Consider the following 226339-nt stretch of genomic DNA (forward strand, 5'->3'; position numbering starts at 1 on the left):
AGAACCACGGGCTGATCGGCGACCTGCAGACCGCGGCGCTGGTCACCACCGACGGGGCCGTCGACTGGTTCTGCTCCCCGCGGTTCGACTCGCCGAGTGTGTTCGGGGCGCTCCTCGACAAGGACAAGGGCGGCCACTGCACGGTCCGGCCGGCGCACCCGACCTGCTCGACCAAGCAGTTGTACCTGCCCGACACGGCGATCCTGGTCACCCGGTTCATGACCGAGGCGGGCGCCGGCGAGGTGGTCGACTTCATGCCCGTGACCGGTACGACGGCCACGGACCGGCACCGGCTGGTGCGTCTGGTCCGCTGTGTCCGCGGCACCATGACCTTCGACGTGGAGATCGCCCCGCGGTTCGACTACGGGCTCATGAAGCACCAGTTGCACATCACCCCGCACGGAGCCGTCTTCGCCGCGGAGGACGGCACGGAACTGATCGTGCACCCCATCCGGGAGCCCGAGGACCAGCGGCTCGCGGACGTCATGACGGACCAGGACGCCGACCTGCGGGTCTCGCTCACGCTGGCCGCCGGTGAGGAGCGCGGGCTGATCCTGGAGACGGGCGCCGAGGGCCCGCCCAGGGAGATCAGGCGGGCCGAACACGAACAGCTCTTCCACGAGACGGCGGTGTTCTGGCGGACCTGGCTGGCGCGGTCCACCTACACCGGCCGCTGGCGGGAGGTGGTGGAGCGGTCCGCGATCACGCTGAAGCTCATGACCTTCGCCCCGAGCGGCGCGGTGGTGGCCGCTCCCACGGCGGCGCTCCCGGAGCAGTTGGGCGGCGAGCGCAACTGGGACTACCGCTTCACCTGGATCCGGGACGCCTCCTTCTCCGTGTACGCCCTGCTGGGACTGGGTTTCACGGAGGAGGCCAGGGCGTTCATCATCTGGCTGGGCGACCGGGTCAAGGAGGGAGCCGGCGGCGACCTGACCACGGGCCCGCTCAACATCATGTACAAGGTCGACGGCTCCTCCGACCTGGACGAGCGGATCCTCGACCACTGGGAGGGCTACGCCGGTTCGGCGCCGGTCCGCATCGGCAACGGCGCCGCCAACCAGCTCCAGCTGGACATCTACGGCGAGGCCCTGGACAGCATCTACTTCGCGCACCGGCACGGCTTCACGGTCGGGCACGGGGGCTGGACCTCGCTGCGGACGGACCTGGACTGGCTGGCCGACCACTGGGACCAGGCGGAGGAGGGGATCTGGGAGACCCGCGGCGGCCGCCAGGACTTCACGTACGGCCGGGTGATGTCGTGGGTGGCGTTCGACCGCGCGCTGCGCCTCGCCGAGTCGAAGGGGTGGCCGTCGGCGGCCGACCGATGGAAGGCCGAACGGGACGCCGTCTACGAACAGGTCATGGCCAGGGGCTGGAGCGAGGACCGGCGGGCCTTCGTCCAGCACTACGGCAGCGAGGTCCTGGACTCCTCGCTGCTGCGCATGGCGACGGTCGGGTTCCTCACCCCCGGGGACCCGATGTGGTCGACCACCCTGGACGCCATGGAGGACGAACTGGTCAGCGACAGCCTGGTCTACCGGTACGACCCCGACGCCTCGCCCGACGGCCTGCGCGGTTCGGAGGGCACCTTCTCGCTGTGCACGTTCATGTACGTCGACGCCCTGGCGCGGGCGGGGCGGACCGACCGGGCGCGGCTGGTGTTCGAGAAGATGATGGGGTACGCCAACCATCTGGGCCTGTACAGCGAGGAGATCGACCCGACGGGACGTCAGCTGGGCAACTTCCCGCAGGCGTTCACCCACCTCGCCCTCATCGACTCGGCCCTCACCCTGGACCAGGCGCTCGACAGCCGGCGGTCGGGGCTCGTCCGGCACGGGTAGCTCCGCCGGCAGAGCCGGGACTGGTCTGGGCGTCTGTCGTCCGCGGCGCCGTTGTGTGCAGACCTGTCAGCCGCCGGTGGCGAAGCCCGGGAAGAGGGTCATGCCGCCGTCGACGTACAGGGTGGTGCCGACGACGTAGTCCATGAGGTCGGAGGCGAGGGCGACGGCCGCGTGGCCGATGTCCTCGGGGTCGCCGATGCGGTCGTAGGGGATGAGGCGCATCAGGTCCTGCCGGGCCTGGGGCGTCTCCCAGGCGCTGCGGTTGATGGGGGTCCTGATGGCCCCGGGGGCGATCGCGTTCACCCGGATCTTCTTCGGCGCGAGTTCCTGGGCGAGCGTCTCCATCATCATCTGCACGCCGCCCTTGGAGGAGGCGTAGTTGACGTGGCCGGCCCACGGGATGACCTGGTGCACCGAGCTCATGCAGATGATCTTCCCGGCCGCGCGCGACACCTCGGGTACGACACCTCGGCGCAGGAACTCCTTGGTGGCCTCGCGGGCGCACAGGAACTGCCCGGTGAGGTTGACGTCCAGAACCTTCTGCCACTGGGCGAGGGTCATCTCGGTGACGGGGGCGTCCCGCTGGAGGCCCGCGTTGGCGACCAGGATGTCGATCGTGCCGAACTCCCGGACCATCCGGTCCGTCATGGCGACGACCTGCTGTTCGTCGGAGACGTCCGCCTCGTAGGCGGCGGCCCGGACCCCGAGGCCGGTGATCTCCTCGACCACCTCCTCGGCCTCCTCGCGGCCGGCCACGTAGTTGACGACGACGTCGGCCCCGGCGCGACCCAGGGCCACGGCCGTCGCCCTGCCGATGCCGGAGTTCGCGCCGGTCACCAGGGCCTTCTGCCCACGCAGCAGATGACCGGGGATCACGCCCTTGGACGCCCCGGACGCGGACGTCCCCTCGGTGGAACTCACGATGTCCCGCTCCTCCACTGCGTGCCCGCCTGCGCCGGGCCCGTCGCCCGGAGATCCGGATCTCAGCCAAGCACCGGGGCGGGGCGGCGGCATGCCGTGACGGACCGCGTTGCGCCGCGCGGTGCAGGATCTTCGCCCGGCCGGCCCCCGGACACCCGGCTTACCGGAGTGCGGGCGATGTGCCCGCGGAATACGCTGATCGGGTGAAATAGCGGGATTGCAGGCGGTCTCGGTGACGCCGGTCGCCTTCGCGCGACGGCCGATCTTTCTCGCCTTGCTCTCGCGTTCTCTCGCGAACACCGAATTCTTCCTGTGGAGGCCGGGATGCGAGTAGTCGTCGATCTTTCCCGATGCGAAGGGTACGCACAGTGCGCGTTCCTGGCCCCGGACGCGTTCCGGATGCACGGCGAGGAAGCGCTGATGTACGACCCGGAGCCCGATGACGCCCAGCGCGACCGGGTGCTGCGGGCCGCGGCGGCCTGCCCGGTCCAGGCGATCCTCGTCGACCGGCTGGAGGGCCGGGCGGAGCGGCGGGACGCACCGTTGGAGGCGTCGAGGCCATGACCAGCGCCGACAACCTGCGAGCGTTCAAGCGCGACGGCCGCATCGTGATCGTCGGTGCGTCACTGGCGGGGCTGCGGGCCGCGGAGTCCCTGCGGGCGGAGGGTTTCACCGGATCGCTGACGATGATCGGCGACGAACTGGGCGAGCCCTACGACCGTCCTCCCTTGTCCAAGCAGGTCCTGACCGGGTGGGTGCCGGCCGACGGCACCCGGCTGCCGCGGCGGCGGGACATCGACGCGGAGTGGCTGCTGGGGGTGCCCGCGAGCGGTCTCGACCTGGCCACCGACCACGTGCGTCTCGCCGACGGGCGGGAGGTCCCCTTCGACCGGGTGCTGATCGCCACCGGGGTACGGGCCCGGCCGTGGTTCGTCGAGTCGGAGGCGGCGCTGGACGGGGTGTTCGTCGTCCGGACCCGTGAGCACGCCGAAGGGCTGCAGCGGGCCCTGGCCGCCGGGCCGTCCCGGGTGCTGGTCATCGGGGCGGGGTTCACCGGTTCCGAGATCGCGTCCGTCTGCCGGGAGCGGGACATCCCGGTGACCGTCGCCGAACTCGCGCCGTACCCGCTGGTCGGGGGGCTGGGCGCGATGATCGGCGAGGTGGCGGCCGACATGCAGCGCGCCCACGGTGTCGACCTGCGGTGCGGTGTCAAGGTCACGCAGTTGGAGGGGGACGCGCAGGGGCGGCTGCGCCGGGCCCACTTCGACGACGGCAGCACCGTCGACGCCGACGTGGCGGTGGTCGCGCTCGGCGGCATCCGCAACACCGAGTGGCTGCGGGGCTCCGGACTGGCGTCGGGCGTCTGGGGCGTCGCCTGCGACACGGGCTGCCGCGCCATGGACCTCAACGGGCTGATCACCGACGACGTCTTCGTGGCCGGGGACGTGGCGCGCTGCCCGAACCCGGTCTACGAGTACCGGCTCATCTCGCTGGAGCACTGGGCCAACGCCGTGGAGCAGGCCGAGGTCGCCGCCCACAACATGGTCAACGGCCAGGCGGAGCGCTGGCCCCACCTGTCCATCCCGCGGTTCTGGTCGATCCAGTTCGGCGTCAACATCAAGTCCGTCGGCGTGCCGACCTTCGCCGACGAGGTGGTGGTCACCCAGGGGTCGGTGTCCGACCACCGCTTCGTCGCCGCGTACGGCTACCAGGGCCGGGTCACCGCGGCGGTGACCTTCAACAACGCGAAGTGGCTGGACCACTACCGGCGTCTCATCGAGACGGCCGCGCCCTTCCCGCCGCCCTGCCCCACGCCCGACCAGCCCGTCGACACCAAACCGGTGCCCGTCGACTTCCCCGGCCCCACCCTGCTCGCCCAGGGCGCCACCGTGGTCGTCACCGGACACGACCCGGGCGAACGCCGCGTCACGGCCGCGCACCAGCACTGCCGGTAGGACGAGGAAAGGACAGCGAGATGACCACGACCGAGGCGCCCGACACGCTGCGCCGGATCCTCGACTACGCCTCCCGCGCCGACCCCTACCCCCTCTACGCCGAGTTGCGCGAGACGCCGGTGGCCCGGCAGGACGACGGCAGCTACGTCATCAGCACGTACCGCGAGCTGGCGGACATCCTGCACGACCCGCACCTCAGCTCCGACGTCCGCAACCTGGCGCATCCGATGCCCTCGGCCGAGGGCACCACCACGCCGGCCTTCATCAACATGGACCCGCCCGAGCACGACCGGCTGCGCCGGATGGCGATGCGCCACTTCGGGCCCCCGCACACCCCGGGACTGGTGACCGGCCTGGAACCCGCCCTGGCCGACACCGTCGGCGGGCTGCTCGACGGCGTCGCGGACAGGGAGCGGATCGACGTCGTCGACGACCTCGCCTACCCGTTCCCCGTCACGGTGATCTGCCACCTGCTCGGCGTGCCCCGCGAGGACGAACCGCGGTTCCGGGTCTGGGTCAACGACATCATCAACGCGATCGACTACGACGCCAGGACCGACCCGCAGGAGAAACTCGACGACGGCGTGCGGGCCCGCCAGGATCTGCGTCAGTACCTCGGCGGACTGGTGGAGCAGCGCCACGGCCACCCCAGCGACGACCTGCTGTCACGGCTGGCCAACGACGACGGGCCGGACGGGCGGATGACCGACGAGGAGATCATCAGCACCGCCAACCTGCTGCTGATCGCCGGCCACGAGACCACCGTCAACCTCATCGCCAACGGCACGCTGACCCTGCTGCGCCACCCCCACGTGCTGCAACGGCTGCGCGACGAACCGGACCTGATCGTGCCGCTGGTCGAGGAACTCCTGCGCTACGAACCGCCCGTGCACATCATCCCCTGGCGGGCCGCGTACAGCGACATCACCGTCGCCGGCACCGTCATCCCCCAGGGCTCGCAGATCATGCTGATGCTGGCCGCGGGCAGCCGCGACCCGAACCGCTTCCACGACCCGGACCGCTTCGACCCCGACCGGCACGACAACCAGCACCTCGGCTTCGGCAGCGGCATCCACCTCTGCTTCGGCGGCCCACTGGCCCGCCGCGAGGCGCAGATCGCCCTCACCGAACTGGTACGGCGCCTCGACGCCCCCACCCTGGTCGCCGACCCGCCCCCGTACCGGCGCAGCCCCGTACTGCGCGGACCGATCCATCTGCAGGTCGAGTTGAACGGTGGTCAGCGCTCGCACACCCCCGGGTGAACCAGCCGCTACCGGCTCCCCTCACCTTCCCGTGCGTCCGGGCTCCGGCTGGGTGCCGATGCGGTACCCGGCGCCGGGGACGGTGGCGATGATCCAGGGTTCGCCGAGGCGCTTGCGCAGGGCCGAGACGGTGATGCGTACGGCGTTGGTGAACGGGTCGGCGTTCGCGTCCCAGGCGCGTTCGAGGAGTTCCTCGGCGCTGACGACGCCGCCCTCGGCGCCGACGAGGACTTCGAGGACGGCGAACTGTTTCCGGGTCAGCGCGACGTACCGGCCGTCCCGGTAGACCTCCCGGCGGAACGGGTCGAGGCGCAGCCCGGCGATCTCCCGTACGGGGGGCCTGCTGTGGGCGCGTCTGCGGTCGAGGGCCCGCAGCCTGAGGGCGAGTTCCTGCAGCTCGAAGGGTTTCGTGAGGTAGTCGTCGGCGCCGAGTTCGAAGCCGGACGCCTTGTCGTCGAGGCGGTCGGCCGCGGTGAGCATGAGGATCGGCATCCCGCTGCCGGAGGCGACGATGCGCCGGGCGATCTCGTCCCCCGACGGCCCGGGGATGTCGCGGTCGAGGACGGCGATGTCGTAGCCGTTGACGCTCAGCAGTTCCAGCGCGGTGGCACCGTCCCCCGCGATGTCCGCGGCGATCGCCTCCAGGCGCAGGCCGTCGCGGATGGCCTCCGCCAGATAGGGCTCGTCCTCGACGATCAGCACACGCATGCCGTCGAGGCTACGGGCCCGCGCCTATGGCCGGCGTATCGGAATCCGCATCACCGGTGGACGGCTGCCTGGCCGATCGGATCGTCATTTCGATTTCCCCGTCACCTGGTCGAACAGCTCCGGTATGACCGCGCCGCTCCGGGGAACCCGGAAATCCGACAGAGGCTGTGGAACGCGCTAGGAGGTACGGTCATGATCGCACTCGGTGTCATCCTGCTCATCGTCGGATTCCTCACGGGCATATCCATCCTGTGGACGCTGGGCATCATCCTGCTCGTCGTCGGGGCCGTCTTCTGGATCCTGGGATCCACGGGACACGCGGTCGCCGGCCGACGTCACTATTGGTGACGGAGCGGTGCTCCGCCACCGGGGCCGTCAGGAGGTGAGGACGGAGACGCCGTCTCCGAGCAGCTTCAGCCCGAGGACGAAGAACAGGACCGCCATCACGGCGACGTTGTGCTGAGCCGCCCAGTCCTTCCAGTCGCCGAGGGTGGTCCTGGCGCGTTCGCCACCGAGCAGGAAAACCCCCAGTGGGGCCAGCAGACCGAGGGTGGCGACCACCACGAAGACCGCCAGGGCCCCGATCTGCTGCCCCACCGGCAGCCCGGCCGAGCCGATCGCGGCCCCGGCGGCGATCGTCAGCGGGGCGTTCTTCGCGTTGAGCGCGGCCAGAGCCACCCCCAGCGCGAAGATCCTGACCGGCGTGAGGCGGTCGATCGCGCTCATCCACTTCGGCAGCCGGGCCTCCGCGGGATCCCTCGGACGCCGGTGCCACAGCCGGGCGCCGAAGACCACGAGGAACAGGCCAAGGGCGAGCTTGAGAGCTCCCACCCAGGTGGCCGGGTGCTTGTGGGCCGAGGCGTGCGCGGGGGAGGCGATCGCCAGCATCACCGCGCCCAGCACCGCGAGCCCCAGGATCCAGCCGACGGTGAACAGGACGCCGTTGAGGCGTCCCCGAGGGGTGGCGAGGATCAGGATCACCGCGATGATCGGGAGCGGGCTGACCGCGACCGCGGCCGCGAAACCCAGCACATCACCGAGAACCGCACCCATGGCCGCCTCCGGCGTACTCGGCACACCTGGCGTTCTCATCCTCCTGCGCCCGGCCGGATCTGTCCTCGGGAGGATCTTCCCGGCGGCCGGTCCCGGCCCCTGCTCAGCTGCGGAAGCCGTCGCAGAGGTCGAGGATCCGGGTGAACGGCCTGCGCAGCACCACGGCCGGCGGTTCCCTGTCGCTCTCGGCGTACCGGGCCAGCGCGGCGCGGGCGGCCTCCGTGTCGGCGCCCGGATGCCGCCCCGCGAGGACCGCCTCCAGGGCGTGCCCGGTGGCCTCGGCGACCGGGAGCAGTGCGGTCCGGGCCCGGGCGAGCGCCGGGGACGGGCCGTCGCGCACGCTCAGGAACTCGGCCTCGGCGGCCAGGGAGAGGAGCTGGGGCACCGCCTGGACGGCCAGGTCGATCCGGCCGCACAGTTCGGTCACCTCGGCGCGGTGGCGGCGGTGCAGCGGATTGAACCGCAGGGCCTTCTCCGCCTCCCGCGCCCGCGCCCCGTAGCCGCGCAGCCGGTCCGCCGTCGCCTGCGTCGCCACCCGGTTGGCGCGTGCCGCGTCCGGGGACCCGATCGCGCGCGCGGTGCGCACGAGGCCCTCCGTGAGACCGTCCGCGCACCCGCGGGCCAGCGCCGCCGCCTCCCTGCGGGGGTTGGGCGGCCAGAGCAGCGGGGCGAGGACGGCGGTGACGGCACCCCCGAGCGCGTTCTCCCACAGCCGGGCGAAGCCGTACGACTCCGGCGAGGGGTTGGCGAAGACCAGCAGTGAGGTCACCGCGACCTGCACGTTCAGGGCCGTCCCCGAACTGACGACGGTCCCGCCGAGCAGGGCCAGCCCGATCACGACGGCGAGGACGAGCGTGCTCGGCCGGAAGAGGCTGACCACGGTGACGCCGATGGCCACGCCGGCCAGCACGCCGAGGATCCTCAGCAGCAGTGCCGCCAGGGAGGTGGCGGAGTCACCGCGCAGGCACAGCAGCGGGACGATGGCCGCGAACACCGGCGGCTGGTCGGCACCGGCCCACAGCGCCGTCTGCCAGCAGAGCACCGCGATCACCAGGATCCGGGCCGCCGACGGCCCCTGCACCCGGAGCCTGCGGCCCACCCGCGCCGCCGGCGAAACGCCCGTCACGCGCCCACTTTAGGCACACATCACGATCTGTCGCGCGGCGGTGACAACCGGTGGCGCCGAGCCGGCCGGCGCACCCGCAGAGCGGGTCCCGCGGGCCCGCAAGGAGGCACCGGAGGACGAGCCGTTCCTGGCGGCCCGGATCGGCTGGTGGGCGGCTCCGCGGTCCGTCCCCGCTACCCGCGGCGGCGGACCGCCGCGGCCTGGGGCAGGTTGCCGGTGCCGCCCAGGACGACGACCTGGAAGGCGGCGCGGAGATAGGCGGTCACGAAGCGGGAGATCCTGCGGGTGCGGTGCATGGCGGGTCACCTTCCTGCCGGGAGAGGGACGGTCCGAGGGCTGGGGCTGCGAACGGGGGCCCGGGCGTCACCAGTTGACGGCGTCGTCCATCGACTGCTGCCAGTACGTGACCTTGAGCGAGTCGTCGACGTAGACGCCCTTCGCGGGCAGCGGCGGGTGGGCGCCCGTGCCGACGCTCTCGTTGCCGGAGCGGCCGTGGAAGTAGACGTACAGGGAGTCCGCGGTGTGGCCGTTCGTGCCGCTGCCGTCGGTGGCGGACAGGTTCACCGAGGCGTACCCGGACTCGCCCGGTGCGAGCGTGACGACGGCCTGCGGCTTCGAGTCCTCGATCACCGGCGGGACGGACTGGGCCTCGCCGAAGCGGACGGCCGGGTAGGCGTAGAGGTAGCAGGTCCTGCTGCCGGTGTTGGTCACCGTGAGGAGCATGTGGTTCACGGGGCGGGTCAGCGGGGCCGCGACCGTCCTGGTGTTGGACCCCTCGCAGGTGACCGGCTTGGCGGCCTGGGCGGGCGCCTTCGACGCGGCGGTGCCCCCGGTGGACTTCCGCGAGCCGGTGGTGGCCTTGGCCGCCGGGGCGGAGGCGGCGGAGGTGGTCGAGCCGGCGGCGGAGGACGGCGTGGGGGAGGAGGCGTGTGCGGTCGTCGGCGTGGCGGCGGCGACGCTCTCGGCGTGGACGCCCGTGCCGTCGCTGCACGCGGTCAGGGACAGCGCGGCGAGGACGACGGTGGTGGCGGCGCCGGCGAGACGGGTGCGGGAGGTGCGGAGGCTGGACATGTGGACGTGCCCCTTCGGTGTTCGGGTGGCGGTGGTGATTGGATGACCGAAGCCTGCGAGGCGATCCGTCCCAACCGCCAGGCACGGCGGGCAGTTGGGGACACTGGAACGCGGAAACGGGCTCCGACCAGGGCGAACATCGCAACCCTGGAACGCGGGACTGGGACGCGAGGGGATGGGGGAACGGGTGTCAGGGGCGACAGGGGCCGACGCGACGGAGGCGTTCGCGCTGCTGCTGCGGGAGCTCAAGGACCGTTCTGGGCTCAGTTACGGGGTGCTGGCCAAGCGGCTGCACATGAGCACGTCGACGCTGCACCGCTACTGCAACGGCACGGCGGTGCCCGTCGAGTACGCGCCGGTGGAGCGCCTGGCCCGGGTCTGCCGGGCGACGCCCGAGGAGCTGGTGGAGCTGCACCGGCGCTGGATCCTGGCGGACGCGGCGCGCGGGAGCAGGACGGACCAGGCCACGGCGACGGCCGTCGCGCCGCGGAAGGGCGATGCCGACGCGTCGTCCGGACCCGGCGATGCCGGTGAGCCGGTGGTCACCGGCTCCGACGCGCCACCCGGCGCCGACGGCAGCGGCGAGCCGGTCGTCGTCGACCTGCCGCACGGGTCCGCGGCGCCGCGCCGGCGCCGTACCGCGCTGATCGCCTCCGTCGCGGCGGCCGCCGTGCTGGGGGCGGTCGTGTTCGCCGTGCATCCGTCGCTCGGTGGCGGGCGCGGCGGCACGGGCGACGAGCAGGCGGCCGGGAACGCCACCGCAGTCGGCGGCACGCCGCACACCGGGAAGGCGTCTCCTTCCCCGTCCCCGAGCGGGACCGGACGCAAGCCCTCCGCCTCGTCCTCCGCGACCCCCACCGAGTCCGCGGGGACCGGGAACGGCGGCTCGGCGGACGACGGCAAGCAGGGCGGCGGGGCCCAGGGCGCCGACGGCACCACCACCGGCACCGCCGTACCGCTCACCGTCAACACGCGCCCGTACGTCTACGACGACCCGTGCAGCCAGCACTTCCTCGTCGACAGCGAGCCCGCGCAGGTCGGCCCGCCGGCGAGCGAGCAGGACGCCCCGCGCTGGGCCGCGGCGTACGGAGCGGTGTCCTCGGGCGAACAGGAGGTCGCCCTCACCGTCCAGGGCACCGGCGCGCAGACCGTCGTCCTGGAGGCGCTGCACGTGCGCGTGCTCAGCAAGGACGCGCCGCTCGCCTGGAACGACTACTCGATGGGCGTCGGCTGCGGCGGTGGCGTCGGGACCAAGTCGTTCGACATCGACCTCGACAACGGCAGCCCGAGGGTCACCGCCGAGAACGGCCAGCGCGACTTCCCGTACAAGGTCAGCGAGTCCGACCCGGAGGTCTTCTACGTCTTCGCCCGCACCAAGGCCCACGACGTCCGCTGGGACCTGACCCTGGACTGGTCCAGCGGCAGCCGCCGCGGCACCGTCCACGTCGACAACGCCGGCACCGCCTTCCGCACCAGCGGTGACGCCGGGCGCCCGGGTTACGACTACCCGCTGGGCGGCGGCGAGTGGATCCCGCGGGAAGGGGGCTGACGGCGCACGGCGCCGTGGGCCCACGTGTCGTAGCCGCCCCGGTGCGCAGTGCGCCGATGCCGGGAACCGATGCGGTCCGGGGGGTGATGGACTCGCACCCGCGTGGTGTTATATGAGCCGTATGCACCATATGCTCCGGCAGGTGCGGTCCTGGTACGGGATACGCGGCGTTGCCGGTCAGATGTTCCTCATGCAGGTCGGGGTCGTCCTGGTTCTGGTGGCGACGGCGGTCGCCGCCCTTCTGTTGCAGTCGCGGACCGACGCCGACCGGGACGCACGGAACCACACGCAGGCCGTGGCCGCCTCCGTCGCCGCGGACCCCACCGTGCGGCAGGCGCTGGCCGGGGGCCGTCCGACCGCCGCGCTCCAGCAGCTGGCCGAGGAGACCCGCCGGCACGCGCACGTGGACTTCGTCGTCGTGATGAGTCCCGCGGGCATCCGCTACACCCATCCGAACCCCGGCGAGGTCGGCCGCCGCTACATCGGCAGCATCGGTGCGGCGCAGCGCGGCGGCACGGTCACCGAGACGACGACCGGGACGCTCGGCCCCTCCGTCCGGACCGTCGTCCCGGTGACCGCCGCCGACGGCAAGGTCGTCGGGCTGGTCTCCGCGGGCATCACCGTCCACCGGGTGAGTCTGGCGGCCGCCCGCCAGGTGCCGCTCGTCCTGACCGGCACGGTGCTGGCGCTCGCGGCCGCCACCACCGGCACGGCACTCGTCGGCCGGCGCCTGTGCCGCCAGACGCGCGGTCTGGGGCCGGTGCAGATCACGCGCATGTACGAGCATCAGGACGCCGTTCTGCACTCGGTGCGCGAAGGCGTCCTGATCGTCGACCGGAAACGCCGGCTGCTCCTGGCCAACGACGAGGCGCGGCGTCTGCTGGGGCTGGCGGCCGACGTGGACGGCCGGCCCGTCACGGAGCTGGGGATCGCCCCCAGGGCCGAAGAGCTCCTCGCGTCCGGCAGGGCGGCCACGGACGAGGTGATCGAGGTCGGCGACCGGCTGCTGGCCGTAAGCCAGCGCCCCACGGACGGGCCGCCCGGACCGGGCGGCTGGGTCGCCACCCTGCGGGACACCACCGAACTCGCCGCGCTGACGGGCCGGATCGAGGTGGTCCAGGAACGGCTCGCGCTGCTGTACGACGCCGGACTGCGCATCGGCACCACCCTCGACGTGACGCGCACCGCCGAGGAACTGGCTCAGTTCGCCGTGCCCGGACTCGCCGACTACGTCACCGTCGACCTGGCCGACACCGTGCTGAGCGGCGAGGAACCGGACCAGGCGGGCGTGGCGGGGCTGCGCCGGGTCGCCCTGCACGGCATCCGGCCGGACGTGCCGCTCCGCCCGCCCGGCGCGCTCATCCACTTCGACCCCTTCACCCCGCAGGACGAGGGCTTCGGTGCCGGGCGGATGGTGCTGGAGTCCGACATGGCGGCCTTCTCCGGCTGGCAGGCCCAGGACCCCGACCGGGCCCGCCGGCTGGTGGCCTACGGCATCCACTCGATGATCTCCGCCCCGCTGCGGGCCCGCGGCGTGCTCCTCGGCGTGGCGACCTTCTGGCGCTCCAAGGAGCCGACCCCCTTCACCGACGAGGACCTCTCGCTCGCCGAGGAGCTGGTCGCCCGGGCGGCCACCAGCATCGACAACGCGCGCCGCTTCACCCGGGAGCGCACCATGGCGGTCACGCTGCAGCGCAGCCTCCTGCCGCACGCCCTGCCGGAGCAGAACGCGGTCGACGCGGCGTACCGCTACCTGCCGGCGGGGGCCGGGCACGGCGGTGTCGGAGGCGACTGGTTCGACGTGATCCCGCTGCCCGGGGCGCGCGTCGCCCTCGTGGTCGGAGACGTCGTGGGGCACGGACTGCACGCCGCCGCCACCATGGGCCAGCTGCGCACCGCCGTGCACAACCTCTCCACGCTCGACCTGCCGCCCGACGAACTCCTCTGGCATCTCGACGAGTTGGTCAGCCGCATCGACCAGGACCGGGACGGCGGCGGCAACCGCACCCTCACGGGCGCCACCTGCCTGTACGCGATCTACGACCCGGTCTCCCGGATGTGCACCATGGCCAGGGCGGGGCACCTGGAACCGGTCGTCGTGCTCCCGGACGGCGACGCCCGCCTGCCCGGCATACCGGCCGGGCCGCCCCTGGGGCTGGGCGGTATGCCGTACGAGACGAGCGAGGTGCTGCTGCCCGAGGGCAGCGGCGTCGTGCTCTACACCGACGGCTTGATCGAGGACCGGCACGAGGACATCGACGAGGGCATCGAGCGCCTGCGCCGGGCCCTCGCGGTGCCGGGCCGCACGCCCGACCAGATGTGCCGGGCGGCCCTGGAGGCCATGCTGCCCGGGGCGTCCAAGGACGACGTGGCCCTGCTCGTCGCCCGCACCCGGGCGCTGGACGACCGGCACACCGCGTACTGGACCGTGCCGTCCGACCCCGCTGCCGTCGCCGGGATCCGGGCCGCGGCCACCGAGCTGCTGCGCGACTGGGGCCTGAAGGAGGAGGCGTTCACCCTGGAGCTGATCCTGAGCGAGCTGGTCACCAACGCCATCCGGCACGCGACGGGTCCCGTTGGGGTACGCCTGATCCACGACCGCTGCCTCATCTGCGAGGTCTTCGACGCCAGCAGCGTCTCCCCGCACCTGCGCCGGGCCACCACCATGGACGAGGGCGGCCGCGGCCTCTTCCTGGTGGCCCAGTTCGCCGACCGCTGGGGGACGCGTTACACCCCCGCCGGAAAGGTCATCTGGACCGAGCAGTGGCTCGGCCCGGAGCCGCCCGCGGACCGGTCCCGCGCGGAGCTCGCGGGGGTTCGCACCCGAGAGGGATTCCCCGCGGCCGACGTCCCGTGATCGGGCTCGGGGGCGGCGCGGTGGGCAGGCCCGGCCCGGAGTTCCCGGCATGCCGTGCGGCGCCCGGACCCCCGGAGGGCGTCAAGCCATGCTGGTGACCACTTTTCCCGCCTAGGCGCTCCGTTGGAATTGCGGCGATCCGCTGTCGGTCGTCTGCGGCGCCGTCGTGGCCGGCCGCGCAGTTCCCCGCGCCCCTTCGGGGTGCGTCGGCGCGGGGTCCCACCGGTTGACGGTGCGGACGTAGTGGAGGACCACGGAGGCCGTCGCCAGCACGAGCAGCGGTCCTGCCACCCAGCGGTGCGTGGCCATCTCCAGCGGCAGCCGGCGGTAGGCGACCAGGAGCGCGGCGAAGACCGCCGTTCCGTGGGCGACCAGCCTCAGGCCCGAGCGGTCCCAGTCGCGGTCGAACGTGCGCAGGGCCGCCTCGACCGTGAGCGCGAACACCACGCCGGCGAGGAGATCGGCGCCGTAGTGGTAACCGAAGCCCAGCGTCGCGGTGACCGTGGCGGCCAGCCAGAACGCGCCCGCCCAGCGCAGCGCCCGGGGGCCCCTGCGGGAGTGCACGAAGATCGCGGTCGCCCAGGCCGTGTGCAGGCTGGGCATGCAGTTGCGGGGGGTGAACCCGTCGTACGGCACGGGGTGCGGGGCGGTGATCCGCGGCACCGTCCGGGGCCACAGCTCGGCCACCGGCCAGTGCCCGCCGTGCGGGGGCCGCTCCGGCCAGAGGCTGACCGACGCCCAGTGGTCTGCGCCCGTGCCGTAGGCGAAGACCGGCCCGACCACCGGGAAGATCATGTAGACGGCCGGTCCGAGCAGGCCTATCAGCAGGAAGGTGCGGACCAGGTGGTGGCGCGGGAAACGGCGGTCGGCCGCCACACTGCGCAGCTGGTACAGCGCGACGGCGACCGCGGCCACGGCGAGCTGGCCGTAGACGATGTCGAGGAGGTTGAAGCCGACCGGGCCGGTGGCCGTGACGAGCCGGCCCACCTGCCACGACGGGTTGCCCAGGGCTTGGTCGGCGGTGGCCACGTACTGGTCGAGGACCGTCGGGCGGGTCTTCGAGGTGATGAGCAGCCAGGTGTCGCCGGTCTTGCGGCCGGTCACCAGGAGCAGGCCGAGACCGACGCCCTTCAGCAGCAGGACGCGCTCCGGGCCGGAGCGGCGGGTCACGGCGACCACCCCGCAGCCGAGCAGCACCCACAGGGCGCCGTTGCCGAACGGCTGGCCGTGCGTCACCCCGGTGCCGGTCGCCCACCGGACCGCCGCGAAGCCGAGGTCGATGCCCATCGCGGCGCCGAGGGCGGCGAACCGCTGCCGCCAGGTGAGCACCACCATGGTCAACGCCAGCCCGGCGTAGAGCAGGAACCCGGACTTGGGGGCGCATATCACCTCCCGGGCCTGGTTGGTGAGCGGACCGGGCAGACCGTAGTGGCGTGCGGATGCCTCCAGTGCGACGAGGAACGCGAGGGCCGTGGCAGCCGCCACGGCCCAGGGTCTCAGTGATATGTGTCTCAAGTTCCGGCCGATTGCTAGAGATTGAGGGAGGGTTGAGGTCCCGTTCGACGAGGGAAGACGGAAAGCCCGCTACCGGGGTTCCAGCCCTGCTCTCGACGGCTGGAAGGCTAATAGCGGGATAACGCAGGGTAAAGGGTTCGGCATCGTCGGTTCAACAGACTTGATCTGTGCATGACCTCTCCGGTGGGATGCGCGAAGACCACTCCGAGATCACTTGGTGAGACTCCGAACCACAGGGGGATCCATGCAGATAGCCCGTACCGGGCGGGGCGTCGCCGCTGCCACGTCCGTCGCCGCCCTCGCGGCCACGGCGCTCACGGCCGCCGCGCCCGCCGCCGCACCGCACACCCTCGCGGTGCCGGCCGTCGTCGGGCACACCCTGGCGCACCGTGTGAGCAGCCCGCTCTCCAGCGCGCAGTGCCAGGCCAAGTGGCAGATCAACTGCTACACCCCGCTCCAGTACCGCACCGCGTACGACCTGAACGCCCTGTACCGCAAGGGCGTCACGGGCAAGGGCCGCACCATCGTCATCGTCGACTCGTACGGCTCCCCGACCGTCCAGCACGACCTCGACGTCTACAGCAAGCAGTTCGGGCTGCCCAGCACCAAGGTGAAGGTCGTCAAGTGGGGGCACGTGCCCGCCTTCGACCCCAAGAACTCGGACATGACCGGCTGGGCCGGCGAGACCACCCTGGACGTCGAGATGGCGCACGCGGTGGCGCCCGCCGCGAAGATCGTCGTCGTCGAGACGGCCGTCTCCGAGACCGAGGGCACCACCGGTCTGCCGGAGATGATGGACGCCGAGAAGTACATGATCGACCACGGGGTCGGTGACGTCATCAGCCAGAGCTTCGGCGCCACCGAGAACACCTTCCCCGGCTTCGCCAAGGGCGACTTCTCCAGCATCAGGAAGCTGCGCTACGCCTTCCAGGACGCGAACCGCAAGCACGTCACCGTGCTCGCCGCCTCCGGTGACGGCGGCGCCACCGACCTCCAGGCGGACGGCAAGACGTACTACAAGAAGCGCGTCAACTCCTGGCCCTCCTCCGACCCGCTGGTCACCTCGGTGGGCGGCACCCAGCTCCACCTCGACGACAAGGGCAACCGCGTCAAGCCGGACAGCGTCTACAACGACTACGGCTCCGGCGGCGGCGGCCAGTCCCACGTGTTCACCCGCCCGTCCTTCCAGAACGGCGTGAAGAAGGTGGTCGGCACCCGCCGCGGCACCCCGGACATCTCGATGTCCGCCGCGGTCAACGGCGGCGCCTGGATCTACTCCAGCTTCGACCCGACCGCCACCGGCTGGGACGTCAGCGGCGGCACCAGCGAGGCCACCCCGCTCTTCGCGGGCATCGTCGCCCTCGCCGACCAGGCCGCCGGGCACCGCCTCGGCAACATCCAGAAGCGGCTCTACGACCTCTCCTCCTACCGTTCCAAGGGCACCGGCATCGTCGACGTCAACGACGGCACGGACAACAGCTACCAGGGCGTGACCGGTTACAAGGCCGTCAACGGCTACGACCTCGCCACCGGCGTCGGCACCGTGGACGCCCTGCGCTTCGTCCCGGCCCTCGTCAAGCAGAAGCCCTGACGGCGCCCCGCACCGCACGGAAACGGCCCGGGTCCCGTACCCGGGCCGTTTCCCGTTCCCGCCCCGGCCTCGTGACCGGGTGGGGAGGGCGGCGGGCGCGGAGGTGACGTGCCGGGGCGGGCGAAGGACGATGGAGGAGAGTGCGAGGACGACGCGGTGAGACCGGTCGGCTCGAAGGCCCACGGCCCGCTCGGCGTTCGCCCGGGGCCGTGGCGGACGGGCCGGCAGAACGGGCGGTGACCGGCATGCGTGATGCCACCCCGGGCGGCGGGAGCGGAGCCGTACCGCCGGATCCGTCCGGTCCGGCGGCCCCTGCAGACCCGGCGGCCCCGGCGGACCCGGCCACGGCGGTGGTCGACGACCGGGGCGTCGTGACGGGGTGGAGCGCGGGCGCCGAGCGGCTGTTGGGCTACCCCGTCCAGGAGGCCGTCGGCAGCCCCGTCAGCCGCCTGATCGCCTCGGACGGCCTCGCGGCCCCCGCCGGGAGCCCGGGGACGGCCCTGTTCCGGCACCGGGACGGCCGGACCCTGCCGCTGTGGGTGCGGGCGTATCCGTCGGTCGACGGCGCGGGCCGCGCCCAGCGGCTCCTCGTGGTGACGCCGCCGGAGTCACCGGCGCCGCCGCGGCCGGACGCGGTGACCGGCGACGAGGCGTTCGCCCAGTGCCGGGTGGTCCTCATGGTGTACGACTCCGCGCTGCGGGTCGTGCGGGCCAGCGCCGGTGCCGTGCGCGAACTGGGCCTGCGCGAGGAGCGCATGCTCGGCCGGCGCGTCACCGACATCCTGCCGCCGCACCTGTGCCACCGGGTCGAGGAGGGCATGGTCCGGGTGCTGACGACGGGCGAGCCCGAGGAGTTCCGCCTCCGGGGCCGGGTCCGGCCGGACGGCCCCGAGCGGGTCTGGTCCGTCACCGTCTCCCCGCTTCTCACCCCTGCGGGACGGGTCCGGCACGTGGAGGTCTCCGCGCTGGACGTCAGCGAGCAGTACCTGGCCAGGGAGCGGCTCGCGCTGCTCAACGACATCAGCGCCCGGGTGGGCAGCACCCTGGACGTGATGCGCACGGCGCAGGAGATGGCCGACGTCACGGTGGAGCGGCTCGCCGACTTCATCACCATCGACCTGCTCGACTCCCTGTACCGCGGTGTCGAGCCGAGACCGTCCGGGACCGGCCGGGTCCCGCTGCGGCGGGCGGCCCAGCAGTCCGTGCTGCCCGGTGTTCCCGAGGCGCTGACCGAGCCGGGGGAGGTGGACGACTACCCCGCGTCCGCACCCCCCGTCCGCTGCCTGGCCACCGGCAGGTCCTCGCTGCACAACGCCGGGGACGAGGCGATGCGCAACTGGGAGCTCGTCGACCCCGGGCGGTCGGGTGTGGTCCGCAGGTTCGGGATCCACTCGGTCATGGTCGTTCCGCTGCGCGCCCGCGGCATCACCCTCGGGGTGGCGGTCCTCGTCCGGCACCGGCGCGGGGAGCCCTTCACCCACGACGACCTGCTGCTGGCCGAGGAGATCGCCGCACGTGCCGCAGTGGCCGTGGACAACGCCCGCCGCTACACCCTCGAACGCAGCACCGCCCTGGCCCTGCAGCGCAGCCTGCTGCCCAGCCGGCTCTCGGCCCAGGACGCGGTCGAGGCGGCCCACCGCTACCTGCCGGCCCGCACCCGGGCGGGGCCGGGCGGCGACTGGTTCGACCTGATCCCGCTCTCCGGCGCCCGGGTCGCGCTGGTGGCCGGCGACGTGGTGGGCCACGGGCTGCGGGCCTCGGCCACCATGGGTCGGCTGCGGACCGCCGTGCGCACCCTGGCCGACGTGGACCTGCCCGCCGACGAGCTGCTCACCCACCTCGACGACCTGGTCACCCTCCTCGCGGCCGAGGAGGAGAGCACCGCGGAGCACGAACCCGACGTCGAGGCCTGCACCGACCTCATCGCCACCTGCCTGTACGTGGTCTACGACCCGGTCTCCCGCCGGTGCACGGCCGCCAGCGCGGGCCATCCGCCCCCTGTCGTCGTCGGCCCGGACGGCCCGGCGGACTTCCTCGACGTGCCGCCGGGACCGCCGCTGGGCGCGGGCGGGCTGCCCTTCGAGACCGCCGAGCGGGAACTGCCCGCGGGCAGCCTCCTCGCGCTCTACACCGACGGTCTGGTCCAGGGCGCCGCGCACGACCTGGCCGGCGGTCTGGCGCGGCTGCGCCGGGCCCTGGGCCGGGCCGCCGCCCGGCCGCTGGAGGAGCTGTGCGACGAACTGCTGCGGACACTGCTGCCGGCGCACCCCGAGGACGACGTCGCCCTGCTCGTCGCGCGCACCCGGGCCCTCGACGCCGACCGGGTCGCCACCTGGGACCTGCCCTCCGACCCGGCCCGGGTGGCCGACGCCCGCACCCAGGTGCTGGCCCGCCTGGAGGCCTGGCACCTGACGGAGGTGGCGTTCACGGCGGAGCTGGTGGTCAGCGAGCTCGTCACCAACGCCATCCGCTACGGGCAGCCGCCCGTCCAGCTCCGGCTGATCAGGGGCGTCGCGCTGATCTGCGAGGTCTCCGACGGCAGCGGCACCGCCCCGCACCTGCGCCGGGCCCGCACCTACGACGAGGGCGGCCGCGGCCTGCTGCTCGTCGCCCAGCTCGCAAAACGCTGGGGGACGCGTCACTACGTCGGCGGCAAGACCATCTGGGCCGAGATCGAACTCCCCGCGCCGGACGGATGACGGCGGAGACGGCGGGCACCGCCTCAGCCGCGCCCGTCGCGTCCGACGGTCAACTCGGCCGGCCGGTAGCGGACGTAGGCCGCCCCGTCCAGGCCGAGCGCGGTGGCGGACGCCTGGAGGGCGGCCGGGGTCGCCGCGTCGTCCCACCGGCCGGTGTCCACGCGGTGTTCGAGGGCATGCAGGGCGGCCACGGTCTCGGCGGTGGTGAACGTGCAGTGGCCCTGCCGTTCGACATACGCCTGCCGCAGCAGCGCGCCGTCACCGGAGGCGCGCACCCGGTCGGCGAAGCGGTTCTCCTGCTCCACCGGGACCAGGTTGTCGGCGGTGGTGTGGACGTCGAGCAACGGCACCCCGAGTCCCTGGCCCGCGGAGGACGTGCGCCGCGCGGTGGCGACCGCGGCGGGATCGGCGTCGACCGTGGCGCCCTCGGTCAGCGTCCGCAGGTCGGCGTCGAGGTCCAGCCCGGCCGCCCCGTACAGGGCGCGGACCTGGGGCGCGTGGGCGGAACCGGCGAGCAGGCCGGCGTAGTCGACGCCCCGGTTCCAGGAGTTGTTGCCGCCGACCGACTGCTCGACGGCGTACCGTCCGCCCTCGACGAACGCCAGGATGCCGTGCGCGAACCAGTCGTACTGCTGCGCCTCCTGGCCCGCCCAGTCGGTCGCGGCGGGCCGGTCCTTCCCGGGCGACCAGGCGGGCAGGTTGAGGAAGGCGGCGGCGAGCGCGATCCGGGCGCGGCCCTGCGGGGTGGCCTGGGCGGCGGTGACGGCGGCGGCGAGCGTGTCCGCGGTGGCGCCGGCCGCACCGGCGGTGCCGAATCCCACGAGCTGCACGTCCTGGGCCGGCAACAGCAGCCGGGCGAGGGCGTATTCGGCGTCCAGCTGGTAGTTGTCCAGGTCCGTCGCGCCCGCGACCAGGCCGCACTGGCCGAGCGCGCCGTCGATGCGGCCGGCGCCGTCGCGTGCCAGCTGCGCGTTGACGAGTCCGCCCATGGACTGCCCCATGGCGAGGGTGCGCCGCGGCGTGCCGACCCGCGCGGTGACGGCGTCGAGGGTGGCGAACTGGTCGCGTTCGGCACTGTCCAGGGCCCACATCGAGCCATGGGGGTCGTACGACGATCCCGCCAGCGCGTAGCCCTGGGCGAGCAGTTCGGTGCGTACGGCGTCGGTGGGGGCGTCCTGGGCGACGAGCGGTCCGAAGCCGTGGCTGAACAGCAGCAGGGTGCCGTTCCAGTGCTCCGGCACGTCAGCGATCCAGGTGGCGCCGTCGGACAGGGTGCCGGTGAGGCTGCCGGTGACCGGCGTGTCCGCCTCGGCGACGGGCGCGGGCACGGCGGTGAGTGCCGTGGCCGCCAGCGAGGCCAGGGCGGCGAGGGCAATGCGCAGTCGGACGCGGGAAGCCCGGGGACGGGTGCTGACAGGCATGGCGACGGCTCCTTGGGCGGGGGGTGGGGGAGACGGGCGGGGGAGCGGTGCTCAGTGCACTGAACGAAGGCAGGGGGAATCTAGGGCTCCTTTCCGACTGTGGTCAACAGAATGCACAACATTGGCTGACGGAGAGGTTCCGGTCGGCCCTTGTCCGGCCGGGACGCCGACTGTGAAGGTGAGGTAGCAACTGCGAAGGCTCGGTGAAGTCCGCGGCGGGGAGGGTGCGTTGGCCCGTCCGGCTGCCCGACTCTCGGTGATCCCCGCCCCGCCGCCCCGCCGAACTCCCGCCGTGCGGCCCTGACCTGGGACAACGGTGCCCCTTCGGACGTGTCGGCGTGAGCTCTGGGCCCGCCCCCAACTGCCGCGTTGTCCGGACGTCTTGACGTATCCGGCCGCTACGCGTTTGCTTCCTTCACACCATCGGTTGCGCATGACGCTCCCCCCACTCGGAAGGCGCCTGATGTGAGCGTTCCCACCCTCCGCGGGATCCCCCTGCCCCGCCTCACGATCACCCTGGCCGCCTCCGCGTCCGCTCTCGCGCTCACCGCGTGCGGCGTCGTCGACGGCGTCGGCGGGAGCGGCGCCTCCGCGTCCGCGACGAAGGGCGACGACATCACGGTCGGGCTGCTCCTGCCCGACAAGGACACCGCACGGTTCGAGAACTTCGACCGCCCCATCATCGAGAAGGAGGTCGCCTCCCTCACCCACGGCAAGGGCAGCGTCGACTACGCCAACGCCGGGTCGAGCGCGGCCATCCAGAGCCGGCAGCTCCGGCAGATGGTGGGCCGGAAGGTCGACGTCGTCCTGGTCGACTCGGTGGACGCAAGGGCCATCGCACCGGACGTCCGGAAGGCGAAGGCCGCCGGTATCCCCGTCATCGCCTACGACCGGCTCGCACAGGGCCCGATCGACGCGTACGTCTCGCACGACAACGAACTCGTCGGCGAGGTGCAGGGCCGCGCCATCCTCGGTGCGCTCGGCGAGAAGGCGGCCACCAGCGAGGTCGTCATGATGAACGGCGATCCCGCAGACCCGAACACGGCGAGTTTCAAGAAGGGCGCCCTCGGCGAACTGAGGAACAAGGTCCGCATCGCCGAGGAGTACGACACCGACAAGTGGTCGCCCGCGACCGCCGGCGCGAACATGAAGAAGGCGATCAGGGCCGTCGGCCTGCACAACATCGCCGCCGTCTACTCGGCCAACGACGGCATGGCCGGCGCCGTCATCGACGCCCTGAAGAACGCGGGCGCCACCACGATTCCCCCGGTGACCGGGCAGGACGCGAACCTGGACGCGGTGCAGCGGGTCGTCTCGGGCGAGCAGTACATGACCGTGTACAAGTCGTTCCTGGACGAGGCCACCGACGCCGCGCAGATGGCGGTGTACAAGGTGCAGGGCCGCGACATCCAGTACGACGCGCTGGCCCAGGACAAGGTCGACAGCCCGACCGACAAGGACATCCCCGCGACGCTCGTCCCGGTGGTCGCGCTCACGAAGGACAACATCAAGGACACGGTGATCGCGGACGGCGTCTACACGGTGTCCCAGATCTGCACCGCGAAGTACCGGTCGGCGTGCGCGGCGATCGGGCTGACGTAGCGGACGGGCGCCGTCAGTCCGGCGTCGCGAGGAACTCCGTCACGGCCAGGGCGAACAGCAGGCACAGGGCGATGCCGACCACCACCCAGCCGGTGGGGAAGGACCACAGCAGGTAGACCAGTACCGCCACGGCCACCAGGACCCAGGTGATCAGGGCGTGGTAGCGGTGGACGAAGGGCCCGACCGGGCCGGTGCGCAGTCCGGCGCGGTCGGCGGTGGCGCGTACCGCGTCGATCCCGGACGTCCACAGGCCCCGGAGCAGCCCGGCGTACCGGCCGGGGCCGGAGAGCCAGGCGGCCAGCGCGACGACGACGGCCAGGGCCACCACCATGCGCACTCCGGTGCGCAGGAAGTGCGTCAGCGCGTCGTAGACGGCGGCCGCCGCGCCCGGGGAGACGCCGGCGGGCAGCCGGTCCAGGTAGAACACGCGGAACACGCGCAGCCCGATGCCGAGCAGCCCGGTGGTGACGGCGACCGCGAGGCAGCCCGCCACCAGGGCCCGGCGCCGCCGGACCGCGAGCAGCACCCCGGCGGCGACCAGCAGCACGGCCAGCACGGGCAGCCAGTTCCCGGCGAGCTGCAGCAGCCGGACGTAGGTCTTGACCTTGCCGACCTGGTCGGACCTGACGAGGGTGAAGTCGGTGTGCACGGCGGGGATGTGCTCGGCGGGGGTCAGCCCGGCCTCGACGAGGCGCTGCTTGACCTGGTCGACGAGGGGGCCGATGTCGAGGGTGACGCTGTCGTTCGTCAGCCGCACCGCGCCGCCGCCGCTGCCTGTGAGGGCCTTGTCGAGGCTGCTGTGGATCTTGCGGTTGGCGTCGGTCCAGACGGTCCGGAACGCGCCGGACGCGGCGACCTCGCGGGCCTTGTCGTGGACGAAGCTGCGCACGGCCCCTTCGAGCGCGTCGCCGAGTCTGCCGCCGAGCGCCTGCTGCAGGCGGGGCCGGTCCGCGGGGGCCACGTCGGCGAGCAGGGCGGGCAGGTCGAGGTGGGACATGAGGGCGTCGGTGGCCCGGTTGGCCACGGCGTCCTGGACGTCGGCGTTCGAGGCGAGCGGGGCGACCGTGCTCACGTAACGGCCGGTGTCGCCCACCTGGTCGGCCGCCCACGAGGCGACCACGGCGAGCGGGGCGAGCAGGCAGCCGACGACGATCAGGACGACGGCGAGCAGGGACCTGACGTGGTGCCGGGGCGGCCGGGCCCGCGCACTCTCCAGGGCCGCGACCCGGGCCCGCAGTTCCCGCACGTCGTCGGACCGGTCCCCGTCCCCGTCCCTGTCCTCGCGCGCGCTGTCCTCCGCCACCCGTACCTCCCGCTCGATCCGGCCCTCCTGCCAGCCGAACCGCCGCGGCGCGCGCACGCGAGCAGGAGAGGGCCGTCCGGGGTACGGTCGCGCCCGGCCGGCCTCGGCACGGACGGGAGGCGACGGCCGCTCAGACGGCGTCGAGAGCCTGCCGGAACACGTCCGCGTGGGCGGTGCACCGGTCGGCGAAGGTGAGCGGCCTGCGGGCGAGAAGCCGCTCGACGGTGTCCGTGCGCAGATCTACGGTGTCGGCGCGCAGGAGCCGGGACACTCTCGGAGTGGTGGGAGTCGGTCGCCGCGGCGTGGGTGCCCGGTGTGGGCCGCCCCGGCAATGCGACGGCGCCCCGTGCCCGGCGAGGGCACGGGGCGCCGTGGCGGCCGTCGGGACTACTTCACCGGCTCCGGCTCCGGCTCGCTCTCCTGCTCCGCGGCGCCCGCCGGGTCCACCGGGGTCTTCACCGAGTCGAGGAGCAGCTGGGCCACGTCCACCACCTGGATGGACTCCTTGGCCTTGCCGTCGTTCTTCTTGCCGTTGACCGAGTCGGTCAGCATCACGAGGCAGAACGGGCAGGCGGTGGAGACGATGTCGGGGTTGAGGGAGAGGGCCTCGTCGACGCGCTCGTTGTTGATGCGCTTGCCGATCCGCTCCTCCATCCACATGCGCGCACCGCCGGCGCCGCAGCAGAAGCCGCGCTCCTTGTGGCGGTGCATCTCCTCGTTCCGCAGACCCGGGACGTTCGCGATGATCTCGCGCGGAGGCGTGTAGATCTTGTTGTGGCGGCCCAGGTAGCAGGGGTCGTGGTAGGTGATGATGCCCTCGACCGGGGTGACCGGGACCAGCTTGCCCTCGTCCACCAGGTGCTGGAGCAGCTGGGTGTGGTGGATGACCTCGTAGTCGCCGCCGAGCTGCGGGTACTCGTTGCCGATGGTGTTGAGGCAGTGCGGGCAGGTGGCGACGATCTTCTTGGCCGACTTCGGCTTCTTCGTCGACTCGTCCACCTCTCCCTCCTCGTTGAGGGACTCGCCGAACGCCGTGTTCAGCGCGGCCACGTTCTCCATGCCGAGCTCCTGGAACAGGGGCTCGTTGCCGAGGCGGCGGGCGGAGTCGCCGGTGCACTTCTCGTCGCCGCCCATGATCGCGAACTTGACGCCCGCGATGTGCAGGAGCTCCGCGAAGGCCTTGGTGGTCTTCTTGGCGCGGTCTTCGAGGGAGCCCGCGCAGCCGACCCAGTACAGGTACTCGACCTCGGTGAGGTCCTCGATGTCCTTGCCGACGACCGGGACCTCGAAGTCGACCTCCTTGAGCCACTCCAGGCGCTGCTTCTTCGCCAGGCCCCAGGGGTTGCCCTTCTTCTCCAGGTTCTTGAGCATCGTGCCCGCCTCGGACGGGAACGCGGACTCGATCATCACCTGGTAGCGGCGCATGTCGACGATGTGGTCGACGTGCTCGATGTCCACCGGGCACTGCTCGACGCAGGCGCCGCAGGTGGTGCAGGACCACAGCACGTCCGGGTCGATGACGCCGTTCTCCTCGGCGGTGCCGATGAGGGGGCGCTCGGCCTCCGCGAGAGCGGCGGCGGGGACCCCGGCCAGCTGCTCCTCGGAGCCCTTCTCCTCGCCCTCGGCGGTCTTGCCGCCGCCCGCGAGCAGGTAGGGCGCCTTGGCGTGCGCGTTGTCCCGCAGGGACATGATCAGCAGCTTCGGGGAGAGCGGCTTGCCGGTGTTCCAGGCCGGGCACTGCGACTGGCAGCGACCGCACTCGGTGCAGGTCGAGAAGTCGAGGAGGCCCTTCCAGGAGAACTGCTCCACCTGTGAGACGCCGAAGACGTCGTCCTCGCCCGGGTCGGTGAAGTCGATCGGCTTGCCGCCCGAGGTCATCGGCAGCAGCGCGCCCAGCGAGGTCTCACCCGTCGCGTTCCGCTTGAACCAGATGTTCGGGAAGGCGAGGAAGCGGTGCCAGGCGACGCCCATGTCGGTCTTGAGGGCGACCACGATCATCCAGATGAAGGAGGTCGCGATCTTCAGGCCGGCGAAGAAGTAGGTGAGGTTCTGCAGCGTGGAGACGTCCATGCCGCGGAACCAGGACACCACCGGGTACGAGATGAAGAACGACGCCTCGTAGGAGTCCACGTGGTGCTGGGCGCCCTCCAGCGCGTGCAGCGTGAAGATGCAGACGCCGACGATCAGGATGACCGTCTCGACGAAGTACGCCTGGCCGAAGTTGGAGCCCGCGAACCGGGACTTGCGGCCCGGCCGGTTCGGCTTGCTGAGCTGGCGGATCGCGATCAGCACGAGGATGCCGAGCACCGTCATGGTGCCGATGAACTCGACGAAGACGTTGTACGGCGCCCAGTCGCCGATGACCGGCAGGATCCAGTCGGCCTGGAACAGCTGGCCGATGGCGTTGACGATCGTCAGCAGGAGGGAGAAGAAGCCGACCGCGACGAACCAGTGCGCCACGCCCACGATGCCCCAGCGGTTCATCCGGGTGTGGCCGAGGAACTCCCTGACCACCGTGACGGTCCGCTGGACGGGCTCGTCGGTACGGGTGCCGGCGGGCACGTTCTGGCCGAGCCGCATGAAGTTGTAGATCTGCAGGACGGCGCGGGCGAACAACGCCACGCCAACCACGATCAGAACCAGCGACACGATGATCGCGGCGAGTTGCATGGGGGCTCCTCGGGCCTGCGAGGGGTGGTCTCTTCGGGTCTCTTCGAGAGGGTTCCCGAAATTACTAAGCGGTAACTTATCCAGTCGGTTCGAGACTACCCGCATCTTTACTCGCACTGTAGCCAGGTGCGGGGTGATCTGGATCGCTGAGGCCTGCCTGGGCGGTACGCCCCAACCCGATCGTGTTATTCGTACAGAATTGTTACATTTAGGTCTAATTTGGACCCGTGCTCTACGGGATCGCCGCCGCCACCACCGCCTTCCTGCTCGCCGCCTTCCTCGCCGCGCTGATCCGCCCGTGTGCCCTGCGGCTCGGGCTCCTCGACCGGCGGCGGGCCCGGCGGGTGCCCGCGCTGGGCGGTCTCGCCGTGGTCGGCGCCACCTGTCTGGTCGCGTTCGCCGGCGACTGGACCCGGGTCGCCCCGCTCGGCACCGGCGTCGGGGAGCTGGTGGCCGCCGGAGGAGCGGTGGCGCTGCTCGGGGTGGTCGCCGACGTGTGGCGGCTGAAGACGCGGTTCCTGCTGTTCGGTACGGCGGTGGCGGCCGCGTGCGTGGTGCCGTACGGCGAGTTGGGGATCCTGGGCGGGGTGCTCGGGGCGGCCTGGATCGCCTTCGTCGCCGTCGCCTTCAAGGGGCTCGACCACGCGGACGGGCTGGCCGGGACCGTCGGGGTGGTGACCGCCTTCGGGGTCGGGGCCTGTGCCGCCGCCGAGGTGATGGACGGGCTCGCCGTGCTGCTGAGCGTGCTCGCGGCCGCCCTCACCGGGTTCCTGCTGCACAACTGGGCTCCCGCGCGGATCGCCCTCGGCGCCACCGGCTCGCTGTTCACCGGGTTCGTGCTGGCCGCGGCCGCGCTGATCACCCGGTCCGGCTACGACCCCGCGGCCAGTGCGGGCGTGCTGTTCGCGCTCACCGCCGTGGCGAGCGGTGACGTGCTGCTCGTCGTGCTGTCGCGGCTGCTCGCCGGGCGCCCGGTGCTGCGGCGCGGGCCCGACCATCTCGCGCACCGGCTGCGGCGCCTCGGGCTCACCTCGCAGCGGGCAACCGTCGTCCTCGGTGTGGCGTCCTTCGCCGGGGTGCTCGTCGCGGTCCTCGTGCACGGCGGCTGGGTCGGCCGGACCGGCGCCACGTGCGTCGCCTGCGTCACCTTCAGCATCGTTCTGCTACTCCTTCGGGTTCCGGTGTACGGGCCCAAGAACGCCGTATCGACGCAGGTCAGCGGCCACTTGCGTGTAAGGAACGGATAAGACTTGAGTCGGCTGGACTCAGGTCTGTTGACCCCGGGCGCGGCTTGATGCACACTTGAGTCCGTTCCACTCAAGTCAGCTGGAGGAATTCACCATGGCACGTGCGGTCGGCATCGACCTGGGCACGACTAACTCCGTCGTCAGCGTTCTTGAAGGCGGCGAGCCCACCGTCATCACCAACGCCGAGGGTGCCCGGACCACGCCGTCCGTCGTCGCCTTCGCGAAGAACGGCGAAGTCCTGGTCGGCGAGGTCGCCAAGCGCCAGGCGGTCACCAACGTGGACCGGACGATCCGGTCCGTGAAGCGTCACATGGGCACCGACTGGAAGATCCAGCTGGACGGGAAGGACTTCAACCCCCAGCAGATCTCCGCCTTCATCCTGCAGAAGCTCAAGCGGGACGCCGAGGCCTACCTGGGCGAGAAGGTGACCGACGCGGTCATCACCGTCCCGGCCTACTTCAACGACTCCGAGCGCCAGGCGACGAAGGAGGCCGGCGAGATCGCCGGTCTGAACGTCCTGCGCATCGTGAACGAGCCCACCGCCGCCGCGCTGGCGTACGGCCTCGACAAGGACGACCAGACGATCCTCGTCTTCGACCTCGGTGGCGGCACCTTCGACGTGTCCCTCCTGGAGATCGGTGACGGCGTCGTCGAGGTGAAGGCCACCAACGGCGACAACCACCTCGGTGGTGACGACTGGGACCAGCGCATCGTCGACTACCTGGTCAAGCAGTTCGCGGCCGGCCACGGCGTGGACCTCGGCAAGGACAAGATGGCCCTGCAGCGCCTCCGCGAGGCCGCCGAGAAGGCCAAGATCGAGCTGTCGTCCTCCACGGAGACCTCGATCAACCTGCCCTACATCACCGCCTCCGCCGAGGGCCCCCTGCACCTCGACGAGAAGCTCACCCGCGCCCAGTTCCAGCAGCTGACCGCGGACCTCCTGGAGCGCTGCAAGACGCCGTTCCACAACGTCATCAAGGACGCCGGCATCCAGCTCGGCGAGATCGACCACGTCGTTCTCGTCGGCGGCTCCACCCGCATGCCCGCCGTCGCCGAGCTCGTCAAGGAGCTGACCGGCGGCAAGGAGGCCAACAAGGGTGTGAACCCGGACGAGGTCGTCGCCATCGGCGCCTCGCTCCAGGCCGGTGTGCTCAAGGGTGAGGTCAAGGACGTCCTGCTCCTCGACGTGACCCCGCTGTCCCTCGGTATCGAGACCAAGGGCGGCATCATGACCAAGCTCATCGAGCGGAACACGACGATCCCGACCAAGCGGTCCGAGATCTTCACCACCGCCGAGGACAACCAGCCCTCCGTGCAGATCCAGGTCTACCAGGGCGAGCGCGAGATCGCGGCGTACAACAAGAAGCTCGGCATGTTCGAGCTGACGGGTCTGCCGCCGGCCCCGCGCGGTGTCCCGCAGATCGAGGTCTCCTTCGACATCGACGCCAACGGCATCATGCACGTCACGGCCAAGGACCTCGGCACGGGCAAGGAGCAGAAGATGACCGTCACCGGCGGCTCCTCGCTGCCGAAGGACGAGGTCGACCGGATGCGCCAGGAGGCCGAGCAGTACGCGGAGGAGGACCACCGCCGCCGCGAGGCCGCCGAGACCCGCAACCAGGGCGAGCAGCTCGTCTACCAGACCGAGAAGTTCCTCAAGGACAACGAGGACAAGGTCCCGGGCGAGATCAAGACCGAGGTCGAGGCCGCGGTCGAGGAGCTCAAGGAGAAGCTCAAGGGCGAGGACACCGCCGAGATCCGCACCGCCACCGAGAAGGTCGCCGCCGTCTCCCAGAAGCTGGGCCAGGCCATGTACGCCGACGCCCAGGCCGCGGGTGCCGCGGCCGGCGGTGCCCCCGCCGGTGACGCCGCCGACGACGTGGTGGACGCCGAGATCGTCGACGACGAGCGCAAGGACGGTGCCGCGTGACGGAGGAGACCCCGGGCTTCGAGGAGAAGCCCGACGTCCCCTCCGGCGCCACCCCCGACGACGCCGAGCCGAAGGCCGCTCCCGCACAGGGGGCGGCCCCGGCCGGGGACGCAAGCGCACAGTTGGCCGGCCTGACCGCGCAACTGGACCAGGTACGCACCGCGCTCGGCGAGCGCACCGCGGACCTCCAGCGCCTGCAGGCCGAGTACCAGAACTACCGCCGCCGCGTGGAGCGCGACCGGATCACGGTCCGGGAGATCGCCATCGCGAACCTCCTGACCGAACTCCTGCCCGTGCTCGACGACATCGGCCGCGCCCGGGAACACGGCGAACTGGTCGGCGGTTTCAAGTCGGTGGCCGAGTCGCTCGAGACGGTCGCGGCGAAGATGGGCCTGCAGCAGTTCGGCAAGGAGGGCGAGCCCTTCGACCCGACGATCCACGAGGCGCTGATGCACAGCTACGCGCCGGACGTCACCGAGACGACCTGCGTGGCCATCCTGCAGCCCGGGTATCGCATCGGCGAGCGCACCATCCGCCCCGCGCGGGTGGCGGTCGCCGAACCGCAGCCGGGGGCGACGCCGGCGAAGGCCGAGGGGACCGAAGAGGCCCCCGCGGCCGACGAGAAGGACAACGGCCCTGAGGAGGGCTGAAGTCGTAGGTAACACGTGGAAGGAGGGGCGTCGGGGATGAGCACCAAGGACTTCATCGAGAAGGACTACTACAAGGTCCTCGGCGTCCCCAAGGACGCCACCGAGGCCGAGATCAAGAAGGCGTACCGGAAGCTCGCCCGCGAGTTCCACCCGGACGCCAACAAGGGCAACGCCAGGGCCGAGGAGCGCTTCAAGGAGATCTCCGAGGCGAACGACATACTCGGCGACCCCAAGAAGCGCAAGGAGTACGACGAGGCCCGCGCCCTCTTCGGCAACGGCGGGTTCCGCCCGGGGCCGGGCGCGGGCGGCGGCAACTTCAACTTCGACCTGGGCGACCTCTTCGGAGGTGGCGCCCAGGGCGGGGGCGGCTTCGGCGGCGGCGGCTTCAGTGACGTCCTGGGGGGCCTGTTCAACCGGGGCGGCGGCACGGCCGGCCGTACCCAGCCGCGGCGCGGCCAGGACATCGAGTCCGAGGTCACGCTGAGCTTCACGGAGGCCATCGAGGGCGCCACGGTCCCGCTGCGGATGTCCTCGCAGGCCCCCTGCAAGGCCTGTTCGGGCACCGGCGACGCGAACGGCACGCCCAGGGTGTGCCCGACCTGCGTCGGCACCGGCCAGGTGGCGCGGGGCTCCGGCGGCGGCTTCTCGCTGACCGACCCCTGCCCGGACTGCAAGGGCCGCGGCCTGATCGCGGAGAACCCCTGCCCCGACTGCAAGGGCAGCGGGCGCGCCAAGTCGTCCCGGACCATGCAGGTCCGCATCCCGGCCGGGGTGACCGACGGCCAGCGCATCCGGCTGCGCGGCAAGGGCGCACCGGGCGAACGCGGCGGCCCCGCGGGCGACTTGTACGTCATGGTGCACGTGGACACCCACCCGGTGTTCGGCCGCAAGGACGACAACCTCACGGTGACCGTCCCGGTGACCTTCACCGAGGCGGCGCTCGGCGGCGAGGTCAGGGTGCCCACCCTGGGCGGACCGCCGGTCACGCTGAAGCTGCCCCCGGGCACGCCCAACGGCCGCACCATGCGCGCCCGTGGCAAGGGCGCGGTCCGCAAGGACGGAACCCGCGGCGACCTCCTGGTCACCGTCGAGGTGAGTGTCCCGAAGGACCTGTCGGGGAATGCTCGTGACGCACTGGAGGCGTATCGCGAGGCGACCGCGGGCGAGGACCCGCGCGCCCAGTTGTTCGAGGCTGCGAAGGGAGCATGACGAGATGGACGGCCGTCGACGGAACCCGTATGAACTGACCGAGGAGACCCCGGTCTACGTCATCTCGGTGGCGGCCCAGCTCTCCGGACTGCACCCGCAGACGCTGCGCCAGTACGACCGCCTCGGCCTGGTCTCCCCCGACCGCACGGCCGGGCGCGGCCGACGCTACTCGGCCCGCGACATCGAACTGCTCCGCCAGGTGCAGACGCTGTCCCAGGACGAGGGCATCAACCTGGCCGGCATCAAGCGCATCATCGAACTGGAGAACCAGGTCATGGCGCTCCAGCAGCGCGTCGCCGAACTCCAGTCGGCGGTCGACGGCGCGGCGGCCGCCATGCAGCAGCGCGAGGCCGCCGTCCACGCCTCCTACCGCCGCGACCTGGTCCCGTACCAGGAGGTCCAGCAGACCAGCGCGCTGGTGGTGTGGCGGCCGAAGAAGGCCAAGGACTAGCGGTACCCGTGCGAAAGGGGCCCGGAGGTCACGACCTCCGGGCCCCTTTCGTCATCTGGTCAGTAGTCCCAGATGCCGTAGGCCGCCGAGGTGACCGACGCCTCGGCGCCCGAGGCGTCCAGGCGGACGACGCGGTAGTAGTAGAGCCCCAGCTCGTCCCCGGACACGGTCGTGTCCATGCAGTAGGCGGCGGTGCCCGCGGGGCCCTCGGCCAGGGTGCCCCAGGCGGCCGCGGCCGGGTCCCAGCGCTCCACCCGGTAGGCGGTGAACCGGGAGCAGTCGCCGAGGCCGGAGCTCTCCGAGCAGCCGACGTACAGATCCGGGTGACGGTCCGCACGGACACCGGCCGTGGTCCAGCCGGGCGGCCGGGTGTCCGGCAGGGCGACCTGGACGGCCGTGGTGTGGAAGAAGTCGGGGCCCTCGTTCTCGTACAGGTGGAAACCGTCGGCTGCGGCCACGCGGTAGACGTGGGTGGCGCCGTCCGGGACGGTCGGGCAGACGATCCCGGTCGTTGCGGAGTTCGAGGTCCAGCAGTTCTTCTTCCAGACCGTCTCGCCGGTGTCCGGGTCGGTCGTGCCCTGCCATACGTAGTACTCGGTGACGTCGTCGTCGGCGGGCGGTGTCCACGTCAGGCGGACGCCCAGCGGGACGGCTTCGGCCGTCAGGTTCTCCACCGGGGCCGGGCGCACGGTGTCCGGCATGGTCGCCGTGGCCGCCGGACCGGGCGGCGACTCGTGGCCGTACGGGTCGATCGTCACGACCGTGTAGTCGTAGGCCGTCTCGGACGCGCCGGAGACGTCCCAGCAGGAGCCGTTGATCTGCCGGTCCCCGGCGTACGCCGGAGCGTCGTCGCCGGTCCAGGTCCAGTACGTCTCGGGATCCGTCAGCGGCAGGTCCTGCGCGTTGTTCGGCTTGCACCCGGCCACCGTGCTGCTGACGCCGGTCGCCCTGTCGGTGCGGATCACCCGGTAGGTGAGCAACGGCCGGTCCTCGCCGAAGGTCCACGGGTCCGCGCTGCTCCACCAGACCATCACTCCCTCGTCGAACCGGCTCGCGCGGGTCTCGAACGCGGGGACGGCCTCCGCACGGTCCGCCATCGCCAGCGTGACCTCCACGGGGGCGGCCGCGTTGCCCGCCGCGTCCACCGAGCGCACCGCGTACCGGTAGCTGTCGGCGACAGCGAGCCGCTGGCCCGGGACGACGTCGGTGTCCACGGTGGTGCGGCCCGCGGTGCCGGTGCCGGGGAGCGCGTCGCCGTAGCCGCCGGTCGCCGGGTCGTACTGCAGGACCTGGTACGAGGCGGCGCCGTCGACGGGTGCCCACACCAGGTGCGGCACGCCCGAACGGTACTCGACGCGGACGTCGGTGACGGCCGCCGGAGGCGTCAGGTCGCTGGTGGTGAACGTGGCGGCGGCCGAGTACGCGGACCAGTTCCCGGCGGTGTCGCGGGCCCGGCCCCGGTAGGTGACCTTGCTGCCGTCGGCCGGCCGGCCGGTGTCGCAGATCGCGCTCTTGGTGCCGGTGTAGACGGTGGCCCAGGCGCCCGTGACGGGGTTCCTCCTCTGCATCTCGTACAGGACGATGTCCGCCGCGTTCTGCGCGGTCGTGACGAGTTCGGGGGCCGCGTACGGCTTGCCGGCCGGGCACCCGTCCATCTCGACGAACGGCGCGGCCGGCGGGGTCCTGTCAGGGGTCGTGACGCCCTGGTCGGCGCTTCCGGCGGACTCGTGGCCCGCCTTGTCGTAGGCGCGGACCTCGTAGTAGTACGTGGCGCCGGTCTTCGGCGGGACGTCGGAGTACGCGGCGGCGGTGGTGGTCGCCAGCGGCCTGCTGCCGAACGGCGTTCCCTTCAGGCGCCGGTAGACCCGGTACCCCGCGAGGTCCATCTCCTTGTTCCGGGCCCAGCCGAGCCGGGCCCTGCCGGACGTCGCGTCGTACGACACCGATGCCCCGCCGGGGGCGAGCGGCCGGACCCTGTCCACCGAGGCCGAGGTGCGGGGGGTGTACGTGAACCTGACCCTGGCGGCGCCGGTCCAGTTGACGTAGTCGACCCGCAGGGTGTGCCTGCCGGACGGGACGGTCACGTTGACGGTCCTGCTCACCGTCCTGGTGGTGTTCTTCCACAGGTCGAGCCTGCGGCTGCCGTCGAGGTAGACGCGGATGCCGTCGAGGCCGGAGGCGGCGAGGGCGAAGGGGCCGCCGGAGCCGAAGTCGCGGGTGACGGTCCAGCGGACGCCGAAGTCGTCCTTCGGGAGGCCGGACGCCGGGGCGCCGCTCCAGCTCTCGTCGACCGCGGAGTCGCAGGCGGTCTTCTCCGGGGTGCCCTTGAACGCGGTGTTCGCGAACAACTGCCGCTTGAAGACGGGGGAGGAGCAGGCCGTGGCCGCCGAGGCGGTGCCGACGGCGCCGCCGAGCAGCGTGCCGGCGGTGGCGAACACCACGGCGGCGGCCGCGGCGCTTCTGGCTGGGTTCATTCGATCCTCTGGTCGCATCCGAACGAGCGGGACGATCGTTCCGGATGTCGACTCGTGAGGAACCGCGTTGGTTGTACTGATCTTTGCCTGCCCGTGAACTCCCGTTGGATGGAGGGTCCGTAAAGAGTGTTTGGAGGTGATTCCGCTGAGCCTTCACACAAGCAGCGGAGCGTGGTGTTGCGCACTCGTTAAGTAGTTCCGCTTGACGCCAGGTGTGGCCTACGCGTTGGCTTTTCAGACATCTGGGTCGCAAAGCAGCCCACGTCCGGAACGCACCTGAAGTGAGCCCCCGTATGCGTCGTATAGCCATGTTTGTGGCCGCGTCCACGATGACCCTTTCGCTTGCCGGCTGCGGCGTGCTCAACGCGACAGGTTCGTCGACGTCCGCGACCCCGACGAAGGGCAACGACATCACGGTGGGCGTGCTGATGCCGGACAAGATCAACACCCGGTACAGCACCTTCGACTACCCGATCATGAAGTCGAAGATCGCCGAGCTGACCAACAACCAGGGCAAGGTCGACTACCAGAACGCCGGCTCGTCCGCCTCCACGCAGGCGACGCAGATGCAGCAGATGATCGCCGACAAGGACGACGTGATCATCCTGGACGCCGTCGACGCGCACGCCATCGCGGGCACGGTGAAGAAGGCCAAGGCCGCGGGCATCCCGGTCATCGCCTACGACCGCCTCGCCGAGGGCCCCATCGACGCCTACGTCTCCTTCGACAACGAGCTGGTGGGCGAGGTCCAGGCCCGTACCCTCCTGGAGGCGCTCGGCTCGAACGTCGACACCTCCGACAAGGTCGTCATGATCAACGGCTCGCCGACCGACCCCAACGCCAAGCAGTTCAAGACGGGCGCCCTGTCCGAGCTGAACGGCAAGGTGACGACCGCGGGCTACTCGTACGACACCAAGGACTGGAACCCGGACATCGCCGAGCAGGAGGTCACCAAGGCCATCGGCCTGCTCGGCAAGGACAACATCGCCGCCGTCTACTCCGCCAACGACGCCATGGCGGGCGGTGTCGTCAAGGCCCTCAAGGCCGCGGGCGTGACCAACATGCCGCCGATCACCGGCCAGGACGCGGACCTCGACGCCATCCAGCGGATCCTCGCCGGCGAGCAGTACATGACGGTCTACAAGCCGTACCCCGACGAGGCCGAGGCCGCCGCCCAGATGGCCGTCTACAAGGTCCAGGGCAAGGACATCCAGTTCGACGCGCTCACCCAGGACAGCGTCGACAGCCCGACCAACAAGAACATCCCGTCCCAGCTGGTGCAGGTCAGCGCCGTGACCAAGAGCAAGATCAAGGACACCGTCGTCGCGGACGGCATCTACAAGATCTCGCAGATCTGCACGGCCGCGTACAAGACCGCTTGCGCGGCGGCGGGCCTCAAGTAACCCCTGCCGACGGCCCCGTCCCCGGGAGGGGAACGGGGCCGTCGCGGGCGAGGGTGTCACTTACCGGCGCTCGCAGGGTGCCGCCGCGCGATTGCCCGCAGCTGGGAAGCTGACGCGAGTGCAGCGCCCCGTAAGGGGCGCTGGGGGTCCCCCCGGCCGAAGGCTGGGGGAGGAACTGCGCGACCAGCCCCCACCGCCCCGCAGACGACTACGCGACCCTGGTGAACTCCACGGTCACCTCCGGAGCTCCTCCGGGAACGCCCCGGTAGATCCCCTTGTGCGGGGTGACGTCGTCGTAGTCCCGGCCCCGGCCCACCACCACGTGGTCCTCGCCGGCCCGCACCCGGTTCGTCGGGTCGTATCCGCACCAGTCGCCGGCCCAGTACTCGATCCAGGCGTGGCTCTGCCCGGCGACGGGCCGTTCCAGCTCGGCCTCCCGCTCGGGGTGCAGGTACCCGGACACGTACCGGGCCGGCAGTCCCAGCCCCCGCAGCAGGGCGACGGTGAGGTGGGTGATGTCCTGGCAGACGCCCGCCCGCTGGGCCCACGCCTCCGCGGGCGAGGTGTTCACCCCGGTCGTCCCCGGCAGGTACGTCACCCGGTCCGCGACCATCCCGGACACGGCCACCGCGGCCTCGTGCGGGCCCAGCCCCGCCGCCGCGCCCAGCGCCTTCTTCACCAGCTTCTGCGGCACCGACGTACGTCCGGTCGGCGTCACGAACTCCGACAGCCGTGACCCCGAGGCCCGTTCGGCCAGCTCCACCCACCCGGGCGCGGTCGGCAGCGGCGCCGGCGCCGCCGTCTCCACCAGACTGGACGCGATGATCGTCACCTCCTCGTGCGGTTCGAGGAGGTCGAAGCCGGTGACCTGGGTGCCCCAGTAGTCCCAGTACGACCAGACTGCGGTCGCCGGCTGCACCGTGACCCGCGCGTCCAGCGTGGTCTGCCCCGGCAGGGTCAGCGGCGTCATCCGGACCTCGTTGTGCGAGGAGGCCGCGGGCTGCGCGTAGGAGACCCGGGTGGTGTGCCGGATGCGGAGGCGACGAGCCATCTCAGGCTCCTTCCTGGGCCCACTGCACGAGCCCCTGGTACGGGAAGAACCGCTCCGCCACCGCGTCGGCGGACGCCATGCAGGCCTGCTGGAGGTCGCGCAGCAGGACCGGCAGCTGCTCCTCCAGGGTGGCGGTGTCGAGGTATTCGAGACGGGTGCGGGCCCGGCCGACGGGGGAGCGGGCCGGATCCTGGCGGGGCCGGCCGAGCGCGGCCAGGCACTCCTCGGCCGTGGTCAGCGCGTGCAGCACCGAGCGTGGGAAGTCCCGGTCCAGGAGCAGGAATTCGGCCACCCTCGGGGTGTCCCCGAAGCCGCTGTGCACCCGGGCGTACGCCTCGTCGGCGCCGCTCGCGCTGAGCAGCGTCGGCCAGTCCGGCGCGTGCGCCGCGTCCAGCACGCGCACCGAGAGCAGCCGTACCGTCATGTCCACCCGCTCCAGGCTCCGCCCGAGGACGACGAACCGCCAGCTGTCGTCCCGGCTCATGGTGGAGTCGGCGAGCCCGAAGAAGAGCGCGGCCCGGCTGCGCACCAGTTCCAGGTAGGCGTAGGGGCCGGTACGGCGGGCGGCGCGGCGCCGGTCGCCGAGCGCGTGCCAGGTGGAGTTGAGGCACTCCCACATCTCGGAGGAGACGGCCTCGCGGGCGCTGCGCGCGTTCAGCCGGGCGGCGCCGAGCGCGCCCTCGATGGAGCAGGTGGAGCGGGCGTCGAAGGCGAGCTGGTCGAGGACCTGCTGCATGTCGACCCGTTCCGGACCGGCGTCCACGCCGAGGATCGCGTACAGCGACCGGCAGGCGGCGTCCTCGTCGCGCCAGGGGTCCTCCAGCAGCCGGTGCAGGTAGGCGTCGAGGATCCGGCCGGTGGCGTCGGCCCGTTCGACGTAGCGGCCGGTCCAGGTCAGCGACTCGGCGATACGGGAGAGGATCACGTCGTTCACTGCTGCTGCGCTCCTTCCGCTACGACCGCGCGGCTGCCGTCGGGGCCGAGGCGGCGCGGGGCGACGGCGGGGATCGGGCCCGCGCCGACCGGCTCGGGGCGCTCCGCCGGGCCCTCGGCGAGCACCCAGGTGTCCTTGGACCCGCCGCCCTGGCTGGAGTTGACGATCAGGTTGCCCTCCTGGAGGGCGACCCGGGTGAGGCCGCCGGGCAGCACCCAGATGCCGTCGCCGTCGTTCACGGCGAACGGACGCAGGTCAATGTGGCGCGGGGCCATCCGTTCACCCGAGAGGGTGGGGGAGGTGGAGAGGGCGACCGGGCGCTGCGCGATGAAGCCGCGCGGGTCGGCCGCGACGGCTTTGCGAGTGCGTTCCAGGGTCTTCTTGTCGGCCTTCGGGCCGATCACGATGCCCTGCCCTCCGGCCCCGTCCACAGGCTTCACCACCAGCTGGTCCAGCTGGTCCAGGACCGCCTCCAACTGGCCTGGTTCGTCCGGTCGGTAGGACTCGACGTTGGGGAGGACCGGTTCTTCCCCGAGGTAGTAGCGGATCAGGTCCGGGACGTAGGTGTAGAGGAGTTTGTCGTCCGCGATGCCGTTGCCTACGGCGTTCGCGAGTGTGACGTTCCCCGCGATGGCGGCGCTCAGGATGCCGGGGCAGCCGATCACCGAGTCGGGGCGGAAGTGCAGCGGGTCGAGGAAGTCGTCGTCGAGGCGCCGGTAGACGACGTGCACGGGCACCTCGCCGCGCGTCGTGCGCATCCACACCCGGTTGCTCCGGCACACCAGGTCGTGGCCCTCCACCAGCTGCACACCCATCAGCCGTGCCAGCAGGGCGTGTTCGAAGTAGGCCGCGTTGCTGGGCCCGGGGGTGAGGACGACCACCCGGGGATCGCTCGCCGCCCCGCCGGGCGCCGCGGCCCGCAGCGCGGCGAGCAGCCGCCCCGCGTACCCGTCCACCGGGAGCACGTGCTGCTCGGCGAAGAGCGAGGGGAAGATCCGGGTCATCGCGCGCCGGTTCTCGATGACGTACGACACCCCGCTCGGCACCCGCACGTTGTCCTCGAGGACGCGGAAGGCTCCCGCCTCGTCGCGGACCAGGTCGATTCCGGCCACATGGATGCGCACCCCGCCGGGCGGCTCCACCGCGTGCGCGGCCCGGTGGAAGTGCGGCGAGCCCAACAGCAGCCGCCAGGGCACCACCCCGTCCTCGAAGGCCCGCGCGTGTCCGTAGGCGTCGGCCAGATAGGCCTCCAGCGCCCGGACCCGCTGGGCCACGCCTCTTCGCAGAAGATCCCACTCCAGGGCGTCGAGGATCCTCGGCACCAGGTCCAGCGGCCAGGGCCGTTCCTCGCCCGCGAAGGCGTAGGTCACCCCCCGGTCGGTGAAGGCCCGGGCCATCTGGTCGGCCCGGAACCGCAGTTCACTCGGTTCGATCGGCTGGAGCGCAGCCAGTACCGGCTCATAGGCGGTCCTGACCTCACCCGGCCGCACAAACATCTCGTCCCACGCGTCGGCCAACGCGTACGCGTCGAATATGTCCGCCATGGAGGGACGTTAGAGCGGGCACGTAACGCGGCGATCACTGGCGGATTTCGGGGATTCGCCGAGACCGCCGCGCCACGCGCCCGCGAGCGGCCCTCCCTGCAACGCATCTCCCCCGTGGGCGCGTTGCACGGGGCCCCGGCCCGATCGGGGGAGGATGGCCCGGGGCCCCGCCGGGTGTCCGGCGACACCCGTGGGAAGCGGCTCTCACGATGCCGCCCGCACCCCCCTGGCACCACCGTCATCTTGTTGCAATGTGGTCGGCGGAGGCGGTGCGATATCCGGTCGCATCCGGGCAATACGGCGCCCCGTGCGAGGGGAGCCGTGTTGCGGACCCGGTCCGGACCGCTCATAGTTGCGCTGCGGAAGAGGCAGCAAACCGGGGGGTGGAATGGGCGATGGCCGGGCACGGGACGGAGGAGCATCCACACGGTGCCGACCGGCTGTGCGCCGCCGGGGACCGGGTGTACTCCCGGGCCGTGCGCCGGGGCCGGGTGCCGCGCACGGACGCCGACGTGGTGCCCTGCCTGCTTGAACTGGCGCTGCTGCACCCCGACCCCGATGACATGGACTGGCTGGTGCCGACCGCCCCGCAGGAGGTCATGACCCGGCTGCTGCGCGGGGTCTACGACGAGGTGACGGACAGCCAGCGGCGGATGGGGTCGGCGGTCGCGGCGTTCGAGTGGTACGCCGGTCTGGGACGGCATCTGCAGGCCGTCTCGGCGTCCGCGGAGGGCACGGCGGCCATCCGGGTGCTCGACGGACTGTCCCGGATCCAGGCGGCCATGGACGAGGCGACGGAGGCGTGCACGCAGGAGGTGCTGACCGTGCAGCCCGGCGGCATCCGGCGCGAGTCGGAGCTGACCGAGGGCCTGCACCGGGCCGTCGCCCTGCGCGGGCGGGGCGTGCGGATGCGCGACCTGTACACGCACGTCGCCCGGCACGGCCAGGGCCTGCTCAACTACCTGGAGCTGATGGGCGACGCGGTCGAGGCCCGCACCCTCGACGAGGTCATCGACCGGCTCATCCTCTTCGACCGCACGGTGGCGTTCATCCCCGCGAACGCGGACCGCACGATGGCCCTGGAGCTGCGCCACCCCGCCCTCGTCGAGTACTTCGTCACGGTCTTCGAACGTCTGTGGCGCCTCGCGATCCCGCTCACCGCCCCGCTCCCCGACACCGGCATCGAGGGCATCTCGCACCGGGAGCAGTCCATCGCCGCGCTGCTCGCCGAGGGCCACCAGGACGCCGTGATCGCCGAACGCCTCGGCATCAGCGTGCGCACCTGCCGCGCCCACATCGCCCGCCTCTCGGAGACCCTGGGCGCGGCCAGCCGCACCCAACTCGGCGTGCGGATAGCCCAGGTGGGGCTGGACCGGCCGCCGGGCGGGGCGAGCGGGGTTTCCGGCACGGCCTCGGGCACGGCCCCCGACAGGGCCTCGGACGCGGTCAGCCTTCCGGATCAAGGATCCCCGAGCGTGCGATGAGGTAGCCGAGCTGGGCGCGGCTCTCGCTGCCGAGGGTGGCGGCGAGTTTGGCGATGTGGACGCGGGTGGTGCGGATGTTCATGCCCAGGCGGTCGGCGATGACGGCGTCGGTGCGGCCTTCCACCAGGAGGGCGGCGATGGCCCGCTGGCGAGGGGTGATGCCGTTGACGCTGGGGCGGCGGGCCGGCTCCGGGTACATGGGGGTGGCCAGGCGCCAGAGCCGGTCGAAGACGGTGACGAGGTACTTGACGAGGGCGGGGTGGCGGATCTCGAGGGCGAGGGTGCGGTCCTTGCTGGCGGGGATGAAGGCGACGGTGCGGTCGATGACGAGGAGGCGTTCCGTCACTTCGTCGAGCGTGCGGGCTTCCACGTCGCCGTGTATCTGCTCGTAGCGCCCGACGACTGTGGGGGCGTGGCGGAGGGTGTGCGGGTAGAGCGTGCGGATGCGGCCGCCGCGGTCGAGCAGCGCCTGGTCACGCGCCCGGGCTTCGGCATACCGCTCGGGAGGGGTGTAGGCGAGGGTGGTGTGCGGCTGGATTGCCAGGAGTTCGCCGGAACTGGCGATCATGGCCTGGGTGATGACCTCACCGATGCGGTCGATTCCGCTGAGGACGCTGATCGTCGGGATGTCCGAGGCGGCGCCGCGAGGGCCGTCGGCCCGCAGGAGCGGTTCGAACAGGTCCACCAGCCGTTCCTCCCGGCGCCGCTCGGCGGTGACCCGCCCCCGGGCGGCACGCAGCAGCCGGTTCAGGGCCGCGGCGGGCGCCACGGGCTCCAGCCGGTCCGGGGCGTCGAGGGCCGGGTGGAGGAGGCCGAAGTCGGTGAGACAGGGCGTGTCCGCGGCCTCCCGGGCTTCGATGTGCCCGGTGCGCAGGGCGTGTTCGTACAGTTTGACGCCGGCCGCGCACAACTCGTCCACACCGTGCTCGCAGCGGCTCACGGGGCGGACTCCGCAGTGTCGAGGATTCCCGAGCGTGCGATGAGGTAGCCGAGCTGGGCGCGGCTCTCGCTGCCGAGGGTGGCGGCGAGTTTGGCGATGTGGACGCGGGCGGTGCGGATGTTCATGCCGAGCCGCTGGGCGATGACCGCGTCGGTGTGGCCGTCCACGAGGAGGGCGGCGATGGCCTGCTGGCGGGGGGTGACACCGTTGACGGTGGGGCGGAGCTCGGCCTTGGGGAACATCGGGGTGGCCAGGCGCCAGAGCCGGTCGAAGGCGGTGACCAGGTAGTCGATCAGTGCCGGGTGGCGGACCTCCAGGGCGAGGGAGCCGTCGTCCTTGGCGGGGAGGAAGGCGACCGTCCGGTCGATGACGATGAGCCGGTCGGGCACCTCGTCGAGGCCGCGGGCCACGTTGTCGCCCTTCAGCATCTCGGCGTAGGCGAACACGTTGGGCACATGGCGCAGGGTGTTCTGGTAGAGCGTGCGGATCCGGCCGCCGCGGTCGAGGAACGCCTGGTCGCGTTCGAAGGCGGCGGGGCGGGCCTGGGCACCGCGGTCGCCGACCAGACCTGCGTGCGGCTGGACGCACAGGACTTCCTGCCTGGCCTCCGTCATGGACTCCCCGATGGCCTGGTTGATCCGCCGTGTGCCGCTCAGCAGCCGCAGCGCCGGGGAGTCCGTCGCCGCGCGGGCCGGTACCTGGACGTTCATCAGCGGTTCGAAGAGCTCCACCAGGCGCTGCTCCAGCCGCCATTCCTCGGTGATGCGGGCGCGGGCCCCGCGCAGCAGCCGGGTCAGGGCGACGTCCGGGGGGACGGGCTCCAGCCGGCCGGCGTCGTCGAGCGCCGGGTGCAGCAGGCCGAGGTCGAGAAGGCAGGGCGCGCCCTTGGCGTCCTGGGGGGAGACGTGCCCGCTGCCGAGGGCCCGTTCGTAGAGTTCCGTCCCCTCGGGGCACAGGTCCTCGACGCCGTGCTCGGTATGAGGGTCGGGGATCACGGCCTGCCGGCCTCCTCGGGAGGCGTCTGGTCCAGGATTCCGGACTGGGCGATCAGGTATCCCAGCTGCGCGCGGCTGCCGCTGCCCAGGACCTGGGCCAGTTTGGCGATGTGGGCCCGGCAGGTGCGGACGTTCATGCCCAGGCGGCGGGCGATGGCCTCGTCGACATGGCCCTCGACCAGCAGTCTGGCGATGGAGTGCTGGATGTCGGTGATGCCGTCGGCGGCGGTCTCGTAGGGGGCCCCGGCGTTCAGCGGCACCGCGCGGTTCCACATGAACTCGAACACCTTGATGAGATAGCGGACCAGACCGGGGTGGCGGATCTCCAGGGCGACCTGGCGGTCGTCGCGGGTGGGGATGAAGGCCACGGCCTCGTCGCAGATGATGAGCCGCTCGACGAGTTCGTCGATGGTGCGGTACTCCGCCTTGGTGCTGGCGAACTGGTCCACGTAGGCCAGCCGGTCGGGGCTGTAGCGCGCCGTGTGCTGGTACAGGGTACGGATCCGGACCCCGCGCTCGATCAGCGGCTTGTCCCGCTCGAGGCCCTCGATGAGCCGCTGCTCCGGGCGGCGCCGGCCGCTCGGCTGCACGGTGAGCATCTCGGTCTGGCATTGCGCGATCGCCAGGTCGAGCGCGCCGTTGATTCGGTCAAGCCCCTCCAGGACGGCGATCGCGTTGGTGGGCACGGCTTCCTGGGCGCCGAGAGCCATGAACGGCTCGAAGAGGTCGGAGAGTGCGAGGGAGGTCCGCCGACGCTCGCTGATCTCGTTCTCCAGCGGGTGCAGACGCTGCCCCAGGGCCACCGACGGGGGCACCGGACGGAGCCAGTTCGGGTCGTCCGGATCCGGCTGGAGCAGGGCGAACTCCATCAGGCAAGGGGCGGTGTCGACCTCCGCTCGCGCGATGCGGCCCGTGCGCAAGGAGGCCGCATAAAGACGGCCCCCTTCTTCACACAGATCGGTCAACGCATGGGGATGTGTCGAACTAGTCCCATTTGCCATTAATATCCACCCCCCAGGGTCCTGAACATGCAGGAACATGATGCACCGATCGTGTGGCCATGATGTGCCTGAATGAGCCATCGTCTTACTGGACGGGGGAATGAGGGGACCTTCAAGTGAGGACGAAGCCGACTATGCGTAACAGATTGCTTCGCTCGGTGCTTGTCGCCGCCATCTCCGCCGTTGTGGCCGTCGGGACGATGGTCGGTCTCTCCGGTGCGGGTGGCGACAGTGCGCAGAAGAGTGGCACTCGGACCTCTGAGGCTGCCCCGGTCGGCACCGTGCCGACCGTCGGACTGGACGACAGCGTCTGGGACTGATGGAGAGATGACTACACCACCCGACGACCGCTCCTTCCGCCGCGAAATGGCCACGGCCTACCGCTCCGGCTGGCACTTCATCGACCTCGTCACCGCGATCCCCCACTCCGGTGACTCGCTGATGGTGACCGTCTTCGGTGAGCCGGTCGTCGTGACGCGCGACGAGGACGAGGACGTACGGGCGTACCGGTGTCTGCGCAAGCCCCGGGGTGCGCCGCAGCCCGTGCGGTGCGCGATCCGGTACGGAATGATCTTTGTGAACCTGGACCAACGGGACCACCGGCTGGCTGAGCCGGATGTCCCGGACGTGAGGACCATCTCGGCCACCCCCCGCAGTGCCTGACGCGATTCCCCCGTCGTAAAAGATCGCTCAGGTACTTCCCCCCGCAGCGGCGTCACCGTGACCTGAACACGGTGACGCCGCTGCAGTTTTTGGGCGACATTTCGATGTTTCGGCCGGTTTCGGCCGCACTCCACGGTGGCTGAAACCAGCCGCCAGAACCGGTCGGCCGACCCGCCCCTGGCCGGTCCTCGGCCACGCCCCGGCGCCCACTCCCGCGCGCCCTGTCGGCCGGCCCCGTGGCCGGCGGACGGAACACCCTCGCGCGTACTCGATGGCCCGAAAGGCGGTCCCAGGAAGGGCTCCCGCTCGCACCTTGAGTGGAATAGACTCAACTTTGTGTACGTTGGCTGAGTCAGCCGAACGATGCCGAGGAGGAGAACGCGAACGTGGACGCCGAGCTGACCAACAGGAGCCGGGACGCGATCAACGCGGCCAGCAGCCGGGCCGTGACCGAGGGGCACGCGGACCTCACCCCTGCCCACCTGCTGCTGGCTCTGCTTGCCGGGCAGGACAACGAGAACATCACCGACCTGCTCGCGGCCGTCGACGCCGACCAGGCCGCCGTACGCCAGGGAGCCGAGCGCGTGCTGGCCGCGCTGCCCAGCGTGACCGGTTCCACGGTCGCGCCCCCGCAGCCCAACCGCGACCTGCTCGCGGTCATCGCCGACGCGGGCGAACGCGCCAAGGAGCTCGGCGACGACTACCTCTCCACCGAACACCTGCTCATCGGCATCGCCGCGAAGGGCGGCGCGGCCGGCGAGGTGCTCGACCGGCAGGGCGCCAGTGCGAAGAAGCTGGCGGAGGCCTTCCGGAAGGCGCGCGGCGGGCGCCGGGTGACCACCGCCGACCCCGAGGGCCAGTACAAGGCACTGGAGAAGTTCGGCACCGACTTCACGGCCGCCGCCCGGGACGGCAAGCTCGACCCCGTCATCGGCCGCGACCAGGAGATCCGCCGGGTCGTGCAGGTGCTGTCCCGCCGTACCAAGAACAACCCCGTGCTCATCGGCGAGCCCGGCGTCGGCAAGACCGCCGTCGTCGAGGGGCTGGCCCAGCGGATCGTCAAGGGCGACGTGCCCGAGTCGCTGAAGGACAAGCGGCTGGTGGCGCTGGACCTCGGCGCGATGGTCGCCGGCGCCAAGTACCGCGGCGAGTTCGAGGAGCGGCTGAAGACCGTCCTCGCCGAGATCAAGGACTCCGACGGGCAGATCATCACCTTCATCGACGAGCTGCACACGGTCGTGGGCGCAGGCGCCGGCGGTGACTCCGCCATGGACGCCGGCAACATGCTGAAGCCGATGCTGGCCCGCGGCGAACTGCGCATGGTCGGAGCCACCACCCTCGACGAGTACCGCGAACGCATCGAGAAGGACCCGGCGTTGGAGCGTCGGTTCCAGCAAGTGCTGGTCGCCGAGCCCACGGTGGAGGACACGATCGCCATCCTCCGGGGCCTGAAGGGGCGTTACGAGGCCCACCACAAGGTGCAGATCGCGGACTCGGCACTGGTCGCCTCCGCGACCCTCTCCGACCGCTACATCACCTCCCGCTTCCTCCCCGACAAGGCCATCGACCTCGTCGACGAGGCCGCCTCCCGCCTCCGCATGGAGATCGACTCGTCCCCCGTCGAGATCGACGAACTGCAGCGCTCCGTCGACCGGTTGAAGATGGAGGAGCTGGCGCTGGAGAAGGAGACCGACCCGGCCTCCCGGGAGCGTCTGGAGAAGCTGCGCCGCGACCTCGCCGACAAGGAGGAGGACCTGCGCGGCCTCAACGCCCGCTGGGAGCGCGAGAAGCAGTCCCTGAACCGGGTCGGCGAGCTGAAGGAGAAGCTCGACGCCCTGCGCGGCACCGCCGAACGTGCCCAGCGCGACGGCGACTTCGACACCGCCTCCAAGCTGCTCTACGGCGAGATCCCGCAGCTGGAGAAGGAGCTGGAGGCCGCGTCCGAGGCCGAGGAGGAGACGGCCAGGGACACCATGGTCAAGGAGGAGGTCGGCTCCGACGACATCGCGGACGTGGTGGCCGCCTGGACCGGCATCCCGGCCGGCCGCCTGCTGGAGGGGGAGACCCAGAAGCTGCTCCGCATGGAGGACGAGCTGGGCCGCCGCCTGATCGGCCAGACCGAGGCCGTACGTGCGGTCTCCGACGCCGTCCGGCGCTCCCGCGCGGGCATCGCCGACCCGGACCGCCCCACCGGCTCCTTCCTCTTCCTCGGCCCGACCGGCGTCGGCAAGACCGAACTCGCCAAGGCCCTGGCCGACTTCCTCTTCGACGACGAGCGGGCGATGGTCCGCATCGACATGTCGGAGTACGGCGAGAAGCACAGCGTGGCCCGGCTGGTCGGCGCCCCGCCCGGCTACGTCGGCTACGAGGAGGGCGGCCAGCTCACCGAGGCGGTCCGCCGCAGGCCCTACACCGTGGTCCTGCTGGACGAGGTGGAGAAGGCCCACCCCGAGGTCTTCGACGTCCTGCTCCAGGTGCTGGACGACGGGCGCCTCACCGACGGCCAGGGCCGCACGGTCGACTTCCGCAACACCATCCTGGTCCTCACCTCGAACCTGGGCAGCCAGTACCTGGTCGACCCGGCGCTCAGCCCGGAGGAGAAGAAGGAGCAGGTCCTGGAGACGGTCCGGAGGTCCTTCAAGCCGGAGTTCCTGAACCGCCTGGACGACCTGGTGGTCTTCTCGGCCCTGGAGAAGGACGAACTGGCCCGGATCGCCCGCCTCCAGATCGACCGGCTGGCCAAGCGCCTCGCCGACCGCCGCCTCGCCCTGGAGATCACCCCCGAGGCCCTGGCCTGGCTCGCCGAGGAGGGCAACGACCCGGCCTACGGCGCCCGCCCGCTGCGCCGCCTGGTCCAGACCGCCATCGGCGACCGGCTGGCCAGGGAGATTCTCGCCGGCGAGGTCAAGGACGGCGACACGGTCCGCGTGGACGCGTTCGGCGAGGGGCTGATCGTGGGGCCGGCGACGGCGGAAACCCCCACCGAAGACACCGGTAAGACCCTCTGACGGACGAAAGAGCCGGACAGACAGGCCGTCACTCCCGTGGGTGGCGGCCTGTCCGGGTTTCAACGTCTCGCGGGTCCGGAGGCCCAGCCGGTCGTCGCGGCGGGTTCGGCTTGTCGCGAACAGTGGTCGTCGGCCCAGGGGTGGGCCGCCGAGGCCGCCCTGCTCCGTGAGGCAGGTGTGCGCTCTTACTGCGAGGGGCCGCACGTCGGGCACCCTGCACACGTACCTCCCCATGGCTCGCGGATCGAGCTTCGACGGGCCGGGGGCTGGGGTCGGGATCCTGGTATTCACCTCGTTGATCCGGCGCGAATCGGCGGCTCGGGGCCGAGCAGGTTGCCGGTCGTGGTCCAAGGGAGAGAGGGTGGGTGTTACGTCTGGTCTCAGCGATGACCGGACGATCCAGACGACCGCAGGAGTGTCCACGTATGTCCATCGACCCGTCCTCGATCCCGAGCTTCGGGGGCCAGCCCGAGCCGCAGCCCCAAGGACCGGCGGGCCCCGTCGTCCCGGATCAGGATCTTGTGAAGCAGCTCCTCGACCAGATGGAGCTCAAGTACGTCGTCGACGACGAGGGCGACCTCGCGGCGCCGTGGGAGCAGTTCCGCACGTACTTCATGTTCCGCGGCGAGGACGAGCAGGCCGTCTTCTCGGTGCGGACGTTCTACGACCGCCCCCACAAGATCGACGAGAAGCCGCAGCTGCTGGAGTCCATCGACGACTGGAACCGGCGGACCCTGTGGCCCAAGGTCTACACCCACACCCACGACGACGGCACGGTCCGTCTCATCGGTGAGGCCCAGATGCTGATCGGCATGGGTGTCGACATCAACCACTTCGTGTCCTCCACGGTCAGCTGGGTGCGGGCCGCGATCGAGTTCGACAAGTGGCTGGTCGAGCAGCTCGGCCTGGAGGAGGCGGTCAACGAGGCCGACGAGCCGGAGGACGGCGACGAGTAGGACCTGAAGCGGGCTACAGCGGCGTCTGCGCGTACACGACGAGGTAGGTGCCGTAGCCGAACGAGAGCCCGGCCAGGGCCGTGACCACCACCGTCGCGTGCCAGGGCCGGGCTCTCGCCGTGCGGACCAGCGCCCGGGCCAGCGGGAGCAGCAGCGGGAAGGCCGGGAGCAGGAAGCGCGGCTTCGACTCGAAGAAGCCCGAGCCGCCGAGGGCGATCAGCAGGAGCACGGCGGTGTGGGCGAGCAGCGGGAGCGGGGCGCGGTCCAGGGCCAGCAGGGCGAACAGCACCACCGCCGCCGCCACGATGACCAGCGCCATCGGGAAGACGAACCGGTCGCCGCGCAGCAGCAGCGTACGGACGACCGCGAGCGAGCCCCGGCCGAAGTCGAAGCGCGAGCCCCACAGCCGCTGGACGCCGAAGTAGCCGCCCAGCGCGTCGCCGGTGCGGAGGCCGACCCAGAGGACGTACGCGCTCCAGCCCAGCGGGGCGAGCGCCGCCCCCGTCCACAGCCTGTGGGTAACCCGGCCGCGGGAACGCCGGATCTCGGCCGCGGCGGCGAGCAGCACGGCGGCCGCGACCGCGAAGCCGTTCGGGCGGGAGAGCCCGGCCAGGACGGCCAGGGAGCCCGCCCACAGCCAGTTCCCGGCCAGGACGGCGTACAGCGACCAGGCGGCGAAGGCGGTCAGCACCGGTTCCGTGTACGCCATGGACAGCACCACGGAGTGCGGGAGCAGCCCCCAGAGCAGCACCAGGGCGGTGCCCACCGCCCGCCCGTGCAGCCGGGCGCCCACCGCGTAGATCCCGCCCGCGGCGACGGCGGCGGCCGTCCACGACAGCAGCAGCCCCGCGCCGGCCCCGCTGAGCGGGGTCACGGCCGTCAGGGTCCGGATGAGGGCCGGGTAGAGCGGGAAGAACGCCAGGTCGCTGTGGACGATGCCGGGGCCGAAGTACAGGGTGCGGCCGTAGCCGTGCGCCGCGATCCCCAGGTACCAGGCCGCGTCCCACGACCTCCCGAGCAGCGTCAGCGGATGCCGCCCGCCCGCCCACGCGGTCAGTGCCAGCACGGCCATGCCGGTGAGCCGTACCGCCGCGAACAGCCCCACGGCGACCCCGCCCGCGGCGACGACGGACAGCCGGGCGCCGGGCCGCTGCGCGACGGGCGGGGCGAGGGCGGTGGTGCTGGCGTGGCTCACATTCGCACAGTGCCGGGAGACGCGGAGAGGGGCGAGAAATGGACGCCCGATGGAGGGAGACACCGCACGGCAGGCGTCCACCGAAGACTGTGCCCCGCCAGGATCGACCCGGCGGGGCACAGTCGTGTACGTAAGGTCAGTCGTCGTCCTCGAAACGCGGCAGGACGCCGGTGTCCATGCCGTAGGTGCCGAAGAGGTCGACCAGGGCCCCGGTCATGGCGTCCAGGGCTTGGTCTGCATGTCCCGGCGGAACGCCTCGAAGTACGCGTCCGGGAGGGCGAGGGCCTCCGCGACGGCGTACTGGAAGGGGCCCGAGGCGACGTACGTCAGGAACTGCTTGGCCGAGCGCACCGCAGTGACCAGCTCCGGCGTCGACGTCACCCAGCCGACACCTCGTTGGCCTACCCGTTCCCATGTCGTGCGACAGGCCCCTCCGCGGATCTCCGGCATCGGCGGTAAGCGGGCCGCACAACCTGTCCGGACCGGCCTGCCGGCCGTACCGACGGGCTCGGTGACACGGCACTCCCCGTCGTATCCTGACCACACACGGGAAGGAGCCGTCCATGAGCGTCGACGCGATCGTGCACACCGAGTTCCCCAAGGGGTACACGGTCCTGTTCGGGGCTGACGGAAAGGTGATCACGACCCCGCAGAGCGAAGAGCACTCCAGCACCATCAGGTCGATGCAGATCGACTCCGCTCTTGCCCTCGGCCGTCACGCGAAGGTCACCTCCGACGTCTACATCGACTTCCCCGCCGATGAGAACTCCGCCCCCGACCTCGCGATCCTGCGCGAGGATGCACGCAAGGAAGGCAAGCGCTACAGCTTCGAGGACGTCCTGCTGATCTCCGAGGTCGTCTCGACCTCCTCCGCACGCAAGGACTACGACGACTGCACCGCGAAGTACGGCCGCTACGGCATCCCGATCTACCTGGTCGTGGACCCCTACGCCCAGGAAGTCGTCCTCCACAGCGAGCCGACCGCCACCGGTTACATCGCGGCGCACACCCACAAGTACGGCACGGGCAAGCTCCCCATCCCCCTGGCCGACGGCCGCACCTTCACCCTCGACCTCGACGAGCTCCCGCGCCCGGAGCCCGAGGCGGAAGCGCGCTGACAACCTTCAACGCTTCGCGCGCCCCGGCCTCGGCAACCATGTCTGGAGACGACACCCCAGCCCCCGGCATCGCTGTCGCGGCTGAGGCACCGCTCGCTCCAGCGGGTTGGCAGGTCAGCGAAGCCAGGGGGCGAGTTCGTTCGCGAGTACGGCGGATGCGGGGTCGGTGGGTAGCCAGAGAAGTTTGTGCTGAGCTCCGTCATGCATGCGGACGGTGAGTCGGTCGGCGGTGATGCCGCGACGGAGGTGGGCGGAGGCAATGCCGGCCAGAGGGATCACTTTGTTGGTCCGGTGCTCTGTCCGGATCTGCGCGGTGGCAGCCGCAGTGACGTCAGCCTCCGGCAACGGCACGACCACCGTTGGCCCCTTCCTGTTCGCCAGAGTGGCAGTGAACCCGAGCCGACGGCGGACCAACGCCGACGGGAGCAGCCACAGCTCCCCGTGAATCCAGTCGCTCCACCCGGTCGTGCAGCTCCTCGTCAGCAGTCGCGCTCTTCCATCCACCGCGCCACTCTATGCCTGCGTCATTCCCGCGCTACGGCGTGAGCCAGGCCGGGACCCTTGCCGGTACGGCTGTCGGCTGTCACGCGGCCAGCGTCTTGAGCCGGGTGCCGGCCTCCTCCAGCACCTCCGTGCGCTTGCAGAAGGCGAACCGTACGAATGGCGCACCCTGCTCGCGGTGGTCGTAGAAGACGGCGTTGGGGATCGCCACGACCCCGCAACGTTCCGGCATGGCGCGGCAGAAGGTGAAGCCGTCGTTCTCGCCGAGCGGGCGGATGTCGGTCGTGATGAAGTACGTCCCGGCCGGCCGGAAGACCCGGAAGCCCGCGTCGGCGAGTCCCGCGCTCAGCAGGTCCCGCTTGGCCCTCAGGTCGTCGCGCAGGGCCGTGAAGTAGGCGTCGGGCAGGCGCAGGGCCTCGGCGACGGCGTACTGGAAGGGCCCGGAGGCGACGTACGTCAGGAACTGCTTGGCCGAGCGCACCGCAGTGACCAGCTCCGGCGTCGACGTCACCCAGGCCACGCCTCCTTCGTACACCCATTCACGCGTGGCGCACCGGGCCCACCAAGGTAAGCCGTCGCCGACCGAGGCGCGGGCTGAGAAGTCCGTCGCTCTCCGCCGTACGACTGAGCGCACCGTGCGGATGGGACGGGAACGGTGGATCGCCGCGGTTCACCGGTCAGCTCTCGTAGTGGTAGCGGCACTGTGCGATCAGGACGGCGTCCTCGGTGGCCTTGTAGATCAGTCTGTGCTCGTCGTTGATGCGGCGCGACCAGTAGCCCTGGAATCCGTGCTTGAGCGGTTCCGGTTTGCCGATCCCCTCGTTGCCGTTCCGGGCGATGTCCGCGATGAGCGTGTTGATGCGCTTCAGGATCTTCCGGTCCTGAAGCTGCCACCACAGGTAGTCCTCCCAGGCGCGGGAGGAGAAGGTGATCTTCAACTCGGGGCCCTCATTCGTCGGTCGCCAGTTCGCGTACGGTGCCGCCGCCGTTCTCCAGCTCGTCGATGGAGGCGAGCAGGCGCCGGGCGTTCGCCGGGCTTCGCAGCAGGTACGCGGTCTCCTTCAGGGACTCGTAGTCCTCAAGGGAGACGATGACGACCGGCTCATGTCCGGCCCGGGTGATGACGACCTCCTCGCGGTCGTCGGTGACGGAGTTGAGCACCTCGGCGTACCGCGCGCGGGACTCGGAATACGTCATGGTCTTCACGATCAACCCTCCTTCGACGTACAAGAAATTGTACGTCTCGCTCTGTGGTGCGGCAAGCGCCTGTACCACGGCCGGGAGCATGCGGCCTCCGGTGCGCGGCGACGGCATCGACGTCACCGACAACGGCGGGTGCGCCGAGAAGGGACCTGGGGTCGCCGATCCGGTGGCCGTCGCGAAGACGATCGGGATCTCGTCCTACCGGTGCCTCAGAGAAACCTGTGGCCACTGTTATCATCAACTCGCCGCGTGTGGGGGGAAGTTCGGGGGCAGATATTTCGCGGCAGCATCAATACACGCCTTCCCGACCGTCGGCCTCCGGCACGCCTCTTTCCACCGGAAGCCCCCAGGAGGCGACGATGGCTCGTCGTACCACCGCCCGTGGCGTCGTCGCCGCGCTGGCAGTCCTCACCGTCGTCGCCGGTCCCGGTCCACTCGTCGGCACGGCCGATGCGGGCGACGGCACCGGGAGCACCGCACGCGCGACCGAGAAGGTCTTCCAGTCCGACCGTTACCAGCCCCGCGCCGACCGGCTCTACAGCGCCGGTACCGACGGCTACCTGCACGCCCAGGAGGGACGCTCCGGCTACCTGTGGACGTCGTACGCCACCGGTGCGACGACCGAACTGGGCGAGCTGCCGCGAGTCGAATTCGCCGGCTACCTGGGCTCGTCGTCCGACATCGTGACCGACGTCGTCTCGCCCACCCAGAAAGTCGTCCTGCGTGACCTCTCCGCCGCCACCAGCACCGACGTCACCCTCACCCACGGCACGTACATGGCCACCTACGGCACCCATGTGCTGACCCAGGCCCGCGACACGGGCGGCAGCCGCACGCTGTGGCTCTACGGCGGCGACGCCCCGGCCGACGGCACCCTCGTCGACGGGTGGCCGGCCGGGATCACCTCGAACTTCCGGGTGCTGGGCGGCGACAGCGGCACCGCCGTCGTCGGCTACGCGCTGGGGGGCGTGCAGCACCTGGCGCTGGTGGACCTGGCCGCCGCGAAGGTCACCGGCGACGTGACCCTGTCCGCCGCTCCGGCCGCCGTCGCGCTGAGCGCGGACCGGCTGGTCTGGTACCCGTCCGGTACCACGCCGACGGCGCACGTCCTGGACCGCGGCGACCTCACCGCCCCCGGGACGACGGTGACCCTGCCCGGCACCGAGGGCACCCCGTCGGTCGGCATCGCCGGGGACTGGCTCGTGGTGGCCCGTACCGTGCCGTCGAACCCCTCCAACCTGGCCGACGAGTCCGGCGAGCAGCTCATGGCCGTCCCCGTCACGGGCGGCGCCCCGGTCACCCTGCTCCGGCACGCGAACAGCTCCGTCGTACCCGCCCCCGACGGCGGCCTGCTGGTCGTCGGGGGCGCCGACGCCGGGCACTGGGCGGTACGCCGGGTCACCGGCACGGGCGCGGACACCCCGGCACTGACCGAACTGACCGCCGTACCGCCGGTAGCGGCGAAGATCACGCGGCTGTCGCTGGAGAACGGCACCCTGGCCACCGACGAGGCCAACTCCAGCTTCCTGGGCGCGTACTACACCCGGCCGATCGCCGCGGACGGCACGCCCGGCACCCGGACCTGGGAGAAGTGGGACGGCCTCGACACGGGCCCGTACGCCACCGGGGACGGCCGCGCCGTGACGTTCACCGCCGACGCCGACCCGGTCGGCTCGTACGTCCAGTCCGTCGACCGCGACGACCAGGCCGGCTTCTTCTACCTGCCCTCGGCAACCGGCACCGTCCTCGACGTCACCGGCCGCTACGCGGTCGTCAACGGTTCCTTCCCCAGCAAGCAGTACGTCGGCGACCTCGGTGTCTACACCGACCTGCAGCCCGTCCTCACCCGCTCCGTCACAGCCGCCTCCGTCTGGGGGACCAGCCTGTGGACGCCGGGTTCCGGCAACGGTGTCGTCACCGCCAGGAACCTGAAGACCGGCGCGACCGCCGCCACCGTCAGCACCGGCGCCCCGTGCGTCCCCAAGGAGCTCCAGGTGGTGAGCCGCTGGATCTACTGGTCCTGCGGTACGGGCGGGACGGCCGGCGTCTGGGACCGAACGGCGAAGAAGAACATCCCCGTCCCGTCCGGCCAGGTCCAGCTCGGCGACGGATACCTCGTCCGGCAGGACACGACCACCGGGACGCTGCTCCTCACTGCCTTCGCCGACGGCACCGCGACCACCCGTGAGATAGCCGACCTCCCGGCGGGCACGTCCGGCGGGCGCGGGACGACCTGGACCGTGGACAAGTTCGGCGGGCCCGTCGCCTACGTCGACGCGGAGAACCGGATCCACCTGGTGCCCAGCGGGGTCGCCACCCAGCCGCTCTCCGCCGTCGAGTCCGAGACGACCGGCAACGCGGGGGAGAACAGCGCGGCCGACAGCCCGTGGTGGCAGTGGCGCGGGCTCCTCTCCAAGCCGGCCGCCTCCTGGACGGCCACCCTCACCAGCAAGGCCACCGGTACCGTCGTCCGCACCCTCACCGGCGGGGCGGTGCAGGGCAACCTGACCGCGCGGTGGGACATCCGTGACGCCAAGGGCGCGCTCGTCCCCAACGGTGCCTACACCTTCACGGTGACGATCCCGCCTGCCGACGGCTCGGGACGCGCGCTGACCGTGTCGCAGACGGTGCAGGTGTCCGACGGGGCCGCCGTACGCCACGACTTCACCAGCGCCGGTTCCTGGGCGCCCGACGGAACCGGCGACATCCTGACCCTCAGCTCCTCCGGCACCGTCAGCTACCGGCCGGGCACCGGCACGGGCACCCTGGGCAAGGCCATGTCCGCCTCCGGCTGGCCCGCCTCCGTGAAGCTCTTCCCGTTCGGTGACCTCGACGGCGACCGGCGCAACGACATCCTCGTCCGGTTCAGCAGCGGCGAACTACGGGTGTACCGGACCATGCTCGGCCAGGCGTTCCTCACCAGCACTCCGCACACCTCGCTGGGCAAGGGCTGGAACCAGTACGACGTCCTGACCTCGCCCGGCGACATCAGCGGTGACGGCCGTCCCGACCTCATCGCCCGCAACTCCGCCACCGGCGCCGTCTACCTCTACCGGGGGACGAGCACCGGAAAGCTCTCCGCGCGCGTGAAGCTCTACGCCGACTGGAAGACGTACAAGAAGATCGTGGGTGTCGGCGATCTCAACGGCGACGGCATCGGCGACCTGGTCGCCCAGGACAAGTCCAACAACCTGTACCGCTACCTCGGCACGGGCAAGGGCACCTTCTCCGCACGCGTGAAGCTGTCCTCCTCCTGGGGCGGCTCGTACGACACCGTCATCGGCGCCGGCGACCTCACCGGCGACGGCAATGCCGACCTCCTGTCCCGCGACACCTCCGGCAACCTGTGGCGCAACAACGGCAACGGCAAGGGGGTGTTCGGCGCCCGCACGAAGATCGCCACCGGATGGCGGGGGTACAAGGGGATCTTCTGAGTGGTGACGAAAAACGCGCCACGGGGCCGGCCGACCTCGAACCCGGCTGCCCGCAGGCCGTTGCCGAGCAGGTCGCGCTTCGGCGGAGGCCGGCGCCGACGTACGTCGGGTACTGCTCCGCCGTCGGGACGGCGGAGCCGAGCGGGCCGTCGGCCGTGACCCAGCCGGAACCGTGTTCACGCACCCGCTCGCGTGCCGCGCGGCAGGCCCCGCCGAGGGAGGCCGGCGAGGTCGGTGGACCGGCGGTCGCTCCACCCGGTCGTGCAACTCCGCGTCAGCGGTCGCGCTCGTCCATCCACCGCGCCGCTCTACGGCCTGCGACATCTACGCGCTGCGGCGTGAGTCAGGCCGGGACCCTCGCCGGTACGGCTGTCGGCTGTCACCCGGCCAGCGTCTTGAGCCGGGTGGCGGCCTCCTCCAGCACTCCCGTGCGCTTGCAGAACGCGAACCGTACGAACGGGGCACCCAGCTCGCGGTGGTCGTAGAAGACCGCGTTGGGGATCGCGACCACCCCGCAGCGCTCCGGCAGTGCACGGCAGAAGGTGAGACCGTCGCTCTCACCGAGGGGCCGGATGTCGGTGGTGATGAAGTACGTACCGGCAGGGCGGAAGACCTTGAAGCCCGCCCGCTCCAGGCCGCCCGCGAGCAGGTCCCGCTTGGCCAGCATGTCCGCGCGGAAGTCCGCGAAGTATGAGTCGGGCAGGCGCAGGGCCTCGGCGACGGCGTACTGGAAGGGCCCGGAGGCGACGTACGTCAGGAACTGCTTGGCCGAGCGCACCGCAGTGACCAGCTCCGGCGTCGACGTCACCCAACCGACCTTCCAGCCGGTGAAGGAGAAGGTCTTGCCGGCCGAGCCGATGGTGACCGTGCGCTCGCGCATGCCGGGGAGGGTGGCGAGGGGGACGTGTTCGGCCTCGTCGTAGACCAGGTGCTCGTACACCTCGTCGGTCACCACCAGCAGGTCCCGCTCCACCGCCAGCTCGGCGACCGCGGTCAGCTCGGCGCGGGTGAGGACCGTGCCGGTCGGGTTGTGCGGGGTGTTGACCAGGAGGAGCCGGGTGCGCGGGGTGACGGCGGCGCGCAGCTCGTCGAGGTCGAGGCGGAACGCGCCGGCGTCCGGGCGCAGGGTGACCGGGACCCGGGTGCCGCCCGCCATCGCGATGCTCGCCGCGTAGGAGTCGTAGTACGGCTCCAGGGCGACCACCTCGTCCCCGGGCTCCACCAGCGCCAGCAGGGCGGCCGCGATCGCCTCCGTGGCGCCCGCCGTCACCAGCACCTCGGCGTCCGGGTCGTACGACAGGCCGTACCGGCGCTGCTGGTGTGCCGCGATCGCGGTGCGCAGCTCGGGGACGCCCGGCCCCGGCGGGTACTGGTTGCCGCGCCCCTCGCGCAGCGCGCGCACGGCGGCCTCCCTGACCTCTTCGGGGCCGTCGGTGTCCGGGAAGCCCTGCCCGAGGTTGATGGAGCCGGTGCGCAGCGCGAGGGCCGACATCTCGGCGAAGATCGTGGTGCCGAACTCGGCCAGCCGACGGTTCAGGAGCGGGCGTTCGCTGGAGGTCATGGCGGCCATCCTGCGCCCAAGCTCTGGAGTTCCTCAACTCCGCTTTGGCCGCCGTGACGGCCGGGCATCCCCAGTCCACGCCGCGCTCTCGCGGCGGCCGGGGCGCCCACGGGGGGTCGCCTTCGGGGGAACGGAAAGAAGGTGACGCCATGGGCACCGTCTTCATCGTGGTGGTGGCCGCGGTCATCTGCCTCGCGATCGTCGCGTCGGCGGTCCGCAGGGGCGGCGGGGGCAAGGGGGCGTACCGCCGCGGGGGCGGCTCCTCCTCCTACGACAGCTCCGGCAGCTGGTGGGCCGGGGACTCGGGGTCGTCGTCCTCGCACGGAGGCCACCACGGAGGCCACCACGGCGGGCATCACGGGGGCGGCCACTCCTGCGGCGGCGGGCACTCCTCGTGCGGCGGCGGGTCGTCCTGCGGCGGCGGGTCGTCGTGCGGCGGCGGGGGCGGCTGCGGCGGGAGCAGCTGAGCCGCCCGCGGGCGGCGGGGAACCGGGGCGTCCGGACGCGGAGCGGGGGAGCTCTCGCCGGGCGCCCCGGCGTGCGCCGGAAGGAGCGGGGCGCACAACTTGGTTGAACAGTTGAGCTGTGGAGCCCTCTGAGGGATGGAAACCCCACGAAGTTGGGTAAAAACGCTGTGGCAGCGCCACAGTTCATGATTCCCTCTAAATCACCAAAGCAGCACCTCGGACGTCCTGACGACACCCTCCCCCGGCTGGGCCGGCCGGGCCGATCTCCCGGTGTCGACCGAGGTGCACCGGACCACACTCCTCCCCTTTTGCGTGTTAGCGGAGCCGATCCATGCTCACGACCCTGAACACCACCTACACCGATACGCGCGCGGCCGACCTCGCCTGGGCCCTGGGGCGCGAGCCGCTGCCCGCCCTGGCCACCCTCGACCTGGAACTGAACGGGGCGAAGCTGCAGTTGAGACTGCTCGGCGCGTCCCACCAGGTGCTGCTCGAGGAGGAGTGCGGCGGCTGCTCGGAGACGGTGGCGTGCATCCCGGGGTCCAGCACCCCCCTGCCGCTCGGCGTCGCCAAGCGCAACGGCAACTGGGAGTACGAGTTCGCGGCCCGCGTCGAGGTGCTGTCACCGGGCTCCTTCGCGGGCCGCGCCCAGGAGTTGCTGGCCCTCGTCTCCGAGCATCCGCACGGCCTCGCCGGGGTCTTCCCGGGCAGCCCGCACGCGTTCACGGCGATGCTGGCCCAGCGCCACGAGGGCCAGGTGCACTGGCGGACCTGGCACGCGTACCCGCAGGACGGCCAGCTGGTCGCGACCCGGACCCGGGTCGGCGCACGGGTCCCGGTACCCCAACCCGTCGCCGGATGACATAAACCAACGGGGCGTCAAAGGGCCCGGAGTTCCACACGTGTGGGTGACGAAGCGTACCGAGCGAGTGACGTAACGTCGCAGAGTGATCGATCCGCACGCACCCGCCCCTCCCGGCACACCGCCGCCCTGGGGCGCCCCCGCGCCGCTGCCCGTGCAGCCGGGGACGGGCCGCTTCCTGGTCCTGGCGTGCGTGTTCGTCTGCGCGGCCTGCGGATTGGTGTACGAGCTCGAACTCGTCGCCCTGGCCTCGTACCTGATCGGCGACTCGGTCACCCAGGCCTCCGTCGTGCTGTCCGTGATGGTCTTCGCGATGGGCGTCGGCTCCCTCGCCGCGAAACGGCTGCGCTGGCACGCGGCGGCCGGGTTCGCCGCGGTGGAGGCCGCGCTGGCGCTGATCGGCGGCTGCAGCGCCATGGCGCTGTACGCCGTCTTCGCCTGGACCGGCGGCTGGGGCGGGCTGTGGGCCGCCGGGCCGCGCTGCCTCCTGGTCGCCTTCTCCCTCGCCATCGGCCTGCTCATCGGTGCCGAGGTTCCGCTGCTGATGGAGCTCATCCAGCGCATCCGCCGCCAGGACGCGGGCGGTGCGGTCGCCGACCTGTTCGCGGCCGACTACGTGGGCGCGCTGGTCGGCGGCCTCGCCTTCCCGTTCCTGCTGCGGCCCTTCCTCGGCCAGTTGACGGGCACCCTGCTCACCGGCACCGTCAACGTCGTCGCCGGGGGCGCCCTGGTGCTCGGGCTGTTCCGCCGCGACCTTTCCCGCCGGGCCCGCTGGACCCTCCTCGTCGCGGGCATCACCGTCCTCGGCCTCCTCGCCTCCGCCGCCGTCCTCGTCGGCGACTTCGAACGGGCCGCACGGCACGCCGTCTACGGCGCCGACGTCCGCGTCGCCCTCCAGACGGACGTCCAGGAGATCGTCCTCACCGGCGGCACCCACGGCCGCCCCCTCGACCTCTTTCTCGACGGCCGGCTGCGGGTCGGCGGCCGCGACGAACGCCGGTACCACGAAGCCCTCGTCCACCCCGCGATGACCGGCCCGCACGCCCGCGTGCTGATCCTCGGCGGCGGCGACGGCATGGCCGCGCGCGAGGTGCTGCGCCACCGGGGCGTCGATCGCGTCGACATCGTCGAACTCGACGCGGGCCTGGTCCGCCTCGCCCGCCACGACCCCGCCCTGTCCGCGCTCAACGGCCACGCCTACGACGACCCCCACGTCCGTGTGTTCACCGCCGACGCCTTCCACTGGCTGCGCGAGGCACCCCGCTCCGGCTACTTCGGCTCGTCCAGCTACTCCGGTTCCTCCGGTTACGACGTCGTCATCGCCGACCTGCCCGATCCCGGCATCACCGCCAGCGCCAAGCTGTACTCCGAGGAGTTCTACGGCCTCGTCCGCCGCGCCCTCGCCCCCGGCGGCCGCCTGGTCGTCCACGCCGGACCGGTCCAGGGCCGCCCGCACACCTTCTGGACGGTCGCCGCGACCCTGCGGGCGGCGGGCCTCGCCACCACCCCCTACCGGGTCCTCGGCCAGGACGCCGGCTTCCCCCCGGGCCCCGACCGCTCGGCGGGCGAGTCCAGGGCCCCGCACGACTGGGGCTTCATCCTCGCGACCGCGGGTCCCCGCGCGCCGGCGCTGCGCCTGCCGGCCGGCGGCCCGCGGCTGCGGACGCTCACGGAAGGGGGACTGGAGCGGGACGCCCTGCAGACACCGAAGGCCGGGCTGCCGCCGTCGTCCACGCTGGTGCACCCGCGGTACTGAACGGGCCCCCGCGTCAAGGAGGCTCGCAGCGTGCCGTGCGTCGGGGAGGGTGTGCCGGACCGACTCGTGGGTAGGCTCAGTCGGCATGGAGCACCAGGTGTACGTCCCGGCCCCGGCCTCGCGGCTCAGGGAGGCGCTGGCCGACCCCGCGCGGGTCGCCCGGGCGGTTCCCGGCCTCCAGCAGGACGCGGGCGCCGACCCCGGTACCGGCCGCCTCAAGGTCCGCATCGGCAGCCACTCGATCACCTACCGCGGTTCCCTGCGCGTGAGCCCCCACGACGACGGTTCGTACGCGGTCGACGGTGACGCCACCGAGGCCCGCGGCACCGGCACGGTGAAGCTGGCGCTGACCTTCCGCCTCGCGGAGACGGGCGAGGGGTGCACGGTCACGGTGACCGGTACGGCCTCCGCCGACGGGCGGGTCGCGGAGCTGCCGGCGGAGGCGGTCCAGGCGGCGGGGACGAGGCTGCTGGGCCGTTTCGCGGAGGGGCTGGGGGAGGCGCCTGCCGCCGGACCGGCCTCGGTCTTCGAGACGGCGGTCCCGCCGCCGTCCCTGGCACCGGAACCGGAGCCGGAAGCGGTGGCGGAGCCGGTGAGCGAGCCGGTGAGCGAGCCGGTCGTGGAGCCGCTGCCCGAGATCTTCGCCGAGGCGGCGCACGCGCGGCGGACGATGATCGGCCGCAGTGCGGAGGAGGTGGACCACGCGCCGCCGAGGGGGCGGTACGCGCCGGTCCCGGCGCCGCAGACGGTGGCCGGGGCGTCGGCCCTGCGCTGGGCCGCGCCGGCGGCGGCACTGGCACTCGCGTCGGCGATCGTGGTGACGAGGGCGCTGCGCAGGCGCCGCTGACCCGGCCGACGCGGGGGTGGTGACACTCACCGGCGCTTGCAGGGTGCCGCTGTAGAACGCGGCTGGGCAGCGCCCCGAAAGGGGCGCGGGGAACTGCGCGACCAGCCCCCACCGGCCCGCGGCCGAACCCCGGCACCCACCCACCCGCACCCGAAACCCGGCGCGCCGTGGCCTCCCCACTACTCTCATCCCGTGAGTAACGAAGACATCACGCTGACCGCAGGCGACGCCACCCTCCACCTGCACCCCGGCAACGGCGGCCGGATCGCCGGACTCGAGGTCGGACCCCTCGAACTCCTCCGGCAGGGCGACCGTTTCGGCTGCTTCCCGATGGTTCCCTGGTGCGGCCGGATCCGGGACGGCCGTTTCCTCGACGGCGCCACCGTCGTCCAGATGCCCCTCAACTCCCCGCCGCACGCCATCCACGGCACCGCCCGCGACGGAGCCTGGCGCACCGCGCGCGTCTCGGCGGACGAGGCCGTCATCACGCGTGAACTCGGCGCCCCCTGGCCGCACTCCGCCCGCGTCACCCACGTCGTCCAGCTCGCCGAGGACTCCCTGACGCTGACGATGTCCGTGGAGACGTACGAGGACTCCTTCCCGGCGCAGATCGGCTGGCACCCCTGGTTCAACCGGAACCTCGGCGGCCAGGACGTCCAGGTGGACTTCGCGCCCGCCTGGCAGGAGGAGCGCGGCGCGGACCACCTGCCCACCGGCAACCGTATCGACCCGAAGCCCGGCCCCTGGGACGACTGCTTCGGCATGCCCGACGGCGTCGACGTCACCCTCACCTGGCCGGGGCAGCTGGAGCTGAAGGTCGCCAGCCGCGAGCAGTGGGTCGTCGTCTACGACGAGCAGGCGGAGGCCGTCTGCGTGGAGCCGCAGACCGGGCCGCCCAACGGGCTGAACACACTGCCCCGGCTCGTCACGCCCCTGGAGCCGCTGGAAGCCACGACCACCTGGACGTGGACGCGCCTCTAAGCTGGTCGGCATGAGCGACGTACGTGCTGAGCTGCTGCAACAGATCAAGGACAAGGCCGTGGTGCACGGCAGGGTGACCCTGTCGTCGGGGCTGGAGGCCGACTACTACATCGACCTCCGCCGCGTCACCCTCGACGGCGAGGCCGCCCCGCTGGTCGGCCAGGTGCTGTTGGACCTGACCGCCGACCTGGACTTCGACGCCGTCGGCGGCCTCACCATGGGCGCCGACCCGGTCGCCGGCGCCATGCTGCACGCCGCCGCCGCCCGCGGAAAGCGGCTCGACGCCTTCGTCGTACGCAAGGCGGCGAAGGCGCACGGCATGCAGCGCCGTGTCGAGGGCCCGGAGATCAAGGGCCGCCGTGTCCTGGTCGTCGAGGACACCTCCACCACCGGCGGCTCCCCGCTCACCGCCGTCGAGGCGGTGCGCGAGGCCGGCGCCGAGGTCGTCGCGGTCGCCACCATCGTGGACCGCGCCACCGGCGCCGCCGAGAAGATCCAGGAGGGCGCCGGGGTGCCGTACCTGTTCGCCTTCTCGAAGGATGAACTGGGACTGGACTGAACAGCGGGTTGACGACTGGGATTGACCCGGATTTGACCGGCGCGTGGAGCATCGGTTCATGTCTGGAAAGATGGGGACGACGATGACGTCGCCCCCAAGGTCTAGGTCAGGGCCGTAAGAAAACAGCAGTACGCCGACCCGCACACTCAAGGAGCGGACAATGCCCATCGCAACCCCCGAGGTCTACAACGAGATGCTCGACCGGGCGAAGGCAGGCAAGTTCGCCTACCCGGCCATCAACGTCACCTCGACCCAGACCCTGCACGCGGCGCTGCGCGGCTTCGCGGAGGCGGAGAGCGACGGCATCGTCCAGATCTCCACGGGTGGTGCCGAGTTCCTGGGCGGCCAGTACAAGAAGGACATGGTCACCGGTGCGGTGGCGCTCGCCGAGTTCGCGCACGTCGTCGCCGAGAAGTACCCGGTGAACGTCGCGCTGCACACGGACCACTGCCCGAAGGACAAGCTCGACGGGTACGTCCGTCCGCTGCTCGCGATCTCCGAGGAGCGGGTGAAGAACGGCCGCAACCCGCTCTTCCAGTCCCACATGTGGGACGGCTCCGCCGAGACCCTCGCCGACAACCTGGCCATCGCGCAGGAGCTCCTGGAGCAGGCCCGCCGCGCCAACATCATCCTCGAGGTCGAGATCACCCCGACCGGCGGCGAGGAGGACGGCGTCTCCCACGAGATCAACGACTCGCTGTACACGACCGTCGACGACGCGATCCGCACGGCCGAGGCGCTCGGCCTCGGCGAGAAGGGCCGCTACCTGCTCGCCGCCTCCTTCGGCAACGTGCACGGCGTGTACAAGCCGGGCAACGTCGTGCTCCGCCCCGACCTGCTGAAGGAGCTGAGCGACGGCGTGGCCGCCAAGTTCGGCAAGCAGTCGCCGTTCGACTTCGTCTTCCACGGCGGCTCCGGCTCCACCGAGCAGGAGATCCTGACCGCGCTGGAGAACGGCGTCGTGAAGATGAACCTCGACACCGACACCCAGTACGCCTTCACCCGTCCGGTCGCCGATCACATGTTCAAGAACTACGACGGCGTCCTGAAGGTCGACGGCGAGGTCGGTTCCAAGAAGACCTACGACCCGCGCACCTGGGGCAAGCTGGCCGAGGCCGGCATGGCCGCGCGCGTCGTCGAGGCAACGCAGAACCTGCGCTCGGCGGGCAACAAGATCAAGTAAGCCGCATTACGGTCAGGGCCCGGCGTTCGTCTGTCTACGGCGCCGGGTCCGCTGTATACCTGGAACCATGCCCGACGTCCGGATCGCCTCAGCCCAGGGCAAGTGGATCCTGATCACCACCGTCCTCGGCTCCAGCATGGCGCTGCTGGACTCGACGGTCGTCAACGTCGCCCTGCCCCGCATCGGCGACGACCTGGACGCGAGTCTGTCCGCGCTGCAGTGGACGATCAACGCGTACATGCTGACGCTGGCCGGCCTGATCCTGCTCGGCGGCTCGCTGGGCGACCAGTACGGCCGCCGGAAGATCTTCGTGATCGGGGTCGTCTGGTTCGCGGCCGCCTCCCTGATGTGCGGCCTGGCCCCGACCGACGCCGTCCTGATCGGCGCCCGCGCCCTCCAGGGCATCGGCGGCGCCCTCCTCACGCCCGGCTCCCTGGCCCTCATCCAGGCCTCCTTCCACCCCGACGACCGGGCCCGCGCGGTCGGCCTGTGGTCCGGCTTCGGCGGCATCGGCGCGGCGGTGGGGCCCTTCCTCGGCGGCTGGCTGGTGGACGGCCCCGGCTGGCGCTGGGTGTTCCTCCTCAACGTCCCGCTGGCCCTGCTCTGCGTCCCCGTCGCCCTGCGCCACGTCCCCGAGTCCGCCGACGGCCGCGCCCACGGCCGCTTCGACATCCTCGGCGCGGTGCTGGGCGCCCTGGCCCTCGGCCTGGTGACCTTCGCACTGATCGAGGCCGGGACCACCTCGCTGCTCGCCGTCGCGGGCGTCGCGGCCGGCGTGGCCTTCGTGTACGTCGAGAAGCGCCGCCAGGACCCGATGCTGCCGCTGGACATCTTCGCGTCCCGCCAGTTCACGGCACTGAACATCGTCACCCTGTGCGTGTACGGCGCGTTCGGCGGCTACTTCTTCCTCACCGCGCTCCAACTCCAGGTGGTGGCGGGCTACTCGGCCCTGGCCGCCGGCACCGCCCTGCTGCCGACGACGGCCCTGATGCTGCTCTTCTCGGCCCGCTCGGGTGCCCTCGCCGACCGCATCGGCCCACGCATCCCGCTCACGGTGGGTCCGCTGCTGTGCGCGACCGCGATGCTCCTGATGCTGCGCGTCGGCGAACACGCGAACTACCTGACCGACGTCCTCCCCGCGGTCCTGGTGCAGGGCGTCGGCATGGTCACCCTGGTGGCCCCGCTCACCGCCTCCGTCCTCGCCTCCGTGGACACGGCCCGGGCGGGCGTCGCCAGCGGCATCAACAACGCGGCGGCCCGCGCCGCCAGCCTGATCGCGGTGGCGGCGCTGCCGCTGCTCGCCGGGATGGGCCCGGAGGCTTACCGGTCGCCCTCGGCGTTCGACGCCGCGTTCCACCGGGCCATGCCCATCTGCGCCGGCGTCCTGGTGGTCGGCTCGGCCCTGGCGTTCGCCATGGTCCGCCGGCCGGCCCCGGGCTGTGTACGCCCGGAGTGCCGCACCCACGGGAACGTGACCTCGCCGCCGATCGAGGCGAAGGGCGGCTAGGCGCTCCGTTGGAGGTGCGGTGAGCTGCCGTCTGCCGTCTGCCGTCTGCCGTCTGCCGTCTGCCGTATGTCGACGGCGGCGGCGTCGTGGCTGGTCGCGCAGTTGCTCCCCCGGCCTTCGGCCGGGGGAGCCCCCAGCGCCCCTGCCGGGGCGCTGCATTCACTGGAAGGGCTGGAGGCTACTGGCGGCGGTGGAGCAGGGTGGTGCGCAGGTCGTGTTCGGTGATCTGGTCGGCGGGGCGGTGGAGTGTCCAGCGATGGGCCGCGCCGCCGTCCATGGGCAGTACCTCGACGACGGTCTCCAGCGGCGGGCGCCCGCGTGGGTCACGGCTGAGCTGGCGGATGACGACGGCGGTGTCGTCGTCCAGGCCGAGCAGGACGCGCACGGTGTCCCTCAGTTCGCGCAGCCGCGGGCTCGGCCACGCGCTGCCCGGGCGTGGTTCCAGGGGCGTGGAAGGTGCCTGCTTCCGTCCGGCCGCGGTCGAGGCCAGCTGCCAGGCCGCGAGGAACAGCAGGGTGCCGGTCTCGGCGAGCAGGCTGAGGCCGGCCTGCGGCGCGGGCTGCAGTCCGTGCTCGGTGAAGCCGAAGAGGCCGACCGTGCGCGAGGCCGCGAAGCCGCCGAGGGCACCGGCCGCGACGCCGGCCGCGGCGGCCCTCAGCAGCAGGGGTGGCGTCCCCGCCGCCAGCAGGACCGCGAGGGCGAAGGAGGCGCCGGCCTGGAGGAGGAACAGGGGGCCGATGACGTGTACGTAGCGGTACCCGTCGACGTACAGCTGGGCGTGGAGGTATCCGCCGGCGGCGAGGGTGCCGGCGGTCGCCCACCGCAGGGCGGGGACGAGGAGCCTTCGGTGGTTCATGCCAGCCTCTCATCCTTGACGGCCAGTTCGCGGTCGCCCTGGCGGTAGCCGACACTGCGGATGCCGAGCGCGGCCTTGAGCTGCCGCGCGGGGACGACCTGCGGGGTGGGGGCGGGGGCACGACCCGGTTTGGGCAGGGGGTAGGCGGTGGTGGTGGCGGAGTGGAAGGTGATGTTGCCCTCGGTCTTCGTGAACAACTGGTGGACGTGCCCGTTGAGGCAGGTGACGGAGGAGAACCGGCGCAGCAGGGCGATGACCTTGAGGGCGTCGTCGGTGCTCCAGCCCCACTTCGGGTACATGGCGAACAGCGGGATGTGGCTGAAGACCACGACGGGGGTGTCCGAGGACAGCCCGGCGAGGTCCTTGCGGACGAAGTCGATCTGAGCGTTGCCGAGGTGGCCGAGCTTCTCCAGGCTCAGGGTGTTGACCAGGGCGATGAAGTGCACGCCGTGGGTGTCGAAGCTGTACCAGCCGTCGCCGAGCGTGCCCGCGCCGAAGGTCCGCCGGTAGGCGCGGCCCGCGTCGCCGATGGAGTCGTGCTCGCCCGGCACGGTGAAGACCCGGTCCGTTTTCAGCCCCGACATCATGTGCTTGACCTGGTCGAACTGCCCGGCCGTGGACAGGTGGGTCAGGTCGCCGCTGTGCATGACGAAGTCCGGCCGGAATCCGAGCGAGTTGACCTGGTTCACCGCTTCGGTGAAGGACCCGGCCACGTCCGTGTTCGCCGGGCCCTGGAACCCGATGTGGCTGTCGGAGATCTGCACGAACCGCAGCGTGCCGCTGCCCGCCGCGGCGGCGTTGGCGGCACCGGCGGCGCCCGTCGCACCTGTGGCATCCGTGGCGTTCTCGGCCGCGGAGCTCCGGGAGCCGGCGATCTGGCTGATCACCTCTCCGCCGGCCACGGTCAGCACCACCGCGCCGCCGAACCACCCGGCGTGCCGCATGAGCTGGCGACGCGTCATGCCGTGTTCGGTGGCGGGCTCACGGGGTTCACCGGCTTCGTCGTAAGCGTCGTAAGCGTCGTAATCGTCGTAGGCGGTCATCGTGTCACCTCCACGGTGGCGGTCATGAACGGATGGATGGTGCAGAGGTAGGCGTAGGTGCCGGCCTTGGTGAACGTGTGGCTGTAGGTGGCGTGGGTGCCCAGGGCGGCGGAGTGCAGCGGACCGCCCGGTCCGGTGCTGGTGACGGTGTGGGCGTCGGTGTCCTCGTTGGTCCAGGTCACCGTCGTACCCACCGGCACCTTCAGCGTGGCCGGCGCGAAGGCGAAGTTCTTGATCGCGACGGCGGTCCCGCTCACCGGCCTGCCCGTGCCCGGCCGGCTCGCGGGCATGTTCATGTTGGGCATGTTCATGGTGGGCATCGACGAGGAGTGCGGCGACGAGGAGGGGGGCGACGAGGAGTGGGGTGGCCCGCCGCACGCGCTGAGCAGCCCCAGCGTGCCGGCGGTGGCGACGGCGGCGAGGGCCAGCCCGGCCGCGGTGCGTGGTCGTCGGCCTCGGGTGCGGAAGTCCGGGGGGTGGTGTGTCCGGTTCACGTCTGATCCGTCCTTTGCTCGCGTAGGTCGGTCCTTGTCCGGCTCCACGGACGGCAGCGGTCAGACGGTTCGGTATATATACACTTTTGCGGAATTTCTTCGCGGCAGGGCGGGCCCGCGATGGCACGGAGCGCCGAACGCATCGCGCTCTGCGTTACGGGACAAAGCAGTACATGTGAGCGATCATCGACTTATGCCCCGGAGTTTCCGAAAACGTGATCCAAGGGTTGATCCGGATCGCTCCGCGAGCCGTGTCTCCGGTAGAGGAACGCTTTCGACCGCGGACGAGGAGCTGCTGCGCACTCTGTACGCGGAGCACGCAGGGCCCCTGTTCCACTACGTGCTGCGACTGACATCGGGAGATCGCCAATGGGCGGAGGACGTGGTCCAGGAGACCCTGCTGCGGGCCTGGCAGCACCCCGCCGCGTTCGAGCCCGCACGCGGCCCGGCCCGTGCCTGGCTGTGCACGGTCGCCCGGCATCTGGTCATCGACGCCCACCGGGCCCGGCAGGCCAGGCCGGCCGAGGCCGGCGGCGAGGCCCTGGAGCGGGCCGCGGAGCAGACGCCGGGCGAGGACGAGATCGAGCAGGCACTGCAGAGCTGGGCGGTTGCCGACGCCCTCCGGGCGTTGTCCCCGGATCACCGCGCGGTGCTGCTGGAGACCTACTACCGGGGGCGGACCATGGCGGAGGCCGCAGAGGTGCTGCGCATTCCGCTGGGCACCGTGAAGTCACGCACGTACTACGCCCTGCACGCCCTGCGGCTGGCGCTCCAGGAGCGGGGGATCGAGCCGTGACCGTGATGTGCGGGAGGTGGTGACCGTGGGTGCGGAGCACGACGCCCTGCGGCTGGCGCTGGGTGGATACGTCCTGGGCACACTGCCCCCCGCGGAGACGGAACGGATGCGGGTCCACCTCGCGGAATGCGACGAGTGCCGGGCCGAACACGCCCGGCTGGCGGGACTGCCCGCGCTGCTGGCGACGGTAACCGCGGCCGAGGCCGAGGCCACGGGCCGGATCATGCCGACGGCCGACGGCGACCTGGCCGACCGGCTGGTGGCCCAGGCGGCCGAGAGCGCACAGCTCTCCTCGCCCGTACCGCCCGTACCGCCCGTGGCGGCGCCGCAGGCACCGGGGGCAGCGCAGACGGGGGTTCTGGAGAGCCTGCTCCAGCGGGCGGCGGCCCGGCGGCGCAGGAGCCGCCGCATGCAACTGGCGGGCGCCGCCGCTTCCCTGGCGTTCGTCGCGGCAGCGGCCGGCGGCACGTGGCTGGCCACGGTCGGAACCGTGACCAGCCAGGCGACGCCGCCCGGCGCGACCGCACCGGTCGCCTCGCGCACGTTCTCCGGAAGCGACCCCACGACCGGCGTCACCGCCTCGGTGCGGGTCTACCCCTCCGCCTGGGGGAGTGTCCTCCAGGTCCACGCCAAGGGGGCGCCCGCCGGAATCACCTGCCGGCTCCAGGCCGTCGGGCCCGGCGGCAAGAGGGCGGACGGCGCCACCTGGCGGGCGGGCGAATACCCTCCGGGCACCACGGTCCAAGGGGCGGTCGACATGTCCCCGGGGGCCATCCAGCACTTCGAGATCCTCGCGGGCGACGGCCAGAAACTGGTCACCATCCGGTCGTGAGGTGCTCAGGCCGCGCCGTCACCGGAGGTCTCTGCCCGAGCTAGCGAAAAAAGTCACAAAAGGCGCGAAGTGCTCGAACCGTCGGACATGTGCCGTCCGTGGAACTGAATGAGCGCGCCACTGCAGGACCGGTACACCGACCCTCCCGACGCCGTCGGCGGTCTCTCCCCATCCCGGTCTCCGCACCTCCACGGAAGAGCCAGAAGACCATGTTCGTGACCGATTCGCCCCGCCCGAGTTCACTGCCCGGCGAGCCCTGCCGCCACCAGGCGCTGCTGACCCTGCCCGCGCAGGAGGCGCACGTCCCCGCCGCCCGTCACTTCGCGGCCGATCTGCTGGAGACCTGGAGCGTGCCCGCGAGCGAGCGGGACTCCGCCGTCCTCATCGTGGACGAACTCGCCGCCAACGCCGCCCAGTACGGCCGTGAGCGCATGACCCTGTCGCTCGTCCTCGACCACGGCACCCTGCACATCGTGGTCACCGACTCCGGCATGACGGTGGAGCGCCGGCGCCGCGACACGGCACCCGACGAGCACGGCCGTGGCACCGGCATCGTCCAGTACCTCGCCCAGTCGACCGAGATCCACCAGACCCGCGGCGGCCGCGAGGTCCGTGCCTGCCTGAGGTGTTCGGCATGACCGGCCCCCGCGCCACCGGCGCTACCGGCGTTCCGGACGAGCCGCGGCACCCGGTCACCGCACGACCCGGCGGGCGGCCCCTCGCGACCCACAAACCGTGCCCCGTCGACGACTGCCCGGGACCGGCCCGGGGCCACGAAGCGGCATCGTGCCGACGCTGCGGCACCGGCCCCCGTGTCTACGCGGACGCGCCCGACCTGCGCCGCGAGATGCACCGGCTGCTCGCCCTCGGGGCCGAACGCGACGGTCGCCAGGCCGGGCCCGGGACCGGCCCCCCGGCCGACGGGATGGCCGCCGAGCGGGCCTGGCTGCTGCGCCGGGCGGCCCTCATGGACCGGATGGCCCTGGGCGGCGGCTCCGGCCCGGCCGCGGCCGCCGCGGAGACCGCCGAGCAACTCGTCAGGTACGACCGCCGCCATCCCGGCCTCGTGGCCGGCCCGTACCACCCCGACGCGATCACGCTCGCCCGCAGGCGCCTGCTCTACGTCCGCCAGGAGTACGCCGCCTGGACGGCCGCCGGGTGCCCCGGAACCTGAACCGCCCCCGCTGCCCGCGGCGCGGCTATCCGTGCAGCTCGGTGTAGGCCTCCGCGCTGCTGTCCTTCAGGAACTGCCAGCACCGCTCGTTCTCGTCCTTCTCGCCGATCTCACCGGCGGCACGGGCGAGCGCGGCGAGGCAGCGCAGGAAGCCCCGGTTGGCCCGGTGCTCCCAGGGCACGGGGCCGTGCCCCTTCCACCCGGCGCGGCGCAGGGCGTCAAGACCGCGGTGGTAGCCGGTGCGCGCGTAGGCGTACGACTCGACGACCGCGCCGCGCTCGAACGCCTCTTCGGCGAGCAGCGCCCAGGCCAGCGAGAAGGTCGGGAACTTCGCCGCCACCTCGACGGGAGCCAGCGACTCCTCGCCCAGCAGGCGGTACGCCTCTTCGTTCTCCGGCAGATACGTCGGCTCCGGGCCGCCGAGCAGGTTCGTGTGCGTCGTCATGGCGCAAGTCTGCCACCGCCGACAACCACATCCCGCGTCCCGCCGTCTTCCAGACCGCCCGTTCCGCGGGCGACGGCTGCCGCCACGGCAGGCAGGCGTGACGGCAGGCGTGATGACAGGCAAGCGTGACGCCTGGGGTGATGACAGGCAAGCGCGACGACAGGCAAGCGCGACGACAGGCAGGCGTGACGACAGGCAGGCGTGACGACAGGCAGGCGTGACGGCAGGGGGGAGCACACGTGCGGGAAACGATGCCCGGCGGGCAGCCGGTGGAGGCCGACGCCCTGGCCCGCTTCCTCACCGCGGACCCGGAGCAGTGGCCCCGGCTCGCCCCGCGGGTGACGGCGGCGGTCGGGATCCCGGCGCTGGAGCGGATCGTGCACGCCACGAACGCCAGGATCGGCGAGTTCGGCACCGTCACGGACGGCCCGGACGGGCTGATCGTGTCCGGCAGTGCGGGCCGGGTGCGGGCCTGGGCCCAGGCTGCCCCGGACGGCCGGCTCACCGCCCTGCGCATCGAGGGCGCCCGCTACACCCCGCCCCGGCGCCGGCTGCCCGCGCACCTCCCCTGGGCGGTCTGTCTCGTCCTGGTCGCCGCCTGGAACGTCCTGATCCTCTGGACGGCCGGCGACCGCACCGCCTGGACCTCCGACCTGGCCACCCTCGCCGCGTTCTACGTGGTCGTCGAGGGCTGCGGCGCGCCGGCGATGCAGCCCCGTGCCCTCAGACGGGCGGTCGAGGCGGGCGCGGTGGCCGCCCTCGCCTCGGCGTGGCGGCTGCCTGGGCTGCCGGCCGGGGCCGGCCTGTCCGGACTCGCCGTCGGGCTCGTCCTGCTCGCGGGCGCCGGGTGGCTGGTCACCGCCGCCCGGCTGCACCGCAGGCCCGCCCCGCTCTCCCGGCCGCTGCGATTCCCGCTGGAGGGCGCCTGGTACGTCGTACAGGGCGGCGGCCCGGCGGTGAACCACCACGCCCGGGTGCCGGAGCAGCGCGCCGCCCTCGACCTGGTCGCGCTCGGCCGGTACGGCACCCGTACCCGGCCCGGCCGCGAACTGACGGCGTACGCCGCCTACGGGCGGCCGGTCCGGTCCCCCTGCGACGGCACGGTGGTCTCCGCGGCCGACGGCATCGCCGACCAGCGCCCGGGGGAGATCCGCTACCAGCCGCCGTACGGCAACCACGTGTTCCTCGACACCGGCCGGGAGATCGTCAAACTCGCCCACCTGCGCCCCGGCTCGGTGACGGTGTCCGAGGGCGACACGGTCCGGGCCGGCCAGCTGCTCGGCGAGGTCGGCAACAGCGGCAACAGCACCGAGCCCCACCTGCACCTGCACGCGGAACGCGACGGGGTCGGGCTCGACCTGGCGTTCGAGGGGGTGTCCGGACGGCTGTACCGGGGGCGGACGGTCCGCGGCTGAGCGGTGGCCGCCGGACGGGCGCTCCCGACGGGCGGGCCTTGCCGTATCCGGGTTACGTTGCGGAAGATGCCGGTGGGGACCGGGGCCCCCGTGTCGGCATCGGCAGGGGCGGACCGCTACCCGGAGTACTACAGGAGACAGCGATGTCCCATGAGGCTCTCGAAAGCAACGAGCCCGAGACCCCGCATCTCGACTTCGCCGGCACGACGCCGTACGAGGACTACGTCAAGGCGGACGTGCTCACCCACCTCCAGCACACCCTCTCCGACGATCCCGGAGAGATGGTCTTCCTGGTCACGACCCAGGTGATGGAGCTGTGGTTCACCGTCATCGTCCACGAGTGGGAGACGGCCGCGGCGGCGCTGCGCCGCGACGACATCCCCACCGCGATCGCCGCGCTGAAGCGTTCCGTCCGCGAGCTGGAGGCGCTGAACGCCTCCTGGAGACCGCTCGGCCAGCTCACCCCGGCCCAGTTCAACTCCTACCGGTCCGCCCTCGGCGAGGGCTCCGGTTTCCAGTCGGCGATGTACCGGCGGATGGAGTTCCTGCTCGGCGAGAAGTCCGCGTCCATGCTCGTCCCGCACCGCGGCGCGCCGCGGGTCCACGCGGAACTGGAGAAGGCGCTGCACGAGCCGAGCCTGTACGACGAGGTGGTGCGGGTGCTGGGGCGGCGGGGGTATCCGATCCCGGAGGCGGAGCTGGTGGAACGTGACATATCACTGCCCTATACACCTTCCGAGGCCGTCGAGGCCGCCTGGACCGCCGTCTACTCGGGCGCCGAGGACGCCGACCTCGCCCGCCTCGGCGAGGCCCTGACCGACGTCGCCGAGCTCGTCTGGCGCTGGCGCAACGACCACCTGGTCGCCACCCGCCGCGCCATGGGCGCCAAGGCGGGCACCGGTGGCTCGGCCGGGGTCGCCTGGCTGGAGAAGCGCGCCCGCAAGAACGTGTTCCCGGAGCTGTGGACGGCGAGGTCCCATGTCTGAGCTGTCGGAGCTGTCGGAGCTGTCGGAGCTGTCCGAGCAGTCCGGGCGGGCCCTGAAGGCGGCGAAGCTGGACGCCGAGGACGAACTGGCCGGGGTGCGCGAGCGCTTCGTGCTCGACGAGGTCGTCTACCTGGACGGCAATTCGCTGGGCGCCCTGCCCGCGCACGTCCCCGGCCGCGTCGAGGACGTCGTCCGGCGCCAGTGGGGCGAGCTGCGGATCCGCTCCTGGGACGAGAGCGGCTGGTGGACGGCGCCGGAGCGGATCGGCGACCGGATCGCCCCGCTGGTCGGCGCGGCGGCCGGCCAGATCGTGGTCGGCGACTCGACAAGTGTCAACGTCTTCAAAGCACTTGTGGGTGCGGTACGGCTGGCGGGGGAGGGCCGTGACGAGATCCTGGTCGACGCGACGACCTTTCCCACGGACGGTTACATCGCCGAGTCGGCGGCCCGGCTGACGGGTTGCACCCTGCGCCCGTTGACGCCGGCCGAGGTCCCGGCGGCGCTCGGCGACCGTACCGCCGCCGTGCTCCTCAACCACGTCGACTACCGCACCGGACGCCTCCACGACCTGCCCGCCCTCACCGCCGCGGTCCACGCGGCCGGGGCGGTGTCCGTCTGGGACCTGTGCCACAGCGCGGGCGCGCTGCCGGTGGGCCTCGACGAGCACGGGGTCGACCTGGCGGTCGGCTGCACCTACAAGTACCTGAACGGCGGCCCGGGTTCACCGGCGTACCTGTACGTCCGGCGGGAGCTGCAGGACCGCTTCGACTCCCCGCTTCCCGGCTGGAACTCCCATGCGGAGCCCTTCGGGATGCGCCCGGCGTACGAACCGGCGGGCGGGGCGGTACGCGGTCGCGTCGGCACCCCGGACATCCTCTCCATGCTCGCCCTGGAGGCGGCGCTGGAGGTGTGGGAGGGGGTGCGGGTGGCGGCCGTACGCGCCAAGTCCCTCGCCCTGACGGACTTCTTCCTGGAGTGTGTCGAGGCGTACGTCCCGGCGGGCCGCGTCGAGTGCGTGACCCCGCCGGCCCACGAGGAGCGCGGCAGCCAGATCGCGCTGCGCTGCCCCGACGCCGGGGATGTGATGAGACGGCTGATCGAGCGGGGCGTGGTCGGCGACTTCCGGCACCCGGACGTGCTCCGCTTCGGCTTCACCCCGCTGTACGTCGGCTTCGCGGACGCGGAGCGGGCGGCGCGGGTGCTCGCGGAGGTCCTTGCGGAGGTGCCGGCGAATGGGTTGGCGGAGGGGCCGGAAGCGGCGGCGGGAGGCGCGGCGGGAGCGGCGCTCGCCTAGCGACATGCCGACATAGTGATCCCCGGGAAAGGGCCGGGACGGTACAGAACCGAGCAATCCTCACCGTGCGTGACATCCGCGTGTCCGCGCACGTCACGGGCCTGATACCGTCCCGGCCAACGGCCGAATTCCCCACCTGGTCCGCCAACATCATTACGTCGCTGAGAGGTTGGAGCATGCCGGACGACGCCGCAGCAGCCCGGGCCGCCGCCGAGGAGGAGTCGGCCTTCTCGCACCCGCACGTCGCGCCCGACGCCACGGCCGCCTACGGCGACCATCCCGACCAGGTGATCGACTTCTATGCCCCGCGTACCGAGGAGCCGCTGGCCCCGCTGGTGGTGGTCCTGCACGGTGGCGCGTGGCGTGCGCCGTACGACCGCGGCCACGTCACCCCCTTCGCCGACTACCTGGCCCGGCGCGGTTTCGCGGTGGCCAACGTCGAGTACCGGCGCGGTACGACGCTTCCCGCGCAGGGCGGTTCGGCCCCGGTGGCGGGCCGCTGGCCGGACACCTTCGACGACGTGGCGGCGGCGCTGGACGCCCTGCCCGGCCTGGTCCGCGAGGCGGTCCCGCGGGCGGACCTGCGCCGTACGGTCCTCACCGGCCACTCGGCCGGCGGCCACCTGGCGCTCTGGGCGGCGGCACGGCACGTCCTCCCGGTGGACGCCGCGTGGCGCACCGCCGGTCCGGCGCCCCTGCGCGGCGTCGTGGCCCTGGCCCCGATCGCGGACTTCGCGATGGCCGAGAAGCTGGACGTCTGCGGCAACGCGGCCCTGCAACTCCTGGGCGGCGACGAGAAGTTCGCCGACCGTCAGCCGTACGCCGACCCCGCGCTCCTGCTCCCGACCGGCATCGCGACCACCCTGGTCCAGGGCCGCACGGACGTGGTCGTCCCGCAGGCGGTCGCCGAGTCCTACGCGGACGCGGCGGCCAAGGCGGGCGAGGTGGTGGGCCTGACGCTCCTGGAGGAGGTCGGCCACTTCCCCCTCATCGACCCGGCCGCGGACGCCTGCGCGGTGGTGGCGGAGGAAATCGCCCAACTGGCCTGGTGACGGGCCGCCCCTGAGGGTTTCCCGGCATACCCGTAGTACCTGAGAGCTACTTCCCAGGTGAGCTCCCGGGCGGGACGCGAACGACGCGGTCCGGTCCGTAATTTCCCGATCAGAGCAGCCCGACGGCCGGGCGCACTGAACGGGGGGACCGACCATGACGGCGGCTACGGGGGAGCGGCAAGAACAGGAGCGGGAGCACAGGGAGCGGCAGGAGCAGAGGGAGCGGCGGGAACAGGAGTGGGGGCAGAGGGGGCGGCGAGGGCCGGACCGGGGGCGTCGGTGGGTGCGTCGGCGCGGGAGGCTGTGCCGCACTGCTCTCGCCGCCCTGCTCGCCGCCGCCGTGGTCCTCCCGCTGTCCGCGGCCACCCCACCCACAATTCCCGCCCCGCCTCCCGCAGTTCTCCCCGCCCGTCTCACCCCGGCCACCCTCGCCACCGCATACGAGGCCAACCGGGAGAACGCCGCCGAGGCCGCCCGCATGGCCGCCGCCGGCGGCGACCTCTCCCGCGCCGACGCCGACCGCGCCCTCGCGTCCCCCTCCCGTCACCTGCTCCACCTCGACGCCCGCGGTACCGGCCAGGTCACCGAGGTCTTCGGCGACCTGGCGCACGCGACGCGCATCGCCGTCCTGGTCCCCGGCTCGGACACCACCCTCGACACCTACGCCCGCTTCCACACGGCGGCCGAGTCCCTGTACCGGCGCCTCACCCACGAACGCCGGACCCACGACCGCGAGCGGCGACGGACCCGGGTCGCCGTCGTCGCCTGGCTCGGCTACCGCACCCCCGCGACGATCAGCGCCACGGTCCTCACCCCGGGCCGGGCCGCCCAAGCCGCCCCGCACCTGCGTGACTTCCTCCGCGAACTGCGCACCCTCACCACCCCCGGACCCGCGTCCGTCGCCCTCCTCTGCCACTCGTACGGCACGGTGGTCTGCGCCCGCGCCGCCCCCGTCCTCACCGGCCTGGGCGTCACCGACATCGCCCTGGTCGGCAGTCCCGGCACCGGCGCCGGTTCGGCCGCGGCCCTGCACACCTCCGCCCGTGTCTGGGCGGCCCGGGGAGCGGCCGACTGGATAGCCGAGGTCCCGCACGTCCGCGCCGACCTGTTCGGCACGACCGTCGGCTTCGGCACCGACCCGGTCTCACCCTCCTTCGGCGCCCGCGTCTTCGCGGCGGGCCCCGGCGGCCACAGCGACTACTTCACCCCGGGCTCGGCCTCCCTGGCCAACCTCGCCCGGATCGTCCTCGGCGAGACAACGGAGGTCACCCGTGCGTAAGCCGCCGACACCACGTCTCCGCGACCGCATACGACACCGCACGCTGCACCGCGTACGGCACTTCGCCGTCCGCATCGACACCGCCACCCCGCCGGGCCGGGACCGCGCCGTGGACGCCCTGCGCGCGGTCGCCGTCCTCGGTGTGGTCCTGGGCCACTGGCTGATCACGGCACTGGTGGCGGACGGCGGTGAACTGCACACCGGCAGCCCCCTCCAGCAGTTGCCGCGGCTGGCCCCGGTCTCCTGGCTCTTCCAGACCCTCGCCGTGTTCTTCCTGGTCGGCGGCCACGTCGCCACCCGCAGCCATGCCACCGCCCGGGCCGACGGCACCCCGTACCGACGCTGGCTGACGGCCCGTCTGTCCCGCCTCTCCCGGCCGGTCGCCGCGCTCCTCGTCCTCTGGACGATCGTGACCACCGCCCTCCTGCTGTCCGGCACCGACTTCACCACCGTCCGCACCCTCGCCAAACTCGCCCTGTCCCCCCTCTGGTTCCTCGTGGTCTTCGCGGCGCTGACGGCGGCGACCCCGCTCGTCGCCCGGCTCAACCCGCTGTGGCCGCTGGCCGTCGTCCTCCATGTGGACCTGCTCCGTTTCGGCTTCGGCGCCCCGGCCGGCGTCGGCTGGGTGAACCTGGCGGCCGGCTGGCTGGTGCCGTACTCCCTGGGCGCCGCCTGGACCCGTGGCGAACTGGACCGCCCGCGCGCCGGCTGGGTCCTGCTCATCGGCGGTACGGCGGCGACGGCCGGCCTCGTCGCGTGGGCGGGCTACCCGGCGTCGATGGTCGGCGTGCCCGGCGCGTCCGTCTCCAACCTCGACCCGCCCACCCTGGCCGCCGTCACCTTCGGCCTGGCCCAGTGCGGCCTCGCCCTGCTGCTGCGCGAGCCGCTGCGCCGTACGATGCGCCGGCCCCTGGCCTGGGCGGCGGTCGCCCTCGTGAACCTCTCCGCGATGACGATCTTCCTCTGGCACCAGACGGCTCTCATGGCGACCACGGCCACCGGCCTCCTGCTCGGCCGCCTGCCCGGCCTCCACACACCGCCCGACCACCTCGGCTGGGTCGCGGCCCGCCTGCTCTGGCTGCCGGTCTTCGCCCTGGTGCTCGGTCTGTGCTGGGCGGCGTTCCACGGGTACGAGCACGGCCGCCCCCGGACCCGCTCGCGCGTCGTCCGGACCCGCCCCGCGTCCGACCGGGCGGCGCCGACGGGAGCCCGCCATGTCTAGGCTGACCACCGTGACGGAGACGGGGGCCCGGCGGCCGGAGTGGATCGGGACCGGCCGCGTGCTGCGCTGGCTGCGGATACTCCGCGACGACCTGTGCACCGTCCGCCTCGACCCGCTGCCCCCCTCCGTATGGCTGCGCTGGCTGCCGCACGGCGTGCTGTGGGTGGCGTCGATCGGCATCACGATCGGCGGCGTCGCGCAGCTCCAGCACAACGGACATCTGAGTGCCGGCCTCGCCTCGCTGCTCGGGTTCGCCCCGGGCGGTGCCGTGCTCCTCGCGATGTGGCGGCCCGTCCCGGCCTGGTGGCTGTCGACGGGGGCCATGCTGGTGAGCGCCGTCGCGCTGCGCGGCCGGCTGGGCACGACACCGGTGTACCTGTTCACCTGGCCCTGGACCACGGCCGGGATGATCGCGCAGCTGCTGGTCCTGCTGCTGCTCGCGCTGCGGGTCCGGGCCCGGGTGGCCGCCGAGGCGCTGGCCGTGACGGTCCTGCTCACCTGGCTGCTCGACGGCGTCTGGGGTGCGCCGCCGCACCAGTCCACCTCGACGGTCACCGTCGTCCTGGCCACGATCGTCGCGGCGCTCGGCACGGCGCTGCGCGGCCGCCGCGAGGCGCGCGCGGAACTCGGCCGCCAGGCCTCGCTCACCGAGGAGGAGCGGGCCCGGCGCACCCTGCTGGAGGAGCGCAGCCGGATCGCGCGCGAACTGCACGACGTGGTCGCCCACCACATGTCGGTCATCTCCATCCAGGCGCAGGTCGCCCCCCACCTGGTGGAGAACCCGCCGGACGAGCTGCGCGAGAACCTCGAAGGCATCCGGCACAACGCGCTGGAGGCGCTGACCGAACTGCGCAGAGTGCTGGGCGTGCTGCGTTCGGAGGGCCCCGACGAGGACGCGCCCGACGACGGCCCCGGCACCGGCCCGCACAGCCCGCAGCCCACCCTGGACCGGCTGGACCGGCTGGTCGAGAACACCAGGGCGGCCGGTCTGACCGTCACCACCCGGATCAACGGCGAGCGGCGCCCGATGCAGTCGGGCGTGGAGCTGTCGGCGTACAGGATCGTGCAGGAGGCGCTGAGCAACGTCCTGCGGCACGCGCCGGGGGCGACCGCCCATGTCGAGATCGAGTACATCCCCTACGGGCTTCTGCTGTCCGTGGCGAACTCCCGGCCGACCCGGCCTGCGCCGCCGTCGCCTGGCGCCGGGCACGGGCTGCTCGGCATGCGGGAGCGGGCCACGATGCTCGGCGGGTCGCTGACGGCGGGCCCCCTGGCGGACGGCGGCTACCGGATCTTCGCGGAGATCCCGGCCACCGCCCCCGGCCTGATGTCCGGCAGGACCGCGAACCCCACCACCGGCACCACCCGTGCCCCCGACCCGAAGGACGACCGCGCATGACGAGCAGCACCGGCAGCCCCATCCGGGTGGTCATCGCCGACGACCAGCAGATGGTCCGGCAGGGCTTCACCGTGCTGCTGAACGCCCAGCCCGGCATCGAGGTGGTCGGCCAGGCGGTGGACGGCCTGGACGCGGTGGCCAAGGTCGCCGAACTCACCCCGGACGTGGTCCTGATGGACATCCGCATGCCCGAACTGGGCGGCATCGAGGCCACCCGCCGGATCGCCGGTGCGCACCCGCACATCAAGGTGCTGGTGCTCACCACCTTCGACCTGGACGAGTACGTGTACGAGGCGTTGCGCTCCGGCGCTTCCGGGTTCCTGCTCAAGGACGCGTCCGCGGACAAGCTGGCGGAGGCGGTACGGGTGGTGGCCGCCGGCGACGCACTGCTCGCGCCCGGTATCACCCGGCGCCTGATCACCCAGTTCTCCCAGCTGGACGGGGGCGGGGTACGTGCCCCGCTGAAGGCGCGGATCGCCGATCTGACCGAGCGCGAGACGGAGGTCCTCGCCCTGATCGCGCAGGGCCTGTCGAACGCGGAGATCGCCGCCCGGCTGGTCGTCGCCGAGCAGACCGTGAAGACACACGTGAGCCGCATCCTGGTGAAGCTGGGCCTCAGGGACCGCACCCAGGCGGCGGTGTTCGCGTACGAGTCCGGTCTGGTGCGGCCCTCCGGTTACTGACCGGCCGCCCGCCGCTCCGCGCCGCTCCCCGCCGCTGCCCGGCGTACCCGTAGTACCTGAGGAGGACGGCCGAGGACCCTTCTCACTGGTGACGACGGTGACCCGGCTCGGCGCCTACGGTCGTGTACGTGACCGAGACGACCCACACGCAGCCGATGCCGCCGGAGCCGCCGGACAGCGCGTTCGAGCCGTACAAGCCGCGCAGTCCGGAGTTCCGCGCGGCGATGGACGCCCTGCGCGGACTGCGGCAGGACCTGTTCCACGACGCCTTCGCCTACCGCCCGCTGCCCGCGGTGAGCACCGACGGCCCCCTCGCCCGCCGGCTCCCCGGCCGGCTGCGGGAGTACGCGGCCTGGGCGCCGCACGCCGTCATCTGCGCGGGCGGCCTCCTCGCGATGCTCATCGCCTCCGACAGCGACGTCAACGGCGCGGCGGTCAACCTGGCTCTCGGGCTGCTGGCCCTGGCCCCGGTCCTGCTGACCATGGTGCGGCCCGTCGGCGCGTTCTGGCTGTCGATGGCGGCGACCCCGATCGCGTTCGTCCTGGGAAGCGACTGGGACAGCGACTGGCCCTGGCTGCCGGGCAGTTTCGCCTGCCACCTGTTCGTGCTCACCATCGTGGCGATACGCACCAGGCCGCGCACGGCGGCCTGGATGTGGGTGCTGACGGCGGTGTACGGCGTCATGGCGGAGACGGGCTTCCGCAGCGGCCACTACTTCAACTCCGACACCATGACGCTGCTGTTCCTGTCCGCGCTGTCCCTGCTGGGCGTGACGGTCCGGCACATACGCAGCGCGGCCCGGCAGGAGGTGACCGCCCAGCAGACGGTGACCGCACACGAGCGGTCCCGGCGCACGCTCCTCGAGGAGCGCACGACGATCGCCCGCGAGCTGCACGACGTGGTGGCCCACCACATGTCGGTCGTGGCCATCCAGGCGGAGGCCGCCCCCTACCGGGTCGAGAACCCGCCGCCGGAGCTGGAGAAGGCGTTCGTCACCATCCGGGAGAACGCGGTGGCGGCCCTCACCGAACTGCGCCGCGTGCTGGGCGTGGTCCGCGCGGAGGACTACGAGGCGCCGGACGCCCCGCAGCCCACCCTCGCCGACCTGGACGCGCTGCTCGACAACGTGCGGGAGGCGGGCCTCGCGGTCGACAAGGCGGTGACCGGCGCGGTCCGTGAACTCCCGCAGGGCGTGGAGCTGTCGGCGTACCGGATCGTGCAGGAGGCGCTGAGCAACACCCTGCGCCATGCGCCGGGAGCGGGCGCCCGGGTCGAGATCGGCTATGTCATCGGCGGCCTGGGCCTGCGGGTGGTCAACGGCCCGCCGCCGCGGCCCGCGCTCGTCAAGCCGTCCCCCGGCGCCGGCCACGGCATCACGGGCATGCAGGAGCGGGTCTCCATGCTGAACGGCCAGATGACGGCGGCCCCGACGTCCGAGGGGGGCTACGAGGTGACGGTGTTCCTGCCGGCCACCGCCGCCGGAGGTGACGCATGACCGTGCGCACCATCCGCGTGGTGATCGCGGACGACCAGATGATGGTGCGCGAGGGCTTCTCGGTCCTGCTGAACGCGATGCCGGACATCGAGGTCGTCGGCGAGGCGGTCAACGGCCGGGAGGCGGTGGACCGGGTCCGGGAACTCGCCCCGGACGTGGTCCTGATGGACATCCGCATGCCCGAGCTGAACGGCATCGAGGCGACCCGGGAGATAGTCGCCGCCGACGCCACGTCCAAGGTCCTGGTGCTCACCACCTTCGACCTCGACGAGTACGTGTACCAGGCCCTGCGCGCCGGGGCCTCCGGCTTCCTCCTCAAGGACGCCTCGGCCCGTCAGCTCGCCGACGGTGTCCGGGTGGTGGCCGCCGGCGAGGCCCTCCTGGCGCCCTCGGTCACCAGGCGCCTGATCACGGAGTTCTCCCGGCTCTCCGACATCCCGCGCCTGATGCCCACGGCCCACGCCGCCTACGGCGACCTCACGGACCGTGAGACGGAGGTCCTGGTCCTCATCGCCCAGGGCCTGTCCAACGCGGAGATGGCCGAGCGCCTGGTGGTGGCCGAGTCGACCGTGAAGACACACGTCAGCCGGATCCTGGTGAAGCTGGGCCTCAGAGACCGTACCCAGGCGGCGGTCTTCGCGTACGAGGCACGGCTGGTGACGCCGGGGTAGCACAGGAAACACACACGCACTGGCGTTGTGCACAGCCGTTGCCGCGATTCGACCGCGGGAGCGCTGCGGGCGCCGGCGGTGCGGTTCCGCCGACGGGAAGGTCAGCCGGCGTCTCCGGTGAGCAGGTCGTCCGCCGCGTGTGCGTGGACCGCCCGCTGCGCCCAGCTCTCGAGCCGGTCCGTGTCGGTGCAGGCCAGCACATGCGCCCGCAGTGCATCCGGCACCACGAGGCCCCGCCAGTCCAGGATCTGCAGCACCATCTCGGCCTTGGCCGGGGCCCGGCCTTCCACGCGGCCTTCCTCTCGGCCTTCCTCCCGGACCTTCTCGGCGACCTCGTGCCGGAGGAAGTAGTGGACCGTCATCAGCTCCTTCCACCTCTGCCTGGCTTCCGCATCGACCAGGCACGATTCGACGAGCTGCGCGAGCATTCCCGCGCTCTCGGTATCAGTGGTCTCCAAGGCTGCTGCCAGCGGCTTCAGTAGGGCAGCGGCGCGGGGGCCCTTACCATGCGTCATCGCCGAGGACGCCGTGAGGAACACGTCCCGTGACGCCTCCCCGACCCCCCCTCACCTTCTCCGCCCCTGCCTTCGCCGCCCCCGTCGAGCACCTCAAGACCGTCTCGGGCGGGTGAGCAGGTTCGGCAGGGCGCTCAGGGTCATGCCGGTCGCGCCGATCCACAGGGTGGCTGTCGGCCCTCCAGGAACCCCCTCGGCGATCAGCAGGTCCACCGGCGCTTCCCGGGACATCGGCGGCCCTCCGTTCCGTGGGCCCGGACGGTCTCAGGGCTCGGAGTCCGCAAGTTACTGTCCCCGCCGAAAGCTGCTGGAGCAGAAACATGCTCCGTCGATCCCCCGGGCCCAGGCGGGCCGGGCGGCCGGCCGCCGAAGCAGTTCGGGAACCCCCCCCTGGTCAGAGCCGGGACCGGCGGTCTAACGTCCGTCCATGGCAGCCTTCGACCCCTGGGACCCGGACTTCCTGGCCGACCCGTACCCCGCGTACGCCGAGCTCCGCGCCCGGGGCCGGGTGCAGTACTTCGAGCCCACGAACCAGTGGCTGGTTCCGCACCACGCCGACGTCTCGGCGCTGCTGCGGGACCGGCGGCTGGGGCGGACGTACCAGCACCGGTTCACGCACGAGGACTTCGGGCGCGGTGCGCCCGCACCGGAGCACGAGCCGTTCCACACGCTCAACGACCACGGCATGCTGGACCTCGAACCGCCGGACCACACCCGCATCCGCCGCCTGGTGTCGAAGGCGTTCACCCCGCGCACGGTCGAGCGGCTCAAGCCGTACGTGGCCCGGCTCGCCGGAGAACTCGTCGACGGACTGGTGCGCAGCGGTGGCGGCGACCTGCTCACCGACGTCGCCGAACCGCTCCCGGTCGCCGTCATCGCCGAGATGCTGGGCATCCCGGAGGCGGACCGCGCCCCGCTGCGCCCCTGGTCGGCGGACATCTGCGGAATGTACGAGCTGAACCCGTCCGAGGACACGGCCGCGAAGGCGGTCCGGGCCTCCGTGGAGTTCTCCGACTACCTGCGGGAGCTGATCGCCGAGCGGCGCAAGGAACCTGGCGACGACCTGATCTCCGGGCTCATCGAGGCGCACGACGAGGGCGACCGGCTCACCGAGCAGGAGATGATCTCCACCGCCGTCCTCCTCCTCAACGCGGGCCACGAGGCGACCGTCAATGCCACGGTCAACGGCTGGTACGCGCTCTTCCGCAACCCCGCCCAGCTCGCCGCCCTGCGCGCCGACCACTCCCTGGTCCCCACCGCGATCGAGGAGCTGATGCGCTACGACACCCCGCTCCAGCTCTTCGAGCGCTGGGTGCTGGACGAGATCGAGATCGACGGTACGGCGATCCCCCGCGGCGCCGAGGTCGCCATGCTCTTCGGCTCCGCCAACCACGACCCGGCCGTCTTCCAGAACCCCGGCCACCTCGACCTGACCCGCCGCGACAACCCCCACATCTCCTTCAGCGCCGGCATCCACTACTGCATCGGCGCCCCGCTGGCCCGCCTCGAACTGGCCGCCTCCATGACGGCCCTCCTGGAGCGGGCCCCGACCCTGACCCTGACCGCCGAGCCGAAGCGGAAGCCGAACTTCGTGATCCGGGGGCTGGAGGGGCTGAGCGTGGAGGTGGGGTGATCACCCGTTCGGACGATCGCCGACCGACTCCGGGCAATGGTCGCGAGCGGCCGTTCAAGCTGGTGCCTGCCTGCGAAGGGAGGCACCATGACGGTTATGGCAGAGCGCACCTCGTCTCAGATGTCGGTGGACGTCTTCGATCGAATCGCGGAATTCGCCGAGCGTGTGGACGACACCGTCAGGCTCGAATTCATCGACGGACGGATCGGGGTCAAGAAGGTGACGAACGGCGACCACGGCTCGATCATCATGTGGTTGATCCGCCAGTGCATGCAGGCTCGGCCGGAGCTTGACCTCAACCCGACGCAGGGTCTGAAAGTGGAGGCGTACCGCCGTGGCCGGGCCCGCCCCGATGGAGCCCTCGCACCCGTGGGGCACTTCGCAGGGCAGGGTGACTGGGCCGAAACCCGCGGGGTGTTGATGGTCGTCGAGGTCACGTCGTACGACCCGGACACCCACAACCGGGACCGGGTCGAGAAACCCCGTGCCTATGCCGAGGCGGGTATCCCGGTCTACCTGCTCATCGACCGCGACAACTCCTCGGTCCTCGTGCACAGCAACCCCGACCTGGAGGACGGATACCGGGACATCCACGTGGTGAGGCTCGGTGGCAAGGTCACCCTCCCCGATCCCGTCGGCATCGAACTCGACACCGAGGAGCTCAAGCAGTACGTCGACTGAGCAGCGGCCGTCAGCCGGTCATGTCCCGCCGCCGCAGCCCCGCCAGTCCCACCCCCGTCAGCACCGCCGCCAGCCCGGTCAGTGTCACCACCGGCCCCCACGCCATCCCCCCGCCCGGCAGCTTCGGCAGGTGGCCGAAGGGGGAGAGGTCGAGGACGAGTTGGGGGGCGTTGAGGGCGGGGCCCACCCAGCCGATGAGGAGGGTCGCCGCGGCCACTCCCCAGGCGGCCGGGGACAGTCGAGGCGCGACCCCGTACAGCAGTACCGCGACCCCGCCGATCACCCACACCGCCGGGAGCTGCACCAGGCACGCGCCGAGGATCGGGCCGACCTGCCTGCCGTAGCCGACGGCGAAGCCCGCGGCGGCGAGGAGCATGATCAGGGCGGCGCCCGCGTAGGCGACGGTCAGGTGGCCGGCCGCCCAGCGCAGGCGGCCGACGGGGGCGGCGAGGAGGGGTTCGGCGCGGCCCGAGGTCTCCTCGCCGCTCAGGCGGAGGACCGACGCGACGACGTACAGCGCGGCGACCAGGCCCAGCATCCCGACCATGGAGGCGAGGAACGCGTCCGTCAGCCCGCTCTTTCCGCCCATCCGCTCGAAGATCTTCCGGGCGCCGTCGTTGTCGCCGACCAGGCCGGCCGCGCCCTCGGTCAGGCCGCCGTAGACCACGCCGGCCAGGAAGAAGCCGAGCGACCAGCCGAGGACGCCGCCCCGCTGGAGCCGCCAGGCGAGTGCGGCGGCGGAGCCGAGGCGGCCGGTGGCCGGGCCGGGGCGGGTGGGGAAGAAACTCATCCCGAGGTCCCGGCGGCCGGCCAGGGCATAGGCGGCCGCGGCCTGCAGCAGCGTGGCCGCCGCGAAGAGCAGCAGCACCCACCAGCGTTCGGCGGCGAACGGACGCAGGTTCTCCAGCCAGCCGAGCGGGGAGAGCCAAGTCCAGGGGGAGGAGCCGTCGCTGCTCGCCGAGTCGCCCGCGGCGCGCAGCACGAAGGCCGCGCCCAGGACCGCCGACGTCAGGCCCCTCGCCAGGCGGGCGCTCTCGGTGAACTGGGCGACGATCGCCGCCGTCGTGGCGAAGACCATGCCGGTGGCGCCCAGGCCGAGGCCGAGGGCGAGCGCACCCGCCGTGCCCTGGGCCGCCAGGCCCGCGGTGACGAGCAGGGTGAGCACGGCGTTCGCGACCGCCGCCGCCAGCAGGGCCGCGGTCAGCGACGCCCGGCGGCCCACCGCACCCGACGCCACGAGTTCCGCGCGGCCGGTCTCCTCCTCGTCGCGGGTGTGCCGTACGACGACGAGCAGGCCGGTCACGGCCGCGAGGAGCCCGGCGTACACGCCCACCCGCCATGCCGTCAGGCCGCCGAGGGAGGTGTCGTGGAGCGGGCCGATCAGCGCGCGGTAGGCGGCATTGGTCTGCACCTGGCGGACCAGGTCGGTGCGTTCGGCGTCGGTGCCGTACAGGCTCCGCAGGGTGTTCGGCATGGAGAGGACCATCAGCGCGTTCACCGCGATCCACACCGGGGTGGTCACGCGGTCGCGGCGCAGCGCGAAGCGCAGCAGGGTGCCGGTGCCGGCGAGGGTGCTCATCGGGCGACCCCCTCGGCTTCTGCTCCGGCCTCGGCCTCGGCCTCGTCCTGGTAGTGGCGCAGGAAGAGTTCCTCCAGGGTCGGGGGCGTGGAGGTGAGCGAGCGGACGCCGGTCTCGGAGAGCGAGCGGAGTACGGCGGTGAGCTGCTCGGTGTCGACCTGGAGGCGGACCCGGTGGCCCTGGACGTCGAGGTCGTGGACGCCGGGGAGGTGCGCCAGCCCGTTGGGCGGACCGGCGAGCTCGGCGGTCACGCTGGTGCGGGTGAGGTGGCGCAGGTCGGCGAGGGAACCGGACTCGACGGTCCGGCCGGCCCGGATGATGCTGACGCGGTCGCAGAGCTCCTCGACCTCGCTCAGGATGTGCGAGGAGAGCAGGATCGTCCGGCCCCGGTCGCGTTCCTCCTCGACGCAGCGCTGGAAGACCTCCTCCATCAGGGGGTCGAGGCCGGAGGTCGGTTCGTCGAGGATCAGCAGGTCGACGTCGGAGGCGAAGGCGGCGACCAGGGCGACCTTCTGGCGGTTGCCCTTGCTGTACGTGCGGCCCTTCTTCGTCGGGTCGAGTTCGAAGCGGTCGATCAGGTCGGCGCGGCGGGACGCGTCCAGGCCTCCGCGCAGCCGGCCGTAGAGGTCGATGACCTCGCCGCCGGAGAGGTTGCGCCAGAGGGTCACGTCGCCGGGGACGTAGGCGATCCGGCGGTGCACCTCCACGGCGTCCTTCCAGGGGTCGCGGCCGAGGATCTGCGCGGCGCCCGAGTCGGCGCGCAGCAGGCCGAGCAGGACCCGGATCGTGGTCGACTTCCCGGCGCCGTTGGGGCCGAGGAAACCGTGCACCTCGCCGGCCTCGACGGCCAGGTCGAGGCCGTCCAGGGCCTGGGTGCGGCCGAAGGACTTGTGGAGCCCGGCGACCGTGATTGCCTTCGTCATGGTTCAGAACGTACGCTGTCTTCAGAAATTTGTGAAGTTAAGGAAGTTCAGAAACCCCGACTAGGGTGGTGACCATGACTGCGGATGCGATGGGGCGCGATCAGGAGGCCGTCTCGAAGTTCGTCGAGAGCTTCGCGGCACAGCTCGTCGAGGCCGGGATGCAGCGCATGCCGGCCCGGATCTTCGCGGCCCTGTTGTCGTCCGACTCGGGCGCCCTGACCTCGGCGGAACTGGGGGAGCAGCTGCAGGTCAGCCCGGCGGCCGTGTCCGGCGGGGTGCGCTATCTGGCCCAGCAGCGCATGGTCGCGCGCGAGCGGGAGCCGGGCTCCCGGCGGGAGCGGTACCGGGTGCACAGCAACCAGTGGTACGAGGCTCTCACCAGCCGGGAGGCCGTGATCAAGCGGTGGGAGGGGGCGCTGCGGGAGGGGGTCAGCAGCCTCGGCCCCGGCACCCCGGCGGGGCGGCGGATGGCCGAGACGCTGGCCTTCTTCGAGTTCGTCGACGACGAGATCGGGAAGATGATGGAGCGCTGGCGGGTCCACCGCGATCAGCTCTTCGGCGAGGGGTGACGCCTCGCCGAAGAGCCGGCTGCCGGACCTGCCCGGCGCCTCCGGTTCCGGCGCCCCCTGGTTCCGGCGCCCCCGGGCCCCTACCGCTCCCTTGTCTCCTCCAGCACCGTCCGCCCCAGCAGCGCGTACCGCTCCGGCGACCGCCGCTTGAGGTACTGGGCGTAGCCGACGCCCGTGCCCGCGACCAGCGCCACCAGCCACGGCGTCGCCTTCAGCAGCAGTGAGCCGGACTCGGTGCCGGCCGCGGCGCCCATGTTGGAGACCAGCAGGGCGACCACACCGAGCATCGCGATGCCGCCGACGAGCGGGGCGGTGAAGGTCCGGAACCAGTGCCGGCTCTCGGGGTGGTTCCGGCGGAAGTACACCAGCACCGCGAACGAGCAGACCGCCTGCACGACCAGGATCGCCATGGTGCCGAGGATGGCGAGCAGGACGTAGAGGGCGTTGTACGGGTCCTTGCCCGCGATCCAGAACGCGGCGATCAGGACGGCGGAGATCACCGTCTGGACCAGGCCCGCGACGTGCGGGGAGCCGTGCCGGGCGTGGGTGCGGCCGACGGTGCTCTGCAGCTTCGGCAGGACGCCCTCGCGGCCCAGCGCGTACATGTAGCGGGCGGCGCAGTTGTGGAAGGCCATCCCGCAGGCCAGCGAGCCGGTGATCATCAGCCACTGCATCAGGACGACCGCCCAGTGGCCGACGTAGTGCTCGGTCGGGTTGAAGAAGAGCGCGAGGGGGTTCGCGGAGGAGGCCGCCTTCACGGCCGCCGCCTCGCCGTTGCCGGTGATGGCCATCCAGGAGACGAAGACGTAGAAGACGCCGACGCCGAGGACCGAGATCATCGTCGCCTTGGGGATGATCCGCTTCGGGTCGCGGGACTCCTCGCCGTACATCGCCGTGGACTCGAAGCCGACCCAGGACCAGAAGGCGAAGAACAGGCCGAGGCCCGCGCTGGTCCCCTTGAAGGCGTTGACCGGGTTGACCGGGCCGAAGGTGAAGCCGTGCGGGCCGCCGCCGTGCAGGGCGACCGAGACGGCCATCGCCGCGAGGACGGTCACCTCGGTGCCGAGGAGGACGACGAGCAGCTTCTCGGCGACGCTGACGCCGAACCAGGTGCCGGTCGCGTTGATCGCGAGCATCAGGATCGCGAACGCCCACCACGGGACGTCGAGCCCGGTCTGGTCCTTGAGCGTGGTGTTGGCGAAGACCGAGAAGATGCCGATCAGTGCCGGTTCGAAGACGACGTACGCGAAGGTGGCGAGCAGTCCCGAGGCGAGGCCCGCGGTGCGGCCCAGACCGTAGGAGATGAAGCCGTAGAAGGCTCCCGTCGAGGTGATGTGCTTCGCCATCGACGTGAAGCCGACGGAAAAGATTGCCAGGACGACCATTGCGACGAGGTAGCTCGCCGGGGCGCCGATGCCGTTCCCGGACGACACCATGAAGGGCACGTTGCCGGTCATCGCGGTGATCGGCGCGGCGGTCGCGACGGCCATGAAGACCACCCCGAGCAGCCCGATCGCGTTGGGCTTGAGCCGGTGGACCGTGCCGTCGCCGTCGGCGCTCCCGCCTGTCCTCGTCGCCGGGGCGACTCCCTCGTCCACTGCCATCGGGGTGGCCCCTCTCCTGCTGTTCGCTGGCTGTACCGAACCGGAACTCTGTAGGCCGAATGAGTCCGTCGAGGGTCTCGGCGCGTTAAATGTTTGTCAACCAGACCTTTAGAAATCTGGCGCAATCTGTCGGCAACACCCGGCTCGTACGGTCGCCGCCATGAGCACGTACACGGCCACCCTCGGTGGCGAACGCCACCGCTTCGGCTCCCTGGCCCGCCTGCTGGCCGCCGCGAGCCCCGAACGCTCCGGCGACCGGCTGGCCGGCCTCGCCGCCGCGAGCGCGCGGGAACGGGTCGCGGCCCGCTGGGCGCTGGCGGAAGTGCCGCTCGCCGGCTTCCTGACCGAGCCGGTGATCCCGTACGAGGACGACGACGTGACCCGGCTGATCCTGGACACGCACGACGCGGCCGCCTTCGCACCCGTGGCCGGGCTGACGGTCGGCGAGTTCCGGGAGTGGCTGCTGGCGGCGGATTCCGGGGCGCTGGCCGCGGTGGCGCCGGGGATCACCCCGGAGATGGCCGCCGCCGTGTCCAAACTGATGGGGAACGCGGACCTGGTGGCGGTCGCCCGCAAGGTCCGGGTGGTCACCGCGTTCCGCTCGACGATCGGCCTGCCGGGGCGGCTCGCGACGCGGTTGCAGCCCAACCACCCCACCGACGACCCGGCGGGCGTGGCGGCCGCCCTCCTCGACGGCCTCCTCCTCGGCTCCGGCGACGCGGTCATCGGCATCAACCCGGCGACCGACAGCCCCAGGGCGGTCCGCGACCTGCTGGACCTCCTGGACGGCGTGATCACCCGCTATGCCATCCCCACCCAGTCCTGCGTCCTGTGCCACGTCACGACGAGCGTGGACCTGATGGAGCGCGGGGCCCCGGTCGACCTGGTCTTCCAGTCCATCGCGGGCACCCAGGCCGCGAACGCCTCCTTCGGCGTGACACTGGGCCTGCTCGACGAGGCGTACGAGGCGGCGCTCGCGCTCGGCCGCGGAACCGTCGGCGACAACGTCATGTACTTCGAGACCGGCCAGGGCAGCGCCCTGTCGGCCGGCGCGCACCACGGCGTCGACCAGCAGACGGTCGAGGCACGGGCGTACGCGGTCGCCCGCCGCTACCGCCCGCTCCTGGTGAACACCGTCGTCGGCTTCATCGGCCCCGAGTACCTCTACGACGGCCGGCAGATCCTCCGCGCCGCCCTGGAGGACCACTTCTGCGGCAAGCTCCTCGGCCTGCCCATGGGCCTGGACATCTGCTACACGAACCACGCCGACGCCGATGACGACGACATCGCAACCATGCTGACCGTGCTCGCCGTCGCGGGCGCGTCCTTCGTGATCTGCACGCCGGGCGGCGACGACATCATGCTCAACTACCAGTCCGCCTCCTACCACGACGCGCTGTACCTGCGCGAGGTGCTCGGCCTGCGCCCGGCCCCGGAGTTCGAGGCGTGGCTGGAGTCGGTCGGGCTGCTGGCCGAGGACGGCGGCGTACGCGAGGTCGGCGGCCATCCGCTGGCGGCGATCGGAAGGGAACTGGCCGCATGACCGAGGTGACGACGACCACCGGACTCGACGACCTCTGGCCGCTGCTGCGCCGCCACACCCAGGCCCGCATCGGCCTCGGCCGCTCCGGCCCCGCCCTCCCCACCCGGCATCGCCTGCGCCTCCAGTCGGCGCACGCGGCGGCCCGGGACGCGGTCCACTCGCCGTTCGAGCCGGACAGGGTCACGGCGGGGCTGGCGGGCCTGCCTACGGTGCGGGTCCGCAGCGCGGCCGGTGACCGGCTGACGTATCTCCAGCGCCCCGACCTGGGCCGCCGCCTCGACCCCGTGGACCGCGCCCACCTCCTGGCCGGCAGCTGGGACGTCGTCTTCGTCGTCGCCGACGGACTGTCCAGCCGGGCCGTGCACGACCACGCGGCGGCGGTGGTCCGTGCGACGGCTGCCCGCCTCCCGGACTGGCGCCTCGCCCCGGTGGTCCTCGCCGAACAGGCCCGGGTGGCCCTCGGCGACGACATCGCCCACACGATGGGCACGGCCCTGGTGGTCGTCCTGATCGGCGAACGGCCCGGCATGTCGGCGGCGGACTCGCTGGGCGCGTATCTGACGTACCGGCCGGTGCCGGGCGTGACGACGGACGCCGACCGCAACTGCCTGAGCAACATCCGGCCGCCGCTGGGCCTTGCCTACGAGACGGCGGCGGGGAAGCTGGCGGGGCTGATGGGGAGGGCGCGGGAGCTGGGGCGGACGGGGGTGGAGCTGAAGGACGAAAGCGATCACGGAGAGATGCCCAACCGGATACTATGAGTTGCTGTCTGGTTCGCATCGAGGGGAGGGCGCATCATGACATTGATGACTGAGCGACCGGTGATAAGCGGCGGCGAGCCCGGCAGTTTCGAGGAACTGCTGGACATCCTCGATGAGCTGGACCTGCGTGACGGCTTCAAGGCCGAGATCTACCGGGGGAAAATCGTCGTGTCGCCGTGGTCCAAGGGGTACTACGCCCGAGTGATGACGCTGGTGTGCAGGCAGTTGGAACCGCATCTTCCGGAGGGGCACGTCATCGATCGGGGGCCGTTCCTCTACGTCTTCCCCGGCGACGAGAGTGCGTACGGGCCGGACATCCACGCGGCTCCCGAGCGGGTCTTTGAGACGGAGAGTAATCGTCTGGACGGCGAGGCCCTGGTCTTCGTCGCCGAGCTGACATCTACTTCCACCCGGGATGACGACCTGACCGACAAGGTCGAGGTCTATGGCAGGGCCGGTGTCCCCGTGTACCTGCTCCTCGACATGCAGAAGGGGCAGTCAACGGTGTTCTGGACACCTTCGGTCAACGGGTACGAGTCACACTGCACCCGGCCGTTCGGCGAGGACCTCCCCGTCCCGAAGCCTTTCGACTGCACCCTCGACACCACCGGTTTCCAGCCCCCCGTCAAGAAGAACTCGGCACCGTAAGCCCCCATCCCCCCTCCACCACCCGCCACGTCCGTCGCCGTACCGGCCCGGCCAGGCCGCCGTCCGCGCGGTAGCGGAAGTCCGGGCCCGCGACCGTCACCGTGCGGCCCGCGGTCCGTACCGGGGTCGCCGCCGCGCCCACCGACAGCGGGCGTACCTCCACCTCGGCGAGGCCGTCGTGGCCGCCCGGGGTCACCGAGACGCCCTCGACCGGCTGGTCCAGGTCGACGACCGTCTCGCCGTCGACCTCCACCCGCAGGCGTGCGGGCGGACCGGGCACGGCCAGGGCCGGGGCCGGGCGCACCGACAGGGACCGCACGAGGTTCTGGTACGGCCGCAGCCACCCCCGGGCCGGCACCGGCTCCGGGGCCCTGGCCGCCGCGGCCGCCAGCGGCGGGATCCGCAGCGCGCCCAGCACCACCCCGTCACTGTCGTCGACGAGGAGGTCCATGCGGCGCTCCACCCCGTCCAGGACCGCCCGCGCCGCCGCCACCGCACCGGCGGGCACCCCCAGCGTGTGCGCGACGCTCAGCGTGCCCCCGACCGGGACCATGGCCAGCACGCAGTCGGCCAGCTCCCGCCTCCGGTGCAGAAAGGTCACCGCACGGACCAGCGCACCGTCGTCCCCGACGACCACCGGCCGCCGCGAGCCCCTGCGGGACAGCACGCGGGCGAATTCCTCGGGCCCGTCCGGCATGCACACCTTCGCGGCCGCCCCCGCGCTGAGCACGTCTTTCGCGATCCGGACGGACTCACCGTCCGTTTCCCGTGCCGCCGGATCGATGATCACCAGCAGCTGATCGGACCTCGCGAAAGTCGCCACCTCGGTCCTGCCTCGCTTCCTCGGGTAGCATCACTGTGCAAGAGCCCCTTGCGCTATTGCGCCAGGGGCTTCGTCTATTCCGGGGCATCCGGTCCGACGGTTGTGCGGCCAACGACGGTCGCGGTGGTACGCGGCGACGAACCTTACGCGTACGCCCCTGACCTTGGACATGCCCCGCCCGGAAGGGGTGTACGCGCGTGCCCGCACTTGTGCTGCTCGGTGCTCAGTGGGGTGACGAAGGCAAGGGAAAGGCGACGGATCTGCTGGGCGGCTCCGTCGACTACGTGGTGCGATACCAGGGTGGCAACAACGCCGGCCACACGGTCGTCGTCGGCGACCAGAAGTATGCGCTCCATCTGCTCCCTTCCGGAATCCTCTCGCCCACGTGTGTCCCGGTCATCGGCAACGGTGTCGTCGTCGACCCGTCGGTCCTGCTCTCCGAGCTGAGCGGTCTGAACGAGCGTGGCGTCGACACGTCCAAGCTCCTCATCAGCGGTAACGCGCACATCATCACGCCGTACAACGTGACCGTCGACAAGGTGACGGAACGCTTCCTCGGTAAGCGGAAGATCGGTACGACGGGGCGCGGCATCGGCCCGACCTACGCAGACAAGATCAACCGTGTCGGCATCCGGGTCCAGGACCTCTACGACGAGTCGATCCTGACCCAGAAGGTCGAGGCGGCCCTCGACGTCAAGAACCAGATGCTGACCAAGCTCTACAACCGGCGCGCGATCGCCGTCGAGCAGGTCGTCGAGGAGCTGCTGGGCTACGCGGAGAAGCTCGCTCCGTACGTCGCCGACACGGTCCTGGTCCTCAACCAGGCCCTGGAGGACGACAAGGTCGTCCTCTTCGAGGGCGGGCAGGGCACGCTCCTCGACATCGACCACGGGACCTATCCCTTCGTCACATCCAGCAACCCCACCGCGGGCGGCGCCTGCACCGGCTCCGGCGTCGGCCCGACGAAGATCAGTCGTGTCATCGGCATCCTCAAGGCGTACACGACCCGCGTCGGCGCCGGCCCGTTCCCGACCGAGCTCTTCGACGCGGACGGCGAGGCGCTGCGCCGGATCGGCGGCGAGCGCGGTGTGACGACCGGCCGGGACCGCCGCTGCGGCTGGTTCGACGCGGTCATCGCCCGCTACGCGACCCGCGTGAACGGCCTGACCGACTTCTTCCTCACCAAGCTCGACGTGCTCACCGGCTGGGAGCAGATCCCGGTCTGCGTCGCGTACGAGATCGACGGCAAGCGGGTCGAGGAACTCCCGTACTCGCAGACCGACTTCCACCACGCGAAGCCGGTCTACGAGACGCTGCCCGGCTGGTCCGAGGACATCACCAAGGCGAAGTCCTTCGCGGACCTGCCGAAGAACGCGCAGAACTACGTGAAGGCGCTGGAGGAGATGTCCGGCGCCCCGATCTCCGCGATCGGTGTGGGCCCGGGCCGGGACGAGACGATCGAGATCAACTCGTTCCTGTAAGTCGTGTGTACGCGCGTCCACTTGGGCCGGTCTTGGGAATCCTTGACCGGCCCTTGGGCTTTCCGTGGTTACGCCGGTAACGGGCGAGGGTCAGCATCTACGCGGGTAGCCCGCCGCCTCCCGCACGCCACACCCGTCCTCTCCGCCTCTCCAGGAGTCCTGAATGCCCGTCAATCCCATGAACCGTCGTGAGTTCGTGCAGAAGTCGGCCGTCACCGGCGCCGCCGTGGCCGTCGCGGGAACGGTCGGTACCGGCACCGCCCAGGCCGCCGAGGCCGGCCACGCCAAGCCGCCGAAGGCGCCCAAGACCTGGAGCTTCTCCATCCTGGGCACCACCGACCTGCACAGCCACGTCTTCAACTGGGACTACTACAAAGATGCGGCGCCCGTGGACTCCAAGGGCAACACGTACGGCATCGCGCGCATCGCCACCCTGGTGAAGAACATCCGCAAGGAGCTGGGCGCGGACCGGGTCCTGCTCGTGGACGCCGGCGACATCATCCAGGGCACCTCCCTCGCCTCCTACTTCGCGAGCGTCGACCCGATCACCGGCAAGAACGGCAAGCGCGGCCCCGAGCACCCCATGGCGATCGCCATGAACGAGATGCGCTACGACGCGGCGGCCCTCGGCAACCACGAGTTCAACTACGGCATCGAGACGATCCGCACCTTCGAGAAGCAGTGCGACTTCCCGCTGCTCGGTGCCAACGCCCTTGACGCCAAGACGCTCAAGCCCGCGTTCCGGCCCTACACCGTCAAGCACATCAAGGTCCCGCACGGCCCCGACATCAAGGTCGGCATCCTCGGCCTCACCAACCCGGGCATCGCCCTGTGGGACAAGGACAACGTCTCCGGGAAGATGGCCTTCACGGGCCTGGTCGAGCAGGCGAAGAAGTACGTGCCGCGGCTGCGCGCCCTCGGCTGCGACGTCGTCTTCCTCACCGACCACTCCGGCCTGGACGGCTCGACGTCGTGGGGCGACGAACTCCCCTACGTGGAGAACGCGTCGAACCTGGTCGCCGAGCAGGTCCCCGGCATCGACGCGATCCTCGTCGGCCACACCCACGTCGACGTCCCGTCGTACACGGTGAAGAACGCGGAGACCGGCGAGGACGTCCTCCTCTCCGAGCCGTACTGCTACGGATACCGCCTCTCCCGCTTCGACTTCGAGCTGGAGCACGTGCGCGGCTCCTGGAAGGTCACCAAGAAGACGGCCACCACCCTGAACAGCAACACGGTCGCCGAGGACCCGCGGATCACCGAACTCCTCACCGCCGACCACAACCTGGTCGTCAAGTACGTCAACACCGCGATCGGCACCTGTACCGCGGCTATGTCGACGGCGGAGGCCTGCTGGAAGGACGTCCCCGCCATCGACTTCATCCAGCAGGTCCAGATGGACGCGGTGAAGGCGGGCCTGTCGGCGGCGGACGCCGCGCTCCCGCTGATCTCGGTGGCCGCCTGCTTCAGCCGTACGGCCACCATCCCGGCGGGCGCCGTGACGATCCGCGACGTGGCGGGCCTGTACGTCTACGAGAACACCCTGTACGGCAAGAAGCTCACCGGCGCCCAGCTCAAGGACTACCTGGAGTACGCGGCGAAGTACTACCACCAGGTCCCGGCCGGCACGGCGGTGAACACCGCCACCCTCACCAACGCCAACAGCTTCTGGGACTACATGTACGACATGGCGGCCGGCGTCGACTACGAGATCGACATCGCGGCCGCCGAGGGCTCCCGCATCAAGAACCTCACCTACAACGGCACCGCGGTCGCCGACGACCAGGTCTTCGTCGTCGCCGTCAACAACTACCGCGCCAACGGCGGCTCCGGCTACCCGCACATCGCGTCCGCCGAGATCGCCTACAGCTCCACCAACCAGGTCCGCGACCTGATGGTCGCCTACGCCACGGCCAAGGGCACCATCGACCCGTCGGCCTTCGCGGCCACCAACTGGAAGCTGACCCAGGGCGGCACGCCGGTCTTCTAGTACCTCGCAGCCGCACGTGTGGTGGCCCCACCCCTCGGGTGGGGCCACCACTTTTTCTTTTTCCCGGACAGGAGAGACCTGTCGATTTCATTTGTGGATTTCATTGTTTCTGTGAATCCTGAAAATCTTGCCCAGACTTCCCTCCGAAATTGATATTCGGTCGAGTTTTCTCATTGAGTGTCAAGAATGTTGTTGGTAGCGTCCGCGGTGCGTTCCCCTGATCTTCCGACCAGGCCAACGGGTGTGCCCGTATGGCTAGTTCGGCGTGCCTAAGGAGTAGTTCGTGAGCAAAGAGAGAACCCGTCTCGTCCGTTCCAGGCGGACTCGAAGGGCCGTGCTGGGAGCCGCCACCGCGCTGGTTCTTGCCGGTGGTGGATTCGCCGTGGCAAATGCGTCCACGGCCGGCAGTGAGAAATCGGCCGCGGGCGTGCAGCGGCCGGTGGACAAGCACGCGACCGGCACCGCGGCCGTGGTCAGCGCCGCCAACGCCTTCCTGAACACCCTGACCTCCGACCAGCAGGCCTCGACACTGCTGGACCTCACGCAGGCGAACGCGACCGCCTGGTCGAACCTGCCCTGCGGCGGGACCTGCCGCCCCGGCATCCAGTTCAGCACCCTGTCGGACGACCAGCTGGCCGCCGCCGAGCACGTGCTGAAGCTGGCCCTGGGGAGCGGCAAGGACACCGGCTACGAGCACGTCCTGCAGACCCTCAAGGCCGACGACGTGCTCGCCTCGGCCGAGAGCACCAGCTCCGCCTCCGCCGGCCCGACCGACGCGCCCACGGCGACCGCCACCGACTCGGCATCGGCCGACCCCTCGGCCACGCCGACCGGCTCGGCGTCCGCCGCCGCCCCGACCGGCGCCCCGCCTTCCGGCGGTACCGGCGGCGGTGCCGGCGGGTTCTCGTACGGCAGTGGCTACTACTACCTGGCGTTCCTCGGCACCCCGTCCAAGACCGGCACCTGGCAGCTGCACTTCGGCGGCCACCACCTCGCCGTGAACATCACGTACAAGGACGGCAAGGTCTCCGGCGCCAGCCCCTTCTTCACCGGCGTCGAGCCGACCAGCTGGACCGCGGACGACGGCACCACCTACGCGCCGCTGGCGAAGTTCCGCGACGGCCTGCTGAAGCTGACCGGCAGCCTGAGCACCTCGCAGCTGGCCGAGGCCAAGCTGTCGGAGTCGTTCGGCGACGTGCTGCTCGGCCCCGGCAAGGACGGCGACTTCCCGGAGACCAAGGAGGGCATCAAGGTCAGCGAGCTGTCGCCGAAGCAGAAGAAGCTGGTCCTGGCGGCGATCCACCCGTGGGTCGCGGACGTGGACGACGCCACCGCCGCCCAGCTGATGAAGACGTACGCGAAGGAACTCGACCAGACCTACGTCGCCTACTCCGGCGGCACCGGCCTGGACACCCAGGGCGACTACGTACGCATCGACGGTCCCAGCGTGTGGGTCGAGTTCGTCTGCCAGAACGGTGTCGTGTTCCAGAACCAGGTCCACTACCACACCGTCTACCGCGACCACACCCGCGACTACGGGAACGAGTTCTCCTTCTCATGACCGGACCGCGAAACTGGCTGGCCAACGCCCTGACACGCCTGGTGGCCGGGATCGCGATCGTGGTGCCGGCGGCGCTCCTGCTCGGGGCGTCGCCGGCCGCCGCGCATCCGATGCCGCACTCGGTGGTACAGCTGGACGTGTACCGGTCCTCGGTGTCCGCCCGGCTGGAACTGCCCGTCTCCGACTTCTCCCGGGCCAGCGGCATCGACCTCGACGACGTCACGGGGAAGGCTGTACCGGCCGCGCGGGCGACTGCGATCCGCGCTTACCTCGTCCAGCACATCCACCCCACCACGTCCGGCGGCAAGGCCTGGCAGGTCGGCATCGGTGCGATGCACCTGAGCGCCACCCGGCAGACCTCCACCGGCCCGTACCGGGAACTGACCGTCGCCGCGGTCCTCACCCCGCCCGCAGGGGCCGACGTACGCCACTTCACCTTCCACTACGACGTGATCGTCCACCAGGTCGTCACCCACGTGACCCTCGTGACGGTCCGCCAGGACTGGGCGAACGGGCAGGTCGACGGCAAGGGCACCACCCAGGTCGGCACGATCGAACTCGACGTCCGGCACATGAAGGTCCCGGCCCTCAAGGTCGACCTCGGCCCCGGCAGCGCCTGGCGCGGCTTCGTCGCGATGCTCGAACTCGGCGGCAACCACATCCTCACCGGCACCGATCACCTGCTCTTCCTGCTGATCCTGCTCCTGCCGGCTCCCCTGGCGGCGAGCGGCGGCCGGTGGACCGGCCTGGTGAGTCCCCGCAAGGCACTGACCCGCATCGGCGGCATCACCCTCGCCTTCACGGCCGGCCACTCGGTCGCCCTGGCCGCGAGCTCCCTGGGTCGGCTCGACATCCCCTCCTGGCCGGTGGAGGCGTTCATCGCGGCCAGCATCCTGGTCGGCGCCATCCACGCGATCCGCCCGCTCTTCCCCGGGCGGGAAGCGGTCGTCGCGGGCGTCTTCGGCCTCGGCCACGGCATGGCCTTCTCCTTCGTACTGGCCGAGATGCACCTCTCCACCGGCCAACTGGTCACCAGCCTCCTCGGCTTCAACCTCGGCATCGAACTGGTCCAGCTGCTGCTGGTCTGCCTGACCCTGCCCTCGCTCCTGCTCCTGGCCCGCCTCCGCGCCCAGCCCGTGCTCCGGCTGACCGGCGCGGTGCTCACCGGCATCGCCGCCCTCGGCTGGCTGGCCGACCGCCTCGGCCTGCCCAACCCGGTCGCCCGCGCGGCCGACAGCGCCGGCTCCCAGACCACGCTGCTGCTGATCGTCCTGACACTGGCCGCGCTCACCAGCACGGGGTGGATCCTGGTCGCCCGCATGCGCAGCGCACCGCCGGACGGGCTCAGGCTGCGACCCTGGTGGCCAGACGGTCGCGGAGCTTCATGAAACGTCCTGGGGGTCCCGGCCCTGCCATGTGGTGACGCAGGCCTCGTTCCCCTCCGGGTCGGCAAGCACCCAGAAGGCGGGGGCACGGGTCGCGGACACGAGCCGGCCCCCGGCTGCCAGCGCGGCTTCGATCCGCCGGGCTGCCTCGTCATGCGGAACACTGATGTCGACGTGGATGCGATTGCGCTGCGGACGGGCCCGGTCCATCTGCTGGAACCAGAAGGCAGGGCCCTGCCCGACCGGGTCGACGAGCGGATCCTCCGGCCCCCCGGCGCCCGCCTCGTCGGCATAGCCCAACACCGCCTTCCAGAACGGCCGGATGCCGGCGATGTCCAGGGCATCGATTGCGATCTCAAGAAGCTGGACGGACCGTGGTGCCCCCGCCCCGAGTCCGGGCTCCGGCAGGAACCCGGACGTGCCGGCGGTGGCGGAGATCAGACGTGCGAGTTCGGCATCCCGATCGGTGACCGCCGCGTGTTCCGACGACTGCAGGGTGAAGACGGCCAGGCCGGGGCGGACATCGACCCGGAGATGGCGATCGGCGTCCTCGCCGCACACTGTGACGGCGTCCGCCGCCACGCTGATCGCCTGCGCCAACGTCCGCACCGGAACCGACGTTTGCAAGGTGCCGAGCACGTAGCGCCACCCGTGGTCCTGGACCGTCTCGGACGCTTCCCGCCGACTCAATATCCGCTCCATGACCACATCCTCGCAGCCCTGCCTGCCGTGTGTCCGACACACGTCCAGTGGCGGGTGAGCGCCGGTTCCCGCCGGGAAAACGAGTAGCCGTACTCAGGCGGGGAGGCGCCGACGGCGGTGAGATGGGGGACATGAGCCTTCCGCCGCCCCCTTACCCGCCCCCACCGTCGTACGGTCCCGCGTTCCCGCCGTCGCGCCCCTCGCCGGGCAGGCCGCCCAAGGTGGTCTTCGCCGTGGTGGCCGGACTGCTGCTCGCGGTCGCCGTCGCCGTCAACGGGCTGTTGTTCTTCGGCATGGCCTTCGCGGGCGACAGCTGCGGCACCTCGGCAGGCACCCAGCGGTTCTGCGACAGCTCCGGTGCGTGGATCCTGGTGGCGATGTTCGGGCCGTGGGCCGCGCTGGCCGCCGCGGTGGCCGCGGTCGTACACGGCGCGATGCTGGTCCGGCGCCCGTGGACCGCCCTGGCACTGGGCGTACTCGTCTACGCGACCGGGCCCGCGCTGGCCCTGTTCACCGTCTTCGGCTGAGCATTGCCGAGTGCGGCGCCGTGGCGGCTGGTCGCGCAGTTCCTCCCCCAGCCTTCGGCCGGGGGGACCCCCAGCGACCCTTACGGGGCGCTGCCCTCCAGGAAGGCGGCCCAGGAGGCCGGGGAGAGGGTGAGGTGGGGGCCGTCGGGGGCCGTTTTGGAGTCGCGGATGTGGATGGTGTGGGGGCAGGGGGATATTTCGAGGCACTGCCCGGTGGCGCTGCTGTAGGAGGACTTGCGCCAGGTGTAGGCGGTTTCGAGGCACTGGCCGCCGCTGCTGTCGCTGTAGCTCGACTTGAACCACCGCAGGGTGCTGCTCATGTCCGCTCTTCTCCCGCCAACTTTCGGATGAGGCTCAGTGAGTCGTCCGGGCTCAGAGCCTGGGTTCGGATCTTGGCATATCGGTGGGTGAGGCGAGCAACCTTCGCGGGTTCGCTGACCAGGAGACTTTCCTCTTCGATCTCCAGGTAGACCACGTCGTGGTGTTCCTTGGTCTTCACCAGGACCATGCTCCCCGCAGCTCCCGCGTGGCCTCCCCTCACCCCGCGCTCCAGCGGCAGTACTTGGACGCTCACATTGTCCCTCTCCGCGTCCGCCGCGAGCGACCGCAATTGGTCGCGTAGCACGTCCCAACTTCCGAACGGCCGCCGTAGTGCTGACTCTTCGAGGATGAGCTCGATCATGGCTGTCGGCTCGCTCCGGTCGAACAACGCCCGCCGTGCCACCCGCGCCTCGACCAGTTCCTCCACCTTCTCCTCCGGCAGCTTCGGGAAGCCGCCGCCGATCAGTGCCCGCGCGTACTCCGGTGTCTGGAACAGACCGTCGACCACGAACGTCTGGTACGACGACAGCGTCACCGCCTCCTGCTCCACCAGGGCGAAGTTCTTGAACTGGGCCGGATACTTGTCCAGCAGCACGAACCTGCGGGCCTTCTCGAAGATCCCCAGTCCGCCGCCGATCGCCTCCTCCAGCTTGGCGAGCATCGTGTCGCTGGCGGGCTGCGCTCCCGTCTCCATCGCGCTGATCGCGGACCCGGTGTAGCCGATGCGCTTCCCCAACTCCTCTTGTGTCAACTCCTGTTGCTCGCGGAAGGCCTTCGCGAGAGCGGCCAGGAGCTGTGCCGTGCTGCCCGCCTCCGCCTTGTTCTCGGCCCGCGCCATGCGGTCACCCCCGAACTCAACCGAACTCAAACGGTCACAACCACCGGACCCCGAATTCCCAGAGTTTGCAGCTCTTGACTCTGAGTTATGGCGACGGTAGCCGCAGGTGCCGACACTGATCCCATGAACACGCAAAGTGACCCTTTAAACCTTGGCTGGCTGCCCGCCACCGGCGTTCAACTCCGTAAAGCAGGCGTCCAGTTCGACGCCGTGCGGGTGGACGACGGGGAGTTGGGACGGCGGCTCGCCGACCGGCTCGCGGAGATGACAGGGGGTGACCCCGGGCCCGTCATCGAGGTCGCGAGTGGGCGGCGGTGTGTGTACTTCCTGGTGCCGGCCGGGAGTACGGACCACCTGCCCTGGCCTGCGGAGGTGACGAGACTGACCGCCGTTCCGGCCCGGGTGTCGTACATCCCGATTCCCGCGCTGTACGACATGACCTGGCCGTTGTCGTGGCGCTACCGGCCGACCTGTCCCGACCGTTTCGTACACACGCGACTGCTGCGCTCCGCACTTCACTCGCCGGAGTGAAAATCGTCAACACAGTGCCGGGAAAAAGGGATTGTGGCTTGCGCTCGTCGCTTTGCGGGGCCCTAAAGTCACGATCAACAGATTGCCCCCGCGGCGCGCCAACGCCCGGGGGCTCGACACCTGGAGTGGACCCTCCTGATGCGCGTTCATCGTATGGCGCCCGTGCGCGCCTTCGCAGCCCTTGCCCGCTCCCGTTTCGGGGACCGACGCCTGTCCTGGGGAGCGGTGGGCGTACTGGCGTACCTCCTGGGGCTGTCGGACGGGGCCTGGATCACGGAGCGAATCCTCGCCGAGCGGCGGCGGGAAGGGTGCGTGTCGATCGTCGCCTCCCTGCGTGAGCTGGAGGAACGGCGTTATCTGCGCCGGGTGGTGACGCGGGACCCGGTGACCCGGCAGTACTCGACGGTCTGCGAGGTGTTCGAGAGGCCGTACGAATCCGCGACACCGGCGGGTGAAATGCAAAAAGTTCGCCTTGCGGCGGCTTAGGAAGCAGGGAAAGGGACGTCGTTGACCGTCACACTCGTACGCCCTGAGGTGGTATACCGACGGTATACTGTGCTCATGGCTGACACCACGATCAAGGTCGACCCCGCTGTCCGTGACCGCCTCCAGGAGCTCGCCCGGGAACGCGGGATGAGCATGCGGGACTTCGTGGCGGAGCTGGCCGGGGCCACGCCCACAAAGGAAGAGCTGCGCAAGCGGTACGAGGAGACCAGGGCCTACGTCGAGGAGCACTTCCTCGGCAGGCCCTACACGGAAGAGGACGAGAAGGCTGGCGAAAAGCTCTGGGCCGACATCGAGTCCGGGCGTATCGGGGAGGTCCAGTGACCGAGGGGGAGCGGTACCCGCTGCCGCGTGCCGTCATCTTCGACGACACGGCGGCCCTGGCGCTCGGCGCCGGTAACAGCATGGCCTCCCGGCTGGTCGTCGAGGCGGAGAAGGACGCCGCGTTGCGGGTCTACATCCCCGCGGTGAGCCTGGCCGCGGCGGAGCGGGAGCGGGCCGGGGTCGCGGAGCACGTCGGTGCGCTGCCGTCCGTCAACATCGAAGGGCTCGACTTCGCGGCCGCCACTGCTGTGGGCAAGCGGCTGCGGGCCGCGAGCGGCGAGTCGGCGGAGGACGGGACGGACGGGACGGACGGGAAGGACGAGCCGGACTGGAGCGGTGCTCATGTGCTGCACCTGGCCTTGCCGACCGTCGATTGGCCGCGTGGCCGTCCCGTGCTGACCAGGACGCCGATGCGGTATCGGGGCACGGGCATCCGTACCATCCGGATCGTCGAGCAGGGCTGACCACCGGCCCGAAGGCACACCCCAAGGCTCCGGACCCAGGAAGGTCCGGAGCCTTTTTCACTCACACAGAGATGAATGCGCGGCTCATGGCCGGATCAGTGGTGCGTGCCGCCTACCACTCGCCGCGACCGCAGTCGGAGCCGATGTCCGTGAACTGCGCGCCCGGGCTGCCCTCGCCGTTGATGAGGTTGGCGGCGAGCCCGTTGGCGATGCCCACCTCGCCGAGGATGTCGATGTTCAGGTCGTGGGACCGGCAGCCACCGCCGTGACCGCCGTACGCGTGCTGCTGCGCCGGCAGGGCGGTGGCCGGGACGGTGCCCAGGAAGCCGACGCCACCGATGAGGGCGATCGTGGCGGCCGCCTTGTGGAGCTTGCGCATGTTCTCCTCCTTGAGCTGAATGGGAGCGCGCGGTCATATGAACTGATAAGCGCTCAATTCGGAGACTAGATCGACATCTGCGGGCGCGCTCTTCGGAGGAGCCATACGGGGGCCACCGGCATCCGGGTGACCTGCCGTCAGCGTGACCGGTCGTCAGTGTGAGTCGTCGTCAGCATGCCCGCCGTCAGCATGCCCGCCGTCAGTGTGCCCGCCGTCAGCTGAAGACGATCATCGACCCCTGGGCCAGGCTGCGGGTCGCCGCCGCGTGCAGGCCCAGCCACACGTGCCGTTCCCGCGCGAACGGGCTCGGGTCGTAGGGGGCGGGGACCGCCGGTTCCTCCAAGTCGGTGGGGGCGGCCGGGGGTTGCGGCGGGGCCGGGGGGTTCGCCGGGTCGATGCCGATCGACGGGGCGACGTACTCCAGCTCGCGCAGCAGCGCGTGGGAGGAGCCCAGCGGGCCGCCGCTGGCGAGGAGTTCGTCGCTGGAGAGCGGGTTCGGGAAGTCGACCGGGACGTAGGCGCCCGCGTGGTCGTAGTGCCAGACCAGGTGCGACTGCTGGGCCGTCGACTCGAACATCTCCAGGAGCTGCTCGTAGTCGCCGCCGAGGTCGTCGACGGGGGAGACGGGCAGACCGCAGACCTGGAGGAGGTAGGCGCGGCGGAGGAAATGCAGGGCGTCGTAGTCGAAGCCGGCCACGGGTGCGACCTCACCGGACAGGCCCGGCATGTACTGGTACACCGGCACCGGGGGCAGCCCGGCCTCGGCGAGCACCTTGTTGTATTGCGCGAGTTCCTCGGCGAACGGATTGTCGGGGGTGTGGCACAACACGTCGACGAGCGGTACCAGCCAGAGGTCACAGGCCAAAGAGGGCTCCTCATATCAGGGCGTTCACAGCAAGTGCTCAGCTAGGTGGTCAGGGAAGAGTAGTCCGTGCGGCGCCGGTCAGCTCCCCCCGTGCAGGTCCCATACCCAGACCCCGCCGGTCCACTTACCGGGTTTTCCGGTCAGGGCCTCCACCGCCTGTCGTAGTTTCTCGTCATTGGGTTGCGGAGCGACCACCAGCACCCCCGCCTTCCAGTAGGCGAAGTCCCTCCTGGCCTGCGCCCGCCAGTTCTTGCCGATCACCGGGACCTTCCCGCCGTAGCGGACGTCCCGCAGCATGCTGGAGGTGTAGCGCGGGACGGCGCCGTAGATGCCGACGCGGTCGGCGCCGTACGGGCCGTTGAAGTAGCCGCCGGGGAGCTTGAAGCCGAGGTGGGCGCTGGTCTGCCAGTGCAGGGCCTCCGCGTAGCCGGGATCCGGGAGCGGGAGGGGGACGAGGGACTCGCCCTCGCCCACGTACGACTTCCACATGCCGCTGCTGATGAACTCCGGGACCGCCTCCCGCTGGTCGGACTTGAGCGGGGCGGGGACGATCGGGAGCAGGGCCACGGCGACGGCGAGCAGGCCGAAGTACTGGGCGCCGACCCGGTGGGTGGCGAGGATCTTCTCCAGGGCGAGCGCGAGCAGGATGCCCAGCGCGGGGGCGCAGATCATCGCCACCCGGCCCTCGATCACGGACTCGAAGAGCGGGAATTTGCGGACCAGCGCCCAGGGGCCCGGGTACACCGTCTCCGTCAGCGGGATGCGGATCTTCGGGCCCATGGACAGCACGGCCGCGGCGACGGAGGTGAACGCCAGCGCCTTGACCAGCGGCCGCTCCCACAGCCGTACGACGATCCCGAAGGCGACCAGGACCAGCGGCCAGCCGTAGAAGGCGTTCTGCTCGGTGGGGTTGAGGGACAGCTCGTTGGCGCGAGCCGCGTCGCCGTAGAGCAGCGAGCGTTCGGCGAAGGCGAGCAGGGAGAGGGGGCTGTTTCCGGCGTTGTCGCCGTGCAGGACGCTGTGGTAGCTCTGCGGGCCCGTGAACTGCCAGTACAGCGGGAACGCGACCAGGGGGAGGCAGACCGCCCCGGCGATCAGCAGCCCCTTGCCCAGCGGGCGCCAGGCCTCCCTCGCCACCCGCGGACGTGCGACGGCGTAGGCGAGGGCGAACAGCGTCAGGCCCAGGGCCGCCAGCAGGAACGGCTCCTCGCCCAGGAAGACCTGGTACGCCGCCATCAGGCCGAGCACGATCCCGTCCCGCCGCACCCGGGCGCCGCAGGCGAGGCGCAGGGCACGGTCGATGATCAGCGGGATCATGAACAGGATCACGAAGTTGGGGTGCGCGTTGGCGTGGCTGACCATCGGCGGCGCGAAGGCCGCGAGGGCCGCGCCGACGAAGGCGGCTCCCCGGTGCCGAACCGCCCGCTTCACGATCAGCCAGTACCAGGCGACCGCGGTCGCGGCGAGCCCCAGCGCCATGCAGACGGAGAGCGAGACGGCCGGTCCGGCTATGAGGGTCAGCGGGGCGAACGGGACCGACAGGCCCAGCATGACCGTGTTGGCCATGAGGTTGACGCCGTCGGGGAAGTTCTGGAAGTCGGAGAAGAGCGGGTTGCGCAGGTGCGCGAGGTTGTCCGCGGTCACCGCGAAGAACCACTCCCACTGGTTCTGGTCCTGGATGGAGTCGGTGAGGTAGCGGTGGTCCGGGTCGAAGAAGCGGCCGGAGTAGAGGGCGACGGAGAGGGCGAGGAAGAGGACCGGGACCAGGAGGTCGGCCGGGCGCAGCCGGCGCAGCCGCAGCCGGGCCAGGTCGGTGAGGACCCTCGGATAGTCCAGCGGGCCCACCTTCGAGCCGGGCTGGTGGCTCCAGCGGACCGGGACCTCGGTGACCGGGTGGCCGGTGCGGTGCAGGTGTTGGAGCACCTCCACGTCGATGCCCCAGCCGTCGAGCCGGGAACCGGCGAAGGCCTCGCGGGCGAGATCGCCTTCGAAGAGCTTGAACCCGCACTGGGTGTCCCTGAGACCCGGCACGGCGGTGGCGCGTATCAGCAGGTTCCCGGCGCGGCCCAGCAGCTCGCGCAGCCGGTGCTGGTGGGCGGCTATCTCCGCGCCCGGCACCGCCCGCGAACCGATCGCCGCCGCGCCGCCCTCGCTGAGCGCCTTGTCCAGCCGCTCCAGCTCCTCGATCGGCGTCGCGAGGTCGGCGTCGGTGACCAGCACGCGGCTGCCGGCGGTCGCGGCCACGCCGAGGCGCAGGGCGCTGCCCTTGCCCCGGTTGCGGCCGGCGGCGACCAGCCGGACGCGCGGATGCCTCAGGGCCGCGACCTCGCGGGTCCCGTCCGTCGAGCCGTCGTCGGAGACGATCACTTCCCAGGAACCGAAGCGGCTCTCGTTGTCGGCGAGGTAGCGGGTGACGGCGTCGAGGGTCGGGCCGAGCCGCTCCTCCTCGTTGTACGCAGGGATGACGACGGAGAGGTCGACGGTCTCCCTGTCCTCGTCCGCACAGCTCTCCGTGGGCGCGGTCATCCGTTCTTCTCCGCCAGTCGCTCGATCAGGGCGAGGGAGTGCGTGTTGTACGCGGCGACGATGCCCCGCGCCGCCTCGGTGTCGCGGCGGGACAGCGCGTCGACCAGCTCGGTGTGCCGGGACCACAGATACCCGCGTAGATCGGGCAGCCGACGCAGATGCCGCACGGCGCACACCCAGGACTGCACGCGCAGGCGGTGCAGGAAGTCGGCGAGGTAGGGGTTGCCGAAGAGGGCGGACAGCTCCCGCCAGAAGCGGAGGTCGTAGCCGATGAGGACGGTCAGGTCACCGGCGGCCGCGGCGCGCTGCGCCTCCTCGCCGCGCCGCCGGACCGCGGCCAGGACGGCGGCGACCCGGGGCTCCTCGGGATCCTTGAAGGCGTGGTGCAGGCCGTCGGCGAGGACCTGGAACATGCCGTCGGTGACCAGGCTGCGGGCCTCGATCATGCCCCGGTAGTCGGCGAGCGTGTACTCCGGCACCCGGAAGCCGCGGTGCTGGTCGGCGTCGAGGATGCCCTGCGCGGAAAGGTCGACCAGCGCCTCGCGGACCGGCGTGGCGGAGACCCCGTACTGCTCGGCGATCTCCTTGACCGTGAACTCCCGGCCCGGCTGGAGCCGCCCGGCGAGTACCTCGTCACGGAGCGCGTCCGCGATCTGCTGGCGCAGGGTGCTGCGGGTCACAGCGCCGTTGCCGGGCATCGTGGGGTGCCTCTCCTCACGCGTTCGAGTGACGTGCTCGCTTACACGTACATGTACGAGCACGCCACCTTACGCGTTCGGGTTCCGCGAGTACTCCTTCCGTGTCCGCGAAGCTACCCGTGGGTCTTTTCTACGCTTCCTGTGGGCACCTTGTGAGGGGCGCCCGCTGGGGCGCGCCCCTGAAGGGGCGCGGGGAACTGCGCGACAAGCCCCCACCGGGCCCGCACCCGAAACCCGGCCTCACGCCACCGTGAACTCGTCGGCCACGCTCAGCGCAGCGTCCAGCGCCGCGAACCCTTCCTTGAGCTCGGCCTCACTCACGTTGCACGGTGGCACCACATGCGTCCGGTTCATGTTCACGAACGGCCACAGCCCCTGCTTCTTCGCCGCCGCCCCGAACGCGGCCATCGCCGCGTTCGCCTCCCCGGCCGCGTTGTACGGCACCAGCGGCTCCCGGGTCTCCCGGTTCCGCACCAGGTCGAGCGCCCAGAACATGCCGACCCCGCGGACCTCGCCGACGCTCGGGTGCCGCTCGGCGAGCGCGGCCAGCGCGGGTCCGACGACCTCGGCCCCCAGCCGCTTCGCGTTCTCGACGACCCCTTCCTCCGCCATCACGTTGATGGTGGCGACGGCGGCGGCGCAGGCCAGCGGATGCCCGGAGTAGGTCAGTCCGCCCGGGTAGGGCCGCTTGGCGAAGGTCTCGGCGATCTTCTGGCCGATGGCCACCCCGCCGAGCGGCACATACCCGCTGTTCACGCCCTTGGCGAAGGTCATCAGATCGGGTACGACCCCGAACAGGTCGGCGGCGAACCACTCACCGGTCCGCCCGAACCCGGCCATCACCTCGTCCAGGACGAAGACGATCCCGTACTTGTCGCAGAGCTCCCGGACACCGGCGAGGTACCCGGCCGGCGGCACCATGATCCCGGCGGTCCCGGGGATGGTCTCCAGCACGACGGCCGCGACGGTCGCCGGCCCCTCGAAGGCGATGGTCGTCTCCAGGTGCTCCAGCGCCCGCGCGGTCTCCTGCTCCTCGGTCTGCGCGTAGAAGCGGGAGCGGTAGAGGAAGGGCGCCCAGAAGTGCACGACCCCGGCGGCGGCACCGTCGGAGGCCCAGCGGCGCGGGTCGCCGGTGAGGTTGATCGCCTGCTGGGTGCCGCCGTGGTACGAGCGGTAGGCGGACAGCACCTTCGGACGGCCCGTGTGCAGCCGGGCCATGCGCACCGCGTGCTCGACGGCGTCCGCGCCGCCGTTGGTGAAGAAGATCTTGTCGAGGTCGCCCGGCGTGCGCTCGGCGATCAGCCGGGCCGCCTCCGACCGCGCCTCGACGGCGAAGGCGGGCGCGAAGGTCGTCATCTTCGCGGCCTGCTCCTGGATGGCGGCGACGATCTTCGGGTGCTGGTACCCGACGTTGGTGAAGACGAGCCCGCTGGTGAAGTCCAGGTAGCGCCGGCCGTCGTAGTCCCAGAAGTACGACCCCTCGGCGCCGGCCACGGCAAGCGGGTCGATGAGGTCCTGCGCGGACCAGGAGTGGAAGACATGCGCACGATCGGCCGCCTTCACGGCGGCGCCGGCCTGGGGATTGGGCTGAGGGGTCATGCGGGGGAGCGTAGGAGCGGCCGGTACGGGAGCGGTATCGGCGACCTGTTCCGTGGTCGGGGGGATTCCGCGACAGACTGTCCACAGCCTGGGGACATGGCCCGCGGCCGGTCCCTGTTACGTAACCGTAGACATGGCACCGCGCGATCCCCGGAAGGGCCGCATTATTCTCGGCTCGATCACAAGTGTGAGCGAGGGGCGGATCTGCCATGGAGAAGCTGGGGCCGGGGGATCCGCAGCACATCGGGAGCTACCGGCTGCTGGCACGGCTGGGTGCGGGCGGGATGGGGCACGTGTACCTCGCCCGGTCGGAGCGCGGCCGTACGGTCGCCGTGAAGCTGGTGCGGTCCGAGCTCGCCGAGCACGAGGAGTTCCGGGCGCGCTTCCGGCAGGAGGTCCGCAACGCGCAGCGGGTCGGCGGGTTCTGGACCGCGCCCGTGCTCGACGCCGACACCGAGGCCGCCGTGCCCTGGGTGGCCACCGGCTATGTCGCCGGGCCGAGCCTGCAGCGGGTCGTCGAGCACGACCACGGGCCGCTGCCCGAGCGGTCGGTGCGCATCCTCGCCGCCGGGCTCGCGCACGCGCTGGGCAACATCCACGCGGCCGGGATCGTGCACCGGGACCTCAAGCCGTCCAACGTGATGCTCACCATAGAGGGGCCGCGGGTCATCGACTTCGGCATCGCGCGGGCGCTGGAGACGCTGCCCGGCGAGCGGCTCACGCAGACCGGCTCGCTTCTCGGCTCGCCCGGGTTCATGGCCCCCGAGCAGGTGCGCGGCGACCGGATCACCCCGGCCTGCGACATCTTCTGCCTCGGCTCGGTGCTCGCCTACGCGGCCACCGGCCGGCTTCCCTTCGGGGCCACGGAGGGCGGCGCGCACGCCCTGATGTTCCGGATCGCCCAGGAGGACCCCGACCTCTCCGGCCTCCCCGAGGACATCGCCGACGTGGTCCGCGACTGCCTGCGCAAGGACCCGGCGGCCCGTCCGTCCCTCGACGCGATCCTGGCCCGGACGGGAGCGGGCGACACCGTCTGGGAGGGCCGCTCGAGGGACCCCTGGCTGCCGGGTTCACTGGTGGCCCAACTCGGCCGCCACGCCGTCGAGTTGCTGGAGGTGGAGGACCCGACGGTCCATGGGGCGCTGCACGGGGTGACACGTCGCGAGACACGAGGGTCGGCAGACCCGGGGGCGCGGGGAACTGCGCGACCGGCCACGAACCACCCGCGGCCGACACTCGACCCGCCGTCCCCGGAACACGCCCCCGCCCACCCGGCCTACGGCTACCCGAACCAACCCCACCAGCACCCCCAGTCGGTGCCGTACAACCCGTACATCGAGGCCGCCCCCGAGCCCGCCCCCGACTCCACCCAGATCTACCCGCCCGTCCCCCCGCCCCCGCTGTACGACCCCCTCCCCGCCGACGAGCCCCGCCGCACCCCCCGCTCCACCGCGCTTCTCGTCACCGTCGCCCTGATCGTGCTGCTGGCCGCGGGCGGCTCCGTCTACGCGCTCATGAACAGCGGCGGCGGCGACGGCACGGACGCCAAGGCGGGCGGCGGGACCGCCTCCGCCCCCGCGGCCACCGCCCCGACCACGGCCGCGGAGCCGACGCCCACCCGGTCGCCCTCCTCCTCGGCCGCCCCCGAGGGCACCGTCCCGAGCGGCTTCCTGGGTTCCTGGGCCACCTCGATCGACAACGACACCGGCCACAACACCCGCGAACTGTCCATCCGCCAGGGTGCCGTGGGCGACACGGTCCTCACCCTGGTCGCGGACGGCCCCGGCTACCACTGTGAGTTCGCGGCGAAGCTCGCCGGGAAGCCGGGTTCGGACGGCCCGCTGGAGATCGGCCCCTCCACGGTCACGGCGGGCAAGCCCCGGTCGTCGTGCACCGCCGGAGAGGCCACCGAGGTGACCCTGCTGCCGGGCGGCAAGCTGAAGCGCGAGACGAAGGACGGCAGCGAGAGCCTGACCTACAGCAAGGAGTGAACTGCCGCCCGCACTTCGCCGGGTCAGCCGAGGTGCACCCACGTCCTCTGCGCGGCCGAGCGGCTCATCGCGTCGAGGGCGGTGGCGCTGTGCACGGCGTCCTCCAGGGTCGGGCCGTAGGAGGTGCCCTCGGTGACGGACCGCAGGAAGTTGCTGGCCTCGATCACCTTGAGGTCGTCATAGCCCATGGCGTTGGCGGCGCCGGGCTGGAAGGCGCCGTACTCGCCGTGGCCGGGGCCGACGAAGACCGTGGAGACGGGCTGGTCCTGGTAGGAGGTGCCGTGGCCGACGCCCAGTTCGCCCATCCGCCGGTAGTCCCAGAAGACGGCGCCCTTGGTGCCGTGCACCTCGAAACCGTAGTTGTTCTGCTCGCCGACCGAGACCCGGCTGGCCTCCAGGACACCGCGGGCTCCCGAGGCGAAGCGGAGCAGGCAGCTGACGTAGTCCTCGTTCTCGACGGGGCCCATCTCGCCGCCGGTGGCGAGGGTGTGGCCGGCGGTGGCGCCGGTGGGCCGGGCGCGTTCCGGGATGAACACGGCGGTGTCGGCGGCCAGCGACTCGATGTCGCCGAGTAGGAAGCGGGCCAGGTCGACGCCGTGCGAGGCGAGGTCGCCGAGGACGCCCCCGCCGCCGCGCGCCCGCTCGTACCGCCAGGTCAGGGCGCCATCGGGATGCGCGGCGTAGTCGCTGAACAGCCGCACCCGGACGTGCGTGACGGTCCCCAGCTCACCGGAGGCGATCAGCTCGCGGGCGTACGCGACGGCAGGGGCGTTGCGGTAGTTGAAGCCGACCGTTCCCCGCACCCCGGTCTTCGCCACCGCCTCCGCCACCGCGCGGGCGTCCTCGGTGGTCAGTCCGACCGGCTTCTCGATCCATATGTGCTTGCCGGCCTCCGCCATGGCGACGCCGATCTCACGGTGCAGGAAGTTCGGCGCGGTGATGCTCACGGCCGCCACCCGCGGGTCGGCGGCGACCTCACGCCAGTCCCGGGTCGTCGACGCGAACCCGAACTGCGCCGCGGCCTCCTCGGCCCGCCCCGGCACCTCCTCGGCCACGACCACCAGCTCGGGCCGCACGCCCAGCTGCGGGAAGTGGTGTCCCACCCGCTGATAGGCCTGCGAGTGCACCCGCCCCATCCAGCCGAATCCGACGACGGCGACGCCGAGCGTACGCACCATGGGGCTGCCCCTCCTTGGACCGTCCATAGCCTGCGTGCTCACGATGCGGCGCCGCTTCCCGAGATGTCAAGACATTCGGGCGTCCGGACAATTCCGTCTGCCCCGCCGCGGGGGCTGGCCGCGCAGTTCCCCGCGCCCCTGACGGGGCGCTGCAGCGAGCGTCGCCACAGAAGCCCCCCAACGGGCCACCCCCTAGGGTCGCGAGGAACTGCGCGACCAACCACGACGGTGCGGCGCTGAACGACGGCGCGAACCCCCACCCCCCTAGGGGCGCGGGGAACTGCGCGAGCAACCACGACGGTGCGGTACTGAGCCATGGTCCGAGGCACCCACCCGCCCAGGGGCGCGGGGAACTGCGCGAGCAACCACGACGGTGCGGTACTGAGCCATGGTCCGAGGCACCCACCCGCCCGGGGGCGCGGGGAACTGCGCGAACGCCCCCCGCGCCGCCGCACCGAACCGGCCGCGCGCACCGGCTCACCGCGGCTCCGGTGGTCGCTGCCGAGGCATGTTCGGCCGTGCCCCGTTAGCGCCCGGCGGCAGCGGGAAGCGGCCGTTCAGATGCCCCGCGTCCGCCCGCGGCCCCGCCGTCACCGTCGCCTGCATGCCCAGCGGCGCCGGCCCCGTCCGGAACTCCACCATCCAGTCGGCCGTCTCCGTACGGACCAGCTCGGTCACGTCCTCGGAGAACCTCCGCAGCACCGCCAGGCACCGCTCGGCCGCCTCGCTCGCCGTACCCTCCGCCGGCCCCAGCACCTCCCGCACGCTCTCCGACGCCCAGTCGAACTGCAGCACCTGCAGCCGCCGCTGCACGGCCTGCGCCGTCGCCATGTCCCTTATCCACCCGGAGGTCACCCCGAAGAACCGGTCGATGCCGACGCAGGACACCGCCAGCAGCAGCGCGAGATACCCCCACGGCGCGACGCCGCCCACCACCCCGGTGAGGTCGAGGAGCGGCAGCGCCGCCCCGAGCGTCGCCCCCACCGCCGCCCCGCACCGCAGTGCCCGTGCCCCGCGCCGCTTCCAGACCCGGTCCGCCAGATACCAGCGGGACGTCTCCAGCGCCCCGCGCTCCACCCACCGGTACAGCTCGTCGAGCCGCTCGGCCGGCTCACCCCAGTCCCCGAGCGGAAGCGCCCGCCCGGCCAGATCGCCCGGCCGCAGTCCGGCCGCACCCTCGCCGCCCCGCCCGTCCTGAGGCAGTCCCTCGGGCTGCATCTCCGGCTGACCCACCCGGCACTCCCTAACTGATCCCGAACCGATCCCGACCGGTCGCGTTCCGTGACACCAGAACTGCCACCGGTCCCCACATTCGACCTGGCGCCGGACCTGACAATGGATGCTGACGACGGGAACCCTTCCTACCGCCCAATGGGTGGCGAAGGCTGTTCTTTCGCCTCTTTTCCGCCCGGAAGTGGGTCTTGATCAGGTATAGGGCCGCCAGGAATCTCACTCGAAAGAGTGGCGGGGCGATGGCTGCGTCGACCACGTAGGCTCATGCACAACAGAGAAAATCCGGACCCGACCCAGGAGCTGATCGTGATCCCCGGTGGTGGCCAGCCCAACATGCAGCAGCTGCTCCAGCAGGCCCAGAAGATGCAGCAGGACCTGGCACGGGCCCAGGAGGAGCTGGCGGGCACGGAGGTCGAAGGACAGGCCGGCGGCGGCCTGGTACGGGCCACCGTGACCGGTTCCGGCGAGCTGCGCGCGCTGAAGATCGACCCGAAGGCGGTGGACCCGGAGGACACCGACACCCTCGCCGACCTGATCATCGCGGCGGTCCAGGCGGCCAACGAGAACGCCCAGACGCTCCAGCAGCAGAAGCTCGGCCCGCTGGCGCAGGGCCTGGGCGGCGGCAGCGGCATCCCCGGCCTGCCGTTCTGATGTTCGTCGCCCGCACGACACCCGCACTGTCTTCCTAGGACAGGCGGCAGCCAACTACCGTACGTACCGAAAGACTCCAGGAAGGGCAGTCCGTTGTACGAAGGCGTGGTCCAGGACCTCATCGACGAGCTGGGGCGGCTTCCCGGCGTCGGTCCGAAGAGCGCGCAGCGGATCGCCTTCCACATCCTGCAGGCGGAGCCGACGGACGTACGGCGTCTCGCACAGGCCCTCCTGGAGGTGAAGGCGAAGGTCCGCTTCTGCGCGACCTGCGGCAACGTGGCACAGGAGGAACTGTGCAACATCTGCCGCGACACCCGCCGCGACCCGACGGTGATCTGTGTGGTGGAGGAGCCGAAGGACGTCGTCGCGATCGAGCGCACGCGTGAGTTCCGCGGCCGGTACCACGTGCTCGGCGGCGCGATCAGCCCGATCGAGGGCGTCGGCCCCGACGACCTGCGGATAAGGGAGCTGCTGGCCCGCCTGGCCGACGGCACGGTGACCGAGCTGATCCTCGCCACGGACCCGAACCTGGAGGGCGAGGCGACCGCCACCTACCTCGCCCGCATGATCAAACCCATGGGCCTGAAGGTCACCCGCCTGGCCAGCGGCCTCCCGGTGGGCGGCGACCTGGAATACGCGGACGAGGTCACGCTCGGCCGCGCCTTCGAGGGGAGACGACTCCTAGATGTCTGACGCCACGCTGCACGCGACCGCGCAGAACCCCGACGACTTCGCGGTCCAGATCGCCGACCAGGTGGAGAGCTTCCTGGTGGCCGTGATGGAGGTGTCGAAGGGCGACGAGCCGGACTCGGCGGTCCCCTTCCTCCTCCTGGAGGTCTCCCAGCTGCTGCTGGCCGGCGGCCGTCTCGGCGCGCACGAGGACATCGTTCCCGACGAGCGCTACGAGCCGGACCTGGGCCCGGAGCCGGACGTCGACCTGCTCCGCGAGAACTTCGGACGCCTCCTCGAACCCGTCGACGTCTACTCCGAGGTCTTCGACCCGTACGAGCCCCGCAAGGCGCCCGTCCCGGCCCGGATCTCGGACGACCTGGCCGACATCATCACCGACCTCCGCCACGGCATGGCCCACTACCGCGCGGGCCGCACCACGGAGGCCCTGTGGTGGTGGCAGTTCTCCTACTTCTCCAACTGGGGCCCCACCGCCTCCGCCGTCCTGCGCGCCCTGCAGTCCGTCCTGATCCACGTCCGCCTCAACCAGCCCCTGGAGGAACTGGACGGCCTCGACACCGACCAGGCCACCATGGGCGACGAGACCCTGGAGTTCGAGGCGGGCCAGGTCATGCAGCAGGAGATCGGCGGCCCGCTGGGCGCGCGGTCCTCCTCCGCATAGGTCCCCGGCGCCGGGCAGCGCCGCCGTCAGGACAGCGTCCACACCCCCTTCACCATCGCCGTCACCCCGCCCGTCAGGGCCAGGACGAGGACCAGGCGGCGGGCGTGGTGCTCCGGCATGCGGCCGGCCACCGCCGTGCCCAAGGCCCCGCCGGCCGCCATCGCCGCGGCCACCGCCGCCCACTGCGCGCCGTTCAGCCCCGGCACCCCGTTCGCCGTCACCGAGAAGGCGTTGACGACCACGCCGTAGAACTGGGCGTTCGGGACGAACTCCCGTACCGTCCAGCCCGCGTTGAGGGCGTAGAGGGAGACCGGCGGGCCGCCGACGCCCGCCGCCGAGTTCATGAAGCCGCCCACCGCGCCGGCCGTCAGCGCGCCGCCCCGGCCGCCGAGGGCGGGGAGGCGGGCGCCGCGCATCACCAGGAGCACGGCCGCGGTGACCAGGGCGCCCATGGTCAGGAGGAGAGCCGGCGGGGGGAGCCGGCGGGTCAGCCAGGTGCCCGCCGGGACCGTGCAGGCGGCCGCCGCGCACAGCGGCACCATCGCGGCCGGGCGGACCCGGCGCCAGCCGCCCGCCAGGCCCACCACACTGATCGCGCCGGCCGCGCAGTTGGCGAGCGCGACGCCCTCGGCGGGCCCGAGGAGGAGGATCAGGGCCGGTACGGCGACCAGCGCGAACCCCATGCCGGTCAGCCACTGCACGCTCGCGCCCAGCAGCACGGTGCCGGAGAGCAGGATGAGAGCCGTCATGGTGCACCTGCCTACACCAGCGGTCCGGGCGGCGGCCCCGCCCGGTGCCGGAACGCGCGGACGACCCGGTTCCGGCTCCTGGGACCCCGTTCGAAAGGGCAAGAAGGGTCAAGGCGGGTCGATGTGAGGCAGGGCACTTTTCGCGTGCTCTGCTGTTCGCTGGGCAGGTTCCGGTCGCGAGCGGCGAGGTCCCGCGGTCTCACCATGCGGGAGCAGGCCGGTGGAATTCGGACGCTCGTTAAACTGAGCCGACACAACAAACCGAGCGAGGAGCGCACGTGGGCCTTGTCGTGCAGAAGTACGGAGGCTCCTCCGTTGCCGATGCCGAGGGCATCAAGCGCGTCGCCAAGCGAATCGTGGAAGCGAAGAAGAACGGCAACCAGGTGGTTGTCGTCGTTTCCGCGATGGGCGACACGACGGACGAGCTGATCGATCTCGCCGAGCAGGTATCCCCGATGCCTGCCGGGCGTGAGTTCGACATGCTGCTGACCGCCGGAGAGCGTATCTCCATGGCACTGCTGGCCATGGCGATCAAAAACCTGGGCCACGAGGCCCAGTCGTTCACCGGCAGCCAGGCAGGCGTCATCACCGACTCGGTCCACAACAAAGCCCGGATCATCGACGTCACGCCGGGGCGGATCAGGACGGCGCTGGACGAGGGCAACATCGCGATCGTGGCCGGGTTCCAGGGCGTCAGCGCGGACAAGAAGGACATCACCACGCTGGGGCGCGGCGGGTCCGACACGACCGCCGTGGCCCTCGCCGCCGCGCTGGACGCCGAGGTCTGCGAGATCTACACCGACGTCGACGGTGTGTTCACCGCCGACCCGCGCGTGGTGAAGAAGGCGCGGAAGATCGACTGGATCTCCTTCGAGGACATGCTGGAGCTCGCCGCCTCCGGTTCCAAGGTGCTCCTCCACCGCTGTGTGGAGTACGCCCGCCGCTACAACATCCCGATCCACGTCCGGTCCAGCTTCAGCGGACTGCAGGGCACGTGGGTCAGCAGCAAGCCGATTGGGGACAAGAAGGTGGAGCAGGCCATCATCTCCGGTGTCGCGCACGACACCTCCGAGGCCAAGGTCACGGTCGTCGGGGTGCCCGACAAGCCGGGCGAGGCCGCCGCCATCTTCCGGACCATCGCCGATGCCGAGATCAACATCGACATGGTCGTGCAGAACGTGTCCGCCGCCGCCACCGGCCTGACGGACATCTCCTTCACGCTCCCGAAGACCGAGGGCCGCAAGGCCATCGACGCGCTGGAGCGCAACCGGCCGGGCATCGGCTTCGACTCGCTGCGCTACGACGACCAGATCGGCAAGATCTCGCTGGTCGGCGCGGGTATGAAGACCAACCCGGGGGTCACCGCGTCGTTCTTCGAGGCGCTCAGCGACGCCGGGGTCAACATCGAGCTGATCTCGACCTCGGAGATCCGCATCTCGGTCGTCACCCGGGCCGACGACGTGCCGGAGGCCGTGCGCGCCGTGCACACCGCCTTCGGTCTCGACTCCGACACCGACGAGGCCGTGGTCTACGGAGGCACCGGCCGATGACCGGCAAGCCGGCGCTCGCGGTCGTGGGTGCGACCGGGGCCGTCGGCACGGTGATGCTCCAGATCCTGTCCCAGCGGGCCGACGTCTGGGGCGAGATCCGCCTGGTCGCCACCCCGCGCTCGGCCGGCCGCAAGCTGACCGTGCGCGGGGCCGAGGTCGAGGTCGTCGCGCTGTCGGAGGAGGCCTTCGACGGGATCGACGTCGCGATGTTCGACGTGCCCGACGAGGTGTCCGCGCGCTGGGCGCCCGTCGCCGCCGCCAAGGGTGTCGTCGTGGTGGACAACTCCGGCGCCTTCCGGATGGACCCGGAGGTGCCGCTGGTCGTCCCCGAGGTCAATCCGCACTGCGCCCGCAACCGGCCGCGCGGGATCATCGCCAACCCCAACTGCACCACCCTGTCGATGATCGTCGCCCTGGGCGCGCTGCACGCCGAGTTCGGGCTGCGCGAACTGGTGGTGTCGTCGTACCAGGCGGTGAGCGGGGCCGGGCGGGCCGGCGTGGAGACGCTGCGGGCCCAGCTGTCCATGGTCGCCGGTACCGAGCTGGGCACCAAGCCCGGTGACGTACGGCGCGCGGTCGGGGACCTGACCGGGCCGTTCCCGGAGCCGGTCGCGCTCAACGTCGTACCGTGGGCCGGGTCGCTGCGGGAGGACGGCTGGTCGTCGGAGGAGATGAAGGTGCGGGACGAGTCCCGTAAGATCCTCGGGCTGCCGAAGCTGCCGGTCGCGGTGACGTGCGTACGGGTCCCGGTGGTCACCACGCACTCCCTGACGGTGCACGCCCGCTTCCAGGGCGAGGTCACCGTCGACAAGGCCCGGGAGATCCTCGACACGGCTCCGGGCGTCGTCCTCTTCGACAACCCCGCCGCCGGGGAGTTCCCGACGCCCGCCGACGTGGTGGGCACCGACCCGACCTGGGTCGGCCGGGTGCGGCGGGCGCTCGACGACCCGACGGCGCTGGAACTCTTCGTGTGCGGGGACAACCTGCGTAAAGGGGCCGCGCTGAACACCGCGCAGATCGCCGAGCTGGTGGCGGCGGAACTGACCGGCCGTTCAGGTGTGGCGGATTCCGCGTGAACACCCGGTGACCACGGCAAACGGCATGGGAGGCGCCCTGGATGGGAGCGGGCCCACGGGTAGGATCCGCGTAAGAAATGTGTCACGAAGCATGGTCCAAACCACTTGAACCGAGGCCCGTCCGCGTTCGAAGATTTTCCTCCCCGTCCTCCGCAACCATGCGGGCGGCGGGGAGCGTCTTTGCGGTCGCCCACTTACCGGGCGCTTACGCAACCGGGCCTTGGGGGCGCGGGGACGCATGATCCTGGCGTGGGGACGCCGTGATCGGGGCGTGGGGACGCCCGTTCATAATGGGACATAAGGGAAGAGCGGGACGCATGGCGGCATTTGATACACCGTCGAGTGTGCTGCCGGACGCGCGCGGAACGGCACCGAACCCGCCGGCCGGCCCACCCGGCGGCCCCGGCATGCGCCCGTCCGGAACGCCCGACGCAAAAGTGATGCCCGGCACGTACAACCCCGCGGGGGGTAGCCGTGTCCAACTTGCGTGGCAGAGGTACTCGAGCTCAGTGCGCCCCGCGGCGCGACGGCCCTGCGGCCGCCCCGCGCCGGTCTGCGCCCCCGCATGCCCGGCACGCCCGGCGGCATGCCGGTGATCGCGCCCATGCCCGCAGCGCGGCCCACCCGCATACCCAGCCAGCGCGACGGCGCCGAGGAGGCGACGGCGGCGGCCGGTACCACCGTCGACCACCTCACCGAGACCTACCGGGCGCACTACCGCTCACTCCTCGGCCTCGCCGCGCTCCTCCTCGACGACACCGCCTCCTGCGAGGACGTCGTCCAGGAGGCGTTCATCCGCGTCCACTCCGCCCGCAAACGCGTCCGCGACCCGGAGAAGACCCTGGCCTACCTGCGTCAGACGGTCGTCAACCTCTCCCGCTCCGCGCTGCGCCGCCGCATCCTCGGCCTCAAGCTCCTCTCCAAGCCGATGCCGGACGCGGCCAGCGCCGAGGAGGGCGCCTACGACCAGCTGGAGCGGCGCGACCTGATCAAGGCGATGAAGGGCCTGCAGCGCCGCCAGCGCGAGGTCCTCGTCCTGCGCTACTTCGCCGACATGACCGAGGCCCAGGTCGCGGAGACGCTCGGCATCTCGCTGGGCTCGGTGAAGGCGTACGGCTCGCGCGGCATCGCGGCCCTGCGGGTGGCGATGGAGTCGGCGGCATGACGGACAGCCCCCAGGGAGGCGACTCGCATGATCGCCACGAGCCTTACGCCTGGCACGAGCCGACACCGGAACGGCACCACGAGCAAGAGCACACGCAATCGCACGCTGGGAACGGAACTGTGAACGACGGCCCCGACGACAAGGGCCCCGACGGCCTGGAGCAGGGCCCCGAAGGGCTCCGGAGCGGGCTCGGCCCCGGCTTCGGGGCCGGTGCCGACGGCCCCGAAGCCCTGGACGGGCTCGACACGGACGAGCTGGCGCTGCGCCGGCTCCTGCACTCGGCGGTCGACGACCTCGCCCCGCGCGACGGCAGTCTCGACCACCTGCGCCGCGCGGTGCCCGCCCGCCGGGCCCGCAAGCGGCAGGCCGCCGTGGGCATGGCGGCCGCCGCCCTGTTCATCGGCACCGCGGTCCCCGCCCTCGTGCACGTCTCCAACTCCGGCGGCACCGACCCCAACACCTCCATGGCCGGCCAGGCCTCCCAGGCGCAGGGCGGCGCCACCGGCGGCAAGAACCCCGACGGCGGCACCAGTACCTCGGGTGGCACCGGCGGCCAGGCCGCCGGCCAGAGCCCCGGCGGCACCAAGGGCGGCGGCAAGAGCGAGACCACCGGAGCCGTCTCCGGCACCAAGGTCGTCCCCACCGCCGGCGCCGCAAGCAGCGCCCCCGTCTGCACCTCGGCACAGCTCGGCACCCCGACCTCCACCGTCGGCGCGCCCGACTCGACGGGCGTCGTCTACGGCACCTTCCGCGTCGTCAACGTCTCGACGACGAGCTGTACCGTCGGCGGCCCCGGCAGCGTGGGCGTCCTCGCGCAGGGAGCGGCCGACGCCACCAAGATCGCCGCCGCCCGGCACGTCGCCGGCGACGCGGCGGCCGGGCTGCCCGACCCGACCACCGAGCTCACCGGTCTGGTCCTGGCGCCCGGTGCCGCCTACGAGGAGAAGTTCGGCTTCGTCCCCTCGGAGACCTGCCCGACCAGCGGCTCCAGTACCGGCGGCTCCACCGACACCGGCGGCACCGGCGGCTCCACCGCCTCCCCGAGCCCCACCGACGGCGCCACCAGCAGCGCGGGTACGACCACCTCCGGGTCGGACGGCACCACCACCCAGCTGCTCACCGAGGACGGCGGCACGGCCGACGGGAGCGTCGCGGTCTCGTACACCCCGCAGGCCGGGTCCCCGACCGGCTCGGCGACGGTGACCAACGCCTGCGCGGGGACGGTCTACTGGACCGGGGTGCTGGCGGCCGAGTGACCGGCGGGACCGGCGGCGGCCGTCGTCATACGGCGGTCGGCTGCTGGGCTTCCTCTTCCGGGTCCGGGACCAGGCCGAGTGCCGCGTCCCGGGCGAACTCCACCTCACGGCGCAGCAGCCGGAACCACATGAACACCACGAACCCCGCGAAGACGAACCACTCACCGGTGTAGCCGAGGTTCTGGAACGCCTTCAGGTCGAGCCCCGAGTTGTCCGGCGCGGTCGCCGGTACGGCCGTCATCCCCGAGTCGGCCTTCTCCAGGGTGATCCACGCGTCGTACACCGGGTACGGCACCAGGTTCACCAGTGAGGCCGCGCTGATCGCGGCCGTCTGCCCGGACGGCAGCCCGCCCTGGTTGCTGACGCCGTCGTCCCCCGGCGTCTCGGACGCCTGCAGCGCGCCGGTGACGGTGACCTCGCCGGCGGGCGGGGCCGGCACCTTGGCGGCGTCCGCCTTGCCGGGCAGCCAGCCGCGCACGACGGGCAGGGCCTTGCCGGAGTCGGTGCGCAGCAGGGTCAGGACGTAGAAGCCGTTCTTGCCGTCGACCTGGCGGTCGGGCACCAGCAGTTGCTTGTCGTACCGGCCGGTGACCGTGGCCCGCTTGCCGGAGGTCGACTGGTCGACGGGCAGCAGGTCGGCAAGTGGCCGGGCCGCCTCCGTCTTCGCCGTCTCGACCTGCTCGTCGGCGCTGCGATGCGCCTCGACCCGCGCCTCGAAGCGGCTCAGCTGCCACGACCCCATGAAGATGCAGAACGGGATGGCGAGCAGCACGAAGACGTTGATGCCCCACCAGCGGGGTGTCAGCAGAAAGCGGTACACGCCGTCCACGGTACGGGGCGGTTCATGACGGTTTACGGGCGGGGTGGGCGCGTGCAGGCGGGTGTGCGGGTCCGGACGCCCACCTGGAGGTTCGCAAAGTTATCCACAGGCCGTGGACTCCCGTCGACGCAATGTGGGCGGGGACGGGCAGTATGGGGCCATGACTGCGGCCATGAGTGAGAGCGACATGCCGGACTGGGAGAAGCGCTTCCGCGCCCCTCGGGTCTCCCTGCCGGACTGGGCGGAGGACGCCCCCGACCGTTCCCTGTTCGTGTCGAACGCGACGGGGACGTACGAGCTGTACGCCTGGGACCGCGCGAGCGGAGAGCAGCGCCAGGCGACGAACCGGCCGAACGGCACGACGGACGGGCTGCTCTCCCCGGACGGCGCGTGGATCTGGTGGTTCGACGACAAGGACGGCGACGAGTTCGGCGTCTGGCGCCGCCAGCCCTTCGGTGGCGGCGCGGACGAGGAGGCGACGCCGGGCCTGGAGCCGTCGTACCCCTCGGGCCTGGCGCTGGGCCGGGACGGCCGCACGGCGGTCGTGGGCCGCTCCACGGACGACGAGGGCACGACGATCTACCTGGTCAGAGCGGGTGAGGAGCCGCTGGAGATCTACCGGCACGCCGAATCCGCGGGCGTCGGCGACTTCTCCCACGACGGCTCGCTGATCGCGATCGAGCACACCGAGCACGGCGACGCCATGCACTCGGCGCTGCGGGTGGTCCGCCCCGACGGTTCGACGGTCGCCGCGCTGGACGACACCCGTGGCGGCACCGAGGAACTGGGCCTGGAGGTGCTGGGCTTCGCCCCCGTCGACGGCGACCCGCGGCTGCTCATCGGCCACCAGCGGCGGGGCCGCTGGGAGCCCCTGATCTGGGACGTCGTCTCCGGCACACAGACGGACCTGACCCTCGACCTGCCGGGCGACGTGAGCGCGGAGTGGTACCCGGACGGCGCTGCGCTGCTCATCGCGCACAGCCACAAGGCCCGCAGCGACCTGTTCCGCTACGACCTGGCCACGCGCGAGCTGACCCGCATCCCGACTCCGCCGGGCTCCGTCTCCGGGGCCACGGCGCGCCCCGACGGCACCGTCGAGTACCTCTGGTCGTCGGCCGCCGAGCCGCCGGTGGTCCGCTCCACGACCGGCGAGGTGGTCCTGGACCCGCCGGGCATGAAGTGCCCCCCTTCCGTCCCGGTCTCGGACGCGTGGGTGGAGGGCCCCGGCGGCGTCATCCACGCCCTGATCCAGAAGCCGGCCGGCGCCGTCGGCCCCCTCCCCACCGTCTTCGACCTGCACGGCGGCCCGACCTGGCACGACAGCGACAGCTTCGCGGCGGGGCCGGCGGCCTGGGTCGACCACGGGTACGCCGTGGTCCGCATCAACTACCGCGGCTCCACGGGGTACGGCCGGGCCTGGACGGACGCGCTGAAGCACCGGGTGGGCCTGATCGAGCTGGAGGACGTGGCGGCGGTGCGGGACTGGGCGGTCGAGTCCGGCCTCGCCGACCCCGAGCGTCTGGTCCTGACCGGCGGCTCCTGGGGCGGCTACCTCACGCTCCTCGGCCTGGGCACCCAGCCGGCGTCCTGGGCGGTGGGCATCGCGGTCGTCCCGGTCGCCGACTACGTCACGGCGTACCACGACGAGATGGAGTCCCTGAAGGCGATGGACCGCACGCTGCTGGGCGGCACGCCGGAAGAGGTCCCCGACCGCTTCGCCGCCTCCTCCCCGCTCACCTACGTCGACGACGTCAAGGCCCCCGTCTACATCTCGGCCGGCCTCAACGACCCCCGCTGCCCCATCCGCCAGATCGACAACTACGTCAGCCGCCTCGCGGCCCGCTCGGCCCCCCACGAGGTCTACCGCTACGACGCCGGCCACGGCTCCCTCGTGGTCGACGAACGCATCAAGCAACTCCGCCTGGAAATGGAATTCGCCGAACGCCACCTCACGCCTACGGCGACAGCGCCGACGGACTGACGGGAGCTTGCCCACCCACCCACCCGACTCGGCTTCTCGACAAGCGAGCCCCTCACCCGCGCGCCCCCGCCAAGGGGCACTGCCGAGCAGGCGGCACTGAAGCGCCCCGTCAGGGGCGCGGGGAACTGCGCCGGCAGCCACGACGGCGCGGCACCGGGCCGCGGCGCGGTGGGCCCGGTCAGGGCGCGGGGCCCTGTCGAGGACGCGGCACCCGAGTGCCCCGTCAGGGGCGCGGGGAACTGCGCGCTCTGCCCCCGTGCGGCCGCGCGTGCCGCCGTCACCGCAACCCACCCACCCCCGCCCCTCAACCGAGCGAGTCGGGTGGGTGGGTGGGCGAGGCACGGTGGCCGGAGAGCTCCGCCAGCCCCCGACGGGTGGCGACCACCACCACCCGGTCCCCACCCCGCAACACGTACTCCCCGTCCGCGACCCCCTGCCGCCCCTCAAGCGCCAGCACCCGCCACGCCCCCGCCCGAAACGCCCCCGCCACCGTCCGCCCCTCCAGCTGCGGATGCCCGCCCACCGCCACCACCGCCACCAGCAGCACCTTCCGCTCCACCGGGATCGCCCCGAGGATCTGCCGCCCCAGCATCGCCCCCGCGAAGGACGGCGCCGCCAGGTACGACACACTCCGGCTCCGGGTGACCGCGTGCGGATGCGCCGCCCGCAGCGTCCGGTACACGGCCGTCGCGAAGTCGTCGTCGTACAGCCGCAGCACCGCCGTCAGCTCGGGCCGCACGGACCGCGCGTACAGCACGGCCTCCAGATTCGTGGTGTCCGCGCTGGTCACCGCGAGCAGCGCCTGCGCCCGATGGATCTTGGCGGCCTCCAGGACCCCCTCCTGGGTGACGTCCCCGAGCACCACCGGCACCCGCAGCCGCCGCGCCACCGCCAGCCCGCGCGCCTCGGGATCGGCCTCGACGCACACCACCGGCACGTGCAGCTCCCGCAGCCGCGTCAGCACGCGCGTACCGATCTTCCCCAGCCCGAGGAGCACCACATGACCACCCAGCCCCCGAGGCGGCTTGCGCAGCGCGGACGCGGTGCGGAAGGTCCCGAGCGCCTCCAGCACCGCCGCCAGCAGCACCGGCAGCAGCAGCAACCCGACCAGCCCCGACAGGAGTTGCAGGACCTGCCTGCCGACCGGCGCCCCGATCGCGGGGTTGTCGATGGCGAACAGGTCGAGGAGCGTGTAGTAGAAGGCCCGGACCGGATGCATGTGCGTCACCACCGACAACGCGACCGCGAGCGCGACCACGCACCCCGCGCTCCCGAACAGCGACCACCTGAGCCGCCGCGAGAACAGCGAGGCGAGCGGGGGTACCACCCCGACCCCGCGCCCGGCGGGCTCGGCCGAGCCCGCCGACGACGACACCTGCTCCAGCACCATCACGCCGCGCTCGCCCGCGGCCCGTACCTGCGCGTCGTCCGGCAGCAGCCGCGGCCCCCGCTCCCGGCCGCCCTCGGCCGGTTCGGGCCCGGTGCCGTTCGGGGAGAGCAACGCCAGCGGGAACAGCCCCTGTTCGACGGCGTCCTGACCCGTCGCCGCACCCGGCGGCAGGTCCACCGCCCGCAGCACCAGACCGTCCGTGTGGATGACCTTGCCGCGCCCGGCGAGCGCGGTGGCGGCGAGCGCGGGCGCGGCGGTGTCGGCGTCGGACAGCACGATCGTGGAGGCGTCCCCCACCGCGCCGCTGCCGTCCGGGTCCCCGATGGCCAGGGCGGCCGCCTGGTCGAGGAGTTCCTCGATGTGCTGCCCCAACCGCCGGTTGTACAGCCGCAGCACGAGCCGCAGCCGCGGATTCAGCCGGCGGGCGGTGAGGGCGGCCCGGATGTTGGTCTCGTCGTCGTCGTACACGAGGGCGAGCGCGGCGGCCCGTTCCACCCCCGCCTCCGCGAGCACCGCCTCACCGGCCTCGACGGCCTCCAGCACCCGCTCCCCGCGCGGCCCCTCACCGCCACCGGAGACCGAGCCGGCACCGCCGGCGGCACCACCGCCACTGCCACCGCCGCCGTTCCCGCCGGTCCGTCCCACGGTCGCACTGACCACCCGGTCGAACAGCGCGGCCGAGGCGGCCCGGGCGCGTCCGACGACCGGCGGCCGGGCGATGCGCACGTCGGGTGGTACGACGAGGGTGACCTGTTCGCCGTAGACCGTGCGCAACTCGGCGGCCAGCCGGTGCGCGAGTCCGTCGTCCCCGCACACCACCATGGGCGCCTGGACCCCACCACCCTGATACGGAACGCTCGCCACGAGGGAAAAGACTGCCTCAACGCAACGCATGGTTCCAGCAACGAGGTGAACAGCCACCCCTGACCGCCCGTAGGGAAGGGGAGGGAGCACAATCGCTGGATCTGACCGAAGTGCCGGAGGTATCCGACCCGTGGCCATCACCGAGAAAGCCGCCCCGCCCGGCGCCGCGCCCGAGGGCGGGACGCCCGGCGCCGACGCCGGCGGCACCCCGCCCGGCCGGAAGGGCTGGCACCTCAACTCCCCGTTGGCCCTGACCCTGCTCCTCCTCCTGGTCGTCATGTTCCAGGGCCCGGTGCGCGGCGCGCTGTCGAAGCCGGTGATGCAGAGCTGGATGACGGTGTTCGTGGCGGTGGTCGTCCAGGCGCTCCCGTTCCTGGTCCTCGGCGTGCTGCTCTCCGCGGCGATCGCGGTCTTCGTCCCGCCCTCCTTCTTCGCCCGCGCCCTGCCCGGCCACCCGGCCCTCGCGGTACCCGTCGCCGGGCTGGCCGGTGTCGTGCTCCCGGGCTGCGAGTGCGCGTCGGTGCCGGTGGCCGGCGCCCTGGTCCGCCGGGGCGTCACCCCGGCCGCGGCCATCGCCTTCCTGCTCTCCGCGCCCGCGATCAACCCGATCGTGCTGACGGCCACGGCGGTCGCGTTCCCGCGCAACCCCGAGATGGTGGTGGGCCGGTTCGCCGGCAGCCTGCTGGTGGCGTGTGCGATGGGCTGGCTGTGGCAGCGGCTCGGCCGCACCGACTGGCTGCGCCTGCCGGCCCACGCGCACCACGAGGGCGAGACCAAGGGCGAGGCGTTCTGGTCCTCGGTCCGCCACGACACCATGCAGGCGGGCGGCTTCCTCGTCCTCGGCGCGATGGCGGCGGCGACGCTGAAGGCGGTGGCCCCGGCGGAGTGGCTGCGCACGGCGGCCGCCAACCCGGTGGTCGCGATCCTCGCCCTGTCGGTGCTGGCCGTACTCCTGTCCATCTGCTCCGAGGCGGACGCGTTCGTGGCGGCCTCCCTCACCCAGTTCTCGCTCACCGCGAAGCTGGCCTTCCTGATCGTGGGCCCGATGATCGACCTCAAGCTCTTCGCGATGCAGGCCGGCACCTTCGGCCGCGGCTTCGCCCTGCGCTTCGCCCCTGCCACCTTCGCGGCGGCGATCGCGGGCGCGGTCCTGACCGGGGCGGTGCTGCTTTGAACCGGCAGGCGCAGGCGGCGGTGATGTTCCTGGTCGGCGCGGCCCTGCTGCATGCGGGCACGACCGGCCTCTATCTCCGGTACGTCAAGGCGGGGCTGCAGCCGTTGCTGCTGGCGGCGGGCGCGGTCCTGATCGTCTCGGCGCTGGCGACGGCGTGGTACGAGTGGCGGCGCGCCCGCAGCCACAAGGAAGCCGCGCGGGAGGCCGTACCCGAAGCCGTACGGGAAGCCGTACCGGAGACCGGGCCCGAGGGGCACGTCCACCGCGAACCCCGCATCTCCTGGCTGCTGGTCCTTCCGCTCCTCGCCCTGATCCTCATCGCGCCGCCCGCGCTCGGCTCGTACAGCGCGATGCGCACCGGTACGGCCCTGCAACACCCCTACGGCTACAACACGTTGCCCAAGTCCGACCCGATACCGCTGAACCTGGTCGACTACGCGGGCCGCGCCGTCTACGACCACGGGCGTTCGCTGGCGGGCCACCAGGTCCGGATCGCCGGCTTCGTGGCCGTCGACTCGGCCGGCACCCCGTACCTCGTCCGGATGGCGCTGAACTGCTGCGCGGCGGACGCCCAGCCGGTGAAGGTGGCCCTGACCGGGAAGATCCCGCCGGTGCTCCGGCCGGACGGCTGGCTCCAGGTGACGGGCACGTACACCGCCCGCGAGACCCGCGACCCGGTGAACAACGGCCCGATCCCGTACCTCCGGGTCACCGAGGCCAAGCCGATCCCGACCCCGGCGGACCCGTACGACGAGACCTGGAACAACTGACGGGCCCGGCCGCGGAGCCGTGGCCGGGGAGCGGGGTCACGGGCTGTGGTCACGTCCGTCCCCCGTGATGTCACCGGTGAGCACGATCTGATCGGCGGTGACGACGTCCGGTTCGGCACTGCCTCCAGGACGGGCAGGACGCCGTGAACGTCGGACAGGACGGCTACGCGGTTCAGCATGGTGACCACTGTGAGGTGAAGGCAGCCGCGCGGTGTGGCCTTTCGCCGACTGGAGGGTGTGAGCCACCGCCGGGGAGCGTAGTCCCAGCGTTCTCACGGCCAGATGCGCTCGATACGGTCGTGCCGCACGGCGTACGCCGCTGGGCCGCCCTTCTCGACGGCCCGGTGGATCGCGTCGACGCATGTGACGAGCCGTTCGACCATCCGTCCTTCGAGAGCGGGACCCAGGATCGGTCGAGACCGTGGGGGATCCACTCCTCGTCGGGAACGTCCTGCGCGTCGTACGGGAAGACGTCTCCGATCCGGAGCACTGTTCACCCGCAGGCCCTCAGGCCCTCGGCGACCGAGATTCCGGTCGGGTGGGCGGGTGGTTCTTTCCCCCGGTTCTTTGGGGAGGTCAGCGGCCTGCCGGACCCTCGTGGACAAGGATCCGGCGGACCGGGGAGGCGGGTCGTGACCGGGTCCTGGCCGACTCAGGGGCGGTGCTGCCTGTCTGCCGCCAACTCGCCTATGAACGCGGCCCAGGCGGTGGCTTCGAAGCAGAGTGCCGGGCCGTGGGGGACCTTGCTGTCACGGACGGGGACGGCGCCGGGGAACCCGTCGGCCACCTCCACGCAGTCGCCCCCCTCCTGATTGCTGTAGCTGCTCCTGCGCCAGGCGACGCCGTTCAGATCGGGACGGGACCTTCGCTCCACGGTGACTGTCCTCCATCACGTCTCGGATCATGTCGAGTGACATGAGCGGGGGCAGGGCTGCCGCCCGTAGCCGATCGTAGGTCAGCGCGAAACTCCTGACCTCGTCCGGATCCTCGACGAGTTGGCCGTAGTGAGCGCCCTCCGTATAGGCGGCTTCCGCATCGTCCGGCAGCGTCAGGAGCGTGAGCGAGCCGCCCATGACGTCGTGCTCCCCCTGGTCGAACGGCAGCACCTGCACGGTGAGATGAGGCTCCGCCGTGGCAGCGAGCAGGCGCTCCAACTGCTCCCGCATGACCGCCGGGCCGCCGACCGGACGCCTCAGCACCGCCTCGTCGAGGACCACCCACAACTGCGGACGGTCGGCCCCGCCGAGCCGTTCCTGACGGCTCATGCGGGCGGTGACGCGTTCCTCCAACTGCTCCTCGCCGTCGAGTGTGCGACCGACGCTGAGCACCGCCCGCGCGTACGCCTCGGTCTGCAACAGGCCCGGTACCACGTGCGCCGCGTACTGCCGGATGACCAGCGCCCGCTCCGAGTACGCCATGAACTTCCGTGACCAGTCCGGGAAGGCCTCCCGGTGCACGTACGGCCACAACTCCGCCAGCAGGTCGTCGGTGCCTAGGACCGCGTCCAGCGCCCGCGCCAGTTCGAGCGTCGGCTTCGCTCCGGAGGCCCGCTCGATCTGGGTGATCCGGGTGCTCACCACGTGCACGGCGGCGCCCAGTTGGGCCTGGGTCAGTCCGGCGGCGACGCGGAGCCGCCGTACCCGTGCGCCGAACAGCGCGGCCATCGACGTACCGGGGTCGATTCCGTTGGCCAAGGCGTCACTTCCGTCCCTTACGAACCGAGAAGTAAGGCTGTGTCACCTTCCGAGCCTAGGGCGCCCGGACGACTCTTGAGTACGGAACGTAACGACTCGTATGCAGGTGAGGGTGGGCGGGCTGTGCTGACAGAAGTGGTCACGTCGGGGAAGGAGCCCTGGTGGTGGAGTGGGCAGTTCGCGTCCTCGGCCCAGGGGGCGCGGCACGCTCGGCACCATGCCGTGCGGTGCATGGAGGAGTGGGGGTTTCCCGCCGAGTCCGACGCGTCGTGCGCGGTCGCTCTCGTCGTCGCCGAACTCGCCGCGAACGCGGTGCGGCACGCCCGGGTGCCGGGGCACACCTTCGGTCTGCGGCTCGTCCGCGACATCGCCGCGGGTCTGGTCCGGGTAGAAGTCGCGGACGCCGCGGCCGCGAGAAGGCCCCCTGCCGCCGTGCCCCGGGCCTTTCCCGACGGCGAGTCGGGGCGCGGGCTGCTCCTGGTGGACGCCCTGGCCCTGCGGTGGGGCTGGATGCCTCGTCGGCCCGTGGGCAAGACGGTGTGGGCGGAGGTGTCCGTCGTCTCGCCGTGACCGGGGTGGCCGGGGTGACCGCCGGGCCCGGTCACGCTCGTCCGACCGTGTCCTGGTCCTCCACCGTGGCCCCCCGCGTCGGGAGCAGGGCCGGGGGGTCGGCCGGGGCGGGCTCCGGCGACGGGGACCGTCGGGTCAGGCGGCGGGCCACCGGTTCGGTGTAGCGGGCGGTGAGGGGGCCGAGGATGACGAGGATCAGGACGTAGGCCGTGGCCAGGGGGCCCAGGGAGGGTTCGATGCCGGCGGTGACGGCGAGGCCGGCGATGACGATGGAGAACTCGCCGCGGGCGACCAGCGTGCCGCCGGCCCGCCAGCGGCCCCTGGCCGAGATCCCGGCGCGCTTCGCGGCCCAGTAACCGGTGGCGATCTTCGTCACCGTGGTGACGAACGCCAGGGCGAGCGCGGGCAGCAGCACCGGCGGGATGCTCGACGGGTCGGTGTGCAGGCCGAAGAAGACGAAGAAGACGGCGGCGAACAGGTCGCGGAGGGGAGCCAGGAGGTGGTGGGCGCCCTCGGCCACCTCGCCGGAGAGGGCGATGCCGACCAGGAAGGCGCCCACCGCGGCGGAGACCTGCAGCTTCTGCGCGATGCCCGCGACCAGCAGGGTCAGGCCGAGGACCACCAGGAGCAGCTTCTCCGAGTCGTCGCTGGAGACGAGACGGGAGATGTGCCTGCCGTAGCGGACGGCGATCAGCAGGACCAGTCCGGCGACCCCGAGCGCGACCGCCAGCGTGAGGCTGCCCGCCGCGAGGCCCACGCCGGCCAGCAGCGCGGTGATGATCGGCAGGTAGACGGCCATGGAGAGGTCCTCCAGGACCAGGATGCTCAGGATCACCGGCGTCTCCCGGTTGCCGAGCCGTCCCAGGTCACCGAGCACCTTCGCGATCACCCCGGACGAGGAGATCCAGGTGACACCGGCCAGCACCACGGCCGCCACCGGGCCCCAGCCGAGCAGCAGGGCCATCGCGGCGCCGGGCAGTGCGTTCAGCGCGGCGTCCACCAGACCCGCCGGGTACTGGGTCTTGAGGTTGGAGACGAGATCGCTGGCGGTGTACTCCAGGCCGAGCATGAGGAGCAGGAGGACGACGCCGATCTCGGCGCCGATCGCGACGAACTCCTCGCTGGTGCCGAGCGGGTAGAGCCCGCCCTCGCCGAAGGCGAGCCCGGCCAGCAGGTAGAGGGGGATGGGCGAGAAGCGGAGGCGCCCGGCGAGCCGGCCCAGCAGGCCGAGGCCGAGGATGATCGCACCGAACTCGATCAGGAACACGGAGGAGTCGTGCACGGCGGACTCACTCCCGCCCGAGTATGGAGGCGGCCGCGTCGACGCCCTCACGGGTGCCGATGACGATGAGCGTGTCGCCGCCCGCGAGGCGGAAGCCGGGCGTGGGGGAGGGCACCGCCTCGGCGCGGCGCAGCACCGCGACGATGGACACCCCCGTCTCGGTCCGCATCCGCGTCTCGCCGAGGAGCCGGCCGTTCCAGTACGAGGTGGCGGACAGCTCGATCCGCTCGGCCACCAGCCCCAGGTCGGTGGTGGAGAGCAGGTTCGGGCTGTGGTGCGTCGGCATCAGCGCGTCGATGAGCGCCGCCGTCTCCCCCGAGGACAGCCTGAGCGACAGGGCGCAGGCGTCGGGGTCGTCCCGGCGGTAGGCGCTCAGGATCCGCGAACCGTCCCGGTGCGCGACCACGGACACCCGGTCCTGCTCGCGTGTGGCGAGGTCGTACCGCACCCCGATTCCCGGCAACGGCGTCCTGCTCAGGCGTGGAGCCCCCAAGGCTGTCTCCCCGGTCTCGTCGTCTCGTCCCGCTGGGTTTTTGCGCTTTCTTTAACAACACCCTAACGGGGGAGCCGGAGAGCCGGGCCGGGGGCGGCTCAGGACGGGTAGGGGACGTAGCAGTCCAGGGCCGGGTGGTACAGCACGTGCCAGGTGCGGCCCTCGACGACTCCGCTGGCCGGCAGGCCGTGGCAGGTCTGGATCCACTCGATCTTCCGCTGCGTGGCCATGCCGTAGACCCCGTCGGTCGCGAGCCGGGGCGGCTGCCCGCCCCACGCGTTGCTCAGGCACTGCACCTGACTGACCGCGGCTCCGGTGGCGCCGTACCCGAGCGTGGGCTGGTAGCCCGATGCGACGTACGAGCAGTTCTGGCCGGGGGTGGCCGCCGCGGTGTGCGGCAGTGCCGGGCCCAGGGCGACGGCCGCGCCCAGTACCGCGGCCGGGGTGAGCAGTCGGTTCCGTCTCATGCCCGCTCCTTAGGGGGGCGACTCGACTCCTGCCCATGGTCGCGCGGGAGCGGTGAGGCCCGCGAGTCGGGAGCCCCCGGTCACCTGGGACCCAGGGCGCCCGCCGGCTCCGCGGTGTCCGCCGTCTCCGCGGCCGCGGAGCGTACCGAGCGCCGGTCGCGTACGGCGGTGAGCATGCCGAGCAGGGCCATGGCCAGGCAGCCGAGCAGGATGACGGTGGACGACGCCTTCAGCATCGAGAGGCCGGAGCCGGTGAGCAGCACGACCAGCGCCCAGCGCACCGCGGAGCCCGAGACCCGGCTGGAGACCAGGGAGCCGGCGACGACCCCGGGGACGGCACCGATCAGGAGCGTCGCCGCGAGCCCCAGGTCGGCGTCGCCGACGAGCAGGTGGCCGAGGGCGGCCGCGGCCACCATGGGGATGGCCTGCACCAGGTCCGTGCCGACGAGATGGTTGGCCCTGAGCCGCGGGTGCGCCAGCATCAGCATCACGATGATCAGGGAGCCCGAGCCGACCGAGGTCATCCCGACGATCACCCCGCCCACCAGCCCGATGAGCAGGGTGGCCACGGGCCGCACGGGGACCTCGGCGTCCTCCCCGGCCTCCTCGGCCGCGGCGGCGCGGCGCCGGTCGAGCCACATGCGGGCGAGCATGCCGGCGACGGCGAGCATCAGCGCCGTACCGACGACGTACTTGACGCGCTGCTCCAGGTCGTCGCCGTCGCCGAGTGCCCGGAGCAGGAACACCCCGCCGAAGGCGGCCGGTACGGCGGTCGGCAGCAGCCGGCGCACGATGTCCCAGCGCACGGTCCCGGCCCGCTGGTGGACCAGCGCGCCGAACGGCTTCATGAACACGGACGCGGCCAGGTCGCTGCCGATGGCCGCGGTGGGATTCACCCCGAACACCATCACCATGATCGGCGTCATGAGCGCCCCGCCGCCCATGCCGGTGAGCCCCACGGCAAAGCCGACCAGGGCTCCCGCGACGACGATCGGAAGGGCGGCATCCATGGGGCGGACCGTAACCACCATTCCTATGGGAAATGTATGGAACCGCGTCGGGCGCTGCTGAAACCCGGCTGAAGCCGTGCTGAACCGCCGCGGCGGCACGCTCTGCGGCATGACGACGAACGAACACGAACGCCGAGACGGACGCGAACTCGCGATCGCGGCGGCCGGGCTGCGCAAGGCCTATGGCGACAAGACCGTCCTCGACGGCATCGACATCCGGGTGCCCGCAGGGACGATCTTCTCGCTCCTCGGGCCGAACGGCGCCGGCAAGACCACCGCGGTCAACATCCTGTCCACCCTGATCTCCGCCGACGGCGGCACCGCCCGGATCGCCGGGCACGACCTGACCGCCGAGGCCCAGAAGGTACGGGCCGCCATCGGGGTCACCGGCCAGTTCTCCGCGGTGGACGGACTGATCACCGGCGAGGAGAACATGCTCCTCATGGCCGACCTGCACCACCTCTCCAAGCGGGAGGGACGGCAGGTCACCGCCGACCTCCTGGAGCGGTTCGACCTCACCGAGGCCGCGAAGAAGCCCGCGTCCACCTACTCCGGCGGCATGAAGCGCCGCCTCGACATCGCCATGACCCTGGTCGGCCGCCCGCGGATCATCTTCCTCGACGAGCCGACCACCGGACTCGACCCGCGCTCCCGCCACACCATGTGGCAGATCATCCGCGAGCTGGTCTCCGGCGGTACCACCGTCTTCCTGACCACCCAGTACCTGGACGAGGCCGACCAGCTCGCCGACCGCATCGCGGTGCTCAACGGCGGCCGGCTCGTCGCCGAGGGCAGCGCCGAGGAGCTGAAGCGGCTGGTGCCGGGCGGCCACGTACGGCTGCGGTTCTCCGACCCGGCGGCCTACGAGCGGGCCGCGACCGAACTGCGCGAGACCACCCGGGACGACGAGGCCCTCGCCCTGCAGATCCCCAGCGGCGGCACCCAGCGCGAGCTGCGCGCCATCCTCGACTGGCTCGACGCGGCCGGCATCGAGGCCGACGAACTCTCCGTGCACACCCCCGACCTGGACGACGTGTTCTTCGCCCTGACCGGCAACCCCGTTGCCTCGACCGGCACTTCGACCGGCACCTCGACCGGCACCTCGACCGGCACCTCGACCGACAAGGAGACCGTCCGATGAGCACCGCCTCCTACGCCCTCCGCGACAACCTGACCATGCTGCGGCGCAACCTCCTGCACGCCCGCCGCTACCCCTCCCTCACCCTGAACCTGCTGCTCACCCCGGTCATTCTGCTGCTGCTGTTCGTCTACGTCTTCGGCAACGTGATGAGCGCCGGCCTCACCGGCGGCCACGCCGACCGGTCCGAGTACGTCGCCTACCTCGTCCCCGGCATCCTCTTCCTGACCGTGGCCATGACCTCGCTCGGCACCGCGGTGGCCGTGTGCACCGACATGACCGAGGGCATCATGGCCCGGTTCCGCACCATGGCGATCTCCCGCGCCTCGGTGCTGATCGGCCACGTGGTCGGCAGTGTGATCCAGACCATGACGGCTCTGGTCGTGGTCCTGGGCATCGGGTTCGCCATCGGGTTCCGGGCCGACGCGTCGCCTGTGGAGTGGATCGCGGCGGCCGGGCTGCTGGCCCTGGTCAGCCTGGCGCTCACCTGGCTCGCGGTCGGCATCGGCCTGATCAGCCCCAACCCCGAGGGCGCCAGCAACATCGGCACGCCGCTGGTGATGCTGCCCTTCCTGTCCAGCGCGTTCGTGCCGGTGGACGCCATGCCGGGCTGGTTCCGCTGGTTCGCCGAGTACCAGCCGTTCTCGCCCTTCATCGAGACCCTGCGCGGCCTGCTGCTGGGCAGCGGGATCGGCACGAGGAACGCGCTGCTGGCCCTCGGCTGGGGGGTGGGGCTGAGCGTGCTCGGCTACCTGTGGTCCCGGGCGCGGTTCAGCCGCGAGCCCCGGCAGTGACCTCGTGCAGCGCCCGCCGGGCCGCCACCCGCAGCTGATCCCGCCCCAGGGCCGCGTACTCCGACCTCGCGTCGGCGTACGCGGCCCCGTCCGCGTTCTCGGCCGCCTGACGGGACCGCGCCGAGGAGAGCGTGGGCAGGTCCCGCATCACCGGCAGCACCTCCGCCAGCGCCAGCAGCCGCACCGCCGCCGGGTCGCCCCCGGCCAGCCCGGCGTGGCCGAGCGCGAGCAGCACCGAGCCGTAGACCGGCAGTTCCAGCAGGTCCCCGGCGCCGGGAGCGCCGCCGGACAGCATGGCGAGCAGCCGTTGCCGCAGGTGCGCGGCGAGCTCGGCCACCGGCTCGACGCGGCCGTGCTGCGCGTGCGCGGCGAGCGCGGCGGCCTGCACCTGCAGCGACCACGAGTCCAGGAAGGGGTCGTCGGCGGCGAGCGCACTCGCCTCCCGGATCCCGGCCGCCGCCTGCCGCCACAGCCCGAGGCCGACCTCGGTCAGCCCCCGGGCCAGCGCTATCTCCGCCCGTGCCTGCAGCAGTTCGGGACTGAAGGCCTGGGCGACGTCCGGCTGCCGGTCCGGGGCGGCGCGGCCCAGCCAGTACTCCGCCTCCTCGATGTCCCCGCGCTGCAGACAGGCCGACACCAGCCCGTAGCGGACGCCGATCGCGTCCGACCAGGTACCGGCCCCGCTGAGCGCGTCGGCGGCCCGGAGATGGTCGTACGCCTCCGCGCCGCGCTCCGTCTTGAGGCACAGTTCGCCGATCCGGCCGTGGCTGAGCAGCGTCATGACCGGATTGCCGAGCGTCCCCACCGCGGCGAGCATCCGGCGCGCGTACCGCAGCGCCCGTTCCGTCTCGTAGGCCGATTCCCACAGATAGCTGGCGACGCCCGCCGCGAGGCCCGCCAGCAGCGGCTCGTCCGCGTCGCACAGCTCCTCCAGCCGCGCGTACCCGGGCGGGCGCATGTCAGGGACCGCGCACAGCACGGCGGCCAGCGCCCGCGGCACCGTGTCCGCCGGGGCGGGCGGCAGCCGGCGCAGGGTCACGAGCTGGCGTACGGCGTGCGGGCCGTAGCCCATGAAGAGGCCGGCCGCGCACACCGCGGCCGCGCTCCGGGCCGTCTCCACGTCCTCCGGGTGCCCGGGGCCCGGGCGGAAGTGGGACAGCGGCCCGCCGGTCTCGGCGGCGAGCGTGACGAACCGGGTGTAGCTGTTGCCGACCGACCACAGGGAGGCCAGGACGGCGGTGACGGCGGCGGTGGCCGGCCCGTCGGCGCGGGCCAGGGCGTGCCGCAGCGCGAGGACCAGGTTGTCCTGCTCGGCCCGGACGCGGTCGAAGGCGGCCGGTGCGTCGGTGCCGTACATCCCGGCGTGGTGAGCCCGGCCGAAGTCCCGGGCCCAGGCGAGGAACCGGTCCGTCACGGCCTCGTCCTCGTCCGCCTCCGCCCGCCGGGCGGCACCGAACTCCCGCAGCGTCTCCAGCATGTGGAACCGCACCCCGGCGGCGCTCTCGCCCACCTTGACCAGGGACTGGCCGGCCAGCTGCTCCAGCAGCTCCGTCGCGTCCCGGCCGTCGCCCTCGGCCTCGGTCTCGCTCCCCGCCTCGGTCTCGCCGAGCACGTACTCCGCCGCGTCCGCGGCGAAGCCCCCCGGGAACACCGACAGCGCGCGCAGGGCCGCCCGCCCCTCCGGCTCCAGCAGGTTCCAGCTCCACTCGACCACGGCCCGCAGCGTGCGGTGCCGTTCAGGGGCGTCCCGGGCGCCGCCGCGCAGCAGCGCGAAACGGTCCCGCAGCCGGTGCGCGATGTCGGCCACGGAGAGCACCCGCACCCGGGCCGCCGCCAGCTCCACCGCCAGCGGCAGCCCGTCCAGGTGCCGGCAGATCTCGGCGACCCGGTCCGCGGGCAGCTCCACCCCGGGCCGGGCGGCCCGCGCCCGCTGTCCGAAGAGTTCGACGGAGGTCGCCAGGGACAGCTCCGGCAGGGCGTACACGGACTCCGAGGTCAGGCCGAGCGGGGCCCGGCTGGTGGTCAGGACGCGCAACTCCCTCGACCGCGACACCAGTTCCCGTACGAGCGCGGAGGCGCCGGCGATCACGTGCTCGCAGTTGTCCAGGACCAGCAGCGCGGGGCCCGGACCCAGCGCGGCGACGATCCCGCTCACCGCGTCCTTGCCGCCGCCCGGCAGCTGGCGGCCCTCCCCGCCGCCCACGGCCGAGGCGACCTCGTCGGCCACGTCGTCGCCGGTGACACCGGCCAGCGTGACGAAGTGCACGACGCGCTGTTCGGCCGCCCGGCTCACCGCGTGCGAGAGCCGGGTCTTGCCGAGCCCGCCGGGGCCGACCACGGTGACCACCCGGGCGGTGCGCAGCAGCCCGGCCACGGCGGCGACGTCGGCGTCCCGCCCCAGCAGGGGGTTCGGCTCGTGCGGCACCCCGTGCCGGACCGGCGCCGCGTCCGCGCTCAGCAACTCCTGGTGCACGGCCCGGACCCGGGCCCCCGGATCACTGCCCAGTTCGTCCCGGAGCCGGCGCCGGTAGCCGTCGTACCGGGCCAGCGCCGCGGCCCGCCCCGCGCCTGCGGCCTCGCAGCGCAGCAGCTCCGCGAGCACCTCCTCGTCCCGCGGCAGCTCCCGGTTCAGCTCGGTCAGCGGCGCGGTGGCCTCGGCCCGGCGGCCCAGCCGGGCGAGCGCGAGGGCGTGCGAGCGCACCAGCGACCGGTGCGCCCGCAGCCGGTCCGCCCGCAGCGCCGCCACCGGGTCGTGCAGCTCCTCGCCCGTCCCGGCGCCCACGCTGCCGTCCCACAGGGCCAGCCCCGCCTCGGCCTCCGCCAGGGAGCCCTCCTGGTCACCCGCCCGCGCCCGCTCGGCGCTCGCCGCCTCGTGCACGAGCAGCGCGGAGCTGTCGACCTGCGCCTCGTCCAGCCCCAGCCGGTACCCCGTCGGCGTGCTCACGACCAGCTCGGCACCCAGCTGCGACCGCAGCCGCGACACCAGGATCTGCACCGCCTTGCCCGGCCGCTCCGGCAGCTCGTCCGGCCACAGCCCCTCCACCAGCCGCCCGGTACTGCAGCCGGTACGCAGATCCGCCGCCAGCAGCGCCAGCAGCCCGCGCAGCCGCGGCGCCGTGATCTCCCGCCCACGACAGGCGACTCGGGGCAGCAGGGTGAGCTCGGGGGTGTCGGTGGTCACCCGTGAAGACTAGGCGGCTCCGACAGCGCCCCAAAGGGGCGCGGGGCTGTATCCATATGCGGCTCCGCCGCGTGGGCGCGACAGGCCACGACGGCGCCGCAGCGGCACACGGGCCATCGCGCCCCTGCTCTCAAGGTCATGACGCGGCCCGGCCGAAGGTCCGCTCGAACGACACCGACGCGGCCTCCTCACGCCACTGCACCGCCGCCTTCGCGCTCGCGCCGAGCAGCGCCCGGCACTCCGCGCCCGGCGCCCGCCCGCTGCCGGGAAGCTGCCCGGCGCAGGCCGCGACCGGACGGTAGCCGTCCCGGGTGGGGTTGCCCTGCCACAGGCTGTCGCCGGGAAGGAACGCGTACTGCAGGGAGGCGCGGGCCAGGTCCTTGAGCTCCGGGTACGTGAGGCCGTAGGTCTCGGCGGCGTACTGGTACTCGTGGCTGATGTCGGTGCGGGAGACTCCGGGGTCGTCGGTGGCCAGGACGACCGGCACCCCGTACGCCCGGTAGGTGTCGAAGGGGTGCGCGGCGCCGCGCACGCCGAGGATCTGGGCGTTGCTGGTGAAGGGCACCTCGACGGCGGTCTGCCGGGCGGCCATCGTGCGGGCCGTCCGCTGCCAGTCGTCCTCGTGGCGGAGGTCGACGCCGTGGCCGACGCGCTCGGTGCCGGCGATGTCCACGGCCTCCCGGATGTGGAACCGCAGGTCCTCCGGATCGACCGGGCCGGCCCGCAACTCGCCCGCATGCAGGGTGACATGGGCCCGCGGGTAGACCGTGTGCAGGAACCGCACCATGCGCATCTGCACGGTGTAGTCGGCGAGCGCGACGGCGCCGTCCTCGGGCTGGACGAGGTTGACGGCGAGGAAGCGGGGGTCGGTCTCGGCGAGCCGCATGCCGAGGGCCAGCTCGGTGAAGACGCGTTCGCGGGACTCGCCGCGGAAGGCCTGGTAGACGTAGCGCACGGTGAGCCGGCACCCGGGGCGGGGCCGGTCGGTGCCGCAGCGGGCCTCGGTCCGGAACCCGGCCTCCGCGTCGTCCGTCGCCCGGCGGGCCTCGGCGGCCACCTGGTCGAGCCGGCCGCCCGCCGCCAGCCGCGCGTACATCTCGGGGAGGTCGGGGTCCCAGCCGACCTCGTCGGCCAGCTGCTCGGCGCGGTCGGAGGCCGGGTTGACCATGGTCTCCAGATAGAACTGGTGCTGCGCCGCGACCGAGTCGGCGACCTCGGCGAGCACCTTGCCCGGGTGCAGCGCGGGCACCAGCCCGAACTTGTCGAACGTGGCGAAGAAGTGGTCGTGGCCGCTCCGCTCCGGCGGGACGTCGTACATGGACCAGGCCCGCAGGACCGCCTCGCGGAACTCGCGGTCGTCGCGGGCGTCGGCGGCGGGCCGGGTGCCGGGGCCGCAGGGCGGTACGACGGCGGTCGGCGTCGCCGTGCCGATGCACAGCCCGTCCCCGGCGGCGAGCGCGATCAGGTACTCGGTCCTGACCGCGCCGAAGAGGTGGTTGTGCAGGTCGCCGCCCTTGGGCAGCTTCAGGAAGAACCTGCGCAGGGCCCGGGAGCGGTCCGGGCCCCCCGTCCGCAACGATGCCAGGTAGGCGTCCGTGCGGGCCTCGGCATCCGTCGGCGGGCGTGGGACGGCTCCGGGGCGGGGGAGCGCGGCCGCGGGGGGTGCGGCCGGCAGGCAGGCCAGGAGAGAGCAGCAGAGCAGGAGCAGGGCCGCGGCGAGGGCGCGGGCGGGGGTGCGGGCGAGGCTCCGGTGCGGGGCGGCGGCTGCGACGGCGCGCGCCGTACGGCGTGGGTGGCCGGCGGTGCGAGCGCCGTCGTAGGTCGTCACGGACCGATGATCATCAAGTCGGCCCGGTCACGGCCGGACAGCCACGCGGCACGCACCGCAGAGCCACCCGAGCGGGCGCAGCGCCGTGCGGTGGCCGCCGGGACGGTCAGGCGCCGGCCGGCGGGCGGTCCGCCGTGACGACGTAGTAGTCCAGCAGGCCGTCGCGGTAGGCCGGCAGGAAGTTGCGCGGCCACTGCACGGGCAGCTCGACGCCGGCGAGGAAGCGGTCGAGGCCCGGCCAGACCTGGTCGCCGATCGACTCGGCCCGTACGCCGGTCAGGCCGGCGCCGCCGAGGGCGTCGAGGAGGGACGCCAGCGGGTGGGCCACGTCCAGGCCGGACGCGAAGCTCTCCAGCCGCGCGGCCAGTTCGCCGCCCGCGTCCTCGGCGCCGGCCGGCAGGAAGAAACTGGTGACGGCCAGCCGCCCGCCGGGCCGCAGCACGCGCGCGGCCTCCCCGGCGAACGCGGCCAGGTCGCGGAAGTGCTGGGCCGCCTCCACCGAGTACAGCCGGTCGAAGCGGCCGTCCTCGAACGGCATCCGCTCCGCCGCCCCGTGCGCGAAACCGAGCCGCTCCGGCGCCCGGGCGAGCAGGCCGGCGTTGGTCCGGCGGGCCCGCGCCAGCTGCTCGGGGTGGATGTCGAGGCCGGTCACCGCGGCGAAGCCGAACTCCTCCAGCGCGAGCGCGGCGCCGACCCCCAGCCCGCAGCCGACCTCGACGGCACGGGTGTCCGCCCCGTCGAGGGCGCCGAACACGAGTCGGTAGAGGTCGCGCTGGCTGCGGACCCGGTCCTCGGCGGTCAGCGGCCGGTCGAGCGGGATCCCGGCCCAGTGGCCGAAGTTGATGAACCCGCCCGCGAACGCCGGTGCGGAGCTGAGGTCCTGCGGCCCGTAGACGGCACGCACGGCGGGCGCGACGGCGAGGTCGTGGCTGGGGTCCACCTGATCTCCTTCTCCACGGTTGCGTTGTCCACGGTCACGGATGGTGCTCGCCGTGCGGATGCCCGTGCCCCTCCTGATGTTCCCCGCCGTGTCCGTCCGGTGAACCGCCCATCATCCGCAGCATCGCCCGGCCGCCGGTGCGCAGGAACCGTCCGACCAGCGTGGCGGCCAGCAGCAGGAAGACGATGTTGAGGTACGTGGTGTAGTTCCAGCTGATCCCTTCGTCGGGGATCCTCGCGTCGGCCTGGTCGGGGATCAGCCCGAGGCCCCCGAAGACGAACTCCACGACGTAGCCGGCCACCACGATCGAGGCGTAGAAGGTGCCCAGCAGGAAGGCGGCCGTGCGGGCGCCGTAGTACTTCCGGTAGATGTTGAGGATCGGCAGGATCAGCAGGTCGGCGTAGATGAAGGCGATGACGCCGCCGAAACTGATGCCGCCCTTCCAGAGCACCACGGCCAGCGGCACGTTGCCGATGGAGCAGACGAACGACACGATGGCCACCACAGGACCGATCAGCGGCCCGGTGAGCTTCGCCGCGAGCGGATGGCCGGCCAGGAAGAAGCTCTGCCAGAAGTCGTCCGGCACCCAGGCGGCGATCGCCCCGGCGATCAGCAGCCCCGCCACCAGGTCGCGCAGGATCGCCGCCCACTCCATGACGAAGATGTGCGAGACGGACGTGAACCCGTCCCGGGAGAACAGCCGCCGGACGAAACCGCCCTCGCCGCCCACGGACATGTCCATCGCCGCGTGCCCCTCCATCGAGCCCGCCAGGCCGCGCTCGGCCTGCTCCCGCGCCTCGCGCAGCAGCCGCTCGCGCAGCAGCACCCGGAAGAGCACGGCGACGACGACGATCATGACCGGGCCGCCGACGAACTCCGCCGCGGTGAACTGCCACCCCATCAGCAGGGCCAGGATCACGCCCAGTTCGATCACGAGGTTGGTGGAGGCGATCTCGAAGGCCATGGCCGCGGTGAAGTTCGCGCCCTTGCGGAACAGCGAGCGGGCGAGCGCGACGGCGGCGTAGGAGCAGGACGAGGAGGCGGCGCCGAATCCCGCGGAGAGCGCGAGCGTACGGGGCCGGTCGTCCCCGAGCAGCCGTACCACCGTCTCCCGGCGCACCACCGCCTGCACCACCGCGGAGAGCGTGAAACCGAGGATCAGCGCCCAGGTGATCTCCCAGGTCATCGACCCGGCGATGGAGAGCGCGTGGCCCACCGCATGCATGGTGTCCGCCCTTCGCAGCCGATCACGACCATCCGTTTATATACCCCCAGAGGGTATGGGGCCAGTGGCGCCACGGTACGGCGCCGGTGCGCTACCTGCGTGAGCCGCACCCCGGGCAGAAGGCCGCCCCGTCCGGCACCACCGCGGAACAGGACGAGCACCGCTCGGACTGCGCCAGCCGGTAGCCGCAGCCCGAGCAGAAGGCGGCGCCGTGCGTCTCGGTCCGGCACTGCGGGCAGACCAACTGGCGTTGCGTGCTGGGGTCGTAGCCCTGCCCGGCCTGCTGCCCGGCCGCGTACGCGCGCTGCGAGGCCATGTCGTTGAGGCCGCGCTGCTGGGCCGCCATCGCCTCGGCGGCCGTGTCCGGGGCGCAGCGCAGGCACAGGCCCTGGGCCGCGTTCCAGCAGCGGCCGCACACGTAGTCGGTGCAGCGGGCGCAGCGGTTGAAGTGGCCCTGCGCGTTGTCGATCGCCCGCTGGAACGCCTCGTCGCGGGAGCGTCCGTAACCGGCCCCCGCCAGCCCGTCGGCCGCCGACGTCAGGCCGGTGCCGGTGCGGCCCAGCATCCCCCAGGCCACGTCGACCCCCTTGCGCAGCCAGGTGGCGGCCCGTTCCCCGGCGTACGGCTCGAACGGTGAGCGCCAGGTGTCGTAACAGCGCGAGCAGGAGAACTCGAACTGGAAGCCGGCACCGGTCCCGTTCCGCTCGCACAGGTCACGGTAGTTGTTGCTGAAGTAGATCTCGGCGCTCATGTGGTCCCCCCACAGGTCAGGCCATCGGCACACATGCCGTACGACGCAGGGGGAAACGGTACTGGTTCTGGCCAAAGCCGCCGAGTTCACGCCATGGCCAGAGCTGTGGCCCGGGACGGCTGCCCCGGGCCACGGATCTGCTCTGCGGCACTGGTCGGACCGGTTACCAGCCGACCGCCACCAGGAGCCACTGCGGGTTGGCGTGCGAGATGAAGGAGGACTGGCCCGCCACGTCGTCGTAGGGGAAGCCGTAGGCGAGGTGGTTGATGGCGTTGTCGTGCCAGAACTTGGCGTAGTAGTTGGCCGGTGCCGCCGTGTAGAACTGGGCCGGGTCGGACTGCTGGGAGGCCGGCAGGGTGGCGACGTGCCGGTTCAGGGCGGCGCACGTGTTCGGGTCGGACGCCAGGGACGCCGCGCAGCCGAAGATGTCGGAGGTGGCCGCGGTCACGCCCACCGACTGGGCGTACGAGGTGAAGTAGTTCGCGTTGGCGCCGCCCGCGCGGAAGCTCGGGTCGCTGCCGGGCGCGATGATCCGGTACGGGGCCTGGGTCTGGGCCAGCACGTCGAACTGGGACGGCACCGCGTCGATGAACCGCTGGAACGTGGTGGCGCGGTCCTCGGCGAAGGTCTGCCGGTTCTCGCCCACCTCGACGTCGTAACCGTCCTTGCTGTGCAGCCGCATGGCCAGCTTCAGGCCGAAGGCGTCGACGCGGGTGGTGTTGCCGTTGAACACGTTGTTGCCGACCGTGAACTCGATGAAGTCGTAGTAGGAACTGGTGGGCGAGCCCAGGTAGAAGTACATGCGGCCCGCGGAGTTGGCCGGCATGTCGAGGTAGGGCTGCTCGGCGATGGAGTGCGTCTGGCCGTTGAAGCTCCAGTACACCTGGCTGTCGGGGTACTTGCCGTTGGTGCGGTTGAGGATCTTCACCTCGACGGCGTTGCTCGCCGCGGGGATGTCGCTGGTGCTGCCCCAGAAGTCGTCCGGCGGGGTGGTGGAACCGGGGCCGTAGACCTGGAACTCCCACAGGGAGTAGCCGTACGGGGTGCCCCGCACGGTGCCGTAGAGGCGGACGTAGCGGCCGCTGCCGGTGACGGCCAGGTTCTGGGTGCCGCCGGTGGCGGTGCTGGTCGAGTAGACGGTGGTCCAGGTGGTGGCGTCGGTGGAGGTCTGGATCTGGAAGGCCTTCGCGTAGGCGGCCTCCCAGTTCAGGGTGACGCTGCTGAGCTGCTGGACGGAGCCGAGGTCGACCTGGAGCCACTGCGGGTCGGCGAAGGCCGAGGACCAGCGGGTTCCGGTGTTGCCGTCGACCGCCGCGCTCGCGGGGAAGGACGCGTTCTCGGTCGAGGAGGCGGTGGCCGGCCTGCCCTGGGACAGCAACTGGTCGGCCGCGTGCGCGGGCGAGGGGGCGAGGACCGCGAAGAAGGCGGCGATCAGCGCGACGACCAGGCCCAGAGCCAGGCGTGGGCGTAAGGCGACGGCCGGTGGTCTGCGGGTGGGTGCGCCGGCGGAACTCTGCATGCGAAGTCTCCTCAGGCCGGTTCGGCGTGCGGGGGGATGGAGCAACGGCAGATGTGAGAGCGCTCCCTCGGGTTGTAGACCCGTCCCTGCCCGCCGTCAACAACTGAAGCCGAAATCAATCGCGTTGCCGTCCCGTGGACCACACACCGCTGATCCCGGCCCCGGTGCCGCGCACCCGTCGGCCGTCGCATTCGGTTCCCGACCACGCCGACGGCCCGGACCCGGGCCGCTCTTACAACCCTTGACGCATCCGGTACGGACCTTTCCGCGCGGTCCTCACATGCCGGCCATGCCGCCGCCGGTGAGCCCGGGAGCCAGCTCCGGGAACCAGAAGACGGCGACGGCCAGGGCGATCGAGGCGATCCCCACGAGACGGGCGATCAGGTGGCCGGCCGGAGCCAGCTTCTCGGCCGTGATCACGGCGGTCAGGACCACCATGGCCCACAGGTTCATCACCCCGAACGCCGCCAGCAGCACCATCAGCGACCAGCAGCAGCCCAGGCAGAAGCCTCCGTGGTGGACTCCGGCACGCAGATCACGGGAGCGCCCCGGGTACGAGGCGTAGCGCAGCAGTTGCCCGACCGGCGAGCGGCACTTCGCCAGGCAGCGGTCCTTGAGGGGGGTGAGCTGGTAGACGCCGCCGACGAAGAAGACGGCCGCGGCGACCGCGGTACCCGTCGCGGCGGGCAGGCCCCCCGCCCGGCCCAGGCCCGCGGCCAGCGCGTACGCCGGCAGCCCGGCCGCGGCCCAGACGAGCAGGTAGGCGGCCGTGAAAACGATCAACCGCGGCATCCGGTGCGCGGTGATGGTGCGCGTGTACAGCGCGGCGACGGGCGCCGTGCCGGGCAGCATCATCGCGGCCGTCATCAGGGTCCACACGGCCAGGAAGGCGGCCAGGCCCAGGCCCGTCGTGCCCGGCATCGCCGGCATGCCGTCCCGGCGCGTCACCACCCAGACCCAGGAGGCGGCCGCCACGGCCAGCAGCAGTCCGGCGGGGGCCGCCCCGCCGCGGACGGTGACCGGCCGACCGGTCACGCGGACCACGCGAAGGGCGCCGAATGCCCGTTGCCACCCGAGAAGTCCCAGGACCGGCCGTACACGCCACCGCCCCTCGCCCGCGAGGAGCGCGCGATGGCCAGCGTGCTGTTCGCCGGGTGGAACATGCCGGTCAGGTGCATGACCGGCCCGTCCGCGCCGAACTGCGGGGCGACCTGGTCCTCGATCTCGACGTCGATGACGTCGCCCACCCGTGCGGCGTGGTGGCGGCCCTCGTCGCGGTACTCGATGGGAACCCGCTCCACGCCCAGCACCTTGCCGATGAGCGGCGTGAGCGCCGCCATCGGGCCGCCGGCCTCACCGCAGAAGACCCTGCCCAGGGCCGCCGCCTGGCTGTCGTCGGCCGAGGCGTCGAGATACACGGCCACCTGCCAGCCGCCGTCGGCCATCACCCGGGGGGCGTCGACGAAGACGGCGACGTTGCGGCCGGAGACGTCCACGCCGTCCACGTTCCCGCTGTCCACGTGGAACGCGAAGGTCACCTGGCAGCGCTCGCGGTCGGCCGGCGCGGTCAGACCCGAGGTGGTGCAGGGGCAGACCACGTCGCAGTTGCAACTCTCCAGGTAGGTGCCGTTCAGGTTCCAGGGCATGGCTCCACCTCCCCTTCCGCGAAGGGAACGCCACTGGAGGGCCCGTTCTGTCCGGTACCGCTCTCCTCCTCAGGCTATTCCGAGGGCCCATGTCGCGCAGATCAGCGGCCGGCGTCGGTGGGCGCCGGCGGGCGTCAGCGGGTGGCGGTGGTGTGGAGGTGGTTCAGGGCGGAGATCACCGCTGTGTTGCGGTGCCAGACCAGCCAGCGGCCGACCTGCCTGCCGAGCTGGTCGAGCGCCGCCGACCGGTCGGCGGTGAGGGGGTCCAGGGGCCGGTCGTGGTGGGAGGAGATCATGCCGATGACAGTGCCTCTCGGGCTGAGCAGCGGGGCGCTGTGGCAGGCACGGCTGCCTGTCTGGAGGATCGCCCGCCGGGAGTCCTCGTCGAAGGCGTCGGAGGCGGCGACGTCCTCGACGGTGACCTGCCGGCTCTGCTCCGCGGCCTGCGCGCAGGAGGTGGTGGAGGCGGCGACGAAGGTGAAGTAGTCGGTGAAGAGCCCGTTCAGCCCGGTGTGGTGCTCCATGCGGAGCATGCCGTTCTGCACCAGTTGCACGTTGCCCATCTCGGCACCGGTGATGTGCAGGGTGCGCTGCATGGCGGTCTTGAGGACGGCACTGTCGTCGGTCAGCCGTCGCCCGTCGGCGCGCAGGACGGGCAGCGGCGGAGCGGCCGGGCGGGGCCTGTCCGGCACCCAGCTGGAGTCGCCCGGCCGGGGGGCGGGCAGGTGTACGGCCGTCTCGGCGAGGGTGTGCAGCTTGACGTTGAACCGCTGGGAGGCGCTGCGCAGCAGGTCGAACGCCTCCTGCTCCGAGGAGAGCCGGTACGAGGAGACGAGGAGCCGCTCGGCCCGGGCGACGCCGGCACGCGCCAGCTTCCTGTTCCGCTCGTCGATCGCCTGCTGCTCGGCGTCCTGGGACCCGCCTTCTCCCGGACGCGGCCCGGGCGCACCGGAATTCTCACCCATGTACCAAACTCCTGATCCGACCTGACCCCTGCGCACAGCGCGTCTTCCCGCGTTCCCCGCGGGCATGTCCGTCTGTGGCGCACGCCATCCACTCGCCGGGGTTCGCGGACGCCACCGGACGGGTCGGCTACGGGACCGGGACGGTCTTCCCGTTCCTGTCGAGCGTGTGGGACTCCCAGTACGTGTCCCACTTGTCCCCGACGTGCTGCGGCACCTTCCCCGCGGGGTAGCGCAGGTATCCCTTCGGCGCCGCCTCGCCGGACTTCACGCAGGCGCCGGCGGTGCTGCCCACGGCTATGACCGGGTCTTCACCCGTGTTGCAGATGGCGTCCGCCGTCGAGAACGAACAGGCGGACAGCAGCCCGGCGGCAACGGCCAGGGCGGAGGCGAGAACCGCGGCTCGCGTGCGCTTGCCCATGGTGGAAGCTCCTTCAGCGATGTGCTCGGTCGGTGTACGAACGTCGGGGTGCGAACGTCGGGGTGCGAACGTCGGGGTGCGAACGTCGGGGTGCGAACGTCGGTGTGCGAACAAGGCTGGCGGAGGGCGCCCGGCGCTTCATGAGTACGCGGGCTCAGTACCGGCGCGTGGGTTACTCAACGTGGGTTGCGTCACGCGACCGGGGAGGAGCGGACCGGATCCGTGTGATTCGGCGGCGCGCGGGCAGACGCAGCCGTCATGAGCACTCTCTGTCGGAGCACGGCCACCGAGGCCACGGAGCCGGGCCCGGGCGGGCGGGGCTTCTCGTCGGCGCTGTGCGGTGGTGGTGGGCGGGTGGCGGGGCTGGACGGACTGCGGACCGTCGCGGTGGTGCTGGTGATCGTCTACCACGTGCTGCCCGACCCGTTGCCCGGCGGCTCGGTGGGCGTGGACGTGTTCTTCACGATCAGCGGTTTCGTCATCACCCGGCTGCTGGTCGCGGAGTACGCCCGTACCGGTCGCATCGGGTTGTGGTCGTTCTACCGGCGGCGGTGGCTGCGCCTGATGCCGGCCCTGCTGGTGATGTGCGCGGTCACCGCCGTGCTGGCCGTGGCGTTCGCAGTGCCGATGTTCCGCGAGGTGTGGATGGCGGTCGCGCTCGCCGCGGGGTCGGCGGTCAATCTCGTCCGGGCCGGGGAGCCCGGGGCGTACTCGGGTCTCACCGCACCGTTCGGCCACACCTGGTCCCTGGGGGTGGAGGAGCAGTTCTACCTGGCCTGGCCGCTGCTGCTGCTGGTTCTGCTGCGGCGCGGGCGTGCCCGGGTGGTGCTGTGCTGGGTGGCGGTGCTCTGCGTCCTGCCGGTGATCTGGCGGACGGTGCTCTGGGATCCCACGGCGGCGCACCGCATCTACAACGGGCCCGACACCCGCGCCGACCAGCTGCTCGTCGGCGCCCTGCTGGCCCTCGTACTGGCCCGGCTGCGTCCCGACGACCCGCGCCTGGCGGTGCTGCGCCGGTGGGCGGGACGGCTGTGCTGGCCCGCGCTCGCGCTGCTGGCGCTGATCGTCTGGCAGATCCCGATCACCGGGCCGAGCGGGTGGAACCCCCTCTGGTACACGGCCGGCTTCCTGGCCGCCGCCGTGCTGTCGGCCTGCGTGGTGGCCGCGCTGGAACTGTGCCCGCGGTCATGGCCCGCCCGTCTGCTGTCGCTGGCGGTGCCTGCCTGGGTCGGGCGCAACCTCAGCTACGGGATGTACCTGTGGCACTACCCCCTCATCCGGGTGCTCTCCGACCTCGGTGTGCGCGGCGGCCGGCTGCTCTTCGCGGGCCTCACGGTGACGCTCCTCGCGGCCCTCGCCTCGTACGCCCTCATCGAACGGCCCCTGCTGCGACGCGGCCGGGTCCGCGCGCGCCGGCCGGAGCAGGCTGTCGTCGCAGCGGCCTGAGACGGCCCGCCCTCCTGCGCGCTGCTGCCGCGCCGCCGCGGCGGTCGGGAAGGCTCTCGACGCCTGCTGTGACGCGGGTTCAGTCCTCGCCGTCGCCTTGCCCGTTCTTCCCCTTCGGGGCGTCCGGCCGGCTGTCCGGGCCGTCGCTCTTGGCGTTCCTGGGCTCCGGGGCCGGGCTCGTGCCGTGCGTCCGGTCCGCCGGTGGGGTGTCGGCCGAGCTCTGGTCGGGGGAGAACCATGCGATGCCGAGCAGCAGGGCCCCGAGGAAGATCACCACGGCGGCGAGGGCGCTCAGCGCCCTCGACCGGCGGCTGGAGAGGGTGCCGCCGCCCGTCCGCTGACGGCGCTGGGCCCGGTGGGCCGGAGCGGCGCCCGCGGCGGACGGGAAGGCATAGGTGGTGACGGAGCCAGGGGGCGTGCCGGTCCGGGACCAGGTTCCGGGGAGCGCCGCCGGACTGCTCGGACGCGGCTCCGGTTCGCGGCGCGGTGCGGCCGCCGGGAGGGGTTCGGGACGTCCTCTCCAGGAGCCCGCGGCGAACCATTCGGCCGTCCGGTGCGCCGTGGGACGGTCCTCGGGCCGCTTGGCGAGGAGACCGAGCAGGTAGTTCTCGAAGGCGGGCGGCAGCGCGATGCCCATCTCGCGCGGCGGCACGGGGGGCGTGTCGAGGTGGTGGTGGAGGACGGCGATGGCGCTCTCGGCCTGGAACGGTACCCGTCCGGTGAGCAGTTGGTAGAGCACGCAGCCCAGCGAGTAGACGTCGGACGGCGGTCCGGCGGGTCGGCCCAGGGCGCGCTCGGGGGCGATGTACAGGCTGGTCCCGACGATCTGACCGGTCGCGGTGAGCCCGCCGGCCGGGTCGTCCATGAAGCGGGCTATGCCGAAGTCGCCGATCTTCACGGATCCGACGGCGTCGAGCAGAAGGTTGCCGGGTTTGATGTCCCGGTGCACGATGCCCTGTTCGTGTGCGACGGCCAGCCCGGCGGCCGCCTGGGCGGCGATACGGGCGACCTCCTCGGCCGGCAGGGAGCCGGTCTGCGCGAGCACGCGTTGGAGACTGTCGCCCTCGACCAGCTCCATCACCAGGAACAGACGGCCGTCCTGCTCGCCGAAGTCGACGACGCCGACCACGTGCGGGTGCCGGAGCCGGCCCGCGGTCTGGGCCTCCAGGCGGAAGCGGGCGGCGGCGGTGGGATCGGTGTTCTGGGCGAGCAGGAGCTTGACCGCCACCGGTCTGCCGAGCATCTCGTCGTACGCCCGCCAGACCTCTCCCATCGCGCCTCGCCCGATGGCGGTCTCCAGCCGGTACCGGCCCGCTATCAGCACCTGTTGCTTCACCCTCACACCGCGAGACGACTTAACCGCTGTCGGCCATGTCCCTCTAGGCCCTGTCGTCGAATTCCCGCCTGCCCCACGACGCCATGCACGCCGCAGGGCCGCCCTCCGGGCGACGACGGGAATTCGACGACAGGGCCTAGGGCAACGGGTGTTGGTGGGAGGCCGCAGCTTCCTCACTCTACCGGCGGGCCGCGGCCTCCCTCGCTGGTTCCGCTGTCCGGCCGCACCGCGCCGGCGGCAATATGGGTGTGACTGTGTGCAAAGCGCGCTCATGACCCCCTCATGCGGAACCGCGAAGGTGCCAGGCACACTCTGCGTGTTGAAGTCCCTTTGACGAGAATGAGTCACACATGATCACACTCACCAAGGAAGACGGTCCGGCCGACCTGGACGGGGTGACCCACCTGTCCATCGGGGTCTCGTGGGACCCCACCGCCGGCAGCAGTGGCGGCGTGCTGGGCAAGCTGCGCCGCCAGAGCGGCACCGACCTCGATCTGATCGCCATCGCCATGCAGGGCGGTGACCCGGTGCGCCTGGCGGGTCTCGACTCACTCGACCCCATGGGCAACGGCTCGCTGGTCCACAGCGGCGACAACCAGACCGGACGCGGGGACGGCGACGACGAGACGGTGACCGTCGAGTTCGCCCGGATCCCGCCCAACATCACGTCGATAGTGTTCGTGGCCGCCGCCTACAAGAAGGGCAGCTCCTTCCAGAAGGCGCGCAACATCAGCTTCAAGGTCTACGACGCGACCGGTGGCAGCTCCCAGCAGGTCGCCGACATCTGGCCGAGCCTGCTCACCCAGGACAACGCATGCGCCGTGGCCAAGGCACTGCGGGTCGGCACCAGTTGGAAGCTCGAGGTGATCAACGTGACGGGAAAGATCAAGCAGGGGGACGAACCCGCCCTGATGCGTTTCGCCGTCAGCAAGTAGTACGTCTGGACGCGCAGGGCTCGACGGTGCCCCCTCGGCCACCGCTCCGACGCCCTGCCGCACAGACCGGAACGCTGCCGCGCGCTGCGCGCACCCGCGGTCACTCGGTGCCGCCGCCCCTCGGATGCCCAGGACGGGAGGCGGAGAGGATGCGACGCTGGAGAGTGCGGGGCCTGCGAGCGGAGGTCCGAGTGCGTGCCGGTTGGTCCGGGGCACTGTCGGGCCGCCGGGACCGGGACCGCGCGACCGAACCGGAAGGCAGGTGCATCCCATGCGCACGTCGACCCGCATCGCCGGTGCCCTCACGGGCCTGACCCTCGCCCTCGGAGGTGCGGTCCTCGCCGCTCCGGCGGCCCGCGCCGACATCCCCGCCTGCACGAAGATGGCCGAACTGGCGGGCGCCACCGCTTCCGACGCCGTCACAGCGGCCTGCGGCCGTGGCGTGGTCGGAGACCTGCAGAGCTGCGTGACCGGGCTGACCGGGGCCGGAGTGGCGGGCGGCGCCGCGACCGGTGCCTGCCGGGCGGCGGCCCACGAACCGCGTTAGCCGACCGCGCGACGACAGCCGCCGGCCGACCTCCCGCCCCGCCTCGCGGGCCCCGTGCGGAGCGCCCATGCTGGGTAAGAGGGCGCCCTCGTCCTGGGACTTGTCCTTCCCGAAGGCCGAACGAAGGCGCCCGAGAGGAGGAGGAAGTCATGCGTATGCGCAGAATCCTGGGCCTCGTCCTGGCCGCGGCAACCCTCGTCGGCGTGAGCGCCGTCGGCGCCGGGGCCGCCTCGTCCCCGAACATCTCCAGGGACGACTGCACGGCCGCAGGCGGACAGATCGTCGCACGCCCCTACGACGGCTACGCCTGCCAGCTGCCTGACGGGACCACGCAGGCGGTCACCTGACCGTTCGCCGCACGGCTGGGCAACCGGTCCACCGTCGGGTGGACCGCCCCTTGAGAGCGCGCTCGCCGCCGCGGTTCTGAACAGACGCACAGGACGAGCAGTCCCGCCGGCCTCGCCGACCGGCACCCGGCCCTCTCCGTGGCCCCACGAGGAGACGGCGCCGTAACAGCACAGCCCGAGGAGCCGACCGGCACGCTGCACCCGCCGGCCGGCTCCTCGGGCTGTGCTCCTCGACGTCCCCGGGGACGACTCCGCCGTTCGGTCCATCAAGGGCACCGGCCGCAACGCCGATGAGGACCGAGCGGAGTCCGCCCCACCCGCGCGTTCCGGTACGCCTCCGCGCCCCCGGCCGCCCCGACGACGGCGGTCCCGTACGCCGGCCGACAGGCCCGGAGGAGATCCCGCATGCGCGTCTTCGTGCCCCTGACCGCCGTCACCGCCGCCGCGCTCCTGCTCGGCACGGCCACCGGCGCGACTCCCGCGGCGGCCGTCCGGGACCCCGACGGCACACCACTGATCAGGGTGTCCCACGGCGACCCGTACGCGCGGTGCACCATCGGAGCGAGGTCCCCCGACAGCGTCGTTTACCCGGGCACCGAGGTCGAGCCGTACCTGTCCGTCGATCCGCGCGACCCCGGCCACGTGGTCACCGTGTTCCAGCAGGACCGCTGGAACGACGGCGGCGCCCGTGGCCTGGCGGCAAGCTGGTCCACGGACGGCCGCACCTTCCACCCGAGCACGCTGCCGTTCAGCCTGTGCGCCCCCGGCGGCGCGGACTACGAACGGGCCACCGACCCCTGGGTGAGCACCGGACCGGACGGCACGGTCTACGCCGGCGGGGAGGGCGTCGACTTCACGAAGAGCACGCGCACGGCCCTCCTGGCGGTCACGTCCCGCGACGGCGGCCGCACTTGGCAGAACCGCACCACCACGCACGTCGACGAGCAGCCGTTCTTCAACGACAAGCCCTCACTCACCGCCGACCCGATCCGCAAGGGCACCGCCTACCAGGTCTGGAACCGCCTCGACAACGACCCGCCCGGCCCCAGCTCCCTCGACGGTCCCGGCTACATCTCCCTCACCCGGGACGGCGGCCGCACCTGGAGCAGGGCCCGGCGCTTCGTCGACACCAGTACCGTGCCCAACACCCAGACCATCGGCCACCAGATCGTCGCCGACCGGTGCACCGGCACGCTGTACGACTTCTTCGACCGGATCACCTACGCCGACGACCTGACCACCGTCGTCGAAGCCCGCTACGAGATGGTCACCTCGACCGACGCCGGAGAGACCTGGAGCGCCCCCGTCACCGTGGCCCGGGACACCTCCGTGCCGGAGGTCGACCCCAACGACCCCGCCAAACCACTGCGCGCCGGGTCCACCCTGCCGAGCCCGGCCGTCGACCCCGGGACGGGCACGCTGTACATGGCCTACGAGGGCTCGGACTTCGCCGGTGGGAAGTTCGACTCCGTCCAGCTCGTGCGGTCCACCGACGGCGGACGCACCTGGGGGACCCCGGAGCTGATCAGCCCCGGGGGCGTTCCGGCCTTCTCACCCTCGATCGCGGTCGACGAGCGGGGCACCGTCGCGCTCACCTACTACGACCTGCGCTTCCTGGAGCCCGGCAACACCACCACCCTGCCCACCGCCTACCAACTGGCCACGCTGCGGCACGGAGACCCGAAGCTGCGGACCGAACGCCGGATCTCACGGATCTTCGACTGGCTGCAGGCGCCGTTCGCCGGGGGCTACTTCCTCGGCGACTACCAGGGCCTCGCGGCGGACGGCAAGGGCGTACGGGCGGTGCTCACCGAGGCCAACTCCGGCGCACCACAGAACCGTACGGACGTCTACACCGGCACTTTCCGCACCGACTGACCGACTGACCGACTGACCGACTGACCGACTGACCGACGCGGACGCCGGGCCGTACCGCGCAGTGGGAGCGCCCGGCCGCCACGCCCCGCGGGGCGTGGCGGCCGGGCGCCTTGTGGGGTTCAGTCGACCTGCTCCCCGTCGTGCGTGCCGCCCTTGCAGTAGTTGCCCGCCTCGTTGATCGCGGGCGTTCCGCCACCCTGCTTGCACTGGGAAGGGGTGACGTACGACCGGGCGCCCTGGGGGGCGGCGGAGGCGGATGCGGCACCTGTGAGGCCGAGTCCGGCGAGGGCTGCCGTGGCGATGACGGCGGCGAGGATTCGTCGAATACGCATGTGGTTCCCCTTTCACGGATTGCCTCGGTCGGGGCACTAGCCAGCTTGATCTTCACCCATTCGGGTGGCACGCCATGTTCCGCCATTCGGGTGACGGTGCGGCAGGCAATGACCTTGGCGCGCACGGGAAATGTACAAAAGCTATGAAAGCCTTATAAATGGACATAGTTTCGCCTGTTCGATAGCGTGGACGCGTGCCACAGCATCGGCTCTGATGCCCCCGATGCCTTGAGCCCCCGACAACGCCACACGGTCCGTGACCGGCTCGGCGTGTCGGCAGTGGCGGTGCATCAATGCAAGCAACGGTCTCTGGGAAAGAGGATTGCCATGCGCGCCAAGCGAACCACTGCACTGCTTGCGGGCACTGTCGCCGCGGTCGCAGGTCTGACGCTTGCGCCGACGGCCGTATCGCAGGCAGCGGCCACCTCGGTGGCGCACGAAGCGTCGGCCCACCCCGCCCCCGCCCCCACTCCCAAGCCGACGAAGACCCGTACTCCCTTCCAGCAGGGCCAGGTGGATGGACGGGCCGCAGGGAAGAGTGACGGCGCAGACTGCAACTACCGCCAGTCCTACGCCCCGAAGTCGAGCACCTCGAAATACGTCCAGGGCTACAAAGACTCCTACGAGCGGAACTACGACGCTACCTGCGACGAATCCTAGACAGCTCCATCACAGAGCCGTCGCGGGCCAGTCCAGCAGCCGTGCCCCGATGACCGCCGTCTGGAGCATGTACCGGTGGGGCGGGTCGGCGGGGTTCGCCCCGGTGAGCTGGTGGATGCGTTCCAGGCGGTACGTCAGGGCGCGCACGCTCAGGGACAGACGGCGGGCCGCCTCGGTGGCCACGCAGCCGGAGTCGAAGTAGGCGGTGAGGGTTTCGAGGAGGGGTTCGGCGCCGCCACGGGCCGTGACGAGCGGGCCCAGGGTGCCCTGGACGAGGTCGGCCATGGCCTGCCGGTCGCGGGTGAGGACGGGATAGACCAGCAGGTCGGCGGCGCGCAGGACCGGCTCGTCGAGTTCGAGGCGCTCGGCCAGTTCGAGCGCGTTGAGCGCCTCCTCGTACGACTGGACGACCCCGCCGGGGCCGGGCTGCGGGCGGCCGATGGCGACCCGGCCGCCCTCGGTGGCGGCGTGGGCCTGTTTGGCGAAGTGCGTGAGGACGTCGGCCTGGTGGCCGGGCGCGATGCACAGCAGCCTGCCGTCCTTGGTGGTGAGCAGGACACTGCGGTCGCCGAACCGGGAGATGACGGCCTGCTCCACCTGTCTCGGCACCGGGTCGCCCTCGCCGTAGGGGGTGGCGCCCTGCGCGACGGCGACCGCGTGGGCGTGGGACAGCCGCAGGCCGAAGCGTTCGGCGCGTTCGGAGAGCCGGCCCAGGTTGCTGCGGCCGTACAGGAGGTCGTCGATGAACTCCCGGCGGGCCGCCTCCTCCTGGCGTACGGCGAGCCGCTGGGCCCGCTCGAACCCCTCCGCGAAGGCGTCGACGAGCTGCTGGACGGCGGCCAGCGCCTCGTCCGCGGAGCCGGCGGCGGCCGGCCAGGCGGTGCGGGCGGCGGCGAGGTGCGCGCTGACCAGGTCGCGCAGTCCGTGGCCGGCCTCGGCGGCCTGTTCCCCCAGGGCGCGCCGGGAGGCGATCTCGTCCCGGCTGAGCCGTCGGCCGGTGGCGGAGACCTCGCCCAGTATGCGGTCGTAGCCGTCGAGGTACCGCTCAGGTATGTGCCGGTCCGTCACGTCGTCCCCCGAAATCCTGACGCGCCGCTGACGGTTTCTTAGCGGGTCACCGGCACCCAGACCCTAGTGAACACTGCCGGACACCGGCAATGCGCGGGGCGGCTCCGGTCGTGGAGCATGGCTCGCGGGGAGCACTTCGGACGGTTCCGGTGCCGGACACCGGCAGGTGCCCGCACCGGAACCCTGATCCCGTCCGCGCTCCCACGGACACGAGCGGCGCGGGCCGGGAGGGGGCGGGGCATGCGGACGTTTCTGGTGGCCGCCACCGGCCTGCCCGTCATCCTCCCGACCACGGCCCTGGTGGCGGCGGTGTGCTTCCGGCTCCTGGCCCTGGCGCGGCTGACCGACGCCGGCGGTGCTCACCGCTGCCGGGCCCCCGGGCCCCGTCGCCGCGCCGCTGCGTCCGGCCGCTCCCACGGGAGCGCTGCTTATCGCCTGGACCGCCACCCGCCTGCTCGTGCGGCCGTTGCACCGGCTCCTCCCGGCTGAACAGGACGGCCCGGACTGCCCCGTGGCGCCGTCGCGTGCGCGGTGGGACCGCGCCGCCTGAGCCGCGGCCCCCGCCCGGTTCCCTTCCTCCGGTCCCGTCGCAACCGCCTTCTTCTCCGCGCCGGAACGCTCGAACTCCCTTACGCCTCAAGGACGTATGCCATGACTCCCATGACCGTGGGTATCGGCGTGCTCGTCGCCGTCTGCCTGCTCGCCGTCGCCGTCGTCTCCCTGCTGTTCCGCAAGGTGGAGCAGGGCAAGGCGCTGATCGTCTCCAAGCTGCGCAGGGTCGACGTGACGTTCACCGGGCAGGTCGTGCTGCCGGTGCTGCACAAGGCCGAGATGATGGACATCTCGGTGAAGGCCATCGAGATCACCCGGGCCGGCCGGGACGGGCTGATCTGCCGCGACAACATCCGCGCGGACATCCGGATCTCGTTCTTCGTGAAGGTCAACAAGACCGCCCAGGACGTCGTCAAGGTCGCCCAGGCCGTCGGTACCGCGAGAGCCAGCGACCAGAAGACGCTCCAGGAACTGTTCCACGCGAAGTTCTCCGAGGCGCTGAAGACCGTCGGCAAGCAGCTCGACTTCACCGACCTCTACACCAAGCGCGAGGAACTCCGTTACAAGATCATCGAGTTGATCGGCGTCGACCTCAGCGGCTACCACCTGGAGGACGCGGCGATCGACTACCTGGAGCAGACGCCGCTCTCCCAGCTCGACCCGGCGAACGTCCTGGACGCCCAGGGCATCCGGAAGATCACCGAGCTGACCGCCGTGGAGCACGTGCGCACCAACGAGGCCCAGCGCACCGAGGAGAAGGAGATCACCCGGCAGAACGTCGACGCCCGCGAGGCCATCCTGGAGCTGGAGCGCCGGCAGACGGACGCGGAGATCAAGCAGAGGCGTGAGATCGAGACCTCGCGGGCCCGCGAGGAGGCCGAGACGGCGCGGGTGGTGGAGGAGGAGCGGCTGAGGTCGCAGGGCGCCTTCCTGAAGACCGAGGAACTGCTCGGCATCCAGCGCGAGAACCAGGCCCGCGAGGTCGCCGTCGCCGCGAAGAACCGCGAGCGGGTCATCGCCGTCGAGAACGAGCGCATCGAGAAGGACCGCCTCCTCGAGGTCATCGCGCGGGAACGCGAGACCCAGCTGACCAGGATCGCCGCCGACAAGGAGGTCGAGGCGGAGAAGCGCGAGATCGCCGAGGTCGTCCGGGAGCGGGTGGCCGTGGACCGCACGGTCGCCGAGCAGGAGGAGGCCATCAAGAAGCTGCGGGCCGTCGAGGAGGCCGAGCGGGAGCGGCAGGCCGTCGTCATCGCCGCCGAGGCCGAGGCGCAGGAGAAGCTGGTCAAGGACATCAAGGCGGCGGAGGCCGGTGAGCAGGCCGCCGTGCACCGCGCGGCACAGGAACTCACCCTCGCCGAGGCCCGGTTGAAGACCGCCGACCTGGACGCCCAGGCCAGGCTGCGGCTCGCCGAGGGCGTCCGGGCCGAGGCGGCCGCGGAGGGACTGGCCGCCGTACAGGTCCGCGACAGGGAGGCCGAGGTCGTCGAGAAGGCCGGGCGGGCGGAGGCCGCCGCGTCCGAGGCACGGCTGCGGGCCGAGGCGGAGGGCGCCAGGGCGAAGGCGCTCGCCGAGGCCGAGGGCACCCGCGCCAAGGTGCTCGCCGAGGCCGAGGGGATCGGCGAGAAGCTGAAGGCGGAGGCCGCCGGCCTCACCGAGAAGGCGGCGGCGATGGCCGCCCTGGACGACGCCTCCCGCGGCCACGAGGAGTACCGGCTGCGGCTGGCGGCCGAGAAGGACATCCGGCTCGCCGGGCTGGACGCGCAGCGGCAGATCGCCGAGGCGCAGGCCACGGTGCTCGCCACCGGACTGGAGAACGCCGACATCGACATCGTCGGCGGGGAGTCCGTCTTCTTCGACCGGCTCGTCTCGGCGATCTCGTTCGGGAAAAGCGTCGACGGTTTCGTCCAGAACTCCGGCACCGCCAAGGCGCTCGCCGGGCCCTGGCTGGACGGGTCCGCGAGTTTCCCCGACGACCTCGGGCGCGCCCTCGGCTCCGTCTCCGCGGCCGGCATCCGGGACCTGACCGTCTCCGCGCTGCTGACGAAGCTCATGACGTCGGGCGCCGCGAACCCCGGCCGGCTCCAGCAACTGCTGGACAGGGCGGGCGAGCTGGGTCTCGCCGACACCTCCCTCGCCGCCCTCAACGGCAGCGCCAGGGGCTGACCGGCCCGTGGCCCGGAGCCGCCGCACAGGGGACGGCGGCTCCGGACCACGCATCTCCTTCGACCTGCTGAGAGGGACCCATGACCACCGGCCACGACACCGGGACGGACGAGGCGGGCGCCGGCACGCCGGATTCCGGCGCCCACGGAGTTCCGGGCGCCGGCACGCCGGACTCCGGCGCCTACGGAGTTCCGGGCGCCGGTACGCCGGATTCCGGCGCCTACGGAGTTCCGGGCGCCGGTACGCCGGATTCCGGCGCCCGCGGAGTTCCGGGCGCCGGTAGGCCGCACTCCGGCGCCTACGAGGTGCTGCGTACCCGGCTCGCCGCCCAGGCCGCCGAGCTCGCCCGCCGCGCCGAGGCCCTGAACGCCCGCCGCACCGAGGAGTTCGGCTCGACCCGCCTCGAACTGGCCGGCACCGGACGGCTGCGCACCGGGCACGCCGGCGTGCCCCGGGACCTCGTCGCCGTCGGCGACACCCTCCTCCTCGGTCACAACCCGGGTCCCGGAAGCCCGGCCGGCGACGTCTTCGCGCTGTACGACCGGGACCTGGACCGGCTGCCCGACGACGCCGTGCCCGGCCTGCTCGACGACCCCGCGTTCGTCCGCGAGACCGCCGAACTCCACCGCTACTACCGACAGGCCCGCCTGCTCCGGCTGAACCGGGTGGACGGCAAGCTGCTCGCCGTCTTCCAGACCGGCGAGAGCGGCAGCGACGTCCGCGTCCTGCGCTGGACGCTCACCGACGACGGCCGGGCGGCGTTCCTGGACGCGCGCGGCGACCGCGACCACGTCCTGCCGCCCTCCCACGACGTCGAGTGGACCGCGACGACCCGCGAGGACCACGTCCTGGGCCGCCACCCGCACGTCTCCGTCGGGGGCGAGGTCTTCGTCGCGACGGCCGGCGGGACGCTGACCGTCAAGGTCGAGAACGACACCGAGACGGACAAGGGCATCTACTCCGAGGCGGTCGACGAGCCGCTGCAGTCCCTCGCCGACGCGGACATCTCCCACGCCCGCGTCGGTGCCCTGATCCTGCTGCGGATCCGCCCCTACAAGGAGGACTACGACCGCCACCTGGTCTTCAACACGCTGACCAGGACCGTCGTCCGCCTGGACGGTATCGGCCTGGCCTGCCGCCGCCTGCCCGAGGACCAGGGCGTCGTCTTCCCCGGCGGGTACTGCCTGGCCACGGGCGCCCACCGGACGTACGACCTCGACATCGCGGACCTGGAGTTCGAGCGCGAGGTGCGCTCCCCGAACGGCGAGGACGTGCTGTACGCCTTCCACGCGCGCGGGACGGGCCGCAGCCTCCTGCTGCCGTACAACATGATCCGCAAGGAGGTCGCCGCTCCGCTGTCCTGCCACGGGTGGGCGCTGTTCGACGACGGCACGCTGACGGTCCTGCCGGCCGACGGCGACGAGCCCCTGCGGGTGCACCCGCTCCAGCTGTGGAACTCCCCGTACGTCTCCGGCACCCACGCGGCCGCGCAGCCCCTCGGCACCGGTCCGCTCGCCCGGGTCGGCAACGCCGCCCTGGTGCGCGGCATCTCCGACTGCCTGTCCATCACCCGCGCGGTCGCCGGGACGACGCCGACGGGCGAGGTGTACGAGGCGCTGGCCGCCGCATGCGTGCGCGCGGCCGACGTCCACCACTGGCTGGGCGACCCCCGACTCGGCGACCTGAACGAACCGCTCACACAGGTCCGCGCCACGGCCGAACAGGTGCTGACCGAGTTCGCGACCGTCCAGGCCCTCACCCGGCAGGCCGCCGCCGCGCTCACCGAGGCCGACGCACGGATCGCCGCGGTCGTACGACGCCTGCGCGGGGAGGCCCCGCGCGGGGCCGCCGCCTGGGTCGCCGGCCTGACCGAACTCCGCCATGCCCAGGGGCACCTGCTCACCCTCAGGGACATGCGGTACGCGGACACCGCCCGCATCGACGAGCTGGCCACCGCCGCCGAGGCCGACCTCGCCGTCTTCGGGCAGCGGGCCGTCACCCACCTCGCCCGCGAGGACGCCTTCGCCGAGCACCGGGCGGACGTCGAGCGGCTGACCGCCGACGCCGGGGCGATCACCACCGTCACCGCGGCCGGTGCGGTCTCCGCACACCTCGACGAACTCGCCGACGGACTGCGCACGGTGACCGAGGTCGTAGCCGGGCTCGACGGCGGCGACGCCACCGTGCGCACCGCCGTCCTGGAGGGGATCGCCGAGGTCCTGGGCGGTCTCAACCGCGCCCGCGCCACCCTCGACGGCCGCCGCCGCGACCTCCTCGACCGCGAGGGACGCGCCGCGTTCGCCGCCGAGTCCACCCTGCTCGGGCAGACCGTCACCGGCGCGCTCGCCGCCGCCGACAGCCCCGAATCGTGCGAGGAGCAACTGGCCCGGGTCCTCGTGCAGATCGAGAACCTGGAGTCCCGGTTCGCCGAGTTCGACGACTTCCTCGGCACGCTCGCCGACAAGCGTGACGAGGTGAACGAGGCGTTCGCCGCCCGCAAGCAGACCCTCGCCGACACCCGCGCCCGCCGCGCCGAACGCCTCGCCGACTCCGCCGCCCGTGTCCTCGGCACGGTGACCCGGCGCGCGGCGGCCCTCTCGGACACGGAAGCCGTCACCACGTTCTTCACCTCCGACCCGCTGCCCGCCAAGGTCCGCCACACCATCGGCGAACTGCGTGAACTCGGCGACCAGGTCCGCGCGGAGGAGCTCGACGGCCGCCTCAGGGCCGCCCGCCAGGAAGCCCTGCGCGCCCTGCGCGACCGTGGCGACCTGTACTCCGACGACGGCCGCACGCTCCGCCTCGGCACCCACCGTTTCGCCGTGAACACCCAGCCCCTGGACCTCACCCTGGTCCCGCACGGCGACGGACTCGCCTTCGCCGTCACCGGCACCGACTACCGCGCACCGGTCACCGACCCGGACTTCGCGGCCACCCGCCCCTACTGGGACCGCCCGCTGCCCTCGGAGTCCCCGGAGGTCTACCGCGCCGAACACCTCGCGGCCCGGCTCCTGGACGAGCACGGCCCCGCCGCGCTCACGGCGGCCGACCTGCCCGGCCTGGTCCGGCAGGCGGCGGAGGCGGCCTACGACGAGGGGTACGAGCGAGGCGTCCACGACCACGACGCGGTACTGATCCTCACGGCCCTGCTGCGCCTGCACGACGGCGCGGGCCCGCTCCGCCACCAGCCCGCCGCGCGCGCCGCCGCCCAGCTGTTCTGGACACACGGAACCACCGCCGACGCGCGCACGGCCTGGACCCGCCGGGCCCGCTCCCTGGCCCGCGCCCGCGAGACCTTCGGCCACGCCCCGGCCATCGCCGACCTGGAAGGGGAACTGGCGGCGGCGATCGGCGGCCCGACCGCGACCGCCGCCGCCTGCTACCTCTTCGAGGAACTCACCACCCGCCCCGAGGGGTTCGTCATCAGTACCGGCGCCCGCACGCTGCTCGACAAGTTCCGCCGCACCGTGGGCACGTCGGCGTACGACGACGACCTCACGGCCCTCGGCTCCCTGGCCGGCCGCCGGCAACTCGTCGAGGCGTGGCTGACGTCGTACACCACGGCAACCGGGGTGGACGGCGCCCCCGGCGACCTCGCGGAGGCGGTGGCGGCCGAGCTCTGCCCGGAGCTGCCCCGCTACGAATCCGACGCACCGCTGACCGGGACCGTCTCCGGGCTGCTCGGCACCCACCCGCGTATCGACCGCCGTACGCTCACCGTCCGGATCGACGAAATCCTCGCCCGCACCCGGGAGTTCCGCACCCACGAGGTCCCCGCGCACCGCGCCCACCAACGGCGCCGCACGGCACTGGTGGCCGCGGAGCGCACGCGGATCCGGCTGGACGAACACCGGCCGCGGGTGCTGCCGACGTTCGTCCGCAACCGGCTCGTCGACGAGGTCTGCCTGCCGCTGATCGGGGACAGCCTCGCCAGACAGCTCGGCACCACCGGCCGAACGAAGCGCACCGACACCGGCGGCCTCCTCCTGCTCGTCTCCCCGCCCGGCTACGGCAAGACGACCCTCGTCGAGTACGTCGCCGACCGCCTCGGCCTGCTCCTGGTCAAGGTCGACGGCCCGGCGCTCGGATCCGCGGTCACCTCGCTCGACCCCGCCGAGGCCCCGAACGCCACCGCCCGCCGGGAGGTCGAAAAGATCAACTTCGCGCTGGAGGCCGGCAACAACATCCTCCTCTGCCTGGACGACATCCAGCACACCTCGCCCGACCTGCTGCAGAGTTTCATCCCGCTGTGCGACGCCACCCGCCGCATCGAGGGCGTACGGGACGGCGAACCGCGCACCTACGACCTCAGGGGCAAGCGCTTCGCCGTCTGCATGGCCGGAAACCCCTACACGGGGTCCGGCGGCCGCTTCCAGATCCCCGACATGCTCGCCAACCGCGCCGACGTGTGGAACCTCGGCGACATCCTGACGGGCAGGGAGGACGCCTTCGCGGTCAGCTTCGTCGAGAACGCCCTGACCTCGAACCAGGTCCTCGCCCCGCTCGCCGGCCGTGACCGCGCCGACCTCGACCTGCTCGTCCGGATGGCGGAGGGCGACCCCGCCGCCCACGCGGACCGCCTCGTCCATCCGTACCCGCCTGCCGAGCTGGAGGAAATCCTGGCGGTGCTGCGCCATCTGCTGACCGCCCGGGAGACGGTCCTCGCGGTCAACGCCGCCTACATCGCCTCGGCCGCCCAGGCCGACGCCGGCCGCACCGAACCGCCCTTCCGGCTCCAGGGCTCCTACCGCACCATGAACAGGATCGCCCAGCGCATCCAGCCGGTCATGGACCACGCCGAGGTCGCCGCCCTCCTCGACGACCACTACACCGCCGAGGCCCGGACCCTCACCACCGGCGCCGAGGCCAACCTGCTGAAGCTGGCCGAACTGCGCGGCACGCTGACGGCGGAACAGGCCCTCCGCTGGGCCGAGGTGAGAGCCGCGTACGTCCGCGCCCAGACCCTCGGCGGCCCGGAGAGCGACCCGCTCACCCGCGCGGTCTCCGCCATCGGGCTGCTCGCCGACCGGATCGCGGCCGTGGAGACGGCGATCGACCGGGCCGCCGCCCCCGGCACCCGGCACCAGGTGGCGCGGGAGGAGAGGGCATGACGTCCTTCCTGATCCCCGTCGCCGCCGCCGTACTGATCGTGGCGTCCTGCACCAGCGCACTGGTGCGCCGGGACCGGCGCCGGATGATGCGTGCCTACCGGAGCGGCTTCCCACACGAGCGGGACTGATCCCGCGCGCCCCTGCGCCTCGTCTCCGCTGCACCTCGTCTCCGACGCTGCGGCCGCGAAACACCGGGACGGGACGACGGGACCCGGCAGGCTTCGGACCATCTCGGTGCGGCCGGTACTCCACCGCCGGATCACGTGCGCGCACGGCCGGCTCCCGTCTTCCCGAAACGTCCCTGTGCCCGGCTTCGTACCCGGCCCGCCCGGCGTGCCAGCGTCGGGCGGAAACGTACGCAACCTGATCACCGTCACGGGGGCCCGTTCGGAGGCGCCGCGGTGGCGCCCTGCGCGGGCGGCCCACAGGCTTGGAGCCCGGACGTGGACGACTCGCCGCGCAGCCGGCGGCGGCAGGGCTTTCAGGAGGTACGTGTGACCGCTTCGTCGCCCACCACCGATGCACCGCCGGCCCGGTACGACGACCTGCGCGCGCTGGTGATCAACTGCACCCTCAAGCGCTCGCCGGAGACCAGCAACACCCAGGGGCTGATCGACCGCAGCACCGCCATCCTGGGGACGCAGGGCGTGCAGGTCGGTGTCGTGCGGGCGGTGGACCACGACATCGCCACCGGGGTCTGGCCCGACATGCGGGAGCACGGCTGGGCGACGGACGCCTGGCCCGACCTGTACCGGCAGGTCATGGCGGCGGACATCCTCGTACTGGCCGGCCCGATCTGGCTCGGCGACAACAGCTCGGTGATGAAGCGGGTGATCGAGCGGCTCTACGCCTGCTCCAGCCTGCTCAACGAAGCAGGCCAGTACGCCTACTACGGCCGGGTCGGCGGCTGCCTGATCACCGGCAACGAGGACGGCGTCAAGCACTGCGCCATGAACGTGCTCTACAGCCTCCAGCACCTCGGATACACCATCCCGCCCCAGGCGGACGCCGGCTGGATCGGTGAGGCGGGCCCCGGCCCCTCGTACCTCGACCCGGACTCCGGCGGCCCGGAGAACGACTTCACCAACCGCAACACCACCTTCATGACCTGGAACCTGCTCCACCTGGCCCGCGCGCTGAAGGACCTCGGCGGTATCCCCGCCTACGGCAACCAGCGCACCGCCTGGGACGCCGGCTGCCGCCGCGACTACGAGAACCCCGAACACCGTTAGGCAGGTGCTCACCGCCGGATCGTCAGGGACTTCGCCGTGAAACTGCGCCGCGGCCGCCGACCGGGCGGCGAGAACGAGAGCCGACCCGCTGCCGGACATGGCACGGCACCGTGACAACGGACGAGGAGGAGCTGTACGACGCCGGCGAGGATCCCTACGCGCTCGCCCTGCGACCCGGCCGGGAACCGGTGTATCTACGGCTGGACGACGGGCGTCGCATCCGGATGCCGGTCCACCGCTGGCACGAGCAGCCCACGGCGGCCGACAGGAGCGTGCTGGAACGCTGCGCCGGTCCCGTCCTCGACGTCGGCTGCGGTCCGGGACGCATGTGCAGAGCACTCCTGGGCCGGGGAGTCTTCGCCCTCGGGGTCGACATCACACCTCGCGCGGTCGCGCTGACCACCGCCCTGGGCGGGCTCGCACTGCACCGGTCGGTCTTCGACCGGCTGCCGGCCGAGAGAGGCTGGCGGACGGCGCTGCTCATCGACGGCAACATCGGTATCGGAGGCGACCCCCATGGTCTGCTGCGCCGCTGCGGCGGCATCATCGCCCCCACCGGACGCCTCGTCGTGGAGATCGACCCCCATGACGTGGAAGAACAGTGCACCGCCCGGTTCGAGAACGGACACGGCCAGGGCGGTCCGTCCTTTCCCTGGGCCCGGCTAGGGCGACCGGCGCTCCACCGGATCGCCGCCGACCTCGCCCTCACCGTCACCGACCAGTGGGCGAGCGGACACCGCTGCTTCGCCGCCCTCGCCCACCGGGGATCAGCCGGTGGCCGCCCAGACGGTGCCCTCGCATCGACGCAGGACGACGGCACCGCGGTCGGCTGAGCCGGACGCGGCACCCTCACCGGCACCCTCACCGGGCCTCCGCCGGACGGTCTGCGCGGTGGTGAGCCTCCGTTCGGCCTGTCAGGCGCGGTCGTGGAGGGTGACGTGGTAGCCGTCGGGGTCGGCGAAGGTGAACGTCCGGCCGAACGGGCCGTCGATCGGTGCGGAGACGATGGTGTGGCCGTCGGCGGCCAGCGCGTCGTGGATGGCCTGGACGTCGGTGGCGTGGAGCCAGATCGCGGCACCGATGCCGGGCTGGGCAACGGATGCGAGATCGGTGCCGGGGACGACGTCGCGGAGTGCGAACGCGATCGGCCTGGTCTCGAAGACGACGGCGTGCGGAGGCCCGGCCGGCGAGCGGACGAGGCCGAGGTACTGCTCGTAGAACGCCTGCGAAGCGTCGAGATCGCGCGCCTGGAGGGAGACGAAGTCGGGGCCGGTGGCGGGCATGGTGATGCTCCTTCTCTGCGTGTCAGATTCCTGACACGCGCCACCGTATGTCAGACTTCTGACATGAGTCAAAGGGGTGCCGGCGTCGACCTGGACAAATCACTGGGCTACCTGCTGAAAGAGGCTTCGAGTGTCCTGCGCGCTGCCATGGAGGAGGTGCTGCGGCCGCTCGGGATGAGCGTGACGCACTACTCCTGTCTCGAACTGCTGGCGCAACGGCCGGGCCTGTCGAACTCCGAGCTCGCGCGTGGCGCGTTCGTGACACGGCAGTCGATGAACGTGCTGCTCCAGGCCCTGGAACGAGACGGCTATGTGACCAGGCCCGCGGAAGCGCCCGTCGGGAAGGCGCTTCCCGCCCGGCTCACGCCGCGCGGCCGGCAGAGCTTGGAGAAGGCGAGCGCGGCCGTCAGGTCCGTCGAGGTCAGAATGCTGGCCGGCATGTCCGAGACCGAGCAGTCGAACGCGTTCCGGAGCCTGCAGAGCATGATCCATTCCCTGCGCGAGGGCGACACCGGTGCATAGCTCGCTCCTCGGCGCACGTCTCGCCGCGCCCGGTCGGAGCGACCGCCTCCAGGGCGCTGCCGTCAGGCCAGGTCCGCGCCGTCGAGGCTGAGCGCTTCCATGAGCCGAGGCCGGTGCAGGCCCGCGATGTGCTCCACCAGATCGGGATGGCGCAGCAGAGGGGTGGCCTCGGCGTCCCGCTCCCCGGGGCTGGTCAGTCGGTGAAGGCCGGCGGTGGCGTGGTGCTCGCTCACGGCCAGGACCCGGCGGACGGCGCGGGCGGCCAGGGCCGGGTCGGCCAGGAGGCAGGCCGCCCAGCTCACGACGGTTTCGTCGACCCAGGTCCGCCAGGCGGCGTCGCCGGACGGCGGCTCGCCTCCCCTGAGCCGGTCCAGCCCGTGGGATCCACTGGGGGCGAGCAGGTGGAGCAGTTGCACGTCGAGGCCGGTGGGGTAGCACAGGGTGGCGGCGAGTGTGACGGCCTGCCGGGCCTGTGCCTCGGCCAGTGCCCGGCTGAGCGCCCCGCCGGGGGCGGGGTAGGCGGCCAGGAGCCAGCGGGTGGAGGCGGCTATGACAGGTGTGAGGTCGTCGGTCACGGCGGTCGGTCCCTCGGGGAGCGTGCTCGCCTGTGTCCGGCAGATCGGTTCCGCGAGCTGTGGTGCGGGGCCGCGCTGCCCCGCTCGTGACCCGTCAGCCTAGGCAGCCGGACCGGAAGAGGGAATGAGCCGCGTCACAGAGCGCGCCGCGTCCGGGGTGCGGGCCGGGGCCGCACGGCGCGGCCCCGGCCCGGGAACACTCGCTCGGCTTCGGTCAGGACTTGCCTCGGCCCGTGATGAGGTCGCGGGCCCGGTCCACCAGGCCCGCGCCCGGGGCAAGGAGCTTGTTCGCGGGCGGGGTGTTCGGGGCGGAGGGGTGCGGGCGGGTGGGGGCCATGGACTTGGCCCGGCGGATCTTGTCCCCGAGGTCGTTCAGCGCCTCGGCGGTGCACGCCTGCTGCAGCGCGGGGAAGAGGTTGTCCTCCTCGTCCCGGACGTGGGCGGAGACCTCGTCCATGAGCAGCTGCAGCAACGGGCCCGTCTTCGGGTCGTCGATGTCCTTCTTCTCCAGTTCCTTCAGGAGCTTCTCGACCCGGCTGTGGTCCGCGATCTCCTTGTCGGCGATCCGGTCGCCGCCCTCGATGTGCTCGCGTACCGCCGGGTACAGGTACTCCTCCTCGGCGATCGAGTGCCGGACCAGCTCGATGGTGACCTCGTCCACCACGTCGCGGAGTTCCTGTCCGCCGCCCGGCATCGCCTTGATCCGGGCGAACATCTCCTCGACCTCCCGGTGGTCGGTCATCAGCTCCGCAATCGCGTCTCCGCCGTGCCCCATCGTTTTCCCGCCTTTCCCTGCCATGCTCATGCCTGGACGGGACGGTCCCGCCCAGCTGACACTGGTTCCCGGCCCAGCGCGAATCGGCACCGAACCGCGCCAGGTGCACTCGGTCGGATGCGCCGACGTCCCGCTACCAGGGGTGCCGATGGACCCACGGAGCCCGTGCGACGGTGGTCAGTCCTCGCCCCGTACGACGTTCCAGTCGTCTCCCTGCCGCGTCCGCCGCCCCGCGTTGTCGTCGAGCGTCGGCCGCAGACAGGTGCGTATGCCCTGCCCGCGCAGGCGGCGTGCCCTCGCCCAGCCCGTCTCGGGGCGGCGAGCGGCGATCGGGTCACTGACTTCCGCAGTCACAGCGGCTCATCTTCCTTCTGGGTCCGGTCTGTTGAAGTCCGGTTCGTCCGTCCTGCCCCCGGTTCTCGTCCTCGTCCCGAGTGTCCGATGAGCAGGGCGGGAAACCTGCTCCGAGCCGGGCCGCCTCCATCGTGGGCATGCCGCTTCGATGAAAGGGGCGACTGTCACCGGTGCGTCGTGTCCCACCGGGGGTACTCGGCGACCAGTCCGGAAGACAACGTCAGCGGGCTGAGCGCCCGCTTCGACACAGCGGAACGGAGTGATGCGACGATGGCCAGCGCCACGGAAACCGGAAACATCACCGGAACGCAGGACAAGGACTACAACCTTCTCTGGTACGTCGAGAGCTGCCTGGAGAACGCCCTGCGGCTGGACACCTTCATCAAGGACGCCGAGCGGGCGAAGGACACGCAACTGGTCGAGCTGTTCACCAAGGCACAGGCTGACAGCCGTAAGGGCGCAGAGCTGGGCAAGTCACTGCTGCGCAGCCGGTTGGCGAGCGACTGACGCCACCTGCCGGCGGGGGGACTCCTTCCAGGCCCCACGACCACTCCGCCGGGGCCTGGAGGACGAGCTTCCCGCCCGCTCGTACGTCATCCTGGCTGCCGACCCAGAGTCATCGCCGGACCGCCACGGGTATCCGTCCGCGAAACGATCGGCATCGTGCGCCGCGCGCGAAAAGCTGCGCCGATGGGACCGAGACCGGGTGTCGGACCCTTCTGCCAGCATGCTGCCGTGACAGTCACACGTGATCAGCGCCCTGCCGAAGCCACTCTCGACTTCCTGCGCTCCGCGTTCCCGCCGGAATGGCGCGAACCGGCGCTCGGCCGTGAGGCCGTCGCGGCGTGGGAAGCGGAGAACGGCGTGGTTCTCCCGGAGCCGTACAGGACCTTCGTCGCGGACATCAGCAACGGGTCGAGCCTCGGCCCCGCCGGCGACGGTGGACTCCAGCCACTCGGCTGGCTGCCCGACACCTGGCCCGGTCTCGGCCCCCGGCAACCAGGCAAGCCGTTCCCTCTGCAGGCAGCCTGGCACTGGGAGGGCGACGAGGACGCCGCCCCCGAGGACCCGAGGATCGAAGCCGCGTTCAACAACGGGTCCGTCGTCCTCGGCTGCGAGGACGGGCAGACCTTCTGGCTCCTGCTGACCACGGGCCCCCGTCGCGGCGAGGTGTGGATGATCACCGACGTCGGTGCCGTCCCGGCGCCTGAAGACCAGGCATGGGGCTTCGAGGAATGGGTGCGGCGCTGGCACACCGGCGAGGACTGGTGGGACTGAACGCGCCGCCCGCGCGGTTCGGAAGGAGAGAGTCGCTGCGGTGAAGGGCGCCCCGGAGGTTCCCGGGGCGCCCTTCGTGGTGGTCGAGAAGACCGGTCAGCGCACGTCCACGTAGTCGTGGTGCTGTCCATGGCCCGTAACGAACTGCGCCCGATCATCAAGCTGAGGTCCGCCGCCGGCACCGGCTGCACCTACGTGACCCGCAAGAACCGCCGTAACGACCCCGACCGGCTGACGCTGCGCAAGTACGACCCCGTCGTCGGCCGGCACGTCGACTTCCGTGAGGAGCGCTGAGAGCCGTGAAATCCGGAATCCACCCCGAGTACCGACCCGTCGTCTTCCGCGACCGCGCCGCCGACTTCGCCTTCCTCACCCGGTCCACGGCCACGAGCGGCAAGGCCGTCGAATGGGAGGACGGCAACACCTACCCGGTCATCGACGTCGAGATCTCCTCGGCGAGCCACCCCTTCTACACCGGCACGCAGCGGGTCCTGGACACCGCGGGCCGCGTCGAGCGCTTCGAGCGGCGTTACGGTCTCGGACGGAGCGAGGGGTGAGCGTGGACGGGGCGCGGCTGCAGGTCGCGATCGTCGTAGGGTTGCATGCCGACGCCCGTGGGGCCGCCGTCGAGGAGATCCTGCGGACGGTCCCCGGCTCGGTGGCGCTGCACCACGATTGCTGGCGGACCGCCCCGACACCCTGCTGTCCTGGGACGCCGCCGGCGGCGCGCTGAGCGTGGAGTCGGCCGGGCCCTGGCTGGCCGCCCTGCCCGATGCCGCCTGGGAGATGGTGCCCGCCGAACGCCGCCTCGCCGCCTCCGTGGACTGGCACCCCGAACACGGGGACCGCTGCCAGTACCTCACCTTCACCTCGCCCGGCCTGGACCGTGACGGTCTGCTGGCCCTGCTCGACTCCTGCCTGCTCACCGAGGACGAGTACGCGGCGGGCAGGGACCGCTGGCAACAACTTCCGCACGCCTTTGACGACTTGCTCGACCCCGTGACCTGAAAGGGAGGACCGACCCCACCATGCCCCGAGGCACACGCATCCGGCGGGAGACCGTCAAGCGTCCGCGCACCAACCCGCTGGATGCCGTCGGCGTCACCTACATCGACTACAAGGACACCGATCTGCTGCGGAAGTTCATCTCCGACCGCGGAAAGATCCGCAGCCGTCGGGTGACCCATGTGACGCGTCAGCAGCAGCGGCAGATGGCGCAGGCCATCAAGAACGCACGCGAGATGGCGCTCCTGCCCTACGGCTCCCGATAGCCGAGGCAGACAGACCTGCCGGCAACCGGGTCGCCGCCGACGTGTCGTCCCGACCGTGGGTGGCCTGGACGACCCGGCCAGGCCGCGCCGAGCGGGTCAACGCTTTTCGTAGGGGTCCGACGGCTCACGGACCTTCTTGACCGTCTTAGCAGGAACGCGAGCGCGGCGGCCGGGGCCACCCCGCGCCGCATCAGGCTTCCGGCCACCGGTACGGACGCGCACTCGCACCCGGGCAGGACGGCACCGGCCGCGCCCGCGACCGGCACGGCGAGGGCCTGGTTGCGTGGCAGCAGCCGGCTGAAGACGCGCTCGGGCACCAAGGCGCCGATGGCCGCGGAGACGACCGTGCCCAGCGACAGGAACGGGACACCCTGGACGACGACGGCTGTGAAGACCGTCCACCAGGCGGCGACGGACGCTGTGTACCGGCCTGGCCCCGCCCCGCAGGAAGCTGTCGGAGTGACGGCTGTGCCGGTGCGAGACCAGGGTGCCGGACCGGTGTCCGTGCCGGGCCGGGCGGCGCCGTGGCTGCGTCCGCCGCCCGGCCCGGGGTTCAGGCGCCCCCGCCGGTGAAGACCTGGGCTCGCAGGACGAGGAAGCAGCCGACCAGCCCTGAGGCGGCGGCGATGGCGGTCCCGTCTGGCAAGTGGACCCTGGTCACGTCCTGGCCGCCGTCCGCGGCACCGCATGGCACCGCCCGGAGGCGGAACCCTAAAAAGGCGGTTAGTCCTTATCATCAGCATTCATCCATGGCGGCGTGTGGATGCCGTGCGGGGCGCCTTCCTCGCTTATCTTCAGCCTCGACATCCGACATCCGGAGTAAAAATGCCAAAAACGGATGAAATGCTTGATGTGGGGGGTGGAGTGGCGACCGCGCCCGCTGCGCTGCCCGGGCGACGTACCGCCCCACGGCCGTGGGCCGTCGGCGTTGTCACTGTCGCCGGACTGGCGTTCGCCCTCGTGCTCACCGGCACCCCGTGGCTGAACGGTCCCGCCGTCTCGGCCTGGCGCACCGTCTGTCTGGCCATCACCGTCCAGGCGCTGCCGTTCCTCCTGCTCGGCACGGTCCTGTCCGGCGCGATCAACGCCTTTGTACCGGCCGACCTGTTCACCAGGATCCTGCCCAGACGCCCCGCGCTCGCCGTCCCGGTTGCCGGTGCCGCCGGCGTCGTCCTGCCTGGCTGCGAATGCGCCTCGGTCCCCGTCGCGAACAGCCTGATCCGCCGCGGTGTCACCCCGGCCGCGGCCTTCGCCTTCCTCCTCTCGGCGCCCGCGATCAACCCCGTCGTGCTCACCGCCACGGCAGTCGCCTTTCCCGGCAGTCCAGCGATGGTCGTGGCCCGCCTGCTCGCCTCGCTCGCCACTGCCGCCGTCATGGGCTGGCTGTGGCTGTGGCTGGGACGGGAGGAGTGGCTGCGGCCCACCGTCCGCCACACCGGCCACCAGCCGGGTCACCACCGCTGGACGGAGTTCCGCCGCGGCTTCCAGCACGACTTCCTGCACGCGGGCGGCTTCCTGGTGCTCGGCGCGATGGCGGCGGCCACCTTCAACGTGACCGTGCCCCGTTCCGTCCTCGACACCTTCGCCGGCTCACCCTGGCTGTCCGTCCTCTTCCTGACGGCGCTCGCCGTGCTGCTCGCGGTCTGCTCGGAGGCCGACGCCTTTGTCGCCGCCTCCCTCACCGGCTTCTCGCCCATCGCCCGGCTGGCCTTCCTGGTGGTCGGCCCGATGGTCGACCTGAAACTGATCGCCCTGCAGGCCGGCACCTTCGGCCGGGCGTTCGCACTCCGCTTCTCCACCGCGACCACCGTCGTGGCCGTGGTCACCAGTGTCCTGATCGGAGGCGCACTGCTGTGAAGCGCCCGGCCCAAGTCGTCCTGCTGGCCCTGACCGGCATGGGGCTGCTGCATGCCGCCCTCTTCACCGACCTCTACCTGCGCTACGTCAAAGAGGGCCTGCGCCCGCTGCTGATCGCATCCGGCGTACTCCTGCTGCTGCTCGGCCTGGCGGGCGCGGCGCTAGACCGGAAGGATCACGACCACGATCGTGGCCATGAAAGCGCGCACGGCCACGACCACTCCACCGCCCCGCGCATCGCCTGGCTGCTCTTCCTCCCCGCGCTCAGCCTCCTCCTCTACGCCCCGCCCGCCCTCGGCGCCTACTCGGCCTCGCGTGCCACGGCCAAGGTGGTGAAGAAACAGAAGGAGTTCGACCCGCTGCCCGCTGGGACCTCGCCCCTGCCCATGACGCTCAGTGAATTCACCGCCCGGGTCCAGCAGGACCGCAAGCTGGGCATCAAGGGCCGTACCGTCCGGATGACCGGCTTCGTCACCCCGGCCGGCCAGGGCGGCGGCTGGTACCTGACCCGGATCATCTTCACCTGCTGCGCGGCGGACGCCCAGTCGGTCAAGGTCCGGATGTACGGCACCGACGCCCTCCCCGCGAACACCTGGGTGGCCGTCACCGGAACATGGCATCCCCAGGGCAGCCTCGGCACGAAGTCCGCGACAGCAGCCCTCGACGTGAGGCGCACCGAGCAGGTCGCCCAACCGGTCAACGCCTATACGGACGACCTGCCGCTCACACCTTCCTAGCGACCCTCCTGTACGTACTGCACGATGTTCGCCTTCGGACAGAACAGGCCGAGCAGCATGAAGGTCCGGGGGAGAGCCGCGACCCAGTCTTTCAGGCCCATGTCGTGCGTGGGGCAGTCCTCGTCCGAGCAACGGAAGCGGTACCGGAAGTCCAGCGGCACCCACTCCAGCGGAGCCAGGTCCTGCTCGAAGAGGCCGAGTTGGCCGGCCGACGCGCGATCCCCAGGAATCACTCAGGGGCCTGATCCATCGACTGGATCAGGCCCCTGACCTGGTACTTCAGCGTCGGGGTGGCGGGATTTGAACCCACGACCTCTTCGTCCCGAACGAAGCGCGCTGCCAAGCTGCGCTACACCCCGGTGTCGCTGCTGTGCTGCTTGTCGCGGCGACGTCGTTTACTTTAGCCCACTGGTGGCTGGAGACGAAATCCGGTTTAGGGGCGGCGCCCGACCGGGTTCGGGCGGGTGTGGTCGAGGGCTACCAGGAGGACTGCCAGGGCGTAGCAGGCGAGGCCGACGAGGAGGGCGTTGGCCAGGATGGCGCGGTAGCTGTGCTGCTCGGCGTCCAGGAAGGGGTAGAGGTAGCGGCCCGGCGTGCCGGGAAGGAGCAGCTGCGCCCGGACGAGGGTGAAGGCCAGGTAGGCCAGGGGGTACAGCATCCACGCCGGCGTGTGGCGGAGGTGGAGGCGGCCCGGGGGCGTGAGGATCAGCCAGTCCAGGAGCGCCGCCGCGGGGGCCGCCGTATAGAGGAGCTGCAGGGCCAGCCACTGCCCGTGCCAGGCCACCGGAAGGTGCGTCGAGCCCGTCATCGAGAACGGGGGAGTCGTGTGGCCCAGGAGCAGGTGGTAGACCAGGGACGAGATCACGGCGTAGAGCAGTGCCGCGCCGGTCAGCGACGAGGGCAGCGGGCGGCCCGCCAGCCAGGCACGGCGGGCCGAGGCGAGGCTGACCAGGGCGAGGAGTATCGCCGCCTGTACTCCGAAGTAGCTCAGGATCCGGTCCGAGCTGCCCAGCAGCAGCTCCAGCGCCACGCCCGCCGATGCCAGCACGGCCGTCAGGAGGCGGAACACCGCGGTCACGGGGCGGCGGACGGGGGCGACCACGGCCGTCGCCGGAACGTGTCCGGGTATGAGTACGGGCGTGCCCGGGACCGCGGGGAGGTCGGGAATGTCCCTGGGTATCGGAGGAGTCGTCATGCCCCCAAATTATGGACAAAGGGGCATGTGCGGCATTTCGGCCTACGCCGTGTGGGTTATTCGATCACCGGTACGTTCGTCGTATGTTCATCGGTCCGTCCAGCGGTGCGCCCAGCGGCCCGTCCAGCGGTTCACCGGTCCGGTCCATCGGGCCTACTCCCGGCCCACCAGCGTCAGCAGCGTCGCCTCCGGTGGGCAGGCGAAGCGGACCGGGGTGTAGCGGTTCGTGCCGCAGCCCGCGGAGACGTGCAGGTAGGACGTACGGCCCTCGGCCATGTGCGTGGACAGGCCCTTCACCCGGTCCGCGTCCAGGTCGCAGTTGGTGACCAGGGCGCCGTAGAAGGGGACGCAGAGCTGGCCGCCGTGGGTGTGGCCGGCCAGGACCAGCGGGTAGTTGTCCGCGGTGAAGGAGTCCAGGACGCGCAGGTACGGGGCGTGCACGACGCCCATCGAGAAGTCCGCCGTGGCGGACGGGCCGCCTGCAACCTGCGGATAGCGGTCGCGCTTGATGTGCGGGTCGTCCAGTCCCGTCAGCTCGACCGAGGCGCCCTCGATCTTCAGGGTGCCCCTCGTGTTCGTGAGGTTCAGCCAGCCCGCCCCGTCGAAGCCGTCCCGCAGCTCCTCCCAGTCGATGTGGATCGCGCCGACGACCGGCGGGTTGCCGTTCAGGCCGTGCTTGCCGTTCACCTTCTCCAGCAAGTAGCGGGCGGGGTTGCGGGGCTTGGGGCCGTAGTAGTCGTTGGAGCCGAAGACGTACGCGCCCGGGAACTCCATCAGGGGGCCCAGCGCGTCCAGTACCTCCGGGATGGCCTCCGGGTCGGACAGGTTGTCGCCCGTGTTGATCACGAAGTCCGGGCGCAGGCCCGCCAGCGACTGCAGCCAGCGCTGCTTCTTGCGCTGGCCGCTCACCATGTGGATGTCGGACACCTGGAGCACGCGCAGCGGGCGCATCCCCGGCGGGAGGACCGGGACCGTCACCCGGCGCAGGCGGAAGGAACGGACCTCGTAGCCGGCCGCGTACAACACACCCGCGGCGCCGAACGCCGCGATTCCCAGGGGTACTCCGTATCGAGCGCGCATATGACCATCGTGTCAGACCGAGCGGGCGCTCAGAGACCGGGCGGTACGTGAGGTGGGTAAATCGGCGGGCGTCGGACATGCGGCACCTGCGACAATCGGTGCCATGACCACCACGCTCAAGTCGAAGCTGCAGGACGACCTCAACGCCGCGATCAAGGGACGTGACGAGCTCCGCTCGGCCACGCTCCGGATGACGCTCGCCGCGATCACCAACGAAGAGGTCGCGGGCAAGGAGAAGCGTGAGCTCTCCGACGACGAGGTGCTCAAGGTGATCGCCAAGGAGGCGAAGAAGCGCCGGGAGGCGGCCGAGGCCTTCACCCAGGGCGGCCGCGCCGAGAGCGCCGAGCGGGAGAAGGCGGAGGGCGAGGTCCTCGCCGGTTACCTGCCGAAGCAGCTCAGCGACGAGGAGCTGGAGGGGATCGTCGCCCAGGCCGTCGAGGAGGCGAAGGCGGCGGGCGCCGAGGGGCCGCGGGCCATGGGCGCCGTGATGAAGATCGTGAACCCGAAGGTGGCCGGCCTGGCCGAGGGCGGCCGGGTCGCCGCCGCGGTGAAGAAGCGGCTCCAGGGCTGAGCGGGCGGCAGGCAGGCGGTACGACGGCGGGGCCGCACCTCTTCCGAGAGGTGCGGCCCCGCCGTCGTACCGGGTCGGAGCTGAGGATCAGCCCCGGTTCCCGCCGTTCCCGTTGCGGCCCCCGTTCGCGTTCCCCTGGATGAAGCCGGCGGGGAGGGAGAAGGTCGGGTTCGGGTTGGCGCCGCCGTTCGTCGAGCCGTCCGTCGTGCCGCCGGTGTCGTTGCCGCCGATGAGACCGCCGATCAGACCGCCGTTGTCGTTGCCGCCGTTGTTGTTGCCGCCGTTTCCGTTGTCGTTCCCGTGGCCCTTGTCGTGGTTGTTCTCGTCCGGGATGTCCACGAGGTTGAAGGACTCGTCGGCCTTGCCCTCCAGGGCGCCCGTCATGGCGTCCTTCCAGATCGGACCCGGGGTGTCGGCGCCGAAGACCTCGGAGTGGTAGACGCCGCCGATGGTGATGTTGGTCATCTCGACGTTCTGCTTCGCGCTGCCGACCCAGACCGCGCCCGCGAGGTTGGGCGTGTAGCCGACGAACCAGGCGTTCTTGCGGGAGTCGGTCGTACCCGTCTTGCCCGCGCTCTCCCGGTCGTCGAGGCCGGCCTGCTGACCGGTACCGGAGTCGATCACGCCGCGCAGCAGGGTGTTGATCGTGTCCGCGGTCTTCTCGCTCATCGCCCGCGAGCAGGTCGACTTCGGGACCGGGATCGACTTCTGCTCGTTGCCGACCTTCTGGGTGATCGACTCGATGGCGACCGGGGTGCAGTACATGCCGCGGTCGGCGAAGGTGGCGTACGCGCTCGCCATGGTCAGCGGCGACAGGCCGATCGCGCCGAGGGCGATGGACGGGGTCTCGGGGAGCTTCGAGCCGTCACCCTGGTGCACGTGGAGCGCGTCGGTCATCTTGACCACCGGGCACAGGCCGATGTCGGAGATCAGCTGGACGAAGTAGGTGTTGATGGACTTCGCCATCGCCTTCTTCATCTGGTACGGCCCGACCTCGGACTCGTTCTCGTTCTGGACCTGCTCGCCGTCCGTGTTGACCCACTGCTTGCCGTTGCACTGCTGCACGGGGCTCGGGTAGTTCATCTTGTACGGCGACGAGTACTCCTGTGTCGCCGGCTTGCCGCCCTCGATGGCGGCCGCGGCCACGAACGGCTTGAACGTCGAACCCGTCGGGAAGCCGTAGTTGGAGCCGCCGTAGTCCCGGTCCACCGAGAAGTTGTACTCGGTCTCGTTCTTGTTGTAGCCGTACGGCTTCGACTGGCCCATCGCCAGGATCTTGCCGGTGCCGGGCTCCACGAGGGTGGCGGCGGCCGCGACCGAGTCGGACTTGTAGACGTGGTCCTTGATCGACGTCTGCACCGAGTCCTGCGCCTGCGGGTCCAGGGTGGTGCGGATGGTCAGGCCGCCCTGGTTCCAGAGCTTGGCGCGCGCCTCGCGGGTCTTGCCGAAGGTCGGGTCGGTCAGGAAGACGTTCTCGACGTACTTGCAGAAGAACCCGGCGCCCTTGGCCGCGGTGATGCAGCCGTTCTTCGGCTGGGTGACGTGCAGGCCGAGCGGGGCCTCCTTGGCCTTGTCGGCCTCCGCCTGGGAGATGTCGCCGAGTTGGGCCATGCGTTCGAGGACGACGTTGCGCCGCTTGGTGGCCTCGGCCTCGTCGTTGACGGGGTCGTAACGGCTCGGCGACTGGACGATGCCGGCCAGCAGAGCGGACTGCTGGAGGTTGAGGTCCTTGGCGTGCTTGGAGAAGTAGCGCTGGGAGGCGGCCTCGATGCCATAGGCCTGCTCGCCGAAGAAGGTGATGTTCAGGTAGTTCTCGAGGATCTTCTTCTTGCCGAGCTTCTCCTCCAGCTGGATCGCGTACTTCAGCTCCTTGACCTTGCGGCCGAGGGTCTGCTGGGTGGCCTCGGCGACCTTGGTCGGGTCGTCGCCGGCCTCCTCGATGAAGTAGTTCTTCACCAGCTGCTGGGTGAGCGTGGACGCGCCCTGGGCGACCCCGCCGCTCTGCGCGTTCTTGTTCAGCGCGCGCAGCACGCCCTTCAGGTCGATGGCGCCGTGCTGGTAGTAGCGCGAGTCCTCGATCGCGACGATCGCCTTCTGCATGTAGGGCGAGATGTCCTTGAGCTCCACCACCGTGCGGTCACGGGAGTAGACCTGGGCGATCTGGTTGCCCTCGCTGTCGAGGATCCTGGTGCGCTGGCTCAGCTGCGGGCTCTTCAGGTTGGCCGGGATCTCGTCGAAGCCCTGCACCGAACCCTTGGCCGCGAGGCCCAGGGCCCCGGCCGCGGGCAGCGCGATGCCCGCCATCACGGCTCCCGCGAGCACACTGACACCGAGGAACTTGGCGGCCTGCTGCGTGGTCGACAGACCACCGCCCGAGCGCTTCTTTGGCATGGGGGCAGCCTAATCCGTAGTGCTTGCCGTTCCGGGGGAGCGGGTGGCTCTCGGGATGTTCGAGTGCAGGATCGTGACATAGAGGGCGACCCGGCTCACCCCGGCCGACCGCACGGCATGCTCTGCCCGACGGCACGACGACATGAACGGTCTACCTTGCCATTCGCCGGACACACGTACAGGCCTTGGCCTAAGCTGCTCTCAACTGTCACAGCAGTGCGGCCACGTATCAATACGTCCGGCGACCCCGAATCGTTCCGGAACCTGCCCGCTTTTTTTCGGGTCAGGTGTTGATGGCGTGTCCGAATCCGCCTCGTGTGTCACTCGGCGTCCGTTGTGACGCATCACGGCTGTCCTGTTTTGCCGCGATCATCACGCATGTCGCCAGCTCACTCCCGCGGGTGATCTGCCGCTTACCCATAGTCCGTTCGGGCCATTCAAGATTGGGCCCGAAGGGGGTGTTGCGCTGTGCCCACCTTCCGTAACGTCCTCAACTGGCGGCGGTGAATATGCCGCTGCCGCCGTGGGGGAGCCTCGATTCGGGAGAGGACGGCGCCGGTATGGGCTGGGTAACCGACTGGAGTGCGCAGGCTGCCTGCCGCACTACCGATCCGGATGAACTGTTCGTTCAGGGAGCAGCGCAGAACAGGGCCAAGGCGGTGTGCACCGGGTGTCCGGTACGCACGGAATGCCTGGCCGACGCGCTGGACAATCGCGTCGAGTTCGGCGTGTGGGGAGGCATGACGGAGCGGGAGCGTCGCGCACTGCTGCGCCGGCGGCCCACCGTGACCTCCTGGCGCAGGCTCCTGGAGACAGCGCGCTCGGAGTACGAGCGGGGGACCGGGATCGTCCCCCTCGACAGCGACGAGGTGTACGAGAACTACGCGGCCGTGAGCTAGACCGGACAGGTCTACGGCAGCTCCGGCCGGCCCGCCGCGAGCCGGTCGCCGATGTCCCGCAGCCCCGTGAGGTCGTGCACGTCGCCGGGCAGCGCGGCCACCTCCACCACGGCCACCTCGGGATGGCGCGCGGTGAAGCGGTCACGTGTGCGCTGCTCGCGGGAGAGCAGCTGCATGCGCTCGGCGTGCAGCCTCAGCAGGCCTGCGGTGAGCTGGTCGACGGTGCGGTCCGGGTTTTCCGACGACGGGCTGTGTGACGACGGGCTTGCTGACGAGGGGGATTCGTCAGCCGTGTCCGCAGTCATGTCCACAGTCGTGTCCGTGGGCCCTGACGAGGGGGATCCGTCGGGCCGGGACTCGGACGGCGCGGGCGCGGGTGATTCAGAACTGCCGTACGTGTCGGGAGAGTTACGAAGTCCAGCTTTCCCGTCACCCTGATCGACAATGCGGGGTTCCTCAAGATTTTCCGCGGCGGCGACCGCGCGCTCGGCCGACAGCCGGGCGGCGCCGCTGCCGTGGACCCGGTTGAGGACCAGACCGACCAGCGGCATGTCCTCCGCGGCCAGCCGCTCCACGAAGTACGCGGCCTCACGCAGCGCGTCCCGCTCCGGAGCCGCCACCACCAGGAACGCCGTACCCGGCGCCTGAAGCAGCTTGTACGTCGCGTCCGCGCGGGTGCGGAACCCGCCGAACGTCGTGTCCATCGCCGCCACGAACGTCTGTACGTCCTTCAGCAGCTGCCCGCCGAGCAGTTTGCCGAGCGTGCCGGTCATCATCGACATGCCGACGTTCAGGAAGGCCATGCCCGCACGGCCGCCGAGCTTCGCGGGGGCGGTCAGCAGCCGGATCAGCCGGCCGTCCAGGAACGAGCCGAGGCGTTTCGGCGCGTCCAGGAAGTCCAGGGCGGAGCGGGAGGGCGGGGTGTCGACCACGATCAGGTCCCACTCGTCCCGGGCCCGCAGCTGGCCCAGCTTCTCCATCGCCATGTACTCCTGCGTGCCCGCGAAGCCCGCCGAGAGTGACTGGTAGAAGGGGTTGGCCAGGATGGCGGCCGCCCGCTCGGCGTCCGCGTGCGCCTCCACGACCTCGTCGAAGGTGCGCTTCATGTCCAGCATCATGGCGTGCAGTTCGCCGGGGCCCTCGGTGCCCTTCACCCGCCGCGGCACGTTGTCCAGCGAGTCGATGCCCATGGACTGCGCGAGCCGCTTGGCCGGGTCGATGGTCAGCACGACGACCTTGCGGCCCCGCTCGGCCGCCCGCAGGCCCAGGGCCGCCGCGGTGGTGGTCTTCCCGACGCCGCCCGAGCCGCAGCACACCACGATCCGGGTCTCCGGGTCGTCGAGCAGCGGATCTACGTCGAGCGCGGGCGCGTGCGACAGGCGACGGGCGTCGTCCTGCGCCTCGGCCGGGTCCGGAGTCATGACATCCCCTGTTTCCGCAGTTCGCGGGCGAGTTCGTACAGGCCCGCCAGGTCCATCCCCTCGGCGAGCAGCGGCAGTTCGTGCCGCTCCAGGTCCAGCTCGGCGAGGACCGCGCGCTGCTCGTGCTCCAGCGTGTACCGCTCGGCGTACTCGGCGGCCTGCGCGAGCAGCGGGTCGACCAGCTGCTCGGCCTTCCCGCCGCGCCGTGCCCCGCCGAGCCCGGCCGCCGACAGCGTCTGCGCCACGGCGGTGCGCGGCACGGTCCGTACGAGTTCCAGATCGGCGGCGTCCAACACCTCCGGCCGGACCATGTTCACGATGACCCGGCCCACCGGCAGCCGCGCGGCCCGCAGTTCGGCGATGCCGTCGGCGGTCTCCTGGACCGGCATCTCCTCCAGCAGGGTGACCATGTGCACGGCCGTCTCCTTGGACTTCAGCACCCGCATCACGGCCTGTGCCTGATTGTGTATCGGGCCGATCTTGGCCAGCCCGGCCACCTCGTCGTTGACGTTCAGGAAGCGGGTGATGCGGCCGGTCGGCGGGGCGTCCATGACGACGTAGTCGTAGATGAAGCGCCCGGCCTTGTCTTTCCGGCGCACCGCCTCGCACGCCTTGCCGGTCAGCAGCACGTCCCTGAGGCCGGGCGCGACGGTGGTGGCGAAGTCGATCGCGCCCAGCTTCTTCAGCGCCCGGCCCGCCCCGCCGAGCTTGTAGAACATCTGGAGGTAGTCCAGAAGGGCCAGTTCGGGATCGATGGCGAGCGCGTAGACCTCACCGCCTCCCGGTGCCACCGCGATCTTCCGCTCTTCATAGGGCAACGCCTCCGTCTCGAAGAGCTGGGCGATGCCCTGCCGGCCCTCGACCTCCACGAGAAGCGTCCGCTTCCCCTCGGTCGCGAGGGCCAGCGCGAGTGCGGCGGCGACCGTCGTCTTTCCGGTCCCGCCCTTGCCGCTGACGACCTGGAGCCTGCTCACATCTTCGAGACTAACCAGTCGGCCGGAAACTCACGCGGGAGGCTGTGGATAACCGTGCGTGCGGTGGGCCACGTGTCCCGTCCGTCACAGCGGATACAGTCGGCCCCATGACCAAGTGGGAATACGCAACCGTGCCGCTGCTCGTCCATGCCACGAAGCAGATTCTGGACACCTGGGGCGAGGACGGCTGGGAGCTCGTCCAGGTCGTCCCCGGGCCCAACAACCCCGAGCAGCTCGTGGCCTACCTGAAGCGGGAGAAGCCGTAATGGGCGCCGTGGAGGCCAAGCTGGCCGAACTCGGTCTCGCGCTGCCCGCGGTCGTCCCGCCGCTCGCCGCCTACCAGCCGGCCGTACGGTCCGGTGCGTACGTCTACACCTCCGGCCAGCTGCCGATGGTGGACGGCAAGCTCCCGGTCACCGGCAAGGTCGGCGCCGAGGTCACCGCCGAGGAGGCCAAGGAGCTGGCCCGCGTCTGCGCGCTGAACGCCCTGGCCGCCGTGAAGTCCGTCGCCGGTGACCTGGACCGCGTCGCGCGTGTGGTGAAGGTCGTCGGCTTCGTCGCCTCCGCGACCGACTTCACCGGGCAGCCGGGCGTGATCAACGGTGCCAGCGAACTGCTCGGCGAGGTCCTCGGCGACAAGGGCGTGCACGCGCGCAGCGCGGTGGGCGTCGCGGTCCTGCCGCTGGACGCGCCGGTCGAGGTCGAGGTCCAGGTCGAGCTGGAGCCGTAGCCGACCGGAACCGGGGGCGTGATCCGCCGGGGCACCTCTCGAACATTCGCTCCCCACGGGATAGCCTCCGGTAATGGCCGATGGACAGTGGTATCCCCCCGAGTGGCCGGACCGCATCCGCGCACACGCGGAGGGCACCCTCGTGCCGGTGGCCCCGAAGCGCGCGGCCACCGTGCTGCTCCTGAAGGACACCCCGGACGGTCCCGTCGTCCACATGCTGCGCAGACGCGCCTCCATGGCCTTCGCCGGGGGCGCGTACGCGTATCCGGGCGGCGGCGTCGACCCGCGCGACGACGACCACCTGGTCCGCTGGGCGGGCCCCACGCGCGCGTGGTGGGCCGAACGGCTCGGCGTCGACGAGGCGGGCGCCCAGGCGATCGTCTGCGCGGCCGTCCGGGAGACGTACGAGGAAGCCGGCGTGCTGCTCGCCGGGCCCGCCCCGGACGCCGTCGTCGGGGACACCACCGGGGACGACTGGGAGGCCGACCGCGCCGCCCTGGTCGCCCGTGACCTGTCCTTCGCCGAGTTCCTGGACCGGCGGGGCCTGGTCCTGCGCTCGGACCTGCTGGGCGCCTGGACGCGCTGGATCACCCCGGAGTTCGAGAGCCGCCGCTACGACACCTGGTTCTTCGTCGCCGCCCTGCCCGCGGGCCAGCGCACCCGCAACGCCTCCACCGAGGCCGACCGCACGGTGTGGATCCGCCCTGCGGAGGCCGCCGCCGGCTACGACAAGGGCGAACTCCTGATGATGCCGCCCACCATCGCCACCCTGCGCCAGCTGCTGCCGTACGGCACGGCCGCCGAGACGCTCGCGGCGGCAGCCGCGCGGGACATGACCCCGGTGCTGGCCAGCGCCCGGCTGGTGGACGGCGAGATCGTCCTGACCTGGCCGGGCCACGACGAGTTCACCAAGCGCATACCGACCGACCTGACGACCGGTGGAGCCTGACCATGACGGACGCAGCAGCCCTGCCCGGCCAGCCGCGCGGCGGAGTCCTCCCGGGGCCCGCCACCGTGCGGGCCGTCAACGTGCTGGCGCCCAACGCCTCCGCGATGACCCTGGACGGCACCAACACCTGGATCGTCGCGGAGCCCGACTCCGACCTGGCCGTCGTGATCGACCCGGGTCCGCTGGACGACGGCCACCTCAAGAACGTCGTCGACACGGCCGAGAAGGCCGGCAAGCGCGTCGCGCTCACCCTGCTCACCCACGGCCACCCGGACCACGCCGAGGGGGCCGTACGGTTCGCGGAACTGACCGGCACGCGCGTGCGTGCCCTCGATCCGGCGCTGCGGCTCGGCGACGAGGGCCTGGCCGCCGGTGACGTGATCACGACCGGCGGCCTCGAGCTGCGGGTCGTACCCACCCCGGGCCACACCGCGGACTCCCTCAGCTTCCACCTCCCGGCCGACCGCGCGGTCCTGACCGGCGACACCATCCTGGGGCGCGGCACGACGGTCGTGGCGCACCCTGACGGCCGTCTCGGCGACTACCTGGACTCGCTGCGACGGCTGCGCTCGCTGACGGTCGACGACGGCGTCCACACCGTCCTGCCGGGCCACGGGCCGGTCCTGGAGGACGCCCAGGGCGCCGTCGAGTTCTACCTGGCCCACCGCGCCCACCGGCTGGCCCAGGTCGAGACGGCCGTCGAGAACGGTCACCTCAGCCCCGGCGAGGTCGTCGCCCACGTCTACGCCGACGTGGACCGCTCCCTGTGGCCGGCGGCGGAACTTTCGGTGCGGGCCCAGCTGGACTACCTGACCGAGCACGGGCTGATCCAGGCCGAGATCTAGGACCGGTTCTGCGGTTGCGGCGCCTTGACGCCGTGCACGCGCGCGTATTCGTCCGCCAGCCAGGGGCCGAGGTCGTCCACGTACGACAGCAGTACGGCACGGTCGCCGACCGGCTCGGACCCCAGCACGGCCGCCCGGCGCAGCTGCTCGGCCCGCTCCGGGTAGTAGCCGGCGAACGCCTCGGCCATCTCCCGCAGATCGCTGGTCCAGCCGTTCCAGCGGGGCATGACGAGGGTGAATCCGGTGCGGACGAGATGGCGCGACATGAAGCGCACCAGGGGCCGCAGAACCTCCTCGGCGCCGTCCGTGGCCGCGATCCGCTCCCGCCAGCGGGGCAGGTACCGGGCCAGGTCACCGTTGGTCTCGCGGGCGAGCAGCGAGTCGGGGCGGTAGCGGGGCAGGAACTCGGCGAGGTCCTCGCCGAGCAGCGGGGTGCAGAGGCAGGCCACGAACCAGCCGATGTCGTACCGCTCCGGCTCGCTGAGCACCCGCGCGCGGGAGTAGAGCAGGGTCCCGACGCCGTCGATCTCCGGGAACTCCTTGTCGACGGCCTCGCCGAGTACGCGGGCCGCGTCCCGGTCGGCGCCGGTCGGCTCCTCACTCAGCACGACCAGCAGATCCAGGTCGCTGCGCCCCACGCGCGCGGTGCCGCGCGGGATCGATCCGTAGAGGTACGCACTGTCCAGGCGCGCCCCGAAGACGTCCAGGAGCCGGTCGCGGGCGGCGCCGACCACGGGCCGGAAGACGCGCGGCACGCGCGCGTGCGAGCCCTCGCGCTCGATGAAACCCAGGGGATCGAGGCCCCGGGACGCGACTTTTTCCGACATGGGGAACCACATATCAGCCCGTCCGGCGCTCGAGGACGGGGCCGAAGGCCGTTGATGCGGAGGGTCCGGGGGCGGCACAGCCCCAGAAATCCGGCGCCTACCGGGACCGCTTCGCCAGCCGCTCGACGTCCAGCAGGATCACGGCCCGCGCTTCCAAGCGCAGCCAGCCGCGCTGGGCGAAGTCCGCCAGCGCCTTGTTCACGGTCTCGCGGGACGCGCCGACCAACTGGGCCAGCTCCTCCTGGGTGAGGTCGTGGACGACGTGGATGCCCTCCTCGGACTGCACGCCGAAGCGGCGGGAGAGGTCCAGCAGGGCACGCGCGACCCGGCCCGGCACGTCGGAGAAGACCAGGTCGGACATGGCGTCGTTGGTCTTGCGCAGCCGGCGGGCGACGGCGCGCAGCAGCGCCGTGGCCACCTCGGGGCGGGCGTTCAGCCAGGGCTGGAGGTCGCCGTGGCCGAGGCCCAGCAGCTTGACCTCGGTCAGCGCGGTGGCGGTCGCCGTGCGCGGGCCCGGGTCGAACAGCGACAGCTCGCCGATCAGCTCACCGGGGCCGACGACGGCCAGCATGTTCTCCCGGCCGTCGGGGGAGGTGCGGTGGAGCTTGACCTTGCCCTCGGTGACCACGTAGAGCCGGTCGCCCGGGTCGCCCTCGTGGAAAAGGGAGTCGCCACGCGCGAGGGTCACCTCACTCATGGAGGCACGCAGCTCCGCGGACTGCTCGTCATCGAGCGCCGCGAAGAGCGGGTTGCGCCGCAGAACGTCGTCCACGAGTTCTCTCCTTGTCGACCTGCTCAGGGGATCTTGCTCCCCCTTGGTACCAGGGGACCGTGTTCCCCATTTTGCCGGACCGTCCAAACAGTGTGATCTGTCACAAGGATGCCGCACAGGTGTGCCGAGGTAAGCGGCAGGGGTCCAATCGGGGGCTGATCTTCCGGGTCCGGGGCGGATGTCGGTGCCGGGCTTTAGGCTGGCCGGGTGTCCAAATCGCCGGTGAGAGCACAGGCCAAGGGGGCTGGGCGGGTGGTTGTACGAAGTGATTCCGCTGTGGGCGAACAAGGGTCCGATGCCGCCTCCGGTGAACCGAAAAAGGCGGCAAAGGCGGTGAAAGCCGCGAAGAAGGCTGCGGTGAAGAAGACGGCGGTGGAGAAGTCGGCGGTAGAGAAGGCGGCCGCGAAGAAGACCGCCGCGAAGAAGACCGCCGCCAAGAAGACGGCGCCGGCGGCGAAGAAGGCGGCTGCCAAGAAGACCGCGGCCAAGAAGACGGCGACCGCGAAGAAGACCGCGGCGGTCGCGAAGGCCGCCGTCGAGCAGCCGCAGCCTCCGCCGGCCGGGAAGCCCGAGTCGCCGGCCGCGCTGGTCCGCCGGGCCCGCCGGATCAACCGCGAGCTCGCCGAGGTCTACCCGTACGCCCACCCCGAGCTGGACTTCGAGAACCCCTTCCAGCTCCTGGTCGCCACGGTGCTGTCCGCCCAGACCACCGACCTCAGGGTCAACCAGACCACCCCGACGCTGTTCGCGAAGTACCCCACCCCGGAGGACCTCGCCGCCGCCAACCCGGAGGAGGTCGAGGAGATCCTGCGGCCGTGCGGGTTCTTCCGGGCGAAGACCAAGTCGGTGATAGGGCTCTCCAAGGGCCTGGTCGAGCAGTTCGGCGGCGAGGTGCCGGGGCGGCTCGAAGACCTCGTCAAGCTGCCCGGCGTCGGCCGCAAGACCGCGTTCGTCGTGCTCGGCAACGCCTTCGGGCGCCCCGGCATCACCGTGGACACGCACTTCCAGCGCCTGGTCCGGCGGTGGCGATGGACGGCGGAGACCGACCCCGACAAGATCGAGGCGGCCGTCGGCGCGCTGTTCCCCAAGAGCGACTGGACCGACCTGTCGCACCACGTCATCTGGCACGGCCGCCGGATGTGCCACGCCCGCAAGCCCGCCTGCGGCGTCTGCCCGATCGCCCCGCTCTGCCCGGCCTACGGGGAGGGCGAGACCGACCCGGAGAAGGCGAAGAAGCTGCTCAAGTACGAGAAGGGCGGCTTCCCGGGCCAGCGGCTCAAGCCGCCGCAGGCGTATCTGGACGCGGGCGGCAGGCCGGCGCCGCCACTGGGCGCCGTATCAGGGACCTGACCCAGGGGTCTTCTCAGGGACGGAGAACGGAACGATCAAGGAGACTTCGGGCGTTGGAACGGGCAGCAGGGCGGGGGAGCGGGGCAGGACGGGGGATGCCGTGACACACAGCAAGGCACAGACGGGCGGTGCCCGCGGGGATGTGGCGCTCAGCAGGGAGGGGCTGCCGGAGTGGCTCGGCCCGGTGGTGCGGGCCGCCGAGACGGTCAAGCCGCTCCAGCTGAGCCGCTTCCTGCCGCCGGAGAACGGGGCGGGGCGGCAGTCGGCCGTGCTGATCCTGTTCGGCGCGGGAGAGCAGGGGCCCGAGCTGCTGCTGATGGAGCGGGCCGGTTCGCTGCGCTCGCACGCCGGGCAGCCCTCCTTCCCCGGCGGCTCCCTCGACCCCGAGGACGGCGACCCGAAGGCCGACGGGCCGCTGCGGGCCGCTCTCCGCGAGGCCGAGGAGGAGACCGGGCTGGACCCGGCCGGGGTCCAGCTGTTCGGGGTGCTGCCCAGGCTGTACATCCCGGTGAGCGAGTTCGTGGTCACCCCGGTGCTGGGCTGGTGGCGCGAGCCGACACCGGTGGGCGTGGTCGATCCGAACGAGACGGCGCGGGTCTTCACGGTCCCCGTGGCGGATCTCACGAATCCGGCCAACCGGGCCACCGCCGTGCACCCCAGCGGTCACCGAGGTCCGGCATTCCTGGTCGAATCGACCCTGGTGTGGGGGTTCACGGCCGGGGTGATCGACCGCCTGCTGCACTATGCGGGATGGGAGCGCTCCTGGGACCGCGAGAAGCTGGTCCCGCTCGACTGGCGGTCATGACAGGGTGTCCACCGTGCCATGTCATCCGGGGGACGCCGTGTCCCGTTGCCGCCGCCTCGCGGCGGGCCGGACCCCCGGCCGACCTGTAGAGACCGCGAAGCGACGAGGCGAGGCTTGACTCGGTGAACGTGCTGGACATCCTGTTGCTGGTCGCCGCCGTGTGGTTCGCGATCGTCGGCTACCGCCAGGGGTTCGTCGTCGGCATCCTGTCGGTGATCGGCTTCCTGGGCGGCGGGCTCGTCGCCGTCTACGTCCTGCCGGTGATCTGGGACGCGGTGACCGACAACGCCGAGGTGAGCACCACCGCCGCGGTCGTCGCCGTGGTCGTCGTCATCGTCTGCGCCTCCGTCGGCCAGGCCCTCACCACCCACCTGGGCAACAAGCTGCGCCGGTACATCACCTGGTCCCCGGCCCGCGCCCTGGACGCCACCGGCGGCGCGCTGGTCAACGTGGTGGCGATGCTGCTGGTCGCCTGGCTGATCGGCTCCGCCCTCGCCGGCACCACCCTGCCGACGCTCGGCAAGGAGGTACGCAGTTCCAAGGTGCTGCTCGGGGTGTCCAGAGCGCTGCCCAACCAGGCCGACACCTGGTTCGCGGACTTCTCCGCGGTCCTCGCGCAGAACGGCTTCCCGCAGGTCTTCAGTCCCTTCGCCAACGAGCCGATCACCGACGTCTCGCCACCCGACCCGGCCCTCGCCAACAGTGCGGTGGCCACCAACGCCAAGCAGTCCATCGTGAAGGTGACGGGCACCGCGCAGAGCTGCGGCAAGATCCTCGAGGGCACCGGCTTCGTCTTCGCCGACCGCCGTGTCATGACCAACGCGCACGTAGTCGGCGGCGTCGACGAGCCCACCGTCCAGATCGGTGGCGAGGGCCGCAAGTACGACGCCAAGGTCGTCCTCTACGACTGGCAGCGCGACATCGCCGTACTGGACGTGCCGGACCTGCGGGCCAGGTCGCTGCAGTTCTCCGCCAAGGACGCGGAGACGACGGACAGCGCGATCGTCGCCGGGTTCCCGGAGAACGGGTCGTACGACGTCCGGCCCGCCCGGGTGCGCGGCCGGATCACGGCCAACGGCCCGGACATCTACCACCGCGGCACTGTCCGCCGTGACGTCTACTCGCTGTACGCGACCGTCCGCCAGGGCAACTCCGGCGGCCCGCTGCTCACGCCCCAGGGCAGGGTGTACGGGGTCGTCTTCGCGAAGTCGCTGGACGACGCCGACACCGGTTACGCCCTCACGGCCGACGAGATCCAGGCGGACATCGCCCGGGGCCGTACCGCGAGCCAGCAGGTGGGCACCGACAGCTGCGCCCTCTAGAGGCCCGTGCGGGCCTCGTTCGAGGGGTCAGCCGCGGGTGTGGCGCAGACGTACCGAGACCCAGCGGGCCCGGCGGCGCAGAATGTGCGGAATCCCCACCCTGAGATCTGTGCCCGGCAGCTGCGGGGCGGCTCCCCGGTAGGGGTTCGGGCCGCCTGTCGTACGGCGGCTGCGGGGTGCGTCACTGTAGTCGTGCGTCCAGCCCATACCCCGACGTCTGCCCCTGCCCCAAGGTCGATAACCTCCCGCACGCCCCTCAATCGGCCTATGCGCCGGGCATGTGGCCGTTCGTAGAACAGATGTCCAGATCCGGATACCGGGCGCATCGGCGCGGTCACCGGTCGGGTTCGGGGTCTTTCAGCCAGTTGACCAGTTCGGTGGAGAAGCCCACCGGGTCCTCTTCGTGCGGGAAGTGCCCCAGCCCGTCGAACAGCCGCCAGCGGTACGGCGCTTCGACGTACTCGCCGGAGCCGGCCGCGCTGCGGGTGCGGGTGACCGGGTCCAGGGAGCCGTGCAGGTGCAGCGTCGGGACGCGCACCGGGCGCTTCATCCTGCGGTTGAACTGGATGCCGTCCGGGCGCGCCAGCGAGCGCACCAGCCAGCGGTACGGCTCGATCGAGCAGTGCGCGGTGGAAGGGATGCACATCGCCCGCTGGTACGTCTCCACGGCCTCGTCGTCCGGCAGCCGCGGCCCGGACCAGTCCCGGATCAGCCGGGCCACCAGCGCACCGTCGTCCGCGGTGAGCTGCCGCTCGGGGATCCAGGGCCGCTGGAAGCCCCAGATGTAGGAGGCGGCGGCGGTCTGCCGGCGGTCCCGGAGCATCGCCGAGCGCCAGCGCCGCGGGTGCGGCATGGACACCACCGCGAGCCGTCGTACCAGCTTGGGGCGCATCGCGGCCGCCGTCCACGCCAGGTAGCCGCCCAGGTCGTGGCCGACCAGTGCGGCGTCCGGCTCGCCGAGGGACCGGATCACGCCGGTGATGTCGAGGGCGAGGTTCGCCGGGTCGTAGCCGCGCGGGGTGCGGTCGCTGCCGCCGACGCCCCGCAGGTCCATGGCGACGGCCCGGAAGCCCGCGTCGGCGAGCGCGACCAGCTGGTGCCGCCAGGCCCACCAGAACTGCGGGAAGCCGTGCACCAGCATGACCAGCGGTCCGTCGCCGAGCTCGGCGATGTGGAAACGGGCGCCGTTGGCGGCGACGTCCCGGTGCGTCCAGGGGCCCTCCAGCCGCACGGCCGAGGGAGCGGGGTCCGTCATGACGACGAGCGTCCCACAGCGGCCTCGATGGCACGTACGTCGTCCCGGGGAAGTTCCGGGCGCGGGTGCGGCTTGGCGTTCTGCAGCACGCCCGCCGACTCCTTCATGGACGCGGCCACCTTCTGCGGGCCCTGGCCCTTCTTGGCCTTCTTCGCGAACACCACGCCGATCAACGCGAGGACGACGGCCACCAGGACGTTCGCCGCGAAGGAGAGCAGGAAGCAGATCGCGAGATTCCAGTGGCTCCAGGTCCGAATGCCGTACGCCAGCGCGAAGTTGAGCATGGGCAGGGAGAACAGCAGCAGCACCCCGGCCGCCGAGAACGCGCCACCGCTCGTCGCGCCCCGCTTGACGTCCTGCTTCAGCTGGGCCTTGGCCAGCGCGATCTCGTCGTGCACCAGCGCCGACATCTCGGCCGTGGCCGAGGCGAACAGCTGGCCGATGCTGCGTTCGGCACCGACCGGGCTGCCGTCGGGTGCGCTCATCGCGGTCTCCCTCTGCGTCTTCGTCGTCTTGTGCACCGGCCCTTTTTGCACCGGTCCTTTTGTACCGTCTCGTCAGATCATGCCGGACGGCCGCCCTGCTCGCCTGCCCCGCCCGGCACTTCGGCAAGCGCGTCCCGCCCGCCGGGGCCCTAGGAGGCGGCCTTCTCCGCCGCGATCCTGCGGTGTTCGGCGGCCTTCCGCTCGTAGATCTCCGCCATCCGCAGGCGGTACGCCGGGTCGTCCTGCTCGTAGACGTCCGGGATGCCGTCGAGGTCGTCGTCCCGCTCCTCGGCCTCGACCAGCCTGCGGTAGCGGGTGTTCCGTATCTTCAGCAGCACCGTGGCGCACAGGGCCGCGATGAGCGAGCCGGTGAGCACGGAGGCCTTGACCTCGTCGGTGAGCACGGTGTCGCCGGCGAAGGCGAGTTCGCCGATGAGCAGCGACACCGTGAAGCCGATGCCGGCCAGCGAGGCCACCGCGAAGACGTCCGCCCATTCGAGGTCCTCGCTGAGCGAGGCGCGGGTGAACCGGGCGGTCAGCCAGGTCCCGCCGAATATCCCGGCCGCCTTGCCGACCACCAGACCGAGGACCACGCCGAGCGTCTCCGGCTTGGTGAAGACATCGCCGAGCGCCCCTCCGGACACCTTCACACCGGCGCTGAAGAGCGCGAACAGGGGCACGGCCAGCCCCGCCGACAGCGGCCGCACCAGATGCTCGACGTGCTCTCCGGGGGAGTGCTGCTCGCCCTCGCGGGTGGTGCAGCGCAGCATCAGGCCCATGGCGACACCGGCGATGGTCGCGTGCACGCCGCTGTTGTACATCAGCGCCCAGATCACGACCGCGAGCGGGAGGTACACGTACCAGCCGCGCACGCCCTTGCGCAGCAGCAGCCAGAAGACGGCGAGGCCGAGGACCGCGCCGCCGAGCGCGGCGAAGTGGATCCGCTCGGTGAAGAAGATCGCGATGATCAGGATCGCGAACAGGTCGTCGACGACCGCGAGGGTGAGCAGGAAGGCGCGCAGAGCGCCCGGCAGCGAGGTGCCGATCACCGCCAGCACGGCCAGCGCGAAGGCGATGTCGGTGGCCGTGGGCACCGCCCAGCCCTGGGTGGAGCCGCCGTCGGCGAGGTTGGTCAGGGTGTAGACGAGAGCTGGTACGGCCATTCCGCACAGCGCGGCGATCACCGGGAGGACGGCCGCCTTCGGGTCCCGCAGATCGCCTGCCACCAGCTCCCGCTTGAGCTCGATGCCGGCGACGAAGAAGAAGACGGCGAGCAGGCCGTCGGCGGCCCAGTGGGCGACGGAGAGGTGCAGGCCGAGGGCGCCGGGGCCGAAGTGGAAGTCGGCGACGCTCTCGTAGCCGTGGCGAAGCGCGGGTATGTTCGCCCAGACCAGCGCGGCTGTCGCGGCGACGAGCAGCAGCACACCGCCGACGGTCTCGGTCCGCAGGGCGTCCGCCACGATGGTCCGCTCGGGCAGCGAGAGCCGCCCGAGGACCTTCCGGACGGGTGCGGTGCGGGGCGCGGACACGGGAACCTCCGGTCGGTGGGCAGGACAGGGCTACTTGCCGACCAGACTTCCCGGCACACCTATGGATCACGCTACTTTGCTTAGTTTACCTAAGGTGTGGCGGGAGTTGCCAGGTGAGTCTCACGGTAGGTGCAAAAAGGGCGCCCGGCGCGTTTCGCGCCGGGCGCCCTTCGAGCCCTGCGGGCCCCGCACAGACGTGCCGGTCGGGGTCAGTCCTCGCTCGGCGCCGCCGGGAGCTTCGCCTGGATGAGGTCCATGACCGTCGAGTCGGTCAGCGTCGTCACGTCACCGAGCTGCCGGTTCTCGGCGACGTCGCGCAGCAGCCGGCGCATGATCTTGCCGGAGCGGGTCTTCGGGAGCTCCGCCACCGGCAGGACGCGCTTGGGCTTGGCGATCGGGCCGAGCGTCGCACCGACGTGGTTGCGCAGGTCGGCGATGAGGTTCTCGTCCTCGGCGTTCGCCGTGCCGCGCAGGATGACGAAGGCGACGATCGCCTGACCGGTCGTCTCGTCCGCCGCGCCGACCACGGCCGCCTCGGCGACCGCCGGGTGGGACACCAGCGCCGACTCCACCTCGGTCGTCGAGATGTTGTGCCCGGAGACGAGCATGACGTCGTCCACCCGGCCGAGCAGCCAGATGTCGCCGTCGTCGTCCTTCTTCGCACCGTCACCGGCGAAGTACTTGCCCTCGAACCGCGACCAGTACGTGTCCAGGAACCGCTGGTCGTCGCCCCAGATCGTGCGCAGCATCGACGGCCACGGCTCGGTCAGCACCAGGTAGCCGCCGCCGCCGTTCGGTACCTCGCCCGCTTCGTCGTCGACGACCGTCGCCGAGATGCCGGGCAGCGGGGTCTGCGCGGAACCGGGCTTGGTCGCGGTGACGCCCGGCAGCGGCGAGATCATCATCGCGCCGGTCTCGGTCTGCCACCAGGTGTCCACGATCGGCGTCCGGTCGGCGCCGATGTGCTTGCGGTACCAGATCCACGCCTCGGGGTTGATCGGCTCGCCGACCGACCCGAGCACCCGCAGGCTGCTCAAATCGAACTTCGCAGGGATGTCGTCGCCCCACTTCATGAACGTGCGGATCGCCGTGGGCGCCGTGTACAGGATCGTCACCCCGTACTTCTGCACGATCTCCCAGAACCGCCCCTGGTGCGGGGTGTCCGGGGTGCCCTCGTACATCACCTGGGTCGCGCCGTTGGCCAGCGGCCCGTACACGATGTACGAGTGGCCGGTCACCCAGCCCACGTCGGCCGTGCACCAGTACACGTCCGTCTCCGGCTTGAGGTCGAAGACCGCCCAGTGCGTGTACGACGCCTGGGTGAGGTAGCCGCCCGAGGTGTGCAGGATGCCCTTCGGCTTACCCGTCGTACCGGACGTGTAGAGGATGAACAGCGGGTGCTCGGCGTCGAAGGCCTCCGGCGTGTGCTCGGCCGGCTGCCGCTCGACGATCTCGTCCCACCACACGTCCCGCGACTCGTCCCAGGCCACTTCCTGCCCGGTGCGGCGCACGACCAGCACGTGCTCGACGTTGCCCGCCTTGGCGACCGCCTCGTCCACGGCCGGCTTCAGCGCGGACGGCTTGCCGCGCCGGTAGCCGCCGTCGGAGGTGATGACGACCCTGGCGTCCGCGTCCTGGATCCGGGTGGCCAGCGCGTCCGCCGAGAAGCCGCCGAAGACCACGGAGTGCGCGGCGCCGATCCGGGCGCAGGCGAGCATCGCGATCGCCGTCTCCGGGATCATCGGCATGTAGACCGCGACCCGGTCGCCCTTCTGGACTCCGAGCTCCAGCAGGGCGTTGGCCGCCTTGGAGACCTCGTCCTTCAACTCGGCGTAGGTGATCGCGCGGCTGTCGCCGGGCTCGCCCTCGAAGTGGATGGCGACCCGGTCACCGAGTCCGGCCTCCACGTGCCGGTCAACGCAGTTGTACGCGACGTTGAGCTCGCCGTCCTTGAACCACTTGGCGAACGGCGGGTTCGACCAGTCCAGCGTCTCGGTCGGCTCCTTGGCCCAGGTCAGGCGGCGGGCCTGCGCGGCCCAGAAGCCGAGCCTGTCAGCCTTGGCCTGCTCGTACGCCTCGGCCGTGACATTGGCTTTCTCGGCCAGGTCAGCGGGCGGCGCGAAGCGTCGCTCCTCCCTCAAGAGGTTGGCCAGGCTTTCGTTGCTCACGACATCTCCCTTTCGAAGGGTGTCCGTTGTGTCCCAGGCCACAGCTCATCAGACCTGGGGCCCCGGTGACAAGGGCCGCCGAATAATTGGTTTAGACCTATCAGCCCGCGGCGAAGCGGGGTGCGGCGGGGGCGGGGGTGCCGCGGCCGGGCCGCCGCCGGGCATGCCGAGCCTGCCAGGGTCCGGCGTGCCGGTGCACACCGACCCCGCCGATGCACACCGGCCCCGCCCACCCAGTCGGCCCAGCCGACCCTGCCGGTGCCGGCCGAGTGGCGCCGGCGAGCCCGGACATCCCCTCGCTCACGCCGGGCTCGGCAGCTCCTCCGTACCGAGCACCCCCTCGAACACCCCGCCCTCGCCGTCCGCATCGCCCCGGCGCAGCAGGTACGCCTGCGCCTCGCCCACATGGAAGTACATCCCGTGCAGCTCCAGCGCACCCGCCGCCAGCGCCCGCGCCACCGAGTCGTGCGCCCGCAGGTGCTCCAGCTGCTGGACCACGTTGGCCAGACACAACCGCTCCACCGTGTCCGCCGCCGCCCGCCCGGCCAGCCGGACCCCCGCTCCGCCCTCGTCGGCCAGCCGCGCCAGGCCCGGCAGCCCGTGCCGCAGCCACCGCCCGAGCGGGGTCGCCGCGCCCCCGGTCCCGGAGCCGAGCAGCGCCTGCATCGCGCCGCACCCGGAGTGCCCGCACACCGTGATGGACCGCACCTTCAGCACGTCCACCGCGTACTCGATCGCGGCCGCCACCGAGTCGTCCCCGTTCTCCTCACCCGGAAGAGGAACCAGGTTGCCCACGTTGCGGACCACGAACAGGTCACCGGGACCACTGGAGGTGATCATCGAGGTGACGAGCCGGGAGTCGGCGCAGGTGAGGAAGAGCTGAGAGGGCCGCTGCCCGTCGCGCGCCAGCCGGGCCAGCTCCTCCCGGACCAGGGGAGCGGTGTCGCGCTGGAACGCGCTGATCCCGCGGGCGAGTTCATGACCGCCGCCGGCGGATCTCCCGGGCCGGCGCCAGGGGCCGAGACCTGCACGCGGCCCGGGACCGTGACCCGCGTGCTGTCCGGGACCGTGACCCGCGCGCTGTCCGGGGCGGTGGCTGTCCCCCGGTCCGTGGCCGTACTCCGGTGAGCTGACGCCCGCGCGGCAGCCGGTCAGTTCGGCGGAGCCGCCCTGCGCGGTGTGCGCCCTGCGCCAGTCCCGCAGTGACTCGTACGCCGCGTGGTCCATGAACGAACCGTCCAACTCCACCACGACGTGAACGCCTTGGGGTACGAGATGCAGGACTCTGCTGAGCCGGGGCACCGCGAGGAACGTCAGCTGTCCTCTTACGTGTACGCGATGGACTCCTTCCTTCTCTTCGTGGGTGATGCGGGTGCGGGCAAGGCGGTGCAGGGCGAGGGCGACGGCCACGGCGACCCCGAGGACCACGCCCGCCAGGACGCCGAGGAGAACTACCCCGAGCGTGGTGACGGCGTACACCAGCACTTCGCGGTGGCGGGTCACCGTGCGGATGTGGTGCAGGGACACCATCTGGATGCCGACGGCCATCACCAGGGCGGCGAGCGAGGCGAGCGGGATGAGGTCCAGGACCGGGACCATCAGCAGCGCGGCGACTACTACGAAAACGCCGTGCAGCATCGTGGAGTTCCGGCTCAGGGCACCGGATTTCACATTCGCCGAACTGCGCACCGCGACCCCCGCGACCGGCAGCCCGCCGAGCGCCCCCGACACGATGTTGGCCGCACCCTGACCGAGCAGCTCCCGGTCCAGGTCGGAGCGGCCGATCCGGGACTGGGGTCCGGTACCGCCTGCCACCAGCTTGTCCACGGCGACCGCGCCCAGCAGCGACTGCACGCTGCACACCAGCGTGGTGGTCAGCACGGCGGCGGCGATGCCGAGCACCGGCCCCTCGGGCAACCCCGCCAGGGCATGGCTGCTCCAGGACGGCAGGTCGACCCGGGGCAGGGCGAGCCCGGTGAGCGAGGCCGCCGCGGTGGCACCGGCGACGGCGACCAGGGCGGCCGGGACCGTGCCCAGCAGGCGGCCCGCCCTGCCCGGGATCCGGGGCCAGCCCAGCAGCAGGGCCAGGGTCAGTGAGCTGACCGCCACCGCGGCCGGGTGCAGGTGGGCCAATTGGGCGGGCAGTGCCAGAACGTTGGCGAGGACCGAGCTCTGCGGGGTGCCACCGAGGACGATGTGCAGCTGGGCGACGGCGATGGTGACGCCGATGCCGGCGAGCATGCCGTGCACCACCGCCGGGCTGACGGCGAGCGCGGTGCGGGCCACGCGCAGGCAGCCCAGGCCCAGTTGGGCCAGCCCGGCGAGGACGGTGATGCCACAGGTGGCCCGCCAGCCGTACCGGTGGATCAGGTCGGCGGTGACCACCGTGAGTCCGGCCGCGGGGCCGCTGACCTGGAGCGGACAGCCGCCGAGCCGGCCGGCGACCAGTCCGCCGACGGCCGCCGCCACCAGGCCGGCCTGGAGCGGGGCACCCGTGGCGAGGGCGATGCCCAGGGACAGCGGGAGGGCAATCAGGAACACCGCGACGGACGCGGACAGGTCGGCGCCCGCCAGGGGGCGGCGACGTGGGGGCGGGGGCGGGTGGTGCGGCCGGTCAGTGCCGGTGACTGCGTGGGGAGTTGTGGCTCGGGCGGGGCCGAGGCTCTCGGGGTGGGCGGGTACGCAGGCTGATGACATGTTTCCCGTCTCCTCCGGGGCGGCGCGGTCGCGGATCTGGGCGGGATGAATCAACGTTCAGTAAATGAATCGTAATGCAGAGTAAAGGTCAGGCATGGATTTTCTGCGCAAATGGGGCACGCGTTCACCTCCATGGGTGAAGTGAGCAGTTCATCGGCTTGTCGTATTAATCCCTCTCTCGGTCCTATGCGATCTTGGCCGCGCTGTCGGCAGATATCCGGCACATCGCCATGAAACGCCGTCATCGGCGTTAGCCGAGAGAAGGAAGAAGGTGAGCGGAATTGGCCGCCACCCAGAGGATTGCGGTCGGTGCCGTGGCCGCCGCGGCCTGTGCCGCGTCGGTCGCCGGTTGTGCGACCGGTACCAGCTCCGAGCAAGGGGCACCCGGACCGCAGAAGGGAGCGCCGGCGCCCCAGAGCGTGGTCCGTCTGATCGGCGACGGGTCCACCGCGTACACCGGGGCGCAGCCGCATCTGCCCCGGCCCGAGCGGCTCAAGGCCGGCGAGAAGCCACCGCAGTTCGTGGTGTTCTCCTGGGACGGTTCGGGCGAGGACAGCCAGAAGCTGTTCTCGCACTTCCGCAAGGTCGCCAAGGAGAACAACGCGAACATGACGTTCTTCCTCAGCGGCGTCTACATGCTGCCCGAGGAGAAGCGCGACCTGTACCGGCCCCCGCAGCACTCGCCCGGCAGCTCCGAGATCGGCTTCAACGACGAGCAGGGCATCACCGACACGGTCAAACAGCTACGGCTGGCCTGGCTGGAGGGCAACGAGATCGGCACCCACTTCAACGGGCACTTCTGCGGCCCGGACGGCGGGGTCGGCGAGTGGTCGGTGGCCGAGTGGAAGAGCGAGATCGCCCAGGCCAAGCAGTTCGTGAAGACCTGGAAGACCAACACCGGCATGAAGGACGCCGCACCGCTGCCCTTCGACTACGACAAGGAGCTCATCGGCGCCCGTACCCCCTGCCTGGAGGGCCAGAAGAACTTCGTCAAAGCGGCGAGCCAGCTCGGCTTCCGCTACGACACCAGTGGCGTCAACAACCAGGTCTGGCCCAAGAAGAGGGAAGGGCTGTGGGACCTGTCGATGCAGCTCGTCCCCTTCCCCGGCCACACTTACGAGCAGCTGACCATGGACTACAACTTCATGGTCAACCAGTCCGGCACCTCGACCCAGGGCGACCCCGACAAGTACGACTACTGGGGCGACCAGATGCGCGACGGGCTGCTCCAGGGCTTCAACCGGGCCTACAACGGCAATCGCGCACCGCTCGTCATCGGCAATCACTTCGAGTCCTGGAACGGCGGCACCTACATGCGTGCCCTCGACGAGGTCGTCGCGGACGTCTGCAACAAGCCCGAGGTGCGCTGTGTCTCCTTCCATCAGCTGGCCGACTGGCTGGACGCCCAGGACCCGCAGGTCCTGGCGAGGCTGCGCACTCTGAACGTGGGCGAGGCCCCGCGGCAGGGCTGGGCGTCCTTCCTGTCCGGCCGTCCCGCCCCGGCGCCGAAGGGGGTGCCCGGGGCGCCGGCCGTCAAGCAGTAGGCGCCGAGCCGGGGCCAGCCGCCCGTCAGGCGGGGGCGGCCACTCCCTCGCCGAGCACGAAGCCGGGGTCGATCTGCGCCGCCAGGTCGACCCCGGTGCGCTCGTTGCCCCACGTCAGGGCGTTCTTCAGGTGGAAGTGGACCATCTGCCGGGTGTAGCGCTCCCAGTCCCGCAGCTGGTACGTCGCGTCGGTGGCCACCTGCAGGGCGCGCAGGGCACGGGAGTTGGGGTCCTCCAGGAGGTCGAACCGGGGCGGGCGGCCCTTCTCCATGGCGCGCACCCAGTCCGAGTGCCCGACCGTGACCAGCAGGTCGTCCCCGACCTCCGAGCGCAGGAAGTCGATGTCCTCCTGCCCCTGCACCTTGTTGCCCACGACCTTCAGGACGACGCCGAAGTCCCGGGCGTACTCCTTGTACTGGCGGTAGACGGAGACCCCCTTCCGGGTCGGCTCGGCGACGAGGAACGTGATGTCGAAGCGGGTGAACATGCCGGAGGCGAAGGAGTCCGAGCCCGCCGTCATGTCCACCACGACGTACTCGTCGGGGCCGTCCACGAGGTGGTTCAGGAACAGCTCCACCGCTCCCGTCTTGGAGTGGTAGCAGGAGACCCCCAGGTCCGCGTCAGTGAACGGCCCGGTGACCATCAAACGGACGGCGCCACCGTCGAGTTCCACCGGCCGCGCGCAGGCGTCGTACACCGGATTGGGCTCCCGCACCCGCACCAGCCGCGAACCCTCGCCGGGCGGGGTGGTCTTGATCATGGTCGCGGCGGAGGCGATGCGCGGGTTGTGGCCACGCAGGTAGTCCTTGATCAGGGAGAGCCGCTCGCCCATCGCGGGCAGTGCCTCCGCCTCCGTGTCGTCGAGGCCGAGCGCGGGGCCCAGGTGCTGGTTGATGTCGGCGTCGATGGCGACGACCGGCGCCCCGACGGCCGCGAGATGGCGGATGAACAGGGAGGAGAGCGTGGTCTTGCCGCTGCCGCCCTTCCCGACGAAAGCAATTTTCATGTTCACGAAGGGTAGTCGCACGGTGGCGGTGCGTGTCATGTGGAGTGAAGAAGACCACTCCTTCGTGGAGCCCCGGGGCGGGGTGCGTACTGTCGTACTCATGAGTACGACAGGTGCGACCGCCGATCCGCTCGCGGCCCTGGGCGCGCTGCCCGGGGTGGCCGAGTCCGTGGAGTCCGTGCGCAAGGCCGTGGACAGGGTCTACGGGCACCGGATCATGCGGCGCCGCAGCAACGCCGTCACCTCGGAGGCCGCACTGCGGGCCGCCCGGGGCAGTGCCGCACTGTCCGGCGCCGACTGGGCGCTGGAGGAGGTGCGGCGGCGCTCCGACTTCGGGGTGGACGGCGACGCGCGCGTGGTCGGCGCGGCCTTGCGGCTGACCGCGGAGGCGGGCCAGCTGCTGTCCATCTGGCGGCAGTCGCCGCTGCGGGTGCTGGCCCGGCTGCACCTCGTGGCGGCCGCGACGGGCGGCGACGAGGTCGGCCGGCCGCGCCGGGCCGGCGAGGGCGTCGACGAGCCGCTGGTGGAAGTGGGGCTGCCGGACGCCGACGAGGTGTCGGCACGCCTTGAGGGGCTCGCCGAACTCGTCGTCGCGGGCAGTGCGGCGCCCGCGCTGGTGACGGCCGCCGTGGTGCACGGCGAACTGCTCGCGCTGCGGCCCTTCACCTCCTGCAACGGGCTGGTCGCCCGCGCGGCCGAGCGGATCGTGCTGATCGGCAGCGGCCTCGACCCCAAGGCGATCTGCCCCGCCGAGGTGGGCCACGCCGAACTGGGCCGCGCCTCCTATCTGGCGGCCCTGGACGGCTATGTCTCCGGCACTCCGGAAGGGATGGCGGCCTGGATCGCGCACTGCGGGCGCGCCGTCGAACTCGGCGTCCGCGAGTCGACGGCGGTGTGCGAGGCGCTGCAGCGCGGGGCGGCGTAGGCGTCGTCCGAAACGCCGCGGGGCTCGGGGCTTCGAAGGCCTCGGGAAAGGGTTGCGGCGGTACGAGGGCTCGTACCGCCGCTGGCAAGGTCACCGGGTTACCAAGCGTCCTCGATGTGTCGCCCATCAGGTCGGGAACTTCTGCCCGTCACCTGGTGCGGCTGGCCCGTAATCGACGGGTCGACGTCGCGTGGGTGCCCAGTGTCCATGCTCGGTCCGTGGGGCCAAATGCGTATTAAAGGTGATCCTCTCGGATGTCCTTTGGTCTCGCGGGCCGCTAACCCCTTTGTACTGCAAGCCCGGAGCAAGCGGAACCCCTGCCCACAGTTCTTTACTTTTAGGTTCAAAGGCGAACGAAAGGGGCGTCGATAGGCCGAACGGGTGAAGAATGCCGGGGCGGCCGGTTCAGGCGACCGTGCTCCGGCGCCGGCTCGCGTACCAGACCAGGCCCGCGGTGGCGGCCGCCGCTCCTATGGCCGCCGCGGCGACCAGGGCCGGGCGCGGAGGTGTGGAGATCCGCTGCTTGAGCCGCACCGGCCGGTGGAAGTCCAGGATCGGCCAGCCGCGGGCGAGGGCCTCGCGGCGCAGTGCGCGGTCCGGGTTCACGGCGTGCGGATGTCCGACGGCCTGGAGCATCGGCAGGTCGGTCGCCGAGTCGCTGTACGCGAAGCTGCGGTCCAGGTCGTACCCCTCGGAGGCGGCCAGCTCCCGGACGGCCTCCGCCTTGGTCGGCCCGTACGCGTAGTACTCCACCTCGCCGGTGAAGCAGCCGTCGTCGCCGACGACCATGCGGGTGGCCACCACCCGGTCGGCGCCGAGGAGTTCGCCGATCGGCTCGACCACCTCGGCGCCCGAGGTGGAGACGATGACGACGTCCCGGCCGGACTTGTGGTGCTCCTCGATGAGGGAGGCTGCCTCGTCGTAGATGATCGGGTCGATCAGGTCGTGCAGGGTCTCGGCGACGATCTCCTTGACCTGCTGGACATTCCAGCCACGGACGAGGCCGGACAGGTATGCGCGGGTGCGCTCCATCTGGTCGTGGTCCATACCGCCGACCAGGAAGACGAACTGGGAGTACGCGTTGCGCAGCGCCGCCCTGCGGTTGATCAGACCGCCTTGGTAGAACGACTTGCTGAAGGTGAGCGTGCTCGACTTCGCAATGACCGTCTTGTCCAGGTCAAAGAAGGCCGCTGTGCGGGGCAAGGAGTGGCTTTCCACGCCCCCGAGCATAGGCGCCCACCATTCGGCGTAAGGTGGGGCGCGTGGGTTTGCCTGAGAGGGCTCTCGGGTACACCATGGAAGTCACGGATCGTTCGCGACCGTGCTAACCCGGTCCGGCTCCTCCCCCCCCGAGTCGGCCGTGGAGACGACCCCCACTCTCCCCCCCGGTGGGGGTCGTCGCATGTCCGGGTGGGTTTTCCTCCTCTGTCGCGGGCCGTCAGGCTCAGTTCGGGCGGCTGCGGCCGCCCTTCTCGCATGCCCATGATCCGTCACGGTGGGTAGTCGTGACGCTGCGCTGTGGAAGTCGCACAGGCCCCAGAACGGGGCTCACCGGTATGGGTGACGGCGATATTCACAACCATCGAGTTGTCCACAGTTATGGAGCAAGATCCACAAGATTTCCGGGTTCGCTGCACCGTGATTCCAACGCGCTCCGGCGGCGGCGAGTTCATGGCCGGTTCCGTTTGTCGGGCGCCAATGGCCGGTTTCTGTCGGCCGTGCATATGGAGGCCCGCTTGCCGGTTCTCCGCACGTTTGTGAATCGCGTGGCCGCAGGGGCCATGCGGGAGAACGCAGCCAAGGGGGAAGCTCACGTGGCCGGAACCGTCACCCACGACCCGCCGTCCGCCGCCTCGGGACGGCCCGGACGCCCGATGATCGTCACCGAGGACGCCGAACTCCTCGACGACCTGTTGCGCCTGTGCGCCGCGGCAGGTGCCAAACCGGAGGTCCACCACGGCCCGCCGGACCGCGGCGGCGGCTGGGAGTCCGCCCCGCTCGTCCTGGTCGGCGACGACGCCGCCCGGCGGGTGCGCGGGGCCACGCGCCGGCGCGGGGTGGTCCTCGTTGGCCTCGACCAGGACGACCCGGATGTGTGGAAACGGGCCGTGGAGATCGGCGCCGACCACGTCCTGATGCTGCCCGACGGCGAGCAGTGGCTCGTGGACCGGATCGCCGACGTCGTCGAGGGCGTGGGCCGCCCGGCCCTCACCGTCGGCGTCATCGGCGGCCGGGGCGGGGCCGGCGCCTCCACGCTGGCCTGCGCGCTCGCCGTCACCTCCGCGCGGGAGGGACTGCGCACCCTGCTCGTGGACGCGGATCCGCTGGGCGGCGGAATCGACGTACTCCTCGGCGGCGAGACCGCCGAGGGCCTGCGCTGGCCGGCTTTCGCCGCCTCGCGCGGCCGGCTCGGCAGTGGCGCCCTGGAGGAGTCGCTGCCCGAACTGCACTCGCTGCGGATCCTCAGCTGGGACCGCGGCGACTGCGTGGCGATCCCGCCGCCCGCCGTCCGGGCAGTCCTCGCCGCCGCCCGGCGGCGCGGCGGCACGGTCGTCGTCGACCTGCCGCGCCGCCTGGACGACGAGGTCGCCGAGGTCCTCACCCAGCTCGACCTCGCCGTCCTGGTGGTCCCCGCCGAACTCCGCGCCGTCGCCGCGGCCGGCCGGGTGGCGGCCACCGTCGGCATGGTCGTGCGCGACCTCAGGGTCGCGGTACGGGGGCCGTACGCGCCGGGCCTGGACGACCGCGAGGTGGCCCGGCTGCTCGGACTGCCGCTGGCCGGCGAGGTACCGGCCGAACCAGGCCTGACCCGCCCCGACCGGAAACCGCCGGGGTCCGCCGCACGCGGACCGCTGGCCCGCTTCTGCAAGGGCTTCTGGGAGCGCACGCTGGTCGAGGCAGGCGGTGTCGCATGAGGCCCGGCACCGCGGGCGCGGACGGCCCGGCCCTGCTCGACGGAGTACGGCGCTGGCTCGCCGAGAGCGGCGCCGAACCGACGCCCGCGCGGGTGGCACAGGCACTGCGTGCCCAGGGGCGGGTCCTCGGCGACGCCGAAGTCCTCGGCGCGGCCGAGCGACTGCGCTCCGAACTGGTCGGCAGCGGCCCTCTGGAGCCGCTGCTCGCCGACCCCGCGGTCACCGACGTCCTGGTGACCGCCCCGGACCGGGTCTGGGTGGACCGCGGCGGCGGCCTGGAACTGACCCCGGTCGCCTTCCCGGACGCGGCGGCGGTGCGCCGCCTCGCGCAGCGGCTGGCCGCGGTGGCCGGCCGGCGCCTTGACGACGCGCGTCCCTGGGCGGACGCCCGGCTGCCCGACGGCACCCGCCTGCACGCGGTCCTGCCCCCGGTGGCCGTCGGGTGCACCTGCCTGTCCCTGCGGGTGGTCCGCCCGCGGGCGTTCACCCTCGACGAGCTGGTCGCGGCCGGGACCGTGCCCCCGGGCGGCGACCGGATCCTGCGGGCGCTCCTCGCGGCCCGGCTGTCCTTCCTGGTCAGCGGTGGTACGGGCACGGGCAAGACGACCCTCCTGAGCGCCCTTCTGGGGCTCGTCGGCCCGGGCGAGCGGATCGTGCTCGCCGAGGACTCGGCGGAGCTCAGGCCCGAACACCCGCACGTCGTACGGCTGGAGACCAGACCCGCCAACCAGGAGGGCGCCGGCCTCGTCACCCTGGAGGACCTGGTCCGGCAGGCCCTGCGGATGCGGCCCGACCGGCTCGTCGTCGGCGAGGTCCGCGGGCCCGAGGTGGTCCATCTGCTGGCCGCGCTCAACACCGGCCACGAGGGCGGGTGGCGCGATAACCGTACAAGAGAAGGGCGCGGGTGCTGGGCCGAACGCCAGGACGGCCGACTGGGCGTGTAAACGGCGAACGCCCCCGGGATGTACCCGAGGGCATTGCTTCGGCCGTTCAGCGGCCGGTCAGCGGTCAGCGACGACCGCCGCGCAACCGCCGCACCAGTCCTGCGGGCGACGCCGGGCCTCCCACGCGTCGCGGTGGGTCGGGTGGAAGTAGTGCTCGTCGTGGGTCACGCAGAGCGCCATCCACTTGTCGGCGGCGTCGATCAGGCCGTACTCCGCGCAGTTCACGGATGCCGTGAGCGCACCGGTAGAACGGACGACCGCCGCCCAGCGAGCGCCGGGGATCGAGGCGGCGTCGGCGTTCTTGTCGGAGGCGAACAGCTTCGTCGTACCCGCCGCCTTCGTGACGCGGGGCTTGCGGCCCTTCTTCGCCTTCCGCTTGGCCTTCGGCTTCGCAGCCGGGACCGGCGCGGGAGCGATCGGCGCCGTGAGCTCAGGTGCGCGGCGTGCGCAATTTCCGCACGTGGCACCGGTGGCGACCGGCTCCCCGTACACGCCCTGCTTGCCACAAGCGGTCCATCCGGATGCCAGGACGACGTGCACAGCCGCGCCCTTGCCCATCGTGCGGTGCTGGTGGTTCGTGTTCATCGGTTCCCCTCCGCAGTCGATCGGCTCCGCTCTGTTGCGGTGCCGAGGTCGATGATCAGACGCTGCTCCCAGCGATCTCAAGGCTGTGACCTGCGGAAACGCAGAAAGGCCCCGCAGCCGGTAAGGGCTACGGGGCGTTTCGGGGAGTGGTCAGATGCGGTTCGTGCCCAGGAGGGCTTCGCTCAATGCGCGGGCGGCGGCACTGTCCAGGGGTCCATCGCTCGGGCCGTTGTCGATGAGCTTCGCGGCGACAGCGATCACCTTGCCGAGTGCCGTCGTCACCGGCTCCAGGAACACAGCCCGTTCGGCGTCGCCGATCGCCTCGCCCGCTTCGAGGATCGTCGTCACGACCGCGTGAAGCGCGGCGGCAGCTTCGACGTCGGCGGTGTCGGCGACCCGGTCCAGCGGGGAGCCCGGCTGGGTGATCACGAACACGTTCTTGCCCGTTAGCGGGTCGGTGCCCAGCAGACGCGGCGGGATACGCTCGCTCATGTCGACTCCTTGTCAGTCGGCCACCCCCCGGGACGGTTGCCGCCGTCGCCGGGGTCCTTGCTCGATACAGCCTAGGGCACTGTGCACACTGTGCACAGCCCGCACAGTGTGCTAGCGAACGCGCGGCGTGCACACAGAGCGCGGACCCTGGGCACATGGAGTACGAGTGGGCACGTGTGGCGCGCGAGATTGAGCGTCGGATCACGTCCGGGGAGATCCCGCCCGGCGGACGGCTGGAGAACGAGCGGGAGCTTGCCGACGTGTACAGCGTGAGCGCCGGGACGGTGCGGCGGGCGGTGCGTGACCTGCGCGAGCGGGGCCTCGTCGTGACGCTGCCCGCGAAGGGGACGTACGTCGCGGAGCCCCCGAGCAGCGACCCGGCTGCCGACGGCGTGTAAACGCCCTACGCGGCGAGTGCGGCTTGGATGCGCTGCGCGCGACGCTGCCCGACGGCGAGTTCGGCTTGCAGCATGCGCAGCGGGGGAGTGCGGCCGATCCGGTCGGCGAGTGCTTGCGCAGCGGGCAGCAGCTCGTCGGCGTCGTCCGGCGCATTCGCGGGATGCGCGGGAGCGGGGCGAGCCGGCTGCGGGTCGGCCGGTACGGGTACGGGCACTGCTGGCCGCTGAACGGACGCAGGGACCGGGGCCGGTGTCGTGGTCGGCACGTCGGCCGCTGACGCGTCCTCGGGGCCGCTGTGGGTTGTGAGGGCGTGGACCCTCCACAAGACCAGCGGGGCGATCGCCGACACCGCCACGACCACCGGCACGGATACCGGAAGCAGCCCGGATGCGATCAGGTGCGCGACCGCATTCACGGCGATGAGCGCAACGACGACGGCGGGTACGTCGCGCTTGCTGGCGAATGCGCGGAGGGCGTAGATGTCTAGCGCCGCCGGGACGCAAGCAGCGAGCCACGGGCCGAAGCCGACGGCGAGTGCGAGTCCGTACTCGGCGGATGCGGTGCCGACGAGCGCGGCGAGCAGGGCGGCGGCGCCGAGGTAATCACGCCGCATGCGGGTGGTGTCAGCCAAGGTCAACCGCCTTGAGCCGTTCGGTCAGGGAAGCCACACGGGCCTCTCGCGCAGCGGTGGTCGGCCTGTCGTCGGTCTCAGCGTTGCCGATCACCCATCGGTTCCGGGCCATGCCTGAAGCCGTGAGACCCAACGACTCGCCGATCTGCTTGACCTGTGCCCAGAGCGTCGAGTGCGAGTTGGGGAGCTCGGCACGAGCCAGGACGCGGACGTACGACGCGACCTCGAACTCCAGGTGACCGGCTTCCCACCCGACGCCCTGTGGGAGATCCCACAACGTCGACCACAGCTCCGACTCACGGTCGGAGGGGTCGATGAGCGGGAACGTCGGCGGCTCGCCGGTGCGGCCGTCGGCGGGGAGGGTGAGCCACCCCTGGGCATCGGCCTTCGCCTTGTGCGACCGGCCGGTGCTCGACGGCGTTGGACCGGAGCGGGTTCGCGGGCCTCCTCTGACCATGGGGCACTCCTTCTGTTACGTGTGGTGAGCGATCGGGTTTTTAGAACTGGGCGCGCCTCCGAAACCCCTCCCCCGCGCGTTGAGCCCCCGGTCGATCAAGAGGCCTAGCCCAGGTAGGGGTAGCCCTCAGTGACCGAAAGACTCACGAGCCGTCTTGCGGCCATGACACGGAGCGCACAGCGCCTGCCAGTTGGTCTCGTCGAAGCCCCGTGGGCCCTGGATACCGAGCCCGTCGATGTGGTCGACGACCTTCGCGGGCGGCGCGGCGATCGCGGGCTGGTGGCTTGAGTCTTCACACCACGGGTGCTCGCGGAGGTAAGAACGGCTGGCACGCAGCCAGCGCGCCTGGTCAGTCGAGCTGCCGTCGTTGTGGCTATCGCGGTACCTCACCCCGGTAGACCTGTACCGAGCGTGCGCCCGGCACTTACCCCGCCATGTGCGACACGGGCACCCATCCACCGGGCACACCTGCAGCGATGCACGCGCACCCTTGGGCCTCGGGCCTGGCTCACACGGGCACTCGGCGCGGGTGCGGCCCGTGGTCTTCCGGGGCTTGGGTTCGGGCTTGGGTGGCTGCGGTACAACACCAGGCACCACACCGCGCCAGTCGCCGTCGACGGGGATCACCATTCCGGTAGCGAGGAAGCCCGCAGCAGCCTCGTCGGGGATGTCGAACTCGTCACCGGCGCGATAGATGGTGCCTTGGTAGTCCAGTTGATGGAACGTGCCGACACGGACGCGCACTACTGGCCATCCCGGAAGCGCTGTACGTCGTCGTCGTGCTCCCAGCTCCTCGGCTCGCCGTTGTACAGCGCGGCGGCCCGCTCGCTCGTGGACATGTCGGCCCACTCCCGCTGCGTGATGCCGGGCGGCGGGTAGTCGAGGGGTGACGGGTCGGTCATGTGTACTCCTTGGGTTGGGCGCCGACGGGGGCGGCAGCGATCGGCCACCGCCCCGAGCCGGCTCGTGGGCTACGCAACGTCGTCGGCGTATTCGGCCTGGCCCTTGTCGACGAGTGCGGCGGCGTGGGTCGCGTCGATCTCGATCTCCTGGCCGTTCGTCTTCGACCGGATGACCCGCTTCGGCTCCGCGACGACGCGGCCGTAGCTCTCATCGATGGCGACCACCTCGGCAGCGCCACGAGCAATCGGACGGTCATAGATGTCGACGGCCTCGTGACCGTCGAAGGTGACCGGCGTAGCGGCGGGCAGTTCCTGGTAGTCCGTCCGCAGTCCCAGTCGCGACCAGTCGACGACCCAGGCGCGCAGCTGCAGGGCAGCGCCGTAGGACTGCCGGGCCTCGTCAGCGGCCCGCTGAGCGTCGATGTACGCCGACGCGGCAGCGGACACGCGCGCTTCGATGGCGGCCTCGATCGCGGGCAGTTCGCGGCGGACAGCGGAAGCCAGGGCGGCGTCGGTGCGCCGGACCTCAGCGGCGAGGGCCTTCAGGGCGCCGAGGATGCGTGGGCGCTGCCGCTGGGCGTCCTCCAGGTGGGACGGCTCGTCGAGCGGGTCACGACCGGCAGCCACGGCGGCAGCACCGGCGGCCTCGTCCTTCGCGATGGCACGGGCTTCCCAGCCGTCGTGGATGACGTCGACGTGCTGGTCCTCATAGTCGACGAACTTCTCGTGCGCGGCCTCGCGGGCGTCGAGGAGCTTGTGCAGAGTTTTGGGGAGGAACTGACGGGGCGGGACGCCGGTCGTGTCGGCGTAGATCTCGGACATGCGGGGTCTCCTTCGGGGTGCGTGTAAACGGGGTCAGCGGAGGCGGCCGAGCAGCCCGTCGAGTCGGCCTTCGGCCTTGGCGCGGAGGATCTCTTCCGGCGTCATGCCGTCCAGGTCTTCGCGGGTGAGCTGCTGGTCGAGGCGGTCGACATCAGCGGCGAGGTCAGCGTCAGACATGTGGCTTCCTTTGGGGGTGCGTGTAGACGGGGTCAGGCCAGCGCGAGGCCGAGGACGTACGTGCCTCGTCGGCCGTCGTGGACGGTCTTGCGCACCGTCCATCCAGCAGCGCGAAGGATGCGGACCATCGCGCCGAGGGGAACGGTCGCCAGCTGGCGGCGGCTGAGCTCGGTATTCACAGCCCACAGGACGCGGACGACGTTCTCGGCTTCGCTTGGGCGGGAGTCGATGACATCGGGCAGGACGTCAGCGAGCCGGGCGGCGTGCAGCTCGTCGCCGGGACGCAGGTGCTTCGGGTTCACGGGGGCTCCAGGCATGGCGAAGGGGCGCGCTGCGCGGTCAGCAGCACGCCCCCGGGGTGGTTGGGCGTATTCGGTTGTCGGCGTGCGTCAGACGGTCAGCAGCACGAGGGCGACGTACAGCAGGAGCGACGAGCCAGCGATCCAGCGGCACATGGCGATCAGGTCGGCGCGGGTCATCGTGGGCATGGGCGGGTCCCTTCTTCGAGGCGGGGAGGGGATTACGCGGGCGGTGGAGCGGCGGTGGAACAGGTGGAACGGGAACACCACCCGCTGAAAGACTTTTCCTAAGCGCTACTGGATAGATCCAATAGTTTTGTCTTCGAGGTGTTCCAGGTGTTCCAAGGACCAGAGAACCCAAGTCCTGCAAAGGAAAATCGTGGAACACCACCTCCGGCGGACGTGTTCCAAGCGTGTTCCACCTGTTCCACCCCGGCGTCAGGCCGCGCGGGCAGCCACTCGCACGCCGCGCAGACCGCGACCCTTTTTGCCGAGCTGGTCGCCGCGATCGCCGTCGTATCGTCGCTCATTCACCGGCGTTACCGCGTCGCCGAGGCGTTCCGTCAGAGCCCGCACCAGCGTTCCCGAGTCCTTGAACGTGGCGTGCTTGCCTTCGTCCTCGGCCCACTGCATGTACGCGGCCCAAATCATTGAAGTCCGCGTCGTCGCTACCGGGTCCACCGTGATGACGTCGGCGATGAACTCGGCGACGGGGTCGGACTCCTCGCGGTATTCGGCGATGGCTTCGGTCACGGACGCGGGCTCGTTCAGCCCGTCGGCGTACCACGCTGCCGCACCGCGCACGAGCCACGCCAAGATGCCGGGGTACTCCTCGCGGAGCGTGTCCTCCAGGTGCGGGTCCTTGTTGTCGCCTTCGAAGCGCTGGAGGAATGGCAGCACCTTGATCCGGCGCCACGTGCCGCCGTCCATGTCGCGGACGACCGGCTTGTAGTTCGTCGCGAGCAGGATCAGCGCCTCCGGCTTGAACGCGAACGGGTCGCGGTACTTCGGGTTGACGTTGATCTCCTCGCCGCCGGTGGCGTTCTTGATCGCGGCGGTGTCCAGCTCGGCGGTTCGGTTGGTCTCCGACGCCAGTGCGAGCCGCGCGCCGAGCAGCAGTTCCGCGTCCGGTCCGGACCGGCCCTTGCCGGTCTTGGTGAACATGTCGAACGGGACCGTCGCCGCGTGCGGTCCGGCGATGTTGCGGAGAGCCGTCAGCAGCGTGGACTTTCCGTTAGCGCCCGACGGGCCGAACAGCACCGCGAAGCACTGCTCCTTGACGTGGCCGGTCAGCCCGTACCCCAGCAGCCGCTGGACGTAGCCGGGCAGCTCGGGGTCGTGCGCGAACACCTCGGAGATGAACCGCTCCCAGCGCGGGCACTCGGCGTCGGCGTCGTACGGGACCCGTACCGCCTTCGTCAACCGCAGCGCCGGATCACCGGGCAGCAGCTCGCCGGTGCGGAGCTCGATGACGCCGTTCGGTGCGGCGACCAGGTCCGGGTGCTCATCCCACCCGTGCGTCTCGGTGGTCGCGACCTCCGGCAGCCCTGCGAGCATCGCAACGACCGCGTCTCGCTTGGTCTTTGAGCCGAGGATCTGCGACCGGCGCTGGTCCTTCTCGTTGCTCCGCAGGTCCCGCATCATCGACTGGACTTCGGATGCGACCTTGTCGCCGCGCGGGTCGACGGTCCACACGGCGTCGCCGGGCCGGTAGTACCGCCAGCCAAGGGCTCGGTTGAACACGACATTCCCGCCGAAGGCGTTCTTCCAGGCGTACTCGGCCAGGTCGTCGTCGGCGTGCATCCCGACGTCTTCGGTCGGAGTCGAGCCGGTGAGCTGAGAGAAGATGTCCTGCAGCTGTTCGAGGGTGAAGGTCTGGGGCGTGCTCATCCAGCGACCCCGGCGGCAGTCAGGACCTTGGTGATCTCGCCGAGCCGGCTGACCTTGGCGGCGTGGGTGCGGCGCGCACGGGCGCTGTACGGCTCCACGGCGACCTCACGACGCAGCCGGTCGCGGACGTTCCGCAGGACGAGCAGCTTGGCCGTGACGCGGTCGGCCTGTTCGTCGGCGATGTCCGCCGGGCTGCACAGCTCGTACTGCGGGAGGCCGGTCACGTCTTCGAGCTTCAGGTGCTCCGGCAGCGTCCGCGCCGACGTATCGCAGTGCGGGACACGGAAGCCGTACGGCTCCCCGTGCGTGTGCTGGCGGTCGCAGTACGGGCACTCGATGACGAGTTCATACGTGGTCCGGCCGTTGGGCTCGGTGTACGGAACGCGGTGCGCGGCTATGCGCGGGTGGAATGTGTCAGGCATGTAGTGCTCCTTGAAGTTGTGCCCGAGGCGGACGGGCATTCAGATGCGGCGAGACCACTTGCGGATCGTGGGCATGGACAGCTCAGCGACGGGCTGGATTGCCTCCAGCGTCCATCCGGCGATTTCGCGAACGTCGGGCATGATCGCCCTCAGCTCTTCGTCGATTTCGCGCAGCCGCGCTCGGTGCTCCCGGCGCTGTCGAGCCAGGTGATTGAACCGGCTTTCGATTTCAGACGGTGCCATCGGATTCCTTCCGGCAGTCGGAGTTGCAAAGCGAGACCAAAAGCGGAAGGGCTCCGGCACGCGAACGCGCCGAAGCCCTTGAGACCCGCCTCGGTCACCAGAAAGGAGACGGAGTTCAACCCAACGCGTCCTCGGCGGGTACACCGTCATCCCGAGCAACGCCGAAGGGTCGAGCCCCCTCACATGAGAAGTGGGCCACGGTGCTCAACCTCGACTGCACTTCCCCCTCACATGAGAAGTGCGCCACGGTGCTCACGGCCCCAGGAACGCACGAGGGCGGCGCCCCGGGGTCATCGCCCGAGACGCCGCCTGTCGGCCGTCAGTGGTGCCGTCAGTCCGCCAGGTCGACGTGCAGTGCGGCCACCTCCGCCTCCGCCGGGTCGAGGCCACGCAGCCACGCCGGGCCGTCGAAGTTGACCGTCACCCGCGACGGGTCGAACCGCTTCGGTGCGCCCGGGGTCGCCGGACGGATCACCACCCGCGTCCCGAGGTCGGCCAGCAGCGCCCGGCGGCCTTCGTCGTCGCGCTTCGCCCACTCCTCCGCGACCGTCCCGCCCGCGTCCACCCACCGGCCGACAGCGTGCTGGGCCTCGGCCTGGAGCTCGGCCTGCCGCTTCTCCAGCGCCGTGAGCTGACCGATGGCCACCCGCGCCGCTGCGCCGTTCGGGTCGAGTGCCGACAGGTTCCCGGCGAGCCGTTCGATGGACGTCGTCACTTCGGCGAGCTGAAGCACGGCCGACCCGTCGGGCTCGGCCCAGCGCATGCGGGCGAAGCCGCCGAAGCGCCGGAGGTAATCCTCAGTGACGAGGGCTTCGAGGTAATGCGCGGTGATGACGTTGGGCCGGTGGATGCCGCGCTTGCCGACGCCGTTCCTGCAGACGTAAGGCGAGTAGTCGACGCCCTTGACGTTCCGACGCTGCTTGTACAGCGGGCCGTCGCACTCGGAGCAGCGAGCGATGTGGAGCAGGACGGACTTCCCGGATCGGTCGGTGCCGCGACCCTTGGCCTTCTCGTCTAGCGCCGCGCGGACGGCCGCGTGTGTATCGGCGTCGAGGATCGCCGGACCGGCGGACACCGGGCTGCCGTCGGCGTCGAGCACGGGCTGATTGGTCAGCGCGCCGCGCTTGGTACCGGGTGTGGCTTGGACGAGCCACCCGCGTACGGCAGGCGTGTACAGCACGTCGCGGAGCGTCGTCGTGTGCCAGCGGGTGCCTCGGAGCTTTCGACCGGCACGCTCGCGGGCGTGGTCGGCGGGCGGGAGGATGCCGCGCTTGTTCAGGTCGCGGGCGAGGGAAGCGATGGGCTCGCCGTCGTGCACCAGTCGCCGGGCGCACTCGCGGATGATGGCGGCGGCGGACTCGTCGACCTCCCACCGCTTGGCGTTGACCGGGCCGACGACTGTGTAGCCGTACGGCGGGAGCCCGCCGAGGTGGTTGCCCTTGGAGCGGTGGTGCTCCTTCGACGCGGTGATGCGCGCCTTGATCATGTCCCGCTCGTACTCGGCGAACGAGGCGAGGACGTTCACGATCAGCCGGGACGTCTCCGGGGCGAGCACGCCGTCCGCCGTGACGACGGTGGTGCTGGTGGCTTCGGCGGCCTTCAGGAGCCGCTGGAACTCCAGGACCGACCTGGCGTACCGGTCGAGCTTGGCGGCGATGACGAAGTCGGCCCGGGGGAGCCAGGCCAGCACCTCACGCATACCCGAGCGGTCTTCGAGCCGGGTCGCGCCGGAGATGTTGTGGTCGGTCGCGACGTGGACGACGGTCCACCCGCGCTGCTCGGCGTACCGGCGGCACTCGGCTATGCGGTGGTCGGGTGCCTCGTCGGCGAACAGGCGGGATAGGCGGTCGTAGATCACGACGGTTGGCATGGGTGGCCCCTTCTCTCGTAAGAGTGGTGAAACGGGGCCACTCGCCCGTGCACGGTTTGCGAGGCACGCGGGAGGGTGCGGCACCGTGCACGCCAACGCGGCCGCGGACGTGCCGGCCCGCCTGGAGGCCCTCGGCACGGCCGCCGGGCTCGACCGGGCCGCCCTGCACAGCCAGCTCGCCGCCGCGCTGTCGGTGGTCCTGCACCTGGTGCGGGACCGCGCGGGCCGACGGCGGATCGCCGAGGTGCACGTCCTGGAGCGGGACGCCTCCGGGCTGGTGCGGACGGTACCGGCGCTGCGCTGGAACGCGGCGGCGTTCGCGCGGGAGCAGGGGTGGGAGCGGTTGCGCGGGCTGCTGCGGAGTGACGTGGGTGAGCCGTGAGCGCCGGCCTGAAGTGACGTCAGCGATTGATGAGCCGAACGCGATCCGTGAGGTGAGAGCGATCCATGAGCCGAAAGAGGTGTGTGTGATGGGTGAGACGACGTTCGGTGCGGCCGTGGTGTGCGGTGGGGTCATGGCCTGGCTGCTGGCCGAGCGGCACCGTGAGGTACGGCGGACGCGGCTGCTGCTCGCCGGCGGCGGGGTGGTGACCACCGGGCCGCCCTCCTGGGAACGGGCGGTCGGGGAACTCCGGCAGTTGCGCGGCCGTTGGCGGGGTGAGTGGTGGGCCCTGGCCGTAGGCGTGGCCCTGGCGTTCCTCGCCGCCTCGGTCCTGCCGGTGCTCGCAGGGGCGGCCGGGGTGCCGGCGCTGCGCCGGGTGCGGCTGGCGCGCCAGGCGCGACGGACCCGGCAGACGCGCGCCGACGCGGTGATCGCGCTGTGCGGGGCGCTCGCCGGTGAGGTGCGCGCGGGACGGCAGCCGGGTGAGGCGCTGTTGCGGGCCGCACGGGACTCCGGCGGGCTCGGTGAGGCCCGGCCGGCGGTGGTGGCGGCGGCGCGCTTCGGCGGGGACGTACCGGCGGCGCTGGCGATGGCGGCACGGCAGCCCGGCGCCGACGGCCTGCTGGGGCTCGCGGCCTGCTGGCGGGTGGCGGTCGACCAGGGGGCCGGACTCGCGGCCGGCCTCGACCGCCTGGACGCCGCTTTGCGGGCCGAACGCGACCAACGTGCCGATCTGCGCGCCCAGTTGTCGGGCGCCCGGGCCACCGCGGTGATGCTCGCCGCGCTGCCCGCTCTCGGCCTCCTGCTCGGCTCGGCCATGGGCGCCGACCCGCTGCGGGTGCTGCTGCACACCGGGGCGGGCCTGGGCTGCCTGGCAGTCGGCGCGGTGTTCGAGGGCGCCGGGATGTGGTGGGCGACCCGGATCGTGCGGGGAGCTGAGGCGGCGTGACCGCGGACGTTGTCCACAGGCTGGGGGTGACGGTCGGGGTGCTGGCGGCCCTGGGCTGGTCTGCCTGGCGGCTGGAGCGGGCCAGGCGCAGGCGCTGGGCCCGGCGCAAGGTGGCCGAACTGCTCGGCCTGGAAAGGCTGGAGCAGGCGGAGAGGCACTCCGCCGTCGGCGGTGCCGTCCGCGGGTGGCTGCCGGTCGTCGGGGTGGTGTGCGGCGGCTGGGTGCTGCTCGGCGGGGTCGCCGGGGCGCTGCTGGGGCTGGGCGTCGCGGCGGGGCTGTGGCGGTGGCGGCGCCGGGCCGGCGACGGGGACCGGACGGCCGAGGCGGAGGCTGCCGAGGCCGCGCGCCAACTCCCGCTCGCCGCCGACCTCCTGGCGGCCTGCATCGCCGCCGGGGCCGGTCCGGTGCTCGCCGCCCAGGCCGTCGGAGAGGCACTCGGCGGACCGGTCGGGGAGGGGCTGGCGCGAGGCGCGGCCGAGGTGCGGCTGGGCGGCGAACCGGCGTCCGCCTGGCGGCGGTTGGCCGGACTGCCCGGCGCCGCCGCCCTGGCCCGGCTGCTGGAACGCGCGGACGAGTCAGGCATGCCGGCTGCCGCGCCCGTCGCCCGGCTCGCCTCGGACGCCCGCGCCGAGTGGGCGAGGAGCGCCACCGCGCGGGCACGACGGGCGGCCGTGCTGATCTCGGCGCCGGTGGGGCTCTGCTTTCTGCCCGCGTTCATCGCGGTGGGCGTACTCCCCGTGGTGATCGGACTGGCGGGCGGGGTGCTGCGAGGGGGTGGTGGATGAGGGGGCACGGCAACCGGGTCGCGGACCCGAACTGAAGTCAGATCCATCAGATCCGAGCGAGTCAAAGGGAGTCGAAATGCGTGAGATGTACTGGAAGATGTGGAAGCTGGTGCGCCGGGACGCCGGGATGGTCACCTCCGAGTACGCGATGGGGATCATCGCGGCCGTCGGGTTCGCGGCGGTCCTCTACGCCGTCGTGACGAGCGGTCAGGTCAGCGCGGAGCTCCAGGCCATTGTGAAACGAGCCCTCAGTGCGCGGATGTGAGCGGAGGCGCGGGGCGGACCGGGGGTTCGTGACCGCGGAGGCGGCCGTGGTGCTGCCGGTGCTGGTGGCGTTCACGATGGCGCTGGTGTGGGGGCTGCTCGTGGTGGCCGCCCAGATCCGGTGCGTGGACGCCGCCCGCACCGGGGCGCGGGCCGCCGCGCGGCAGGACGCCGAGGACGCGGTGATCGCGGTGACGAAGGCAGCGGCGCCGGACGGGGCGACGGTGACGGTGGGCCGGGAGGGTGACGTGGTGCGGGTGACGGTGGCGGCGAGACCGCCGGTGCTGGGCGCGTTGCCGTTCGAGGTGCGGGAGTCGGCGGTGGCACTCGCGGAGGGGCCGTGAGGGGGCGTGCGGTGGTCGTTCGGCTGCGGGCCGGTGAGGGCTGGTCGCGCAGTTCCCCGCGCCCCTACGGGGCGGCTGACCGGGGGTCCGCCACAGTCTGGAGCGTCGGGGCGATTGCCGTGCTGTGCGTGGTGTTCGGGGTGGTGCTCGGCCTCGGGCAGGCCGTTGTGGTCCGGCATCGCGCCGCCGGGGGCGCCGACATGGCCGCCCTCGCCGCGGCGGACCACTGGGCCGAGGGCGCGTCAGCCGCCTGCGCCCTGGCGGACCGTGTGGCACTGGCTCAGGACACGCGGCTGACCCGGTGCGTGATCGTCGGTGACGTCTCGGACGTCTCGGCGGCCTCGGGCGGCGGGCCGTTCACGGCAGAGGTCCGGGCCAGAGCGGGCCCTGCCGCAACGAGCCCCTGACAACGAGCCCCTGACGACGCGCCGGAAAGGGGCGCGGGGAACTGCGCGACCAGCCCCCACCGACCCGCGGCCGACGACTACCCCCTCGGCGCCCCCCTCAACAGCACCGTGAGGAGCCGCACCGCCCCCCGCTTGTGCAACGGCTCGTTCCCGTTCCCGCACTTGGGGGACTGGATGCAGGACGGGCACCCGGCGTCGCACTCGCACGCGGCGATCGCCTCCCGGGTGGCCGTCAGCCAGGTGCGGGCGGTGTGGAAGGCACGCTCCGCGAAGCCGGCGCCGCCGGGGTGGCCGTCGTAGACGAAGACGGTCGGCAGGAGCGTGTCGGGGTGCAGCGGGATCGACACGCCACCGATGTCCCAGCGGTCGCAGGTCGCGAAGAGCGGGAGCAGGCCGATGGAGGCGTGTTCGGCGGCGTGCAGGGCGCCGCCGAGGATCTCCGGGTGGATCCTGGCCTCGTCGAGCTGGTCCTCGGTGACGGTCCACCACACGGCGCGGGTGCGCAGCGTACGCGGAGGGAGGTCGAGTTTCGTCTCGCCCAGCACTTCGCCGGTGATGAGCCGGCGGCGCAGGAAGGAGACCACCTGGTTGGTGACCTCGACGGAGCCGTAGCAGAGGCGGCCGTCGCCCCAGGGGATCTCGGTGTCGGTCTCCAGGACGGAGATGGCCGTGGTGTCGCGGGCGACTGTGGAGTACGGCGGCTCGGCCTGCTCGACCAGGGCCACCGAGTCCTCCAGGTCGAGGGAGCGCACGAGGTAGGTACGGCCCTGGTGCAGGTGGACCGCGCCCTCGTGGACCGTGGAGTGGGCGGCGCTCGCGTCCACCGTGCCGAGCAGGCGTCCGGTGCCCGCCTCGACGACCTGCACCGGGCGGCCGCCCTCGCCGCGGATGTCGGTCAGCTCGGCGGCCCGCTCGCGGCGGGTCCAGTGCCAGGCCTTCGTCCGGCGGCGCAGCAGCTTCGCGGCCTCCAGCTGCGGCAGCAGCTCCTTGCAGGCGGGGCCGAAGAGGTCGAGGTCGTCCTCGGTGAGCGGGAGCTCGGCCGCGGCGGCGCACAGGTGCGGGGCGAGCACGTAGGGGTTCTCGGGGTCGAGGACGGTCGATTCCACCGGTTGGTCGAACAGGGCCTCGGGATGATGGACGAGGAAGGTGTCCAGCGGATCGTCGCGGGCGACCAGGACGGCGAGGGCGCCCTGCCCGGTACGGCCCGCGCGACCCGCCTGCTGCCACACAGAGGCCCTCGTACCGGGGTACCCGGCGATCAGTACGGCGTCCAGCCCGGAGACGTCCACACCCAGCTCCAGGGCCGTCGTGGCGGCAAGTCCGAGGAGTTCCCCGGAGTGCAGCGCGCGTTCCAGGGCGCGCCGCTCCTCGGGGAGGTAGCCGCCGCGATAGGCCGCGACACGCCGGGCGAGGGAACGGTCCACCTCGGCCAGCCGTTCCTGGGCGATGACGGAGATCAGCTCCGCGCCGCGTCTGGAGCGCACGAAGGCGACCGAGCGGACGCCCTGCACGGCGAGGTCGGTCAGCAGGTCGGCGGTCTCGGCGGTCGCGGTACGGCGCACGGGAGCGCCCTTCTCGCCGTGCAGCTCGGTCAGCGGCGGCTCCCACAGGGCGAAGACCAGCTCGCCGCGCGGGGAGGCGTCGTCGGCGATCTCCACGACCGGCAGGCCGGTGAGGCGGCCGGCGGCCACGGCCGGCTCGGCGGCGGTCGCGGAGGCCAGCAGGAAGACCGGGGAGGCGCCGTAGCGGGCGCACAGGCGGCGCAGCCGGCGCAGCACCTGGGCGACGTGCGAGCCGAACACGCCCCGGTAGGTGTGGCACTCGTCGACGACGACGTACTTCAGCGACTTCAGGAAGGAGGACCAGCGGGCGTGCCCGGGCAGGATCCCGCGGTGCAGCATGTCGGGGTTGGTGAGCACGTAGTTGGCGTACTGGCGGATCCACTCCCGTTCCTCGTAGGGGGTGTCGCCGTCGTACACCGCGGCGCGCACCGCGTTCCCCAGCGGTTGTGAAAGTTCCTTCACGGCGCGGCACTGGTCGGCCGCCAGCGCCTTGGTGGGCGCCAGGTAGAGGGCGGTGGCGCCACGGCCGCTCGCCGCCTCGGAGCCGTCCAGCAGGGTGGACAGGACCGGTACCAGGTAGGCCAGGGACTTGCCGGAGGCGGTGCCGGTGGCGACCACCACCGAGTCGCCGTCCAGGGCGTGCTCGGCGGCCAGCGCCTGGTGCTCCCAGGGATGCTCGATGCCGCACGCCTGTACGGCCGCGACGACCTCCGAACGAATCCGGTCAGGCCAGACGGCATGCCGACCCGCACGCGGGGGCAAGTGCTCCGTATGAGTGATGCGCGAAGCCCGGCTCGGCCCGGAGGCGAGCCGGTCCAGGACCATGCCCGGAGAGAACCCGGACACGGCCGGAACCGGCGTTCGATCGGATCGGTGATTTATGGCCATCGGGACCGAGTGTGTCACTGGCGTGACGGACAATGGGGCCAAGGCGTCGTGCACGCCTGCCGTAAGTGATTGAATGCCATCGCGGCTGGCGAACCGTCCCGAGGGCCGCAAGCCGAGGTGTCCCGAGGGGCGACCGCTCGATAGCAAGGTGCTGGAGGATCCGTGGACCTGTCCCTGTCGACCCGTACAGTCGGCGATCGTACGGTCGTCGAGGTCGGTGGCGAAATCGACGTATATACCGCGCCCAAGCTGCGCGAGCAGCTGGTCGAGCTGGTGAACGACGGGAATTTCCACCTCGTCGTCGACATGGAGGGCGTGGACTTCCTCGACTCCACCGGGCTCGGCGTGCTGGTCGGCGGCCTGAAGCGGGTGCGTGCCCATGAGGGCTCGCTGCGCCTGGTCTGCAACCAGGAGCGCATTCTGAAGATCTTCCGTATCACCGGCCTCACCAAGGTGTTCCCGATCCACACCTCGGTCGAGGAAGCGGTGGCGGCCACCGACTGACCCTGGGCCGGCCGACGTACCCCGGACCGCCGATCGGTCCGTGCCGTCCGGCCGGCCCTCGGCACGGGCGTCCGTGCGCGCCATGCGCCGTACGGACGGCCCGTGTCACCCTCGCCCGTTCGGGCCCGCGTGCCCGTGCCGGCAGCCGTGCACGGGCCGCAGTGCCCGCGGCGGAAGCAATTCATCGGGGGGTTCCGGGTTCTTCGGCGGCCCGGCCCCCCATCGCACGCCCGTAGTTCCGAGGGGGACGTATGGCCACCGTTGAACTCCGCTTCAGCGCGCTGCCCGAGCACGTCCGCACCGCCCGACTGGTGGCGGCGGCGGTGGCTCGCAGGGCCGGAGTGGACGAGGCCGTCCTGGACGAGGTCCGGCTGGCCGTCGGCGAGGCCTGTTCCCGTGCCGTGGGTCTGCACCAGGCCGGCGGCATCACCGAGCCGGTGCGGGTGGCGCTGATCGAAGAGGAGAAACAGTTCTCCATCGAGGTCGGCGACGAGGCACCCCGTTCAGTCCCCGGCGACCGGGCCTCCGGTGGCACGGCGGACGCGGACGTGGAGGCCGAGGAGGACGAGATGGGCCTCGCGGTCATCAGCGGCCTCGTGGACGACGTGGAGGTAACGGCCGGGGAGCACGGCGGGCTGATCCGCATGACCTGGCCGACGACCCCGCCTGGAGTCGCGCTCACCTGAGAGCCACCCTGACTGTGTGCCGAAGGGCCCCACCGAGTGGGGCCCTTCGGTATGTCCGCACGTCCCCGCACCCGTGTCACCTGCGGCCGGTCCTAAAGTGATCTCGTGCGATGTGTTTAGTGAATTCATTCACGATCAATCGGGCGATAATTTGATCAAGTAAACGGCCGCCGTCAATGCTTTTAGGGCATTACCGCTTTCGGGTTCCCCGGCGTGACCTCGATCATTTGCTGAAGAGCACGAGAAGGCCAATTCCGTTTACCGTCCCCTGTTTAGATCACTCGCGGGTACCTAGAATCCGTCCACATCTTGAGCTCAGCCCAAGCGTCAAGGAGGACGAATGGCGGGGCTTTCTACCCCTCATCAGTTGGGCCACCACCCCACAACCTTCGCAGCCGCAGTCCTGACCGACGACAACCGGGTCCTGGTGGCGGTCATCGCCGCCGTGGCGCTGGCCGCGCTCGTGGTCGCCTGGATCCTGGTCCGTCAGGTGCTCGCGGCAGGCGAGGGCACCGACAGCATGAAGAAGATCGCGGCGGCGGTCCAGGAAGGCGCCAACGCCTATCTGGGCCGACAGTTGCGCACCCTCGGCGTATTCGCCGTCGTGGTGTTCTTCCTGCTCCTGCTGCTGCCCGCGGACGACTGGAATCAGCGCGCCGGCCGGTCGATCTTCTTCCTGATCGGCGCCGCCTTCTCGGCGACCACCGGTTATATCGGCATGTGGCTCGCCGTACGCAGCAATGTGCGCGTCGCCGCGGCGGCCCGTGAAGCCACTCCGGCGGAAGGCGAACCGGAAAAGGATCTCACCGCCGTCTCGCACAAGGCCATGAAGATCGCTTTCCGCACGGGCGGCGTCGTCGGCATGTTCACGGTGGGGCTCGGCCTGCTCGGCGCCTCCTGTGTGGTGCTGGTGTACGCGGCCGACGCGCCGAAGGTGCTCGAAGGCTTCGGTCTCGGTGCCGCCCTGATCGCCATGTTCATGCGTGTCGGCGGCGGCATCTTCACCAAGGCCGCCGACGTCGGCGCCGACCTGGTCGGAAAGGTCGAACAGGGCATTCCGGAGGACGATCCGCGCAATGCCGCGACCATCGCCGACAACGTGGGCGACAACGTCGGCGACTGCGCGGGCATGGCGGCCGACCTCTTCGAGTCGTACGCCGTGACCCTGGTCGCCGCGCTGATCCTCGGCAAGGCGGCCTTCGGCGACTCCGGACTGGCCTTCCCGCTCCTGGTACCGGCCATCGGCGTGCTCACGGCGATGATCGGCATCTTCGCGGTGGCGCCGCGCCGCAGCGACCGCAGCGGCATGAGCGCCATCAACCGCGGCTTCTTCATCTCCGCGGTGATCTCGCTCGTGCTCGTCGCGATCGCGGTCTTCGTGTACCTGCCGGGGAAGTACTCCGACCTGGACGGCATCAGTGACGCGGCCATCCGGGCCAAGGACGGCGACCCGCGGATCCTCGCGCTCGTCGCCGTGGCCATCGGCATCCTGCTGGCGGCCGTCATCCAGCAGCTGACCGGCTACTTCACCGAGACCAACCGGCGGCCGGTCATGGACATCGGCAAGACCTCGCTGACCGGCCCGGCCACCGTGGTCCTCGCCGGTATCTCGGTCGGCCTGGAATCGGCCGTCTACACCGCGCTGCTGATCGGCCTCGGCGTCTACGGCGCGTTCCTGCTCGGCGGCACGTCGATCATGCTCGCGCTGTTCGCGGTCGCGCTGGCGGGCACCGGTCTGCTCACCACGGTCGGCGTGATCGTCGCCATGGACACGTTCGGGCCGGTCTCCGACAACGCCCAGGGCATCGCCGAGATGTCCGGCGACGTCGAGGGCGCGGGCGCGCAGGTGCTCACCAACCTGGACGCCGTCGGCAACACCACCAAGGCCATCACCAAGGGCATCGCCATCGCCACCGCCGTCCTCGCGGCGTCGGCGCTCTTCGGGTCGTACCGGGACGCGATCACCACGAACGTGCAGGACGTGGGCGCGAAACTCAGTGGTGCGGGCTCCCCGTTGACCCTGTCCATG

210 protein-coding genes, 1 tRNA gene and 6 pseudogenes (2 of these 217 cut by a window edge) are annotated in these 226339 nt (G+C 71.8%); 116 read left to right on the forward strand and 101 right to left on the reverse strand.

All coding sequences use genetic code 11. From position 1 onward, the window contains the following. Nucleotides 1–1841, forward strand: the 3' portion of a protein-coding gene (locus ACFY0K_RS32630; RefSeq protein ID WP_390642833.1) for a glycoside hydrolase family 15 protein. It extends 22 nt beyond the left edge of the window; only the last 1841 of its 1863 coding nucleotides appear in the window; the start codon falls outside the window, past its left edge; the stop codon is at nt 1839–1841. Between the two features lie 66 nt (nt 1842–1907). On the opposite strand, the gene ACFY0K_RS32635 is transcribed toward ACFY0K_RS32630, so the two are convergent. Further along, nucleotides 1908–2702 carry an SDR family oxidoreductase gene (locus tag ACFY0K_RS32635; RefSeq protein ID WP_351956906.1) on the reverse strand — a complete coding sequence of 265 codons (795 nt, stop codon included), beginning with the start codon at nt 2700–2702 and terminating at the stop codon, nt 1908–1910. Between the two features lie 384 nt (nt 2703–3086). On the opposite strand from ACFY0K_RS32635, the gene ACFY0K_RS32640 reads away from it, so the two are divergent. The 3 genes from ACFY0K_RS32640 to ACFY0K_RS32650 are packed head-to-tail and all read left to right on the forward strand — an operon-like array spanning nt 3087 to nt 5979. After that, nucleotides 3087–3326 carry a ferredoxin gene (locus ACFY0K_RS32640; protein WP_390642834.1) on the forward strand — a complete coding sequence of 80 codons (240 nt, stop codon included), beginning with the start codon at nt 3087–3089 and terminating at the stop codon, nt 3324–3326. Then, nucleotides 3323–4717: an NAD(P)/FAD-dependent oxidoreductase gene (locus ACFY0K_RS32645; RefSeq protein WP_390642835.1), complete on the forward strand. Its 1395-nt coding sequence runs from the start codon at nt 3323–3325 to the stop codon at nt 4715–4717. Before ACFY0K_RS32640 ends, ACFY0K_RS32645 begins: the two co-directional genes overlap by 4 nt. A 20-nt stretch (nt 4718–4737) precedes the next feature. Beyond that, nucleotides 4738–5979 (forward strand): cytochrome P450, encoded by a 1242-nt coding sequence (locus ACFY0K_RS32650; protein ID WP_390642836.1) that lies wholly within the window; start codon nt 4738–4740, stop codon nt 5977–5979. 21 nt (nt 5980–6000) lie between these two features. On the opposite strand, the gene ACFY0K_RS32655 is transcribed toward ACFY0K_RS32650, so the two are convergent. Further along, nucleotides 6001–6687 carry a response regulator transcription factor gene (locus ACFY0K_RS32655; RefSeq protein WP_390642837.1) on the reverse strand — a complete coding sequence of 229 codons (687 nt, stop codon included), beginning with the start codon at nt 6685–6687 and terminating at the stop codon, nt 6001–6003. A 192-nt stretch (nt 6688–6879) separates the two neighbouring features. Between ACFY0K_RS32655 and ACFY0K_RS32660 the strand changes: the two genes are divergently transcribed. Continuing rightward, nucleotides 6880–7035, forward strand: coding sequence for a DUF6131 family protein (locus ACFY0K_RS32660; protein WP_093500398.1), 156 nt, complete (start codon nt 6880–6882; stop codon nt 7033–7035). Nucleotides 7036–7062: 27 nt separating this feature from the next. On the opposite strand, the gene ACFY0K_RS32665 is transcribed toward ACFY0K_RS32660, so the two are convergent. The 4 genes from ACFY0K_RS32665 to ACFY0K_RS32680 form a co-directional block, all read right to left on the reverse strand. Next, nucleotides 7063–7740 carry a GAP family protein gene (locus tag ACFY0K_RS32665; RefSeq protein ID WP_390642838.1) on the reverse strand — a complete coding sequence of 226 codons (678 nt, stop codon included), beginning with the start codon at nt 7738–7740 and terminating at the stop codon, nt 7063–7065. 103 nt (nt 7741–7843) lie between these two features. Beyond that, nucleotides 7844–8866: an aromatic acid exporter family protein gene (locus tag ACFY0K_RS32670; protein WP_390642839.1), complete on the reverse strand. Its 1023-nt coding sequence runs from the start codon at nt 8864–8866 to the stop codon at nt 7844–7846. A gap of 173 nt (nt 8867–9039) precedes the next feature. Then, nucleotides 9040–9162: a hypothetical protein gene (locus ACFY0K_RS32675; protein ID WP_351956561.1), complete on the reverse strand. Its 123-nt coding sequence runs from the start codon at nt 9160–9162 to the stop codon at nt 9040–9042. A gap of 67 nt (nt 9163–9229) precedes the next feature. Beyond that, nucleotides 9230–9937 (reverse strand): DUF4232 domain-containing protein, encoded by a 708-nt coding sequence (locus ACFY0K_RS32680; protein ID WP_390642840.1) that lies wholly within the window; start codon nt 9935–9937, stop codon nt 9230–9232. A 187-nt stretch (nt 9938–10124) separates the two neighbouring features. Here ACFY0K_RS32680 and ACFY0K_RS32685 point away from each other — a divergent pair, with 187 nt between their 5' ends. Next, nucleotides 10125–11486: a helix-turn-helix domain-containing protein gene (locus ACFY0K_RS32685; protein WP_390642841.1), complete on the forward strand. Its 1362-nt coding sequence runs from the start codon at nt 10125–10127 to the stop codon at nt 11484–11486. Between the two features lie 121 nt (nt 11487–11607). Beyond that, nucleotides 11608–14343, forward strand: coding sequence for a SpoIIE family protein phosphatase (locus tag ACFY0K_RS32690; protein WP_390642842.1), 2736 nt, complete (start codon nt 11608–11610; stop codon nt 14341–14343). Nucleotides 14344–14454: 111 nt separating this feature from the next. On the opposite strand, the gene ACFY0K_RS32695 is transcribed toward ACFY0K_RS32690, so the two are convergent. Continuing rightward, nucleotides 14455–15828 (reverse strand): phosphatase PAP2 family protein, encoded by a 1374-nt coding sequence (locus tag ACFY0K_RS32695; protein WP_390642843.1) that lies wholly within the window; start codon nt 15826–15828, stop codon nt 14455–14457. A gap of 274 nt (nt 15829–16102) precedes the next feature. On the opposite strand from ACFY0K_RS32695, the gene ACFY0K_RS32700 reads away from it, so the two are divergent. Both ACFY0K_RS32700 and ACFY0K_RS32705 read left to right on the forward strand, forming a co-directional pair. Continuing rightward, nucleotides 16103–17449 carry a S8 family serine peptidase gene (locus ACFY0K_RS32700; RefSeq protein WP_390642844.1) on the forward strand — a complete coding sequence of 449 codons (1347 nt, stop codon included), beginning with the start codon at nt 16103–16105 and terminating at the stop codon, nt 17447–17449. 245 nt (nt 17450–17694) lie between these two features. Then, complete coding sequence (locus tag ACFY0K_RS32705) at nt 17695–20148, forward strand: SpoIIE family protein phosphatase (RefSeq protein ID WP_390642845.1); 2454 nt, start codon at nt 17695–17697, stop codon at nt 20146–20148. Between the two features lie 23 nt (nt 20149–20171). On the opposite strand, the gene ACFY0K_RS32710 is transcribed toward ACFY0K_RS32705, so the two are convergent. After that, on the reverse strand, nt 20172–21569 hold the full coding sequence (locus tag ACFY0K_RS32710) for an alpha/beta hydrolase (protein WP_390642846.1): 1398 nt from the start codon (nt 21567–21569) through the stop codon (nt 20172–20174). Nucleotides 21570–22034: 465 nt separating this feature from the next. Between ACFY0K_RS32710 and ACFY0K_RS32715 the strand changes: the two genes are divergently transcribed. After that, nucleotides 22035–23171 (forward strand): sugar ABC transporter substrate-binding protein, encoded by a 1137-nt coding sequence (locus ACFY0K_RS32715; RefSeq protein WP_390642847.1) that lies wholly within the window; start codon nt 22035–22037, stop codon nt 23169–23171. Between the two features lie 13 nt (nt 23172–23184). Here the strand turns inward: ACFY0K_RS32715 and ACFY0K_RS32720 are convergent, their stop codons facing one another. The 3 genes from ACFY0K_RS32720 to ACFY0K_RS32730 all read right to left on the reverse strand — a co-directional run bounded on the left by ACFY0K_RS32720 (nt 23185) and on the right by ACFY0K_RS32730 (nt 27144). Then, nucleotides 23185–24417 (reverse strand): hypothetical protein, encoded by a 1233-nt coding sequence (locus ACFY0K_RS32720; RefSeq protein ID WP_390643062.1) that lies wholly within the window; start codon nt 24415–24417, stop codon nt 23185–23187. A gap of 187 nt (nt 24418–24604) precedes the next feature. Next, nucleotides 24605–24745: a hypothetical protein gene (locus ACFY0K_RS32725; protein WP_388721027.1), complete on the reverse strand. Its 141-nt coding sequence runs from the start codon at nt 24743–24745 to the stop codon at nt 24605–24607. Nucleotides 24746–24861: 116 nt separating this feature from the next. Beyond that, nucleotides 24862–27144: a heterodisulfide reductase-related iron-sulfur binding cluster gene (locus ACFY0K_RS32730; RefSeq protein WP_390642848.1), complete on the reverse strand. Its 2283-nt coding sequence runs from the start codon at nt 27142–27144 to the stop codon at nt 24862–24864. Nucleotides 27145–27371: 227 nt separating this feature from the next. On the opposite strand from ACFY0K_RS32730, the gene ACFY0K_RS32735 reads away from it, so the two are divergent. The 5 genes from ACFY0K_RS32735 (at nt 27372) to ACFY0K_RS32755 (ending at nt 32631) form a co-directional block, all read left to right on the forward strand. Next, nucleotides 27372–28391 (forward strand): MraY family glycosyltransferase, encoded by a 1020-nt coding sequence (locus tag ACFY0K_RS32735; protein ID WP_390642849.1) that lies wholly within the window; start codon nt 27372–27374, stop codon nt 28389–28391. A gap of 94 nt (nt 28392–28485) precedes the next feature. Further along, the gene (gene dnaK / locus ACFY0K_RS32740; RefSeq protein ID WP_390642850.1) at nt 28486–30321 is read left to right on the forward strand and encodes a molecular chaperone DnaK; all 1836 of its coding nucleotides are present in this window, start codon (nt 28486–28488) and stop codon (nt 30319–30321) included. Then, on the forward strand, nt 30318–30971 hold the full coding sequence (grpE, locus tag ACFY0K_RS32745) for a nucleotide exchange factor GrpE (protein ID WP_093500374.1): 654 nt from the start codon (nt 30318–30320) through the stop codon (nt 30969–30971). Before dnaK ends, grpE begins: the two co-directional genes overlap by 4 nt. A 36-nt stretch (nt 30972–31007) precedes the next feature. Further along, nucleotides 31008–32180 carry a molecular chaperone DnaJ gene (dnaJ, locus tag ACFY0K_RS32750; RefSeq protein WP_382720439.1) on the forward strand — a complete coding sequence of 391 codons (1173 nt, stop codon included), beginning with the start codon at nt 31008–31010 and terminating at the stop codon, nt 32178–32180. 4 nt (nt 32181–32184) lie between these two features. Then, nucleotides 32185–32631, forward strand: a complete 447-nt coding sequence (locus ACFY0K_RS32755) for a heat shock protein transcriptional repressor HspR (protein ID WP_390642851.1) — start codon at nt 32185–32187, stop codon at nt 32629–32631. Nucleotides 32632–32690: 59 nt separating this feature from the next. On the opposite strand, the gene ACFY0K_RS32760 is transcribed toward ACFY0K_RS32755, so the two are convergent. After that, nucleotides 32691–35105 carry a PA14 domain-containing protein gene (locus tag ACFY0K_RS32760; RefSeq protein WP_390642852.1) on the reverse strand — a complete coding sequence of 805 codons (2415 nt, stop codon included), beginning with the start codon at nt 35103–35105 and terminating at the stop codon, nt 32691–32693. Between the two features lie 293 nt (nt 35106–35398). Here ACFY0K_RS32760 and ACFY0K_RS32765 point away from each other — a divergent pair, with 293 nt between their 5' ends. Further along, entirely contained in the window at nt 35399–36508 is a 1110-nt protein-coding gene (locus ACFY0K_RS32765) for a sugar ABC transporter substrate-binding protein (RefSeq protein WP_390642853.1), read from the forward strand. A gap of 208 nt (nt 36509–36716) precedes the next feature. Here ACFY0K_RS32765 and ACFY0K_RS32770 read toward each other — a convergent pair whose 3' ends face one another. Genes ACFY0K_RS32770 through ACFY0K_RS32780 form a run of 3 tightly spaced genes read right to left on the reverse strand, consistent with a single transcriptional unit; the run spans nt 36717 to nt 40037 of the window. Beyond that, on the reverse strand, nt 36717–37559 hold the full coding sequence (locus tag ACFY0K_RS32770) for a transglutaminase N-terminal domain-containing protein (protein ID WP_390642854.1): 843 nt from the start codon (nt 37557–37559) through the stop codon (nt 36717–36719). Nucleotide 37560: 1 nt separating this feature from the next. Then, nucleotides 37561–38493, reverse strand: a complete 933-nt coding sequence (locus tag ACFY0K_RS32775) for an alpha-E domain-containing protein (RefSeq protein ID WP_390642855.1) — start codon at nt 38491–38493, stop codon at nt 37561–37563. Continuing rightward, nucleotides 38490–40037 carry a circularly permuted type 2 ATP-grasp protein gene (locus ACFY0K_RS32780; RefSeq protein WP_390642856.1) on the reverse strand — a complete coding sequence of 516 codons (1548 nt, stop codon included), beginning with the start codon at nt 40035–40037 and terminating at the stop codon, nt 38490–38492. The genes ACFY0K_RS32775 and ACFY0K_RS32780 overlap by 4 nt, the downstream gene beginning before the upstream one ends. 395 nt (nt 40038–40432) lie before the next feature. On the opposite strand from ACFY0K_RS32780, the gene ACFY0K_RS32785 reads away from it, so the two are divergent. Next, the gene (locus tag ACFY0K_RS32785; protein ID WP_390642858.1) at nt 40433–41521 is read left to right on the forward strand and encodes a LuxR C-terminal-related transcriptional regulator; all 1089 of its coding nucleotides are present in this window, start codon (nt 40433–40435) and stop codon (nt 41519–41521) included. On the opposite strand, the gene ACFY0K_RS32790 is transcribed toward ACFY0K_RS32785, so the two are convergent. From ACFY0K_RS32790 to ACFY0K_RS32800, 3 genes are read right to left on the reverse strand one after another with little or no spacing between them, the layout of a single operon-like run. After that, nucleotides 41484–42461, reverse strand: a complete 978-nt coding sequence (locus ACFY0K_RS32790) for a LuxR C-terminal-related transcriptional regulator (RefSeq protein WP_390642859.1) — start codon at nt 42459–42461, stop codon at nt 41484–41486. The genes ACFY0K_RS32785 and ACFY0K_RS32790 overlap by 38 nt on opposite strands. Beyond that, the gene (locus ACFY0K_RS32795) at nt 42458–43456 is read right to left on the reverse strand and encodes a helix-turn-helix transcriptional regulator (RefSeq protein ID WP_390642860.1); all 999 of its coding nucleotides are present in this window, start codon (nt 43454–43456) and stop codon (nt 42458–42460) included. The genes ACFY0K_RS32790 and ACFY0K_RS32795 overlap by 4 nt, the downstream gene beginning before the upstream one ends. After that, complete coding sequence (locus tag ACFY0K_RS32800; protein ID WP_390642861.1) at nt 43453–44457, reverse strand: helix-turn-helix transcriptional regulator; 1005 nt, start codon at nt 44455–44457, stop codon at nt 43453–43455. Before ACFY0K_RS32800 ends, ACFY0K_RS32795 begins: the two co-directional genes overlap by 4 nt. Before the next feature lie 327 nt (nt 44458–44784). Here ACFY0K_RS32800 and ACFY0K_RS32805 point away from each other — a divergent pair, with 327 nt between their 5' ends. The 3 genes from ACFY0K_RS32805 to ACFY0K_RS32815 all read left to right on the forward strand — a co-directional run bounded on the left by ACFY0K_RS32805 (nt 44785) and on the right by ACFY0K_RS32815 (nt 49084). Next, nucleotides 44785–45120 (forward strand): hypothetical protein, encoded by a 336-nt coding sequence (locus ACFY0K_RS32805; RefSeq protein WP_089100103.1) that lies wholly within the window; start codon nt 44785–44787, stop codon nt 45118–45120. 386 nt (nt 45121–45506) lie between these two features. Further along, nucleotides 45507–48128: an ATP-dependent chaperone ClpB gene (gene clpB, locus ACFY0K_RS32810; protein ID WP_390642862.1), complete on the forward strand. Its 2622-nt coding sequence runs from the start codon at nt 45507–45509 to the stop codon at nt 48126–48128. A gap of 425 nt (nt 48129–48553) precedes the next feature. Then, nucleotides 48554–49084, forward strand: coding sequence for a YbjN domain-containing protein (locus tag ACFY0K_RS32815; RefSeq protein ID WP_351956538.1), 531 nt, complete (start codon nt 48554–48556; stop codon nt 49082–49084). A gap of 13 nt (nt 49085–49097) precedes the next feature. On the opposite strand, the gene ACFY0K_RS32820 is transcribed toward ACFY0K_RS32815, so the two are convergent. Continuing rightward, nucleotides 49098–50279: a hypothetical protein gene (locus tag ACFY0K_RS32820; RefSeq protein WP_390642863.1), complete on the reverse strand. Its 1182-nt coding sequence runs from the start codon at nt 50277–50279 to the stop codon at nt 49098–49100. Nucleotides 50280–50507: 228 nt separating this feature from the next. After that, nucleotides 50508–50744 (reverse strand): annotated as a pseudogene (locus ACFY0K_RS32825) (aminotransferase); the annotation flags it as partial. A 98-nt stretch (nt 50745–50842) separates the two neighbouring features. On the opposite strand from ACFY0K_RS32825, the gene ACFY0K_RS32830 reads away from it, so the two are divergent. Then, a complete protein-coding gene (locus ACFY0K_RS32830; protein WP_390642864.1) occupies nt 50843–51397 on the forward strand; it encodes a Uma2 family endonuclease in 555 nt (184 codons plus the stop codon). Nucleotides 51398–51980: 583 nt separating this feature from the next. Here the strand turns inward: ACFY0K_RS32830 and ACFY0K_RS32835 are convergent. The 3 genes and pseudogenes from ACFY0K_RS32835 to ACFY0K_RS32845 form a co-directional block, all read right to left on the reverse strand. After that, a pseudogene (locus tag ACFY0K_RS32835) lies at nt 51981–52418 on the reverse strand (aminotransferase class I/II-fold pyridoxal phosphate-dependent enzyme); the annotation flags it as partial. A 157-nt stretch (nt 52419–52575) separates the two neighbouring features. After that, nucleotides 52576–52836 (reverse strand): Txe/YoeB family addiction module toxin, encoded by a 261-nt coding sequence (locus ACFY0K_RS32840; protein ID WP_046730454.1) that lies wholly within the window; start codon nt 52834–52836, stop codon nt 52576–52578. A 10-nt stretch (nt 52837–52846) separates the two neighbouring features. Further along, nucleotides 52847–53104, reverse strand: a complete 258-nt coding sequence (locus tag ACFY0K_RS32845; protein WP_037676836.1) for a type II toxin-antitoxin system Phd/YefM family antitoxin — start codon at nt 53102–53104, stop codon at nt 52847–52849. A 356-nt stretch (nt 53105–53460) separates the two neighbouring features. On the opposite strand from ACFY0K_RS32845, the gene ACFY0K_RS32850 reads away from it, so the two are divergent. Next, nucleotides 53461–56535, forward strand: a complete 3075-nt coding sequence (locus ACFY0K_RS32850) for an FG-GAP-like repeat-containing protein (RefSeq protein ID WP_390642865.1) — start codon at nt 53461–53463, stop codon at nt 56533–56535. A gap of 379 nt (nt 56536–56914) precedes the next feature. On the opposite strand, the gene ACFY0K_RS32855 is transcribed toward ACFY0K_RS32850, so the two are convergent. After that, nucleotides 56915–58105 (reverse strand): pyridoxal phosphate-dependent aminotransferase, encoded by a 1191-nt coding sequence (locus ACFY0K_RS32855; RefSeq protein WP_390642866.1) that lies wholly within the window; start codon nt 58103–58105, stop codon nt 56915–56917. Between the two features lie 140 nt (nt 58106–58245). Between ACFY0K_RS32855 and ACFY0K_RS32860 the strand changes: the two genes are divergently transcribed. From ACFY0K_RS32860 to ACFY0K_RS32895, 8 genes are all read left to right on the forward strand, one after another. Then, entirely contained in the window at nt 58246–58563 is a 318-nt protein-coding gene (locus ACFY0K_RS32860; RefSeq protein WP_390642867.1) for a hypothetical protein, read from the forward strand. A gap of 331 nt (nt 58564–58894) precedes the next feature. After that, a complete protein-coding gene (locus tag ACFY0K_RS32865; RefSeq protein ID WP_352364153.1) occupies nt 58895–59425 on the forward strand; it encodes a DUF2617 family protein in 531 nt (176 codons plus the stop codon). An 85-nt stretch (nt 59426–59510) separates the two neighbouring features. Next, nucleotides 59511–61181: a polyamine aminopropyltransferase gene (locus ACFY0K_RS32870; RefSeq protein ID WP_390642868.1), complete on the forward strand. Its 1671-nt coding sequence runs from the start codon at nt 59511–59513 to the stop codon at nt 61179–61181. A gap of 85 nt (nt 61182–61266) precedes the next feature. Then, nucleotides 61267–62028: an SRPBCC family protein gene (locus ACFY0K_RS32875; RefSeq protein WP_390642869.1), complete on the forward strand. Its 762-nt coding sequence runs from the start codon at nt 61267–61269 to the stop codon at nt 62026–62028. Nucleotides 62029–62220: 192 nt separating this feature from the next. Beyond that, nucleotides 62221–63009, forward strand: a complete 789-nt coding sequence (locus ACFY0K_RS32880; protein WP_390642870.1) for an aldose 1-epimerase — start codon at nt 62221–62223, stop codon at nt 63007–63009. A 10-nt stretch (nt 63010–63019) separates the two neighbouring features. Beyond that, the gene (gene pyrE, locus ACFY0K_RS32885; RefSeq protein WP_390642871.1) at nt 63020–63568 is read left to right on the forward strand and encodes an orotate phosphoribosyltransferase; all 549 of its coding nucleotides are present in this window, start codon (nt 63020–63022) and stop codon (nt 63566–63568) included. 160 nt (nt 63569–63728) lie between these two features. Next, the gene (gene fbaA / locus ACFY0K_RS32890; RefSeq protein WP_390642872.1) at nt 63729–64751 is read left to right on the forward strand and encodes a class II fructose-bisphosphate aldolase; all 1023 of its coding nucleotides are present in this window, start codon (nt 63729–63731) and stop codon (nt 64749–64751) included. Nucleotides 64752–64818: 67 nt separating this feature from the next. Further along, nucleotides 64819–66258 carry an MFS transporter gene (locus ACFY0K_RS32895; RefSeq protein WP_390642873.1) on the forward strand — a complete coding sequence of 480 codons (1440 nt, stop codon included), beginning with the start codon at nt 64819–64821 and terminating at the stop codon, nt 66256–66258. Nucleotides 66259–66436: 178 nt separating this feature from the next. Here ACFY0K_RS32895 and ACFY0K_RS32900 read toward each other — a convergent pair whose 3' ends face one another. Genes ACFY0K_RS32900 through ACFY0K_RS32910 form a run of 3 tightly spaced genes read right to left on the reverse strand, consistent with a single transcriptional unit; the run spans nt 66437 to nt 68651 of the window. Beyond that, nucleotides 66437–67114: a hypothetical protein gene (locus ACFY0K_RS32900; protein ID WP_390642874.1), complete on the reverse strand. Its 678-nt coding sequence runs from the start codon at nt 67112–67114 to the stop codon at nt 66437–66439. Further along, nucleotides 67111–68157: a metallophosphoesterase family protein gene (locus ACFY0K_RS32905; protein WP_390642875.1), complete on the reverse strand. Its 1047-nt coding sequence runs from the start codon at nt 68155–68157 to the stop codon at nt 67111–67113. The genes ACFY0K_RS32900 and ACFY0K_RS32905 overlap by 4 nt, the downstream gene beginning before the upstream one ends. Continuing rightward, nucleotides 68154–68651 carry a cupredoxin family copper-binding protein gene (locus ACFY0K_RS32910; protein WP_390642876.1) on the reverse strand — a complete coding sequence of 166 codons (498 nt, stop codon included), beginning with the start codon at nt 68649–68651 and terminating at the stop codon, nt 68154–68156. Before ACFY0K_RS32910 ends, ACFY0K_RS32905 begins: the two co-directional genes overlap by 4 nt. A 193-nt stretch (nt 68652–68844) precedes the next feature. Here ACFY0K_RS32910 and ACFY0K_RS32915 point away from each other — a divergent pair, with 193 nt between their 5' ends. From ACFY0K_RS32915 to ACFY0K_RS32930, 4 genes are all read left to right on the forward strand, one after another. Next, nucleotides 68845–69447, forward strand: coding sequence for a sigma-70 family RNA polymerase sigma factor (locus ACFY0K_RS32915; RefSeq protein ID WP_390642877.1), 603 nt, complete (start codon nt 68845–68847; stop codon nt 69445–69447). Between the two features lie 25 nt (nt 69448–69472). Further along, on the forward strand, nt 69473–70279 hold the full coding sequence (locus ACFY0K_RS32920; RefSeq protein WP_390642878.1) for a zf-HC2 domain-containing protein: 807 nt from the start codon (nt 69473–69475) through the stop codon (nt 70277–70279). 209 nt (nt 70280–70488) lie between these two features. Continuing rightward, nucleotides 70489–70917 (forward strand): ATP-binding protein, encoded by a 429-nt coding sequence (locus ACFY0K_RS32925; RefSeq protein WP_382720488.1) that lies wholly within the window; start codon nt 70489–70491, stop codon nt 70915–70917. After that, on the forward strand, nt 70914–71453 hold the full coding sequence (locus ACFY0K_RS32930) for a hypothetical protein (RefSeq protein ID WP_390642879.1): 540 nt from the start codon (nt 70914–70916) through the stop codon (nt 71451–71453). Before ACFY0K_RS32925 ends, ACFY0K_RS32930 begins: the two co-directional genes overlap by 4 nt. Before the next feature lie 25 nt (nt 71454–71478). Here ACFY0K_RS32930 and ACFY0K_RS32935 read toward each other — a convergent pair whose 3' ends face one another. Further along, nucleotides 71479–71898: a DUF3151 domain-containing protein gene (locus ACFY0K_RS32935; RefSeq protein ID WP_390642880.1), complete on the reverse strand. Its 420-nt coding sequence runs from the start codon at nt 71896–71898 to the stop codon at nt 71479–71481. Nucleotides 71899–72137: 239 nt separating this feature from the next. Between ACFY0K_RS32935 and ACFY0K_RS32940 the strand changes: the two genes are divergently transcribed. The 10 genes from ACFY0K_RS32940 (at nt 72138) to ACFY0K_RS32985 (ending at nt 83395) form a co-directional block, all read left to right on the forward strand. Continuing rightward, on the forward strand, nt 72138–73313 hold the full coding sequence (locus ACFY0K_RS32940) for a M23 family metallopeptidase (protein WP_390642881.1): 1176 nt from the start codon (nt 72138–72140) through the stop codon (nt 73311–73313). 143 nt (nt 73314–73456) lie between these two features. Next, nucleotides 73457–74299 carry a tryptophan 2,3-dioxygenase family protein gene (locus tag ACFY0K_RS32945; protein WP_390642882.1) on the forward strand — a complete coding sequence of 281 codons (843 nt, stop codon included), beginning with the start codon at nt 73457–73459 and terminating at the stop codon, nt 74297–74299. Further along, the gene (gene kynU, locus ACFY0K_RS32950) at nt 74292–75593 is read left to right on the forward strand and encodes a kynureninase (protein ID WP_390642883.1); all 1302 of its coding nucleotides are present in this window, start codon (nt 74292–74294) and stop codon (nt 75591–75593) included. The genes ACFY0K_RS32945 and kynU overlap by 8 nt, the downstream gene beginning before the upstream one ends. Nucleotides 75594–75769: 176 nt before the next feature. Beyond that, nucleotides 75770–76645: an alpha/beta hydrolase gene (locus ACFY0K_RS32955; protein WP_390642884.1), complete on the forward strand. Its 876-nt coding sequence runs from the start codon at nt 75770–75772 to the stop codon at nt 76643–76645. Nucleotides 76646–76928: 283 nt separating this feature from the next. Further along, nucleotides 76929–77924, forward strand: coding sequence for an alpha/beta hydrolase (locus tag ACFY0K_RS32960; protein ID WP_390642885.1), 996 nt, complete (start codon nt 76929–76931; stop codon nt 77922–77924). 28 nt (nt 77925–77952) lie between these two features. Continuing rightward, nucleotides 77953–79146 carry an acyltransferase gene (locus tag ACFY0K_RS32965; protein WP_390643063.1) on the forward strand — a complete coding sequence of 398 codons (1194 nt, stop codon included), beginning with the start codon at nt 77953–77955 and terminating at the stop codon, nt 79144–79146. Then, nucleotides 79139–80545, forward strand: coding sequence for a sensor histidine kinase (locus ACFY0K_RS32970; protein WP_390642886.1), 1407 nt, complete (start codon nt 79139–79141; stop codon nt 80543–80545). The genes ACFY0K_RS32965 and ACFY0K_RS32970 overlap by 8 nt, the downstream gene beginning before the upstream one ends. After that, on the forward strand, nt 80542–81228 hold the full coding sequence (locus ACFY0K_RS32975; RefSeq protein WP_382720505.1) for a response regulator: 687 nt from the start codon (nt 80542–80544) through the stop codon (nt 81226–81228). Before ACFY0K_RS32970 ends, ACFY0K_RS32975 begins: the two co-directional genes overlap by 4 nt. A gap of 128 nt (nt 81229–81356) precedes the next feature. Next, on the forward strand, nt 81357–82724 hold the full coding sequence (locus ACFY0K_RS32980) for a sensor histidine kinase (protein ID WP_390642887.1): 1368 nt from the start codon (nt 81357–81359) through the stop codon (nt 82722–82724). Continuing rightward, nucleotides 82721–83395, forward strand: coding sequence for a response regulator (locus tag ACFY0K_RS32985; RefSeq protein ID WP_390642888.1), 675 nt, complete (start codon nt 82721–82723; stop codon nt 83393–83395). The genes ACFY0K_RS32980 and ACFY0K_RS32985 overlap by 4 nt, the downstream gene beginning before the upstream one ends. A gap of 101 nt (nt 83396–83496) precedes the next feature. Here ACFY0K_RS32985 and ACFY0K_RS32990 read toward each other — a convergent pair whose 3' ends face one another. Continuing rightward, nucleotides 83497–83934: a hypothetical protein gene (locus ACFY0K_RS32990; RefSeq protein ID WP_390642889.1), complete on the reverse strand. Its 438-nt coding sequence runs from the start codon at nt 83932–83934 to the stop codon at nt 83497–83499. 69 nt (nt 83935–84003) lie between these two features. Then, a complete protein-coding gene (locus ACFY0K_RS32995) occupies nt 84004–84141 on the reverse strand; it encodes a hypothetical protein (protein WP_390642890.1) in 138 nt (45 codons plus the stop codon). Nucleotides 84142–84337: 196 nt separating this feature from the next. On the opposite strand from ACFY0K_RS32995, the gene ACFY0K_RS33000 reads away from it, so the two are divergent. Further along, the gene (locus tag ACFY0K_RS33000; protein WP_390642891.1) at nt 84338–85543 is read left to right on the forward strand and encodes a cytochrome P450; all 1206 of its coding nucleotides are present in this window, start codon (nt 84338–84340) and stop codon (nt 85541–85543) included. A gap of 87 nt (nt 85544–85630) precedes the next feature. Further along, nucleotides 85631–86224: a Uma2 family endonuclease gene (locus ACFY0K_RS33005; protein WP_390642892.1), complete on the forward strand. Its 594-nt coding sequence runs from the start codon at nt 85631–85633 to the stop codon at nt 86222–86224. 10 nt (nt 86225–86234) lie between these two features. Here the strand turns inward: ACFY0K_RS33005 and ACFY0K_RS33010 are convergent, their stop codons facing one another. Both ACFY0K_RS33010 and ACFY0K_RS33015 read right to left on the reverse strand, forming a co-directional pair. Beyond that, entirely contained in the window at nt 86235–87803 is a 1569-nt protein-coding gene (locus tag ACFY0K_RS33010; RefSeq protein WP_390642893.1) for an ABC transporter permease, read from the reverse strand. Then, on the reverse strand, nt 87800–88726 hold the full coding sequence (locus ACFY0K_RS33015; protein WP_390642894.1) for an ATP-binding cassette domain-containing protein: 927 nt from the start codon (nt 88724–88726) through the stop codon (nt 87800–87802). Before ACFY0K_RS33015 ends, ACFY0K_RS33010 begins: the two co-directional genes overlap by 4 nt. 74 nt (nt 88727–88800) lie before the next feature. Between ACFY0K_RS33015 and ACFY0K_RS33020 the strand changes: the two genes are divergently transcribed. Beyond that, nucleotides 88801–89295 carry a GbsR/MarR family transcriptional regulator gene (locus ACFY0K_RS33020; protein ID WP_390642895.1) on the forward strand — a complete coding sequence of 165 codons (495 nt, stop codon included), beginning with the start codon at nt 88801–88803 and terminating at the stop codon, nt 89293–89295. An 80-nt stretch (nt 89296–89375) separates the two neighbouring features. Here ACFY0K_RS33020 and ACFY0K_RS33025 read toward each other — a convergent pair whose 3' ends face one another. Continuing rightward, the gene (locus ACFY0K_RS33025; RefSeq protein ID WP_390642896.1) at nt 89376–90899 is read right to left on the reverse strand and encodes an APC family permease; all 1524 of its coding nucleotides are present in this window, start codon (nt 90897–90899) and stop codon (nt 89376–89378) included. A gap of 160 nt (nt 90900–91059) precedes the next feature. Here ACFY0K_RS33025 and ACFY0K_RS33030 point away from each other — a divergent pair, with 160 nt between their 5' ends. Genes ACFY0K_RS33030 through ACFY0K_RS33040 form a run of 3 tightly spaced genes read left to right on the forward strand, consistent with a single transcriptional unit; the run spans nt 91060 to nt 93851 of the window. Further along, nucleotides 91060–92442 (forward strand): ethanolamine ammonia-lyase subunit EutB, encoded by a 1383-nt coding sequence (locus tag ACFY0K_RS33030; protein WP_390642897.1) that lies wholly within the window; start codon nt 91060–91062, stop codon nt 92440–92442. Beyond that, nucleotides 92439–93203 (forward strand): ethanolamine ammonia-lyase subunit EutC, encoded by a 765-nt coding sequence (gene eutC / locus ACFY0K_RS33035; protein ID WP_390642898.1) that lies wholly within the window; start codon nt 92439–92441, stop codon nt 93201–93203. The genes ACFY0K_RS33030 and eutC overlap by 4 nt, the downstream gene beginning before the upstream one ends. Before the next feature lie 36 nt (nt 93204–93239). Further along, entirely contained in the window at nt 93240–93851 is a 612-nt protein-coding gene (locus ACFY0K_RS33040) for a Uma2 family endonuclease (RefSeq protein ID WP_390642899.1), read from the forward strand. Here ACFY0K_RS33040 and ACFY0K_RS33045 read toward each other — a convergent pair. Further along, a complete protein-coding gene (locus ACFY0K_RS33045; RefSeq protein WP_390642900.1) occupies nt 93829–94674 on the reverse strand; it encodes a diacylglycerol kinase family protein in 846 nt (281 codons plus the stop codon). The genes ACFY0K_RS33040 and ACFY0K_RS33045 overlap by 23 nt on opposite strands. A 197-nt stretch (nt 94675–94871) precedes the next feature. Here ACFY0K_RS33045 and ACFY0K_RS33050 point away from each other — a divergent pair, with 197 nt between their 5' ends. The 4 genes from ACFY0K_RS33050 (at nt 94872) to ACFY0K_RS33065 (ending at nt 101094) form a co-directional block, all read left to right on the forward strand. Beyond that, nucleotides 94872–96155 (forward strand): adenylosuccinate synthase, encoded by a 1284-nt coding sequence (locus ACFY0K_RS33050; RefSeq protein WP_351956502.1) that lies wholly within the window; start codon nt 94872–94874, stop codon nt 96153–96155. Nucleotides 96156–96318: 163 nt separating this feature from the next. Continuing rightward, entirely contained in the window at nt 96319–98145 is a 1827-nt protein-coding gene (locus ACFY0K_RS33055; RefSeq protein WP_390642901.1) for a bifunctional metallophosphatase/5'-nucleotidase, read from the forward strand. A gap of 382 nt (nt 98146–98527) precedes the next feature. Beyond that, nucleotides 98528–99706, forward strand: coding sequence for a DUF3500 domain-containing protein (locus ACFY0K_RS33060; protein ID WP_390642902.1), 1179 nt, complete (start codon nt 98528–98530; stop codon nt 99704–99706). Beyond that, a complete protein-coding gene (locus ACFY0K_RS33065) occupies nt 99703–101094 on the forward strand; it encodes a HupE/UreJ family protein (protein ID WP_390642903.1) in 1392 nt (463 codons plus the stop codon). Before ACFY0K_RS33060 ends, ACFY0K_RS33065 begins: the two co-directional genes overlap by 4 nt. Here the strand turns inward: ACFY0K_RS33065 and ACFY0K_RS33070 are convergent. Further along, nucleotides 101089–101793 carry a VOC family protein gene (locus ACFY0K_RS33070; RefSeq protein ID WP_390642904.1) on the reverse strand — a complete coding sequence of 235 codons (705 nt, stop codon included), beginning with the start codon at nt 101791–101793 and terminating at the stop codon, nt 101089–101091. The two genes, ACFY0K_RS33065 and ACFY0K_RS33070, sit on opposite strands and share 6 nt — an antisense overlap. A gap of 131 nt (nt 101794–101924) precedes the next feature. Here ACFY0K_RS33070 and ACFY0K_RS33075 point away from each other — a divergent pair, with 131 nt between their 5' ends. Next, nucleotides 101925–102320: a hypothetical protein gene (locus ACFY0K_RS33075; RefSeq protein WP_390642905.1), complete on the forward strand. Its 396-nt coding sequence runs from the start codon at nt 101925–101927 to the stop codon at nt 102318–102320. Nucleotides 102321–102400: 80 nt separating this feature from the next. Here the strand turns inward: ACFY0K_RS33075 and ACFY0K_RS33080 are convergent, their stop codons facing one another. Beyond that, on the reverse strand, nt 102401–102640 hold the full coding sequence (locus tag ACFY0K_RS33080; RefSeq protein ID WP_390642906.1) for a DUF397 domain-containing protein: 240 nt from the start codon (nt 102638–102640) through the stop codon (nt 102401–102403). Further along, nucleotides 102637–103479, reverse strand: a complete 843-nt coding sequence (locus ACFY0K_RS33085; protein WP_351956495.1) for a helix-turn-helix transcriptional regulator — start codon at nt 103477–103479, stop codon at nt 102637–102639. The genes ACFY0K_RS33080 and ACFY0K_RS33085 overlap by 4 nt, the downstream gene beginning before the upstream one ends. Before the next feature lie 123 nt (nt 103480–103602). On the opposite strand from ACFY0K_RS33085, the gene ACFY0K_RS33090 reads away from it, so the two are divergent. The 4 genes from ACFY0K_RS33090 (at nt 103603) to ACFY0K_RS33105 (ending at nt 105302) form a co-directional block, all read left to right on the forward strand. Beyond that, complete coding sequence (locus ACFY0K_RS33090; RefSeq protein WP_390642907.1) at nt 103603–104010, forward strand: hypothetical protein; 408 nt, start codon at nt 103603–103605, stop codon at nt 104008–104010. A 162-nt stretch (nt 104011–104172) separates the two neighbouring features. Beyond that, nucleotides 104173–104496: a hypothetical protein gene (locus ACFY0K_RS33095; RefSeq protein WP_390642908.1), complete on the forward strand. Its 324-nt coding sequence runs from the start codon at nt 104173–104175 to the stop codon at nt 104494–104496. A gap of 75 nt (nt 104497–104571) precedes the next feature. Next, nucleotides 104572–104838 carry a hypothetical protein gene (locus ACFY0K_RS33100; RefSeq protein ID WP_351956492.1) on the forward strand — a complete coding sequence of 89 codons (267 nt, stop codon included), beginning with the start codon at nt 104572–104574 and terminating at the stop codon, nt 104836–104838. Continuing rightward, a complete protein-coding gene (locus ACFY0K_RS33105) occupies nt 104835–105302 on the forward strand; it encodes a hypothetical protein (RefSeq protein ID WP_390642909.1) in 468 nt (155 codons plus the stop codon). Before ACFY0K_RS33100 ends, ACFY0K_RS33105 begins: the two co-directional genes overlap by 4 nt. Before the next feature lie 112 nt (nt 105303–105414). On the opposite strand, the gene ACFY0K_RS33110 is transcribed toward ACFY0K_RS33105, so the two are convergent. From ACFY0K_RS33110 to ACFY0K_RS33130, 5 genes are all read right to left on the reverse strand, one after another. Continuing rightward, nucleotides 105415–105681 carry a hypothetical protein gene (locus ACFY0K_RS33110; protein ID WP_390642910.1) on the reverse strand — a complete coding sequence of 89 codons (267 nt, stop codon included), beginning with the start codon at nt 105679–105681 and terminating at the stop codon, nt 105415–105417. Nucleotides 105682–105895: 214 nt separating this feature from the next. Next, a complete protein-coding gene (locus ACFY0K_RS33115) occupies nt 105896–106546 on the reverse strand; it encodes a hypothetical protein (RefSeq protein WP_351956489.1) in 651 nt (216 codons plus the stop codon). 78 nt (nt 106547–106624) lie between these two features. Then, nucleotides 106625–109072, reverse strand: coding sequence for a dolichyl-phosphate beta-glucosyltransferase (locus tag ACFY0K_RS33120; RefSeq protein ID WP_390642911.1), 2448 nt, complete (start codon nt 109070–109072; stop codon nt 106625–106627). Further along, nucleotides 109069–109770 (reverse strand): GntR family transcriptional regulator, encoded by a 702-nt coding sequence (locus tag ACFY0K_RS33125; protein ID WP_390642912.1) that lies wholly within the window; start codon nt 109768–109770, stop codon nt 109069–109071. Before ACFY0K_RS33125 ends, ACFY0K_RS33120 begins: the two co-directional genes overlap by 4 nt. Before the next feature lie 240 nt (nt 109771–110010). After that, a complete protein-coding gene (locus ACFY0K_RS33130; RefSeq protein WP_390642913.1) occupies nt 110011–111369 on the reverse strand; it encodes an aspartate aminotransferase family protein in 1359 nt (452 codons plus the stop codon). Nucleotides 111370–111578: 209 nt separating this feature from the next. On the opposite strand from ACFY0K_RS33130, the gene ACFY0K_RS33135 reads away from it, so the two are divergent. After that, nucleotides 111579–113360 carry a protein kinase gene (locus ACFY0K_RS33135; RefSeq protein WP_390642914.1) on the forward strand — a complete coding sequence of 594 codons (1782 nt, stop codon included), beginning with the start codon at nt 111579–111581 and terminating at the stop codon, nt 113358–113360. Nucleotides 113361–113383: 23 nt separating this feature from the next. Here ACFY0K_RS33135 and ACFY0K_RS33140 read toward each other — a convergent pair whose 3' ends face one another. Together ACFY0K_RS33140 and ACFY0K_RS33145 are read right to left on the reverse strand one after the other, a co-directional pair. After that, nucleotides 113384–114538 carry a Gfo/Idh/MocA family protein gene (locus tag ACFY0K_RS33140; RefSeq protein ID WP_390642915.1) on the reverse strand — a complete coding sequence of 385 codons (1155 nt, stop codon included), beginning with the start codon at nt 114536–114538 and terminating at the stop codon, nt 113384–113386. Between the two features lie 477 nt (nt 114539–115015). Then, nucleotides 115016–115771, reverse strand: coding sequence for an SLATT domain-containing protein (locus tag ACFY0K_RS33145; protein ID WP_390642916.1), 756 nt, complete (start codon nt 115769–115771; stop codon nt 115016–115018). Between the two features lie 306 nt (nt 115772–116077). Here ACFY0K_RS33145 and ACFY0K_RS33150 point away from each other — a divergent pair, with 306 nt between their 5' ends. The 3 genes from ACFY0K_RS33150 to ACFY0K_RS33160 all read left to right on the forward strand — a co-directional run bounded on the left by ACFY0K_RS33150 (nt 116078) and on the right by ACFY0K_RS33160 (nt 117773). Next, entirely contained in the window at nt 116078–116422 is a 345-nt protein-coding gene (locus ACFY0K_RS33150; RefSeq protein WP_351956900.1) for a YbaB/EbfC family nucleoid-associated protein, read from the forward strand. A gap of 93 nt (nt 116423–116515) precedes the next feature. Beyond that, nucleotides 116516–117115 (forward strand): recombination mediator RecR, encoded by a 600-nt coding sequence (gene recR, locus ACFY0K_RS33155; RefSeq protein WP_093500254.1) that lies wholly within the window; start codon nt 116516–116518, stop codon nt 117113–117115. After that, complete coding sequence (locus tag ACFY0K_RS33160; RefSeq protein WP_390642917.1) at nt 117108–117773, forward strand: DUF5063 domain-containing protein; 666 nt, start codon at nt 117108–117110, stop codon at nt 117771–117773. The genes recR and ACFY0K_RS33160 overlap by 8 nt, the downstream gene beginning before the upstream one ends. A 26-nt stretch (nt 117774–117799) precedes the next feature. On the opposite strand, the gene ACFY0K_RS33165 is transcribed toward ACFY0K_RS33160, so the two are convergent. Then, entirely contained in the window at nt 117800–118522 is a 723-nt protein-coding gene (locus ACFY0K_RS33165; RefSeq protein ID WP_390642918.1) for a TSUP family transporter, read from the reverse strand. Between the two features lie 278 nt (nt 118523–118800). Between ACFY0K_RS33165 and ACFY0K_RS33170 the strand changes: the two genes are divergently transcribed. The 4 genes from ACFY0K_RS33170 to ACFY0K_RS33185 all read left to right on the forward strand — a co-directional run bounded on the left by ACFY0K_RS33170 (nt 118801) and on the right by ACFY0K_RS33185 (nt 123569). After that, on the forward strand, nt 118801–120072 hold the full coding sequence (locus ACFY0K_RS33170) for an aspartate kinase (protein WP_351713530.1): 1272 nt from the start codon (nt 118801–118803) through the stop codon (nt 120070–120072). After that, complete coding sequence (locus ACFY0K_RS33175) at nt 120069–121148, forward strand: aspartate-semialdehyde dehydrogenase (protein WP_390642919.1); 1080 nt, start codon at nt 120069–120071, stop codon at nt 121146–121148. The genes ACFY0K_RS33170 and ACFY0K_RS33175 overlap by 4 nt, the downstream gene beginning before the upstream one ends. 487 nt (nt 121149–121635) lie before the next feature. Then, complete coding sequence (locus tag ACFY0K_RS33180; RefSeq protein ID WP_351956479.1) at nt 121636–122313, forward strand: SigE family RNA polymerase sigma factor; 678 nt, start codon at nt 121636–121638, stop codon at nt 122311–122313. 119 nt (nt 122314–122432) lie between these two features. Continuing rightward, nucleotides 122433–123569: a hypothetical protein gene (locus ACFY0K_RS33185; protein ID WP_390642920.1), complete on the forward strand. Its 1137-nt coding sequence runs from the start codon at nt 122433–122435 to the stop codon at nt 123567–123569. A 25-nt stretch (nt 123570–123594) separates the two neighbouring features. Here ACFY0K_RS33185 and ACFY0K_RS33190 read toward each other — a convergent pair whose 3' ends face one another. Continuing rightward, nucleotides 123595–124389, reverse strand: a complete 795-nt coding sequence (locus ACFY0K_RS33190; RefSeq protein WP_390642921.1) for an SURF1 family protein — start codon at nt 124387–124389, stop codon at nt 123595–123597. Between the two features lie 172 nt (nt 124390–124561). Between ACFY0K_RS33190 and ACFY0K_RS33195 the strand changes: the two genes are divergently transcribed. Then, nucleotides 124562–126370: a S9 family peptidase gene (locus tag ACFY0K_RS33195; RefSeq protein ID WP_390642922.1), complete on the forward strand. Its 1809-nt coding sequence runs from the start codon at nt 124562–124564 to the stop codon at nt 126368–126370. A 304-nt stretch (nt 126371–126674) separates the two neighbouring features. Here the strand turns inward: ACFY0K_RS33195 and ACFY0K_RS33200 are convergent, their stop codons facing one another. Beyond that, nucleotides 126675–128582 (reverse strand): NAD-binding protein, encoded by a 1908-nt coding sequence (locus tag ACFY0K_RS33200; RefSeq protein ID WP_390643064.1) that lies wholly within the window; start codon nt 128580–128582, stop codon nt 126675–126677. A 172-nt stretch (nt 128583–128754) separates the two neighbouring features. Between ACFY0K_RS33200 and ACFY0K_RS33205 the strand changes: the two genes are divergently transcribed. Both ACFY0K_RS33205 and ACFY0K_RS33210 read left to right on the forward strand, forming a co-directional pair. Next, a complete protein-coding gene (locus ACFY0K_RS33205; RefSeq protein WP_351956475.1) occupies nt 128755–129798 on the forward strand; it encodes a permease in 1044 nt (347 codons plus the stop codon). Further along, the gene (locus ACFY0K_RS33210; protein ID WP_390642923.1) at nt 129795–130568 is read left to right on the forward strand and encodes a TIGR03943 family putative permease subunit; all 774 of its coding nucleotides are present in this window, start codon (nt 129795–129797) and stop codon (nt 130566–130568) included. The genes ACFY0K_RS33205 and ACFY0K_RS33210 overlap by 4 nt, the downstream gene beginning before the upstream one ends. A gap of 652 nt (nt 130569–131220) precedes the next feature. Here ACFY0K_RS33210 and ACFY0K_RS33215 read toward each other — a convergent pair. Beyond that, nucleotides 131221–131361 (reverse strand): DUF397 domain-containing protein, encoded by a 141-nt coding sequence (locus tag ACFY0K_RS33215; RefSeq protein WP_390642924.1) that lies wholly within the window; start codon nt 131359–131361, stop codon nt 131221–131223. Beyond that, the gene (locus ACFY0K_RS33220; protein ID WP_390643065.1) at nt 131318–132232 is read right to left on the reverse strand and encodes a Scr1 family TA system antitoxin-like transcriptional regulator; all 915 of its coding nucleotides are present in this window, start codon (nt 132230–132232) and stop codon (nt 131318–131320) included. The genes ACFY0K_RS33215 and ACFY0K_RS33220 overlap by 44 nt, the downstream gene beginning before the upstream one ends. A gap of 153 nt (nt 132233–132385) precedes the next feature. Here ACFY0K_RS33220 and ACFY0K_RS33225 point away from each other — a divergent pair, with 153 nt between their 5' ends. Then, nucleotides 132386–132832 carry an ATP-binding protein gene (locus ACFY0K_RS33225; RefSeq protein ID WP_390642925.1) on the forward strand — a complete coding sequence of 149 codons (447 nt, stop codon included), beginning with the start codon at nt 132386–132388 and terminating at the stop codon, nt 132830–132832. Nucleotides 132833–132863: 31 nt separating this feature from the next. On the opposite strand, the gene ACFY0K_RS33230 is transcribed toward ACFY0K_RS33225, so the two are convergent. From ACFY0K_RS33230 to ACFY0K_RS33245, 4 genes are all read right to left on the reverse strand, one after another. Next, nucleotides 132864–134114 (reverse strand): cation:proton antiporter, encoded by a 1251-nt coding sequence (locus ACFY0K_RS33230; RefSeq protein ID WP_390642926.1) that lies wholly within the window; start codon nt 134112–134114, stop codon nt 132864–132866. A gap of 7 nt (nt 134115–134121) precedes the next feature. Beyond that, nucleotides 134122–134607 (reverse strand): TrkA C-terminal domain-containing protein, encoded by a 486-nt coding sequence (locus tag ACFY0K_RS33235; protein WP_351956467.1) that lies wholly within the window; start codon nt 134605–134607, stop codon nt 134122–134124. Nucleotides 134608–134705: 98 nt separating this feature from the next. Next, entirely contained in the window at nt 134706–135074 is a 369-nt protein-coding gene (locus ACFY0K_RS33240) for a peptidoglycan-binding protein (RefSeq protein ID WP_390642927.1), read from the reverse strand. An 80-nt stretch (nt 135075–135154) separates the two neighbouring features. Beyond that, nucleotides 135155–136084, reverse strand: coding sequence for a sulfite exporter TauE/SafE family protein (locus ACFY0K_RS33245; RefSeq protein WP_390642928.1), 930 nt, complete (start codon nt 136082–136084; stop codon nt 135155–135157). A gap of 109 nt (nt 136085–136193) precedes the next feature. On the opposite strand from ACFY0K_RS33245, the gene ACFY0K_RS33250 reads away from it, so the two are divergent. After that, on the forward strand, nt 136194–137225 hold the full coding sequence (locus tag ACFY0K_RS33250; RefSeq protein WP_390642929.1) for an ATP-binding cassette domain-containing protein: 1032 nt from the start codon (nt 136194–136196) through the stop codon (nt 137223–137225). Next, a complete protein-coding gene (locus tag ACFY0K_RS33255; protein ID WP_390642930.1) occupies nt 137222–138016 on the forward strand; it encodes an ABC transporter permease in 795 nt (264 codons plus the stop codon). Before ACFY0K_RS33250 ends, ACFY0K_RS33255 begins: the two co-directional genes overlap by 4 nt. On the opposite strand, the gene ACFY0K_RS33260 is transcribed toward ACFY0K_RS33255, so the two are convergent. The 10 genes from ACFY0K_RS33260 to ACFY0K_RS33305 form a co-directional block, all read right to left on the reverse strand. Then, nucleotides 137994–141197: an ATP-binding protein gene (locus tag ACFY0K_RS33260; protein ID WP_390642931.1), complete on the reverse strand. Its 3204-nt coding sequence runs from the start codon at nt 141195–141197 to the stop codon at nt 137994–137996. The two genes, ACFY0K_RS33255 and ACFY0K_RS33260, sit on opposite strands and share 23 nt — an antisense overlap. A 136-nt stretch (nt 141198–141333) precedes the next feature. Beyond that, entirely contained in the window at nt 141334–142905 is a 1572-nt protein-coding gene (locus ACFY0K_RS33265; RefSeq protein WP_390643066.1) for an adenosine deaminase, read from the reverse strand. A 226-nt stretch (nt 142906–143131) separates the two neighbouring features. Beyond that, the gene (locus ACFY0K_RS33270; RefSeq protein ID WP_390642932.1) at nt 143132–143965 is read right to left on the reverse strand and encodes a class I SAM-dependent methyltransferase; all 834 of its coding nucleotides are present in this window, start codon (nt 143963–143965) and stop codon (nt 143132–143134) included. A gap of 34 nt (nt 143966–143999) precedes the next feature. Beyond that, nucleotides 144000–145190 carry a permease gene (locus tag ACFY0K_RS33275; protein ID WP_390642933.1) on the reverse strand — a complete coding sequence of 397 codons (1191 nt, stop codon included), beginning with the start codon at nt 145188–145190 and terminating at the stop codon, nt 144000–144002. 91 nt (nt 145191–145281) lie between these two features. Beyond that, nucleotides 145282–145941: a zinc ribbon domain-containing protein gene (locus ACFY0K_RS33280; RefSeq protein WP_388718581.1), complete on the reverse strand. Its 660-nt coding sequence runs from the start codon at nt 145939–145941 to the stop codon at nt 145282–145284. Nucleotides 145942–146104: 163 nt separating this feature from the next. Next, nucleotides 146105–147460 (reverse strand): beta-1,3-glucanase family protein, encoded by a 1356-nt coding sequence (locus tag ACFY0K_RS33285; RefSeq protein ID WP_390642934.1) that lies wholly within the window; start codon nt 147458–147460, stop codon nt 146105–146107. 276 nt (nt 147461–147736) lie between these two features. Next, complete coding sequence (locus ACFY0K_RS33290) at nt 147737–148495, reverse strand: DUF2182 domain-containing protein (protein ID WP_390642935.1); 759 nt, start codon at nt 148493–148495, stop codon at nt 147737–147739. Next, nucleotides 148492–149106 (reverse strand): DUF1326 domain-containing protein, encoded by a 615-nt coding sequence (locus tag ACFY0K_RS33295; RefSeq protein ID WP_390642936.1) that lies wholly within the window; start codon nt 149104–149106, stop codon nt 148492–148494. Before ACFY0K_RS33295 ends, ACFY0K_RS33290 begins: the two co-directional genes overlap by 4 nt. 134 nt (nt 149107–149240) lie before the next feature. Then, nucleotides 149241–150071, reverse strand: coding sequence for a GAF domain-containing protein (locus ACFY0K_RS33300; protein WP_390642937.1), 831 nt, complete (start codon nt 150069–150071; stop codon nt 149241–149243). A gap of 127 nt (nt 150072–150198) precedes the next feature. Next, nucleotides 150199–150489, reverse strand: a complete 291-nt coding sequence (locus ACFY0K_RS33305; RefSeq protein WP_351956452.1) for an SCO0607 family lipoprotein — start codon at nt 150487–150489, stop codon at nt 150199–150201. A gap of 258 nt (nt 150490–150747) precedes the next feature. Between ACFY0K_RS33305 and ACFY0K_RS33310 the strand changes: the two genes are divergently transcribed. Then, the gene (locus tag ACFY0K_RS33310; RefSeq protein WP_390642938.1) at nt 150748–151935 is read left to right on the forward strand and encodes an acyltransferase family protein; all 1188 of its coding nucleotides are present in this window, start codon (nt 150748–150750) and stop codon (nt 151933–151935) included. Nucleotides 151936–152014: 79 nt separating this feature from the next. Here the strand turns inward: ACFY0K_RS33310 and ACFY0K_RS33315 are convergent, their stop codons facing one another. After that, nucleotides 152015–153259 (reverse strand): protein kinase, encoded by a 1245-nt coding sequence (locus tag ACFY0K_RS33315; RefSeq protein WP_390643067.1) that lies wholly within the window; start codon nt 153257–153259, stop codon nt 152015–152017. Nucleotides 153260–153621: 362 nt separating this feature from the next. Here ACFY0K_RS33315 and ACFY0K_RS33320 point away from each other — a divergent pair, with 362 nt between their 5' ends. The 4 genes from ACFY0K_RS33320 to ACFY0K_RS33335 all read left to right on the forward strand — a co-directional run bounded on the left by ACFY0K_RS33320 (nt 153622) and on the right by ACFY0K_RS33335 (nt 156978). Then, entirely contained in the window at nt 153622–154206 is a 585-nt protein-coding gene (locus ACFY0K_RS33320) for a TerD family protein (protein WP_390642939.1), read from the forward strand. Between the two features lie 271 nt (nt 154207–154477). Beyond that, complete coding sequence (locus ACFY0K_RS33325) at nt 154478–154753, forward strand: hypothetical protein (RefSeq protein WP_351956449.1); 276 nt, start codon at nt 154478–154480, stop codon at nt 154751–154753. Between the two features lie 149 nt (nt 154754–154902). Continuing rightward, the gene (locus tag ACFY0K_RS33330) at nt 154903–155100 is read left to right on the forward strand and encodes a hypothetical protein (protein ID WP_351956448.1); all 198 of its coding nucleotides are present in this window, start codon (nt 154903–154905) and stop codon (nt 155098–155100) included. A gap of 405 nt (nt 155101–155505) precedes the next feature. Next, complete coding sequence (locus ACFY0K_RS33335) at nt 155506–156978, forward strand: sialidase family protein (protein WP_390642940.1); 1473 nt, start codon at nt 155506–155508, stop codon at nt 156976–156978. 119 nt (nt 156979–157097) lie between these two features. Here the strand turns inward: ACFY0K_RS33335 and ACFY0K_RS33340 are convergent, their stop codons facing one another. Continuing rightward, nucleotides 157098–157310 carry a hypothetical protein gene (locus ACFY0K_RS33340; protein ID WP_390642941.1) on the reverse strand — a complete coding sequence of 71 codons (213 nt, stop codon included), beginning with the start codon at nt 157308–157310 and terminating at the stop codon, nt 157098–157100. Between the two features lie 327 nt (nt 157311–157637). Between ACFY0K_RS33340 and ACFY0K_RS33345 the strand changes: the two genes are divergently transcribed. Further along, the gene (locus ACFY0K_RS33345; protein WP_388718573.1) at nt 157638–157970 is read left to right on the forward strand and encodes a hypothetical protein; all 333 of its coding nucleotides are present in this window, start codon (nt 157638–157640) and stop codon (nt 157968–157970) included. A gap of 9 nt (nt 157971–157979) precedes the next feature. On the opposite strand, the gene ACFY0K_RS33350 is transcribed toward ACFY0K_RS33345, so the two are convergent. Then, nucleotides 157980–159038, reverse strand: a complete 1059-nt coding sequence (locus tag ACFY0K_RS33350) for a PucR family transcriptional regulator (protein WP_388718571.1) — start codon at nt 159036–159038, stop codon at nt 157980–157982. Between the two features lie 651 nt (nt 159039–159689). Between ACFY0K_RS33350 and ACFY0K_RS33355 the strand changes: the two genes are divergently transcribed. The 5 genes from ACFY0K_RS33355 to ACFY0K_RS33375 all read left to right on the forward strand — a co-directional run bounded on the left by ACFY0K_RS33355 (nt 159690) and on the right by ACFY0K_RS33375 (nt 168932). Continuing rightward, nucleotides 159690–161756: an SPFH domain-containing protein gene (locus ACFY0K_RS33355; protein ID WP_390642942.1), complete on the forward strand. Its 2067-nt coding sequence runs from the start codon at nt 159690–159692 to the stop codon at nt 161754–161756. 80 nt (nt 161757–161836) lie between these two features. Continuing rightward, nucleotides 161837–166867: a DNA repair ATPase gene (locus ACFY0K_RS33360; RefSeq protein ID WP_390642943.1), complete on the forward strand. Its 5031-nt coding sequence runs from the start codon at nt 161837–161839 to the stop codon at nt 166865–166867. Beyond that, entirely contained in the window at nt 166864–166995 is a 132-nt protein-coding gene (locus ACFY0K_RS33365; protein WP_390642944.1) for a hypothetical protein, read from the forward strand. The genes ACFY0K_RS33360 and ACFY0K_RS33365 overlap by 4 nt, the downstream gene beginning before the upstream one ends. Nucleotides 166996–167361: 366 nt before the next feature. Next, on the forward strand, nt 167362–168099 hold the full coding sequence (locus ACFY0K_RS33370) for a flavodoxin family protein (RefSeq protein ID WP_390642945.1): 738 nt from the start codon (nt 167362–167364) through the stop codon (nt 168097–168099). A 110-nt stretch (nt 168100–168209) separates the two neighbouring features. Beyond that, nucleotides 168210–168932, forward strand: a complete 723-nt coding sequence (locus ACFY0K_RS33375) for a methyltransferase domain-containing protein (protein ID WP_390642946.1) — start codon at nt 168210–168212, stop codon at nt 168930–168932. An 81-nt stretch (nt 168933–169013) separates the two neighbouring features. Here the strand turns inward: ACFY0K_RS33375 and ACFY0K_RS33380 are convergent, their stop codons facing one another. After that, complete coding sequence (locus tag ACFY0K_RS33380) at nt 169014–169382, reverse strand: VOC family protein (protein WP_390642947.1); 369 nt, start codon at nt 169380–169382, stop codon at nt 169014–169016. Between the two features lie 63 nt (nt 169383–169445). On the opposite strand from ACFY0K_RS33380, the gene ACFY0K_RS33385 reads away from it, so the two are divergent. After that, entirely contained in the window at nt 169446–169904 is a 459-nt protein-coding gene (locus tag ACFY0K_RS33385; protein WP_390642948.1) for a MarR family winged helix-turn-helix transcriptional regulator, read from the forward strand. Nucleotides 169905–169966: 62 nt separating this feature from the next. Here ACFY0K_RS33385 and ACFY0K_RS33390 read toward each other — a convergent pair whose 3' ends face one another. The 3 genes from ACFY0K_RS33390 to ACFY0K_RS33400 all read right to left on the reverse strand — a co-directional run bounded on the left by ACFY0K_RS33390 (nt 169967) and on the right by ACFY0K_RS33400 (nt 171608). Then, on the reverse strand, nt 169967–170479 hold the full coding sequence (locus ACFY0K_RS33390; RefSeq protein WP_390642949.1) for a hypothetical protein: 513 nt from the start codon (nt 170477–170479) through the stop codon (nt 169967–169969). Between the two features lie 214 nt (nt 170480–170693). Further along, nucleotides 170694–171254 carry a hemerythrin domain-containing protein gene (locus ACFY0K_RS33395; protein ID WP_390642950.1) on the reverse strand — a complete coding sequence of 187 codons (561 nt, stop codon included), beginning with the start codon at nt 171252–171254 and terminating at the stop codon, nt 170694–170696. A gap of 177 nt (nt 171255–171431) precedes the next feature. Next, nucleotides 171432–171608: a hypothetical protein gene (locus ACFY0K_RS33400; protein WP_390642951.1), complete on the reverse strand. Its 177-nt coding sequence runs from the start codon at nt 171606–171608 to the stop codon at nt 171432–171434. Nucleotides 171609–171878: 270 nt separating this feature from the next. On the opposite strand from ACFY0K_RS33400, the gene ACFY0K_RS33405 reads away from it, so the two are divergent. The 6 genes and pseudogenes from ACFY0K_RS33405 (at nt 171879) to rpsR (ending at nt 174157) form a co-directional block, all read left to right on the forward strand. Beyond that, nucleotides 171879–172115 carry a hypothetical protein gene (locus tag ACFY0K_RS33405; protein WP_351962636.1) on the forward strand — a complete coding sequence of 79 codons (237 nt, stop codon included), beginning with the start codon at nt 171879–171881 and terminating at the stop codon, nt 172113–172115. Between the two features lie 228 nt (nt 172116–172343). Further along, the gene (locus ACFY0K_RS33410) at nt 172344–172886 is read left to right on the forward strand and encodes an SMI1/KNR4 family protein (RefSeq protein WP_390642952.1); all 543 of its coding nucleotides are present in this window, start codon (nt 172344–172346) and stop codon (nt 172884–172886) included. A 129-nt stretch (nt 172887–173015) separates the two neighbouring features. After that, nucleotides 173016–173180: a 50S ribosomal protein L33 gene (rpmG, locus tag ACFY0K_RS33415; protein ID WP_390642953.1), complete on the forward strand. Its 165-nt coding sequence runs from the start codon at nt 173016–173018 to the stop codon at nt 173178–173180. Nucleotides 173181–173185: 5 nt separating this feature from the next. After that, the gene (locus ACFY0K_RS33420; RefSeq protein ID WP_390642954.1) at nt 173186–173443 is read left to right on the forward strand and encodes a type B 50S ribosomal protein L31; all 258 of its coding nucleotides are present in this window, start codon (nt 173186–173188) and stop codon (nt 173441–173443) included. A 121-nt stretch (nt 173444–173564) separates the two neighbouring features. Further along, nucleotides 173565–173894, forward strand: a pseudogene (locus ACFY0K_RS33425) (GTP-binding protein); the annotation flags it as partial. A 20-nt stretch (nt 173895–173914) separates the two neighbouring features. Continuing rightward, nucleotides 173915–174157: a 30S ribosomal protein S18 gene (gene rpsR / locus ACFY0K_RS33430; RefSeq protein WP_390642955.1), complete on the forward strand. Its 243-nt coding sequence runs from the start codon at nt 173915–173917 to the stop codon at nt 174155–174157. 65 nt (nt 174158–174222) lie between these two features. Here the strand turns inward: rpsR and ACFY0K_RS33435 are convergent. Beyond that, a pseudogene (locus ACFY0K_RS33435) lies at nt 174223–174714 on the reverse strand (permease); the annotation flags it as partial. A gap of 286 nt (nt 174715–175000) precedes the next feature. Between ACFY0K_RS33435 and ACFY0K_RS33440 the strand changes: the two are divergent. Both ACFY0K_RS33440 and ACFY0K_RS33445 read left to right on the forward strand, forming a co-directional pair. After that, nucleotides 175001–176014, forward strand: coding sequence for a permease (locus tag ACFY0K_RS33440; RefSeq protein WP_390642956.1), 1014 nt, complete (start codon nt 175001–175003; stop codon nt 176012–176014). Continuing rightward, entirely contained in the window at nt 176011–176751 is a 741-nt protein-coding gene (locus ACFY0K_RS33445; protein ID WP_351962629.1) for a TIGR03943 family putative permease subunit, read from the forward strand. Before ACFY0K_RS33440 ends, ACFY0K_RS33445 begins: the two co-directional genes overlap by 4 nt. Here the strand turns inward: ACFY0K_RS33445 and ACFY0K_RS33450 are convergent. From ACFY0K_RS33450 to ACFY0K_RS33465, 4 genes are all read right to left on the reverse strand, one after another. Beyond that, the gene (locus ACFY0K_RS33450; protein WP_351962628.1) at nt 176748–176984 is read right to left on the reverse strand and encodes a hypothetical protein; all 237 of its coding nucleotides are present in this window, start codon (nt 176982–176984) and stop codon (nt 176748–176750) included. The two genes, ACFY0K_RS33445 and ACFY0K_RS33450, sit on opposite strands and share 4 nt — an antisense overlap. A gap of 52 nt (nt 176985–177036) precedes the next feature. Then, a tRNA-Pro gene (locus ACFY0K_RS33455) sits at nt 177037–177110 on the reverse strand. Nucleotides 177111–177184: 74 nt separating this feature from the next. Beyond that, a complete protein-coding gene (locus tag ACFY0K_RS33460) occupies nt 177185–177946 on the reverse strand; it encodes a Pr6Pr family membrane protein (RefSeq protein WP_351960852.1) in 762 nt (253 codons plus the stop codon). Between the two features lie 153 nt (nt 177947–178099). Beyond that, complete coding sequence (locus ACFY0K_RS33465) at nt 178100–179026, reverse strand: metallophosphoesterase (RefSeq protein ID WP_390642957.1); 927 nt, start codon at nt 179024–179026, stop codon at nt 178100–178102. Between the two features lie 103 nt (nt 179027–179129). Between ACFY0K_RS33465 and ACFY0K_RS33470 the strand changes: the two genes are divergently transcribed. Beyond that, nucleotides 179130–179597 carry a GatB/YqeY domain-containing protein gene (locus ACFY0K_RS33470; protein WP_351960854.1) on the forward strand — a complete coding sequence of 156 codons (468 nt, stop codon included), beginning with the start codon at nt 179130–179132 and terminating at the stop codon, nt 179595–179597. 87 nt (nt 179598–179684) lie between these two features. On the opposite strand, the gene ACFY0K_RS33475 is transcribed toward ACFY0K_RS33470, so the two are convergent. Next, nucleotides 179685–181988: a transglycosylase domain-containing protein gene (locus ACFY0K_RS33475; protein WP_390642958.1), complete on the reverse strand. Its 2304-nt coding sequence runs from the start codon at nt 181986–181988 to the stop codon at nt 179685–179687. A 560-nt stretch (nt 181989–182548) separates the two neighbouring features. Here ACFY0K_RS33475 and wblA point away from each other — a divergent pair. Beyond that, complete coding sequence (gene wblA, locus ACFY0K_RS33480; protein WP_132856581.1) at nt 182549–182887, forward strand: transcriptional regulator WblA; 339 nt, start codon at nt 182549–182551, stop codon at nt 182885–182887. 11 nt (nt 182888–182898) lie between these two features. On the opposite strand, the gene ACFY0K_RS33485 is transcribed toward wblA, so the two are convergent. After that, nucleotides 182899–184308 carry an ArsA family ATPase gene (locus tag ACFY0K_RS33485; RefSeq protein ID WP_390642959.1) on the reverse strand — a complete coding sequence of 470 codons (1410 nt, stop codon included), beginning with the start codon at nt 184306–184308 and terminating at the stop codon, nt 182899–182901. Then, entirely contained in the window at nt 184305–185282 is a 978-nt protein-coding gene (locus tag ACFY0K_RS33490; RefSeq protein WP_351960857.1) for an ArsA-related P-loop ATPase, read from the reverse strand. The genes ACFY0K_RS33485 and ACFY0K_RS33490 overlap by 4 nt, the downstream gene beginning before the upstream one ends. 107 nt (nt 185283–185389) lie before the next feature. On the opposite strand from ACFY0K_RS33490, the gene ACFY0K_RS33495 reads away from it, so the two are divergent. The 4 genes from ACFY0K_RS33495 to ACFY0K_RS33510 all read left to right on the forward strand — a co-directional run bounded on the left by ACFY0K_RS33495 (nt 185390) and on the right by ACFY0K_RS33510 (nt 187806). After that, nucleotides 185390–185548 carry a DUF4177 domain-containing protein gene (locus ACFY0K_RS33495; RefSeq protein ID WP_019992579.1) on the forward strand — a complete coding sequence of 53 codons (159 nt, stop codon included), beginning with the start codon at nt 185390–185392 and terminating at the stop codon, nt 185546–185548. Continuing rightward, nucleotides 185548–186012, forward strand: coding sequence for a RidA family protein (locus ACFY0K_RS33500; protein ID WP_390642960.1), 465 nt, complete (start codon nt 185548–185550; stop codon nt 186010–186012). The genes ACFY0K_RS33495 and ACFY0K_RS33500 overlap by 1 nt, the downstream gene beginning before the upstream one ends. Before the next feature lie 73 nt (nt 186013–186085). Then, nucleotides 186086–186961 (forward strand): NUDIX hydrolase, encoded by an 876-nt coding sequence (locus ACFY0K_RS33505; RefSeq protein ID WP_390642961.1) that lies wholly within the window; start codon nt 186086–186088, stop codon nt 186959–186961. Nucleotides 186962–186963: 2 nt separating this feature from the next. After that, the gene (locus ACFY0K_RS33510) at nt 186964–187806 is read left to right on the forward strand and encodes an MBL fold metallo-hydrolase (protein ID WP_390642962.1); all 843 of its coding nucleotides are present in this window, start codon (nt 186964–186966) and stop codon (nt 187804–187806) included. Here ACFY0K_RS33510 and ACFY0K_RS33515 read toward each other — a convergent pair. Both ACFY0K_RS33515 and ACFY0K_RS33520 read right to left on the reverse strand, forming a co-directional pair. Continuing rightward, a complete protein-coding gene (locus ACFY0K_RS33515) occupies nt 187803–188633 on the reverse strand; it encodes a nucleotidyltransferase domain-containing protein (RefSeq protein ID WP_390642963.1) in 831 nt (276 codons plus the stop codon). The two genes, ACFY0K_RS33510 and ACFY0K_RS33515, sit on opposite strands and share 4 nt — an antisense overlap. Before the next feature lie 97 nt (nt 188634–188730). Next, complete coding sequence (locus tag ACFY0K_RS33520) at nt 188731–189405, reverse strand: Crp/Fnr family transcriptional regulator (RefSeq protein WP_018547939.1); 675 nt, start codon at nt 189403–189405, stop codon at nt 188731–188733. A 333-nt stretch (nt 189406–189738) separates the two neighbouring features. Here ACFY0K_RS33520 and nth point away from each other — a divergent pair, with 333 nt between their 5' ends. From nth to ACFY0K_RS33535, 3 genes are all read left to right on the forward strand, one after another. Beyond that, complete coding sequence (gene nth / locus ACFY0K_RS33525; RefSeq protein WP_390642964.1) at nt 189739–190755, forward strand: endonuclease III; 1017 nt, start codon at nt 189739–189741, stop codon at nt 190753–190755. Between the two features lie 100 nt (nt 190756–190855). Next, nucleotides 190856–191560 (forward strand): NUDIX hydrolase, encoded by a 705-nt coding sequence (locus ACFY0K_RS33530; RefSeq protein WP_390642965.1) that lies wholly within the window; start codon nt 190856–190858, stop codon nt 191558–191560. Nucleotides 191561–191682: 122 nt separating this feature from the next. Then, nucleotides 191683–192882 (forward strand): MarP family serine protease, encoded by a 1200-nt coding sequence (locus tag ACFY0K_RS33535; protein ID WP_390642966.1) that lies wholly within the window; start codon nt 191683–191685, stop codon nt 192880–192882. A 27-nt stretch (nt 192883–192909) separates the two neighbouring features. Here the strand turns inward: ACFY0K_RS33535 and ACFY0K_RS33540 are convergent, their stop codons facing one another. From ACFY0K_RS33540 to ACFY0K_RS33565, 6 genes and pseudogenes are all read right to left on the reverse strand, one after another. Continuing rightward, nucleotides 192910–193089, reverse strand: coding sequence for a hypothetical protein (locus ACFY0K_RS33540; RefSeq protein WP_351960864.1), 180 nt, complete (start codon nt 193087–193089; stop codon nt 192910–192912). A 127-nt stretch (nt 193090–193216) separates the two neighbouring features. Next, entirely contained in the window at nt 193217–194137 is a 921-nt protein-coding gene (locus tag ACFY0K_RS33545) for an alpha/beta hydrolase (protein ID WP_352367005.1), read from the reverse strand. Continuing rightward, nucleotides 194134–194622, reverse strand: coding sequence for a phage holin family protein (locus ACFY0K_RS33550; RefSeq protein ID WP_352367006.1), 489 nt, complete (start codon nt 194620–194622; stop codon nt 194134–194136). Before ACFY0K_RS33550 ends, ACFY0K_RS33545 begins: the two co-directional genes overlap by 4 nt. Before the next feature lie 77 nt (nt 194623–194699). Then, a pseudogene (gene nhaA / locus ACFY0K_RS33555) lies at nt 194700–196151 on the reverse strand (Na+/H+ antiporter NhaA). Between the two features lie 209 nt (nt 196152–196360). After that, complete coding sequence (gene acs, locus ACFY0K_RS33560) at nt 196361–198319, reverse strand: acetate--CoA ligase (RefSeq protein ID WP_390642967.1); 1959 nt, start codon at nt 198317–198319, stop codon at nt 196361–196363. A 300-nt stretch (nt 198320–198619) separates the two neighbouring features. Continuing rightward, nucleotides 198620–201016, reverse strand: coding sequence for a SulP family inorganic anion transporter (locus tag ACFY0K_RS33565; protein WP_390642968.1), 2397 nt, complete (start codon nt 201014–201016; stop codon nt 198620–198622). 281 nt (nt 201017–201297) lie between these two features. Here ACFY0K_RS33565 and ACFY0K_RS33570 point away from each other — a divergent pair, with 281 nt between their 5' ends. After that, on the forward strand, nt 201298–202560 hold the full coding sequence (locus ACFY0K_RS33570) for a hypothetical protein (RefSeq protein ID WP_351960869.1): 1263 nt from the start codon (nt 201298–201300) through the stop codon (nt 202558–202560). A gap of 25 nt (nt 202561–202585) precedes the next feature. On the opposite strand, the gene ACFY0K_RS33575 is transcribed toward ACFY0K_RS33570, so the two are convergent. Continuing rightward, on the reverse strand, nt 202586–203566 hold the full coding sequence (locus ACFY0K_RS33575) for an ATP-binding protein (RefSeq protein WP_390642969.1): 981 nt from the start codon (nt 203564–203566) through the stop codon (nt 202586–202588). 100 nt (nt 203567–203666) lie between these two features. On the opposite strand from ACFY0K_RS33575, the gene ACFY0K_RS33580 reads away from it, so the two are divergent. Continuing rightward, entirely contained in the window at nt 203667–204491 is an 825-nt protein-coding gene (locus tag ACFY0K_RS33580; protein ID WP_390642970.1) for an oxidoreductase, read from the forward strand. 405 nt (nt 204492–204896) lie between these two features. Here the strand turns inward: ACFY0K_RS33580 and ACFY0K_RS33585 are convergent, their stop codons facing one another. After that, on the reverse strand, nt 204897–205721 hold the full coding sequence (locus ACFY0K_RS33585) for an HAD family hydrolase (RefSeq protein WP_390642971.1): 825 nt from the start codon (nt 205719–205721) through the stop codon (nt 204897–204899). A gap of 584 nt (nt 205722–206305) precedes the next feature. Between ACFY0K_RS33585 and ssd the strand changes: the two genes are divergently transcribed. Further along, nucleotides 206306–207406: a septum site-determining protein Ssd gene (gene ssd, locus ACFY0K_RS33590; protein WP_351960873.1), complete on the forward strand. Its 1101-nt coding sequence runs from the start codon at nt 206306–206308 to the stop codon at nt 207404–207406. After that, nucleotides 207403–208278: pseudogene (locus tag ACFY0K_RS33595) on the forward strand (TadA family conjugal transfer-associated ATPase); the annotation flags it as partial. The gene ssd and the pseudogene ACFY0K_RS33595, both read left to right, overlap by 4 nt. 129 nt (nt 208279–208407) lie before the next feature. Here the strand turns inward: ACFY0K_RS33595 and ACFY0K_RS33600 are convergent. Beyond that, entirely contained in the window at nt 208408–208935 is a 528-nt protein-coding gene (locus tag ACFY0K_RS33600) for a hypothetical protein (protein ID WP_390642972.1), read from the reverse strand. Nucleotides 208936–209085: 150 nt separating this feature from the next. Further along, on the reverse strand, nt 209086–209427 hold the full coding sequence (locus ACFY0K_RS33605) for a hypothetical protein (protein ID WP_390642973.1): 342 nt from the start codon (nt 209425–209427) through the stop codon (nt 209086–209088). Between the two features lie 155 nt (nt 209428–209582). On the opposite strand from ACFY0K_RS33605, the gene ACFY0K_RS33610 reads away from it, so the two are divergent. Next, the gene (locus ACFY0K_RS33610; protein ID WP_390642974.1) at nt 209583–209825 is read left to right on the forward strand and encodes a GntR family transcriptional regulator; all 243 of its coding nucleotides are present in this window, start codon (nt 209583–209585) and stop codon (nt 209823–209825) included. A 5-nt stretch (nt 209826–209830) separates the two neighbouring features. On the opposite strand, the gene ACFY0K_RS33615 is transcribed toward ACFY0K_RS33610, so the two are convergent. From ACFY0K_RS33615 to ACFY0K_RS33660, 10 genes are all read right to left on the reverse strand, one after another. Next, complete coding sequence (locus ACFY0K_RS33615) at nt 209831–210457, reverse strand: hypothetical protein (protein WP_390642975.1); 627 nt, start codon at nt 210455–210457, stop codon at nt 209831–209833. Beyond that, a complete protein-coding gene (locus tag ACFY0K_RS33620; protein ID WP_390642976.1) occupies nt 210450–210914 on the reverse strand; it encodes a hypothetical protein in 465 nt (154 codons plus the stop codon). The genes ACFY0K_RS33615 and ACFY0K_RS33620 overlap by 8 nt, the downstream gene beginning before the upstream one ends. Nucleotides 210915–211657: 743 nt before the next feature. After that, nucleotides 211658–211816, reverse strand: a complete 159-nt coding sequence (locus ACFY0K_RS33625) for a hypothetical protein (RefSeq protein WP_390642977.1) — start codon at nt 211814–211816, stop codon at nt 211658–211660. A gap of 69 nt (nt 211817–211885) precedes the next feature. Then, the gene (locus ACFY0K_RS33630) at nt 211886–212638 is read right to left on the reverse strand and encodes a hypothetical protein (RefSeq protein ID WP_390642978.1); all 753 of its coding nucleotides are present in this window, start codon (nt 212636–212638) and stop codon (nt 211886–211888) included. A gap of 33 nt (nt 212639–212671) precedes the next feature. Continuing rightward, nucleotides 212672–212815, reverse strand: a complete 144-nt coding sequence (locus ACFY0K_RS33635) for a hypothetical protein (protein WP_390642979.1) — start codon at nt 212813–212815, stop codon at nt 212672–212674. A 32-nt stretch (nt 212816–212847) separates the two neighbouring features. Next, nucleotides 212848–213117, reverse strand: a complete 270-nt coding sequence (locus ACFY0K_RS33640; protein ID WP_390642980.1) for a hypothetical protein — start codon at nt 213115–213117, stop codon at nt 212848–212850. A gap of 435 nt (nt 213118–213552) precedes the next feature. Beyond that, nucleotides 213553–215004 (reverse strand): phage/plasmid primase, P4 family, encoded by a 1452-nt coding sequence (locus ACFY0K_RS33645; protein WP_390642981.1) that lies wholly within the window; start codon nt 215002–215004, stop codon nt 213553–213555. After that, nucleotides 215001–215426 (reverse strand): hypothetical protein, encoded by a 426-nt coding sequence (locus tag ACFY0K_RS33650; protein WP_390642982.1) that lies wholly within the window; start codon nt 215424–215426, stop codon nt 215001–215003. Before ACFY0K_RS33650 ends, ACFY0K_RS33645 begins: the two co-directional genes overlap by 4 nt. A 39-nt stretch (nt 215427–215465) precedes the next feature. Continuing rightward, nucleotides 215466–215669 carry a hypothetical protein gene (locus ACFY0K_RS33655; RefSeq protein ID WP_390642983.1) on the reverse strand — a complete coding sequence of 68 codons (204 nt, stop codon included), beginning with the start codon at nt 215667–215669 and terminating at the stop codon, nt 215466–215468. Nucleotides 215670–216000: 331 nt separating this feature from the next. Then, nucleotides 216001–217539: a recombinase family protein gene (locus ACFY0K_RS33660; RefSeq protein ID WP_390642984.1), complete on the reverse strand. Its 1539-nt coding sequence runs from the start codon at nt 217537–217539 to the stop codon at nt 216001–216003. Between ACFY0K_RS33660 and ACFY0K_RS33665 the strand changes: the two genes are divergently transcribed. The 6 genes from ACFY0K_RS33665 to ACFY0K_RS33690 all read left to right on the forward strand — a co-directional run bounded on the left by ACFY0K_RS33665 (nt 217538) and on the right by ACFY0K_RS33690 (nt 220670). Next, the gene (locus ACFY0K_RS33665) at nt 217538–217921 is read left to right on the forward strand and encodes an ATPase, T2SS/T4P/T4SS family (protein WP_390642985.1); all 384 of its coding nucleotides are present in this window, start codon (nt 217538–217540) and stop codon (nt 217919–217921) included. The two genes, ACFY0K_RS33660 and ACFY0K_RS33665, sit on opposite strands and share 2 nt — an antisense overlap. A gap of 88 nt (nt 217922–218009) precedes the next feature. Then, nucleotides 218010–218870, forward strand: a complete 861-nt coding sequence (locus ACFY0K_RS33670; protein WP_390642986.1) for a type II secretion system F family protein — start codon at nt 218010–218012, stop codon at nt 218868–218870. Beyond that, entirely contained in the window at nt 218867–219655 is a 789-nt protein-coding gene (locus ACFY0K_RS33675) for a type II secretion system F family protein (RefSeq protein WP_390642987.1), read from the forward strand. Before ACFY0K_RS33670 ends, ACFY0K_RS33675 begins: the two co-directional genes overlap by 4 nt. A 76-nt stretch (nt 219656–219731) precedes the next feature. Further along, nucleotides 219732–219920 carry a DUF4244 domain-containing protein gene (locus ACFY0K_RS33680; RefSeq protein ID WP_093500124.1) on the forward strand — a complete coding sequence of 63 codons (189 nt, stop codon included), beginning with the start codon at nt 219732–219734 and terminating at the stop codon, nt 219918–219920. Between the two features lie 28 nt (nt 219921–219948). Further along, on the forward strand, nt 219949–220263 hold the full coding sequence (locus ACFY0K_RS33685; protein WP_390642988.1) for a TadE family type IV pilus minor pilin: 315 nt from the start codon (nt 219949–219951) through the stop codon (nt 220261–220263). 23 nt (nt 220264–220286) lie between these two features. Further along, on the forward strand, nt 220287–220670 hold the full coding sequence (locus tag ACFY0K_RS33690; RefSeq protein ID WP_390643068.1) for an Rv3654c family TadE-like protein: 384 nt from the start codon (nt 220287–220289) through the stop codon (nt 220668–220670). A gap of 77 nt (nt 220671–220747) precedes the next feature. Here the strand turns inward: ACFY0K_RS33690 and ACFY0K_RS33695 are convergent, their stop codons facing one another. Continuing rightward, entirely contained in the window at nt 220748–223120 is a 2373-nt protein-coding gene (locus ACFY0K_RS33695; protein ID WP_390642989.1) for a DEAD/DEAH box helicase, read from the reverse strand. A gap of 162 nt (nt 223121–223282) precedes the next feature. Here ACFY0K_RS33695 and bldG point away from each other — a divergent pair, with 162 nt between their 5' ends. The 3 genes from bldG to ACFY0K_RS33710 all read left to right on the forward strand — a co-directional run. Beyond that, nucleotides 223283–223624 carry an anti-sigma factor antagonist BldG gene (bldG, locus tag ACFY0K_RS33700; RefSeq protein ID WP_010986038.1) on the forward strand — a complete coding sequence of 114 codons (342 nt, stop codon included), beginning with the start codon at nt 223283–223285 and terminating at the stop codon, nt 223622–223624. 251 nt (nt 223625–223875) lie between these two features. Continuing rightward, entirely contained in the window at nt 223876–224310 is a 435-nt protein-coding gene (locus ACFY0K_RS33705; protein WP_390642990.1) for an ATP-binding protein, read from the forward strand. Nucleotides 224311–224650: 340 nt separating this feature from the next. Continuing rightward, a protein-coding gene (locus ACFY0K_RS33710) for a sodium-translocating pyrophosphatase (protein ID WP_351960880.1) crosses the window boundary here: on the forward strand, nt 224651–226339 show its 5' portion. 723 nt of this gene lie beyond the right edge of the window; the window shows 1689 of its 2412 coding nt (coding positions 1–1689); the start codon lies at nt 224651–224653; its stop codon lies beyond the right edge, outside the window.

The organism is Streptomyces sp. NPDC001507, assembly GCF_042894765.1.
In the GTDB taxonomy this organism is placed as follows: domain Bacteria; phylum Actinomycetota; class Actinomycetes; order Streptomycetales; family Streptomycetaceae; genus Streptomyces.

Bases quoted from the DNA above. Each gene is read 5' to 3' on its own strand.
- ACFY0K_RS33015 (WP_390642894.1), bottom strand. From the start codon at position 88,726: ATGACGAAGGCAATCACGGTCGCCGGGCTCCACAAGTCCTTCGGCCGC.
- ACFY0K_RS33510 (WP_390642962.1), top strand. From the start codon at position 186,964: ATGACGGACGCAGCAGCCCTGCCCGGCCAGCCGCGCGGCGGAGTCCTC.
- ACFY0K_RS32785 (WP_390642858.1), top strand. From the start codon at position 40,433: ATGGCCGGGCACGGGACGGAGGAGCATCCACACGGTGCCGACCGGCTG.
- ACFY0K_RS32710 (WP_390642846.1), bottom strand. From the start codon at position 21,569: ATGCCTGTCAGCACCCGTCCCCGGGCTTCCCGCGTCCGACTGCGCATT.
- ACFY0K_RS32665 (WP_390642838.1), bottom strand. From the start codon at position 7,740: ATGGGTGCGGTTCTCGGTGATGTGCTGGGTTTCGCGGCCGCGGTCGCG.
- ACFY0K_RS32985 (WP_390642888.1), top strand. From the start codon at position 82,721: ATGACCGTGCGCACCATCCGCGTGGTGATCGCGGACGACCAGATGATG.
- ACFY0K_RS33515 (WP_390642963.1), bottom strand. From the start codon at position 188,633: ATGTCGGAAAAAGTCGCGTCCCGGGGCCTCGATCCCCTGGGTTTCATC.
- ACFY0K_RS33020 (WP_390642895.1), top strand. From the start codon at position 88,801: ATGACTGCGGATGCGATGGGGCGCGATCAGGAGGCCGTCTCGAAGTTC.
- ACFY0K_RS32800 (WP_390642861.1), bottom strand. From the start codon at position 44,457: ATGGCAAATGGGACTAGTTCGACACATCCCCATGCGTTGACCGATCTG.
- ACFY0K_RS32730 (WP_390642848.1), bottom strand. From the start codon at position 27,144: ATGCAACTCGCCGCGATCATCGTGTCGCTGGTTCTGATCGTGGTTGGC.
- ACFY0K_RS33660 (WP_390642984.1), bottom strand. From the start codon at position 217,539: ATGCCAACCGTCGTGATCTACGACCGCCTATCCCGCCTGTTCGCCGAC.
- ACFY0K_RS33575 (WP_390642969.1), bottom strand. From the start codon at position 203,566: ATGAAAATTGCTTTCGTCGGGAAGGGCGGCAGCGGCAAGACCACGCTC.
- ACFY0K_RS33365 (WP_390642944.1), top strand. From the start codon at position 166,864: ATGACGTCCTTCCTGATCCCCGTCGCCGCCGCCGTACTGATCGTGGCG.
- ACFY0K_RS33330 (WP_351956448.1), top strand. From the start codon at position 154,903: ATGCGTATGCGCAGAATCCTGGGCCTCGTCCTGGCCGCGGCAACCCTC.
- ACFY0K_RS32805 (WP_089100103.1), top strand. From the start codon at position 44,785: ATGACTACACCACCCGACGACCGCTCCTTCCGCCGCGAAATGGCCACG.
- ACFY0K_RS33100 (WP_351956492.1), top strand. From the start codon at position 104,572: ATGGCTGACACCACGATCAAGGTCGACCCCGCTGTCCGTGACCGCCTC.
- ACFY0K_RS33140 (WP_390642915.1), bottom strand. From the start codon at position 114,538: ATGGTGCGTACGCTCGGCGTCGCCGTCGTCGGATTCGGCTGGATGGGG.
- ACFY0K_RS33240 (WP_390642927.1), bottom strand. From the start codon at position 135,074: ATGAGACGGAACCGACTGCTCACCCCGGCCGCGGTACTGGGCGCGGCC.
- ACFY0K_RS33125 (WP_390642912.1), bottom strand. From the start codon at position 109,770: ATGCCCGGCAACGGCGCTGTGACCCGCAGCACCCTGCGCCAGCAGATC.
- ACFY0K_RS33005 (WP_390642892.1), top strand. From the start codon at position 85,631: ATGACGGTTATGGCAGAGCGCACCTCGTCTCAGATGTCGGTGGACGTC.
- ACFY0K_RS33295 (WP_390642936.1), bottom strand. From the start codon at position 149,106: ATGCCCTGGAACCTGAACGGCACCTACCTGGAGAGTTGCAACTGCGAC.
- ACFY0K_RS33175 (WP_390642919.1), top strand. From the start codon at position 120,069: ATGACCGGCAAGCCGGCGCTCGCGGTCGTGGGTGCGACCGGGGCCGTC.
- ACFY0K_RS33010 (WP_390642893.1), bottom strand. From the start codon at position 87,803: ATGAGCACCCTCGCCGGCACCGGCACCCTGCTGCGCTTCGCGCTGCGC.
- ACFY0K_RS32830 (WP_390642864.1), top strand. From the start codon at position 50,843: ATGAGCGTCGACGCGATCGTGCACACCGAGTTCCCCAAGGGGTACACG.
- ACFY0K_RS33620 (WP_390642976.1), bottom strand. From the start codon at position 210,914: ATGGTCAGAGGAGGCCCGCGAACCCGCTCCGGTCCAACGCCGTCGAGC.
- ACFY0K_RS33320 (WP_390642939.1), top strand. From the start codon at position 153,622: ATGATCACACTCACCAAGGAAGACGGTCCGGCCGACCTGGACGGGGTG.
- ACFY0K_RS33220 (WP_390643065.1), bottom strand. From the start codon at position 132,232: ATGGCCGCGCTGTTCGGCGCACGGGTACGGCGGCTCCGCGTCGCCGCC.
- ACFY0K_RS33630 (WP_390642978.1), bottom strand. From the start codon at position 212,638: ATGTCCGAGATCTACGCCGACACGACCGGCGTCCCGCCCCGTCAGTTC.
- ACFY0K_RS32865 (WP_352364153.1), top strand. From the start codon at position 58,895: ATGCTCACGACCCTGAACACCACCTACACCGATACGCGCGCGGCCGAC.
- rpsR (WP_390642955.1), top strand. From the start codon at position 173,915: ATGCCCCGAGGCACACGCATCCGGCGGGAGACCGTCAAGCGTCCGCGC.
- ACFY0K_RS33030 (WP_390642897.1), top strand. From the start codon at position 91,060: ATGAGCACGTACACGGCCACCCTCGGTGGCGAACGCCACCGCTTCGGC.
- ACFY0K_RS33070 (WP_390642904.1), bottom strand. From the start codon at position 101,793: ATGGAGCGGATATTGAGTCGGCGGGAAGCGTCCGAGACGGTCCAGGAC.
- ACFY0K_RS33470 (WP_351960854.1), top strand. From the start codon at position 179,130: ATGACCACCACGCTCAAGTCGAAGCTGCAGGACGACCTCAACGCCGCG.
- ACFY0K_RS33650 (WP_390642982.1), bottom strand. From the start codon at position 215,426: ATGCCTGACACATTCCACCCGCGCATAGCCGCGCACCGCGTTCCGTAC.
- ACFY0K_RS32850 (WP_390642865.1), top strand. From the start codon at position 53,461: ATGGCTCGTCGTACCACCGCCCGTGGCGTCGTCGCCGCGCTGGCAGTC.
- ACFY0K_RS32895 (WP_390642873.1), top strand. From the start codon at position 64,819: ATGCCCGACGTCCGGATCGCCTCAGCCCAGGGCAAGTGGATCCTGATC.
- fbaA (WP_390642872.1), top strand. From the start codon at position 63,729: ATGCCCATCGCAACCCCCGAGGTCTACAACGAGATGCTCGACCGGGCG.
- pyrE (WP_390642871.1), top strand. From the start codon at position 63,020: ATGAGCGACGTACGTGCTGAGCTGCTGCAACAGATCAAGGACAAGGCC.
- ACFY0K_RS32945 (WP_390642882.1), top strand. From the start codon at position 73,457: ATGTCCCATGAGGCTCTCGAAAGCAACGAGCCCGAGACCCCGCATCTC.
- ACFY0K_RS33165 (WP_390642918.1), bottom strand. From the start codon at position 118,522: ATGACGGCTCTCATCCTGCTCTCCGGCACCGTGCTGCTGGGCGCGAGC.
- ACFY0K_RS33580 (WP_390642970.1), top strand. From the start codon at position 203,667: ATGAGTACGACAGGTGCGACCGCCGATCCGCTCGCGGCCCTGGGCGCG.
- ACFY0K_RS32765 (WP_390642853.1), top strand. From the start codon at position 35,399: ATGCGTCGTATAGCCATGTTTGTGGCCGCGTCCACGATGACCCTTTCG.
- ACFY0K_RS33325 (WP_351956449.1), top strand. From the start codon at position 154,478: ATGCGCACGTCGACCCGCATCGCCGGTGCCCTCACGGGCCTGACCCTC.
- ACFY0K_RS33245 (WP_390642928.1), bottom strand. From the start codon at position 136,084: ATGGATGCCGCCCTTCCGATCGTCGTCGCGGGAGCCCTGGTCGGCTTT.
- ACFY0K_RS33075 (WP_390642905.1), top strand. From the start codon at position 101,925: ATGAGCCTTCCGCCGCCCCCTTACCCGCCCCCACCGTCGTACGGTCCC.
- ACFY0K_RS32875 (WP_390642869.1), top strand. From the start codon at position 61,267: ATGGAGCACCAGGTGTACGTCCCGGCCCCGGCCTCGCGGCTCAGGGAG.
- ACFY0K_RS32925 (WP_382720488.1), top strand. From the start codon at position 70,489: ATGTTCGTGACCGATTCGCCCCGCCCGAGTTCACTGCCCGGCGAGCCC.
- ACFY0K_RS33680 (WP_093500124.1), top strand. From the start codon at position 219,732: ATGCGTGAGATGTACTGGAAGATGTGGAAGCTGGTGCGCCGGGACGCC.
- ACFY0K_RS33305 (WP_351956452.1), bottom strand. From the start codon at position 150,489: ATGGGCAAGCGCACGCGAGCCGCGGTTCTCGCCTCCGCCCTGGCCGTT.
- ACFY0K_RS33345 (WP_388718573.1), top strand. From the start codon at position 157,638: ATGCGCGCCAAGCGAACCACTGCACTGCTTGCGGGCACTGTCGCCGCG.
- ACFY0K_RS33440 (WP_390642956.1), top strand. From the start codon at position 175,001: ATGCTTGATGTGGGGGGTGGAGTGGCGACCGCGCCCGCTGCGCTGCCC.
- ACFY0K_RS33275 (WP_390642933.1), bottom strand. From the start codon at position 145,190: ATGCATGCGGTGGGCCACGCGCTCTCCATCGCCGGGTCGATGACCTGG.
- dnaJ (WP_382720439.1), top strand. From the start codon at position 31,008: ATGAGCACCAAGGACTTCATCGAGAAGGACTACTACAAGGTCCTCGGC.
- ACFY0K_RS32700 (WP_390642844.1), top strand. From the start codon at position 16,103: ATGCAGATAGCCCGTACCGGGCGGGGCGTCGCCGCTGCCACGTCCGTC.
- ACFY0K_RS33610 (WP_390642974.1), top strand. From the start codon at position 209,583: ATGGAGTACGAGTGGGCACGTGTGGCGCGCGAGATTGAGCGTCGGATC.
- ACFY0K_RS33080 (WP_390642906.1), bottom strand. From the start codon at position 102,640: ATGAGCAGCACCCTGCGGTGGTTCAAGTCGAGCTACAGCGACAGCAGC.
- ACFY0K_RS32705 (WP_390642845.1), top strand. From the start codon at position 17,695: ATGCGTGATGCCACCCCGGGCGGCGGGAGCGGAGCCGTACCGCCGGAT.
- ACFY0K_RS32815 (WP_351956538.1), top strand. From the start codon at position 48,554: ATGTCCATCGACCCGTCCTCGATCCCGAGCTTCGGGGGCCAGCCCGAG.
- ACFY0K_RS33655 (WP_390642983.1), bottom strand. From the start codon at position 215,669: ATGGCACCGTCTGAAATCGAAAGCCGGTTCAATCACCTGGCTCGACAG.
- ACFY0K_RS33385 (WP_390642948.1), top strand. From the start codon at position 169,446: ATGAGTCAAAGGGGTGCCGGCGTCGACCTGGACAAATCACTGGGCTAC.
- ACFY0K_RS32905 (WP_390642875.1), bottom strand. From the start codon at position 68,157: ATGACCGCCTACGACGATTACGACGCTTACGACGCTTACGACGAAGCC.
- ACFY0K_RS32660 (WP_093500398.1), top strand. From the start codon at position 6,880: ATGATCGCACTCGGTGTCATCCTGCTCATCGTCGGATTCCTCACGGGC.
- ACFY0K_RS33495 (WP_019992579.1), top strand. From the start codon at position 185,390: ATGACCAAGTGGGAATACGCAACCGTGCCGCTGCTCGTCCATGCCACG.
- ACFY0K_RS33200 (WP_390643064.1), bottom strand. From the start codon at position 128,582: ATGGTGGTGTGCGGGGACGACGGACTCGCGCACCGGCTGGCCGCCGAG.
- ACFY0K_RS32675 (WP_351956561.1), bottom strand. From the start codon at position 9,162: ATGCACCGCACCCGCAGGATCTCCCGCTTCGTGACCGCCTATCTCCGC.
- ACFY0K_RS33600 (WP_390642972.1), bottom strand. From the start codon at position 208,935: ATGAACACGAACCACCAGCACCGCACGATGGGCAAGGGCGCGGCTGTG.
- ACFY0K_RS32855 (WP_390642866.1), bottom strand. From the start codon at position 58,105: ATGGCCGCCATGACCTCCAGCGAACGCCCGCTCCTGAACCGTCGGCTG.
- ACFY0K_RS33025 (WP_390642896.1), bottom strand. From the start codon at position 90,899: ATGGCAGTGGACGAGGGAGTCGCCCCGGCGACGAGGACAGGCGGGAGC.
- ACFY0K_RS33605 (WP_390642973.1), bottom strand. From the start codon at position 209,427: ATGAGCGAGCGTATCCCGCCGCGTCTGCTGGGCACCGACCCGCTAACG.
- ACFY0K_RS33255 (WP_390642930.1), top strand. From the start codon at position 137,222: ATGAGCACCGCCTCCTACGCCCTCCGCGACAACCTGACCATGCTGCGG.
- ACFY0K_RS32690 (WP_390642842.1), top strand. From the start codon at position 11,608: ATGCACCATATGCTCCGGCAGGTGCGGTCCTGGTACGGGATACGCGGC.
- ACFY0K_RS33285 (WP_390642934.1), bottom strand. From the start codon at position 147,460: ATGCAGAGTTCCGCCGGCGCACCCACCCGCAGACCACCGGCCGTCGCC.
- ACFY0K_RS33160 (WP_390642917.1), top strand. From the start codon at position 117,108: ATGTCTGACGCCACGCTGCACGCGACCGCGCAGAACCCCGACGACTTC.
- ACFY0K_RS32995 (WP_390642890.1), bottom strand. From the start codon at position 84,141: ATGTCCCGGGAAGCGCCGGTGGACCTGCTGATCGCCGAGGGGGTTCCT.
- wblA (WP_132856581.1), top strand. From the start codon at position 182,549: ATGGGCTGGGTAACCGACTGGAGTGCGCAGGCTGCCTGCCGCACTACC.
- dnaK (WP_390642850.1), top strand. From the start codon at position 28,486: ATGGCACGTGCGGTCGGCATCGACCTGGGCACGACTAACTCCGTCGTC.
- ACFY0K_RS32955 (WP_390642884.1), top strand. From the start codon at position 75,770: ATGCCGGACGACGCCGCAGCAGCCCGGGCCGCCGCCGAGGAGGAGTCG.
- ACFY0K_RS32760 (WP_390642852.1), bottom strand. From the start codon at position 35,105: ATGAACCCAGCCAGAAGCGCCGCGGCCGCCGCCGTGGTGTTCGCCACC.
- ACFY0K_RS33485 (WP_390642959.1), bottom strand. From the start codon at position 184,308: ATGACTCCGGACCCGGCCGAGGCGCAGGACGACGCCCGTCGCCTGTCG.
- ACFY0K_RS33300 (WP_390642937.1), bottom strand. From the start codon at position 150,071: ATGGGTGAGAATTCCGGTGCGCCCGGGCCGCGTCCGGGAGAAGGCGGG.
- ACFY0K_RS33645 (WP_390642981.1), bottom strand. From the start codon at position 215,004: ATGAGCACGCCCCAGACCTTCACCCTCGAACAGCTGCAGGACATCTTC.
- ACFY0K_RS33705 (WP_390642990.1), top strand. From the start codon at position 223,876: ATGGCCACCGTTGAACTCCGCTTCAGCGCGCTGCCCGAGCACGTCCGC.
- ACFY0K_RS32930 (WP_390642879.1), top strand. From the start codon at position 70,914: ATGACCGGCCCCCGCGCCACCGGCGCTACCGGCGTTCCGGACGAGCCG.
- ACFY0K_RS32640 (WP_390642834.1), top strand. From the start codon at position 3,087: ATGCGAGTAGTCGTCGATCTTTCCCGATGCGAAGGGTACGCACAGTGC.
- ACFY0K_RS33135 (WP_390642914.1), top strand. From the start codon at position 111,579: ATGGAGAAGCTGGGGCCGGGGGATCCGCAGCACATCGGGAGCTACCGG.
- ACFY0K_RS32770 (WP_390642854.1), bottom strand. From the start codon at position 37,559: ATGGCTCGTCGCCTCCGCATCCGGCACACCACCCGGGTCTCCTACGCG.
- ACFY0K_RS33395 (WP_390642950.1), bottom strand. From the start codon at position 171,254: ATGGGGCACGGCGGAGACGCGATTGCGGAGCTGATGACCGACCACCGG.
- ACFY0K_RS33250 (WP_390642929.1), top strand. From the start codon at position 136,194: ATGACGACGAACGAACACGAACGCCGAGACGGACGCGAACTCGCGATC.
- ACFY0K_RS33280 (WP_388718581.1), bottom strand. From the start codon at position 145,941: ATGAGCGCCGAGATCTACTTCAGCAACAACTACCGTGACCTGTGCGAG.
- ACFY0K_RS32970 (WP_390642886.1), top strand. From the start codon at position 79,139: ATGTCTAGGCTGACCACCGTGACGGAGACGGGGGCCCGGCGGCCGGAG.
- ACFY0K_RS33545 (WP_352367005.1), bottom strand. From the start codon at position 194,137: ATGACGGACCCCGCTCCCTCGGCCGTGCGGCTGGAGGGCCCCTGGACG.
- ACFY0K_RS32645 (WP_390642835.1), top strand. From the start codon at position 3,323: ATGACCAGCGCCGACAACCTGCGAGCGTTCAAGCGCGACGGCCGCATC.
- ACFY0K_RS33625 (WP_390642977.1), bottom strand. From the start codon at position 211,816: ATGACCGACCCGTCACCCCTCGACTACCCGCCGCCCGGCATCACGCAG.
- ACFY0K_RS32650 (WP_390642836.1), top strand. From the start codon at position 4,738: ATGACCACGACCGAGGCGCCCGACACGCTGCGCCGGATCCTCGACTAC.
- ACFY0K_RS33335 (WP_390642940.1), top strand. From the start codon at position 155,506: ATGCGCGTCTTCGTGCCCCTGACCGCCGTCACCGCCGCCGCGCTCCTG.
- ACFY0K_RS33405 (WP_351962636.1), top strand. From the start codon at position 171,879: ATGGCCAGCGCCACGGAAACCGGAAACATCACCGGAACGCAGGACAAG.
- ACFY0K_RS33465 (WP_390642957.1), bottom strand. From the start codon at position 179,026: ATGCGCGCTCGATACGGAGTACCCCTGGGAATCGCGGCGTTCGGCGCC.
- ACFY0K_RS33195 (WP_390642922.1), top strand. From the start codon at position 124,562: ATGAGTGAGAGCGACATGCCGGACTGGGAGAAGCGCTTCCGCGCCCCT.
- ACFY0K_RS32655 (WP_390642837.1), bottom strand. From the start codon at position 6,687: ATGCGTGTGCTGATCGTCGAGGACGAGCCCTATCTGGCGGAGGCCATC.
- ACFY0K_RS33635 (WP_390642979.1), bottom strand. From the start codon at position 212,815: ATGTCTGACGCTGACCTCGCCGCTGATGTCGACCGCCTCGACCAGCAG.
- ACFY0K_RS33340 (WP_390642941.1), bottom strand. From the start codon at position 157,310: ATGCGTATTCGACGAATCCTCGCCGCCGTCATCGCCACGGCAGCCCTC.
- eutC (WP_390642898.1), top strand. From the start codon at position 92,439: ATGACCGAGGTGACGACGACCACCGGACTCGACGACCTCTGGCCGCTG.
- ACFY0K_RS32935 (WP_390642880.1), bottom strand. From the start codon at position 71,898: ATGACGACGCACACGAACCTGCTCGGCGGCCCGGAGCCGACGTATCTG.
- ACFY0K_RS33565 (WP_390642968.1), bottom strand. From the start codon at position 201,016: ATGTCATCAGCCTGCGTACCCGCCCACCCCGAGAGCCTCGGCCCCGCC.
- ACFY0K_RS33085 (WP_351956495.1), bottom strand. From the start codon at position 103,479: ATGGCGCGGGCCGAGAACAAGGCGGAGGCGGGCAGCACGGCACAGCTC.
- ACFY0K_RS33475 (WP_390642958.1), bottom strand. From the start codon at position 181,988: ATGCCAAAGAAGCGCTCGGGCGGTGGTCTGTCGACCACGCAGCAGGCC.
- ACFY0K_RS33550 (WP_352367006.1), bottom strand. From the start codon at position 194,622: ATGAGCGCACCCGACGGCAGCCCGGTCGGTGCCGAACGCAGCATCGGC.
- ACFY0K_RS32915 (WP_390642877.1), top strand. From the start codon at position 68,845: ATGCCCCGGAGTTTCCGAAAACGTGATCCAAGGGTTGATCCGGATCGC.
- ACFY0K_RS32900 (WP_390642874.1), bottom strand. From the start codon at position 67,114: ATGAACCACCGAAGGCTCCTCGTCCCCGCCCTGCGGTGGGCGACCGCC.
- ACFY0K_RS33110 (WP_390642910.1), bottom strand. From the start codon at position 105,681: ATGCGCAAGCTCCACAAGGCGGCCGCCACGATCGCCCTCATCGGTGGC.
- ACFY0K_RS33665 (WP_390642985.1), top strand. From the start codon at position 217,538: ATGGGTGGCCCCTTCTCTCGTAAGAGTGGTGAAACGGGGCCACTCGCC.
- ACFY0K_RS33000 (WP_390642891.1), top strand. From the start codon at position 84,338: ATGGCAGCCTTCGACCCCTGGGACCCGGACTTCCTGGCCGACCCGTAC.
- ACFY0K_RS32755 (WP_390642851.1), top strand. From the start codon at position 32,185: ATGGACGGCCGTCGACGGAACCCGTATGAACTGACCGAGGAGACCCCG.
- rpmG (WP_390642953.1), top strand. From the start codon at position 173,016: ATGGCCCGTAACGAACTGCGCCCGATCATCAAGCTGAGGTCCGCCGCC.
- ACFY0K_RS33585 (WP_390642971.1), bottom strand. From the start codon at position 205,721: ATGCTCGGGGGCGTGGAAAGCCACTCCTTGCCCCGCACAGCGGCCTTC.
- ACFY0K_RS33065 (WP_390642903.1), top strand. From the start codon at position 99,703: ATGACCGGACCGCGAAACTGGCTGGCCAACGCCCTGACACGCCTGGTG.
- ACFY0K_RS32780 (WP_390642856.1), bottom strand. From the start codon at position 40,037: ATGGCGGACATATTCGACGCGTACGCGTTGGCCGACGCGTGGGACGAG.
- ACFY0K_RS33040 (WP_390642899.1), top strand. From the start codon at position 93,240: ATGACATTGATGACTGAGCGACCGGTGATAAGCGGCGGCGAGCCCGGC.
- ACFY0K_RS33500 (WP_390642960.1), top strand. From the start codon at position 185,548: ATGGGCGCCGTGGAGGCCAAGCTGGCCGAACTCGGTCTCGCGCTGCCC.
- ACFY0K_RS33360 (WP_390642943.1), top strand. From the start codon at position 161,837: ATGACCACCGGCCACGACACCGGGACGGACGAGGCGGGCGCCGGCACG.
- ACFY0K_RS33055 (WP_390642901.1), top strand. From the start codon at position 96,319: ATGCCCGTCAATCCCATGAACCGTCGTGAGTTCGTGCAGAAGTCGGCC.
- ACFY0K_RS33130 (WP_390642913.1), bottom strand. From the start codon at position 111,369: ATGACCCCTCAGCCCAATCCCCAGGCCGGCGCCGCCGTGAAGGCGGCC.
- ACFY0K_RS33120 (WP_390642911.1), bottom strand. From the start codon at position 109,072: ATGACCGCGCCCACGGAGAGCTGTGCGGACGAGGACAGGGAGACCGTC.
- kynU (WP_390642883.1), top strand. From the start codon at position 74,292: ATGTCTGAGCTGTCGGAGCTGTCGGAGCTGTCGGAGCTGTCCGAGCAG.
- ACFY0K_RS33540 (WP_351960864.1), bottom strand. From the start codon at position 193,089: ATGGGCTGGACGCACGACTACAGTGACGCACCCCGCAGCCGCCGTACG.
- ACFY0K_RS33355 (WP_390642942.1), top strand. From the start codon at position 159,690: ATGACTCCCATGACCGTGGGTATCGGCGTGCTCGTCGCCGTCTGCCTG.
- ACFY0K_RS33670 (WP_390642986.1), top strand. From the start codon at position 218,010: ATGGGTGAGACGACGTTCGGTGCGGCCGTGGTGTGCGGTGGGGTCATG.
- ACFY0K_RS32975 (WP_382720505.1), top strand. From the start codon at position 80,542: ATGACGAGCAGCACCGGCAGCCCCATCCGGGTGGTCATCGCCGACGAC.
- ACFY0K_RS33310 (WP_390642938.1), top strand. From the start codon at position 150,748: ATGAGCACTCTCTGTCGGAGCACGGCCACCGAGGCCACGGAGCCGGGC.
- ACFY0K_RS33695 (WP_390642989.1), bottom strand. From the start codon at position 223,120: ATGGCCATAAATCACCGATCCGATCGAACGCCGGTTCCGGCCGTGTCC.
- ACFY0K_RS33505 (WP_390642961.1), top strand. From the start codon at position 186,086: ATGGCCGATGGACAGTGGTATCCCCCCGAGTGGCCGGACCGCATCCGC.
- ACFY0K_RS33380 (WP_390642947.1), bottom strand. From the start codon at position 169,382: ATGCCCGCCACCGGCCCCGACTTCGTCTCCCTCCAGGCGCGCGATCTC.
- ACFY0K_RS32680 (WP_390642840.1), bottom strand. From the start codon at position 9,937: ATGTCCAGCCTCCGCACCTCCCGCACCCGTCTCGCCGGCGCCGCCACC.
- ACFY0K_RS33460 (WP_351960852.1), bottom strand. From the start codon at position 177,946: ATGACGACTCCTCCGATACCCAGGGACATTCCCGACCTCCCCGCGGTC.
- ACFY0K_RS33090 (WP_390642907.1), top strand. From the start codon at position 103,603: ATGAACACGCAAAGTGACCCTTTAAACCTTGGCTGGCTGCCCGCCACC.
- ACFY0K_RS32860 (WP_390642867.1), top strand. From the start codon at position 58,246: ATGGGCACCGTCTTCATCGTGGTGGTGGCCGCGGTCATCTGCCTCGCG.